Raw genomic sequence first — 230686 nt, 5'->3', positions numbered from 1 at the left:
TGCTTGGTTTGAGTGATTTTATGCGTCAGATGATTACAGGAGTGGTGATTATCGTTGCGGTCATTCTTGACCACTATCGCGCCAAATATACCCGAAACTGATCTCTGGCCTTACAGCGGACCATCCGGGCGTTGTTAGTTTTGCCTCGTAGCGTCACCTTTTCTTTTTCCTCCCAGAGGTGACGCTACCTTTTCCTGCTAAGGGCTTTATAAATGCCGGAGTTCATGTACATATAGCTGGCTGGGCAGTGTAATGAGACAGTTTTCCTGCTGCAGTGAAAACCGTATTATTCTGACAGTGGTTCGAGATGGCAACAATCAAAGATGTAGCGCAACTGGCGGGGGTATCCGTTGGAACGGTGTCCCGGGTATTGGCTAAAAATGAGACGGTCAAGCCAAGGCTGCAGGAAAAGGTTGAAGCCGCCGTCCGGGAACTGAGATATAAGCCCAATCCGGTTGCCCGGGCCCTGCGAACTAACCGGAGTGATATTATCGGGCTCATTGTTCCCGATATCACGAACCCGTTTTTTGCCCAGTTGGCAAAACAGGTCGAGATGCTCGCTGCCGGGCAGGGACTGTCGGTGATGTTGGCCAACACTCATGATGACCCGGCTTATGAGAAACAGCAGATAGAAACACTGCTTGATCGTTCGCCATTGGGAATACTGGTTGTCTCTGCTTCAGAAGACAATGCCCAGCAACTGGCGACGGATATACCGATTGTCGCCCTGGACCGTACCTTTGTCTCTTATCCCTGTGTTGCAACAGATCATGAAGTCAGTGCCAGCCTTGCTGCGCTCCATCTACTGGAAATGGGACACCTGCGTATCGGTTACGCGGCTGGTCCTTCTGAGACAAGGGTCGCACGTGCTCGAGAGAGTGGATTTGTCGCTGGGCTGACGATTGGTGGTAAAGATCTGGGGGTGAAACCGGATCTGGAGATATTGCGGGGGGCATTTGATTTTACGGCTGGCGAAGAGCTGGGAAGAATTTTCCTTAACCGCCCTGTTTCGCAAAGACCGACGGCAATAGCAACCGCCAGTGACCAGCAGGCCATCGGTATTATGCGAGCCGCCAGAGACCTCAAGATTGAGGTACCACACGAGTTAACAGTTGTCGGCTTTGATGATATTCCTCTGGCGGTCCTTGTCACGCCCCGACTTTCAACAATTCGTCAGTCGATTTCCCAGATGGCCAGTTCTGCGTTGGATCTTCTCGTGCAGTCAAAGGGAATTGGTGAAGATATCAAATACCCGGGACGTCTGATCGTCCGGGGATCTTCGGGACCTGCCCCTGTTTTCTGAGTTAACCTGATCAAGCTTGGGAACATCAGCTGGAGAAAATCTCTGGAACTTGCATGAGTAGTGATAGTCCGCTCTATTGGGGGAGCTATGATCTATTTCATTCTCTATGCCGTTCTGTCCCTCTTTTTGGTTGCTGCCACGCTTGTGCCTCTGTTGCCTCTGGCTCATGGATTGGTAAGAACGTTTGATTTCCCCAGGGTACAGCTTGCAACCCTGTTGTTGGTACTTCTGTTTCTGGGGCCAGTTGTTTTTGACTGGACAGTTGTCCTGTTGGCCTTTTGGAGCCTTTCGGGATTTTGTCTGGCAATTCAGCTGGTAAAAATTATGCGCTATACCCCGTTTGTGAAAGTTCAGGCTCGAACGGCAAAAGCACACACGATTGAACAAGAGCGTGTGATCAAGTTCCTTGTTGCCAATGTGTTGCAATATAACCGCCGTTATGACGACCTCTGTGACCGTATCCAGCAGGAAGATGCAGATATCTGCATCTTTATGGAAACAGATCAGGGATGGGTTGACGCCCTGCAAAAGAGGGCCGGGGATTATGAAAACCGTCTGGAGCGGGCACAGGATAATACTTACGGCATCATGTTATGGTCCAAATTCCCGCTTAAAGAGGCGGAAATCCGTTTTCTGGTAAGAGAAGATATCCCGTCTATACTTGCCTTGCTGTCGGTACCGGAAAGCAGATTTCAATTTCGGCTTTATGTTGTCCATCCCGAACCCCCAGATCCCGTGTCCCATACTGTAGAGCGGGATGCTGAACTTGTTATGGTGGGGATGGAGGCTGCAGATGATCACTTTCCCTGTATTGTCACCGGAGATCTTAACGATGTTGCCTGGTCACGCACGACGGAACGGTTTCAAAAACTGAGTGGCTTGCTCGATCCACGAATAGGAAGAGGTTTATTCTCTTCCTTTCATGCAAAGTACTGGTTTGCCCGCTGGCCACTGGATCATCTGTTTCATAGTGATGACTTCAGTCTGGTGGATATCAAGCGGCTTGCCTATACAGGATCAGATCATTTCCCAATGGTTTTTGAACCGGTTTTTGAGCCAGAGACCGACAGCGAGAATAAACCTGTGATGGCCAATGGTGTCGATAAAGAGGAAGCAAAAGATCTGTTACAGGCAGTAAAGTAGTTTTGTGGCTGGTGAATACGGAATTGTTTTTTTGCTTATTCTGGATGATCCGGGACCTATGGAATTTTTCTGTAAAGCAGTGGGGAAATAACTTACTATAGTTGAGTAAATACTCCGGAAATAACAATCTAGGGGATAATCCCCCGATAATCAGGAGTGTGAGTTTTTGAAAACAAGTCTGCTCGCAACACTTTTATTGTTGTTGCCGTCCTCTCTCCGGGCTGATCCTATCACCTTTGCTTTTCCGGATAGCTATGCACCTTTGGTCTGGAATGATGCCGGGCGAATACAGGGTATCGGAGTGGACGTTCTGAGTATCGCCTTGAAAGAGAAAATGGGCCTTGAGGTGGTTTATAAAAGCTACCCCTGGGCGCGGGCTCAGGAAGAGGTTCGGAAGGGGTATGCAGACGCGTTTGTTACTGTGCCGACCCCGGTGCGACTGGAATACACCGTTTGTAGCAAAGAGCCCCTCACTGTTCTCGAAATTGGTGTTTATACCTATGTAGATCACCCCCGTCGTAATGAACTTCTCCAGATTAAATCTTATGAAGAGCTTGCAGATTTTGTGTTGGTGGAATACCGGGGCAATGACTGGACAAGAAACAAGGCTGATGATCTGAATGTGATCTGGGCAGATACCCTGGCACAGACCTATCGATTACTTGCTGCAAAGCGGGGAGATATCGTTGTCAGGAATAACTTTAATTTCGATTATTTTATGAAGAATAGTGAACTGAGAAATCAGATTGAAAAAATGCCCGGTATTCTTGCATCTTTGCCACTTCATCTCTGTATCGGTAAAGGCTCGGAATATCTATCCGTTCTTCCGGCTTTTGATCAGGCAATAAGCGAGTTGCGAGAGGAAGGGATAATTGAGGCGATTATCTCTGAATACGGGAATGGAACGCTGTCGCCTGATTCATGAGAAAAGGTATCGATGAGACTGTTCTGAAACAAATTTCTTTGATGAAAAAAATACTCTTATTCTCTGGCCGCTTGACCAGAGAATAAGAGCGAGAGGAATAAACAGCAAGATCTAGGCGGGTTTGGTATTATTGTTTCTTGTACACGGATTTCCCGGCTACATATGTGGCTTTGATAGCCCGGTCATCGCCGAGAATCATCAGCGAGAAGAGGATATCCTCAAGAGTTTCCGATACTTCCTGGCGGCTTTCCAGTACGGGCGTCGCCTTGGGGTCGAGCACGACAATGTCGGCCCATTTTCCTGCATCAAGACTGCCGATTTCACTCTCCATTTTCAAACGTTCGGCGTTGCCGAGTGTCGCCATATAGAAGGCATCATGTGCGGTGATCTTGCGTCCTTTGAGCATGGCAACTTTATATGCTTCGCCCAGGGTCTGGAGCATGGAATAGCTGGTCCCTCCACCGACATCTGTGGCAACACCAACACCCACAGGCCGCGCCTGATTGCCGACATGGTCAATGTCGAACAGGCCGGAACCAAGGAAATTGTTTGAGGTGGGGCAGTGCACAACAGTCGATCCAGCTTCGGCCAGCCGGGCACATTCGCGCTCGGACAGGTGAATGCCATGGGCAAAGAAAGAGTTCGGTCCAAGCAGGCCGAAATGATCGTAGATATCTGTATAGTCTTTGGACCAGGGAAACTGGGATTGTACAGTGGCGATTTCGCCCGGACTTTCGGAGAGATGGGTCTGCATGATGCAATCAGGGTGATCGCGGTACAACTCCCCCGTCAACTGAAGTTGGGCGTCTGTCGAGGTCACGGCGAAACGGGGAGTGATGGCATATTTCAAACGCCCCTTGTTATGCCAGCTGTCCAGTAATTCTTTTGACTCTCTCGCGCCGGTTTCCGGATCATCAAGAACCGCATCGGGTGCCAGGCGGTCCATCATGGTTTTACCAGTGAGCAGGGCCATTCCACGTTTTTCAGCGGCAGAAAAAAGAGCTTCAGCACAGGCTTTATGTACAGAACAAAAAGCAAGAGCCGAGGTTGTCCCATTGGTAAAAAGCCGGTCGAGAAAGACTTCAGCCGCCGTAGCAGCATGTTCAGAAGAGCTATAACGAGATTCTTCAGGGAAGGTGAAGCGGTTGAGCCAATCGAGCAGATCTTTGCCAGGGGCAGCCAAAATGCGATATTGCGGGAAGTGGATGTGGGCGTCGATAAAACCGGGTAGAATTAACTGTTCACCAAAATCATCACAGGGCAATCCGGTATAGACAGTAGGCAGATCTGAAAAGGCACCCTGCCAGAGGATACGCCCGGCCTGACCAAGGACGAGTGCGCCCTGTTTTATATAAACGGTACTTTTTTCATTCCCGTTTGTACGGGGATTGGCTAGGAAGTTGACCGTTGATCCCCGGAGAACTCTGGATGGCTGCTGATCGGCTATTGTCATGACATGACCCTATCTGTAGACGTGCTTCATGATTCTGGCGCGCAGGATGTTCCTGCGATTGTCACCAATCACACTCTGAACCCGTTATTTATACCTGTTTGTTATATGATCAGTCCGGGGATTTCATTAATCGCGCGTCAGACTGGTTGTTCCCGGCATCAGCCCCTGCGTGGGGCAGGGGCTGATTTTATCCGGTTTTCCGGGACCGTTATCCGTGCCCCGTTTTTGCATATTATTCCGATATTACCGGAATTTATTGCGGCAACTGATCGTCGATACCCTTGACGTACCAGTTCATGCCGAGGAGTTCACCATCAGAAATGATTTCACCTTCTTTGGCGGCTTCAGTGCCATCCTGTTTAAAGATGGGACCCTGGAAAGGGTGGAAACGGCCGGAAATGATTTTGGCTGTTGTCTTGCCTGCTTCGGCTTTAACATCATCTGGCATGTTGGTGAAGGGTGCCATACCAACCATTTTATCATTGATACCACCCCAGGTGTCAGTAGATTCCCAGGTGCCATCCAGAGCAGCTTTGGTCCGGTTGACATAGTAACTTGACCAGTCGTCAACAATCGCTGTCAGCTGTGAATTTGGTGCAAAAGCGATCATGTCAGAAGCCTGACCAAACCCATAAACACCGTTTTCGCCAGCAATCTGAAGTGGTGCAGTAGAATCTGTGTGCTGGGTGATGATATCTGCGCCCTGACCAATGAGAACCTTGGCTGCGTCAGCTTCCTTGCCTGGGTCAAACCAGGAGTTCACCCAGACAATTTTCAGTTTGAAATCCGGGTTGACGGACTGTGCACCGAGCATGAAGGAATTGATGCCGCGGACAACTTCCGGAATTGGGAAGGAGCCAATATAACCAGCCACGCCGGATTTGGACATTCTGGCTGCGATCTGGCCGATGATATAACGCCCTTCATAGAACCGTGAAGAATAGGTCGAGACGTTATCTGCGCGTTTGTAACCGGTAGCGTGTTCAAATTTTACGTCAGGAAAACGCTTGGCAACTTTCAGTGTAGGCTCCATGAAGCCAAAGGAAGTTGTGAAAATAAGGTTCGCTCCCTGGCGGGCCAGGCGTTCAATTGCACGTTCTGCATCGGGACCTTCATCGACCTTTTCGATGTAGGAGGTTTCCACCTGATCGCCAAGAGCGGCGTCAATCGCGAGACGTCCCTGTTCATGCTGGTAGGACCAGCCATGGTCCCCAATGGGGCCGACGTAAATGAAACCGACTTTTAGTTTATCTGCAGCAGAAGCCGACGTTATCGCAAAAGACATTGCGACAGCAGCGGCAAATCCCAACCATTTTTTCATTGGGTATTCCTCCCTGTTAAGCGAACACTCAACGGCCGTTCATAGGTGGTTCGTCTACGCTGGCCGCTTTGCGCGAAGACGCCGAAACTAGTTGTATTCTTATCCGGTTTATCGATCAGGAACAAAGGATTGACCAATACACGCCGGGGTATTTACACGAGTGAGAGTCTTGTTTCCAGAAATAATAACCAGAGCAATGATTGTCACAAGGTATGGCAGTGACGAAAGAAACTGTGATGGTATACCCAAGCCCTGCGCCTGTACATAGAGACCCATAATCCAGACGGTACCAAAAAGATAGGCACCAATGGCCAGACGTTTGGGTAACCAGGTGGCGAAGACAACCAGAGCCAATGCAATCCAGCCACGTCCGGCGGTCATGTTCTCGATCCACTGTGGCGTATAGGCCAGGGAAAGGTAAGCCCCGGACAGGCCTGCACAGGCGCCACCGAACAGAATACAGGCGTAACGTACCATGATGACGTTATAGCCCAGGGAATGGGCGGAATGGTGATTGTCGCCAACAGCACGGATAATCAGACCGACGCGGGTTTTGAAAAGAACATAGGTTGTGGCGATAACCAGAGCGATAGAGGCGTAAACCAGAATATCCTGCCCAAAAAGAATACGACCAATAAAGGGAATATCGCTTAGCAGTGGAATGGAAACAGGGACGAGCTTGACGCCGGGGAGACCGACAAAGGATTCACCAATCAATCCCGAAAGCCCGAGCCCCAAAAGGGTCAGGGCAAGGCCGGTGGCGACCTGGTTGGAAACCAGAGTCTGGGTCATAAAGGCAAAAATGAATGCCATGCCAATACCAGCCATGATGCCAGCAAAAATACCAAGTGTCGGGGACCCGGTTGTATAGGCTGTGGCAAAGCCACAAACCGCACCCATAACCATCATGCCTTCCACGCCAAGGTTGAGTACCCCGGACCTTTCAACCACAAGCTCACCTATAGCTGCGAGGAGCAGGGGGGTCGAGGCGGTAATGATCGTCAGAATAATTGCCTGTGTACCGTCCATTTGCGTTACTCCGCAGCTGCTTGTTGTGGGGTAACCGGACCGAGGAGTTTGATCCGGTAGAGAATAAGAGTGTCACAGGCGAGAATAAAAAACAGCAGGATGCCCTGGAAGACCTGTGCGGTTTTATCTGATACTCCAAGCACAACCTGTGCCCCTTCTCCCCCGATATAGGTGATGGCTAGCATGATGCCTGCAAAAAACACCCCGATTGGGTTCAGGCGGCCAAGGAAAGCAACAATAATGGCGGTAAAGCCGTAGCCAGGAGAAATGGAGGGTTGGAGTTGCCCACTTGGCCCCGCTACTTCACCAATACCTGCCAGTCCAGCGAGCCCGCCGGAAAGCAGCAGGCAGAACCAGACTGTTTTCTTGCGGGAAAAGCCTGAAAATCTCCCTGCGCGGGGAGAATTACCAATGACCATGATCTCAAAACCTTTGAGGGTTCTGGACATCAGGATGCTCAAGATGATTACCGCGACAATGGCGAGAATAATTCCGATATGAACCCGACCATCTCCGAGTGTCGGCAGGAGTTGCCAGCCTTCAAAAGGAATTGACTGGGGGAAGTTATAGCCTTTCGGATCCCGCCAAGGCCCGCGAACCAGCCAATCAAGGATCAACTGGGCAATGTAGACCAGCATCAGACTGGTCAGGATCTCATTGGCATTAAAGCGGTTTTTGAGAAAAGCAGGGATTGCGGCAAAAGCAGCCCCGCCGATGGCGCCACAAACAAGCATGGCTACAAGGGTCAGGGGAGACTGCCAACTGGTAAAGAATATCGGTACAATAGACCCAAAGGCTGCGCCCATGGTCAACTGGCCTTCTGCGCCAATATTCCAGACGTTAGCCATATAACAGATGGATAGTCCGGCCCCGATCAGGATCAGAGGAGCAGCCTTGACCAGAACTTCCTCGATCGACCACATGCTTGTTACTGGCTCGATAAAGTAGACATACAGCGCTTCAAGGGGGTTAAGTCCCTGAAGAGCAAAAATGATAGCCCCGGTAACTACTGTCAGAAAGATAGCCAGTAAAGGCGACATCAGGGTCATGAATTCCGAATGTTCGGAACGCTTTTCCAGAATCAGTCTCATGCGCTTGCCTTTTCAGTGATGTGGCTGTCTTTTTTCTCGTGTGCCCCGGCCATCATCAGGCCGATGCTTTCAAGGGAAAGCTCGCTGGCGGGAAAGGCTTCTGACAGCTGTCCGCGAGAGATAACAGCGATGCGATCCGCAATTTCAAAGATCTCGTCAAGGTCCTGCGAGATGACCAATACTGCGGAACCAGAAAGCGCAAGATCTATCAGGGCCTGACGGATCAGGGCCGCAGCACCCGCATCAACACCCCATGTCGGCTGGTTGATCACCAGAACCCTGGGTTTGCGATCAAGTTCGCGTCCGACAACAAATTTTTGCAGATTGCCACCAGAAAGGGCCCGGGCTTCCGGGTCCGGCTTTCCTTTGCGGACATCATAATCCTGGGTAATCCGTTCATTGATTGCAATGGCTTTGGCCCGGTCAAGAAAACCGGAACTGGAGAGGCCATCATCGTCAGAATGACGGGTCAGAATGATGTTTTCAGAAAGGGTGAAACCGGGGACCGCCCCATGTCCAAGGCGTTCTTCCGGCACAAATCCGGACGAATGGCGACGTCGTAAAGTGATGTTGTCCAGACCACAGTTCCGTTCGTTGATACATATACTTTCGGCAGTGCTTGAAAGACGTTCACCGGAAATGGCATCGAACAGCTCGGACTGTCCATTGCCAGCGACCCCTGCAATAGCGACGACCTCGCCAGCTCTGACATCCAGTTCAATGTTCCGCAAAGCAACACCAAAGGGGCCATCAGCTTTTTGGCTAAGGTTGTTGAGTTTTAACAGGCTTGCACCCGGAGACGATACCCGATTGCTGTTAATAGCATGAACGTCTGCACCAACCATCAAGCGTGCGAGGCTGGCGGCGGTTTCTTTTTGCGGATTGACTGTACCCACGACTTTACCGTGTCGCAGGATGGTCGAGTCATGACAGAGCCTTTTGACCTCATCCAGGCGGTGGGAAATATAGAGGACGGCGCAGCCTTCGCTGGCCAGCCGTTCAAGCGTGAGGAACAGCTGGTCGGCTTCCTGAGGCGTTAATACAGCTGTGGGCTCATCCATGATGAGCAGGCGAGGTTCCTGAAGCAGGCAGCGAACGATCTCGATACGCTGGCGTTCGCCGACGGAAAGATCCGCAACCAGTGCCGTTGGTTCCAGGGGCAGGCCATACTCACTCGAAACCTGGCTGATTTTTTTGGAAAGTTCGCCAAGATCGATGTCACCGGGGAGTGCCAATGCAATGTTTTCTGCGACGCTCAGGGCTTCAAACAGCGAGAAATGCTGAAACACCATGCCGATCCCGAGTTTTCGCGCGGCAGCAGGATTGGCAATGTTGACTGTTTCACCCAACCAGCGCAACTCGCCGACTGTGGGCTGCAGGGCACCATAGATAATCTTGACCAGCGTAGATTTCCCGGCGCCGTTTTCCCCTAGGAGCGCATGGATTTCTCCGGGTGAAATTTTCAGGGTTACATCACTGTTGGCCGCAAGGTCACCAAACATTTTGGTGATGTTGCGTGCCTCTAGTAGATACTCTGCTCTAGCCGCAGTTCCACCTTTTACGGATAATTTCTCCGTCACATGCCGGCCCTCCCGTTGCCGTGATTATTTCCTGGTCTCAGGCTTTTTAGCCTTCTTCGGCGATTCTGAACACCGATTGTTGTTTACCAAGAATTTCTTCATCCCGCACGAGCAGTTCGGCTGTTACCGAAACTGCGATAGCGGCAGGATGTTTTGAATGAATACCTGTGATCCCGATGGGACAGACAAGTTTATCTATGGTCTCTGTTTCTAGCCCTGCTGTGTGCAATCTGTTGCGGAAGCGGGCTTTTTTTGTTTCTGAACCTATAACGCCAACATAAGCAAAGCGCCTGGTTGCGAGTGCTGCATGAACAAGTTCAAGATCCAGCGCGTGGCTATGGGTCATGATGACAATAAAGCTCCCGTCCGGTGCTGCATCCAGAGCTGCGACGGGATTGTGTGTAAAGTGCTTTTCAACATTGGACGGGACCAGAGAAGGGAAAGATTCTGCTCGGGAATCAATCCACTTCAGGTCGAATTGTAAAGCCGCCATATTAAGCATCAGGGCGCGGCCGATATGACCTGCACCAAAAAGGTAAACTTTGCGCCGTTCTTCACCAAAACATTCCTGTAAACAGCCTTTTCTGTCGAAAGAGATGCTGCTGGGCTGGTTTGGAGAGCCGATTGTAACCTCTCTTTTGATGCAATCCTGTTTTGGTGTCCCTTTTGTGAAAAAAGGTCCTTGGATTTCCTGTTCAGCCAGAGCCCGGACTTCGGGGAGTTGTGCTTTGGAGAACACCTCTATCAACAAGCGGACCACGCCGCCACAACATTGGCCCAGCTGTGGCCCCAGAGCATGTTTGCTCCAGTGAATCTGCGCGTGCGAAGATTTCATATGTTTCTGGGCGTCGGCCAGAACCCGCCATTCCAGTGTTCCGCCGCCGATGGTTCCATGAAATCCACCATCGGGTCGGATAACCATTCTGGTTCCGGCTTCACGCGGGGCAGAGCCCTGAACCTCGATCATGGTCACAAGGGCACAACAGCTGTTCTGTTCCAGTTGTTTTGCAAGAAGTGACCAGACCTTCATTTCAGTCTCCACTTTTCATCAGCTTGACCGCGGCCAGAATATTTTCCGGTGTCGCGGGGGTGCTGAGTTGGGGAAGAACGCCGGGCTTAAGTGAGGCGATAGCGTTGGTTATCGCTGAAAAAACGGCCGTTGCCAGCATGACCGGAGGTTCGCCTACCGCTTTGGAGCGATAGATTGTATCTTCGCGATTGCCAGGTGAATCCCAGAGTTTGACCCGGAAATCTTCTGGCAAATCGGATGCTGTCGGTATTTTGTAAGTCGAGGGTGCGTGGGTGCGCAGGCGGCCCTGGTCGTCGTAAACCAGTTCCTCTGTGGTTAGCCAGCCCATACCCTGGACAAAACCACCTTCGATCTGGCCGATGTCCAGCGCGGGGTTCAGGGATTTTCCCACGTCGTGCAGAATATCAACCCGGTCAATGACCATTTCCCCGGTCGAGGTATCAATTGTGACTTCTGCACAGGCGGCCCCATAGGCAAAATAGAGAAAAGGTCGTCCACTTTTGCTGTCCCGGTCCCAGGTTATGTTGGGCGTGGCATAGTAGCCGGTTGAGGAAAGAGACACCCTTTGCAAAAAGGCTTGCTGGGTCAATTCGGCAAAGGTGATTTTTTGCTGTCCGATCTGCACGTGATTATTGGCAAAGGAAACAGCAGATTTTTCAATCTGGTAAAGCCGCGCTGCGAGGTCGATCAGACGTATTTTGATCGTCTCGGCAGCCAGTTTGGCGGCCATGCCATTGAGATCTGTACCCGATGAGGCTGCTGTTGGGGCCGTATTCGGAACCTTGTCAGTCGTCGTCGCTGTGATTTGTACGTTTTCGAGGTCAATTCCGAATTCCTCTGCAACAACCTGGGCAACTTTGGTATAGAGGCCTTGCCCCATTTCTGTTCCGCCGTGGTTCACCTGGACCGAACCGTCGGTGTAGACATGAACCAATGCGCCAGCCTGATTGAGGTGCTTCAGCGTAAAGGAAATTCCAAACTTCAGTGGGTTCAGGGCCAGTCCTTTTTTAAGGAAAGGGCTTTTGGCGTTAAAGGCCGCGATTTCCTGACGACGCTTGCGATAGTCACTGGTCTGTTCCAACTCCCCGACCAGTTCTTCCAGGATATTGTCTTCGACCTTCATGCCAAAGGGGGTGATATCCCGACCAGAACCGCCGTAAAAATTGGTTCTACGGACATCAAGCGGATCGAGTCCAAGCTTGATGGCGATGGCATCCATCATCCGTTCTGAAAAGACCATGCCCTGAGGACCACCAAAACCGCGAAAGGCAGTATTGGAAACGGTGTTGGTTTTTATCCGATGGGAGGTGATCCGGTTCTCAGGGTAATAATAGGAGTTGTCTGCATGAAACATGGTGCGGTCATTAACACCGAGAGACAAATCAGCCGAACAGCCGCAGCGGGCGAGGAAATCAACTTCGACTGCAGAGATCTTGCCCTTCTCATCAAAGCCCGCCTGCCAGTCGCAACGAAAATCATGGCGTTTGCCTGTCATGATCATATCGTCGTCCCGGTCAAGGCGCATTTTAGCCGGGCGACCCGTTATATGTGTGGCCAATGCGGCGAGGCAGGCCCATTGAGCCGCCTGTGATTCCTTGCCACCAAAGGCGCCTCCCATCCGGCGGCACTCACAGACAACAGCGGCGTCTCTGATCTTGAGCATCTTGGCAATAAGGTGCTGGATTTCTGTCGGGTGCTGTGTCGAGGTATGGACAAGAATTTCTCCCTGATCCTGCGGAATTGCCAGAGAGACCTGGCCTTCGAGATAAAAGTGTTCTTGTCCCCCAATACGAAAAGAGTCGGAGATTGAAAGCGGGGATGCTTTTATCGTTTCAGCAGGGGTACCCCGATTGAACTCGTATGTGGGAAGAACCGAGGCATCCCGAGCCATACCATCTTCGGCCGTGACCATGGGAGTCTCGGCAACGATCTCTATGCGGGCCAGTTTTGCGGCTTTTCTTGCTTCAATATGGCTTTGGGCAACGACAGCAAAAATGACCTGTCCATGAAATTCAATTCTATCGTCTGCAAGAATGGGGTCCCCGCCAAAGGAAGGGCTACAGTCATTCAGGCCGGGGATATCGGCAGCAGTGAGTACCGCGACAACACCGGGGGCAGAACGTACAACCTCGAGATCAAGGGATTTGATTTTTCCACAGGATTCCCTGGCATAACCAGGTGCCAGATGGAGCGTACCACGGGGTTCGCGAATGTCGTCGATATAGAGGGCATTGCCGCGAACGTGACGGTCTGCACTATCGTGCTTGGTTGCTTTGCCGACGTTGAGAGCAGGTGATGAGGCTTTTTTCAACATAACTTAAACGGCCTCTCTTAAAGAATGTTCCCGTTTCCCGATCACTCTTGTTTCCGGGCTGTCGGTTCCTGAAGCGGAATGGGAAATTTCATGAAGCGCCTTAAGTAACAGTCCTTTGGCAACGTCTATCCGGTATTCCTTGCTCGCGCGCATATCTGAAATGGGCTGGTAATCCTGTTCCAGGGTTTCGGCTGCTTTTACCCAGCCAGCTTGATCCGCCAGGTCCAGTCCAATCAGGGCTTTTTCTGTTTTACCTGCCCGTTTGGGCGTGGCAGCCATACCACCGAACGCGATGCGGGCGCTGGTTACTCTGTTGTTCTCGAGTGTCAGGCGAAAGGCGGCCAAGAGGGCGGAGATATCCTGATCAAAGCGTTTGGAGACTTTGTAACTGCGCAAAAACTGGTTTTCAGCAAGCTTTGGTATTGTTACATGGCTGACAAACTCACCGGGCTGGCGATCCTGTTTGCCATAATCGATGAAGAAATCCTCTAGCCTGATTTCCCGTTTCCCTTCGGCTTTTTCAAGACCAAGTCTGGCATCAAGCGCGATCAACAGGGGGGGGCTGTCACCAATGGGTGAACCGTTGGCGATATTGCCGCCAATGGTACCTGATGCCCGCACCTGGGTGGAGCCGATACGCCTGACAACTTCGGCAATATCGGGATCAATGGTTGCCAGGGCTTCTTCTGCCTGGGCATAGGTTGCGCCAGCACCAATGACAAGTTCATTGCCGTTATCTTCGACCCTGTCCAGGCCTTTTACCCGACCAAGGTGAATGATCTTGGGCAGATCGCGGAGCTGTTTCGTAATCCAGAGACCGACATCTGTGGCACCGGCGACAACAATGGCATCAGGGTGCTGACTGTAGAGCTTTGCCAAAGATGCCATGGATACAGGAGCCGCGAAAAAACGTTCCTCGGTACCGACAAAAACATCTTGTCCGTCATCAAGCCCGGTCAGAGTTTCAGTGGTTGTCTTCAAGGCCTTGGAAAAACGGTCGTCGACCGATCCATTACAACTTTCCAGAGCGGCATCAATAATGGGTCGATACCCGGTACAGCGGCAGAGGTTGCCAGCGAGCTGGTTGTTGATTGCCGGCCGATCAGCCTTGATCCCTTTGTGATAGAGAGTAAAAAGCGACATGACGATACCGGGTGTACAAAAACCACATTGTGAACCGTGATGGCGTACCATGGCATCTTGAACAGGATGCAGTTCTTCCTGTCCGCGAGACAGGTCATCGATGGTAATGACCTCCTTGCCATCGAGCATGCCGAGCAACTGGATACAGCTGTTAACGGCCTGATATTCAAGTTTGCCGTTTGAATTGATCGAGCCAACAGCGACACTACAGGCGCCACAGTCACCTTCGGCACAGCCTTCTTTCGTACCCCGTGATTCTTCAGTCAGTCGCAGATAGTCGAGCAGGGTATCGTTCGGTCCGATGTTCGTCAGTTCAACCGCTTTTCCGTCTCTGACAAACCTGATGCTCTGGCGCATTGTCATCTTAACTCCCGCGGTAGGTCGAATAGCCATAAGGCGAAATTAACAGAGGCACATGATAGTGGGAGGTGGTATCTGCAATGCCGAAGCGGATCGGAATCACATCCAGAAACAAGGGGTCGGGCAGGGCCTTGCTTTCAGCACGAAGATAATCACCAGCCATAAACCGCAACTCATATTGCCCGCGTTCAAGCTGATTGTTTTCAAGCAAGGGACCATCAACCCGGCCATCATCATTTGTGGTGACTGATTTTATCAATGCAAAATCATTGTCTTTCACCCGCCAGAGTTCAATGGCGAGGCCTTTTGCAGGCACGCCCTTGGCCGTGTCCAGTACATGTGTTGTAAGTCGCCCCATGCGACCAGTACTCCCCTAGACGGGTCTGTCCCTCATATATTGAAGGCAGCCCAATTGTTCATTTTGAAATTAGTATGACAGGCATCTATGGCTCTAAAAAGAACAAAGTTTAGATATCAGGGGTCTAAAAAAGGCATCAGTTAAGCGGGTGGGTCTTTAGATGGTCAACCACATGTTTTTCAAAAATCTGGGTCGCTGGTGAGGGGGCTCGGGTTGATTGCCTGACCAGCATCAGGCGATCCATTGGCAGTTTCGTGTCAGACAGCGGGAGAAAAACCAATGTTCCTGCCTTGAGATGTTGTTCGATGCCGACACGGGTTTGAAAGGCAATACAGCGGCCTTCCCGGGCCATGGCGGCCATGACCCGCAGTGAGTTGGCTTCCAGCACAGGTTTTCTGGGGCTGGCAAGGTCAGACATTGTGGCGTCGAGGGCGAGGCGAAGGCTCAATCCTCGGGCAGGATAGGCATAGGGATAGGCGATACAGTCGCGTAACGTCACTTTTTCTCTTTTGATCAGAGGGTGGTCGGGTGAAACAATCGCGCCGACTTCCAGGCTTTCTTCATAGGCAATATCAAGGCCGTCCAGTGCAGAGGGGTTATAGGTAAAACCAAGGTCGGCTTCACGAGAACGCACCATTTCGGTTACAGCATCGGCGACAGTGACGGTCAGAAAGATTTCAATCGAAGGGTATTTTTCGGAAAAATCAGCCAGGATTTCCGGGAGAAGGCTGACCGAGACGGATTCCGCGGTGGCGATTCTGACCCGGCCGCGTTGCAGACCGCGAAGTTCGTTGATGATGCCCAGGGCATCTTCATAGTCCCGCAGAGTGGTCTTGGTCTGCTTTAACAGAACATTCCCTGCCTCGGTGAGCAACATGGCACGCCCTGTTCGTTCAAACAGTGGCATTCCCAAAGCATCTTCCAGCATCAGGATCTGACGGTTTACCGCCGAAGAGGCGATGTTGAGTTCCCGGGCCGCGGCCCGGATGGAGCCGGCTTCTGCTGTCGCTGCGAAGTAACGGAAAGCCGTAGAGACAAAGGCATCGTCTATGCGCATAAACAGGTTCCTGCTCGTTTTGGTGAAGTCATAATCCCGCCCTGAAGTTTTTTCTCTTATTTTTTTATGGGGTCTTCTGCTTGAGGCTTCCTCATCTTAGGCTATAAGAAAAGGTACTCTTTTCAAGCCCCTCTGTTTTAATCCATAAGTCGGGCGACGTTTCCTGAGGTGGATCTCTGTGAAAATCGAACGTGCGCATACTCTTTATTCTCCGGCTTTGCGTTACTTTGTTGCTGTTGCTGAACACGGGTCCATTCGTGAGGCAGCCCGCCAGTTGAATATTGCCTCTTCGGCGGTAAACCGTCAGATTTTGGGACTGGAAGAGGAATTTGGGCTGCAGTTCTTTGAGCGGGTGGGGCGTCGGCTTCGCCTGTCAGAAGCAGGCGAATTATTGTTGCGCCATGCCCGTTCGGTTCTGACTGACTTTGATGTGCTGTCGGAACAGATTGGTGACCTGCGGGGGTTGAAGCAGGGGGTTGTACGGGTGACTTCGGTTGAATCGGTTGCCGATGCGATCTTGCCGCAGCTAACCCATAGTTTTCAGGAACTCTACCCCGGGATTACCCTGGAAGTGACGATTACCAGTTCGCTCAAGGTTGCCCGCCTGATTTCGACTGCTAAGGCCCATATTGGCTTTACCTTCAATCCTCCGGATCATGAAGCACTTAAGGAAATAGCAAGCTGGGAGCTGAAAGTCGGAGCTGTGGTTGCGCCGGGCCACCCGCTGACACGCTCAAAAAGCTGTTCCTTTGCTGATTGTCTCGACTATCCTCTGGCTCTCCCGGCGGGGAATCTCTCGCTTGCGCGGATTCTGGAGGTGCCCTTGACGCGACTAAAATGCAGGCCCGCCGCTTTTATCAAGGCCAATTCACTGCGGTTTATGCGCAATCTGGCCCGTAATGGCCACCATGTGACCTTCCAGACAATTCTGGGTATCGAGCAGGAGCGACAGGCCGGGCTTCTTGCCTATGTAAACCTGTCAGATGCTGATATTCCAAGAGACAGACTGGTGGTTTTGACCAATGCCACGCACGAGCTTTCTTTGGCCCCTTCGACCTTTGCCCGTCATGCAAACAAGGCACTTACCGCGTATTTGGCAAACAGTTGATCTCTATTTGGCATCACTGTGATCTAAAATAGCTTCTTTTGCGATCACTCTGACTGCGACATACTGCCTCATATAAAAAGAATAAAAGGCAGGATGAGGCTTATGGGGTGTCTGACGACGCATGTGCTGGATACAGCAAAGGGAATTGCTGCGTCCGGTTTGAAAATAGAACTGTTTCGTGTCGGCGAGACAGCCCCTTTACGGGAACTGATCACAAATGAAGACGGAAGAGCGGATAGCCCTGTTCTGGATCAGGACAGCTTTATTCCGGGGATTTACGAGCTTCATTTTCATGCAGGCGAATATCTGAGAGCTGGCGGGGCTGTACTCAGTGATCCTGCTTTTCTTGATCTGGTGGTCATACGTTTCGGCATTGCTGATGCTGATCAGCATTATCATGTTCCCCTGCTTCTTTCACCTTTTGGCTATTCAACCTATCGGGGGAGCTGATCTGTCGGTCAGTTTCTTAGAATCGGTCTTGAAAGGCCTGCCATAAAAGAAAAGCCGGAAAAACCCGGTGTGATAAATGAACGGGGAGAAAACAGAGTATGACAGAGATATCAAAATCGGCAGCAACTGCCGAGCAGCTGAAAGACCCAAACTATTGCCCGCCAATGAAAGAAGCCATCCCTTTGGGGATCCAGCATGTACTGGCGATGTTTGCCGGCAATGTCACCGTTCCTATTATTATCGCGGGGGTGGCTGGTCTATCAGGGGGTGACAAGGTTTTCCTGATCCAGACAGCCATGTTCGTTGCGGGTATTGCGACATTGTTACAGACGATCGGTATTGGTCCGGTTGGAGCCCGTTTGCCGATTGTGCAGGGAACAAGTTTCGCCTTTATTCCGATTATGATCCCGATTGTCAAAACCGCCGGGATGGGAGCCCTTTTTGCTTCTGCTGCCATTGGCGGGGTATTCCATTTTATTCTCGGGACCTTTATTGGTCGTTTGCGCGGGATATTGCCACCACTGGTAACAGGGATTGTGGTCCTTTCCATCGGTCTGGCCTTGATCCCGGTGGGTATACAGTATGCGGCGGGCGGAGCAGGCAAGGTTGAGGATTTTGGAGCCTTGCATCACATCTCTCTGGCCATATTGGTGATGGTGGTCACCCTAGCAGTCAAATTCCTGACCAAGGGTTTCCTTTCAGCTTCGGCTATTCTGATTGGATTGATTGTCGGCTATCTAGTCGCCATTCCCATGGGACTGGTGGACTTTGGTCGAGTAGGCTCTGCGAGTTGGTTTGCCCTGCCTTCGCTCTTTTCCTATGGTTTCGAGATCAACACAGCAGCTGTTATCGGTATGTTGCTGATGTCTGTGGTCAGTGCGATTGAGACTGTCGGGGATATTTCGGGAATTACCACAGGTGGGGCAGGCCGGGAAGCTACGGATCGCGAGATTGCGGGGGGAACCATGGCTGATGGTCTGGGCACGGCTTTGGGGGCGCTTTTCGGGGCGATGCCCAATACTTCCTATAGCCAAAACGTCGGTCTGGTCGCGCTTACGGGTGTGATGAGCCGACATGTGGTTACCTGTGGTGCTGTTTTCCTGATTATTGCCGGTCTTTTCCCGAAACTTGGCGCAGTTATTTCTGTCATGCCAAATGCGGTACTCGGTGGTGCGGCCATTATCATGTTTGGCATGATAGCGGGGGCTGGTATGAAGCTTTTGGCCATGACCAAACTGTCGCGCCGGGATCTGGTAATCATTGCCGTGTCTTTGGGCATTGGTCTTGGGCTCAAGTCAGTCCCGGAAGCTGTTGCCACTTTACCCGAAACAGCAAAGATCCTGATGACATCAGGTCTGGCGCCTTCGGCATTCCTGGCAATTCTGCTTAACCTGATCCTTCCAAAAGAAGCTGATCTCTAGAAAGTCAAAAGAACTGAAGAACGCTATGAAAACTCTGTTGATCAAAAATGCTCGTGTCCTGGTAACAATGGATCAGGAGCGGCGAGAGCTGAAAGAGGGTGCTCTTTATGCTGTGGATGGTGTCATCACCGCGGTGGGGAATTCTGGAGAGTTGCCCCAGGATGCAGACAGAGTCCTTGATCTGAGTGGTCATATCGTTCTTCCGGGGCTGGTGAACACACATCATCATCTCTATCAGACCCTGACCCGCACCTTTGCACAGGATGAGCCGCTGTTTCCCTGGTTGCAGTCGCTCTATCCCGTCTGGTCGCATCTGACACCTGAAGCGATCAAGGTTTCTGCTCAGGTCGGTATTGCGGAACTGTTGTTGTCGGGTTGTACGACAACCAGCGATCATCTTTATCTTTTCCCCAATGGCAGCCGACTGGATGATTCCATTGAGGGAGCAATGGAAATGGGCATCCGATTCCATGCGACCCGGGGGTCCATGTCGATTGGTGAGAGTGACGGCGGACTTCCACCTGACAGCCTGGTGGAAAATGAAAAAGCAATTTTGAAAGACAGCCAGCGGCTGATCGAGACCTACCATGATGGTGCAGATGGTTCGCGGATCCGGATTGCTTTGGCACCCTGCTCCCCTTTTTCGGTTTCACGGGATCTGATGCGAGAATCAGCCTTGCTGGCGCGTTCCTATGGCGTGGGATTGCACACTCATCTTGCTGAAAACGTCGAGGATATTCTCTACAGTCAGGAAAAATTTGGCCTGCGTCCGGGCGATTATGCTGAAGAGCTGGGCTGGGTTGGCAATGATGTCTGGCATGCCCATTGTGTTCAATTGAATCCCGATGAAATTTCGCTGTTTGCTCGTACCGGGACCGGGGTAGCCCATTGCCCCTGCTCCAATATGCGGCTGGGGTCGGGCATTGCGCCAGTGCGGGAAATGTATGATGCGGGGGTCAAGGTTGGACTGGGCGTCGATGGATCCGCATCGAATGATTCCAGCCACCTTCTGGCTGAAGCCCGCCAGTCGATGCTGCTGCAACGTGTCAAGCACGGGGCACGGGGTTTGAAGGTTCGTGAAGCCATTGAAATCGCGACGCTGGGAGGGGCGAAGGTGCTCAACCGCAGTGATGTGGGCGTTCTGGCGCCAGGTTATCAGGCGGACTTTGCTGCGTTTAAACTTGATGAACTCTATCATTCAGGCGCAGAGCTCGACCCGGTTGCCGGTTTGCTGCTTTGCCATCCCGTCAATGCAAACTACACAGCGGTGGGCGGGGAGTTGCTGGTTAGTGAAGGCCGGATAACCCGGCTGGATCTCCAGCCATTGCTCCGTCGGCACCGCAATATCGCCATCGATCTGGCGAACAAAGCTGCTTAAAAAGCTCCCTGTGCGGGGGCGAGAACACAACAAGTAAAAAAGAACCGTCGTATGGCGGCAAGGATCATCAGGAAGGATGACGTAACATGGAATCATTTGCGGTAGACTGGCTTAATTTGATTATCCGCTGGGCCCATCTTATTGCCGGTGTGGGCTGGATCGGTACATCCTTCTATTTCATCGGGCTTGATCTCTCCCTGCGCAAGCGCGAGGGCCTGGACAAAGATGTCTTCGGGTCGTCCTGGCAGGTGCATGGCGGGGGATTCTACAATGTTGAAAAGTACCTGGTCGCTCCCAAAAAACTGCCAGATGATCTGGTCTGGTTTAAATGGGAAGCCTATCTGACCTGGGTTACAGGTTTTGCCCTTCTGGTGGTTCAGTACTATTACAACGCCAGCAGCTATCTGATTGACCCGACTGTTATGGTGCTGGAGCCCTGGCAGGCGATTGCCATTTCGGTGGCAAGTCTTATTGGGGGCTGGCTGATCTATGACGGAATCTGTCGTTCTCCTCTGGGGAAAAACACCGGCCTGTTGGCGCTCTGTGTCTTTATCCTCATTGTGGGCGCGAGCTGGCTGTTTTCCCAGGTCTTTTCCGGACGTGGCGCCCTGATCCATGTGGGTGCTTTTGTTGGCACCATGATGGCTGTGAACGTTTTCGGAATCATTATTCCAAACCAGAAAAAAGTCGCGGCTGCCCTGATGCGTGGTGAAGAGCCTGATGCCAAGTATGGTAAAATCGGAAAACAGCGCTCGGTGCATAATAACTATCTGACTCTGCCAGTGCTGTTAATGATGGTGAGCAATCATTATCCTATGCTGACCGGACATCCGCACAGCTGGCTTCTGGTTGCCTTGATTATTGTCATCGGTGGTGCTGCCCGTCATCTGCTCAACCGTCATGAAGCCGGGGATGTTTTTAAGCAGTACGCCTGGACACTTCCTGTTGCGGCTTTGGGGCTGATTACAGCGATCATTCTGACTGCCCCGGCCACACGGGATTATGGTAGTGATAAAGTTTCAGATACGGCTGTTCTTGAAGTACTTCAGACCCATTGCTCCAGCTGTCATGCGGTGACGCCAACCAGTGAGGTCTTTGATGAAGCTCCACAGGATATTCATCTAGAAACAATAGAGGATCTCACGAGGTATCTGGACCGGGTCAAGGCGCAGGCGGTTGATTCTGATGCGATGCCCCTTGGCAATGAAACGGGTATGACAGATGCTGAACGGACAACTCTTGGTGCCTGGATTGCCCAGCAGTAACCCGATCAGCAGAAGCGGAGAAATAGTTGAATGAGCAGGTGTTATTCTCTTAAGGCAGTCAACCTTATGGATGCCCCCGATTTTGCCGGGGCATTCGGTGATATTGCCGAGCATTCTCCCTGGGTCGCTGAACTGGCGGGAAAAGAGCGCCCCTTTGCCAACCGGGATGCCATGATCGGGGCTTTTGCCCAGGTCATGTTCGCGGCAGAACCGGATGCCCAGCTTGCACTGATCAGGGCGCACCCCGATCTGGCTGGCAAGGCTGCGTTGGCGGGAGAGTTGACGGAAGATTCAAAAAAAGAGCAGGCCGGGGTCGGTCTGGACCAGTTGACGGCAGAAGAGTTCGAACGCTTTACAATCGCAAATGATCGCTATCGCGAGAAGTTCGGCTTTCCTTTTATCTTTGCTGTGAAAGGCGCGACCAAGTTCATGATCATGGATGCTTTTGAAGCCAGACTTGAAAACGATACGGCAGAAGAATTCCGCACCGCGCTGGAACAGATCGCCCGGATTATCCGCTTTCGACTGGAGGATCGGGTTCAATGACTGATGCGCAAAAGGGATATCCGCGGGACCTGATCGGTTATGGCCCGGTACCCGCAAAAGCTGGCTGGCCTGAGGGCGCACGCGTTGCAGTACAGTTTGTTCTGAACTACGAAGAGGGCGGTGAAAACTGTATTTTGCATGGTGACCCGGCATCGGAAGTGTTCCTGTCGGAGATTATCGGCGCTGCCGCTTTTGACAAGGCCCGGCATATGTCGATGGAATCAATCTATGAATATGGCTCTCGTGCTGGTGTCTGGCGTATTCTCCAACTGTTCCGCGAGCGGCAGATACCGATCACTCTCTTTGCTGTTGCCATGGCCATGGAGCGGCATCCAGCTGTGATTGAGGCGGCTCTGAAGGATGGGCATGAGATCTGTTCGCACGGCTATCGCTGGATCAATTACCACGGCATGTCGAAAGAGCAGGAACGCGAGCATATGGCCCGCGCGATTGAGATCCAGAAAAGGATCACCGGAGAACGGCCACTGGGTTGGTATACCGGACGCACGTCAGAAAACACCCGTCAGCTTGTCGCTGAAGAGGGTGGTTTTGTCTATGATGCCGACGACTATTCCGATGATCTGCCGTTCTGGTCGCGGGTGGTTGATCGCCCGCATCTTGTCGTACCTTATACGCTTGATACGAATGACATGCGATTTGCCACGGCCCAGGGCTTCAATACAGGCGAGCAGTTCTTCACTTACTTGAAGGATGCCTTTGATACACTTTATGACGAAGGTGCCGAAGCACCAAAGATGCTTTCTGTTGGCCTGCACTGCCGTTTGATTGGCCGCCCCGGACGATTTGCCGGATTGAAAAAATTTGTCGATTATATCCAGTCACATGACAAGGTCTGGTGCGCGCGGCGGATCGATATCGCCCAGCACTGGATCAAACAGCACCCCTATGAGGGATCATGACAATGCCAGACCCCTTTGTACTCCGCCCTATACCGTTAACTGCCGAGGCTTTTGCGCCATTCGGGCAGGTGATTGAGACGGATTATGAAAAAAGCTATTTGATTAATGAGGGAACAACCCGGCGGTTCCATGATCTGGCACAGGTTGATGTTACCGGGGAAGAGGCCGAGGTTATTCTGTCGATTTTCAGGGGAACACCGCGCGCCCTGCCCATAACAATCTCGATGCTTGAGCGCCACCCTCTGGGCAGCCAGGCCTTCATTCCCATGCACCCGGACCCCTGGCTGATCGTGGTCGCTCAAGGAGAAAGCCCGACTGCTGAAAACTGCCGGGCTTTTTTTGCATCAGGCCAGCAGGGGGTCCAGTACGCTAGGAATATCTGGCACCACCCGTTGTTGGTCCTGGCTCCTCTACAGGAGTTTTTGGTCGTTGATCGTAAGGGGAAAGGGAATAATCTTGAAGAACGTTGGTTCAAGGACCAAACAGCAGTTTTACAAATCCCGTAAAGTACCCTTATCGTAAATCCGGAATTTTGCTGTATTAATATTAAAAACGCACTTTAGTAAACACGACAAAAAGGGCTGCTAAAAAGCCCGATAATAATACCCAGACGAAAGAAAGTTTATAAATGACTGATCGGATTAAGATCGGCGCGCTCCAGATTAAAAAGGTTTTGCATGATTTCCTGATTGAAGAAGCGCTGCCCGGTACTGGCATCAAGCCTGCCGACTTCTGGCAAGGTTTTGAGAAAATGTTGAACGAACTGATGCCAGTGAACAGGGCACTATTGGATAAAAGGGAACAGCTGCAGGATCGCCTGGATAACTGGCACAAAAAACATCCCGGCCCGATTACAGACCATAAAGCCTATAAAACCTACCTTGAGGAAATAGGGTATATCGTGCCTGTGGGAGCTGGTTTTTCCATAGAGACGAACAGGGTCGACAGCGAAATCACAACCGTGGCCGGGCCACAGCTGGTTGTTCCTGTCCGCAATGCGCGTTATGCCCTTAATGCTGCGAATGCCCGTTGGGGCAGTCTCTATGACGCACTTTATGGGACAGATGCCATTGCTGAAACAATGGGTGCTGAAAAGGGCAGTTCGTTCAATCCCAAACGTGGGGAAAAGGTTATTGCCTGGGCTCGATCCTTTCTGGATCAGGCGGCAAAGCTGGAACGAGGGTCACATCGAGACGCGATCTGTTACAACATCCGCGATGGCCGGTTGCAGATAACACTTGAGGATGGCACCCGCACCGGACTGGCAAAGGGAACCGAGTTTCTGGGGTATAGCGGGGATCCCAAAGCCGCTTACAGTTTGTTGCTCCGTCACAATAACCTGCATCTCGAAATTGTAGTGGATCGCACCAGAGGTATCGGCCGAAATGATCCGGCAGGGGTGGTGGATATCATTCTGGAATCTGCCCTTTCGACCATTATGGATTGCGAGGATTCTGTTGCGGCTGTCGATGCCGGGGAAAAAGTCGAGGTCTATCGCAACTGGCTTGGCTTGATGAAAGGGGATCTTGCGATCAGTTTCTCCAAGGGAGAAAAGACCATCACCCGCAGCCTTGATCCTGACCGCTCCTATCTGTCGCCAGAAGGGGCTGTGTTCGATCTGCAGGGGCGCAGTCTGATGCTGGTCAGGAATGTCGGCCACCTCATGACCAATCCGGCCATTTTGGTCGGTGAGCAGAAACAAGAGGTTCCTGAAGGCCTCATGGATTGCCTGGTTACAGCCATGATAGCCTTGCATGATTTGAAAAAATCCAGTGGCCCGCGCAACAGTCGTAGCGGATCGGTTTATATTGTTAAGCCGAAAATGCACGGCCCGGAAGAGGTTGCCTTTGCTGACAGGATCTTCAGCCGGGTTGAGGATATTCTCGGGCTGGAGCGCCATACACTGAAAATCGGCATTATGGATGAAGAGCGCCGGACCACCCTGAACCTGAAAGAAGCGATCCGTGCGGCAAAAAACCGGGTGTTTTTCATCAACACTGGCTTTCTTGATCGTACCGGAGATGAAATTCATACGGCGATGGAAGCCGGGCCCATGGTTACCAAAGCGGAGATGAAAAACACCCGCTGGATCAAGGCCTATGAAGATTGGAATGTCGATACAGGCCTTGCCTGTGGCCTCAGTGGCAAAGCCCAGATTGGTAAAGGCATGTGGGCCATGCCGGACCTGATGGCTGATATGCTGGAACAGAAAATCGCACATCCAAAAGCGGGCGCGAATACAGCCTGGGTGCCCTCGCCAACAGCGGCCACATTACACGCCACGCACTATCATCAGGTATCGGTTCAGGAGCGTCAGCAACAGCTTGCCGGGCAGTGCCGGGCGACACTTGATGATCTGATTAGCGTGCCGGTGGCTGAGAATGCCAACTGGTCGCCAGACGAGGTTCAGCGCGAACTGGATAACAACGTTCAGGGCCTGCTGGGTTATGTGGTGCGCTGGGTGGATCAGGGTGTCGGCTGCTCGAAAGTACCCGATATCAACAACGTTGGCCTGATGGAAGACCGTGCGACCTTGCGGATTTCCAGCCAGCATATCGCCAATTGGCTCCATCACGGGATCTGTACAGAAGAACAGGTGCGGGAAACACTGAAACGTATGGCGGGAGTTGTCGATGCGCAGAATGCGGATGATTCAGATTACACTCCCATGACGGTAAATATTGATAAAAGCATCGCTTATCAGGCAGCCTGTGATCTGGTGTTCAAGGGCAGGGAACAACCCTCCGGTTACACCGAGCCAATCCTGCACGCCCGACGACTGGAGTTGAAAAAAGCTCTCTAGAATAAGAAAAAGGTTCAGGTAGATTTGAAAACCGCCTGAACCTTTTTTATGAGGTACCTTGCTGTAATCTTTTACCCGAGCTGATAACCCGGGGTAGAGCGCGACAGGGCGATTTCTTCTTCATCCATGTCTTCGGCGATACTGTCAAACAGAGGTGTTGTCATGTAGCGCTCGCCGGTATCAGGCAGCATGCAGAGGATGACTGAACCCGGTGCTGCTTTCTCGGCAACCTTCATGGCAACAGCAAAGGTGGCGCCGCCGGAAATGCCGGTCAGGATGCCTTCCTTGCTCGCGAGCTTTTGCGCCCAACTGACTGCTTCACCGCCTGGAACAGGAAGCAGTTCATCATAGTTTTTGTTATCAAGAAGTTCCTGCAGGACCTGGGGAATAAAGTCGGGAGTCCAGCCCTGGATCGGGTGGGGCTCAAAAGCAGAATGCCCGACGGAGGCTGTCCCGTCTTCGTTGCGTTCCTGTGGTTTGCCGCTGCCGACCAGCTGTGCATTGGCAGGTTCTGTCAGAATGATTTTTGTGTCCGGGCGTTCTTTGCGCAATACGCGGGAAACACCCGTAATGGTCCCGCCTGTACCATAGCCACTGACAAAATAATCGAGGCGCTGTCCAGCAAAATCAGCCATGATTTCGCGGGCTGTTGTCATTTCGTGAATGTCGGCATTTGCAGCCGTTTCGAACTGGCTGGCCAGGAACCATCCATTTGCCTTGGCCAGTTCAGCGGCTTTCTGATACATGCCAAAGCCCTTTTGCGCCCGGGGGGTCAGCACAACTTTTGCACCAAGAATACGCATCAGCTTACGGCGTTCGATCGAAAAGCTGTCGGCCATGGTGACCACAAGTGGGTAGCCTTTTTGGGCGCAGACCATGGCGAGGCCGATACCGGTATTGCCGCTGGTGGCCTCGACAACTGTCTGTCCGGGTTTCAGCGTGCCATTGCGTTCGGCTGCTTCGATAATGTTCAGCGCCAGACGATCCTTGACCGAGCTGAGCGGATTGAAGAATTCGGCCTTGACGTAAAGCGACACACCTTCGGGGGCGAGATTGTTGATACGGATACAGGGCGTGTCGCCTACGGTGTCGAGTATGGAGTTGAACAGCCTTCCCCGGCCATTGGTGGTTCTTGTTTTATTGTTTGCCATTTGATTTCCCTGTTTTGAAACACGATATCTGTATAGGTGGTGTCGAAAGTTTGTTATTGAAGATGTACACCGGAGCCGGATTTAAGGGAAGGGCCAAGACGTCAGCTGTGAAGAGGGAGGCGTCGGTTTTTGTTGCCTCAGATATATTTGCGTATGGCCCGGTCACTGACCCTAGTGAAAAGCTCGTAAGCGGAGGTTCCGGCCATGGCAGCGGCATCTTCGACCAGGCTGTTGGGGCCAAAGATCTCGACCATGTCGCCCGTGCTGCACGCCGTTGCTGGCAAATCAGTCAGATCAATCGTGATCATGTCCATTGAGACCCGGCCAATAATAGGGGCCTTGTATCCATTAACGGTGACCTGATGGCTCTCGCCGCTGAGAGGTTTGAAAAGGGCGCGCATCATGCCGTCTGCATACCCACAGAGAATGACGCCAAGACGGGTGCTTTTATGAACAGGAGTCGCACCATATCCGACAGCTTCGCCAGCCTCGACCTGCTTGATTTGCATAAGGGGCGCCCGGAAGCTGACAACAGTCTGCAGGCGTGACTGACCTTTTTCAAAATAATGTGGATCGTGACCGTAGAGGCCAATGCCGGGGCGAACGAGATCAAAATGATACTTTGAGCCAAGCAAAGTTCCGGCTGTGTTTGCCAGGCTTGCCGGAACGGCAGGGAAGTTTTTTATGATGCGGCGAAAGGCGGCAAGCTGACGGGAGTTTTCAGCAGAGGCCAGACGGTCGGCACAGGACAGGTGGCTCATGATGAGCCGGAGGTCCAGTTTTGCCAGGTCTTTTTTGTCTTTCAAGAGAAAGGAAAGTTCCTTTTCCTGGATACCAAGCCGGTTTATCCCGGTTTCAAAATGCAGGGCTGCGGGAGCAGGTTTTTCATGAAGGTTGGTCCAGTTCCGGATCCCCTCAAGATCATAAAGACAGGGGATGAGGCTGTTTTCCTGAAGCAGGGCTCCGTCAATGGTAATGAAGGGAGAAAGGACAAAGATCCTGGCTGCAGGGAACTGGCTGCGCAGTTCGATGCCTTCCCGGGTCAGGGCGACAAAAAAGGTTCTGCAGCCCTCGTCATAGAGTGCCTGTGCGATCTTTTCGCTGCCAAGCCCATAGGCATTGGCCTTGAGAACCGCAGCACAGTCGCCGAGGACGGTCGCTTTCAGGGTTCTGTAATTGCTTATTACAGCTTCCAGATCCACGATCAGTTCCGGACAGGTGCCTTGAATACTTTCCATATGCCAGTCCAGCTTTACGTTCTGTATGATTCCAGTCTCCGTTCCGGGTCATAACCTTTAAATATGACTATAACCCAGAACGGAGATCAACATGTCGGGTTCAGCTTTTTAAGGCCTGTTCGATATAAAGTTGACGTAGGCGGTTTGCCAGTGGTCCGGGTTTTCCAGATCCAATCTGCTTGCCATCAAGAGAAACAACCGCCGTGACAAAGGTTGTGGCTGAGGTGACGAAAGCTTCGGCGGCATCAGCGGCTTCTTCCAGAGTAAAAGGCCGTTCCTCGATGGTGATATTGTTTTCGGCAGCAAGGGCAAGCACAGACCGCCGGGTGATGCCGTGCAGGATCTCATTCCCCAGATGACGGGTTACAATGACCCCGGCTTTGGTGATGATATAGGCATTGTTTGAACTGCCTTCGGTGACGAAGCCGTCTTCGTACATCCAGGCGTCATCTGCACCCGCGTCGACTGCCGCCTGTTTGGCCAGTGCCGGGGCAAGCAGGCCGACAGACTTGATATCGCGGCGCTGCCAGCGGATATCAGGAACCGAGATCACCTTGAGACCTTTTTCAGCCACGGGGCTGTTGATCAGGTTCTTGACCTGGGTGAACATGACAAGAGACGGTTTGGCGTCTCTGGGAAAGCCAAATTCCCGATCTGCTGCTCCTCTGGTCACCTGAAGATACAAACCGCCTTCAACCAGATTATTCCGTCTGATCAGCTCTTTTTGTAACTCAACCAGCTCGTCCTTGGTCACAGGACAACCCATTTTGAGTTCATCAAGGGAACGCTGGAGACGAATAAGATGGGCTTCGTTGTCAATCAGGCGGCCTTCAAGCACGGTGGAGACTTCATATACGCCATCAGCAAAGAGAAACCCACGATCAAAGACGGAGATCCTGGCGTCTTCTTCTGGCAGGAAATCACCGTTTACATAAACTGTTCTACTCATTTTCTTCTTCCTTAACCCCTGGAAATATTAACCCCAAAGGGCTTTTTCCGGGGGGGTAATTTCTACGCCGTTAAAGACCAGACCGGGTTCACAGTCTTTTGACAGCAACAACGGGGCATCGAGGTCCACCAGCTTGCTGCCCTGGGCGACGACCATCGCGGGAGCCATGGCAAGAGATGAACCCAGCATGCAGCCGGTCATGATTTCGAAACCAAGGGCTTCAGCTTCTTTTTTCATGGCAAGGGCTTCTGTCAGTCCGCCTGTTTTGTCGAGCTTGATGTTGACCATGTCGTATTTGCCGACGAGGCCCGGTAAGGACTTGCGATCATGACAGGATTCATCGGCACAAATGGTAATTGGCCGGTCAAGGTCTCGCAGGGCTTCGTCATCCGCGGCAGGAAAAGGCTGCTCGATCATCTCTACGCCCAGTTTGACCAGCTCGGGAACCAGTTCCAGATAAAGATCCCGGCTCCAGGCTTCATTGGCGTCAACCACGATCCTTGCTGTCGGGTGGCCCTTGCGGACGGCAGCAACCCTGGCCAGATCACCCTGTCCACCAAGTTTGAGTTTCAGGACAGGTTTGTCCTGATTGTCCCGGGCGTCCTGTTCCATCTGTCCGGGTTCGGCAAGAGACAGCGTATAGACTGTTGTGGCAGGCGCCATGGAAATACCGGCAATTTCCCAGGCGCGTTTCCCGGCTTTCTTGGCTTCAAGATCCCAGAGGGCCGCATCCACAGCAAAGCGGGCTGCGCCAGGCGCAAGTGCATCCTGAAGCTCAAGACGGGTCATGCCCTTTTCCAATGCGGGGAGGATCGTCTTGATCTGCCTGGTAACGGAATCAACACTTTCTCCATACCTGGGATAGGGGACTGACTCACCCTGGGCCCGGATGCCGTTTTCTTCAATGTAGACATTGAGGACGACAGCCTCGGTTTTGGAGCCGCGAGAAATCGTAAAAGAGCCGCGGATTGGCCAGGGAGTTGAAGAAATCGTTATCTTCCGGCTCATGCGAAGTTGTCCACAATCTTGGCAACGCCGGTACGCACAGGATCAACTGCAGGCAAACCGAATTCTGCTTCGATCTTGGCCAGATAAGCTGTTGCTTCTGCTTCGCTTAACTTGGCGGTGTTGATTGATATTCCGACGAATTTGGCGTTCTTGTTGGTCAGATGGGCCGCGCGCAGATTGGCGTCCATGCAGTCTTCAAGCGAAGGCAGGGTAAAGTCTGGCAAGCCGCGCATGTGCGTTCGGGTCGGTTCATGGCACAGCACAAGAGCATCCGGCTGAGAGCCGTGGATCAGTCCAAGGGAAACCCCGGCAAAAGAGGCGTGATAAAGAGATCCTTGGCCTTCAATGATATCCCAATGATTCTCATCGTTTGCGGGGGAGTGTACTTCGACTGAGCCAGAGATGAAATCTGAAGCGACGGCATCGATGGAGACACCATCGCCTGTGATCAAAATGCCGGTCTGGCCTGTTGCACGAAAATCGGCCGGTATGCCGCGATCACGCAGTTCTTTTTCAATAGCAAGGGTGGTGTACATTTTCCCACAGGAACAATCTGTTCCAACCGCCAGCAGACGCTTCCCGGGGCGGGGAGATCCTGCTGCAACAGGGTATTGTCTGGTCGGATGACGCACATCGTGGATCTTGCGCCCAAGGCGTTTTGCCGCTGCTGCAACTTCGGGAACATCTGCAAGCTTGTTGTGCAAACCAGCTGCCAGATCAAGACCGGCTTCAAGGGCCTGAACCAGTACCGTTACCCAGCTGGCATCAATAACACCACCGCGGTTAGCCACACCGACAACCATGGTCTTTGCCCCTTCGGCAAAAGCCTGTTCTGGTGACATGTCTGTAAGGCCGAGATCGGCGTTGCAGTCTTCGAGGCGAAGCTGGCCAACGCAGTTTTCCGGACGCCAGTCCCTGATACCCTGGGCAACCTTGGCTGCAAGCGGATCGGCAGCGTTTCCGAGGAAGAGGAGATACGGTGTTCTGATGCTCATGTAATTACTCCCAGAATTGCGCGATCCAATCACGCAGGATTGTAAGGTTTGCCGGATATTGCGTGGGCTGCCTGCTCCTTGATCTTTGGGTCAGATTTTCTGGAGCTTTCTTCCGGGTGGGAAAGAAGGGGCGCGAGAAAGCATAACCGGATCCAAGAAGGGTTCAACCGTTCGTTATCAAAGCAGAAACCTCAGTTGAGAGGATATTGTCAAACATTTGTTTGAAATGGGTCTTGAATTTCATAGTAAAGCTTGGTCGTATTCGGATATTATTCGAATTTAATAATAAAAATAAGGATAATTTATCATGGATAGAATTGATGTTAAAATTCTGTCGTATCTGCAAGAGGATTGTCGGATGCCGATCTCGACTCTGGCGGACAAAGTCGGACTTTCGACTTCTGCCTGCCACAGGCGGATCAAATTGCTCGAAAGCGGCGGGCAGATCTCGGGGTATGTTGCACGGCTTGACGCAAAAGCACTGGGGTATTCGATCGAGATTTTTGTTGAAATAACCCTGCATTCACAAAGTGAAGATACGCTTGAGCAATTCGAGAGAGCGGTGCAAAAGGCACCGGAGATTTCCGAATGTCATCTTATGGCGGGACAGGCGGATTACTTGCTCAGGGTTGTGGCAAAAAATGTAGCAGACTACGAACAGATCCACCGCAATGCTTTATCTCGTTTGCCAGGGGTCGCCCATATGCAGTCAAGTTTTTCTTTACGTACTGTACGTCCCTGGGCGGGTGTTCCGGTTATCCAGAGTTAATCATACTATTGGTATTTTGCCAGAATGGTTTTGATGGTTCCATCCTGGTGCATTTCCTTGATAATCCGGCCCAGTTCTCCGGTTTTTGACTGGAATGCTGATACGCGGGAGAAGGCAAAGTAGACAGGGACTTCAACTCCGGGATTATAGAGTGCTTTTACCAGCTTGTCCTTGTAGCCGAGTGTCAAGATCTCGTAGGAAGCATTCGGATCAGTTCCCACATAGGTATCAATCCGGCCAGTATTAAGCATGGGAAGCAATTTTTGCTCTTTGGCGACTTCGGCCTTGGCGATTTTTTCATCATTGTTGAACGGCTCAAAGTAATGAGAAGAAACAACTGCACCTGTTCTTAGATTATAGAGATCATCATATTTCTTGAGCCGATCCTGTTCTCCGGCCCTGACAAAAAAGACCACGGATACGGCGTGGTAAGGTGTGTCAGAGTAGTTCATGTAAACGGCGCGTTCGTCATTTCGGGCAATGCCAGACATCAGATCCAGGTCACCACGTTCCATTTCTATCAGGCAGCGTTTAAACGGACAGGCTCGTACTTCAAAGGGAATGGCCATGCGTCTGGATATCTCCATGGCGATATCATAATCAATTCCTGTGGGTTGGGTCTGTTCAGTCAAGGCAAAAGGAGGCCAGTGTGAGAGGCCATAGCGTATTCTGTCTTCTGCATTTGCGGATGACAGGGCTGCGGTGCAAAGCGCTGTCAGGGAGAAAAAGAAGAAAAGGGTAATCCTGATCAGAAATCGCAGAGGAGAGTCTGGCGACGGGGCGGACTTGCCGGAAAATGATTTGGGAGCAGTGCCCATAGAGCGCGCGAAAAGCATAATCAAAGAAAACATTCTGGGGCATCCTGGCTTTGTTATGTCGCGAGCATAGGCAGTATATCACAGGACAAATTCCGGTGGGATATATAATTATATTGTAGATTTTTCAAAGGGTTGATTCGATGTGCTTCGAGATTGCTGTTTTTGTTCAGCTAAAAAAATTTATCAAATGATAAAAAAATTGACTGTGTGATAAATTTATACTTATCATACTGGGAATAACAGGGATGACACCGCTCCGGATAAAGAGAGCGGGTCGTGTACAAAAAATAAAATCAAAATACAAAATAATAAAAAACGTACGTCACAAAATATCCGTCAGGGAGTATAGGGATGACTATAAAAACCGGTGAAGGGCCGGATATCCGATCCAGCCGTCTTGCCCAGGAAGAATACAGCAAGAATTTTGGCGATATCCATCCACCACTTGCCAGCCACGAGGCGTATGTAGAGGCAGACCGTTGTTATTTCTGCTATGACGCGCCCTGCACAGTGGCTTGCCCAACATCAATTGATATTCCCATGTTTATCCGCCAGATTTCCGCGGATAACGTGAAGGGCGCAGCAAAGACAATCTTCGAAGAGAATATTCTCGGGGGGATGTGTGCCCGTGTTTGTCCGACAGAAACCCTGTGTGAACAGGCCTGTGTCCGTCAAGAAGCAGAAGGCAAGCCAGTCAAGATCGGCCTGCTGCAACGTTATGCAACAGATCATCTGTTGGAAGAGGGGGACAAGGTCTTTGAACGTGCGGCCCTGACGGGACGGAAAATTGCGGTGGTCGGCGCGGGGCCTGCCGGACTTTCTTGCGCACATCGCCTTGCTATGCACGGGCATGATGTTACCGTCTATGATGCCCGTAAAAAAGCTGGCGGCCTCAATGAATATGGTATTGCCGCATATAAATCAGTTGATAATTTTGCCCAGCGGGAAGTCGAGTTTTTGCTGTCGATCGGAGGAATTACCCTTGAGTTGGGTAAGGGCCTTGGAAAAGATCTTTCCCTCGCTGAATTGCGCCAAAAATATGATGCCGTTTTCCTTGGTATGGGCCTGGCTGGGGTCAATGCACTGCGGGCTGAGGGCGAGGATCTTGAAGGCGTTGTTGACGCGGTCTCCTATATTTCAGATCTGCGTCAAAGCAAGGATCTGTCGGTGCTTCCCGTCGGCCGGAAGGTGGTTGTGATCGGTGGCGGGATGACCGCGGTTGATGCAGCTGTGCAGTCGAAGCTTCTCGGGGCGGAAGAAGTCACGATTCTTTATCGCCGCGGCAAAGAGCAGATGAATGCCAGTGAGTATGAGCAGGATCTGGCCCAAACCAAAGGCGTCACCATTCGCCATTGGGTCAAACCCAATCGCCTGATCGGTGTAAATGGCAAGGTAAGTGCCATAGAGTGTGAATATACGGAGAACACATCCGGCTCCCTGAAAGGGACAGGGGAAACCTTTACCCTGAATGCCGATATGGTCTTCAAAGCAATTGGCCAGAATTTTATCGCTGCTCCTCTGAATGGATCAGCGGAAGTTGTTGAACTTGAGAGTGGACGAATTCGGGTTGGTGAAGACCGCCGGACAAGTCTGGGGGATGTCTGGGCCGGCGGCGATTGTATCGCTGGTGGCGAGGACCTGACAGTTGCTGCGGTAGAGGATGGCAAGGTTGCTGCTGAAGCAATCAACGCTTTCCTGAATGCCTGAGTGGGACTGCACACCTTATTTCCTGGGCCGAAGCCCAAAGGAACATTGATCAAGGAGTTATAACATGGCTGATATCAGTAGCAATTTTCTGGGTATTAAATCCCCCAATCCGTTCTGGCTCGCATCTGCTCCACCAACGGATAAAGAATACAATGTTGTTCGGGCCTATGAAGCAGGCTGGGGGGGCGTTGTCTGGAAAACCCTGGGCGAAAACCCGCATGTGGTCAACGTCAATGGCCCCCGTTATGGCGCGATCCACGGGAATGACCGTCGTTTGCTTGGGCTTAATAACATCGAGCTGATTACGGATCGCTCTTTGGAAATCAACCTAGAGGAAATCACCCGGGTCAAGAAGAACTGGCCGGACCGGGCGTTGATTGTCTCTTTGATGGTGCCCTGTGAAGAACAGAACTGGATCAACATTCTCAAGCGTGTTGAAGAAACCGGCTGTGACGGGATCGAGCTGAACTTCGGGTGCCCGCACGGGATGTCAGAACGGGGCATGGGTGCAGCCGTTGGCCAGGTACCGGAATATGTCGAGATGGTGACCCGCTGGTGCAAAACCCATTCCGATCTGCCGGTTATCGTCAAGTTGACGCCAAACATTTCTGATGTACGTCAGTCAGCAAGGGCTGCACATCGCGGTGGCGCTGATGCGGTTTCCCTGATCAATACCATCAACTCGATAGTCGGGGTTGACCTCGATCTGATGGCGCCGACACCGACGGTAGATGGCAAGGGGACGCACGGGGGCTATTGCGGCCCGGCGGTGAAGCCGATTGCCTTGAATATGGTTGCGGAAATTGCCCGTGATCCGGAAACGCAAGGCTTGCCGATCTCCGGCATTGGGGGAATCACTACCTGGAAAGATGCAGCAGAATTTATGGTTCTGGGCTCTGGTAACGTTCAGGTCTGTACAGCGGCCATGACCTATGGCTTCAAAATTGTGACGGAACTGGCCGAAGGTCTTTCCAACTGGATGGATGAAAAGGGTTACAGCTCGCTTGATGATTTTGTTGGTCAGGCTGTGCCTAATGTTACCGATTGGAAGTACCTCAACCTGAACTATATTGCCAAGGCATCGATTGATCAGGATCTGTGCATCAAGTGTGGACGTTGCCATATTGCCTGTGAAGATACGTCGCATCAGGCAATTACCGCAACGGTCGATGGTGTGCGCAAGTTCGAGGTGATCGATGATGAATGTGTCGGTTGTAATCTTTGCGTCAGTGTCTGTCCGGTTGAAGACTGTATTTCTATGGTGCAGATGACCGAAGGTACTGATCCGCGCACGAACAAGCCGATTGACCCCAGCTATGCGAACTGGACAACCCATCCCAATAACCCCAGTGCGATAAAGGCTGCTGAATAAACTGGTGTTTTCTGACTGAGCGGATAGTCTGGCCGACCATCCCCTGCTAAGACGAAGGTAGGTACCGTGTCCCTCAGTACAGAAACAGTACTTCTGCAGGCCAGGGGAGAAAAAAAAGCACATAGAGCGATGTTGCTTTTTATCTTTCTGGTCAGCACATCCTTTCCGGTTGGAGCCGCCATCACGCACGCGCTTGATCCGGTCGCTTTGACTTTTCTGCGTTTCTGTATCGCGTCTACAGCTTTTGGTGCACTGCTGTTTTTTAAACAGGAGTGGAATTGGCCCGGGCCCTTGCTTTGCTTCAGATATCTTTGTCTGGGGGCATTACTGGTCGTCTTCTTCGTTACAATGTTTGAAGGTCTGCGTCTGGGCAGTGCCGTCAGCCTTGGAGCGGTTTTTACCCTGATACCAATGATGACGGCGGTCATTGCCTATTTTCTCATCGGGCAGAAAACCAGTCCAAGACTTTGGGGCGGGCTGTTTATCGCTGCTGCCGGAGCTGTATGGGTTGTGTTCGGCGGGAGTTTTGAGGCGCTTTTACAGTTCTCCCTCGGTCGTGGGGAGATGATTTTCTGGGTTGGCTGTTTGTCTTATGCGGCCTACTCCCCCTGTGTCCGGCGCTTCCATAAGGGAGAAAACCTGCTGGTGCTGACCTTCTGGACACTGATTGCCGGAACCGTGATTCTGGGAGTGTATGGCTGGCGGGAAGTCGTTGATACCCCTTGGGCAGAGCTGCCTTTTTCTGTTTACGGGGCGATTGCTTACCTGGCAGTCTGTAACACAGCGATCAGCTTTTTACTGCTCAAGTATGCCAGCTTCAAATTACCTGCGGCGAAGGTTATGGCCTATACGTTTCTGACCCCGGCAATCGTTCTGGCGATAGAGGGGGTAGTCTCTCGCCAGATGCCTGATCTCTCTCTCGTGATCGGTGGGCTTGTTACAGCAACGGCAATGGTTTTCTTGCAACGGACAGTCAGCGGCTAATCAAGGCAAGATCAGGAAAGTTTTCAGCTTCTTGGTTTCAGTCCTTCGAGGAAAATGGCGTTGATGGTTGTGCCTGCCTGTTCGTAATAATCAGGCGCGTCGACTGTTTTGCCCAGTATTGCATGCATCTGGACTTTGAAGTCGGCATAGTGTTGGGTCGTGGCCCAGATCATGAAAATCAGGTGATAAGGGTCAACCTGAGCCAATTTTCCTTCCTTGACCCAGTTGCCGATTACTGCCGCCTTTTCATCAACCAGCTGTTTGAGTGATCCCTTGAGTACATCTTCGATCATCGGGGCGCCGTGAAGAATTTCGTTGGCAAAGAGACGGGAAGCGGTCGGATTTTTGCGCGACATTTCCAGTTTAAGGGCAGTGTATTTGCTGATCTCCTCCAGGGGATCACCCTTAGGATTAAGCGCGGTGAGGGGCGTTAACCACTCTTCCAGGGTTCGCCGTAAAACAGAGATATAGATGTCTTCTTTACGTCTGAAATAGTACAGAAGGTTCGGCTTGGACATCTCGGCCTTCTGGGCGATCTGATCTATGGTGGTGCCTCTGAAACCGAAAGTGGCAAAGATCTCCAGAGCAGCCTCGACAATTTTTTCTTCGTTGATTGCCTGAATACGGGTGCGTTTTTTTGTTTGTCCGGCTCTTGGACTCATGCCCTGTCACTCTTTTCTTGCTGGTCTTTGGGACTGTTATCCTGAAGCAGGCTGTTGCGGCGGCGCTGGACGGCACCGATGCCGGTAAGTATGATCTCGATAACATTGTCCTTCGCGACCCGGTATTGTGCGTCGCTGAGAGGGGTGCCGCCATTGAGAGTTTCGATCTGATGGTTGAAATCGGCGTAATGCTGGGTCGTTGACCAGATCATATACAACAGATATTGCGGATCAATCGGGTTGATCTTTCCCTGGGCAATCCACCTGCGGATAATCACGGCTCGCGATTCCGTCCAGTCCTTGAGTGTGGTTTCAAGATAGTCCTGAATAACCGGCGCGCGCTGGATGATCTCATTGGCCCAGACTTTGGAGCCCATGGGGTTGTCCCGTGAGATATCCATTTTTTTCTCGATGTAGCGACTGAGCGCCTCAACCGGGTCATCGCAGTCGTCAAAGGAGTCTGCTGCCTGAAGCCAGATGTTGAAAATGTTGTCCACTACCTGCCGATACAGTGCCTCTTTGGTCGGGAAGTAGTAATGCAGGTTGGCTTTCGGGATGTTTGCCTGCTCGGCAATCATGCTGGTGGTCGCCCCGCGGAAACCGTATTCGGCAAAAACACTTTCGGCAGCTTTGAGGATTATCTTTTCATTTTCCTGTCTTATTCCGGCTTTGGCAGTGGTTTTTTTTACTCTTTCCGATTTTTTCATCCGTGTTTCCGGCTTATTTTTATTATTGACCATTTGGTCAAGGTTTAGTAGCGTTAACTTGACCAAATGGTCAGGAAATAAAATTTGACCACCAGGTAAATAAATCTTCAAGGCAGGTTAAACAACTGCCAATATAAAAACAAGGCCCCGGAATTGTTCGAGCCGGGTCTACAGGGAGAACAGGTACGTGCACGGAAAAGGTGGTAGCGTCTGAATAATCCGAGATTTCGCCGATAAATCAAAAAAACAAAAACAGCCCAACGGCGTAACTTGTAAAGTTAAAGATAGAGTGACGAAGCAGCTGTCCCGTGGGGAGAGCGTTTGTTGCTCCTGCTTTCTGTTTTCGGGGTTTGTACCTGTGTTTTGATCAGGCGCTGTCGCCTGTCTCTGTAACCTGTTTATCTGTCAGTTCTGTGGCTCATCTGTGGCTTAAGCGATGATGCACTATCCATCTGTGTCATCTGAAATGGAACAATTGGCACGGTCAAAGGCTCCTGTATTGGAGATCTTGACGAGATAAAGGGCGGTATTATGGAACGGATCAATAACGCGATTGCAGGTGAAAAACGCCTTTCCAGCAGTTCTCGTACCTCGCAGATATTCAATCCTGCGACGGGAGAACAGATCGCAGAGCTTCCTCTTTCGACGGTGGAGGAAGTGAATGAAGCCGTTGCTGCTGCGAAAGCGGCGGCTAAGGACTGGGGGGCGACGCCTCCTTTGAAGCGTGCCCGTTATATGTTCAAGTTCAAGGAATTACTTGATCGGCATGCAGCAGATATTGCACGAGAAATCAGCCGCGAACACGGGAAAACCCACGATGATGCATTGGGTGAAGTCGCCCGAGGAATTGAAGTGGTCGAGTTTGCCTGTGGTATTCCGCATCTTCTCAAAGGTGAATTCAGCAGGAATGTCGGCCCGCAGGTTGACAGCTATTCAGACAGACAACCTCTTGGTGTTGTTGCGGGTATTACCCCGTTTAATTTCCCGGCGATGGTGCCGATGTGGATGTATCCGGTCGCGATTGCCTGTGGCAATACTTTTGTATTGAAACCTTCCGAGCGTGACCCCTCTGCGCCGATGCTGGTCTGGGATCTCTTTCAACAGGCAGGTTTTCCCGCTGGCGTTCTTAATGTGGTTCATGGGGACAAGGAGGCGGTCGATACGCTTCTGGACCATCCTGATGTCAAGGCAATCTCTTTTGTCGGGTCTACGCCGATCGCCGAATATGTCTATTCCCGCGGTACTGCCAAAGGAAAACGGGTGCAGGCGCTCGGCGGAGCCAAAAATCACATGATCGTTATGCCGGATGCGGATATGGACAAGGTCGCCGATGCCCTGATGGGGGCAGGTTACGGTTCAGCAGGCGAGCGTTGTATGGCGATTTCTGTTGCTGTGCCTGTCGGGGAGGAAACTGCTGACAAGCTGATCGAAACTCTGGCGCCCCGTGTCCAGAGCATGCGTATTGGACCAAGCACTGATGCCGATGCAGATATGGGACCTGTGATTACCAAAGCGCATCAGGAAAAAGTTCTGGGATACATCCAGCAGGGTGTTGATGCGGGAGCGGAACTGGTCGTGGATGGTCGGGGCTTTAAGCTTCAGGGGTATGAAAACGGATATTTTGTCGGGGGCACGCTTTTTGATCGTGTGACGCCTGACATGACAATTTACAAAGAAGAGATCTTTGGCCCTGTCCTGTCGGTGCTGCGCGCCAAGGATTTTGATCAGGCGGTGGATCTGATCAACAAACATGAATATGGCAATGGTACTGCGATCTTTACGCGCGATGGAGATACTGCGCGTACTTTTGCAGATTCAATTGAGGTCGGTATGGTCGGCGTTAACGTACCAATTCCTGTGCCAGTAGCCTATCATTCCTTTGGGGGGTGGAAGCGGTCACTGTTCGGAGACCATTCTATCTACGGGCCAGAAGGTATCCGCTTTTACACCCGCCTCAAGACAGTAACCACACGCTGGCCTGCGGGGATCAAGGAAGGCGCGGTCTTTACCTTCCCCAATATGGAATAAAGAAAAGGCACTGTTTCCCTTTGGCGAGGCAGTGCCTTTTTCAAATGTAGATGTAAGAAAATATAAGTGATTTCCGGGAGCGTTCTGATGAGTAAACCAGCTGATAATATGCATATTAATTCCCCAAGGCTTTGGGAATCCCTGATGGAAATAGCCAAAATTGGTCCTGGAGTGCGCGGGGGTAACAACCGTCAGACGCTGACGGATGAAGATGCTGAAGGACGGCATCTTTTTGCACGCTGGTGTGAAGAGGCGGGGATGACTGTCGGGATTGACTCTATGGGCAATATGTTTGCCCGTCATGAAGGAACAGATCCCAGCCTTCTTCCGGTAATGGTCGGGTCTCATCTGGATACACAGCCAACGGGCGGCAAGTATGACGGTGTGCTGGGTGTGCTCGCCGGACTTGAAATCATTCGTACGCTCAATGACATGGGCATCAAAACCAAACGGGCAATCGAAGTTGTAAACTGGACCAACGAGGAAGGCACCCGTTTTGCTCCGGCCATGCTGGCATCCGGGGTTTTTGCAGGGGTTCATACTCAGGACTGGGCCTATGCCCGGGAAGATGCCGAGGGCAAAAAATTTGGTGATGAACTGAAACGCATCGGCTTTATCGGGGATGAGCCGGTTGGTGCGCGCAAGCTACATGCCATGTTTGAGCTGCATATTGAACAAGGACCTATTCTGGAAGATGAAAAAGTGGACATCGGTGTTGTTACCCATGGGCAGGGGCTGAACTGGTTACAGGTTACCCTGACCGGCAAGGAAAGCCACACCGGTTCAACACCAATGCCCAAGCGGGTTAATGCTGGCCTCGGTGCTGCGCGGATTACCGAGCTGGTCAATGACATTGCCTGGCGTTTTGCACCGCATGCCGTCGGTGCTGTCGGGCATATGGACATCTATCCGAACTCCCGCAATATCATTCCGGGAAAAGCGGTTTTCACCATTGATTTCCGTCACCCGGAAAAGGACGTGATTACGGCAATGGAGCAGGCGCTTCGTTATGAAGGCCAGGAGCTTATTGAAGAACTGGGGCTGAAGATGGAAATCGAACAGGTCGGTGCCTTTGATCCGGTCAAGTTTGATGAGACCTGTGTCGCAGCGGTTCGCAATGCAGCAATTCGCCTGGGTTACAGCCACCGGGATATCGTCTCTGGTGCCGGACACGACGCCTGCTGGGTTAACCGTGTAGCCCCGACAGCCATGGTGATGTGCCCTTGCGTCGATGGCCTCAGCCATAACGAGGATGAAGAAATATCACCGGAATGGGCTGCTGCGGGAGCAGATGTTCTGTTCCATGCTGTTGTTGAAACTGCCGAAATCTTCAAATAAGGAAGGGATTAGTCATGAGTAAAGTTATCAAGGGCGGGACAGTTGTTACGGCCGATCTTTCCTATAAGGCCGATGTGAAAGTTGAAGGCGGCAAGATTGTAGAAATTGGCCAGAATCTTTCGGCCAATGAGACGCTGGATGCGACGGGCTGTTACATCATGCCGGGTGGGATTGACCCGCATGTCCATCTTGAGATGCCTTTTATGGGCACACACTCTGCCGATAACTTTGAAAGCGGCACCCGGGCGGGCCTTGCTGGTGGAACGACCATGGTGGTGGATTTTTGCCTGCCTTCTCCCGGTCAGTCCCTGATGGAGGCCCTGGCAATCTGGCAGCAGAAATCCGGTTCTGCCTGTGCAGATTATTCCTATCATATGGCTGTGACCTGGTGGGGCGAGAAGGTATTCGATGAAATGGAAGAGGTCGTTGGTCGCGGGATCAACACCTTCAAGCATTTTATGGCCTACAAAGGCGCACTGATGGTCGATGATGACGAGATGTTCGCCTCGTTCCAACGCTGCTCTGCGCTGGGGGCCATGCCGCTGGTTCATGCCGAGAATGGGGATGTTGTGGCAACGCTGCAGCAAAAACTTCTGGCGGAAGGGAATAATGGTCCGGAAGCCCACGCCTATTCCCGGCCCCCGGAAGTGGAAGGCGAAGCCGCCAACCGGGCAATCATGATTGCTGATATGGCGGGTGTACCGCTTTATATCGTTCATACTTCTTGTGAGCAGGCACACGAGGCGATCCGCCGGGCACGACAAAAGGGTATGCGGGTATTCGGCGAACCTCTGATCCAGCATTTGACGCTGGACGAAAGTGAATATGCCAATCCCAATTGGGACCATTCAGCCCAGCGCGTCATGTCACCTCCATTCCGGAATAAGATGCATCAGGATAGTCTCTGGGCGGGCCTTCAGTCGGGGTCGTTACAGGTTGTGGCGACGGATCACTGTGCCTTTACAGTGGATCAGAAACGTTTTGGAATTGGTGATTTTACAAAGATTCCGAACGGAACAGGTGGGTTGGAAGACCGTATGCCCATGCTCTGGACCTATGGCGTTGCAACGGGGCGTTTGACCATGAACGAATTTGTTGCCGTGACCTCGACCAATATTGCCAAAATCCTGAACATGTATCCGAAAAAAGGTGCTGTTATGGTCGGTGCTGATGCTGATCTGGTGGTCTGGGATCCCAACCGATCCAAAACCATTACGGCCAAATCACAGCAGTCAGTTATCGAATACAATGTCTTTGAAGGAAAGAAGGTTACCGGACTGCCACGCTTCACTCTGACACGCGGCAAGGTGGCGATTGAAGAGTCTGCTGTTAAGGTTGAGCCGGGACATGGTGAGTTTGTCGGGCGTGATCCTTACCCGGCCGTGAACAAGGCCCTGTCCAAGTGGAAAGAAATCACCGCGCCACGCAAGGTTGAGCGCAAGGCAGAGAATATGCCAGCCGGGGTATAACTGCTGGCGGGAAGACGTGTACAAGAAGGTCTGAAAGGGAGCCGAAGGTTCCCTTTCAAAAGAACAATAACTGCCGCTTAACGGCAGAGTTCAACGAACTAGGGAGTTAAACCATGCTGCAGGTTTCGCAAGCGGACGCAAAGAACGGCGTTCAAAACAGCGGCTTTAGTCAGCTTGACAAGATGGGTATGGAACAAAATTCAATGGCAACAGACAAGGCAGTATCCCCGGTAGTCGAGATCAAAAATCTCTCTTTGAGTTTCGAGACCAATGATGGTCCGGTTCACGCCTTGTCAGAGATTGACCTTTCGATCGGGCGGGGAGATTTTGTTTCTTTTATCGGCCCTTCAGGCTGTGGCAAGACGACATTACTACGGGCGGTTGCCGATCTTGAACAGCCTACCGGGGGCAGTTTGCTGGTTAACGGTGTATCGGCGGAAGAGGCCCGGCTAAACCGGGATTATGGATATGTCTTTCAGGCCGCAGCCCTTTATCCCTGGCGAACAATCGCAGGGAATATTGGTCTGCCATTGGAAATCATGGGCTATCCAAAAGCCGAGAGGCAACAGAGAATTAGCAAAAATATGGAACTGGTTAACCTTGCCGGTTTTGAAAAAAAATTTCCATGGCAGTTGTCGGGCGGCATGCAGCAACGGGCTTCTATTGCCAGGGCCCTGTCTTTTGACCCGGAGCTGCTGCTGATGGATGAGCCTTTCGGGGCACTGGACGAGATCGTCCGGGATCATCTGAATGAGCAGTTGTTACGCTTGTGGGACAAGACAAACAAAACGGTCCTCTTTGTCACGCATTCAATTCCCGAAGCTGTATTCCTGTCATCGAAGATTGTAGTCATGTCACCGCGTCCCGGGCGTATCTATGATGTCATTGACTGTAATCTCCCTCGAGATCGTTCTCTGGATATTCGCGAGAGCCCAGAGTTTCTGGCCATCGCCCACCGGGTACGCGAGGGACTGAGGGAAGGACACAGCTATGACGACTGATGCTTTGCTGTCTTCGGGACACTCGAGACGCGAGAGCATCTGGAGTACTCTGATGTCGGGCAAAACCGGTCCTGTGATCGTGGTCGTTTGTGCCATTATTGGGATCTGGTATGGCTCGGCTGTGATGCTGAACACAGCTTTCCAGAAAGATATCTATGCCCGGGGGAATGTTGAGTGGACCACCAGTCAGCTGATTACGGATACTCTGGCGCAGGAAAGACCGGTATTGCCCGCTCCCCATCAAGTCGCGGCTGAACTCTACAAGACAACGGTACTCACAAAAGTTACCTCGAAGCGCAGTCTTGTCTATCACGCCTGGATCACGCTGTCTTCGACCCTGATGGGCTTTGGTATCGGTTCCGTTCTGGGGATTCTTCTGGCGGTGGGTATTGTCCATAACCGGAGCCTGGACAAAAGTCTGATGCCCTGGATTATTTCCTCCCAGACCATTCCCATCCTCGCGATTGCCCCGATGATTATCGTGGTTCTCAACGCCATTGGCATACAGGGATTGCTGCCCAAGGCCTTTATTTCGACCTATCTGAGTTTCTTTCCGGTTACGGTTGGTATGGTCAAGGGATTACGGTCGCCTGAAACAATCCACCTTGATCTGATGCGAACCTACAATGCTTCGAACTGGGATCTTTTCTGGAAGCTGCGCTGGCCTTCTTCTGTGCCTTTCCTCTTTACCGGTATGAAAGTGGCGATTGCGACCAGTCTCGTTGGTGCCATCGTTGGGGAATTGCCGACTGGCGCAGTTGAGGGGCTGGGAGCCCGGCTTCTGGCCGGTTCTTATTATGGGCAGACCGTACAGATCTGGTCGGCTCTGATTGCAGCGGCGCTTCTTGCTGCTGTGCTGGTCTCTCTGGTTGGTCTGGCCAACAAGGTGGTTCTCAAGCGAATGGGGATGGCGCAATGATGACGTTTCGCAATACGCTTGCCTTGATGGCTGCTGTTCTGTGCCTGCTTGCGCTTGTTTTGCCCATGGGCAACGTTGCAGGGATATCGCTTTCCCTTTGGGATGATACCGGGTTGTTGTTTTTTGCACTGGTCTTGATTGCCGCAGCAACCGGAATAATCAGCGGAAAGCTGACGGGGAGGGCTGCTGATATTCTTATGCTGGTTCTGCCACACGCTGGTGCGTGGTATCTTCTCGCGCGGTTGGATATTGCTGATCAGGATCTGCAGTCCGGTTACTGGTGTCTGGTGATGGCTTCCTGGCTGGCGGCATGGATCTTTGTTGATCAGCTGTCTGCCAAGAAACCGAAGACACTTTCCTTGCAACGGCTTTATGGCGTTGTCGTTCCTGTGTTGTTTGGGGTCTGGCTGCTTCTTCTCTGGGAAATTCTGGTGCGCGGGTTTGGTGTGCCAACTGTGTTGCTGCCTCCACCCAGTATGATCGGTGTACGTTTTGCTGCCTCGACAGCAATCCTCTGGGCTGATTTCCAGCAGACCTTTCTCAAGGCAGTCCTGATCGGTTATGCTCTGGGCTGTGGCTCTGCTTTCCTGACCGCAATCCTGATTGACCGGGTGCCTTTTCTGCAGCGGGGACTGTTGCCGATTGGCAATCTGGTCAGTGCCCTGCCGATCATCGGGGTTGCTCCGATCATGGTGATGTGGTTCGGATTTGACTGGCAATCGAAAGCGGCCGTGGTGATTATCATGACTTTCTTCCCGATGCTGGTGAACACCGTCGCCGGACTTTCCATTTCTTCACAGATGGAAAAGGACATGATGAAAACCTATGCAGCAGGCTATTGGCAAAGTCTGATCAAGCTGCGGTTGCCATCAGCCCTGCCTTTTATTTTTAACGCTTTGAAAATCAATTCTACCCTAGCCATGATTGGTGCTATCGTTGCGGAGTTCTTCGGGACACCCATCGTTGGAATGGGGTTCCGTATTTCAACCGAAGTGGGCCGTATGAATGTTGATATGGTCTGGGCTGAAATTGCAGTGGCTGCTCTGGCAGGAACTGCGTTCTATGGTGTCATGAACGTAATTGAGCGGGCATGCACATTCTGGCATCCATCTTTCCGTAACGGATGAACCCGACAACATCTAGCGGGATTTATTCTGAGGAATGGCTGGAACCAACAACAGGGAGAGTATAATGAAAAAACTGTTACTAGGTGCGGTTGCTTTGGCGGTTGGGGTTGCCGGAGGATCCGCATTTGCGGCTGACACAGTAAACCTGCAGCTCAAGTGGGTTACACAGGCCCAGTTTGCCGGCTATTATGTGGCGGCTGACAAGGGCTTTTATGAAGCCGTTGATCTGGACGTGAACATCAAGCCAGGTGGTCCTGATATTGCCCCTCCACAGGTGATTGCAGGTGGTGGTGCTGATGTGATAGTTGACTGGATGCCTTCTGCTTTGGCGTCACGTGAAAAGGGTGTGCCACTGGTCAATATTGCCCAGCCGTTCAAGACATCGGGCATGATGCTTACCTGTCGCAAGGAAACCGGCATTACAGGCCCTGCTGATTTCAAGGGCAAAACACTGGGGGTTTGGTTCTTCGGGAATGAGTATCCATTCTTGAGCTGGATGTCGAAACTCGACATTCCGACCAATGGCGGTGCAGATGGTGTTTCCGTTCTCAAGCAGGGTTTCAACGTTGATCCGCTTCTCCAGAAGCAGGCTGATTGCGTTTCCACGATGACTTATAACGAATACTGGCAGGTTATTGATGCCGGGGTTCCCGAAGATGAACTTGTTGTCTTCAAATACGAGGAACAGGGTGTTGCAACCCTGGAAGACGGTCTGTATGTGCTTGAAGATAACCTGAAAGATCCGGCCTTTGTGGACAAGATGGCGCGCTTTGTTTCTGCCAGCATGAAAGGATGGGAATGGGCACGTGAAAATCCGGAAGAAGCTGCGTTGATTGTTCTTGAGAACGACGGCACCGGCGCCCAGACGGAAAAACATCAGGTTCGCATGATGGGTGAAATCAACAAGCTGACAGCCGGGTCTGACGGCAAACTTGATCCTGCTGATTATGAACGGACTGTTGCCACCCTTTTGGGGGGAGGTTCTGATCCGGTTATAACGAAACAACCGGAAGGTGCCTGGAGTCACGCCGTTGTTGATATGATCAAATAAGATCAGTTTGCTATCGTATAGTTCCGTTGTCTCGGGGCAGGCTGTTAAAAACTGGCCTGCCCCGGATACGTTGCAGCTCTTTTCGCTATAAGAGGGCAGATCTATTCAGGATCGATTTGATATCAAGGGATGGACGTAAGCGGCAAAGATGCCTAGTCTTTCTCTCTTAAAACAAGAATAACTTTCTTTGGGAGTCTCTCATGAAAAAGCATCTTACCGGTGTTGCCAGCCTTGCTGCCGGTCTTTGTCTTTTTGCAGCTTCAGCACAGGCTGACTACTCTTTAAGCATTCTCCATATCAACGATTTGCATTCCCGAATTCTGCCGGTCAACAAATATGATTCAACCTGCGGTGCAGAAGACCTTGCCGAGGGCAAATGCTTCGGCGGGTTTGCCCGCGTTGCCCAGACGCTCAATGACCGTCGAGCGGCGCTGCAGGCTGCTGGTAAAAATGTTCTCGTCCTTGATGCAGGGGACCAGTTCCAGGGATCACTTTTTTATACCAAGTATAAAGGGCAAGCCGCTGTCGAGTTGATGAACATGACTGGTTTTGACGCCATGACTATCGGCAATCATGAATTTGATGATGGTCCTGGAACTTTTCTCGAATTTCTGGACAAGGCAAAATTTCCGGTGATTAGCGCCAATACGATTGCTTCCCAGAAATCAGAACTGCGTGGAAAATTCCCGACATCGATCGTTCTGGACCGGGCAGGCGAAAAGATAGGTATTATTGGTGCTCTTGCCGAAGATACCGACGAAACATCAAGCCCAGGCTCGGAAATCAGCTTTTTTGACACCGCCCGTGCTGTGCAGCCGATTGTCAACCAGATGGAAGCTCAGGGCGTAAACAAGATTATCCTGCTCAGTCACCTCGGTGTGCCTCGGGATAAAGTTGTTGCAAGCCAGTTGACTGGTGTTGATGTCATTGTTGGCGGACACAGCCACACCTTGTTGTCAAACTCCGATGAAAAAGCGGAAGGTCCCTATCCGGTTGTTGTTACAGCACCCGATGGAAAGGCTGTTCCGATTGTTCAGGCCTATGCCTATTCAAAGTTTATGGGCGAGCTGGAGTTGACATTTGATGATGCCGGGAATGTCACTGGCTGGTCAGGTGATTCTGTCTTGCTTGACAGTTCTTTCCCTGAAAATGCGGTGATGAAGGCGCGTATTGCTGAACTCAATGAACCTTTGGCAGAAATCCAGAAGCGTGAAGTTGGTGTTGCCTCGAAGGTGATTGACGGTGATCGCAATGCCTGCCGTTCAGGCGAGTGCGAAATGGCCAACCTTGTTGCTGATGCGATGTTGGCACGGGTACGGGAAAAAGACAGTTCGGTTGAAATTGCGCTCCAGAATGGCGGTGGTGTTCGGGCCTCTATTGATGAGGGCCCTGTAACAATGGGCGAAGTTCTGACGGTCTTGCCATTCCAGAATACCATTGCAACCTTCAAGCTCAAGGGTGAGGACTTTATCACTGCCCTTGAAAATGGCCTGTCCAAGGTCGAGGAAGGCGCTGGACGTTTCCCTCAGCTTGCCGGTGCCCGCTATACATGGAACCCCAAAGCAGAACCTGGTGCCCGTGTTGTTTCAGTTGAAGTTGGTAACGATAAAGATGGTTTTGTGCCGCTTGACCCAGCCAAGGTCTATAGCATGGTGACCAACAATTATGTCCGTAACGGCGGTGATGGCTATAGTGTTCTGGCTGAAAAAGCAATTGATGCTTATGACTTTGGACCAAATCTTGAAGATGCACTTGCAGATTATATCACTGCTCACAGCCCGGTAACGCCAGCAGTTGGCGGACGTGTCCTGGTTTCTGAATAAGAACCCAGATCCGGATGACGAATTGAAAAGGCCCCAAGTTTGGGGCCTTTTCGCGCAAATTTCCTGGAAGCAGGACGTTTTTATGAAAACAAGTGTTCTTCGATCTGGATCAAGGTGGGCTTACCTGAAGTTAAAGCACTTTTAAGCCTGTCTGGAAGATCAACGGCTGTGTGCAGGTGTTCTGCCTCTAGGCCATAGGCTCTGGCAATGGCTGGAAAGTCAGGGGTGGTCAGCTCAACACCTTCAGGGACAATGGCATTGTCTTCCATGTAGGTTTTGATCTCCTGATAACCATTGTTATTCCAGACCAGAATGATGATTGGTGTATTGGCATCGATTGCCGAGCCCAACTCGCCAAGGGTAAATTGCAGACCTCCATCACCGGTCAGACAGACAACGGGGCGTTCCGGACAGGCCAGTTTGGCCCCGATTGAAGCTGGCAGAGCATAGCCCAGCGTGCCGAAACCTGTGGCGGAATTGAACCAGCCAAGTGACCGATCAGGCGAAAAATACAGATTTCCGGCATAGACGGCTTGGGTGGAATCACCAACAATCACGACACCGGGCAAGGCGGTGGTGATTTTCTGCAGAAAGTTGATCTGCTGGTTCATCTGTGGAGATAGCTCAGTTCTTGCTTCTGCACAGGCTTTTTCTGCTCTGCTTGCCCCGGAACGATCTTTGGGGGCTATGTCACCTTTATCAAAGCAGGAAAGTATGTCTTTAGATGCTTGCACTGCATCGCCGATCAGGGCCAGGTCAGGGGTGATATTCCGCTGGAGTTGAACGGGGTCGATATCAACCCGGACCAGAGTTCCGGGGATCGAGAAATTGCCGTCTACGTACATGTCAAAATCTGTGGGGCCTATTTCACTGCCCAATACAACAACCAGATCAGCGGTTTTTATCAGCTCCCGGACGGCTTTCAGAGATGGGCTGGCTGGGACGGCGAGGGGGTGATTGCCTGAAAGAACACCCCGGGCATTGATGGTCATGATTACCGGGCTATCCAAAGCTACGGCCAGTTCCTGTACCACAGCAATATTGCTTTTTACACCACCACCTACAATCAACAGCGGTGCTTTGGCTTTGCTACAGAGTTCTGCAGCCTGTTTGATACCTGATATCGCTGGACCGGGGCGCTCGGCCAATATTTGGCGTCGTGGCAGGGGAAGATGATCTGCAGACGCGGACATGAGGTCGACGGGGATTTCGATGTGGACAGGGCGGGGACGTGCGCCTTCGAAGAGAGCAAAAGCACGGGCCATTACCTGTGGCAAGTCATCGGGTGTGGTGATGGTATAGCTGAAAGCAGAGACCTGGCTTGCAAAGGCTGACTGGTTGGGCAGTTCATGCAGGTTACCATTGCCGTGGCCAAGATCCTTGAGCTTGTTTACCCCGGAGATAACCAGCATGGGAATGGAATCAGCATAGGCCTGTCCCATTGCCGTGGCGATATTCGTCAGGCCCGGTCCTGTGATGGTAAAGCAGACACCGGGTTTCCCGCTCATCCGGGCATAACCGTCGGCCATAAATCCTGCCCCCTGTTCGTGTCGGGGGGTGTGATGGCGAATGCGGGAATTTGCCAGACCCCGGTACAGTTCTACAGTATGAACGCCGGGGATGCCAAAAACCCGCTCGACATCATAGGATTCCAGAAGTTTTATCAGGTACTCACCAAGAGTGATCATGCTTTTTTCTCCAGCCGGGTGATCAGGCTACAGCCTGTTGAGCATTGGCAAAACTGGCAATGCGGCGGCAGCCTTCGGCGATCTGTTCTTCTCCGAGAGTGAAGGACAGTCTTATGTGGCCTGTTGCGCTCGGGCCAAATGGTGAGGCATCCAGAACACAGACATTTTGTTCTTTGTATAACTGATGGGCAAAGTCATTGCTGTCCATCCCGGTTGATCTGATATCAACCAGCAGGAACATTCCTGCTTCGGGGCAGTGGCTGATAAGACCGGGAGCAGCTTCAAGGCATTCTAGCGCGAGATCGCGGCGGCGCTGGTATATGGCTTTCATACGTGCAGGTTCATCCGCCATGTCCGTCAGAGCAACAAATGCAGCTTGTTGGGAAAAGCCGGGTAAACCGTAAAGCATGCACAGAGCAACCTTTTCCATTGCCTGGATAAGCTTGACCGGGCCGATGGCCCAGCCGACCCGCCAGCCTGTCATGGCATGGGATTTTGACAGACTGCTGATTGTAACGGTGCGTTCGGCCATACCGGGGAGGGAAGCGATTGAGATGTGTTGGCCTGAGAAAATAAGATCGGCATAAACCTCGTCGGAAATCACCCAGAGATCGTGGCGCCTGGCAATATCCGCAATCGCCTCGAGTTCATCTTTTTTCAAAACAACCCCGGTTGGATTGTTGGGGGTCGTCAGAAAAATTGCTCTGGTTCTTGGCGTGATCGCGGCTTCTATGGCGGGAATATCAGGCCGAAAACCCTGTTCTGCTTTTTGGGCAACGGGAACAAGCGTTGCTCCTGTGACCCTGATGCTGGCTTCATAGGTGATATACATCGGCTCCAGAGCGATGACTTCGTCACCAGCGGTTGCAAGACAGAGAGAAGCGGTGAAAAGACCACACTGGGCACCAGCAAGAACAATGACATTGTCTGCGGTGACGAGCTGGCCAGATTGCTCCTGGTGTTTTCTGGCAATGATCTCTCGCAGAGGGGCGCGCCCAACGATTTCGCTATAATGTGTATCGCCTGATTTTAGGGCATTACAGGCTGCATCAGAAATTTGGTCTGGTGTTGCAAAGTCCGGGTCACCCACGCTCATGATGATGACATCTTTTCCAGCAGCCTGTTCGCGTAAGGCCGTGCTATGAAGATCCCAGGCGGAGGCTCCTGAACCTGTGACCCGATCAGTCAGGGGAGAAAGACGCATATCTCAAAATCCTTTATAAAAGTCCTGGGCCTCAAGGTGTTTTGTTCTGTACCGCTTTTATGGTGTTGATCGCTGGTTCCAGATGAAAATATCATAATTGAACGAATGTTCAACAGTTGAATTGTCCCTCGGGTGTAAATTCCTTGTCATCAAGCCTTTCTTTTTACAGGGGATGGTGAATACACTGGCGGCAGTTAAGATCAAATTTTCTGGACAGCATGACTGATACTCCAAAATTTCGCCGTCAAATTCCCGAAGAACGAAAAAAAGAAATGGTAGAAGCCACCCTGCGCTGTCTGGAACAGAAGGGGAGTGAAGGACTTTCAGTAAGGAATATCAGTGCTGAAGCGGGAATATCGATTGGTTTGATCAATCATCATTATCCCAGCAAGGATGATCTTGTTGCTGCCGCCTATGAAAAGCTGGCGACAGATCTGTTGCAGTATGTTGTTCGGCTGGTAGAACAAAGTGGAGGTACTCCACGCGAACGGATGAGTGCTTTTTTCAAAGGATATTTTTCTTCAGAAATTCTGGATCAGAAAATACTCAGGGTCTGGGTGGTCTTCTGGAACATGTCAGAGAAATCGGAAAAAGTTCGGCAATCGCATGATCGCACCTATGCCGGGTTTCGTGCCCAGCTGGAACAGATGCTGTGTGATTTGGTTAATCATCCCGGCATCCCGGATTTTAACCATCGTCTGGCTGCGATTGGATTATCAGCGATGCTGGATGGGTTATGGCTTGAATGGTGTCTGAATCCGGCGACCTTTGCCCCTGAGGAGGGGCTTCGTATCTGTGAGGCCTGGGTGGACGGTCTGGTTTCAGGTGCTTTTGATCTTTAGAAATATGTACCAATATTTGATCTTCAAAAAATTATTAGTTGAACGTGCGTTCAGCTATGCTATCGTTTGTCTGGCTGAACATCAAAGTTTTGGCTGACAACATGCGAGAGGGCTGAGGACGAAAGAGCGGGAAAACCCGTCTGTCCCGGAAATCCACAGGGAGGAAACGGAATGAAACTTTTCAAGTATGCACTATTGGCTGGTGCTGTTGCTCTGAGTGCAACCTCTGCCTTTGCCGGAGAGTCGCTGGACCGGGTAATGGGCAATAAAAAACTGGTTATTGCCACCGATGCGGAATACCCACCGCAGTCATCCATTGATGCTGACAATAACCTGGTTGGTTTTGATGTTGATGTTGGCCGCGCAATAGCCGAGAGAATGGGCGTTGAAGCTGAATTCGTAACGCCGGGCTGGGACGTGATTACAGCCGGACGTTGGGCTGGACGTTGGGATATGTCTGTTGGCTCTATGACACCGACCAAAGAACGTGCTCAGGCGCTGGATTTTCCTGTCGTGTATTATTTTACACCGGCTGCCCTGGTCGTGCATGAGAAGAACGAGACCATCCTTCAATCCAGCGATGCCTCGGGTAAAAAGATCGGTGTCGGGGTTTCGACAACCTATGAAAGCTATCTTAAAAAAGATCTCGTGATTGACGCTGAAGATGTTCCTGAATTCTCCTATATCATCGATGATGCGGACATTCGTACCTACGATTCTGATGTTTTGGCCCTGGATGATTTACGTCTAGGTGATGGTGTACGTCTTGATGCGGCGTTTACAGCGCTGCCAACAATTCTTGAAGCACAGAAAAACGGTTACCCGATTAAGATTATTGGCCCGGAAGCGCTGTTCATGGAGCCACTTGCTATTGCGACAGACAAGGGGGATGCAGAGTTTAACGCTAAGATCAAAGAAGCGGTTTCTTCTTTGCATGCAGACGGTACGCTTTCGAAAATTTCCGAGAAGTGGTACGGCGGCGATCTGACACAGTGAGTTTTGAGCTTTGAATTATATCCTTATGGAAATACTGGAACGACCGTCGATAAGACGGTCGTTTTTGTTCGCTGGGGCTTATCTGGTTTTATTGAGCTTTGATTTTTCCAATCTGTTTAAAGATACGGATCTTGCCTTAGGCCCAGATATGATGGGTGGCCTGTTGCGTGTTGCCATTGCGGCTGCGGTTGTCGGTAACTTCATCCTTGTGAATACATTCCCGCACCGTACCCAGTTGATTGTGACCTGGGTACAGCTGTTCGCCTTGTTCATGTACTTTTTCTACAGTTTTGATCTGTCATATGAGTACATCTGGGCCCGTTTGCCGCATCTTCTTGGTCTGGGGCTGAAAAGCAATTTCCTGATGGGGGCGGCTCTGACCGTGTTTATCTGTGCTGTTGCGATTTTTGCTTCGACAATTCTGGCTTTGCTTGCCGCTCTGGCCCGCTTGTCCAGCAGTGGCATGGCCCTAGGGATTTCAACCTTCTACATCTCTTTTTTCCGCGGAACGCCTCTTCTGCTGCAGATCCTTCTGATTTACCTCGGCCTACCCCAGATCGGTGTTATTATCAATCCGATCCCGGCTGCTATTATTGCTCTGTCTCTTTGTTACGGCGCTTACATGGCCGAAATTTTCAGAGCGGGTATCCAGGCCATCCCGGCCGGGCAACGTGAAGCAGCCAAGGCCCTTGGTCTTAAAGATGGGCAGGTCATGCGTCTGGTGGTCTTGCCCCAAGCGATCAGGCTGATTATCCCGCCAACAGGTAATCAGTTCATCGCCATGCTCAAGGATAGCTCTCTGGTGTCGGTACTGGGAGCCTGGGAGCTGATGTATATGGCACGTACCCACGGGCGGGCAGAGTTCAAGTATATGGAGATGTTGATCTCGGCTGCCCTTATTTACTGGGCCTTGTCTGTTACCTTTGAAGTCGTACAGTCAAGGATCGAGAAACGTTATGGTAAAGGGGTTGATGTCAGCCGCGTATGAGATCTCCAATTCCGCAGGGTTAGAGTTTTTCCCTGCGGTTTTCAGGGGTTTCTTCAGGGATTTTTTCTGGCGGGGCTTGTTTTTTTAACAGCCTCGCCAGAAAGACTGGCACGATAAAGACAATCACCAAAAGCCGGAGAGCATGGTGTGTTGTGACAAAGGCAGGATCAATTCCCATTGAAAGGGCGGCGAGTGTCATCTCGGCGAACCCCCCGGGAGATAGCGCAAGGATAAGGGCTTCAAAACTGGCATCGGTAATCTGAGACAAGAGGGCGGATACAAGCAATGTAACGCCCATCATTACAAAGGCCATACCGACTGCCAGGAGCATGATCCGTCCGATCTGCCTGAAGGAGTAACCGGAAAAACGAGCCCCAAGAGCGCTGCCGAGGGTCAGCTGCAGGATTATTTTTACAAGATCATAAGGTTCGTTATCAATCAAACCGGTTGTATGGACGATCGCACTGATTAACAGAGGCCCTGTCAGGTGGTGGGCAGGGAAACCAAATACTCTACCCAGACCCAGTCCCGCCAAGGCTGTGATGATCAGGAAAGCAATATCCTGCAGGTTCCAGAATGGTCCGGTTTGTATTGGCGCTATTGGTTCAAGGCCCGCCCAGTAAGTAAGAAACAAGGGGATGGCAAGGAGGATGGTGGCGACGCGACAGGCATGGGTGAGTGTCAAGGCCTGTACATTGGCTCCAGCCTCCTCCCCAAGCAGGGTCATCTCTGAAAGACCACCGGGAAAACCGGAAAAAATGGCCGTAATCCGGTCCATCCCCAAAATTTTTCGACAATAGATCTGGGCGACGAAAGTTATCAGCCCCAGGTAAAAGACTGCAGCAATCAAGGTCGGAATCCATTCGCCGATATGAGCGAGAACTTCCGGCGAGAAAGCGCCGCCCAGCATGACACCCAGGATAACCATGATACAGAGACGGATTGGTTTCGTTACTCCCACAGGCGCTCCGGCAAGGGAAGCCAGAGCGCTTGCCGACAAGGCACCGAGCAACCAGGGAAGGGGGAGACCTGCTAACTTGAACAGCAGGCTCCCCATCAGCCCGACCAGCAGGGTCAGGAAGAAACGGAGCATCGCTCCATAACTTGTCATTTTCTAACCTTCGCCATCATTGGCAGTACTTGCCTTTTGGTTGCGAAGGTCCCTTATGTTTTTAACTAGCGGAGCGAGCAGGATTAACAAGGTAATCGCCAGAATTCCTGCTGTAATAGGGCGTTCCCAGAGGAAAGACAGTTCACCATTGTTGATGTTCAGGGCCCGTCTCAGGTTTTCTTCCATCATGCCACCCAGGATGAAACCCAAGAGCATTGGCGCGAGCGGAAAATCGATCAGGCGGAAGAAAATTGCTATTGCTGCAACAAAAACCATGATGTGAATATCAAAGGTATTGTTGGAGACAAGGTAGACACCAACGAGAGAGAAAAACAGGATCAGCGGCGTTAGCAATTGTTTGGGTAAGGCCAGAAGTCTTGCAATGTAGGGAATCAAAGGAAGATTCAACACCAATAGAATGATATTACCAATATACATGGAAATGATCACAGACCAGAACACTGCCGGGTTTTCGACAAACAGGCGCGGACCAGGCTGAACCCCATAGGAAATCAGTGCGCCAAGCATAACGGCAGTGGTGCCAGACCCAGGAATACCAAGCGTTAACAAGGGGACAAAAGAACCGGAACAAGCAGCATTATTCGCCGTTTCAGGGGCCGCCAATCCACGCAGGCTGCCCTTGCCGAATTTCAATTTTTCTTTTGCACTGGCAAAGTTACGTTCCATGCCATAGGCGAGGAAAGATGCGATGGTGGCTCCTGCTCCAGGCAGAACCCCGATGAAAAAGCCAAGAACCGAACTTCGTGCAACAACCGGGGCGATATCCTTGATCTCGTCCTTTGTCACTTTCATGCTGCCGAGCTTGCCTCGTGTAGCTTCTTCCGCTTCTTTGGAGCGGGCTGCTGGTTTAAGGATGACCATAAGAGCTTCGGACAGGGCAAAGGTTGCCATGGCAAGCAGCAGGAAGCTGATACCATCCATCAAGTCTAGAGATCCGAAAGTGAAGCGCTGAAGCCCGGCTGTTTCATCAATTCCGATAGTAGACAGCATCAAACCCAGCAGGGTCATGAGGACAGCGATCAGGAACTTTCCTTTGCCGGCAAAGGCTGAAACAGCGGTCAGGCCAAGAACCATTAGTGCAAAATAATCAGCCGATTGAAAGCTAAGTGAGACAGACGCCAAAGCCGGGGCGGCAATGAGAAGAAAGATTGCTGCGATGGTTCCACCGCTGAAAGAACTGTAGGCAGCAATAGCCAAAGCTTTGCCTGCATGCCCTTGTTTGGCGAGAGGATAGCCATCAAATGATGTCGCAACTGTTCCGGCAACACCCGGAGCGTTGATCAGAATAGATGAGGTTGAGCCGCCAAAAATCGCACCATAATAAACTCCAGCCATCAGGATCATGCCAGTTGAAGGGTCAAAGCCATAAGTGATTGGAATCATCAAGGCAATCGCAGAGATTGGTCCCAGACCGGGGAGCATTCCAATAAATGTCCCGGCAAAGCAGCCAACAAAAACCATCAGAAGATTGACGGGGGAAACGGCGGTGCTCAGACCTTGTAAAATACCGTCCAGCATGATTATGCCCCTATATTGAGCGCAAGGAATATCTCACCAGGAGCGAGATAAACATTGAGAAGTTTTACAAGAATGAACCAGAATCCGACGGCTGAAGGAACTGCTGTCAACAGGATGATTTTCCAGCGTTTTTCACCAAGCGTATAAATGCCGGCAACAAGAAACAGAACTGTGGACAGCAGAAAACCCAAAGGTGTGAGGGCAAGGCCGTAAAGGATCATCAGGATCATCATCACGATCGTTGGTGCCCAGTTCAGGCCTTTAAAAACCTTGCTAAAGGTCTCGCCTGATCCCTTTTGGGGAAGGATCAGGACGAGAAAGGAGACAAGACCCGTGAGCCAAGCCAGTGCATAGGGCATTGTACGCGCGGTAAATGCCTCAAACTGATCGCCGGGCAAGAGCTTGATCTGTTGTGCTTGCAGTCCATAAGCAATAGCCAGAACAAAAAAGCACAAGGCGCCGAGCTTTTCTTTACTAAGAGTCATGTCTCCATTCCTTCCAGTCAACTTTTAAGCCAGTAAAGACTTAAAGGAAGCCGAGTTCTTTCATCAGATTGCCAATAATACCTTCTTGCTCTTCGAGGAAGGTCGTGAACTCGGTACCTGGGCGATAAAACTCGACCCAACCGTTACGGGAACGGACGGTTTCCCAATCGGCTGTCTCGTACATTTTTTCGAGCATGTCAGTGTAGATTTTGACCTTCTCTGGAGACGTTCCGGGAGCTGCAAAGAAGCCGCGCCAGTTAACAAACACGGAATCAATACCCTGTTCTGCCAGTGTTGGTACGTCAGGTGCATCGCTGATCCGGTTTTGTCCCGTCATACCAAGAATACGGATCTGGCCACTTCTTTCGAGTTCGAGCGCTTCGGAAAGGCCTGTGGAAAGAATTGTCGTTTCACCCGAGAGCAATCCGGCCATGGCCTTGCCGCCTGCATCATAGGCGATGTACTTAACAGCATTTGGATCGCCGCCAGCGGCCTTGAAAGCCTGCGCGGCAACGAGATGGTCCATGCTGCCACGGGTTGAACCACCACCAATTTTCACTGAGTTCGGATCGGCTTTGAAATCAGCAACAACTTCAGTGAAAGACTGGTACTTTGAATCTGCAGCAACGGCAAAAGCAGCATAATCACCGATCACACCAGCAACAGATGTCAGGTCGCGGAAGGACTGAGGAAAGACTTTGGTCAGGGAACGAATAACGATTGGTGTCGAGTTGACCATCAGGGTGTCGCCCTGACGTTCGGCTGTTTCGATCAGATGGGCAATGGCTTTCCCGCCACCACCACCGGACATGTTCTCATAAGACGCTGAGCCAAGCAGGCCTGATTTTGTCAGGGCTTCACCAACACCTCTAGCCGTGCCATCCCAACCGCCGCCGGCACCGCCGGGGATAAGAAAGTGGATCTGTTCAACTTCTGCGGCAGAAAGAGTAGATACGGGGAGAGCAGCTCCAAGGCTGATGACTGCTGCGGCAGCTGAAAGCATGAAGCGTCGTGATATTTTTGATTTCTTGCCAAACATAAAAGGCCTCCGGTTCTGTTTGTTCTGTTTGATGAACATCAGACCGCTGGAACCTTGTCCCAGCCGTAGAGGCAGATGTCGCCAGAAAGTTACCTTTCCGACCTATGTTCATTCCTCCCGGACCGCTTTATTATTTTTTTAAGCGCGGTCTGCTATCCATTGCAGATACATTACAGGCGGAAGCTGTCACCTTCCTGTCGCATCGGGAATTAATTTTCATAATATAAAGATTTTTTGAAATTATATATTCAAGTGATTGTTTTGACCTGTTTATTTTGATGAAATCAATTTCCCCGCAACGTGCTATTCCATTTTCTGATAATTCTGCCTCGCTTGGCCTGATCCAGATAAACCAGCAATCCGGGGCCAACCTTGATGGGAATCATATTGTTTTTCGATGTATCGCTGAGGTTCATTTGTCCCAGCGGGAGATTGATGTCTGGGTGAATGGCGTTGAGTTTGGCTGTCTCGACCATCACTCTCTGTCCATGTTCAGATAAGAGATAATCAAGGAAGATCACACCGAGAGAGGAGGTCTTTGCCGCTTTTGGGATCAATGCAATGCGCGAGAAAACCACAGTATAGTCTTCGGGCAGGAGTATTCCGAGATCCGGGGAGCTTTCCAGCCGGGACAGGGCGTAAGACCCCAACACATTATACCCCAGTACAAACTTTCCACTGCTGACGTTTTCGATAATCGCAGAACTGCTGCTATAGAGTTTCACCCCATTGAGGCCCATAGCCCTGACCAGATCCCAGGTTGCGCTGTATTTCTCTGCATCTACGGCGAGGAAGAGATAGCCCAATCCGCTCCGCTCTATATCGTAAGTGGCGATACGACCAAAGAGATCTGCCGGACGTTTTTCGAGGAAATTCAATAACTCGGTTCGGTTTCTTGGAAGGGTTTGCGGAGTGAAATATTTTTTGTTGTAGATAATGACGGAAGGCTCAAAGGTGACGCCAAATGCTTCGTTGCGCCAGATGGACCATGAGGGCATGTTCTGGGCAGAAGACAGATCAACCGGTTGGGCAAAACCATCGTTAGCGAGTTTCATCTGAAGATCCATCGCAGAGGAAATCGCCAGATCAGCAGTCTTTTGTCCGGCGTTACTTTCTTCTTGTATGCGCTCGTAAAGCTCCAGCGACTGAAGTTCATGGTAAGTGACTGAAATACCTGGAAGAGTGGATTGAAAGTCTTCGATAACACCTTGGAAAATGTCAACATCTGTTGAGCTGTAAATGATGATTTCAGCTGGAGCAGAGGCGGTGTTGTTCGAGCTCTGGTTTGTTGCAGGAAAGGAGAACACCTTGGCATTGACCTGGGTTGGCAGGGAGCCTGCGATAATTATCAGGAGTACAAATAATTTCCTGAGGTGTTTCATATTTCATTCCTGGGTATAGGGGGCCGCATTTTTTTATGACTGCTGGTTTTCCCTAGTGATGGTTTAACAGGACAGTCTGGTCCGGAAAGCTGTCGTTTACCTGTCATAACAGATTTATTTATCAGGAGCTTGATTTTTAAAACTGGTACCTTTCCAAAAGCCCCGGGACAGCGCTAAGCTGCTGGTATGAGAATACTGGTTGTTGAAGATAATGCTGCCCTAGCAGATGGTATTTCGAGTGCGCTCAAGCGCATGGAAATGGCTGTCGACGTTGTGGGGGACGGTTGTGAGGCCGATCATATTCTGCGGACCCAGATATTTGATCTGGTGGTGATGGATCTGAATTTACCGGGTTATGATGGTCTGGAGGTCCTCAAGCGCTATCGACAAAACAATGGTCAGGCTCAGGTGTTGATCCTCACCGCGAGGGACGAACTTCAGGATCGGGTCAAGGGACTGGATCTTGGGGCGGACGATTATCTGACGAAACCCTTTGAACTGGGAGAATTTGAAGCAAGGATCCGGGCTTTGCTCCGGCGACACAGTGGTCTCAAATCCCCGGAAATCAGGGTAGGAGAGCTGGTATTTGACAGCATTTCTCGCCGGGTTCTGCTCAGGGGAGAACCACTGGACATTCCGCGTCGTGAATTCTGTTTGCTCGAGCTGATGATCAGCAGGGTTGGGCAGGTGATAAGCAAAGAGCAGATCGCGGACGGTCTGGCTAATTTTGATGATGATATCAGCCCGAATGCAATAGAACTTTATATCAGTCGTTTGCGGAAACGGCTTGTCGCTGCCGGGGTGACCATTAAAACGGTTCGGGGGCTGGGCTACCTTATGGAAAAATAATGAGCTGGCAGCGAAAATCCCTGCGCCGACGTTTATTGCTCTGGCTCATGGGAGCCTTGGCTTTAATCAGCCTGTTGATGCTGTTTGATGTTCATTCCAGTGCCAACAAAGCCGCGAACAAGGCATATGACAGGGTGTTGCTCGGCTCGGCTTTGGCGATTGCCGAAAGGGTCGTTATTGTCGGGGATGAACTGGAAGTCGATGTTCCTTATGTCGCACTTGAAATGTTGACTTCTGCGGCACAGGACCGGGTTTTTTATCAGATCAGTGGCCCCGGCGGCAGCTTTATTACCGGCTATAATGACCTGCCTTCTGTACCGCATGAGGAAGATCTGGCCTCAGAAGAGCCGGTTTTTTTTGATGCAGAGTACAGGGGAGATAAAATTCGTGTTGGCGCGATCTCCAGGCACCTTTCCAGCCCCCGGCTCTCCGCTCGTTTTACTGTTATGGTTGCCGAGACCCTCGAGGCCAGAAATATCCTGATCCGTGAAATGGTCACGGGGGCGCTGATTCGACAGCTTATTCTGATCCTTGTTGCTGGCGTGGTGCTCTGGATAGGTATCGGCTGGGGGTTAAAGCCGTTGCTGCGTCTTGAGGCTGCGTTAAATCGAAGGACACCGCATGATCTACGTCCAATTGAGCATGAAGTCCCCCGGGAAGTCCGTCATCTGATCGAGGCGATCAATGACTTGATGTACCGACTTGGTGCAAGTCTGGGGGCGATGCAGCGTTTTACCTCTAATGCGGCCCATCAGCTACGGACACCCCTGGCGGCAATCCAAACCCAGGCCGAGTTGGCGATTGATGAACTTGATCCCAAGGAACAACGGAAAAGGCTGGAACACCTTAGTCGCAGTACACGGCAAACCTCGCGACTGGTGAATCAACTTCTCAGCTTGGCCCGTGCGCATCAGGGCAAGCAAAATTTTTTGAACGATGTCATCGATCTCAAACAGCTGAGTATCGAGGTAACGACAAATCTGGTACCGCAGGCTGTTGCTCGGGATATTGATCTTGGATTTGAATGTCCCGATGCTTCGTTCAAAATCATGGGTAATCGGGATTTAATCATCGAAGCACTTAAAAATCTGATCGACAACGCCTTGCGTTATTGTCCTCCGGGTGCCGCGGTAACCGTCGGTCTAGAGGCAATGGATAAGCAGATTTTGCTCTCGGTTGACGATAATGGTCCTGGTATTCCTGAAGAGGAGAGAACCCGGGTTTTTGAGCGTTTTTACCGTACGCCCGGGCAAGATGATGAAGGCTGCGGCCTGGGGTTGCCGATTGTGAAGGAAATCATGGAGCAGCATGGCGGGCAGGTGGAGTGCAGGGGGCGAAAAAAGGGGCAGGGTGCGAGCTTCCTATTGTTCTTCTCTCAAGCCTGAGGTTTGGGTTTGTCTGAGCCGAGAAGCACGGCCATGATTTTTTTCAAAGCCTGATTTTTTGTAGCCGGTTTTGCGATCCTGGCCATAAGAGAACGTTTAAGAGGCAGTGCTCCGGGAAGAGGGGCGACCAGTTCACCAAGATCTAACAGCCGGCGAACCAGAGGCTCATGTCCGATAAGGATACCGGCACTGTTTCGTGTTTCCTCCAGAGCAAGACTGTAGAGAGAAAAAACAGGCCCTTCAAGTTTGATTTTTTGATCGGGATAGTTGGCTTCGGTCCAGTATTTCCAGTCTTCAGACCAGCTTGTGTCCTGGATCAAGGGGAAATTTATCAAGTCGGATGGATTGTTTAATTCCTTTGCCAATTCAGCTGTGCAAACCGGGAAGATACTGTCCCGGCATATCTCGATCCCTTCTGGCAATAGAGGATGATCCTCAAAAAATATACTGAGATCATATGGTTCACGAAGCAGATTTGGTGCTGTTTCCATGGCCGTGATTGAGACCGTTATATCAGCGATTTCCCGTCTGATTTCCGGGAGACGGGGAGAGAGCCAGAGCTGCGCGACTGACGGAAGTGCCGCGATCCGGATGTGTTTGGGAGCCGCGCGCAGGCGCAGGTTTTGGACAGCCTCGCCCAGCTTGTCAAACGCGTTTGAAAAATCTTCTATAACACCAGCTCCCAGAGGTGTCAGTCGAACACCTTGTGACTGACGGACAAAGAGATCTGACCCTGCCCAGGCCTCCAGCGATTTGATGTGCTGGGCGATCGCACCGGGTGTCACGCAGAGTTCTTCTGCTGCGTTTGAGAAGCCATTCAGCCGGGCCGCTGCTTCGAAGGCACGCAGTGCATTTAATGGTGGGCCTTTGGGGCGAGGTGGCGAAACAGTCATATTTTATGATGCCATAGTTTTCCTAGGCCTAATAAATAGCAAATCTGGTTTGCGATTAACAGAATTCCCTGCAACATTTTTAATGAAACAACATTTATTCTGGAGATCAATCATGACTGCACTGTCTTCACGGCCCTGGGTTCCAAAACATTGTGAAGAGTATATTCAAGGCCTTGCAGAGCAAACCTCGCATTCTGCTTCAGATGAGCTGACCAGCCGGATTGCAGATCTGGTTGAGCAGAATCGTGTGATCCACGAAAAGGAATGTTTTAACCTCAACCCTGCCACGAACTTGATGAACCCTAAAGCTGAGGCGGTACTCGCCCAGGGATTGTCTTCCCGCCCGTCGCTTGGTTATCCCGGTGACAAATACGAGATGGGTCTCGAAGCTGTTGAAAAGATCGAGGTTATTGCGGCGGAACTCTGTGCTGAAGTCTTTCAGGCACGGTATGCTGAAATTCGTGTTGGTTCAGGTGCGTTGGCCAACCTCTATGGTTTTATGGCCACCTGTCAGCCAGGAGATTCTATCATTGCGCCACCAGGGGCAATTGGTGGGCATGTGACCCATCATCAGGCTGGCTGTGCGGGTCTCTATGGGCTCAAGAGCCATCCGGCCCCGGTTGACCGGGATGGCTATAGCGTCGATATCGATGCCTTGCGTAAATTGGCGCATGAGGTGAAACCCAAACTGATTACCATTGGCGGCAGCCTCAATCTTTTTACTCACCCGGTCAGTAAAGTGCGGGAAATTGCGGATGAAGTCGGAGCCAAGGTGCTGTTTGATGCCGCGCATCAATGCGGAATCATCGCAGGCAAAGCATGGAAAAACCCCCTGGACGAAGGGGCGCATCTTATGACGATGAGTACCTACAAAAGTCTTGCTGGCCCGGCAGGTGGGCTGATCGTTTCCAACGACCCCGAGATTGCAGAACATCTTGATGCAATTGCCTTTCCTGGTATGACGGCGAATTTTGATGCCGGAAAGTCAGCGGCTTTGGCACTGACGATGCTGGACTGGCGCGATTATGGGGCAGATTATGCCCGAACCATGATCGAGGTCGCCCGGAGTTTTGCCAGCTCTCTGGATGCTGCGGGTATTCCTGTCTTTGCCAGGTCCAAAGGTTTTACGACATCGCACCAGTTTGCCATTGAAGCCGCTGTCTATGGTGGTGGTCAGGCGGCATCAAAGAAATTACGTAAGGCAGGATTTCTGGCCTGTGGGATTGGATTGCCTATAGAGCCTGTTTCCGGGGATATGAATGGTCTTCGTATCGGGACACCAGAGCTGGTGCGCTGGGGTGTGGGTGTCAAAGAGGTGGAACAGATTGCAGGGCTGGTTGTCGCAGCGCTGAAAAGTGACAGGCCGGAAACTCTGTTGCCCGAAGTTTCGGCGCTACGGGCCAAGTTTAACCAGTTGCACTTTATCCGGAACTGATAAAACAAAACGGGCAGGCTGTAGAAAAACAACCTGCCCGTTTTGGGTATTGGATCCAGCGTTACTTCAGCATCCATTCATGGGCCGGATCGTTATGGAATTTCCAGATCCGTTTTGGTCCAGCCATGACATTCAGATAATAGAGGTCGTATCCGTGTGGGGCACCACAGGGATGATAGCCTTCTGGTACCAATACGACGTTACCGTCTTCGACTGCGAGGGTTTCATCAAGGGAGCGGTCATCGGTGTAAACCCGTTGGAAAGCGAAGCCCTGGGATGGATTTATCCGGTGATAGTAGGTCTCTTCCAACAGGGATTCATCCGGCAGGGCATCGCGATCATGCTTGTGCGGCGGATAGGATGACCAGTGCCCCCCAGGGGTGATCACCTCAACCACCAACAGACTTTCGGCTGGGTCCGTTTCCGGCAGGATGTTGGCGACATGCCGCACGTTGGTGCCGACCCCGCGTTTCTCCATTCCGGCCTGTTCCGGGCCTATGATACGTGCTGGGAGTTTATCCTTGCCAGGATTGCCAGGGGCAGAACAAACGGCAAGCTCGACAGATGTTTGTCCTCTGACACTCCAGGAACTTCCGGCGGGGATGTAAACCGACCAGGGTTTGCCTTCAAAGGGAGACATGCGTTCTCCGACCAGGCCAAAGTCCTGATCCTCAATCACGACCTGTCCTTTGCCGGAAACAAACACCAGACAAATTTCCCGTTCGCCCGTTTCGCCCGAGGCAACCTGATCTTTCTCAAGCTTGTGCAGATCAAAACCAACATAGGTCCAGCCTGCAGTTTCCGGGGTGATGTTGAGGACGCGGCCCTGCGCGTCGGGGGCAGTAGGTTTTACCAGAAGCTTGCTCATAATATTTTCCTGTATGTACTCAGGCCGGGGCTTCGATGAGGCCAGCCTCTCTCAGATAGCGAGAGAGATTGTTATAGCCAAGCTTGGCAAAATCGAGGGCGCTGATTTTATCAGAGTACTGTTCTGCCTCGACAATAACCCAGCCACTGTAACCCGGGAGTTCTTTGAGGACAGAAACAAAATCGATCATGCCATCGCCGGGTACGGTATAGACACCTGCGATAATGGCCTTGAGGAAGCTATAGTCTTCGGCGGCAGCTTTCTCCATGACGTTCTTGCGTACATCCTTGGTGTGGACATGGCTGATCCGGGTACGGTAACGACGGGCGAGCTCTGCCGGATCTGCTCCGCCCCAGGTGGCATGCCCGGCATCAAGCAGCAGATGAACTGACGGTCCGGTACAGGCCATGAAAGCATGGATGTCTTCGGCAGACTGTACGATGGTTCCCATGTGATGGTGGTAAACCAGCCGAACACCTTCGGCCAGGGCAGCATCGGCAACTTCAGTGATCTTGCGGCCGAACTCGATCCAATCTTTGGCAGCCATGACAGGACGTTGCGACAGGGGCTTGTCAATATCACCGTGGATTGCGTTGGAAGTCTCGGCGAAAACCAGCACGTTGGAGCCACAGGCCTTGAGAAGATCAAGATGGGGGCGGAGATTGTTGAGTTCTTCTGCAACCGAGCGGGTCAGCAATTCAGAAGAATACCAGCCGGAAACCAAGACCTGGCCATGGGCCGAGAGAACCTGTTGCAAGGCGGCTGCTTCACGCGGGAACTTGTTGCCAAGTTCCATGCCGACAAACCCGGCCTCCTGTGCTTCGCTCAGGCATTGTTCCAGAGAGATATGCCCCCCAAGTTCAGTCATGTCATCATTTGACCAGCCAATAGGATTGGCACCGATACGAATGGTCATGCAGATTAATCTCCGATACGTTGTTTCTTGAGCGCAGTGAGGTAATTCTCATGCGCGGATACGACTTCCTTGCGAACCGATACCTCAGGCACTGCAACATCCCACCAGCATCCGCCTTCTGCGGTTGAGACCAGTGGATCTGTGTCGATGACAATCACGTTGGTGCGATTGCTGGCCCGTGCTTTGGCAAGAGCTTTTTCGAGTTCTGCGATGCCGGATACCTTGGTTGCTTCTGCGCCAAGACTTTGTGCATGAGCACGAAAGTCTATGTCAGGCAGGGACTGATGGTGGGTATGTTGCAGCAGGTTGTTAAATGATTCTCCACCTGTACCCTGTTGCAGGCGATTGATACAGCCGTACCCCCGGTTGTCGAGCAGGACAATGGTCAGGGGAAGGTCGAGCAGAACAGATGTGGCGATTTCCGAATTCATCATGAGATAGGAGCCATCGCCAACCATCACGATCACCTCCCGGTCGGGATCTGCCATCTTGACCCCAAGACCACCTGCTATCTCGTATCCCATGCAGGAATACCCATACTCAACGTGATAGCCCCCCGGTTTTTGTGCCTGCCAGAGTTTGTGAAGTTCACCGGGCAAACCACCCGCAGCACAGACAACAATACTTTCTTTTGTGCTGTGGCGTTGGACTGCGCCTATCACCTGTGCATCACTGGGGTAAGGGTGCGAGCTGGCTGCTGTAACCCTGTCAGCGGCAAGTTGCCATTGCTTGAACCCGGCGGCGGCTTGCAGTGTCCAGTCGGATGGAGCAGACCAGTCAGCGAGTTTTTGATCAAGCAGTTCAAGGATAACGGCGGCATCCCCTACAACAGGCAGGGAGCGATGTTTGGTTGCGTCGAAAGTCTGTATGTTGATGCCGACAAACTTGCGATCAGGATTTTGGAAAAGGGACCAGGAGCCGGTTGTGAAATCTTGCAGTCGGGTACCAACTGCCAAAACAAGATCAGCCTGTTCAGCCAGAGTGTTGGCCGCGGAAGTTCCGGTTACCCCTATCGCGCCCATATTCAGAGGATGATCGTGGGGCAGGGCGGATTTGCCTGCCTGGGTTTCGGCGATGGGAATGGCGTGTTTTTCGGCAAAACTGCGGAGATGTTCTGTTGCCTGGGCATAGTGTACACCACCCCCGGCAATGATCAGTGGTTTCTGGGCTATTTTAAGGGCCGCCAGAGCTTCATCAAGCTCACGCAGATCAGGCAAGGGCTGGCGGATACGCCAGATTTTTTCAGCAAAGAAGCTTTCAGGGTAATCATAAGCCTCTGCCTGAGTATCCTGACATAGCGCCAGTGTTACCGGGCCACAATCGGCGGGATCAGTCAAAACAGCCATAGCCCGATTGAGAGCCGGGATGATCTGTTCGGGTCTGGTGATGCGGTCAAAATAACGCGAAACAGCTTTGAAGCAGTCATTGGCGGAAACCGTTCCGTCGCCAAAGCATTCGATCTGCTGTAACACAGGGTCGGGATTGCGGTTGGCAAAGACATCACCCGGCAAGAGAAGAATGGGCAGACGATTGACATGGGCCAGCGCAGCTGCTGTTACCATGTTCGTCGCTCCGGGGCCGATCGAGGTTGTACAGGCCATCATCCGTCGGCGGTTTGAAGCCTTGGCAAATGCGATCGCTGCATGGGCCATTCCCTGTTCGTTGTGCGCCCGATATGTTGGCAGGTCTTCCTGTACGTGGTAGAGGGCTTCGCCCAGGCCCGAGACATTCCCGTGGCCAAAAATTGCCCAAACGCCACCAAAAACAGGAGTGATCTTGCCGTTTATCTCGGTCTTCTGGGCGCAAAGGAACCGCGCCAGAGCCTGTGCCATTGTTAATCTGATTGTCTTCATGTTTTTAGCTTTCTACCTGTCCGACGAAGAGTGTGTCAGGACTTTTATTCATCACTCGCCACGGGTATTCCACACTTCCAGCCAGGCATAGGTCAAGCGGCGAAACCGGTTTTCCATGTCGTTGACGGCCTCTTCATCACTTATTTCGCCTTTTAGCCAGGCCTCTGCAGCCTGGGCAAAAATTGTCCGGCCAACAGCAAAGCCTTTGACCCAGGGAGAGGAAATCGCCGAGGCAAACGCGCTCTTCAACTCTTCTTCCGGCGCTTCAAGTCCGAGAAGAACGATGCCGCGGCAATAGCGGTCATTTTCGTCGATTACCTTGCCGATATTTTGCCAGGCTGTCTCGCTGGTCTGTGGTTCCAGTTTCCACCAGTCGGGTTTGATGCCCAGAGCATAAAAGCGGCGCATGGCAAGCGGGATTGTCTGATCCGTCAAGGGACCATGTTTCCCGGCAATGATTTCGATCAGCAGTTCACGCCCAACACGTCTGGCCGCTTCGTAAAGACGCAAGAGGGACTGTTCCTGCTGTTCGCGAAGCTCAACAGGATCATCTGGATGATAGAAACAGAGACACTTGATAACATGATTGACAGGCCATTCACTCAAATGCGATCCGAGATCCATGATCTGGTCAAAGTCGAGGGGACGCGAGCCGGGCAGTTCAACCGGGCGGCCAATCCAGAGAGGATGCTTGGCTGCTTCGTAAAGGGCCTTGGTGCCATAGGTGCTGTCGAGCAACATACCGTAGTTGGGGCGTCCGTCAGCCACACGAGCGGCAGCACGGACAGCCAATTTTTTTATTTCAGAAATTTTGTCGACGGAAACGCCAGCACGTTCAGCCATTTCCTCCAGCTGGGAACGGTGATCAATGGCAAAAGCCATCAGCATTTCGTCAGCTGGACGGCGCGTGGTTGCCCAATGGACATGATTGATCTCTGCGTCCTTGCGGAGAGCCGTGTGTTTGCTTCCATTCTTCAGGAAGTACTGTAACTCGTCCCAGGTGGGAATTTCGGGGGAGCAGAGCAAACGGGAAACGGCAAAAGCACCACAGGCATTGGCCCATTTGGCACAGGTCTCATAGGGTTCGCCGCGTAGCCAGCCACGCAGAAAGCCCGACATAAAGGAGTCACCCGCACCAAGCACATTATATACCTCAACCGGAAATCCGGAGCCTGTGATCCCTTTGTCGAGATTGTCAGGAATAGTCGTGGGGAAAACCACACATCCCATGGGGCCGCGTTTAAGCACAATGACAGCATTACTGAGAGAGCGGATGCGGGACAAGGCTTCCAGGGTGTTTTCTGACCCTCCGGCAATGTGCACCTCTTCCTCGGTCCCGACGATAAGGTCACAGTCGGGCAGGATGGATTGAAGGTGTTCTGTTACCTTGTCTGAACGAATATAACGTTCTTCTCCGGCTTCGTGTCCGGCCAACCCCCAGAGATTGGGCCGATAGTCGATATCAAGAATAACCTTGTTCCCCTGTGCCTTTGCAAGGGTGATCGCTTTTTTACTGGCTGCTGCAACGGTTGTCGTGGAAAGATGGGTGCCGCTGATCAGAACAGAACGGGCCCGCTTTATATAATCGGGGTCGATATCTGCCTCACAAAGCGCCATGTCGGCACAGTTTTCACGATAGAAAATCAGAGGGAATGTCTCGTCGTTCCGCACACCGAGCAGCACAAGGGCGGTCAGGCGTTCGGGATCTGTTGTGATGCCCTCTGTTACAACTCCTTCGCGCTGCATCTGTTCGCAGATATAGCGGCCCATCTGTTCATCACCCACACGGCTGATAAACCCGGATTTTAATCCAAGTCGGGAGGTTCCAATGGCAATGTTGGCCGGGCACCCGCCCACCGATTTGGCGAAGCTTGCCATGTCCTCAAGGCGTCCGCCTATTTGCTGACCATAGAGGTCAACGGAGGCACGGCCGATGGTGATTACATCCAGATCATGTTTATTCGTCATATCCCTGTCTTGGCTTTCCCGGTTCTTGGCTTCAGGGTGGCTTCTCGACACAGTGTTATGTGGAGAAGGGGAATCGGAGAAGAGTAAGTTCTCGCGAAATCTTTATCTTGTGAATATGAAACACATATTCTATATTTAAGTCAATTCAGAATATGTATTCCTTTTTGGAGGTTGTGTTGATTGGTTTTGGATTAATCGGAGCAGGCCGTATAGGTCAGCTTCATGCCGAGAATATTGTTTCAAATCCCCGGGCCAGACTTGTGACGGTATCTGATGTATTTGCTGATGCGGCACAGACCTTGGCTGACAAGACGGGGGCAGTGGTTTCTTCGGTCGAAGAAATGCTTGCGCGGGATGATGTTCAGGCGGTTTTCGTTGCATCTTCGACTGATACCCATGCTGGTTTTATTGAAGCTGGTGTGCGGGCGGGCAAAGCGGTTTTCTGCGAAAAACCGGTTGATATGGATGCCGGGCGTATCCGTGATTGCCTTAAGGTTGTAGATGCCAGTGGCCAGCCTCTGATGATCGGTTTTAACCGGCGTTTTGATCCCAACTTCTCTGCTTTGCAAAAACGCCTTTCCGCCGGGGAGATCGGGGAAGTGGAGATCGTGACCATTCAGTCCAGGGATCCTGCGCCACCACCGGTTTCCTATATCAGCCGTTCTGGCGGGCTGTTCAGGGACATGATGATCCATGATCTGGACATGGCGCGTTTTCTGCTGGGTGAAGAGCCGGTTTCTGTTTACGCGACAGGTTCTGCGCTGGTTGATCCTGCGATCGGTGCGGCAGGTGACATTGATACCGCGATTGCTGTGTTGAAAACTGCCAGTGGCAAGGTGTGCCAGATTTCCAACTCCCGCCGGGCCAGCTATGGTTATGATCAACGGATCGAGGTTCATGGTTCCAAGGGGATGTTGCGGGCAGGAAATGTACATGAGACCACAGTGGAGGTTGCAACATGTGATGGTTTCAGGGCTGATCCGGTCCAGCATTTTTTTCTGGAGCGTTACAGCGCCGCATACCGGGATGAGTTGAACGCCTTTATTGATGTTGTTGAAGCGAAGAATGCTCCGGCGCCAAGTGGATATGATGGCCTGATGGCCCAGGTTTTGGCTGATGCAGCCACTGAGTCTCTGATGACAGGCCTGCCAGTTACGCTTTAAGCGACGAAATAAGGGAGAGCTGTCAGGTTTGCTCTCCCTTATTCAGTTCTTCGATGTATGTCGAGGAATTTACGCCCGTTTGACCAGCTTGATTACAAACAGAAGAATGACGGCGCCTATGGTCGAATGGATGATTGCAGCCAGGAATCCTGAGCCAAGGGACAGTCCCACAGCCGGGAAAATAAAACCGGCAATAAATGCACCAATCACCCCGACAACAATGTTGCCGACCAGGCCAAAACCGAAACCTGAGACAAGCTTTCCTGCCAGGAAGCCTGCGATGGCTCCGACAAGAAGGAAAACAATAAGACTTTCAATACCCATGAAGTAACTCCGTCTGTATTTATAAGGCTGATTTATTCCGAGTAGAAACGCATTATTGTCATTTGTAACCAGAAGAGTCGATTAAATCAGATGAAAAACCGTCTGTTCTAGGAGGTCAATCCCGTCATTACGCGCAGATCTGCTGCAACCCCGCTGGCAGAAGCAAGAATGGGATTGCCCTTGTTCAGGCCATCGTTATCGAGAAAAGCGGAACACCAGCCGCCTGCCTCTTTGATAAGAATAATTCCTGCAAGGCAATCCCAGCCATTAATGTGGGGTTCAAAATACCCTATCAAGCGGCCTGCCGCGACATAAGACATCATGAGTGCGCAGGAACCATTACGAATGAACATGCCTCCAGAGGACAAAAGTTTATCGAGAAAGGGTAACAGTTCCGCAGCAGGCACACGGTGAGATATGCCAACGCCCATAACACCTTCGGTTACTGATTTTGATTTCTGGCTGTGGATAGGGGCCCCGTTCAAATGAGCTCCGTGTCCTGCAAGAGCAGCGAAGAGTTCATCAGTATTGGGGTCATAGACCAGACCTGCAGCAATTCTGTCGCCTTTCATCAAGGCAACAGAAATACACCAGGGGCGCATTCCTGTGAGAAAACAGGCTGTGCCATCAATAGGGTCTATCACCCAGAGAAAGTCATTCTTGCCTGTTTCCTGACCGTGTTCTTCGCCCATAAAACCGTCGTCAGGGAAAAGTTCCCGCGTCATACCCCGGATAATGGTTTCAACATCCTTGTCAGCAATACTGACAACATCCTGGGGATCTGCTTTGGTTTCAATCGTCAGTTCATCCCGACGGTTAAAGTAGTCCAAAGCTTTTTCGCCAGCAGCCCGAATGACCTTCTGGGCATGTTCAAAGCGTTGTTTCAGTTCAGGGGTAATGTCTTGAGCGTCAAGATACACGCTGTTATTCCTTTATATAAATATCATGATGCAAGGAGAGCCATGCCTCTGCTAGCGAAGGTCATGGAGATATCACTGCCTGCGGTAATGGCCCGGTCAATTCTGTAATCAACGACAAAGAGTTCACCCAGGGCACTATCAATGGTGTAGTGAATTTGATTGCCCAGATAGGTGGCATGAATGATGTTCCCCTTTATTCCCTTAAGTTCGGGAGAGGCTTTTTCCAGGAGTACGCAATCTGGGCGTATCGCTATCTTGACCGGACCAGCTGCCAGCCCTCTGTCTGGTAAATTGCACTGGAGAGAGGCAATGCGTACGGTGGCTTCGTTGGGGCTGTGAGTGGCCACAATTTCTCCCTCAACCAGATTGGCGTCGCCGATAAAGTCAGCGATAAAGCTGGAAGCCGGTTTTTCATAAAGTTCACGCGGAGTGCCTTCCTGGGCAATCACAGAACGGTTCATAACGATTATGCGATCCGAGACGGCCAGAGCTTCTTCCTGGTCGTGGGTGACATAAACAGCTGTTAAACCCAATTTTTGTTGCAGGTCGCGGATTTCTTCCCGGACCTTGCGGCGTAATTTTGCATCCAGATTCGAGAGCGGCTCGTCCAGGAGAAGGACCTCAGGTTCGAGTACAAGGGCCCGCGCCACCGCGACGCGCTGTTGCTGGCCTCCGGAAAGCTCACTGGGAAGACGCTGGCCATAACCGGCAAGGCCTACCAGCTCGAGACCCTCTTCAACACGCTCGCCTGTTTCCTGTTTGCCCAATCCGGAAACGCTGAGGCCATAACCGACATTTTCTGCCACAGTCATATGGGGGAACAGGGCGTAGGACTGAAAAACCATACTGACATCACGATCCGTGGCGGGCAGGCTGGTCACATCCTTGCCCCCGATGATAACCCGTCCGTTGGTTGGATGCTCCAGGCCAGCAATCATCCGCAAGGTTGTGGTCTTTCCACAGCCACTTGGCCCGAGAAGCGTAACCAGATGCCCGGGTTCGATAGAAAAGGACACATCGTCGATTGCGGTGACCACACCATATTTTTTGGTGATGTTTTCAAAGACAACAGATCCCGGCCGAAGGTGCAGGCTCATGCTTGTTTCTCCTTGAGAGACTTTGATTTTGCGGAGGTGGCTTCCAGACGGTTGTCGCGTCGCAGCTTCCGTTCGCCAACTGCACGCTGGACCAGGAATATTGCCAGAAGCATTACGATGATCAGGACGGATGAATAGGCAATGGCAATGCCGTACTGGCCATTTTCGACCAGGCCAATGATATAGGATGTCGCCATGTTATGGTCGGCACTGACAAGAAAGATAACGGCACTGACCGATGTAATGGCCCTGACAAAACTGTAGACCAGAGCGGCTACAATCGCCGGGCGCAACAGGGGAAGAATAACCCGGCGCAAGGTGGTCAGGCTGTTGGCTCCGAGGGTAAGAGAAGCTTCATCCAGACTTTTGTCCAACTGGGTCATGGCGGCAATTCCGCCACGCACGCCAACGGGCATGTTGCGGAAAACAAAGCACAGTACAAGAATTACGCCGGTTCCGGTAAGTTCAAAAGGAGGGACGTTGAAGGCCAGGATATAGCTGACACCGATGACTGTTCCGGGGATGGCAAAGCTGAGCATGGTGCCAAATTCGAACAGGTTCTTGCCCCGGAATTTCTGGCGAACCAGCAAAAAGCTGGTGAGGAGCCCCAGGGCAGCGGTCAGTGGGGCGGCAATTGCCGAAATGGTTATTGTGGTCCAGAAAGAGTCCCAGGCCGTACCTTCCCAATGGAGACCATGTTCAGCCCAGTCCACAGAAAAGGCATTGCTGTAGTGCTGAAGGGTCAGGCTGTGATCACGGCCCCAGCTGATGACAAAACCACCAAATAAAATCATTCCGTAAATGGCCAGAGTAAACGCTGCCCAGGGAAGGGTGACTCCCAGGCATATGTTTCGCAGCAAGGGGTTCATTCCTGCATGAGCCCCGGATTCCGCTTTACCTGCCACGGTGGTGTAGGATTTTTTCCCGAGCCAGACCCGTTGAGCAAAGAAGGCACTGAGAGTGAAGCAAAGCAACAGGATTGCGAGAACCGCAGCACGGCCCTGATCGTTCTGTGCACCAACAATTGCAAAAAAGATTTCGGTCGAGAGTACTTCATAGTTTCCTCCCAGCACCATCGGGTTGCCGAAGTCAGCCATGCTTTCGATGAATCCGATCAGAAAGGCATTGGCGAGGCCGGGACGCATGAGCGGTAGAGAAACCCGTTTGAAGGTGTTCCAGCGGCTGGCACCGAGTGTTTGTGAGGCTTCTTCCATTGAAGGGCTGACCCCTTCAACCACGCCGATAAGTACGAGAAAGGCAATGGGGGTAAAGGAGAGTGTTTGAGCCAGCCAGATCCCCGGCAAACCATAGAGCCACCGCCCGGGTTCAACACCCAGCAGATCTGACACGAACTGTGTAATTGTACCCGCCCGGCCAAACAACAGGATCAGGGCAAGGCCAATAACAAATGGTGGTGTGATAATAGGAAGAACCGTGAGGGTTCTTAAGGATTTTTTCCAGCGAAAATCGGTTCGGGTTGCCACCAGGGCAAAGGCAAGTCCCAGCAAGGTGGTCGAGACACCGGTTAGCAGGGCCAGGAAAAGAGAATTCCAGGCTACGCCGCAAGAGGCCGTTGTGGTAATGCAGGCAAGGCCCCAGATTTTTCTGGTAAAGAAATTCTCGCCAAAGGCGGCGAAGGCGTAAGTTCCGCTTTCACTGATGAAGGCGGATATCAGTACCTTGCCGACGGGTAAGAAAACGAACGTTGCGACGAGGGCAATAACAATACCGATGGCCGAAGTTACAAAAACATCCCCGCGCAGGCTCCCCGCTGCCGCAAGGCCACTGGTAAAGAGTACCAGAAAGCCGGTCGCCGTCAGAAGTGCGCCATAGCCCATACCATATTGGCGACTGTTCATCGGGCCAAACAGATTTTCAAGAGCGGTGTATTCCCAGCCACTTATCCCGACAATGAAGCCTTGTGCCAGAAGATAGGCAAAACCAAAACCGCCGGAGATAATTAGAACGCGGGCATAATCCGGGTCGGTCTTGGTTTTTCTAATAATAAAAAGGGGGGCCAGAAGTGGAAGCAGCAATGGGAATAACCACACATTTCCCAGAGCAGCCTGGACCAGAGCTGGTGCATAGTCACTATCCAGCGGATAGCCATCTATCAACCATTGAAAAGCCCAGAACCCGTCTTCGACCAGATACCAGGGCAGGACAGCAAAGCCGACCCAGCCGAGTATCAGCCATGGCAAGAAAGCAGCACGCACGAATTTTCCTCCTTCGGCCCCCATAGTCCCTGCTTTTAGCGGGGCAGGGACTTGATTTCGTCATCCCAGCGCTTCAGCAGACGCTTGCGGGTGTCGCTGGAGCCATAGGTGGCGAAATCATATTCAATCAGTTTGAGATCCGAGAGCTTGGGCGCCTCATCGGGGACAGTAGCACTCGCGTTAGAAGGAACCTGGTAGGCTTCTGCATCCGCAGCCAGGGACTGGATGTCGGCACGCAAAGCAAACTCGGCAAATTTCTGTGCCGTTTCAGGATTTCTGGCCCCTTTAACAATGCTCATGGAGCCAACTTCATATCCTGTGCCTTCACAGGGGGCGACCACTTTGATCGGGAAGCCTTTTTTAACCTGCTTGACCATGTCGTGCATGAAGGTGATTGCAAGGGTGGTTTCTCCTCTTGCTGCTGCCTTGATCGGAGCTGATCCGGATTTGGTGTACTGGTTGATGTTGCCGTGCAGTCCGGCGAGGAATTCAAAGCCTTTTTCTTCACCAAACAGTTGAACCACAGTTGCCAGTGTAGTGTAGGCCGTTCCTGAAGAATTGGGGTTTGCCATCTGGATTTCGCCTTTGTAGGCGGGGTTGGTCAGATCAGCCCAGCACTTGGGGGCGGGCAGGCCTTTGGATTTGAGAAGTTCTTCATTATAACCGATACCAAGTGCGCCGGCATAGATACCAACGGTTTTGTAGCTTCCATCTTTTGCCTGGTTCTTGGCCCAGTCGAGCAGGGAATCCAGTTGTGGTGACTTGTATTCAACCGTCAGATCTTCGGCAGCTGCCTGAAGATGCGGATCGCCTGTACCACCCCACCAGATGTCGACTTTTGGATTTCTTGATTCTGCCTTGATCTGGGCAAAAATCTCACCTGAGCTTTTGCGGACCATTGAAACATCAACGCCGGTTTCTTTCTCAAATGTCGATTCCATCAGGTTGCACCACTGATCATCTGCCGCGCAGAGGACATTGAGTTTCTCTGCTGCCTGTGAAGGGGTGCCCGTTAGAGCGCAAGCTGTGGCAACGGCGATACCGAAAGCAAATTGTTTTGTCTTCATACCCTTGACCTCCCGTTTTGGTCGTTTAGTCGGATTTTCCCGATTGTTTCTCAATTGTCTTTAGATTGTGCACACGTTTGCACAAAATGTGTAAAAAAAACTCACTCCACACAATCGAGCTTTCAGGGATGATAGAGAGGTTGAAAAATAAATGAAAGAATAATTTCAAAAAAATAAAGAAATGGAATTATATTTCCAAAATATTTTCGAAATCTGTTTTGAGGCCTGATTTTAGTTGGCTGCGGGTGCAACGCTGTGGCGTGTAATGAGCTTGACAGGGATGGTAATGCGCTGGGGGCTGGTAGAGGAAGGAATGTCCTGAATGCATTTTGCCGTTGCTTCAGCTATGGCCTCGGGGCATTGGCGCAGTGTCGTCAATCTGTAGGCAGGTTGTCCCGCCAGCGGTATGTCATCAAATCCAATGACGGAAAGATCTTCTGGGACTCTCAGGCCAAGCTCGTGGCGTAAGGCATCCATGAATCCGAGGGCAACGTTGTCGTTGGCACAGTAAATCCCGGTTGGCGACCGGCTTTGGTCTGAGGGAGGGCGGTTGGCGAAGAGATCGAGTGCGGCCTGGAATCCGCCCTGGTAATCAGAACTCCTGCAGGGGATATTTTGGAGTGAGATCTCGCCAGAGGCCAGTTTGAGCGCCAGTGCCTGTTCAAAAAATGCACCCCTGGAATTACCGCTGTAAGTGCTGTTGATGCTGTTGACAAAAGCCAGTCGACGGTGGCCGGCATCAAGTAATGTTTTGGCTGCCAGCGTACTGCCGGTTTTGTTGTCGCAATTGATCAGGTGCGCTGCGTCCAGCTGTCCCGCCCGGTTGAGCAAGATGACGGGAATATTAAGGCGGATAAATTCCGCGCCGATAGAGGAAGAGGGGCTTCCCGAGGTGATAATGATGCTGCGAACCTGGTACTGGGCAAGTTTTTTGATAGAAAGTTCGAGCTGTTGTGTGTTGGAGGCATCAAGTAAAATGGGGTGAAGTCCCATTTTTTGCAGCTTTTGTATGAGCTGATTGATCAGGACGACAGCAAAAGGATCGTGCAGTCCTGCAGATACAAGCCCGACCAGATCGCTTTGACGGGTGATCATTGAGCGCGCAATCTTGTTGACCTGATAACCAAGCTGATCGGCGATCTCGATCACGCGTTCCCGGGTCTTTTTTGAAATGCGGCTGTCTGCCTTGAAGCATCGTGAAACCGTAGATCTGGAAACCCCGGCCATTCTGGCGACATCGGCAGAGGTGATGTTCTTGTGGGTCACTTGATCGTTCCTGTCTCGAAGTGGTGTTTTCTGCTCCGGCTTTTGGAGCAATTCTTCAGCCATGGTGAAAGAAGCTTGCCCTCTAGCCTAAATAATGACGCTGTGCAATCGTTTGCGCAAAGGAAATATTTTGAGCATTTTTACGAGGTTGGGTTTGTGTGTTTCTGGTTGGGGAGGAAAGTATATTTTTCATTATCTGAAAGGGTTGCCTGAAAGTGCGGTCGTTTATTCTCCGGATTTTATTTATCTGTTTTGTTGTGGAACCGATTTCATAGATGTTAATCTCCTGTCTTTCCCTTTCCTTGGGCAGGTGGTTGTTGATGGCGCGTGTAAAGAATGTAATTCGGGTAACTGTTGGTGATGTGGCCAAGTTGGCGGGTGTCTCCAGATCTGCTGTATCCCGAACCTTTACGCCGGGTGCTCCTGTTTCAGCTGGTACCAGAGAGAGGGTTCTCTCTGCGGCCAAGGAACTGGGCTATCGGCCAAATGCACTGGCGCGAAGCCTGACCCAGAGTCATACCAATATAGTTGCTATCGTAATGGGGGAGTTTGATAACCCCTTTCAGCCCTGGATGTTTGATGCGCTGACCCGTCATCTGCATCGGGGTGGGAAAATGCCGATGCTGGTGACGGTCGATCTGGCAGGCGATCCGGTCGAACCGATTTATCGCGCCCTTGATTTTCGGGTTGATGTTCTGGTTGTGGCTGCGGGGTCATTGCCGGATGAATCTGTCGCTGCCTGTATAGAATCTGGTGTGCCGGTGATTATGCTGGGGCGATCGGTCGAGACTGACATCGTGGATGTTGTGCTGTCTGATAATCACATGGCTGGGGCCCAGGCAGCCACGATATTGATCAACAGTGGCCACAAGAGTTTGGCTTATGTTGGGGGAAGCGAAGGTCGTCTTGCTTCTAAAGAGCGTGGGGAAGGTTTTGTTCTGGCGCTGGATAACATGGGGGTTGGGCTGACCCAAAAGGTATTTTGTGGATCCTATAGTTATCAGGCCGGGTATGAAGCAGCTCTGTCCATGCTGGCTTTGGATAAAAAGATAGATGGAATTTTTTGTGCGAGTGACTCGCTGGCTTTTGGGGTTATGGATGCTGTCCGTGATCATCTCGGGCTCAAGATTCCTCACGATCTTTCTGTTATCGGAATGGATGATGTGCCAATGTCTTCCTGGCCGGGTTACGGTTTGACCACTATTCGTCAGCCGGTCAACAAAATCGCTGAGTTCGTTCTGGAGCGGATTGATTACTGGTCAGTCCCCGGCGAGAAACAACCTGTTCTCCAGCGCATTCCCACAGAGTTGATTGTCAGGAATTCGGTTCGCCTGGGCTAGTTCAAGAGGTCCTTCTTATCAAAATTCGTCATGGCCTATTGACAGATTTATCTCTTCTCTTTCATACTAACTGAAATCGATTTCACAAAATCATAACAAATATTGCGTCTGAAATTCACATTCTCTTGAGATAAGCCTGAGGATAACGAAGGCTAAGGCTGAAACAGAGATGGATTTACAATAAAAAATGAAATCGATTTCAGTGAAGGTGTTTGCGTAAACTGGGGCGGTCGGAATGAGTGTTTTTCTGCAAATTGAAAATCTGTCGGTATCGTATGGGGCAGTCCGTGTGCTTCATGGAACATCCTTGTCTGTAGAGAAGGGAGAACTGGTGGCCCTGTTAGGGGCATCGGGCTGTGGCAAGACAACCTTGTTACGAACAATCTCCGGCTTTATCGAAGCAGAAAAGGGACAAATCAGGCTGGAAGGCGAGGATATAACCTTTCAACCGCCTGAAAAGCGCGATACGGCAATGGTCTTTCAGTCCTATGCGCTCTGGCCGCATATGACGGCTTTTGAAAATATTGCCTATGGGTTGAGGTTGCGCAAAAAAAGTAAAGCTGAAATCACAAAAACAGTTTCCGATACCCTTGATCTTCTTGGCCTTTCCGAATTTGGCGATCGCCTGGTGGCAAACCTTTCCGGTGGACAGCGGCAACGTGTAGCTTTGGGACGGGCTCTGGCAGTGAACCCTTCATTGCTGTTGCTGGATGAACCCCTTTCCAACCTTGATGCGCGTATTCGCCAGCACGTACGTCATGAGATCAAGGCAATTCAGAACCGCCTGGGTATTACCGCTGTTATGGTCACCCACGATCGCGAAGAGGCCATGGTGATGGCTGACCGGATCGTGGTGATGAACAAGGGGAAGATCGAGCAGATCGGTTCTCCGGAGGAGCTTTATAATCGTCCTGCTACAGCATTTGTCGCTGACTTCATGGGGGCGGACAATCAGATCTCGGTGGAGTGGCGTAAAGACAAAAACGGCTGTCAGATCAGCTCGGTTTATGGGGAGCCCGTTGCTTTGAAGTCGGGAGAGGAAAACGGGCTATCGGCGCCAGCAGGGAAGGGCACGCTTTTCTTCCGCAGTGAAGCAGCCATGCTGGTGGAAGCAGGCACCCAACCAGCCGAGAACAGTTTTGTCCTCAAGGGAAAAGTTGAGCAGATTACTTATCCTGGCGGTTTTTATCGACATGCGGTTCGGGTCGGCGAACAAACTTTTCTCGTTGATCACGGGGCTGCTTTTGGACAGGGCGCAATGGTCCATCTCGAGATTCCTACACATCGGGTGCATCTTTTTGCGGCCTGATTCACTGAACTTGCTCGGGATAAGTCAACGAAGAGCAGGACTTGTAACACCTATATCAACTCTCGCTTATGATTACAGGAGACAGTTATGAAGAAGAATGTTTTCAAAAACTGGTCAAGTGCGCTGGTTCTGGGGGGATCTGTCTGGGCTGTTGTGCCAGCTCAGGCAGAAGAGGTTGTCCTAAATGTTGTCACCGCCGGGGCACAGAATATGCTCGATTACGTGACTGATTATCTGGGACCAAAATTTGAGGAAAGCCACCCCGGAGTTAAAGTCCGGGCGGTTTCAACCGGTGCAGGTTCTGCCGGAAGTCAGGCGATTTACGAAAAGCTATCAGCTCAGAAAGATCAGGACAGCTGGGATATTGATGTTGCCGTTGTACATCAGCTCAAAGCGGGAGAACTGGTCGAAGAAGGGTTGCTGGCGCGCTACAAGGACGAGATCTCTACCGGGAAGCTGGCAACCCGGGACAGTTCGGTCAATGCGCTTGGGGCGGATGTGAGCGGATATGTAATTCCGATGTTCCACAGCCAGACAGCCATCGCCTATAATCCGCTGTTGGTCAAGGACGCCCCTTCGAGTTATGACGAGTTGGAAGCCTGGGCCGGAGAACATCCGGGGCAGTTTGGGTATAACGGCATTAAGAATGGAATGTCCGGAGTCAGTTTTGTCACTGGCTGGATCTATAATTTTGCCCCGGAAGGTGAAAAAATTATAGCCGGGTATGATGCTGGAACCGCCCAGACCTGGGAACCTGCCTTGGCGCGCCTGAAGCAATTTAATGAAAACGTCACCTTCACACCAGGGAATGCGGGAACGCTTGATATGCTGGGACGGGGTGAAATTGCCATGGGGCCAGTCTGGGTTGATATGTTTTATCAGTGGCGGGATGAAGGCAAGCTTGATCCCAATACCAAGCTGAAGCTGATTGGTCCCGGAATGCCGGGGCAGCCGATGTATTATGTGGTGCCAAAGAAGGCGGCTCATGGCGATCTGGCACGGGAGTTTATTGAGCTGGCAACCAGCCCAACCGTACAGGCCGAGGGGATTGTCAGCCGGTTTTCCTGGTATCCCGGTATTGATGCCGAGCATGTGAAAGATGATCTGGATGCTTCTGTCTGGAACAAGCTTTTTGTCGATGTGACCCCAGAAGATCTGGCGACCAAGGGCAAGGCTTTTCCCGTAGCTAAGCATCTGGATGAAATCCGCGAAGCTTATGAAGCTCAGGTAAGTAACTGATTAAATTGAGAACGAGGTGAGGTCGTCAGGACATCACCTCGGCTTTGTCCTGTTCGTTGAGTGAGGTGTTTCCATGCGCGAGTCCAGATTTGTGTCGATGACACTTGTTGCACCGGCGCTTTTTCTTGTCGCAGGCCTTTTTCTTTGGCCGTTGGGAAAATCGTTAATCGGTGCGTTTGTTATCGAGCCTGACGGGGAAGTGGCATCCCGGATCGGCATAGACAACTTTATCAAGGCCTTTTCGCTCTATGGACAGGATGTTCTTTATACCGTGGGGATCGTGACTGTCGCGACTTTGCTGGTCGGGCTGATTTCCGTAGGTATCGGGGGATACATTACACTTTGTGGCCGTCCGGTGATGGTTGCTGCTCTGAAATGGCTTTATCGCTGGCCCCTGTTTATTCCGTTTGTTGTTGTCGGGCAGATGATGCGTACCTTTCTGGCCAAAAACGGCTTTATGAACAATTCTTTTGAGGCGATCGGACTGATTGATGGCCTTACGGCCTCTGGTTACCTTGATTGGCGAGGCATTATTATTGCTTTTGTCTGGAAACAGACCGCTTTTGCAGCATTGCTGGTAAGCGGTGCGATGGCTGCTCTGGATCGTTCGACGATCGAGGCAGGACGCGACCTGGGGGCGTCTCCCTGGCGTATACTGGGGGAGATTATTGTGCCACAGATCAAGACCACATTGATGGTCTCTCTGATACTTTCTTTTGTAACCATGCTCTCAGTGCTGTCTGTTCCAATGATGATCGGTACCGGAACGCCGACCATGATGACGGTTGATATGGCCTGGCGCATCAATGGGTATTCGGATTATGGCGTAGCCAATGCTCTCGGTTTCATTTCAATGGCCATGGCGGGCACGGTTGCCTGGATTTACCTCAAACAGGCTGTAAAAGAAGGAGGGCAGAACTGATGCGCCTTTCGATTAAAAACCTGCCGCATATCCTTCTTATTGCTCTGTTTGCCTGGGTGATTTTTGGACCGTTGCTCAACATGCTGATCTGGGCCTTTACCGAAAGCTGGTTCTTTCCGGCCAAGTTGCCTACGGTTTGGGGCTTTAAATACTGGGAGCGTGTATTCAGGCCCCAGGCCGGTGCCATAGACAGCCTTTTGACCTCGGTTCATATTGCTGCCTGGACAGTTGTGGTCTCGCTTATGGTGGCTATTCCTGCAGGCTATGCACTGGCCAGAAGATCCCTGCCGGTGCGAACCCTGATCATGTTGACTTTTCTGATCCCACAGGCCTTCCCTTCGGTAGCGGTCTTTATCAATATCGGGCGTATCTTTTATGACATAGGACTGAATGGCACGATCTTTGGTGTGGTAATGGTGCATTCGGTTCAGGGGTTGGTTTATGCTGTCTGGATCTCTACAGCTGCTTTTTCAGCGGTAGACCGGGATCTGGAGCTGGCGGCACGGGATCTTGGTTCTTCTCCTTTGCTGAGTTTTCGGACGGTCAGTCTGCCAATTGCTGCGCCAGGCATTATGGCCAGTGCGATTTTTGTCTTCCTCAATTCACTGGATGAATTTACCGGGACCTTCTTTGTCGGGGTGCCCGATATCACGACACTGCCATTGATGATGTACACGGCAAGCATGGAAGGAAACTATCAGATCGCGTCGATTACGGCGTTGTTCCTGCTGATTCCCTCGGTCGGTTTTATGCTGGTTGTCGAAAGATTTCTGAAATCCAATGTGGTTTCCAAGATCGGGGTATAGATAATGGAAATCGATGTTCTTGGAGCGGGAGAGGCTTTTTCTCCCCGTGATCCGAATGCTTCTGTCCTGGTCAGGGAAGAGGGGTTTTGCCTGTTGATTGACTGTGGTCCTACGGTGCCTCAGCAACTCTGGAGCCGGGATCTGTCACCGGATACGATTGATGCCATTTATATTACGCATCTGCATTCGGATCACTGTGCCGGGCTTGGACCTTTGGCTAACCAGCTTGAGAGCCGAGGGCGGACAAAAGCCCTGGATATCTACTGTTTACCGCAGGGTGTCGAACGTCTGAAAGCTGCCTTGGATTTTGGCCTCTGGCCGCGCCCTGAGGCTTGTCCTTTTCCTGTCCGGTGGCATGATGTGAGGACGTGCAGAACGATAGGCCCCATGCAGTGCCGAATTGCGCCAACAGCCCATTCTGTGATCAACCATGCCATTCGGCTGGATGCGGCAGGGAAAAGCCTGTTTTACAGTGGTGATGGTGCTGCGACAAAAGCGAGCCTTGAGTTGATGAAGGGGGCAGACCTTGTGTTTCAGGAAAGCTGGGCCGATGGACCGGAAAACCTGGAGCCGGGACATTTTGATGCCAGGTCTTGCCTGAAAATTGCCGTTGAGATGACCATCCCCTTAATGCGCTTGTATCATATTCGGGATGATCTTATCGGTCAGGTTGAAGCGATTGTCGCCGAGACGGATAACGTAAGAGTAGCCTCTGCCGGTGAAATCATCATCCTTTAGGCGGGTCTCAGGAGTAGAATTGGTCTGTGTATTCTCGAAACGGAATTTTTATTCCATTTTTCTTGTAGTCTGCTATTCCTTGAGCAGAAGAAAATCATGAGGCTTGTATGACTGTTCCGACTATTCCTCCGGCGAGCTATGAAGAGCTGCGTAATGAACTGGCTGAAAAACATGAGGGGCTCAGCAAGCGGCTTAAACAGATAGCCGAATATGCGCTTGATAATCCCAACGACATGGCGCTGGAGACCGTTTCCGGGATTGCTGAACGCGCCTCGGTCCAACCTTCCAGCCTGATCCGCTTTGCCAAAGCGTTTGGCTATTCAGGTTTCAGCGAGATGCAAAGGGTATTTCGCAGTTATCTGGTCGAGAGCGGGACCAACTATAAAGACCGGATCCGTTCTTTTCGCAATGAGCATGATCAGGATGGTGCGCCCCGCAACATCGTTCTGGATGATTTTATTGATGGCGGGATTGCCGCGCTGAAAAATTTGCGGGATGTGGTCGATCCCGATCAGTTCGAGGCGGCGATCAAAATTCTCGGCAAGGCTGATGTGATCTATCTGGCTGCCCAACGCCGCGCTTTTCCGGTCGCGAGTTATCTGGCTTATGCCTTTGCCCAGCTGGATAAACGTTGCGTTCTGGTGGATGGCAATGGGGGAATGTTTTTCCAGCAAGGGCATTCAATCCGGTCAGGAGATGCTCTTTTGGCAATCAGCTTCAAAAGCTATTCCCCCGAAGTGATTCAACTGGTCAAGGAGACCCGGGAAAAAGCCATCCCTGTTGTCTCGATCAGTGATGGTCTGCTCAGTCCCTTAAGTCAGAATTCGGATGTCTCTCTTGAGGTTGAAGAGGTGGAGGTTCACGCCTTCCGGTCATTGAGTGCGACCATGACTCTGGCGCTTACGCTTGTTGTTGCGCTGGGGCGCGAGCTACAGAAATAGATAGTGGCGAGCTCTTCAAGTGGCTTCCCCAGATAGACAAGAGGACAAGGGCCGGAGTACTCCGGCCCTTGTGGGCGATTAAGCGGCAGGTTTGTTTTTCTTTTCACCTTCGATCAGCTGTTTTGCCTTGGCGATCAGGGTTTTTGGGGCCGATTTCCTGATCTCGATCGTTCGTGGTTTTTTCTCTTCAGGAATTTCTCGAACAAGATCAATGGTCAAGAGACCGTTTACCAGATTTGCACCCGTCACTTTGACATGGTCTGCCAGCTGGAATTTCCTTACAAAATCCCGATTTGCAATTCCCCGGTGAAGGAAAAGTGTTTCGGGTGTTTTTTCCGATTTCTGCCCCGAGATTGTCAGGGTTTGCTCGTTCGTTTCAATGGTGAGCTCTTCTTCAGAAAAACCGGCAGCGGCGATACTGATGCGATAGCGGTCTTCACCATCAGCCTCAATATTGTACAGGGGGTAATTCTGGGACGAGTCAGCTGTTTCCAGAGCTGAGTCGATCATTCTTGCCAGTCGGTCAAATCCGACGGTGGAATGGAACAGGGGGGTAAAGTCGTACCTAGTCATGGAACATCCTCCAAAAGCAATGTAAACACGATCTAGAACCCTAGGAAAAGTCTCTTAGGGTCTTGATGTCGGGCCTTTATCAAGCACCCGATATCTAAAATCTAGGTAGGGGAAACATGATATCAAGAGGGGAGTTTTCATCTTTTTTGAAATTTTTTAGCTTGATTCTTTACTGTAAATAGCGAAGTGGGCTTCCACTTTTCCCAAGGGGAAAATTGGGGGCTGGAAAGAGAATATCCAGCAACCCGATCAGGATGTTTCCACCCACTGCCCTTTGGTAGCTGAGATAGCAATTCCGTGGATAACCCGCTCTATCTTTTGTCCTGCAGCAAAGTCAGGCCAGTTAGACCCTTTACCAGCGATAGAATCAAGAAGTTGAGCCGCCTCGATGATCTTAAGCTCATTGAAACCGAGCTGATGCCCGGCTGCCGGGCAAAATTCCCGATAAGGAGAGTGCTCCGGTCCGGTGAGAATACGGGTAAATCCTCTGGTGGCTTTATCGCCAGTTGCTTGAAAAAGTTCCAGCTCATTCATGCGTTCCTGATCAAAAACGATCATGCCTTTGTCGCCATGGATCTCCATGCGGATCATGCTCTTGCGGCCCCAGGCCACCCGACTGGAGCTGACCAGCCCGCTGGTGCCATTACCGAAACGAATGATGGCTTGGGCCATATCTTCGTTTTCCACTGTTCCGGTTTCGCCTGTTTTGCCACCGGGCAGGGGGCGTTCTTTGTGAACGGTGTCCTGATCGGCCAGAACCCGGGCAATATCCCCGATCAGAAAATGTGCCAGACTGATGAGATGGCAGGTAAGATCACCAAGAGTACCCAGTCCGCCGTTTTCAATTTTACAGCGCCAGGTCCAGGGAAGCTGGGGATCGGCCATGTAATCTTCGTCGACCTGACCCCGAAAGTGGATAATCCGACCAATAGCCCCGTCATCTATCAGTTTCTTTGCATGCAGGATTGCAGGATTGTGTACATAGTTATAACCGAGTTGGGATTTTACACCAGAAAGCGCGGCCTTCTCGGCGGCTTTTGTCATATCTGCTGCATGTCCCAATGTCAGGCCCATCGGCTTTTCACACCAGACATGTTTTCCTGCTTCCAGCGCGGCAATGGCAATTTCCGGATGCAGGCCGTTGGGGGTGGTAATCGAAATGACATCAATGGCGGGATTATTGATGAGATCGCGCCAGTCAGTGGTACTGGATAAAAAGCCAAAAGCGCTGGCACAATCCCTGGCGACGTCCTCATTTGCATCGCAAAGGACCTCCAGTCGAGGGCGGATGACGGATGCAAAGCGGGCTTTGACGCCGCCCCATGCAGTTGCATGGCACTTGCCCATATAGCCCGTTCCGATCAGGCCTACTCCGATACTATCCATACTCCGGTTCCTTAAAAAGCTGCTGCCCAGTACCATTTGACTCTCAGATCATGCCTCCGAGTTCATCCGAAAGCTCCTGCAGCTCCTTGCCTCCTGCCATCAGGTTCTGGAGGGCATCGATTTCGATTTCCTCTTTGCTATAGGTGCCGAGTGTTTTTCCGCGGTTCAACACGGTAAAGCGATTGCCGACAGCATAGGCATGGCGGACGTTGTGCGTGATAAAGATTACCCCGAGCCCTTTTTGCCGTACCTGATGAATATACTTCAGGACCATGGAAGTCTGGGCGACACCAAGTGCTGAGGTCGGTTCGTCCAAAATGAGAACCTTGGCACCAAAATAAACCGCGCGGGCGATGGCAACACATTGACGTTCCCCACCCGAGAGGGTTCCTACTGCCTGTTGCGGATCACGGATATCAATGCCGATCTTGAGCATCTCTTCACGGGTCACCTTGTTGGCGTGATCAAAATCAATTGACTTGAAGGGGCCAAATCCCTTGAGAGGTTCACGACCCATGAAGAAATTCCGGGTAATTGACATCAGGGGGATCATAGCCAGATCCTGGTAGACGGTGGCAATACCGGCATCAAGGGCTTCGCGGGGAGAGTCAAAGTTTACAGGCCTGCCCTCTACCTTGAATTCTCCGCCTGTAGGCTTGTGAACCCCCGAAAGGGTTTTGATCAGGGTGGATTTTCCCGCGCCGTTATCACCAAGGAGGCAGAGTACTTCGCCAGGGCTGACGGAGAGAGAAATACCATTGAGGGCGATCACCAGTCCGAAGTGTTTGACCAGATCGTTGACTTCAATCAGGGGTGTTGTGTTTGTCATCTTATCGCTCCCCGGTTACGCGTTTGCGGACATAGTTATTGAACAGCACCGCGATCAAAAGCATGCCGCCGAGGAAAACCAGATACCAGTCCTGGTCAATGTTGGTGTAGGTCAGCCCGATCAGGACCATGCCGAAGATAATTGATCCGAAGAAGGCCCCGATGGCAGAGCCATAGCCGCCTGTTAACAGACAACCACCGATAACAGCGGCGATAATGGCTTCGAACTCTTTCTGAAATCCTCGACGGGCATCGGTAGAACCGGCATCAAGAACGGTCAGGATGGCAACCAGTGCAGCCGCACAGGCGGTAAAAATGAAGAGGGTGGTCTTGACCCGGTTAACCGGAACACCGGAGTTACGGGCAGAGGCTGCGTCTCCTCCCGATGCAAAAATCCAGTTGCCAAAGCGGGTCCGCACAAGAACCCAGGTTGCAACGCCGGCAAGGAGAACAAACCAGATAATTTCGACAGGAACACCTGTAACCTTTGGCAGACCAGTTTTAAAGGTGTCGATCAAACCCATTTCTGCAAACCAGAGAAAAGGAGCTTCAAGGACGTCTCCAGAGAAAAACTCGGCAAGTGAAGAGCCTTCTATGGCTTCCTTGACGCCGCGGAGCTGGGTGGAACCACCCGTGGCCCATTTGAGGCCAACCAGGGTGAGACCTCGCAAAATAAAGAGAAAGGCGAGTGTGACAATAAAAGAGGGCAATCCGGTCTTGAGCACGATTTGACCGTTGATTGCGCCCATTGCAGCTGCAAAGGCAAAAGTGATCACGATTGAAACAGCAAGAGGAAGCTGGAAAACAACCAGAGCGGTGGCAAAGATCAATCCGGCAAAAGCAACCATTGAACCGACAGAAAGATCAAATTCTCCACCAACCATCAAAAGTGCGGCGCCAATAGCCAAAATTCCAAGTTGGGCAGCAGGGGCAAGGAAGTTCATAATCCCGGCCAGTGTGAACATGGACGACTTCCCGGCGATCATAAAAAACACTGTGACAAGGATCAGACCTGCGAGCGCACCCAGTTCCGGACGTCGCATCAAGCGGGTGATCAGGCTGACTTTGATAACTCTTTCATCAGCAATGTGGGCTGTAATAGCCTGATCGAGTTCATTTTGTGCTGCCTTGGGCATTAATATTTCCTCCCGCAGACGCTCCTTCTTCAGAGAACGCTGCTACAGATTAGAGAAAGGGACCGCTTGCACAGCCCCTTTCTTTTTGGCTTAACCAGGATTAACGAATGCCAACGGCACTGAGGTCAACAACCTGAGCGGCTTTATCCTTGGTGATCAGATTTGGACCAGAAGGAACGTTACCGCCTGGAATCAGGCCGTATCGGGCGTTCAATGCAAGGAATGAAACCGGAAGGTATCCCTGAAGAAACTGTTGCTGATCGATAGCAAAGGCTGCTTTCCCATCTGCAATATACTGAAGGAAGCCAGCAGACATATCGAAGGTCGCAACGTTGATTGAACCCAGTTTTCCGGCTTCTTCAACTGCGAGGATTGAAGGTTCGCCTGCCGTTGCTGCCCCGAGGGCAAGGATCGTATCAATGGCTTCGTCTGAATCAATTGCGGCACGGACCTTGGCAGAAATTTCCGCAGGATCGTTGGAAGTTGGCAATACTGTTACAGCTCCGCCGAAACCTTCTGTAAAACCGGCGCAACGCTGATCAAGGGAAACGTTACCGACTTCCTGGTTGACGCAGATGCCTTTTTTTCCGCCAAGCTCGGCCAGCTTTTCACCAGCGGCCTTGCCGGCGTCGAACTCTTCCTGCCCGACATGAAGCAATGCACCGAGGGACTTGGAAACGTCGGAGCCCGAGTTCATGGAGATAACAGGAATACCAGCCGCGACGGCTTTTCTGATCGCATCACCAAGGGCATCAGCGTCAGGAATGGAGACAATCAGGCCATCTGGCTCCTGATTGACGGCTGCTTCGATTAACTGGCTCATCGCAACCATATCAAAGGTTTCCGGTGCCCGGTAATCAACGGTGACTTCCATATCTTCGGCTGCTTTGATGACGCCGTTTTTAACAACAGACCAGAAAGGGTCATTTGCCTGACCATGACTGACAACAATAATATTTACATCCTGGGCAAAGGCGGCAGTGGTTGCGGCTCCCAGTATCGCCGTAGCTGCGATGGTTTTCTTGAAGGTACTAAACATGTCTTGCTCCCTGTTAGGTTTATACTTGGTTTGCTTGGCCCGGTTATGATTTTGCTGTTCTGTCTGGGGCAAGCGGTTTGTTCAGGCGGCTTTATCTTTCATGAGTTTCCTCAGGTAAGAGACGCTTTCTGAGAGATCGGAGGCAACGATACCTTGAGTGTTCGTGCCTTTTATTGGCGAAAAAGGATTTGGTCCTGGTGCATTTATTTCAAGAATGACAGGACCTTGATAGGAAATGTCATCAAGTGCCCTGAATTGTGAAACAAAGTCGATATGTCCGCGACCGGGAACTTCCCGGTTAGAATCTGCGATATGGTATAGCCTCAGTGATGCACCAGCCTGATGAAGGCTTCTGGCCGGATCAGGTTCTTCTATGTTCATGTGATAGGAGTCGAGTAAAAGTGCGAGGTTTTCCTGCTCGGCTGACAAGAGCAGGGTCTCAGCCTCTTTATAGTTTCTGATCTGGTGGGTTTCGTATCGGTTCAGAACCTCAAATACGACGGAGATGCCTGAACTCTTTGCCCGTTTACAGATGGATATGAGAGAAGACAGGAGGAGCCGGTCTTCCTCTGCCCCGTCGGTTTTTGCGGTAATCCGTCCGACCAGACCATGGCAGGAAATAACAGGGGCGCCAATCTGACAGGCGTAATCAATCAGCCAGTAATAACAATCAAGGGCTTTGTTTCTGATAAAATTGTCCGCAATCGAGATATCGGCATCGGGGGGAGTCAGGGAAAAAACCATGAGCCCATGATCTGCAAAGATCTCACAGGCTTCCCGGGCATTTTCCACACCCATCACCGGATTATATTCCACACCATCAAGTCCGGCAGATTGCCAGACCTGTGCAATTTTCCGAATGTCTGTGTCACCAAAAATCCAGCTGCACGCCCCGATTTTTCTGAGCATTTTTTTATTCCCCGTTGCCCGCATCAACGCATATTGGAATGATTTTATTTTATTCTTATTATTTAGAATATTTATTCCATAATGATGTTTTGCAGATGGAAGTCAAGATCTTTAGTTGAAAAAATTCATTATTGTGATTTTCGATCAAAATGAGCATGTCTTTGTGGTCTTGTGGCAGCTGGATACAAAGGCGATTGTTGCCGGATTTCCTTCATAAAAACTGGGAAATGATGAAATTCGGGGCAGGTCAGACAGGAGAAAAGGTAATTTGTTGTTTCTCTGGGGCAAGGCTGTGTATGATCGGCAAAATTGAAATCTGTTATTTACGAGAAAGCTTACTGTGCAAAAAAAGACCATTATTAATGTGGGGTCTATTAACGTCGATCACGTATACCGGGTCCCTTATTTTGTGAAGCCCGGAGAGACACTTCCCACTATTTCCTATCAACGGGTTTTGGGCGGAAAAGGAGCCAACCAGTCAGTTGCTCTGGCTCGGGCTGGAGAGAAGGTAAGGCATGTCGGGGCGATTGGTGAGGACCATCGCTGGATTCTTGATGAATTGTCCAAAGCCGCGGTTGCTGTTGATGACATCACTGTTGCTGATGTCCCAACAGGCCATGCGCTTATTCAGGTCGACGATAATGCGGAAAACTGTATTCTGCTTTATCCGGGGGCTAACCATGCGCTGGCGCTGGATGATATCGGGGGAATTTTCAAAACGGCAGAACCGGATAGCTGGGTTTTGTTCCAGAATGAAATGCCCAACCTTGGCGAGATGATTGTTCTGGCCAAGGCTGCCGGAGCCAAGGTTGCTGTGAATCCGGCGCCTTTTGACACGGCGGCGCGGGATATCCCTTTTGACAAGATCGATCTTCTAATCGTCAATGACATCGAAGCCGAAGAACTGGCAGCTTCTCTCCCTGGTGGTGACGAGCAAGCTCTGACCCGTCTTTGTCCGCTGGTCATAATAACCCGGGGTACAAAGGGGGCAATTTGCCATTCTGCTGGAGAAAACATTGAAGTTCCCGCTTTTGTTGTCGAGGCTGTTGATACGACCGGGGCCGGGGATACATTTGTCGGATATATACTTTCGTCACTGGCAAGCGGGATGAATATTGCCAATGCCATGCAGCGCGCCAGTGCGGCATCAGCTCTTGCCGTGACCAAACCTGGAGCTTCCGTTGCAATCCCGACTTCTGCAGAAGTCCAGGCATTTATTGATAAGCAGAACGAGGCCTAAGATGAAAAATCCAGTAATTTTTGATACAGATCCCGGTATAGACGATGCTTTTTCCATTCATCATGCCCTGTATCACCCCGAGATCAATCTGATAGGTCTGACAACCGTCTTTGGAAATGTACCCGTTGAGATTGCCGCGAAGAATGCCAGAATTCTTGTTGAGATGGCTGGGCAGGATATTCCTGTGTTCAAGGGCGCTGCTGGCCCGCTTGTGGCAAAACATAAGGGGTTCCCTGATTTTATTCATGGCGCAGATGGTTTCGGCGATATCAATCTTCCCGATCCCAAGGGATCGATAGAGAAAACCTTTGCCCCGCAGTTCATTATTGATTCAGTCCGGAAGCAGCCGGGCGAAGTTACCATTATCGCTGTCGGCCCACTGACAAATCTGGCCATGGCACTGCGCATGGATCCGGGTATTGCCCCCTTGGTCAAGGAAGTGATCATTATGGGGGGGACAGCCAAGGAATATGGCAACATGTCTGCCGTGGCTGAAGCGAACATTTTTAATGATCCTCATGCGGCCGATATCGTTTTCAGAGCTGACTGGCCGATGGTAATGGCAGGGCTTGATGTCACCCATCAGGTTATGCTGCTGCGTAAAGATGCGGAAGCACTGGCAAAGACAACCCCCCGCATTGGTGGCTTTCTGCTTAATGCCGCTGATCTTTATTTCCGGTTTTATCAGGGAATATTCGGCATTGATGGCTGCTATTTTCACGATCCCTGTGCAACAGCCTATTATGTAAATCCTGAGCTGTTTGGCACAGTTGCAGCTTCTGTCCGGGTCAGTTGTGAAGGCCCGGCTTTCGGGCAGACAATTATCAAGCCTGCCGGGCATCCAAGTCCCTCAACGGAATGGGACGGCTGCCGTCTGCACAAGATCTGCATGCAGGTAGACGAAAAGCGTGTGAAGGAAGAAGTTCTCGGCACGATTGCCAGATATGCAGACTGATTAACTTTTACGATAATTGTCGAGTTGAAAGGGTGGCGATGAGCCACCCTTTTTTACTGGTGGACAGTATAGCCGTACCAAAGTGGATCTATACTCTGCTTTATCGCATGGTGTTAAATTCCCAACTCGGTAATTCAGTAATAAAGCTCTTTCCAAACCCAAGAGACCAGAAGCAGAGGTCGTGTCATGGCAAAAAACGAGATCAGAAACATCCTGTTGATAACAGCGGATCAATGGCGGGCTGACTGTCTTTCTTCAGCCGGACACATGGTGCAGACACCCAATCTGGACAAACTGGCTGCCGATGGTTTGGCCTTTCGCAAGCATTTTACCCAATGTCTGCCCTGTGGTCCTTCCCGAACCTCTTTGTTGACCAGCATGTATGCGATGAACCATCGACATGTTCAGAACGGGACACCATTGGATGCAAACTTTACCAATATTGCCAAGGAAGCCCGCAAGAAGGGCTATGACCCCATTCTTTATGGCTATACAGATACGCCAGCGGACCCCCGTGGTCGTGCCGAGAGTGATCCGGATCTTCTGACTTATGCAGGAGTGATGCCTGGTTTCCGAGTTGGATCACTGGTGAGCGAAGAGCTGGCGATTGACTGGTTTGGCCAGCTGGAGCGAGAAGGTATCAGCCTGCCTGAAAACCAGTTCGATATCACAATTGGCAGCCATGATTATCCGGGAACAAAGGCCAGAGGGCACTCTTATGCCCCCCCCGGGTACGGCAAGGAAAACAGCGATACGGCTTTCATTGCGGACAAATTGGTCGATTTTATCAAGGTCTACAGGCAACCCTGGTTTGTTCATGGGGTATTCCTTCGGCCACATCCCCCGCTTTTTGCACCGGAGCCTTATAACGCAATGTACGACCCTGCAGATGTGGCTTTGCCACACCGGGCAGAAACGGTTGCAAAAGAACAGGAACAGCATCCCTATCTTGAACAGGCACTGGAGAAAATGGCCGAGAGCGGCAATTATATGGGACATGAATACAATGTGCGGGACCTGCCTGATCACGAGATCCAGCAGATGCGCGCAGCATATTATGGTTTGATTTCTGAGGTGGACGATCAGCTCGGACGGGTGATTCAAACTCTCAAAGATACGGGGCAATATGACAATACCCTGATTATCTTTACTTCTGATCATGCAGAACAGCTGGGGGATCACTGGCTCTGGGGCAAGTTGGGGTATTTTGACGAGAGCTGCCATATTCCCCTGATTATTCGTGACCCACGCAAAGAGGCAGATGCCTCAAGAGGCCAGACTGTCGAAAGCCATTTCACCGAAGCGGTTGATATTATGCCGACAGTTCTTGATCTGATCGGCAGCACAGTACCGATGCAATGTGACGGGCACTCCCTGAGATGTTTTATTGAAGGGAAACAGCCTGAGAAATGGCGTTCGGAAGTACATTGGGAATACGATTTCCGCGATCTCAAGAACTTTAGCCTTGAGCAGAAATTTGATCTGACCAGCGACCAGTGTGTCATGACAATTATCCGGGATGACTGCTATAAGTATGTTCACTTTACAGCCTTGCCACCCCTTCTTTTCGACCTCAAGAAAGATCCTGAGGAGAGTGTCAATCTGGCAAAAGATCCCGGACACTTTGAGGTCGTTTTACGCTACGCTCAAAAAATGCTGAGCTGGCGTCAGAACTATGCCGCACGGGGCATGAGCCACATGCAGATCACCACTCAGGGGATGATCAACAGGCAGTATAGCCGGATTTGATGGGCGCGTGCGTGTTCCCGTCAGGAGGTCTTGTCGAGCAGATTCTGGTATTCGGTGAGACGTTCGTTGAGTTTGGTTGCTTCTTCGCCAAGTTCCTTTGAGGTACCGAGCAGGCTTTGCGCCGAGGTGCCGGTATTAAGGGACTGGCTGTGGACGGCATTTACAAGCTCGACAATCTGGTGGGAGCCCTGAGCCATACTTTCAATGTTCTGGGCAATTTCGCCAGCAGCACGGTCCTGTTCATTAATTGAATCTGAAATCTTGTTCTGGGTCTGGCCGACCTGTTTCATAACAGTATCGATGTTCTTCATGGTGTCGGTTGTTGCCTGGGCATGTTCCTGCAGTTCGCGGATCATTGCAGCCACCTGATCTGTGGCCGAAGCGGTCTGTTCTGCCAGGGCTTTGACTTCGGATGCGACAACACCAAAGCCGCGTCCGGCTTCACCTGCCCGGGCTGCTTCGATTGTGGCGTTCATGGCCAGTATTTTTGTCTGGTTGGTGATCTTGGTAATAAGTTCGTTGATCTGGTTGATCCGGTCACTGGAATTTTTCAATTCGGAAACAGTTTCCGAGGCCTTGCTCAGGTGCCCAATCGCCTCGTTCGACGTATTGCGAGCGCGATCTGATTCCGAGTTTATCGTGCGGATATCCAGAGACATTGTTTCTGTGGTTTTGGTCACACCCTGAGCAGAATCATAACCGTTTTGGGCAAGGTCCTGGGCGTTTTTAGCCTGTTCCGTTACTGTATTAGACTGATTGTTAAGGGACGTTGATGTTTGTTCAAGATTTTGTGACAGGGCGCTGACCCGATCTGCGACCCGTCGGACGTTATTGATCAGATGGCTGGCTGCTTCACGGTTGGTTTCCCGATCCGTCACATCAACCCAGGTTAGCATACTGGCTTTGATGTCACCGGAGCTGTCTGCTACTGAAGACGCTGAGACTTCAAGCTGTTGATTCCGGACTTTGACAAGCTGGGTTGTTGGCAGGTTTTCAGGATTAATAATCTCGGCATAAGCTGCGTTCTCCAGGCCAAAGAAATTACCATCTGCCCCGCTGATGTCCTGATCGGGGTTATCCGTGTTGATAAACTGGCGGGCCTTAAGGTTAGCAAAGGAAATACGTCCTTCCAGGTCAATCATGACGGTAGCCATCGGGCTGGTCTCAACCATGTTCTGGAGCTGAAAAACCTGGGATACGCTGTTGCTCAGCCGTGCCAAAGCGTTTGCCATGGTCCGGAATTCATCGGGGCCAACAGTGGGAGGGGCAACATCGACATTGCCATCACTGATACTGGTCATGGCTTTGGCAAAAGCCTTGAGCTTGCCAAACACGGCAAATCTAAGCATGAGAAAGGCAAGAAGCCAGGTAATCAGGAAGACACCTGCGAGCACCTTGATCGCGTCTTCGGTAAGGTCACTGGTTCCCTCTGCAAAATCACTGACGTCTCGAACCAGTGTTGCCCGGGCCCAGGTTTTTCCATTATTGCCGGGGATCGTGATGGTGATGTTTGCAATCGAGCCGACCAGTGTAAGACCATCTTCGAATTCTACTGTTTTGTTTGTCGACTCATCTGTTGCTACAGCAGGATCCGTCGCTGGTTCAGCCCCATTCTCAGCACCAGTCGTTGCTTCGGCAGTACTTTCTTCTGTGTTTACCTCTTCTGCTGTTTCCGTCTCTACGACCTCAGGCTTTGGCCGTTCTTCATGGAAGGCGTAGCCAGTGTCCTTGTTGGATGGGTCGTAAATGGTTATATCAGCGCCAAGAGTTTCACTCAGCCCACTCAAGTATTGCATCGGGTCGGTAACCAGTTCAACAAAACCGGTAACCTTGAAACCGCCAACGGGAAAGATCGTTGAATGAAGTGGTCTGCCATTCGCGTCGGCCCAGATATAGCTGACGGGCTTTCGTTGTGCGCCCTTGTCGCGGTTTTTAAGTTCCTCAAGAATGAGTGCTGTATCTGTAACGCTGCCGTTCTGTGAGGAAACAATCAGGTCCATCTCGGGTGTGTAAAAATGAGTGGAGATCAGCGAGATCTCACCGTTCTGTATTTCTTTGTTATCCCGGTACCATTTGTCAAACAGGGCAACTTCAGCAGGGTCTTTTCCGGCAATCGCTTTAACCAGGCGGGATTCCCGCGCCCAGTCTGAACCTGCCGTATAGAGGAACGGTTCGTATTTTTGGCGAATACGCTCTTGGATCATCAGACGAAACTGGCTGGCATTCTCTCTGTTCAGGGTCTCGAGTGAAAAGTTTTTATACTTCTCAAAAGACCAGAACTGAGCAGCTACGATTGCTGCTGAAGCCAACAGTCCGATAATCAGGAGGATCTTCCGCAAAGTCCAGATGGTTGTTTTTGACGGATGACTGGACTCGGGCATGGAATTTTACCTCTGCTGGTTGCACGTGATTTCTTATGCTGCAAATTTGTTCATACAAGTGTTGCGATAAGGTAAATAAGTTTACCTAGTGCATATATTGAAGATGGTTATGCAGCTTATTGGTTATTTTTGTGGTTGCATGGAACATTATTGGTCGTAAATAGAGAGGAGTTTGGTTTGTCCTGATCGATCTCTTGTTTTGCTGGATCTTGGTGAACTGCTGTAAAATATTACAGAATTTAAGGGGATTGGCTATATTGATTTTCGAGGATTATCAGCAGAATCAGAGAGGCCTGGTCGAATCCGGGATGAGTTATCCGGGCAGAGGCAGTCATGCTGTAATGTGAGGGTAATAAAAAGTTGCAGTATCTATTATAGATAGCCTGAAATACTTATGCCTGCCTCAAGGAAAAGCCAAATTTTATGAAATGAACTTTTGGAAAGAGCCTGAATACGCAGCCAGGTTTTTTGAAAACAGCCTTTTTTACGTCACAAAATTAAACTACGTCCGGGTCCTGGATATTGAGACATCCTGGCACACTATTGCTTTCTCTTTGAAAGCTGGCGCATGATCGGGTATAAATTCGTCCCATAATTCTTTTTGAAATGTTTTTTGTTCCTTTCGCCCTTGCAGGATTTGTTGCCTGGGGAGACGTCGGGGTATCAGATGAGGGGGTAGTGAAGGTGAAGGCTTTCACACATAGGGTCAGTTCAGTAATAGACCGATTTTTCGCACCACGCGAGATTCATATTCGATCTCATGATCGGGTCCGGTTCATTCGACTTACTTCCGGTTTCCAGAAGAGCATCACTGTCTGTGCTCTCGTTTTGTCCAGCTGGGTCATGTTTACTTCAGGCACTATGCTGGCAACGGAGCAACGCCTGGCTGACAAGGACAGTGCCATAGAGGAACAGAAGATTGAATATTTCAGCCTTCTGCAGCAGGTTGGTGAATATCATAACGAATTTTCCAAGATTACAAAAAACTTGCAGGAAAATCAGGAACAGCTCCTGAGTTTACTCGATGGCGATCACATCAGTGAAGAAACTGCTGCTGAGCAGGTCCATCTGAAAAGCTCGGAAGATGAGCGGGCGCGGGTTGCACTGGCGCGTCAGGCACTGGAAGATAAATTCAAGCAGTTTGAAGGGGACCTGGAATCGATCGCAGGAAAAAACCTTGCTTTGGAAACACAGGCAAAACAGCTGAGGCAGGTTCTTGAAACCTCGGAAGAAGAACGCAGTAAAGCCGCGCTGGCGAAAAAGATGATGAGTGAGAAACTCGCTGAAGTTCAGACAGAACTTGAGCGATTTGTTCAGAAAAATGCATTGCTGGAAGATGAAAAGCAGGCTCTCGATAACAGTCTTGATGAGCTGAATGATGAGCTGGCAAGTTTAAAAGGGCAACTTTCTGAACGGGCAGAACTTGTCGCAGAACAACAGGCCCAGATGACCTCTTTGCTGGAAGGCAAACGTGTCGCCCTGCAAGAAGCTGAGAAAGTTGGCCAGAAACTGCATGAAACAGCCTTGTATTCTGAACAGCTGGAAAATGAAAATACCGAACTGGCTAATGAAGTTGATTCTCTTAAAAATTCTCTTGTTGAAGTTTCAAATATCCAGCTCGAGCTGGTTGAGCGCCTGACTGAACGTTCAAAATCAAGCGTGGATGTGATCGAGAAGACGGTGGCCATGACCGGGCTTAATCTGGAAACACTGTTAGGATCTGACAATCTCGAAACCGGGCAGGGAGGTCCTTATATCCCGCTTGAGGACAATCAGGAAACTGCCGAGCTTGAAGCCTCTGTTGCTTTGCTGGACATGCAGCTCGTTCGCTGGGAAGCCTTGCAGGATGTTGTTGGCAAGCTGCCCTTGACGACGCCATTGGATCAGTATCGGGTTACCAGCTCTTTTGGCAAACGCCGCGATCCGGTGACGGGCAAAACCTCGGTGCACAATGGCCTTGATATGGCTGCGCCAATGAAATCGTCTATTTATGCTCCCGCACCAGGCAAAGTCGTGTATGCTGGCTGGCGAGGACGCTATGGCCGTATGGTTGAAATTGATCACGGTAATGGTATCAGAACGCGTTATGGTCACCTGAGAAAGCTGCTGGTTACCCAGGGGCAGGAAGTGGCTCATAATGAAAAGATCGCTCTTTTGGGCAATTCTGGCCGCAGCACCGGGCCACATGTACATTATGAGATACTTTTTAATGGCAACCCTGTAGACCCCCGTAAATTTCTATTGGCAGGTAAAAATGTTTTCAAAGTCCAGTAAGGCTAATGTTAAAACCGGAAAAGCAGATTCCTCGAAAAGACTGGAAACATCGGGTATTCCCTCAATTCTTAGTCCTGATTTGAATTTGGTTGGTGATCTGACCTCATCCGGAGACCTTCAGATTGATGGCACTGTTCAGGGTGATATTGTTTGCCGTTTTGCCACGATTGGCGAAAAGGCCGTCGTCAAAGGGTCTGTTAAAGCTGAGGAAATCCGTGTCTGCGGGATGGTCCAGGGCCAACTTAATGCTGATGTCATTTCCCTTGCCAGCACGGCCAAGGTTGTTGGTGACATTCTTCACAAGTCGATAGAAATAGAAGCCGGTGCTCACGTTGAAGGGCAGTTCCGGAGAGTTTCTGAAGACACAAAAGCTGAAGATCAGAAGGTTACAGCGATCTCGCATCAGTCCATGGCCCAGCTTGGAAATTCAGATCAGACAAAAGATGCGTTTGTATCGCCAGCCAAGCCAGCGGAAGTTTCTTCAAATTCTGGCGGGGCAACCGGCACTTCATCTTTTGCGACCGGGAGTAACGGATCAGGGACGTCTTCTGTCAAGCTCGGCGAAAACGCAGGCTATAGTGGATCCTCGTCCTCTTCTGTGTCTTCTGGTTCTGTGTCTTCTGGTACAGAAAAAACGGACGACAAGTCGCCCGAAAAGAAATCATCTGTGGTCAGCTCTTCTTCTTGGGGCAGCTCAAGCTAAGATCGGGTTCTGCTCTGTTTTGCTTCTAGACAAGCAACAGTTTCTTAAAGGTTTCCGTATCGACATTTCCTCCCGAAAGGGTGAGGGCAATCGCCTTTCCCCTGGTATCGATCTTGTTGCTTAGAACACAGGCGAGTGCAACGGCACCGCCTGGTTCAACAACCAGTTTGAGGGTGCGAAAAGCAAAGGTCATGGCGGCACGGACTTCCATTTCCGATACAGATAACCCCCGGTCGAGTAATCCCAAACTGAGCTGAAAGGTCAATTTGCCAGGTGTTGGGGTGAGGATCGCATCGCAAATGGACCGGGCTTCGGGAGAGTTTTCTACCCTTCTGGCCGCGGTGAGGGACTTGGCCATATCATCGAAATTTTCCGGTTCGGCGCTATAGATCTTGGTAAAGGGCGACAGCTCGTTTAATGCCAGGGCAACACCAGAAACAAACCCTCCACCGCCACAGCAGACAATGGCAGAATCCAATTCAAGGTCGAGTTCTGCTGCTTGCTCGGCAATCTCAAGTCCACAGGTACCTTGCCCGGCAATAATATTCCGGTGGTCATAAGGGGGAACAAATATGGCGCCGGTTTCCTGCAGAACCTTGTTGCCAATTTCTTCGCGGGAATCCCGAAAACGATCATAGAGAATAACCTCTGCGCCAAACTCGCGGGTATTCTCGATTTTGATCTGTGGGGCATCCTTGGGCATGATAATGGTGGATTTGATCCCGAATAACTGGGCAGAATAGGCAACCCCCTGCGCATGATTGCCGGATGAATAGGCCACAAGCCCGGATTTCTGGGCTGTTTCATCCAGTTGACTGATAAAGTTGTAAGCACCACGGAATTTAAAGGAGCCTGTGTGCTGCAACACTTCAGGTTTGATCAGAATACGCCCCCCAGTGATCCGGTTCAGCTCGGCATTTTCCAGAAGCGGTGTCCGCACGGCTTTGCCTTTCAGGCGCTCTGATGCCTCGAGCACGTCACTGAAGCCGGGAAGCATATTCTGATGCATGTTGTTTGATCCTTGTTTCCGGGGTGTGCGAATTTTTGATCAGGGGATAAAAAACATTCGTGTAATTTTAACCAAGGGGTATGAGTTCCGAGAGGCTTTTAATGGTCAGGTCCGGTCCACCAGGGAGTACTTCTGCCGGGTGGTTGAAGCGATTTATCCAGGCTACCCGGAAGCCAAATGAGTTTGCTCCTGCAACGTCCCAGGCATTGGCAGAGACAAAAAGAATTTCTTCGGCACGACACGTTTTGTGTTGTCGGCTCATGTAATCCAGTACCAGCCGATAGACATTGGGACTGGGTTTGTAGATTCCAATCTTGTCGATACTCAGGGCAGCATCAAGGTATTTGTCCAGCCCAGCGAAGGTCAGGGCTTCCCCCAACATTCCTTGAGATCCGTTGCTGAGTACCAGGGTCGTGTGTTGTTTTTCTTTCAGGAACTCAAGCGTTTCAAGAGCATCACTATAGGCCAGGAGCTCTCGGTAGAGATTCATCAAACGGTCATGACGTGCTTGATCTTCCATATCATGACAGCGCAGAGCATAAGTCAGGGCATCAGCAGTAACCTGCCAGAAGTCTGCATGTTTGCCCATCAGACTGCGCAGCCAGCTGTACTCGAGCTGTTTGGTGCGCCAGGTTTCAGAAACTGCAGGGGCAGCGTCACCGAGATCATCAAGGGATCTCGATACAGTAGAATGAACATCAAGAAGGGTGCCATAGGCATCAAAAACAAAGGCTTTGATTGCAGGCTTCTGAACCTGCGGGTCCAATTGTTTCATCCTCGATTATCCTTCTGCTGATCCGTGATCAAGTTCCTTGGTTTTTTTGATGATACTGCCCCGAAGATCCTGTTGCTGAAGATTGATAGCAGAGCAAAACTATCCTTTGGGCTGATGTCCCCAAAGGGTGAAGGGAAGTTCTGTCGCCACAACCTTGGTCGAGGGAGCGCCTGTATTCAGTTTGTTTCTGTAGATCAGATGACTTTCCAGTATCCTTTGGACATAGTTCCTGGTCTCATTGAAGGGGATCTGTTCCATCCAGTCGATGATGTCTACATCGGGATCTCGCGGATCACCGTATTCTTTGACCCACTGCCTGACCCGGTAGGGGCCAGCATTGTAACCGGCAAGAGCCATGACATAGGAACCGTCAAAAGAGCCAAGAAGTTCTGACAGATAGGCCGAACCCAGACGGACATTATAGGCTGGATCATCGGTCAGGCGCTGTTTGGTGTACTTGAGGTTTTCTTTTTTGGCGACCCCCTGTGCCGTGGCGGGCATCAGCTGCATCAGTCCGCGCGCTCCGGCATGGCTGATCGCATTCTGCTTGAATTCGCTTTCCTGGCGAATGACGGCAAGCACAAGCGCCTTCTCGGGGTCCTGTTTGTTGTTGGCCTTCACTGTGACTTCGGGGAAAAGAATATCCGGCAGAAGAATATCTTTCTGGCGGGCAGATTTTGCGGCGCGCAGAGCCAGATTGGGATGTCCGGTATCAATGGCAAGGTTTGCAGCCAGGGTATAGTCTTCTGCAGTCTGGGCGTCGAGACGCAGACGGGTCAGAAAGATGACTTCAAGGTCTGTTTCGTCCATTTTATCCAGAAGCCTGATAATGCGGACAATCTTTTTATCCTCAAAGGAACTGCGTCTGCTGTCGGTGATGTCTGGACTTTGAAAGAGGGAAACATCAGGGCTCTGACCCAGCATGTATCCTGCTTGCTGTCCATAGAAGGTGGTGGGGAATTTGGCCGAAATCTCGAACCAGCTCTTTGCCCAGTCGTCATGGCCAATATCCTTGGCTGCACGGCCAGCCCAATAGGCTGCGCGCGCCTTGCTGATTGGTGAGCCAACGCCTTCATAGAGCGTATGGAAATGAGTATAGGCTCTTTTGGGCATCTTGAGTTTGCGCAGAGCGATCCAACCTGCCAACCATTCCCCTTCGGCGAAACCTTCGCCGCTGGTCATGCCGTGTCCGGCAGCAATGCGATAGGACTTTTCATAATCCTTGCTGATCAGGAGCTTGCGCGCAGCCCAGTGCCGGAGTGACCACCATTTTTCTGGCTCAGGTGCGGTCGAGATCGGAGGATCCAGCAGTTCGATTACGTCGTCGTTTCGATCCGCATTCAGGCGCCATCTGGCCCGGGCATAGATCAGGCCCGGATCTTTTTTCAAGGCTTTGGGGACCTTGTTGATCAGACCGTCAACATTGCCTTCTTTCTTGAGGAGACCAAGACGAGCTTCGCCAAGGGCTTTAATGTCTTTGGAAACACGGGCAAGCTGGCGTTCAGCGGCACTGTACTGTCTGTTCCAGATCAGGCCATCGAGCCTTTTGTCATGATCTTCTTTCTGCAAAACAGCCTTATGGGTTTTGAGAAAGGCTGTTTCGTCTGTTTTGCCCAGGTATCCTTCTCGCCAGAAATTGCGAATGGCCTGAATAGATTCAGTCTTCTTTCCTGACTTTTCAAGTGCGCTGGCATAGCTGTTGATTCCCCCAAGTGAAGACGGAGGGTTTTCACGGAACCAGGTTATGATCTCATTTGTTGTCAGATTGTCAGGTAACTTGGCTTCGGCAGTCCGCCGCAAGACTTCCTGACGGGGCCAGTTGTCCGGCTCGGCAATGTAGCCGTTCAGGGTTTCATAGCTGCCCAGTCCGACGTCGCTGCTGTGGATCAGCCATTGGGCCAGCTCTTTCATCAGCGGGTCCTTGATGCTGTCGGCCAGACTTGCCGCCCGGTCGTACTGCTTTTGTTTGATATGCTGATCAACGGATTTGAAAATCGTCTTGTCAGCTTTAAAGCTTTTGGCGTCCGGAACCTTGTTCGCTGGCGGGGTTGCGGCCACCGCAGGATCAGCGAGTACAGAGGACAGTGCTGTGGGCAAAATCTGGGCAGCAGTCAGCGCTCCGCAAAACAGAGTGGCTCTGCATAAGGATAAGGCAAGCGACGGGCGCGTTTTTGGGGTCATGGTCCGAATTCTATCAGCCTGTTGTTAGTGATGCTACAGTGGAAAGGTCAATCAATCGTTGATAACGAAAATATTATCCAAAAAAAGTGGATTTAAGAAGGCTGTTTCTGGGGCGAATTTCTGGCAGGAACAATCTGGAACACCTTGGTTGAACATCCGCTTTTAACACCTGATATATATGGCCCGAATCAGGGCAAAGGCAATAAATGTCTTGTGATCTTTTCTTTTATCTTTTCGCAGTGCGAAACTCTCGTTATTCTCCCGCACGTAAATTAAAGGCATTTGGCTCTTTTTTGACAACCACACGATGATATTTGAGGTATCGCTATGACCGGCCCGCTTTTTAAAGGTTCTTTTCCCGCGCTCGCAACGCCCATGTTGGAAAATGGTGACGTTGACGAGAAGCGGTTCCAGAACTTTGTTGAATGGCAGATCGATCAAGGAAGTCATGCGGTTTGCCCCGTCGGTACTACGGGGGAATCGCCGACCCTGGGTCACGACGAACATAAACGTATAACAGAGCTTTGCCTGGAAGTCGCCAAGGGCAAGGTGCCGGTGATTGCCGGGACCGGGTCCAACTCGACCCGTGAGGCGATTGACTTCACCCTGCACGCCCAGAAAGCGGGCGCCGATGCTGCGTTGATTGTCGCACCTTATTACAACAAACCTTCTCAGGAAGGTCTGTATCAGCACTACAAGGCGATCCATGACAGCACCGATATTCCGATCATCGTCTACGATGTGCCCGGGCGCAGTATCGTTCACGTGACCGTGGACACCATGCAGCGTCTGTCCGAGCTGCCCCGCATTTGTGGTGTCAAGGATGCGACCGCCGATCTGGCGTTGCCAGTGCGGACCCGTCTGGCCTGTGGTGATGATTTCACCTTGCTCAGTGGTGAGGATGCAACCATCGTTCCCTTCCTGTCATTGGGCGGGCACGGCTGTATTTCGGTGACGGCAAACCTGGCGCCGCGCCTTTGCGCTGATCTGCACGAAGCCTGGTGGGCTGGCGATTATGAAAAAGTCAGCAAGATCAATGATCTTTTGACGCCTCTGCATGAGGTTCTCTTTATTGAATCCAGTCCAGGCCCGGTCAAATACGGCCTGAGCCTGTTGGGTTGGGGGGCGAACCGTCTGCGCCTGCCGCTTCTGTCGGTGAGCAAGCAGACCGAGGTGCGGGTGCGCGATGCCATGGTTCACGCCGGGCTTCTCAACGGATAGAGTTATGGCCAAGACCAAAAAGAAAAGCGACCATACAGGAACCACCGTGGCGGTTAACCGCCGTGCGCGTTATGATTACCAGATCGAGGATACCCTCGAAGCTGGCATGATGCTGGTGGGCACCGAGGTCAAATCCCTTCGTTCCGGCAAGGCCTCCATTCAGGAGGCCTATGCCAGCGAGGAGAATGGCGCGTTCTATTTGATCAATGCCAATATTCCCGAATACGGCGCAGCCAACCGCTTTAATCACGAGCCGAAACGTCCGCGTAAATTGCTGGTGCACAAAAAAGAGCTGACCAAGATGATCGGTCTCTGTCGGCGGGATGGCTATACCATTGTGCCCTTGTCACTGTACTTCAACGACCGTGGTATTGCTAAAATCAATCTTGGCTTTGCCCGGGGTAAAAAATCCGTCGATAAGCGCCACACGGAAAAAGAACGCGACTGGAAACGCCAGCAGGCCCGGATCATCCGCGACCGGGGATGATCTTTCAGGTTTGTTGGCTATATTTGTAGCGACCCTTCATCCATTACAATCTGGTTCAAGTCGAATTCTTTAAGATAGAAGCCATCTGGTGATTCACAAAATCCTGGCTGGCTTCTTAAAAAGGTAATGTGCCTTTCTACCTCTTTCATCGCGTCAAAAACGCCAATGCACTTGACACTCTTGTATCCTTCCTCCGGATACCAAAAATGCAAAAGCATATAAACTTTCGGCATAAAAAATCCTACCCTAATATCCCCAAAAAGGATTTGGAGACAATCTCACTACCCTTCTCCATAGCCCTCCAAAAAACAAGCACTGTTAAGTGTCTGAAGGTCAATAGAAAAGCCGTCCTCTTTGCCGAGGAATTCCGGGGTTTTCTTTAATTGATCTATTGCATTTTTTGCTTTTTCTTCACAGTCAAAAATACCAAGTGTTTTCACAAGTTCTCGATATTCATCAACTTTCTCAATATGCTCAATGACATATATATTTTTCATCTTAGGCCATTACGTTGAGATATTAATTTTTGACGTCAGATTGGAAGTTTGGCCATTTTTCTTTGATGGTAATCTCCGAATATGGCAGCTCGATTAAATTTCGAAAAAAAGGAGCCGTGAAAAACACAGCTCCTTTTTGGCATTCAGTATTCTTCAAAAAATCAGTTTGGATTTTCTTCGAAGTCTTCGTCTTCATCGTCGTAATATTCGTAGTCGTCGTCGTCTTCTTCAACAGGCAATGCCTGATTGGGGGCGGCGATACGGTTGTCGGAGACTTTGCGACCGACTTCGGTTTTCAGCTCGACCAGATCGACAAAGACATCGGCCTGACGGCGCAACTCATCGGCAATCATCGAGGGCTGGCTGCGCACGGTCGAGATCACGGTGACGCGAACCCCTTTGCGCTGGACAGCCTCGACCAGACGGCGGAAATCACCATCGCCGGAGAAAAGCACGATATGTTCGAGGTGTTCGGACATCTCCATCACGTCGATGGCCAGTTCGATATCCATATTCCCCTTGATCTTGCGACGGCCGGTGGCGTCGGTGAATTCCTTGGTCGGTTTGGTGACCATGGTGTAGCCGTTGTAGTCGAGCCAGTCGACGAGGGGGCGGATCGGGGAGTATTCCTGGTCTTCAATCAAGGCAGTATAATAAAAGGCCCGAACCAGATTGCACTGATCGGCAAAAAGGGAAAGAAGGCGCTTGTAGTCAATATCAAAGCCAAGTGCGCGGGCTGTGGCATAAAGGTTGGAGCCGTCAATGAAGAGGGCGACCCGTTCTTGCGGGTAAAATTTCATAATAAATTCCTTTTTTTATAATTCATTTTTGAAATATAAATTTGGGCGAACACGACGATGGAATAAGAATATCGTCAATATATGTGGCCAGGAGGAGAAAAAGAGATTGTTGATACAAATGTAGTGTCATCCTCGCATTGGCTACTATAGTAATTTACTCTCTTTTGTGGGGGTATCAAGAAAGAAATTGTAGTAAAGGGCCATTAAAACGTGATTATTATCGCTCTGGGCGCAAATCTAGACAGTCCTCAATACGGCCTCCCGTTGCAGACTTGTCTGTCAGCACTATCTAGGCTGGAGGAATTGGGGCTGGAGATCAGTAAAACTTCTCGCTGGCTCAAGACGGCACCGGTGCCGGTTTCTGATCAGCCCTGGTATGTAAACGGGGTTGTCGAAATCAAAACCGATCTCTCACCGGAAGAACTGCTTGCGTTGCTGCATCGGGTAGAAGAGGAATTCGGTCGGGTCCGGAGCATTGTCAATGCACCGCGGGTTATTGACCTGGACCTGATTGCCTATAATGATTTTGTCAGCCGGCCCGGTGACCATCTTGTTGTCCCCCATCCACGCATGCATGAGCGGGCATTTGTCTTGTTGCCTTTGCTTGATCTGGACCCTGACTGGCAACATCCCTTGTTGAAGAAAACGGCCCGTGAATTGTCACAAGCCTTGCCTGCTGATCAGGAAACCATGCTCTTTGCCGAAGAGTGAGGCAAAGAATGAAGGTGAGGCAGGGCAGCCATGCGGGATTATTTTGTTGAATATCCTTGCCATATGTGCGAGCGATTCATATATTGCGTCGATTCAGTGATCCACTTTGGGTCGCCACACGAGACTGGAGTTATGATTAATGGCACGCGTCACAGTCGAAGATTGTATTAAAAAAGTTCCGAACCGTTTTGAACTTGTTATGCTTTCAGCGCAGCGCGCAAGAGATATTGTTTCTGGCGCTCCTTTGACCGTCGAGCGGGACAATGACAAGAATGCCGTTGTTTCCCTGCGTGAAATTGCCGAAGAAACCATCAGCCTTGATGCAGTTCGCTCTTCTCTGGTCCAGGGTTTGCAGAAACAGGCTGTTTTCTCTGAAGTTGATGAAGACGAGCCAGAGTTTGATGCGATTGGTCCTGAGGCTCAGTTAACAGCTGATGCAGGCGAACAGTTTGCCAATGCAGACGGTATGTCTGTTGAAGAAGCGCCATCAGATCTCGGCGACGATCAGGCCTGATCCCGATTTATCGGTAATTATCAAAAAAATACAGCCTTCCAGAGCTTGGCGTACGTCTTTTCCCGGCGTATCTTTTCTGGAAGGTTGTTTTTTTTAGAAAGCTGTTAGATCCACGATGATTCGTCAGTTCGAGCTGGTTGAACGCGTTAAATCCTATGAGCCTGACGCAGACGAAGATGCGATTAACAGGGCGTATGTCTTTGCCACCAAATATCACGGGTCGCAAAAACGCGCTTCTGGTGATCCCTATTTTTCCCATCCTGTTGAAGTTGCAGGAATTCTTACTGACCTGAAGCTTGATCACAATTCGATCATCACCGCCTTGCTGCATGATGTCGTCGAGGACACCGAAGCAACGCTGGAGATTGTCGAGAAGGCTTTCGGGTCTCATATCGCCCGCCTGGTCGACGGTGTGACCAAGCTGACCCGCCTGGAATTGCAGTCTGAAGAGAGCAAGTATGCGGAGAATTTCCGCAAACTGGTTCTGGCAATGTCTGATGATATCCGGGTGCTGCTGGTAAAGCTGGCGGACCGTCTGCACAACATGCAGACGCTCCATTTCATCAAGAAAGAGGAAAAACGCCGCCGGATCGCCCGCGAAACCATGGATATCTATGCGCCGCTGGCAGAGCGCATCGGGATGCATCGTTTCAAAGATCAGCTGGAGGATCTGGCTTTTGCCCAGCTTAATCCCGAAGCGCGCGATTCCATCGTCAAGCGGCTCGAATTCCTGCGCGGTGAAGACAGCGACAATCTGGCAAAGAAGATCATTGATCAGTTGAACAGGATTGTCTGCGAAAACGGGGTCAAGGGCGAGGTTTCCGGTCGCCTGAAGGCTCCGTATTCAATCTGGCGCAAGATGCAGCGCAAAGCTGTGACCTTTGAACAGCTTTCCGATATTATGGCTTTCCGTCTGATTGTTCCTGATCTGGGGAGCTGTTATCAGGCGCTTGGTATTCTTCATGCCAATTTTCCGGTCGTGCCTGGGCGGTTCAAGGACTATATCTCGACCCCGAAACCCAACGGTTACAAGTCGATCCATACCAGCATTATCGGCCCGGAACGACACAAGATCGAGGTGCAGATCCGCACCGCGGAAATGCACCAGGTTGCCGAGATGGGGGTGGCCGCACACTGGACCTATAAACAGGGTGGCGAGCATATGGAAGGACGGCAGTATCGCTGGCTCCGCGAACTGCTCGATATTCTAGAACATGCCTCCAACCCTGAAGAATTTCTCGAACATACCAAAATGGAGATGTTTCAGGACCAGGCTTTCTGCTTTACGCCCAAAGGCGCGCTTCTGTCGCTGCCGCGTGGGGCAACGCCGATCGATTTCGCCTATGCTGTACACACCGAAGTCGGCAATACCTGTGTCGGGGCCAAGGTCAATGGCCGAATGGTTCCTTTCCGGTCTATTTTGCAGAACGGTGATCAGGTCGAAATTCTGACTTCGAAAAACCAGAAGCCGTCACCTGACTGGGAAAAGTTTGTTGTCTCTGGCAAGGCCAAGGCCTGTATCCGGCGTTATATCCGTCTTCAGGAGCGCGACCAGTACAGCACACTGGGCCATCAGATGGTGCTCAAGGTCTTCCGGCAGGAAGGCTATGAATTTACCGAAAAAGGTGTTGAGGGCGTTCTTGGTAAATTCCATATGGATCACATCGAGGATCTCTATGTCAGTGTCGGGCAGGGGCATCACTCCGCCCGTGAGGTGTTGGTGGCGGTCTATCCCGGTGCCCGGGAAGTACCGAAGCCGAGTACACCGACAACAGCCAAGAAAAAGACCAAGAGTACCAAAGACAACGCCCTGCCGATCAAGGGGCTTATTCCAGGTATGGCGGTGCATTATGCCCGCTGTTGCCATCCTCTTCCTGGTGACAGGATCGTGGGTATCGTGACGACCGGTAAAGGGGTGACCATCCACACAATCGATTGCGATAATCTGGTGAACTATCAGGATACGCCAGAGCGATGGATCGATGTGGCCTGGGATTCGACCGAGTTTGACGGGCAACATACCGGACGTCTCAAGCTGATCGTGGCCAATGAACCCGGTTGTCTGGGGGGATTGTCAACTGTGATTGGCAAGAACCAGGGTAATATCAGCAACCTGAAGATCCTGAACCGGTCGATTGACTTTTTCGAGATGATGGTTGATGTGGAAGTCAGTGACGTCAAGCATCTGGCTAATATCACGGCGGCTTTGCGTGCCATGTCTGTGGTCAACTCTGTCGAGCGGGCAAGAAATTGATCCTGGGTATTGGAAATGATCTGGTGGATATTCGTCGGATCGAAAAGTCCCTTGCCAAATATGGCGCACGTTTTATCCAGCGGGTTTTTACCGCTGAAGAAGCCAAAGTTGCGCAGTCGCGGCCAAACCCGGCGGCAACCTTTGCCAAACGATTTGCAGTGAAAGAGGCCTGTGCCAAAGCGCTGGGGACCGGGCTGTGGCGTCATGGTGTCCAGTTTACCGATATTGCTGTAAGCAATCATGCAGGCGGGCAGCCTCAGCTGCATTTGTCCGGCGGGGCAAAGGCCCGATTGACTGCTATGTTACCCAAGGGGATGACAGCCCGGCTTCATGTCACTATATCTGATGACTATCCCCATGCGCAGGCTTTTGTGCTGATTTCAGCAGAACCTGAAAAACTGAATTATTAAGGATGAGTTTTTGATGTCCAATCACAAGCGGAAAGTCGATGCGAGAAATCTCGAGCTGGAGGATCCTCAGGATGACGGCGAGAGTGAAGCGGTGACGTCTCCTGTGAAAGAAGAGGACAGCTGGATCAAGACAATCGGCTATGCACTTCTGATCGCCTTGACTGTGCGGACACTGGTGTTCGAGCCTTTTAATATTCCCTCAAGCTCGATGAAACCTACCCTGCTGATTGGTGACTATCTTTTTGTCTCAAAATTTTCCTATGGGATCAGCCGGTATTCTTTTCCTTTTGGCGACCAGATCTTTGGGAAACTGTTTGAAGGACGTGTGCTGGGGGAGGAACCGGAACGGGGCGATGTTATTGTCTTTCGCAAGCCAACCAATCCCTCGATCGATTTTATCAAGCGGTTGATCGGGCTGCCGGGGGATACAATCCAGGTGACCGGGGGACAGCTCTATATCAATGGCACAGTTGTCAGCCGGAAGCTGGTCCGGATCGGGGACGGCAGTGATGGCCTGGGCCTTGGAGAAAAAGAGTACGAGGAAACCTTGCCCAATGGAGTGAAACATCTGATCTGGGAACGAAGTGACCAGGAGTGGCAAGATAATACGCGGCCCTACACGGTGCCTGAAGGCTATTATTTCTTTATGGGTGATAACCGGGACAATTCAACTGACAGCCGTTTTGATGAAGTGGGCGTGGTTCCCTTTGAAAATATGATCGGTCGGGCTGATATGTTGTTCTTTTCCCATCGTGGGGATGATGGTGGAGAAGATTATGGCGACTGGTGGGAAGTCTGGAAGTGGGGCGAAATGATCAGGTTCGGACGCATTTTCAATGGCATCAATTGATCCAAGAAGTTTTGGCGAGCTGAAAACGGTTGCCGAGAAACTCGGACATCGGTTCGAGCGTCTGGCTCTGGTGCAACAGGCCCTGACGCACCCAAGCGCCTGTAACCGTAACCAGATGGTTGAGGACAGCTATGAACGGCTGGAATTTCTTGGGGATCGGGTGCTCGGGCTTGTGATTGCGGATCTGCTGTTGCGACGCTTTCCGGGGGAAAGTGAAGGGGCTCTGGCCAAACGCTTTACCGCGTTGGTGCGGGGGGAAACCCTGGCACAGGTCTCAGTTGCGCTGGGCTTTGACCGTTATATCGTCCTGGCCAAGGGCGAGGAGGAAAGCGGGGAACGCGATAATCCGGCTTTGCAGGCAGATGTTTGTGAAGCTCTGATCGGGGCGCTCTATCTCGATGGAGGCTATGCCGCGGCACAGCGGTTTGTCGATCTGAACTGGGAGCCTCTGATCAACCAGAAACTGGCGCCACCGCAAGATGCCAAGACCACCTTGCAGGAATGGGCACAGGGACGTGGCCTGCCCTTGCCAGCTTATCGGGAAGTCGGGCGCTCTGGGCCCCCCCATGCCCCGATGTTCGAGATTGAGGTGACGGTCAAGGGGCTGGAGCCTCTGGTGCGCGAAGGCAGCTCAAAGCGCAAGGGCGAGCAGGCCGTGGCCCAGGCTCTGTTGAACCTGATTGAATCTGCTGGAAAGTAATCCAGAAACAAGTCTAGACCTGTAAGACAGGTATTAAGGAAGTCGGTGTGACCGAAAACGTAGAAATAACCAATATTCCCGAGAACGCCCGCTGTGGTTTTGTCGCCCTGATCGGTGCGCCGAATGCCGGGAAATCAACCCTGATGAACCGGATGGTCGGGGGCAAGGTTTCTATTGTCACCCACAAGGTACAAACCACCCGTTCCCAGATCAGGGGCATAGCTATCCATAAAGAAGCCCAACTGATCTTTGTTGATACGCCGGGGATTTTTCTACCGAAAAAACGTCTGGAACGCGCGATGGTTTCTGCGGCCTGGAACGGAGCAGGAGATGCGGAGATCGTCGTGGTCCTGCACGATGCGGGACGAAAAAAAATCGGCGAAGAAACCCGCAGTATTATTGCCGGGCTTCAAAAACAGAACCGGAAGGCCATTCTGGCGCTGAACAAGATTGATTCTATTAATCCTGAAAAGCTGTTGCAACTGGCGCAGGAGTTTATGGCGACAGAGGTTTTCTCGGATATTTTCATGATCTCCGCTTTGGAAGGTAATGGTGTCAAAGATCTGATGGATCACCTGGCCAAAACAGTTCCTGCCGGGGTTTGGCTTTATCCGGAGGACCAGCTGTCCGATTTGCCCATGCGGTCTATTGCGGCTGAGATCACGCGGGAAAAGCTGTTTTTGAATTTGCATGATGAGCTGCCTTATAACCTGACCGTTGAAACCGAGAGTTGGGAAGATTTTGAAGATGGCAGCGTCAAAATTACCCAGATGATTTATGTGCAACGCGAACAGCACAAGGCCATGTGTCTTGGCAAAGGGGGGCGTACAATCAAGTTGATCCGCTCCAAAGCCCAGGCTGATCTCCAGGAATCGCTGGAACGTAAAGTGCATCTGTTTCTTTATGTGAAAGTTCGTGAAAAGTGGGCGGATGATCCGGAACGATACCGGGAAATGGGGCTTGATTTTAACAGCTGATTCTGAAGATCTCAGGGCAATCAGAGCTGGGTTTTGGAAACATTTTCCGATATAAGTTCCTATAATGTTCTTACTGCTTCTGGATTTTGCATGATTCACTGGGAAGACGAAGGCATCCTTCTTTCAGCGCGTCCCTTCGGGGAAAACGACCTGATTGCGCAGGTTCTGACCAAGGAACATGGACGTCATGCCGGATTGGTTCGCGGTGGGCAAGGTCGAACCAAAAGGGCGACGTTTGAACCCGGGAACAGGCTGCATGTCCGCTGGAAAGGGCGTTTGACAGAACATCTTGGCAATTACGACGCCGAGGTACTGGATAATATTTCCGGACGGCTTTTTGATGAACCAGGCCGTCTGGCTGCTTTGTTATCAGCTGTTGCAATCTGTGAGCAGGCTGTACCTGAACGCGATGATCATCCTGTCTTCTATGAGGGGCTTCTTACCCTGATGGCTCATCTGGAAAGCGAGTTCTGGGGGGAAGTCTATGTCCGCTGGGAACTGGCTCAATTGTCGGCATTGGGATTTGGTATAGATCTCTCCGGCTGTGCTGGAGGCGGGGATAATGATCAGCTCGCCTATATCAGCCCCAAATCTGGCCGTGCTGTTTCTCTTGCAGCAGGAGAGCCTTATCGCGATCGTCTGTTCACTCTCCCGCTTTTCCTGCTGGGTAAAGGAAACGGGGGAAGTGATGAAATTGCGCAGGGATTAAAGATCTCTGGTCATTTCCTGGAACGCCATCTTTTTCATCCTCACGATCGTTCTCTCCCCAGCGTTCGGGATAGATTACTGGAAAACTTCCTGTAAAATTAGCTATACCAATGCTGAAAAATTCAGAAGCTTATCTTTTGTGAAGGTTTTGCGTGCATACTGTTGTATGTTTCAAAGACACGTCTTTCTATAACTTTGAGGTTCTATAGTGTACGGCTGGACGCAATTGGTCCTTTTTGTCTTCTCCCTGCTTCTTGTTCCTGTGGCCCAGTCAGAAGATGTGCAGGACAAAAGGATTTTCAAAGTGGCCTACGCTGAAACCTGGGCACCGATTTCTTCCGGGCAGGGGCCAAGTGTTGAGGGAATTTTGCCCTCTATTATTGATGAAGTTATTTCAAGGCGAATGGGAATTGAGGTGGAGCATCAGGGACTTCCCTGGGCCAGGGCGCAGGAAATGGTGCGTTCAGGAGGGGTGGATGCTTTCATCACAACGCCGACGATGGAGAGAATGGCCTTTTCCTCGTCCTCGACAGGGGTGGTCTTTACCCTCAGGTTTCAGCCTGTGGTTCGAAAAGGATCAGAAGAAGAGAGGCTGTTACGTACCGAAGAAGATTTAACAAGGTACCTTGCTTCGCGTCGGTATTGTGATGTTCTGGGAAATGGCTGGGCGACAAGGTTTTATAAAGACAAGGCCTTGGCCTATGTGGTGGTACCGACAATTGATATCTGCCTTAAACACCTGGCTGAAGGGAAAGCAGATATTGTGGTTCATGCGACCCCGGTTGTGCAAAACTTTATGAACCAGCTTGATCTGACAGACGAGATTGTCATCTTGCAGTTGATCATGGCATCCAGTCCTGATTTCCCGTTACTGCTTTCAAAAAAATCCTCTTTCGGCAAAGGGTTTCTCGATAAATTTGATGAAACCCTGGCAGAAATCAAAGCACTTGGTATCTGGGAAGTGCTGGTTAATCCCGGTGCTGTTTCTTCCAACTGATCAGACTCCGGTTTTCCTGACCGAAGTAATACTCTTGCTCATCCAAACAGTTGCCTCTTGCGATCTGGTGAGTACACTGTCGTGAAGTTTGTGAGGGTATATGAGTAGTTCTGCCGATTCTGTTCCATCCGGGGAAATCCGGGATATCCGCCTTGTCGATGCATTGTCTGACCGATATCTCAGCTATGCTTTGTCTACGATCATGTCGCGGTCTTTGCCTGATGTTCGAGACGGGTTAAAACCGGTTCACCGACGCCTGCTTTTTGCCATGCGGCAGTTGAAGCTGGACCCCGGTTCCGGGTACAAAAAATCTGCCCGCGTGGTTGGTGACGTCATTGGTAAGTTTCACCCTCATGGGGATCAATCCATTTATGACGCTTTGGTCAGGCTGGCCCAGGAATTTTCCCTGCGTTACCCCCTGATTGACGGGCAGGGGAACTTTGGGAATATCGATGGCGATAATGCAGCTGCCATGCGTTATACCGAGGCCCGCCTGACCGATGTTGCAGGTGAATTGCTCCGGGGTATTGATGAAGATACCGTCGAGATGCGGCCGACCTATGATGGTGAGGCGGAAGAACCCTGTGTGCTGCCCTCTGCCTTCCCGAACCTTCTGGCTAACGGTTCCCAGGGTATTGCTGTCGGTATGGCAACCTCGATCCCGCCCCACAACGTAGGTGAAATCTGTGATGCCTTGCTCTATATGATCAAGGTGCCCAATGTGGGTTTCGAAAAGCTGGTTGACTTTATTCCTGGCCCGGATTTCCCCACTGGAGGAATTCTGGTTGAGGGGCGTGATTCAATTCTGCAGACCTATAGCACCGGTCGCGGCTCTTTCCGGGTACGTGCCAGATGGGAGACCGAAGATCTCAAAGGTGGTCTTTATCAGATTGTTATTACCGAGATTCCCTTCCAGGTACAAAAATCAAAACTGATCGAGAAAATTGCTGAACTGATCAATAACAAGAAGCTCTTCCTGCTTAATGATGTTCGTGATGAGTCAGCAGAGGATATCCGGGTGGTTCTTGAACCCAAGAGCCGGAATGTTGACCCTGCAGTCCTGATGGAATCCCTGTTCAAGCAGACCGAGCTGGAAGCGCGCGCCAGCCTGAACATGAATGTTCTGGATGCAGATCAGACGCCTCGGGTTATGAACCTGAAGGAAGTGCTGCAGGCTTTTCTGGATCACCGTCATGAAATGCTGGTACGCTCGAGCCGTTTCCGTCTGGGCAAGATTGCCAATCGTCTGGAAGTGCTTGAAGGGTACCTGATTGCCTACCTCAATCTGGATGAGGTCATCCGGATTATCCGTGAGGAAGACAAGGCAAAACAGGCCTTGATTGCCCGTTTCAAACTGACGGATGTTCAGGCTGAAGCCATTTTGAATATGCGTTTGCGCGCTCTTCGCAAGCTGGAAGAGATTGCAATTCGCGATGAACATGCTGCCCTTACGGCCGAGAAACTGGATCTTGAGGATATTCTCGCACGGGAAGAGCGCCGTTGGGAAATTGTCAGTGACCAGATCAAGGACCTGCGCAAGGCCTATGGCCAGAAAACGGAGCTGGGTCGCCGTCGCACGGATATATCCGATATGCCGGATGACGTTGTTGTACCGCTGGAAGCTGTGATCGAACGAGAACCCCTGACTATTCTCTGTTCTGAAAAGGGCTGGATCCGGGCGATGAAGGGGCATCAGGAAGATACGGGAGAGGCTAAATACAAAGAAGGCGACAGCGGGCGTTTCTTCATACATGCCCAGACGACGGACAGGCTGTTGATTTTCGCCAGTAATGGCCGTTTCTATACGCTTGGTGCCGACAAACTTCCTGGAGGGCGTGGCTTTGGTGAGCCACTACGCCTGATGCTTGAGCTGCCAAATGATGAGGATATCGTTGATATTCTGGTTTACCGTCCCGATCAGATGCTTTTGCTGGCTTCTTCGGATGGACGCGGATTCCAGATCAGTGAAAATGATGTCATTGCCCAGACCCGAACAGGCAAACAGATCCTGAACCTTGGTGAAGGTGCGCAAGCCATGATCTGTTATCAGATCGGCGAAAAGGATGACATGGTTGCCGTGATTGGCGAAAACCGGAAGCTGTTGGTGTTCAAGCTGGAAGAATTACCAGAAATGGCCCGTGGCCGTGGTGTGATTTTCCAGAAATACCGCGATGGTGGCCTGTCAGATATCAAGACCTTCCGGTCTGGTACTGAAAAGGGAGAAGGTCTGACCTGGACTGATACTTCCGGTCGTACCTGGACGCGGACCGAGATTATTGATTGGCTGGGGCGTCGTGCCAGTGCCGGTCGTTTGCCACCAACCGGGTTCCCCCGGAATAACAAGTTCGGTTAAGTTGAATGGTTTCCTGATGGGGAACTTTGCAAAAACAAGAAGGGTTCGTCACATTTCAGGTGACGAACCCTTCTTGTTACGTCTTGTTTGATAAGGACTGACTATACAGTCGCACTGGATTTTGCCCGCTTCTTGGCGATGCTATCCGTAATCCAGAAGATCAGACCACCTGCGAGCAACCCCCAGAAGGCTCCTGAAACGCCATAAAAGCTGACCCCCGAAGCTGTCACCAGGAATGTTACGGCGGCAGCTTCCCGGTGTTCTGCGTCGTTGAAGGCGAGTACGGCAGAGTTGGAAAAGGCTCCGATAAGCGCCAGCCCGGCCACGGATTCAATCAAAATTGCGGGGGCAATAGCGACAAAACCTGTCACAAGCCCGGAACAAAGACCCAGCACGACGTACCCGGCACCACTGATAATGGCAGACCAATAACGTTTCATTGGATCTGGATGGGCATCTTCATTGGCACACATTGCCGCTGTAATTGCGGCCAGATTGACCGCGTGCCCCCCGAAGAAGGCGCTAACTGTAGAAAAAATGCCTGTAAAGGAAACCAATAATCCGGTTTTCGGTTCGTACTCATGTATCCTGAGAATAGCAATGCCGGGAACATTTTGAGAGGCCATAGTGACAATAAAAAGGGGGAGAGCAATGCCGATAAATCCCGCAAGGGTGAAGTTTGGAGTAACCAACGTAAAAGAAGGAACAATATCCTGTAACAGGCGTGCTGTATTTTCCTCAGGAATATCAACAGCAAAAAACATAATCAAAATTAAGGCAAGCAGAGCCGCCGGGACGGCAAGCAAGCGATTGATGCGCCCGGCAATAACCCAGGCCAGTGCAATGCTGATGCCCCAAAGAGGGTTGAACGCAATCGCTTTGACCGGGGCGAAACAAAGACCCAGCAGGATGCCTGCCAGCATCGCATTGGCTAAAGGAGCCGGAATAAGGCTGACGAGTTTCCCAAGAGGGCGCCACAGGCCGGCTATGACAAAGAGGCCACCACAAATGATAAAGGCGCCAACAGCAACGGGAAATCCACCTTCTATCGCGCCGGAACTTGCCAGCAGCGCTGCTCCGGGTGTGGACCAGGCAACACTGACGGGAATTCGGGTGTAAAGGCTGAGTAATATCGCACTCAGTCCCATGGCTATGGAGAGAACCATCAGGGCTGTTGCTGCCTGCTCCGCACTGGCACCAACGGTAGTCAAGCCTTTGATGACCACAGCAAAAGAGCTGGCAAAGCCGACAAAGGCAACAAGAACACCCATGAAGGTGCTTTGAAGTGAAATGTCATTTAGTCGGGACATCATGCATTTCCTTTTGAAGGAAGAGAACGGACAAATTTTTGTTCAGTCATCTGTTTGCCCCATTGGGTACCGCTATATTCTTCCATGAGAGAAAATCCGTTCTGTTCATAGAGGGCTCTTGCCGTATCCAATCCCTTGAAAGTCCACAGGTGGGTTTGATTGAATTTTTGAGTATCGCAGAACTGCAGTGCTGTTTTCAGAAGTGTCTTGCCGATACCAGTCCCTTGAAGCTTTTTGTCGAGAATGAACCAGCGGAGGTGGGCGATACCCGCGCCAAGATCTTCTCCGTCGATGGCAATGCTGCCAAGGATCTTGTCGCTCTGCACGATTGACCAGATTTCGTTCTGTTTATTCTCAAGTCGGGGAATAAACTGGGTCAAGCCTGTGGCAACTGCTGTTTCAAACTTATCCCCGAAACCGACAAGGCTGTTGTAGTAGGTTGCGTGCAGGCTGGTAATGTCTCCGATTATACCGGGAAGATAACCTCTACGGATTTCAATGAGATTTTCAGGCGGACTGATTTGCGTATCAGAAGGGCTTTTGTTGCGGGCATTTTGTAAAGCTGCGCAATAGGAGGCCAGGCCTGTAAAAATTTCTTGTTGTTTGCTCTCCGATAGGGGGGAGATCGCCTCTCTGACTTGTGATGCGGCATAGTGGTTTATCTTTGTAAGGGTTTTCTCTCCCTTTTCCGTTAATCGCAGGTTCTTTTGCCGGGCATCAACAAGGGAACGGCTTTCGGATATCTCTTCCCGTTCAATCAGAGATCTGACCAGGCGGCTGATGGTGGACTTCTCCAGCAAGAGTCTTTCTGACAACTCTTTTGCGGTCAGTTCCCCAGACGTTCCTATCTCGACGATGGCGTGAACAAAAGAACCAGGGAGACCGGTCCCGGCAATGGTTTTGTTCAAAAAACCAAGTTCGCGAATGAGGTTGCGGGATACGAAACGGATATTTTGAATGGTGTCAGAAAGGTTAGTTGTCATGGCGCTTCAATATGGTTGCTTAATACAACGATATTGATTTTTTATCTTATGGCAATAACCCTGATGAATTAGGGTCTAAAGGCTCATCTGTTTTGTACCTTAAAAAAATAGCCGCCAGATGTGGTCATCTGGCGGCTACGAGCAGTCAAAATACTGGTTTGGAAAGTCTAGCTAAAGACCACCTTGGGCAACCAGGTTGCCAGTTCGGGGAAGATAGCAAGAATTAACAGAGCAATAATCTGGATAATTACAAACGGTATCACACCTTTGTAGATCTGCATGGTCGTAACTTCCTTGGGAGCTACACCGCGAAGATAGAACAGGGCAAAACCGAAAGGTGGTGTCAGGAACGATGTCTGGAGGTTCATTGCCATCATGACACCGAGCCAGACCGGACTGATATCACTCTGTAACAGGATTGGCGCGACAATCGGCACGACAACAAAAGTGATTTCGATAAAGTCGAGGAAGAAGCCAAGAACAAACATTACCAGCATGACAACGACCAGGGCACCATAAGTACCGCCAGGCATAGTGCTGAGGAACTCATGCACCATGTCATCACCACCCAGCCCTCGGAAGACGAGGGAGAAGACCGAAGCCCCAATAAGGATGACAAAAACCATAGAGGAGATTTCCATGGTGGAGCGCATGATCGGTTTGAGAATATTGGTTCTCCAGACACGACCAAGCGAGACCAAAATTCCCCAGAGCAAACCAGCACTGGCGAACAGGGCGATCACAATGGCGATCATATCGCCAGTTTCAATCTCGTTTTTGGTAAGGCGCAAGTCAAAGAAGCTGATCAGAACCAGCATCAAGAGCAGGCTGAGAGTCGCAATGATTGTTGGACGACGGTTACCAAAATCCATGAAATCAAAAGGTGATTTTTCCTGGGCACCTTCAAGAAGCCCCATTTCCTGGGTACGCATACCGGCGAGAAGCAGAGAGCCGATGGCACCGACTGCTGCGGCTTCTGTAGGGGTAGCAACCCCGGAAAGAATGGATCCGAGTACGGATACGATCAGAGCAACAGGGGGGACCAAGGCATGCAGGATTTTCTTGATAAAGTCGATTGTCTCGATTTGCCCTTCATCACGGGGGATGGGAGGAGAGCTCTTGGGATTGATGAACGCGACCAGCAGTTGATAGAGAATATACATACCAACCAGCATCAGTCCGGGGAGCAGGGCACCAGCAAAAAGATCACCCACCGATACAGGATCAGGTGACCAGTTGCCAATGGCCCGCTGGGCATCTGAATAGGCGTTTGAAATCTGGTCGCCGAGGATAACCAGAACAATTGACGGCGGAATGATCTGTCCCAAAGTTCCTGAGGCGCAGATTGATCCACAGGCAAGAGAGGGATTGTATCCTCGTCTGAGCATGGTTGGCAGAGACAGAAGACCCATTGTCACAACTGTTGCGCCAACGATGCCTGTCGAGGCAGCCAGCAAGGCACCAACAATGGTTACAGAAATTCCCAGACCGCCGCGTACTGTCCCAAACAACTGTCCCATGGTTTCGAGCAGTTCTTCTGCCACTTTTGATTTTTCGAGCATGACACCCATAAAAACAAAAAGCGGTACAGCGATCAGAATGTCATTGGTCATTGCATTGCCGAATATACGCGAAGGCAAGGCACCAAAGAAAGAAAGGTCAAACACCCCGAAGGAGTAACCGATGAGTGCAAAGGCGAGGGCGACCCCTGCGAGTGTAAAGGCAACCGGAAATCCTGCCATGAGAAACAGGCACGCGGCGGCAAACATAAGAAGATCAAGAGTTTCAGTTAATGCCATGTCAAATTCCCCCTGGGCCATCTTCTTTGGCTTTGTGTTCACAGCCACAAATAATGGCTAATGAATGAATTGCCATGGATATTCCTTGCAGTGCCATAAGGACGCAGAAGGCTATAATCGCACTCTTGAGAACATAGAGGTATGGAATGCCGCTGGTCTCTTTTGATGCTTCTCTGATTTCCCATGATTGCCATACATAGGGCCAAGAGTAAGTGAAAATCAGGATCAGGACCGGAAGCAGAAGGAAAATGGCGCCAAAGAAGTCAACCAGGGCCTGATTTCTTTCACTGGCATCGCCGTAAAAAATATCAACACGGACATGTCCGCCGTGTAACAGGGTATAGCCTGAGCCCAGCATAAAAAGGAGGCCATGCATGTAGATAATTGATTCCTGCATGAAAATGGAACCAATCCCGAAGACGTAACGCAGCAACACAACGATAAACTGAATGAGCACCATAAAGAGAGCCAGCCATGAAACCGTGCGGCCAATCTTGTCATTCAGGATATCGATAGCTCTTGCAAGGGAAAGAAACGAAGCCAAGGTAGCCTCCCTATCGAATTTTATTCTTTGTTGTTACCAAAAGAGGCCAGCATACGGCTGGCCTCTTGGGTGATTGTCATAATCGACAGACAGACATCAGATGTTGAGAGCCGTACCACGAGCAGTCGTGTAGTCGGTCTCGGAGAGTTTGGTCCAGCGGGACACCTTCTTACGGAAATCAATGTAACTGTCATAGATTTCTTTGGAGAGGTCGTCAGTCTGACCTACTTCAGCTACAACGAGTTCTGATTTTTCACCAAGAACGTTCATGATGTCCTGGGAGAAGGTCCGCAGCTGAACGTTATGCTTGTTCAGCAGTACATCCAGAGAGTCGCCGTTTTTGGCATTGTATTCTGCCAACATGACGTTGTTCTCAGCATAACAGGCAGCCTGTACCAGAGCCTGATCTGCTGGGGAGAAGCTTTCCCAGACGTCTTTGTTCATGCCACAGGCAAGACCGGAACCTGGCTCATGGAAACCTGGCTGGTAGTAGTATTTGGTCACTTTGTAGAAACCAAAGGCAAGATCGTTCCAGGGGCCAACCCATTCGGTCGCGTCAATCGCACCGGATTCAAGCGATGGGAAAATCTCGCCACCAGGGAGTGTAACCGCAGCTGCGCCTAGATGGCGCAGGACTTCGCCGCCAAGGCCTGGCATACGAATTTTGAGGCCTTTGAAATCTTCAACAGTATTGATTTCCTTGTTGAACCAACCGCCCATCTGAACGCCGGTGTTTCCGGCCATGAAGGATTTGACGTTGAACTGTGCGGAAAGCTTGTCCCAGAGTTCCTGGCCGCCGCCAAAAGTAACCCAGGCGTCCAGTTCGTTGGCAGTAAAACCAAAAGGAACAGCCGTAAAGAAGTTGAAAGCCTTGTGCTTGCCCTGCCAGTAGTATTCTGCACCGTGATACATGTCAGCTGTTCCGTTGGATACAGCATCGAAGGATTCAAGGGGGGGAACCAGCTCGCCCGCGGCATAGAGTTTGACGTTGAGACGACCGTCACTCATAGCCGTGATCCGGTCTGCAACACGCTGGGCGCCAGTACCGAGGCCCGGGAAGTTTTTCGGCCAGGTGGTGACCATTTTCAGGTCGCGTTTACCTTGGGCGATTGCCGGGGCGCTGAGTGTCGTAGCTGCTGCACCAGCAACCAGACCAGTAGCTGCGCCAGTAAGAAACTTTCTGCGATTCATAGAGGTATTCTCCCTGCTGAGGATGTATCCGGTTAAGATTATTTTTTTTGATTAAGAACGAAGAAGTGTCGCACAGAATAAGCAACTTCCTTAGCGAGTGCAATAAATCGCTTTGTTTATTAGGATGTTAAAATCGCACAGCGAAGGATATATTATTGCAAGTTAAATGAAAAACAATGAATTATGAGGTTTGTTGGAATTAATATAATGTGAAAAAAAGGTCAGTTTTCTTGACCAAAAGGTCGATTTTGGCCGTTATCCCCAATTGATCTGATAAAATGGAGAGAGATTCTCGAAGGTTTTGCTGAGAGGAAAGTTTGGATGAAACCTTTGATCGAGATCGGTATGACTCATTGGTATCATTTAAAGGGGCAGAGATCACTGCCTTTCCGGAATGATCTTGACCCGATCAATATAGCTAAACTATTGGGGCATTCCTGTCTGATTAGGGTCATTAATGATGGTGAAGATTTTGAGTACAAGATTATTGGGTCTGGCATCCAGGCGATTTCCCGCTCTGGTCAAACGGGGAAGAAAATTAGCGAAATCGAGAGTCAGAAAAAACCAAGCGATATTTATGATTTATTTTCGACCGTGGTCAGAGCGAAAATACCACAATTTAAAACGATAAAGTATATAGGCACAGATGTGCGGGTGCAGAGTGTCGAGGTTGCGGTTTTTCCTTTTACGAGCAAGGATGCAGGAGGAAACGTAACTGACTTGTGGAGCATTGTTGAAGCCAACAGCTATCGGCCAGAAGATTGACGAGATAGCCATTTTTTTCATATCTCTCGGAGCAATCACAACAAAACCCTTCTGCCTCGTCACGATTCCTCAGAGTATTTTGTTGATTTCTGCAAAGAATTCGAGGCACCTGGTATCAAGATCATCATTCTGGGGCAGGGCTTGAGAGGAAAGCTTGACGATAACAATTTCCTTTTCAGGAAGTACATAGAGCCACTGCCCATGAATGCCGACAGCAAAAAAAGCCTTGTCGGGACCGTCTAGTTGATACCACTGATTTCTGTAACGTCCTTTCGGGATAAAATCTGCAAAATTTCCCTGTTTCCAGGCTTTGGTGTCTCCCGAAGAAAGCATGTCATCAAGCCAGTGCAGGGAGACGACTGGCTGGCCGTTTACGTGGCCTCCTTGACGCAACATTTCACCAAGGCGTAACAGGTCTTCTGCATGAACAGAAATGCCACCGGCACCTCGTGGTGCGCCGAGGTGATCAAGGGTGATCATGGCATTGTGTTCTGCTTGTAACGGTTGCCAAAGTTTTTCGGACATAAGCTGATTATAAGGAACCCCGGCGACACGCTCGACCAACAAGCCAAGGAGATCAGAAGCAGGGGAAAGATAGTGAAAGGGACCACCATGCTGTTCCTGACCTTTTGGCAAGGAAAAGAGAAATGCGGCAAGTCCTTCTTCTTTTTGGCCGGCCGAACGTGGATTCCAGGCCGTAGCCCGACGATATCTGGCGTAATCCCCGTCCTGGTTAAGGTATTCTTCGGAGAACTGAATACTGACACGCATGTCGAGCAGGTGTTGGAGAGTGCAGTCAGCAAAACCACTGGATTTGGCCTCAGGGAGGTAATAGCTGACTGTTTTCTGTACATCCAGAGTTCCTAGATCTGCGAGCTGTCCAGCCAGAATGCCGGTGAAAGATTTTGAAATGGAAAAGATGATATGGGGTGCTTGATCACTGCTATGAGGCGCTTGCCAGCTCAGAACTCTTTTGCCCGCCTGATTAATCAGGCAAAAGTCCGTTTCGGATTGTGTCAGGAACTTTTCAACAGAGAGTGCCTGTTTCTGGATCGTGACGATCTGTTCCGCAAAATCGGAAGACCAGTCGTCAGGGGATGGAATGACCCCTGGATCTTTGGCGACGACGGCCGAAGGTACAATCTCGTTTGCGTGCTGGAAAGACCATGTGCTGTATGGTCTTTGCCGCCAGTTCTCCAGCGTTACAGTCGAGCGGGGAAATCCGAATTTTTGTGTGAATTCTGACATGGTTCTTTTAAATAGAGCAGCCAGAAACCTGACCGGGTTTCTGGCTGAAGGGTTGAAGAGGGTCAGGACTTCAGTTTGGTCCAGACTTTTTCACGCAGGTCTTTGGACTTTGGTGAACAGGCTTTGTATGCCCGGAGACGGTCACCATAGCTTTCAGGTGTATTGACGGCCGGGTCGGCTTTCAGTTCTTCTTTAAGAAACTCACCAGATCCCTTAACAGCGTTGGAATAGCCTGTATAGTTTGAGGCTTCGGCCGCTATATCGGGACGCATCATCCAGTTGATGAAGGCCTTGGCTTCGTCGATGTTTGGTGAATCTTTGGGAATGGCCATGTTGTCGACCCAGAAAGAGGTGCCTTCTTTGGGATAGACATAAACCACGTCGGGTTTCTTGGCTTTGACCCGGTGTGCTGCGCCATTCCACTGCATGTGAAGCGGAACTTCACCGGCAATCATTCGGTCAATAGTGCCCTCGCTGGAATAGAGTTTGACGTCAGGTTTCTGGGCCAAAAGCAAATCCAGGATTTGCTGTGCCTCGGCAGGATCTTCTGTACACTTGTCGATCCCTTTATAGTAGGCCGCTGAATTCCAGACATCTATCATTTCATTGAGCATGGCGATCTTGCCTTTAAGCTCGGCTCTTGGTTCGAAAACCTCTTTCCAGCTCTCTTCCAGGCTATTTCCGGGGACGCTGGCGGGGTCATAGGTGAAACCTGTGGTGCCCCACATATAGGGAGCAGAGTATTCGCGGTTTTCATCTCCGGCAATGGTCTGGAACGGGGCAAGGAGATTGTTGAAGTTCTCCATTTTATTGATCCCGGCATTTGCCAGCATCCCCTTTTCAACCATGACACCCAATGTAGATGCTCCGGGGAAAATAACATCGTAGCCACCACCTCCGGCCTGCAGTTTTGCTAGAAGATCATCTTCAGAGGCATAGCTGTCGATGGTTACTTTTGTGCCGGTTTCTTTTTCGTATAGTTCCAGAAGCGAGGGGGGGAAATAGTTGGACCAGTTGTACAGGTGAAGTTCACCAGCCGCCAGGGCGGAACCGGAAAAAGATGCGGTGAAGAGTCCAACGGACAGGGCCAGGTGAGAGACTTTTACGTACTTCTTACTCATAATATTCTCCATGAATTAGGGCTGTGTCTAAGTCTGGACAGGTACAGTACTCGTGCTCGGCCTGTCACTTTCGCGATTGGTCTCGTCCAAGAAAAAGAGAAAGCGAAACCAAAGAAATCGATAATAGAAGCATGAGAGACGAGATCGCATTGACCTCTGGTGTGACTCCGGTTTTTACCAAGCTGAAGATGTAGATCGGCAGAGTGGTTGAGCCGGCCCCTCCCAAAAAGAAAGTCGTTACAAAATCATCGAGGGAAATGATGAAGGCCAGAACCATTCCTGAGAGGATGCCCGGCAGGAGCAGAGGAAGGGTTACCTTGAAAAAGGCTTTAACCGGACTGGCATAGAGGTCGGTTGCCGCCTCTACCAGTCTTGGATCCATGCCTTCCAGCCGGGCACGAATAGGGAGATAGGCAAAGGGAATACAAAATGCGATATGGGCAATAATTACTGTTCCCAGCCCAAGTGTGATTCCGAGGCTGGCAAAAAACATCAAGGTTGCGACAGCCGGTACAATTTCGGGCACGGTTATCGGGAGGGCAACCAGACCGCTGAAAATGGTCTTGCCCTTGAAGTTGTCAACCGACATGCGCACAGCTGCCAGAGTTGCAATAACAGTCGCCGTAGTCGAGGCAACTGTGGCAATCAATAATGAATTGCCTGCTGCATTGATAATATCACGGTTCTGAAAAGCCATTTTGTACCAGTCAAAAGAAAAACTGGTCCAGACTGTCACGGTCCGGTTTTCATTAAATGACAAAGCGATCAGAATTACGATCGGCAGGTAGACATAGGCAAAAAAGAAGACCGTCGCGAGCAGCAGGCCAGGCCAATGGCGGGCGTTTCCAACGTGCTTGATTTTGTTGCTCATTTTGTATCTCCCCCGGTTTTTTTAAGTTTGAGTGCATAAAATGTCAGGGAGATCATAACCAATGCGAGAAGCAGGATACCCAGCGCTGCTCCAAATGGCCAGTTGCGGGCTGCCCCGAATTGCAAGCCAATCAGATTGCCAATCATCAGGGTTTTTCCACCCCCCAGAAGCTCGGGTGTAACGTAAGCTCCCAGAGAAGGAACAAATACCAGAATACAGCCGGCGACTATGCCAGGAATAGCCAGGGGAATAATGATGCGTCGCAGCGTCATAAAGCGGGTTGCATAGAGATCAAAGGCGGATTCAACCAGTCGGAGATCCATTTTTTCCAGACTTGCGTAGATTGGAAGAACCATAAAAGGCAAAAAGGAATAGGTCAGGCCAATTGCTACAGCGAGCTGGGTGTGGAGCAGGGGCAGGGGCTCGGAAATAATACCGAGCCAACTCAGTGTTCCATTGATTGCCCCATGATCCCGGAGCAGAAGTATCCAGGCATAGTTGCGTACGAGAAGGTTGGTCCAAAAAGGTAAGGTGACCATAAAGACCAGGATCGCTTTCCATTTCGGCGTGCGGGTTGCCATAAAGAGGGCAGTAGGAAAGCCGACGAGCAGCGAAATGACGGTGGTCAGGAGCGACAGCCATACTGAACGTAATACGATCATGATGTAGTTGAGATTGACGGAAAGGCTATCGTCGAGTTCGCGTTCAAAGATCATCCGGAGATAGGCTTCTCCGGAAAGTTCACCCCAGATGACCCCGCCGGAATAATCTCGTCCCTGAATGGAAATCCATGCCATAAGCAACAGCGGGATTACAACAAAGATGCCAATTACCGCCGCTGCCGGGCCGATCAGAAGCGCCCGTATTTTTATTGGAGATAAACGCCCGGCCATCACTCAGTCCTCCAGAACAGCTACGGAGTCTGGCTTGGCTGACCAGCTGATGATATCGCCTGATTTCCATTCGGGGCCGGTTTTGTCGGTGTTCTGACGTCTGGCTCGCAAGGATTGACCGTCAGGCAGGGTAAAGTGGTAGAGCGTATCAGTGCCATGGTAGACGACATTGATAAGTTTGCCCGAGAGTTGTTCTTTATCGGGGCCAGCAAGCAATATCCGCTCAGGCCGAATGGCAAGAGCCAGTTTAGTACCTGGCGTGACCTGGCTCTTTGCTTCTGTTTTTAGGCCGCTCATTTCACCCAGTTGAAGATCAAGTCCTTCCGGGTTCGTTTTTCCTGCTGTTGCTTGCAGAAGATTTATTTCACCGATAAAACCCGCGACAAAGCGGTGCTGCGGGTGCTCATAAATATCGCGAGGCGGCCCGACCTGGAGAATGTGCCCGCCTTGCATCACTGCAATCCGGTCAGACATGGTCAGGGCTTCTTCCTGATCATGTGTCACAAAGATAAAGGTAATCCCGGTTTCAAGTTGCAGCCGTTTCAGCTCGATCTGCATGTCCTTGCGCAGCTGTAGGTCAAGGGCAGAGAGCGGTTCGTCAAGCAGGAGTACTTTGGGTTTGGGGGCGAGTGCCCTGGCGAGTGCTACGCGTTGTTGTTGCCCGCCCGATATCTGGGTAATACGACGATCAGCCAGGGATTTCATCTGGACCAGATCAAGCATTTCATCGACAGTTGAATTGATTTCCTGTCGAGGGCGACCCAGCATTTCCAATCCGAAAGCGATATTTTGAGCGATCGTCATGTGAGGGAAGAGGGCGTAATTCTGGAAAACTGTATTAACAGGGCGCTTAAAGGGAGGCAGTTGTTCAAGATTCTCGCCGTGTAAAAGAATTTGTCCCTGGCTGGGCTGCTCAAATCCGGCAATCAGGCGAAGCAAGGTCGTCTTGCCGCAACCGGAAGGTCCCAACAAGGTAAAGAATTCATTGGATCCAATGTCGAGAGAAACGTTATCCAGCGCAACAAAAGCACCGCTTCCGTCGTCAAATATTTTGCTCACTTCTCGAACGGAAACCGCAATACTGTCGGTATTGTTTCTCATAGCGCCGCCCCCAGGCTGTGCAATATTTAGTAATTATTTCCCATTTTGTTCAATGTTTTCATTGATGTGTTATGGGTGATTATTGTGTGGAATTTTATTGTAGGATGTATTTTGTTTTCAAAATGGTAGCTCAGATTGAAAATTTTGCAAGGGAGTGTAAAAAATATTTCCCATTTGGTAGAAAAAACACCCTTACAAAAGAGGGGCGTTATCTATTTGTAATCGTTCAATTTATTTAGAATTTTTTGAAGAATAATTTTTATTTTCACTGGATTCGCTGTTTTTACACTTTGATTCTTGCTCACAAGGTACTTTTTATAGAGGCGAGGTGAGTGAAACGGGCGCCCTTATCTACAGATTTATCGCAGGAAAATTTCTGAGATTCTTCAATCCGAAAAAGACGATGGTTCAGTCGGTGGTTCAGCAGAGGACACAGGTAAGTTTAATTCGAGATTATATATCCCGCCATTCCCCGGTCTGGAAGGCCTCCAGGGGCTGAAACTTGGCTTTATAGGCCATTTTGGGTGACTCTTTTATCCAGTACCCCAGATAAACAAAAGGCAACTTCTGCTGACGCGCCAAATCGACAAGAGACAAGATAATATAACTGCCGAGCCCCAAATCAGGTTCGGTGGTTTTGAAAAAGCTGTAAACCGCAGAAACGCCATTGTGAACCCAATCAACTAGGCAGGCGGCCAATAATTCATCATCCTTTGTGCGATACTCGATTATTTCTGTATCTACGAGGCTGCATTCGACCATATCCCTGTAATCGGTCCAGTCCATATCTTTCATGTCTCCATCGCCATGGCGATGGGTTACGTAGCCCTTGAATAGTTTGAACTGTTCTTCGGTTGCGAAAGCCTGGGTTCGGGACGACCTGATGTCCGAATTTCGATTCCAGATCCGCCGCTGCGATTTACGCATCTTGAAATCTGGAACACGAATTCTGACAGACAGGCAGTAATCCGGTCGTTCGTAATGTGGGCGATAAAGGAAGTTATGACTGCGACGAAATCCAGCCCGAATCATAAGGTCGTATTGCTGTACGGCCTGGTCTCCGGTGATTTCGGTGACAAGCTTTTGTTCTAATTCACCTTCCTTATAGGGACAAGGAGAGGGGGGCGTAGTGAAAAAAAGCTGGGGCCTGGTAAATACCATAGATCATCAGTCTTCTTGTTTGCCAGGAGGGGGGTATAGACTCGGATCGCTTTTGTTTCAGGAGCAAGGAAGTCTAGAGGCTCTGCCAAGGCTGTTCAAGAAGAGGAGCCCTGTTGCGCCAAGGTCTCCTCTGTTGATTTTTTTGAGATCAGCTGATTTTTTGAACCAGTTTGACAAAAGGTCGGGTTAGCCCTGTTGGAAGATTCAAAAGCAAGACATCGGCCAGGGTATCGAGAAAATTCTGTGCCCAGCGGATGGCAGGTGTCGCAAAGGCAAGAGCCAAGAGGGGAAGGATATGAATCGCGCCCCCGACAAGCAGATCTGAAAGCCAGTGAGCCCCTGCAACAGCACGGGCTGTACCACCCATTAGGGCGATGGGCAGAGCAAGCCAGAAATATTTGCGCCCAATGGCAATTGCAAAGAAAAATCCGTAAATTCCTGCGACGACAGCATGATTTCCGGGGAAACTATCATCAGCACTGACCTTGGATGGTAACCAGGGAACAAGCTGTGTCAGGTCATTGAAAGGCGTTAGAACCAAAGAAGGACTGAGAGATTCGTACTCTCGAAAAGCGTGTTTGGCAAAATAGACACCAACAACGATAGCCACACCCATGACAAGCATATGCGCCAAACGTAAATTCAGCGGACGACTGCGGTCACAGGTGACATACCACAGACAGGGAATAGCCATCACGAGACCGTTGAGCTTGTCAGAAAGTGGTGTGTTGGTTGCAGCCCAGATAATCTGCCAGGTCTCACCCCAGCTTAAGCTGCCATTCACAATATAGAAAAAATCGGTACTGATCGCGCGCCAGAGTTCGCTGGTCGGGCCCCAGATATAAGAAAGGCCAATTAGAGTTGCGAGGCCAAAAGACAAAACCAGGTTTCTGGGTTGCCAGCGTGTTCCGATCAGATCGCGTTGCATGATGAGTTTTCTTTGAAATTGGGCGTTAATGATTACCGTCAGTTTTTAACGGGTATCCCCGAAAATGACCAGACGAAAAACTTGGATACTCAATTAAGCGTCGCATGAGGCAGAATTATGACTGTCGGGATTTTCTATTCTGAAACAGGTGAAATAATGAGAGAAAAAAGCCTTCGGTTATATTCTCATTGTAATATATTAAAGCGTAGTTTCGAGAACGGAGTGTTCTCGAACGACGACTGTTCCCGTCAGGATGTCGTGCAGGGTTCGTTGCTCGTCATTAAAAAGAATAACCAGCAAGACCAGAAAGCTGGTAACCGGAACCGTCACATAGAAAATCACCGTCGTTATCGCTGCATGCAGGAGGGACGGTTTTCTGCCTTCGAGCGTTACCATCTTGATGCCCATTATCTTCATGCCGGGGGTGGCCCCTTTTTGGGACAGAAAATAGCTGTGGTAGGCCAGGGGAAGCAATGCAAGGGCTGTCGCAACCAGAGGTGAGAGCAGCCAAAGGGAAATAATGTTGATAATCATGCCTGCAAAAAATGCGGCCAATCCCAAAACAGCAAGAAAGCAGAAGTCGATAAGATAAGCGAGCGCGCGCTTCAGAGGAACGCCTTCTACATCACTTGGGCGAACTGTGAGGGTGATTTGCCTTGCAGAGGCTTTCAGACTGAGTGACGGAAGATCTTTCATAAGGCTGACATAGGTATCACAAAAAGGATATGCAAGATCCTGGGATAATTTTTTGCGGCAGGCGATCGGCCGCGAAACTTTAATTCGGTGAGGCAGACAGGTTATCTACTTCAAGCGTTCGGCCTGAATCTTTAGGTTTTTTGGGCGGGGCCTCTTGCTGGTCCTTTAACAGGATAATTGAGATCCTGCGGTTAACCTCAGCATTTGGATGCGCTGGATCGAGGGGTTCTGTTGCTGCGAGCCCTTCGACAGAGGCGACACGTTCAGCCTTGAAACCTGCGTTGATCAGGGCTCGTCGGCTGGCATTGGCACGATCTGCCGAGAGCTCCCAGTTGGTATAGCCATTGGCTGTATTGTATGGTGTTGCATCGGTATGCCCCTTGATGGCGATCTGCTGATCAATACCCTGGATAGCATCAGCAACAAGTTTGAGCAGCTTCTCCGTATGGCCCAGCATGTTTGAACTGCCGCTTGGGAACATGGATGTCCCGTGTTGATCCACCAACTGAATGCGTAGACCTTCGGGAGTCTGGTCTATAAGGAGGTTGTCCTCAAGGCCGGAAAGCTCGGGATTTTGGGCAATGGCTGTTTTAAGGGCAATGGCTGTTTCTTCAAACTGTTTACGTTCCTGCTCCCGCCTGAACTCCTCAAGCTGTTTTTCATCAGCGCTGCCCTCTCCCTTTAGGGGATCCTTTTCGGCTTCCGGGTCGGTTTGCTCGCTCTCTTCTTCCGGAGGAAGTTGCATCTGAACTCCGACACTGGAGAACTGGGAAACCAGAGCGCCGTCTTTGGAAATCGATTGTCCTCCCAAGAGCCCGTCTGAGCCGCTGGTGGATTTGGAGATATTCGAAGAGGGGGCAAAATAGTCGGCAATACCCAACTTCTGTTCTTCAGTTGTCGCGTTGAGCAGCCACAACAGCAGAAAAAAAGCCATCATTGCGGTCACGAAATCGGCATAGGCCACCTTCCAGGCCCCGCCATGGTGTCCACCATGGCCGCCCTTCTTGACCTTTTTGATAATGATTTCGCCTTGTCCTTCTTCGGCCATCCTGTCTTTCCGGCTTTATTTGATTGGTAAAGAGTATTGTTGAGAAGTTAGACGGAAATAAGATGGTTTAACCCGGTTGTGGCAAACCGTTAGCTGCTTCTTCTACCTCATAGAAGCTGGGGCGCACATGGGACATCAAGGTCTTTCTGGCATATTCCACAGATACCGTCGGTGCATTGCCTGCCATGTGGGCAAGAATACCGGCTTTAAGGCATTCGTAATAGCGGGTATCTTCTTCGGCAACTCGGGTAAATGCGGATGCCATTGGAGCAACAAAGCCATAGGATGCGAGAATCCCGGAAAACGTACCCACTAGGGCCGCGCCAATCAGCTTCCCAAGAATTTCAGGAGGTTCACTGATCGATCCCATCGTGTGAATCACCCCAAGAACGGCGGCGACGATCCCGAGGGCTGGCAGCCCATCCCCCAATCCAGCGAGGGCGCTGGCAACGTTGGCTTCTTCCAAATGATGAACCTCGAGCTCCTGGTCCATCAGGCTTTCGATTTCATGGGGTTTATCGGCCCCAAGGCTCATCAGCCGGAGGTAATCACAGACAAAATCCACGGCATGATGATCACCATGAAATTTGGGGAACTGGGCAAAGAGCGTGGATTCACCAGGGTTTTCGACATGCTGTTCAAGAGCAAGCATTCCCTTGGTCTTTGCCAGTTTGAAAATCTGGTATTGCAGGCACAACAGCTCAAGAAAATCAGCCTTGGTGTAGGCAGGTCCCTTGACCATGCGGCCAAAAGCACCGCCGATCGCTTTCAAGGTCGCTTTGGTGTTGGCACAAATTGTTGCACCGATCCCGGCACCGAGAATAATAACAAACTCGAAGGGTTGCCACAGCACGCCAAGGTGTCCACCGCCAGCCATATAACCGCCTATCACACAAGCGATAACGATGACGATACCTAAAATAACTGTCATGACCGAAGATCTATTCCTGTTGAACTATTCTAATGCTGCATCATCAGTGAATAAGGTTAACAAGTGGTAATTATCTGTAAAAACAGGGGAAAAAAAGCTAGTTCAGTTTGGTGTAGATTTTTCCCGTCTTTACTTTCTGGTTATCCCTTTATTCCGGGTGGATGGCAGGATTTTATGAGAAGCGGATTTTCCGGCGCAGAAGTTGCGGGAGGATTTCGACCATCAGAATCGCACTGAGGATAAGGGCACATCCGACGGCTTCTGTACTACCAATACGCTCTTGTAGAAAGAGGGCGCCAGCAAGAGCCGCGAAGACAGTTTCCATGCTGAGAATAAGTGCAGCATCCGCGGGCTGGGTATAACTTTGGCCAACGACCTGGAGGGTGAAAGCCAGGCCGACAGATACGGCTCCGGCATAGGCTATTGACCAGAAAGTATCGAGCAGTGCTGCTACAGATACGGTTTCGGTCAGCATCCCGCCGAGTGCTGCGATAACAGCACAAACGGCGAACTGTACAGCCGCCAATGTGAGGGGCATGCTGGTTCTGGATGCAACAAGTCCGACCGAGAGGACATGCAGCCCCCAGAAGACAGAAGAGCTGACTACCAGGGCATCGCCATAACCCAGGGTGAAGCTTGAGTCCATGCCGCTGATCAGAAAGGTTCCACTAAGGGAGCAGGCAATAGCAACCCAGGTTATCCAGTGTGGGCGGGTACGAAAGAAAATCAGACCAAGAAGAGGAACCAGAGGAACATAGAGTGCGGTCAGAAAACCTGCATTTGTCACTGTGGTATGGATAATGCCAATTTGCTGGACCACTGTTCCGATGCAAAGAACAACGCCGATCCCGATCATCATGATCCAGTCAGATGGGGCAAGATGATAATACGAAGTATCGGCAGAAGCAGATCTGCGTTTTTTTTGTTCACGTACAGCAAGAGGCAGCACCACGAGCATGCCCAGAAAGAAACGGGCTGCGGTGAAGGTCATCGGCCCCAGCGTTTCCATGGCAAGTTGCTGGATTACAAATGTCGAGCCCCAGATCGCTGCTGCGATCAGCATCAGAAAGTTTGCCTGTAACCGTGTCATATGATGCCCTGGGTCGATTAATTAAGCTGGGAAAGATTCATCTTGCCCCAGCCTGATAATCTATTTGATCGTAAAGGAACAGTCAGATTTTTACTGATTGACCCGTTCTGGTGATTCTGTGGAGATTTTTCAGCAGATCTTTTTCAAAGCTTTGAGGACAAAAGCCTGAGGCCGGCGAAAGCAAAAAATGAGCCGAGAACGAATTGAATTCCCCGCCGCGTTTTACTGTATAGCCGCACCATTGTGGGTGTAGAAAAAGCTATGGCATAGAGAAGGTGGATAGTAATAGACAGCAAAGATGTTCCGGCAATGATTGTGAGGGCGACCCAGAGAGGGGCATCTTGGCTGAGCCCGAGAGAAATAATGGCGATCCAGGAGAGGGCCGCTTTGGGATTGGTCATCTGTACGGTTAACCCTCGCAGAAAGTATCCGGTTGGACTGCGCTTTTCTCCCGCTAAAGCGGTTGCTGAAATATCATGTTTAGAGCTGGAGGCTCTAAAAGCCTTATACGCCAGCCATAATAAATATAGTCCTCCGCCAATTTTTATAACGGTCAAGGCCACGGCATAGCTGGACAACAAGGCTGACAAGCCAGCAGTGGTTAATACTGCCCAGAAAAACGATCCGGTCGCGACACCCAGAGCCAGCGCAATTCCTGATTTACGCCCAACCTCCATGGACGTGCCAATGACAGCAAGAACGTTGGGACCCGGGCTTGCAATCCCGAGTAGGAAGGCAGAATAAGCCAGAAAAATTCCGGGTAGATATAATGAAATACTGTCCAATTTGCTGTACCTTTTCAAATGCCCGGATTGAATAACCGGAGCTCGATTAACAAGTATGACAGCTTTCAAAGAAAAATGCTTCGCTATGGAACGAACAATGAGGGGAGCTGGTTCTGTAAAGGTTCTTAGCCATATATCCGGGAGAAGCACAGGGTTTGGAAAGCGGGAAAAATGCGAGGTTTGGAGGTACTCTTAGGAATTACTTGTTGTTGGATTGTTATATTTGTCGTGCAAAAGAAAGATTGGGTTGTTTTCTGCCCCGGTTTCTTTGTAGGGTGCGGTTAAAATAGGCTGGAAAATAAATAAATTCGCTTGGGGCAGTAGTGTTGTAATGGCTTTTGATACGGTTGAGTTTCGCAAAGCGTTAGGAAATTTTGCCACCGGGGTTACTGTTGTGACGACCCGGGACAAAGCAGGTATACCCCATGGGTTAACCGCGAACTCGTTCTCTTCCGTTTCCCTGGACCCCCCATTGGTGCTTTTTTGTATCGACAAACGTTCCAATTGTCTTCCCGCTTTTGAAGAGGGGGATGCCTTTGCGATCAATGTTCTGTCAGATAAGCAACAGGATATTTCAAACCGTTTTGCTTTTGCTGAAGAACGCTGGGATGGTGTGAAAACAACGACCTTGCAAACCGGGGTGCCAATCCTCGCGGGCTGTCTGGCCAACCTGGACTGTTCCATGCATGCCCGCTTTGATGCAGGGGATCATATTATTGTTGTGGGTAAGGTCGAACAGCTGTTGTTGGGCACAGAAGGTAACCCGCTGCTCTATTTCAAAGGCAAGTACCGCGGCGTTGAAATAGAATAAAACCGACAGCATTACAACGGCTTGACGCTGTAGCTTTCCCAGTCAATCTGTCCCTGCCAGGCCCAGAGAGCCAGGATAGGTTCTGACCCCGTGCGGGTTGAATGGATTTGTCTGCTGCTATGAAAGAATGATGCCCCTGCTGGGCGAGGTCTAAAGTGTTCTTGCCCTCTTTGCCATTCTGCTTCGCCGGAAATAATACAATAGAGTTCCTCTGCATTATGCTGATGCGGGGGATAGTTCTCCCAGGGGGCTTGCCAGAAGATTCCCAGGCGAAAATCTTTCGCTGATTGAACACCATCGGGCCCGACCAGCTCAACCCAGCCGTATTTTTCTTGTTCTGGATCGTCTGTTCTGTAGCGCAGTGTCCAGGGTAAAAAAGGCAGGAGGGGCTGTAAGCTCTGACCAAAAGCATTGTCCAAAAGAGGTTGTGGGGGCGAGAAACTTTGTTCTGTTTTGGGAATGACGGTTTCGAAGGCAGGAAGTCGGTCAATTTTTTGAGCGATCTCTGGCCCCATTGGAGCCGGCGAACTTTTACAGACAGTCGCACAGTTCTGCAGTAGCCCGGCCCAGTTGACTTTGGAAAATATCACCACAGAAGCCTCGCGTCCAAGCCCTATTGATAGAGGAAGACTAGCAACTCTTTCCTGATATCGGTGGTTTCAAAAACGACCTGATCCAATCAATTTGTGACGGAAGATAAATAAGGACTGACAGATTTTCGACTAGTCCAGTGCCTGCTGCAGATCTTTGATTAGGTCGTCGGCCTCTTCAATCCCGACGGACAGACGGATCAGATTGTCGGTGATGCCGATCTGGGCACGATGTTCAGCAGGAACGGCTGCATGGGTCATGCTTGCGGGATGTTCAATCAGGCTTTCAACCCCACCAAGGCTGACCGCCAAAGCAAAAATCTCCACACGTTCGAGGACTCGTTTTGCTTCATTCAAGCCTCCTTTGACTTTGAAAGTGATAATGCCGCCGCCAGCCTTCATCTGCTGTTGGCAGAGTTGATACTGGGGATGGGAAGGCAGGCCGGGGTAGAGTGTTGTTTCAATTTTGCTGTGCTGTTCAAGGTAACTTGCGATTTTCAGGGCGTTGTCGCAATGACGCTCCATTCTCAAGGCAAGTGTTTTCAAGCCTCTCAGCGCCAGAAAAGCATCAAATGGTCCCTGAATGGCACCAAGGGCGTTTTGCAGATATTTGACCCGCTCGCCGAGCTCCCTGTTGTTGCCAACAACAAGGATACCCCCGATCATATCCGAGTGACCATTGAGGTACTTGGTCGCCGAGTGCATCACCATATCAATACCAAGCTCCAGAGGACGCTGAACCCATGGGGAAGAAAAGGTGTTGTCGCAGCAGGTAAGAATATTCCTGCTTCTTGCAATCGCGGCGATGGCCTCAAGGTCTACCAGTTGCAACAGGGGATTGGTTGGGGTTTCCAGCCAGATCAATCTGGTTTCTGGACGGATGGCCGCCTTCAAAGCCTCAAGATCTGACAGATCGACAAAATCGAATTTCAACCCGGCAGAACGGGGACGGACATCCCGAAAAAGACGGTGGGTGCCGCCATAGAGATCCTGCATGGCAATGACATGGTCGCCACTATCAAGCAGGTCGAGAACCGTGCTGATTGCGGCGAGGCCTGAAGCAAAGGCCAGGCCGATTGAACCGCTTTCAAGATCAGCAATGCAGCGTTCATAAGCCTGTCGTGTCGGATTTTCAGTGCGGCTGTACATATAGCCCTTGTTTACCCCAAGGCCGTCCTGAACATAGGTCGAGGTTGCATAGATCGGTTGCATGATTGCGCCCGTACTCGGATCAGGGTATTGCCCGGCATGAATGGTTCTGGTGGCAAAGGCCAGACGGTTTGAATTGGACGGCTTCTCATTCATGTCAATGGTTTCCCTGTATTCTCGGGGGTATATATCTGGGGTATATTTTCGGAATTTCTTTTGGGGAAGTATGAGCAAGTCGGACAGTTGTTGCCAGTGGTATTTCAAAACCTCTGATTAATTGGTTTCCAGATAACAACCTGATAACGCAGGAAAACATTAAGCATTCCTCACGTTATCAGGTTTTCAGAAACTAGTCTGTGGAACGACTGGAGAGAATGCGGGTTTTGATGCCTTCCTCTTCCAGCTTCGTGATGATCTCATCGACATGTGCCTGATCCCGGGTCTCGACAATGAAGTCGATCTCTACCATCTTGGCAGGCACATCGTAATAATGGCGCTGATGCATCACATCAATAATGTTGCCTCGTGTCAGGCCGATGATACGGGATATCTTGGCCAGCAGTCCGGGCTGATCAACCATCTCGGTGCGAATGCGCACCAGACGGTTGTCGCGCATCAGGCCACGCATTAACAATCCGGACAGCATTCGGGCATCAATGTTGCCGCCACAGATAACCGTGGCGATTTTCATTCCCTTGAATTTGTCTGCATTGGCAATGATAGCCGCAACGCCAGTTGCGCCAGCACCTTCGGAAACAACTTTCTGTTCTTCCACCAGTGTCAGGATGGCGGTCTCGATCTGGCTTTCGTCGACCAGGAAAATTTCCTCGACCCGCTGGTCAATGATCTCACGGGTGAGTTTGCCCGGTTCCTTGACGGCGATGCCGTCGGCCATGGTTGACCCGCCCGAGGTTGCGGGCTGATGTTTCAGCGCCTGGGACATGGAGGGGAAAAGATTTGCTTCTACACCATAAAGTTTGATCCCGGGCTTGAGTGCCTGACTGGCAATGGAGATCCCGGAGAGAATCCCGCCGCCGCCAATGGGAACAACAATGGCATCGAGGTCCGGCTGATCTTCCAGCATTTCCAGTCCGATGGTGCCCTGACCGGCAATAACATACTCGTCGTCATAGGGATGGATGAAGATCGTTCCGTCGCGGGCAACAATTTCGTCCACAACCTTGCGCGAATCATCCAGGGTTTCTCCGGAAAGAATAACCTTGGCTCCCAGAGCACGGGTTCGTTCAATTTTGCTGAAAGGCGCTGTTTCGGGCATGACAATTGTGGCCGGGATACCCAGGCGCTTTGCATGGAGGGCAACGCCTTGGGCATGGTTGCCGGCTGACATGGCAATCACGCCTTTTTTACGTTGTTCCGGCGTGAGGTTTTTGATGCGGTAAAGTGCACCACGGTCCTTGAAAGAACCGCTATACTGCTGGCTCTCCAGTTTGAGATAAAGCTCGCAGCCCAGAATGTCAGAAAGGCGTTTGGCATGTACAAAAGGTGTCCTGACCACTTCCCCGTGGATTTCGCCCGCTGCCTTGCGGATCTCGTCAATTGTTACTGTCACCCTATCAATCCCGTTTCTTAATTGGTGTTATTGTTATTCCTCATTTTTCCGGGATCAGGGCCAGATGGTCTCCGGTATGTTGTTTTTGACTGCCATCAAGCTTTACATAAATCCCGTCTCGCCAACGCGACAGGAAGTTACCGTAAAAGCCTGATAGAGGATTCCCTGACTGCCCGGTAGCTAACAGGAAGCTTGAATTATCAAGGTTGGTCAAGTCATAAACTGCCCGAAAAGAAGGCCCGTGAACGTTGGGAAATGACAGGTTTTGGCTCTCGTGCAAGGAAGGACTTCCTCGGTTGACAGTGTCGTGGGACCCTGCCGTTGCAATCTCAAGACGAAAGAGACGGTCCAAGACGGGAATTCTGTCGTATATGGGATGTTTGAAGTGAACTTTATGGCTTTCCCCCCAATTCTGAACCAGATCCGGATCGGGAATTTCGAGGGCAAGTTGTTTCAGACTGGCAGCCAACTGATTCCGGCAGTTATGCTCACTGGTCAGTTCGGTGGAAAGTTTTTCTCCATATTGGCACCAGTTTTCAGGACGGGTCTGGATCAAGCGGGCCAAACGAAGAATGTCCGGGGATTGGAAAGACTCGGAGTCACTGGGGAGCTGGCCAAAGGCTGTACGGTTCAACCAGTAGATCCAGCGATGAAATAATACTGGCTCGTTGATATCCGGCCTCATATCCCCGTTCCACAGTCCCAGTTTTTCAAGAATTCTCTGTTCCTGTGGCGCCGTCGTCTCAATCTCCAGCAACAGGGGCAGCAGTTCCTGGGCGGCGAGCGAGAGGGTATCCATCTGAATGGCGATATTATCTTCAAGGGAGAGCTTCTCCTTGGCATCGATCAACTGATGAATGCGTCTGGCACGATATGAATTTGGCCAGTCCTGCGTGATCAGATAAGGATATTCCGGGCCAACCAGACGGTTATTGGCGGTCACCAGTTTTCCATTCGCGGGATTGACTGACTGGGGCCTGTCTTTATCGGGAATAAAGCCTGTCCAGTCGTAAAGGTCTGTGGCACCGAAAGCGGGATATCTGCCATCACCATCCCGGCGCAAAGGGACGCGCCCCGCAGCGGCCAGGGCAATATTTCCTGAGGTATCTGCCATCACGAGTGTTTGTTGGGGGGAGTGGAAGTTTTCAAGGGCAGCTTCAAATTCCTGCCAGTTGTGCGCACGGTTGATGTTAAAGAGAGCTTCGGCCGTCTTGTCGTCTTCACGCAGGGCCGCCCAGGAGAGGGCAAGGGGAGCTGAACCGGTCGCAGTGGTTTGGCGGAGGACGGGTGAGATGATTGGGCCGTGTCTGCTCAGGCGAACAGCCAGTTTATGATCCGGCTGATCTTTGATCCTGATGGTCTCGATGCGACTATCGAACAGCTTGTATCCTTTGGGAGTGAGGTATTTTTCAGGATCATCCTGGGCAACCTGTTCAATAAACAGGTCCTGTGTGTCGCCGTGGGTTGTCGTAAAGCCCCAGGCAATATGTCCATTGTGCCCTAGGACCATCAGGGGGACGCCGGGGGCTGTTGCGCCGGCCCAGGTGAAGCCGGGTGTTTCAATACGGGCGAGATACCAGGGACCAGGGGCATCAAGCGCAAGATGAGGGTCGTTTGCCAGGATTGCTCCCCCTGTGGTGCTGCGCTCGGCAGCGATAACCCAGGCATTGGAGGCATCTTTGGGGGCAAGGGGCCAAGGGAGAGGGATTTCCCCACCCGCGACCTTGTTCAGTTCCTGCATCTCCTGGTTTTCCGAAAATTTCTCGGGAACGATGATGCCAGGATCTGCCGGATCTTGTGGCCATAGCTGGTCAATCTCGGAAGATGGCAGCTTGACAAACAGCCGCTGGCGCAAGAGTTCCCGGTTGAAATTATCGGATAGCTGCAGAGCCATAAGCCGTCCCCAGACGAGGGAGTCAATAGGTTGCCAGGGCTCTGGTGTGTACTCGAGAAGTAAAAATTCCGGGGGGAGTATGCCTTGGTGTTGAGCGATGTAGGCATTAACGCCCTCGCTGTAGGCTTCAAAAATCATCTTTGTTGCCGGAGAAAGCTGCTGATAATTTGCTTCTGCCAGTCTGTAGAGACCAAGAGTGCGCATAAAACGATCAATCTCAAGCGTTGCCTGACCACTGACTTCCGACAAACGACCCGCGCCAGCACGGCGCATGAAATCCATCTGCCACAAACGGTCCTGGGCATGGGCAAAGCCAAGCGCTCTGAAAGCATCGGCTTCATTTCTTGCCCTGATTGTGGTCAAACCATCCTGATCGCGCGAAATTATGGCCGGTTCTTGCAGACTCTGAAGGGTGATCTCGCCTGACATCTGGGGCAGAGAACTGCGCAACCAGAGATAGGCTCCAAGTGACAAGAGCAGCAACAGGCAGATGAGAGCGAGAACTGCGCGGCTGAAAAATCTGAAAAAACGGATCATGAAAACTCGACAGACTGTTGACGGGTGCAAGAAGAGGATTGAACCTTCCCGGATGTTGCCTATTATGTCGCTTCTTTTGAAAAAGAACAGCAGCAGAATAAGTTGCGTTCCTCACCGCTAACGGGAGAACAGGTATGGCAGGTCATTCGTCACGGGTTGTAATTTTTGCTGCTTTGGCAGGAAACTTCCTTATTGCCATTACCAAGGCAGGGGCTGCAGCCTATACCGGAAGCTCGGCCATGTTCTCCGAAGCAATCCACTCTGCGGTCGATACAGGGAACCAGGGTCTGCTGCTTTACGGTTTGCATCGATCCAAGCGATCTCCTGATGCACGGCATCCCTATGGGTATGGTCGTGAGCTGTATTTCTGGGCTTTTGTTGTAGCCTTGCTGATTTTTGCAGTGGGGTCTGGGGTGTCGATTTATGAAGGCATTCATAAAATCTTTAATCCCGAACCGATTGAAAACCCCATGGTCAACTTTATCGTTCTGGGGGCGGCTATGGTGTTCGAGGGAGCGGCCTGGATTATTGCCTTTCGCGAATTCAGAACCAGTGTGAAAGACGGCAAATATTTTGCAGCTGTTTCTGCGAGTAAAGATCCGTCAATTTTTGCGGTACTGCTGGAAGATTCAGCGGCAATGCTTGGTTTGATCGTTGCAACGCTTGGTCTTGCTCTGGGACTGTGGCTGGACATACCAGAACTGGATGGTGTGGCTTCTGTCGCCATCGGAATCCTGTTGGCTGCGATTGCCTGGGTGTTGGCCTATGAAACCAAGGGATTACTGGTCGGTGAAGGTGCTGATCCCGAAGTAGAGGTGGCTATTCGCCGGATCATAGCGCAGCAAAGCCATGTATTGAAAACCAACGAGATACTGTCGCTGCAGAACGGACCGATGGATATTCTGGTTACTCTCTCGCTGGACTTCAAAGACGGGGTTTCTTCCGAGAACGTTGAAGATACGATTTCGCGGATGGAAAAGCAGATCCGGACAGCCCGTCCGGATGTGCGCAAGGTCTTTATTGAAGCCCAGAGCTGGCGAGCCCATAACCGGGCTGCCAACGCTGGTTAAGTTTTCCAGCCTCGATTATTCCTGCAGTATATAGGGAAACTCGACCTGGAATAGTTGATCACCGATGGTCAGGTTCTGGATTGTGGGTGCTGTCAGACGAAAATCCCCACGTTCCAAGGCAGATTGATACTCTTTGGATGATCCATTGTTGTATCCTGCTGTCAGCTGCGGGCCTGCTTTCCAGCTGCCGTCAGGCTGGAGCATGAGTGAATAGGCAGTGTTGTATTGTGAAATAAGCAGAAACTCTTTTTGGCTGTCTTGGTTGAGATCCAGATTAACAAGGAGACAGCGTGCCTCGGGTTGTTGTTCCTGATAACAGGAAGACAAAACCCATTGATAGTTCTCAACCAAAGCTTTGTTTACATCGCCGGGAACTTCAATAGTTGACGGGTAAAGTACAAGATAATCAGTGAAATTCCCCAGCGACAAATAGTCTGGCGCATCCCGGTCAGCCGAGGCTTGGTAATAGCTCTGTTTCTTGACCTGCTCAATGCGGCTGGCGATCAAAGGATCAGCCATAAGTACGGGGTTGTTCTCGATGTCCTTTAATGCTTTTTGTCCGGCGGTGCCGAGCCTGAAGCGGAGATAGGAAAAATCAAAGTCAGCTGGTTTGATCCGCCCATCTTCCAACCGGGAAATCTGGTCTTTGAGCGAGAGCCTGTAGGGTTCAAATGGCGGCAGGTGTATGAGAACTGCAAATACAAGAACAAGAAGGGCAATAACAGGATTGGCCTTGATTATACGGTCGGTCCAGTTTTTCCATAGGGTTAAAACAGCCACGGCATAACTGATGGCATAGATCAGGCCGATAACGGCAAGTACAGCCATGTAAAAACGTTCAGGTGTCCAGCCATATTGCTCTACACGCAGCCAGACAGCATAAAGTGCGAGCAACGCAAAGGCAGGAAGAGTAACGTTTACAGCCATGATGAGCCATTGCACAGGTCCAGGAAAACCCTGGTTATCCTCTCCGGATTGAATCACGGCATTTTCAAAAAGAATAAAGAGGAAGAGCAGGGTGAGCAGCAACTGGGTAGCATGCCCTGTGGCCCAGAGCTTTTCCGGTCCCATAACAGCCAGCGTAAGGATGAAAAGAAGTGCGACCAGTCCAAGAAGTGGGGCAAGAAAACGGAACAGAGTCAGAACAATCTGTAACAGGGATTGAATGATTCTGGGCCGTTCACGTGCAAGCGAAACTCCCAGACCAAATGTCAGGCCGCTGAAAATATAGGCAAAAGGTTCACTGGTGAACAAATCACTGAAAAAATCGATGCTGATAAGCTCAAACAGTTCTCCGCAGAGCCCAAGGATTGCCCAGGCTGTGCCAAGAAACAATCCGGCAAAAAGCAGAAGGAGTTTGTTGGACCAGGCATTCTCAAACAGTGATTTGTAACGGGGAAACAATATTTCCTTTGATTTTGCACAACCGTTTTGACGTGCTGTCTGATAGTAGACAGCCGGGATCGCAAAAAGAACCATCATGCTCAATACCAGCGCCATTTGATAACTTGCCGGTATTGCATCATCTTTCCAAAGGAAACTGCCGGATAAGGAGAGGGCTACAGCCACCATACTGATGGAGAGACAAAAAATCGTATCGCCTTTCCAGCTGTTTCGTTCGAGGCAAAGGAAACACAATCCGGTCCCAAGGAGTAAAAAATAACTGCTTGCATAGGTCACAGAGCCGCTGATCAGGCCTGCGCCATAGTTTGCCAGGAGAAAAAGCAGGGTGGCACTACAGGTGCCTAAGCAGCTGAAGGTTATACGATACCAAAGAGATGCTTGGGGGAGTTCCGTGTCGGACATGAAAATGGCTCTGAATGATATTATGTCGGATTATAATTCCGGCGAGTCTGGTGGAAGATTGGGGCTGTAATAAGTTTATGAGCAGATATTTTTCTGACGAGATTTTTTGAACAAAAAATCTGCCAGACTGCGACAAATGATGCCGCAGATAACTTTGCAGGAAGTGATATCATGAGGATGGCCCTTGAAGATTAGTGCCGGAAGGCAAATCTTATTGAGCCAGATACCAGATGGAGAGTGATGATGCCAGAGACGAGTCAGCCGGTCGGTAGTGCCCTGTCCCATATTGCCGGCGCTTGGCGGGATATTGCCCAGAGCGCTTCCCGGACTTTGGGGTTGAGCAACTCGGAAACGTTGGTCGACAAGAAAAGTCTCAAGAAGATGATGGAAAGTTGCCTTAATGGTCGTGGTGGCGAGGTTTCTGCAAGAATGCGAACCGCAGAACTGGGGCAGGCCTACCTTGAGATGGATGAGGAAGGCCGCAAACTTTTTATAACTCTCCTCGCCAAAGATTTTTGTGCCAGCGAAGAGTTGATAAAACAGGCGATCTCTGAATTTGAAAGCTCAAGGAATGAAGCAGAGCGTGTGATTGCCGCGTACCATCTGCGACAGGCGGCAATGCCTGGCCGCCTGCAACTCCTGACCCAGTTTAATGCTCTGCCCAATGGGGTGAAGTTCCTGGTTGATCTGCGGAATGACCTGCTTGGTTTTAAGGGCAAGGACCCCTATCTCGAAGCACTTGACCAGGACCTGCAACAGCTCTTGAGCTCATGGTTTGATCCGGGGTTTCTGGATCTGGTTGAAATGACCTGGAACACTTCGGCGGCCCTTTTGGAAAAGCTGATCGCCTATGAAGCGGTGCATCAGATTACTTCTTGGGGGGATTTAAAAAACCGCCTGGATTCAGATCGGCGCTGCTATGCGTTGTTCCACCCACGGATGCCGGATGAACCTCTGGCGTTTGTCGAGGTCGCTCTGGTTAAAGGCATTGCCAGAAATGTACAGGATATCCTTGATGTGGAAGCTCCACTGGGGAATTCTCGCGATGCCGATACGGCTATTTTCTATTCCATCACCAATACGCAGACAGGTCTGCGCGGAATCAGTTTTGGTGAACAGCTGATCAAACAGGTCGTGCAACATTTGTCGCATGAAATGCCCTGGATCAAACGCTTCGCAACGCTGTCACCTGTCCCGGCTTTTCGCAGCTGGCTGGCGGATCTTGGCAAGGAGTTCTTCAGGGATGCGGTCACATCAGAAGAAATGGCGAACCTCAAGAAGAAAACCGGGGCTGAAGAAGCCAAGACAGCTATTTTCTTGTGCTTCCAGGACAAGGAATGGTTTGAGAACCCTGAATTGGCCGAGCTTTTAAGCGGCCCCTTGATGCGGCTTTGTGTGGCCTATTTTCTGGAGAAGGATGCCAAGGGTCGCGCCCTTGACCCTGTCGCAAGGTTCCATCTCAAAAATGGTGCACAACTTAATCAGATCAACTGGTTGGGAGATACATCCGAGAAAGGAATCGCTCAAGCTGCCGGAATGATGGTCAATTACAGCTATGATCTTGCCGAAATCGAGAAAAATCACGAAGGTTTTATGAACGATGGAACGGTTGCAATGAGCGCCCGGGTACGAAGTCACCTGAAACAACTCGGTGGTGCATTGGGCGAGGAGACAACCCTGCAGCGCTTGCGGAGGTCTATTATTGGCGGGCCACGGGCAGAGGCGAGTAGCAAATAATTTGTAACTTTCCGCTCAGCCTCACAGGTATAAAACTAAGCCCGGCTCTAAACCGGGCTTAGTCGTGAAGTGCCGTTTTATTTATTGGGTTGAGGCGTTACACGAAGATAGGGCTTATGTGCAACCCAGCCTTTGGGGAAGCGGTCTTTGGCTTCTGCATCACTCAGGGCAGGGACGATGATTACGTCTTCGCCGTCTTTCCAGTTTACAGGCGTTGCGACCTTGTAGTTTTCAGTGAGCTGCAGGGAATCTATCACCCGTAAAATTTCGTCAAAATTCCGTCCTGTACTGGCGGGGTAGGTAATGATCAGGCGGACTTTCTTGTTCGGATCAATAATAAAGACGGACCGAACCGTTAGCGTGTCGTTGGCATTGGGGTGGATCATGTCATAGAGGTTGGAGACCGAACGGTCCGCATCGGCGAGCAGAGGAAAGTTAAAGGGGTGTCCCTGGGTTTCCTCGATGTCACCAACCCAGCGGGTGTGATCGGAAAGCGGGTCTACGCTCAGGCCAAGAACCTTGACGTTCCGTTTCTCGAATTCGGGTTTCAGCTTGCCGACATAGCCCAGCTCGGTGGTGCAAACCGGGGTGAAATCTTTTGGGTGGGAAAAAAGAACTGCCCAGCTGTCGCCGACAAAATTATAAAAATTGATCGAACCTTCGGTTGAATCCTGAGTAAAATCGGGTGCGGTATCGCCCAGTCGTAAAGTCATTGTTGCCTCCAGGTTTTATGGCGGAGCGGTTGTTTCTACGCTCCTTTTAAAAGGGGTCGTATAGCACCCGCGCAAAGTCCGGTGCCTTAAAAATCAGCGCTGATCATAACCGGAAAGGTTGTGTATTAACAGTCATAACCGATTTTCCGATTTGCCTTTAAAAGACCTGCCTGTCGGACAGGATTATTTTAAAATTCTGGCAGCATCCAATGCAAAGTACGTAAGGACGGCATCGGTTCCGGCGCGTTTGAAGGCCATGAGGGTTTCCATCATCACAGCGTCATGGTCAAGCCAGCCATTGGCGGAAGCCGCCTTGATCATGGCGTATTCACCGCTGACCTGATAGGCCATGGTTGGCACACCGAAAGTACTTTTGATCCGCTGAATAATGTCGAGATAGGCAAGGCCCGGTTTGACCATGACCATATCTGCCCCCTGTTGCATGTCCAGTTCGACCAGTCGGAGGGCTTCCTCGCTGTTGGCGGGATCCATCTGATAGGTTTTCTTGTCACCTTTCAGCGCCCCTTTGGCGCCGACAGCATCGCGAAATGGTCCGTAAAAGGCGCTGGCATATTTCGCGGTATAGGACATGATTTTTGCATAGGTGTGGCCGGCTTCATCCAGCGTATCCCTGATCGCCCCAATGCGGCCATCCATCATGTCGGATGGTCCGACATAGTCACAGCCTGCTTCGACCTGGGCGAGGGCCTGTTTACAAAGAATTTCTACGGTCTCGTCGTTCAGGATAATGCCATTTCTGAGCAGGCCGTCATGACCATCAGAATTATAGGGATCAAGGGCAACGTCCCCGATCAGGGCGACATCCTTGTAATGTTTGCGAATGGCCCGGGTGGCAGAGCAGATAAGATTGTCCGGGTTATAGGCTTCGCGGCAATCAGGGGTTTTGGTTGCTGGATTGTTATAGGGGAACAGGGCGATTGCGGGGATGTCCAGATCAATGGCTTCACCAATGGCATCAACAAGACAATCAGGTCCGTAACGCTTGACGCCCGGCATGGAAGCTACCTCCGAGGAGCCATTTTCTTCCTGCAGAAAGACGGGCCAGATCAGGTCATCGACCGAGAGACGGTTTTCAGCCACAAGACGGCGGGTCCAGGCATCCGTGCGGGTGCGGCGCGGGCGGACAACGAGGTCCTGACTGTAGTTCCTATTCACTTGTTCTCTCCCAAGAGGATTCGTTTTGGCTACTTTCTCTCGTTCACTGGGGGATTGCAAGTTGGACAGGGGCATATCCCGTGAAATTTGGCGAGGCAGATCGTCGCGTTTCCACAGTACCGATACCTGTTTCGGGAATCTTGTGATGCACAATTAATCTGTAAAGGCGATGTCATGGATATACGCTTGGCAGGCAAGACTTTCGCTGGGTAGACTGACTGAACTGGAATTCATTCACAGGTGGTGTTTATGAAACGATATTTATTGGCTGGAGCAGCTGTTCTTGCCCTAGGTGTTACGACTGCTTTTGCGGCAGAAGTTCAGCTCCGTATTCTGGAAACAACAGATATCCACGTGCATGTGGTTGATTATGATTATTATCAGGATCAGGCTTCGGTAACTGTTGGCTTGGCCAGAACCGCCTCTCTGATCAAGGAGGCGCGCAGTGAAGTATCTAATTCGATCCTGATCGATAACGGCGATCTGATCCAGGGTAATCCGCTCGGCGATTATATGGCAAAGGAGCGGGGGCTGAAAGAAGGCGAGATCCATCCGGTTTTCAAGGCGATGAACCTGCTTGATTACGATGTTGGAAATCTGGGGAACCACGAGTTCAACTATGGCCTGGAATTCCTGAATGAAAGCATCGACGATGCTGCTTTCCCCTATATCTCTGCCAATGTTTTTGCTGATGATGGAGATGCTGATCCCACCAATGACAAGCCTCTGTATGACCCCTATGTAATCCTGAAGCGTGAAATGGTTGATGCCAGTGGGGTGAAGCACCCGATCAAGATCGGGGTTATCGGCTTTTTGCCACCCCAGATTACCCAGTGGGACGAAACCAATCTCAAGGGAAGGGCCGTAACCCATGACATCGTTGAAACGGCCCAACGATATGTGCCGCAAATGAAGGCTGAAGGCGCTGATGTTATTATTGCTGTTCCTCATTCGGGTCTGAGTGATGTGACGTCTCAGGGACGTGATGAAAACGCGACATACTACCTGTCGAAAGTAGAGGGACTGGATGCAATCCTCTTTGGTCATGCCCATAAGGTTTTTCCATCCGAAGACTATGTCGGCCTTGAAGGTGTTGATGTGGAAAAAGGGACGATCAACGGAGTTGCTGCAACCATGCCAGGGTTCTGGGGCAGTCACCTTGGTGTTGTAGACCTGACACTGGAGGTGGATGCGGAAGGAGAATGGAAAGTTGTCGACAGTAGGGGGACCACGCGTGAAATCTACAAGCGTGAGGGACGCGACAAAATCGCCCTGGTTGACGCTGATCCGGCAATTGCCGAGGCTGTTAAACAGGAACACGAAGAAACCATTGCTTTTATGGGAAAGGCTGTGGGAACAACACGAGCGGGGATCAATTCGTTTTTTGCCCTGGTTCAGGATGATCCTTCGATCCAGATCGTGACCAACGCCCAGAAATGGTATGTTGAAAAATTGATTCAAGGAACAGAATACAGCGGTATTCCGGTTCTTTCGGCAGGGGCGCCTTTCAAAGCTGGTGGTCGCGGAGGTGTTGACTATTATACTGACATTCCCGAAGGGCAGATTGCCCTCAAGAACGTGGCTGATCTTTATATCTATCCGAATACCCTTCGTGCCGTTTTGCTAAATGGTGCACAGGTTCGCGAGTGGCTGGAAATGTCCGCCGGTGCCTTTAACCAGATTGATCCAGACAACGCTGGCGAACAGGAATTGCTCAACAGTAATTTCCCCTCCTATAATTTTGATGTGATCGATGGGGTGGAATACAAAATCGATCTGACTCAAGCTGCCCGCTATAACAAGGAAGGTGAAGTGGTAAACCCCGACAGCCACCGGATTGTCGATATCAGCTACCAGGGAAAGCCGCTGGATATGGCAGCACAATTTATTGTCGCGACCAATAATTATCGGGCTCATGGTGGTGGAAGTTTCCCGGGTCTGGATGGATCTACTGTGATTATCCAGGCACCGGACGAGAACCGTACTGTCCTGGCCAACTATATCTTTGATCAGAAAACCCTTGACCCCAGTGCTGATGATAACTGGAGCTTTGCACCGATAACCGGAAATGTTCAGGTTGTTTTCGAAAGCACACCTTCTGGCCAGGAAGTTCTTAAGGTTTCTGATGCAGTGAAGTACCTGGGAGAAGGGAAGGAAGGTTTTTCAAAGTACAGCGTTGTTTTTTCTCAGTAAAAATGTGTTGTAAATTGTGATTTTGTTGGGTGAAGGGCTTGTCCCTTCGCCCTTTTTCTTTGGCAGGAATGATTAAATTTTCTGGATTTCAACTTTTAGTAATGAATTTTGTGGAGAATGGCAGTTTGATCACGCCAGAGAGGCAGGGCCTCACAGGAGAGAAGATGAACTGGTTCCACAATCTGAAAATCGTCCAGAAGCTAAGTGTCGGTTTGTCGGTTATACTGGCTATTATCTTGGCTTTTTCGGCCTTGATATATGTTGAAAACCGGGCGGTAGAAAAGGCAGCCAAACAAGCGGCCCACGCCTATGAGACAACAGTTGAATTGCGCAGTGTTCAGGTTCATCTGCTGAATATGACCTCGCTTACCCGCGGTATCATGGTCACCGCAGATGACTATCTTGTCGGGATTTTCAAAAATACGACAGAAGCCTTTGATAAGGATATTGAAAAGTTAATAGCTCTTTTCCAGGACGATCCTGAAGGCAAGGCTTTGGCGCAGGAGTTGAAAACCACAATTGTCAGCCTGCGAGACAATGTCTATGAAAAGCAGATTGCCCTTATGGCTGATCCGGCAACACACGAGCAGGCCAGAGAGATGGAGCGCAAAGGGGAAGGCTGGCCTTTCCTGGAGAAAGTGCTTAAAGCCGTTGATGAAGCAACAGAGCGTCAGCGCGGGATTCTGGATGAAAAAACCCTGGCTATGGATGCCGCTTTTTCCCGCCAGTCCCTGATCATTGCCATTTCGACAGGGTTGGCGATACTGGCATCGCTGGCGCTGCTGCTGTTCCTGGCCAAAAGCATTGGCGGACCAATCAAGCTGATTACCTCTACAATGCTCCGGCTTGCAGGAAGAGACATGGAAGTGGAAATCCCCCATGTGACCCAGAAGGACGAGATCGGCGAGATGGGGCGGGCCGTGGAAGTCTTTCGCGACAACATGGTGCAAGCGGACAAGATGGCCGTTGAACAGGAAACCCAGCGCGCCCGGCAGATCGCCAATGCTAAACGTCTGGAGGAATTGACAAGCGGGTTTGACAAAAATGTGGCATCGGTACTTGAAGCCGTTGAATCGGCCAGTCAGATAATGTCGAACAGTGCGACGGAAATGTCGGACATTTCAAACAATACCTTGTCAAAGTCAGCGACTGTGGTTTCTGCGGCTAATGAAGCGTCAGGGAATGTTCAGACTGTTGCTGCTGCAACAGAAGAGCTTCTGGCTTCTATTCAGGAGATATCGAATCAGGCTACCCGCTCCTCTGAGGTAGCCAGTAATGCTTCATCCATTGCAAATGATACCCAGGGGACTGTGCAGGAACTGGTTGCCAGTGCAGGACGGATCGGGGAAGTCGTCAAGCTGATCACAGACATCGCCGAGCAAACCAATCTTCTGGCCTTGAATGCGACAATCGAAGCTGCAAGAGCTGGAGATGCCGGAAAAGGCTTTGCTGTCGTGGCAAATGAGGTCAAGGGACTTGCCTCGCAAACAGCGAAGGCGACAGACGAGATTTCCAGTCAGATTGGCGCCGTCCAGGCGATCACTGAAAAAGCAGTGACTGCAATGGAGAATATCAGTCGGATCATCTCGGAAATCGAACAGACTGTTGGCAGCATCGCTGCAGCCGTTGAAGAGCAGACTGCCGCGACCCAGGAAATTTCACGCAACGTGAGTCAGGCTTCGACGGGGACCACTCAGGTTACGGAGTCAATGATGGAAGTGAATGATGCCTGTGAGCAAACGGGTAACAAGGCCAACACGGTGATCGATGCGGTATCCGAGTTGACCAAGCAGGCAGGTGGACTGAATAACGAAGTCCGGGTCTTCCTCTCGGAAGTCAGAAAAATAGGATAATTATTACCTCTATACAAAAAGATTGAGCCCAAAAAAGAGCAGGGAAGAATATTTTCTTCCCTGCTCTTTTTTTTTTTTAGTCATTAGAGTTAACACTCTAATTTAAGGCTTATTTACCAGTAGCTTCCAGAGCCTGGGTCAAATCGGCGATGATATCATCAATGTGCTCAATTCCGATGGAAAGGCGCACATAGCTTTCCGATATCCCGGTTGTCGCCTGTTCTTCAGCGCTGAGCTGGGAATGGGTGGTGGTGGCCGGGTGAATAGCCAAGCTTCGCGCATCCCCGATGTTTGCAACATGGAAGAACATCTTCAGGCCATCAATAAACTTGCGGCCGGCCTCTTTGCCGCCTTTGAGTTCAAAGCCGAGCAGGGCGCCGTAACCGCCTTTGAGGTACTGATCGGCCAGCGCGCGTTCCTTGCCTGTGGCAACACTTGGATGAATAACCTTCTCAACGGATGGGTGTTTGCAAAGGAATTCGGCCACAGCATTGGCATTCCGGCAGTGTTCACGCATACGTAAAGGAAGGGTTTCCATGCCCTGGATGAATTGGAAAGCATTCATCGGCGACATGGCGCAACCGAGGTCCCGAAGCAGGACAACTCGGGCGCGTATGATATAGGCAATAGGCCCGAGAGGTTTGACAGCTTCTGTCCAGACCGCTCCGTGGTAGCTGGGGTCGGGTTGGGTCAGAAGCGGGAAGCGTGCTGAGTTGGCCTCCCAATCAAAATTGCCGCCATCTACAATCATGCCACCGATAGAGGTTCCATGTCCGCCAATGTATTTCGTGGTGGAATAGACAACAACATGGGCGCCGTGTTCTATCGGACGACAAAGGATCGGCGCCGCTGTGTTATCCATAATCAGGGGAACACCGATCTCGGTGCCAATATCTGCGACTTCTTTGATCGGGAAAACTTTCAGGCGCGGGTTAGGCAGAGTTTCGGCGTAATAGGCCTTGGTATTTTCATCCGTTGCACGCCGGAAGTTTTCCGGATCAGACGGATCAACAAAGCGGACCTCTATGCCCATGTTGGGCAGAGTATTGGCAAAAAGATTATATGTACCGCCATAGAGTTCGGTCGAGCTGACAATATTGTCTCCGGCCTTCGCGACGTTCTGGATTGCCAGGGTACTTGCGGCTTGACCAGAGCTGACTGCGAGACCAGCAACACCACCTTCGAGGGCGGCAATACGTTCTTCCAGAACCGCAGTGGTCGGGTTCATGATACGGGTGTAGATATTGCCAAATTCCTTCAGCGCAAAAAGATTGGCTGCATGTTCAGCGCTGTTGAACTGGTAAGAGGTTGTCTGGTAGATCGGCACGGCAACAGCCCCGGTCTGAGGATCATTGCGATAGCCTGCGTGCAGGACAAGCGTTTCCGGATTTTTTGTCTCGATGGTCATGAAATCACCCGTTTTATTTGGTTTTCCAGAGAAAACTGATGCGCATGGACCTGGGGATTGCTAAGCGGAAGATTTAAGAAATGTCACAGAAAATCACGAGAAAGCAAAATGCGGATGGTGGCTTTCGGTCGTTTTAGCTGTATTTCTTAAGCGCCCGCAAGCTGAGCTCCAAATCAGCGCTAATGCGGGTAGTCTAAGTCAGGCCTGATGCTAGGAGCAAGATTAAAAATCTTTTGTTTCTGCAGCAAAAAACTGAGACAAGGTGAGGTCGTGGTTTTGTATCAATCAGCATCAAGGGGGGTGAAGTGAACCCTCATGATTGAAAATGATCAATAATTTTCTCCAGCGATGAATTTTAAATTGTTGAAATAGAAGAATATTATTCAAGTGTTTTGCTTTTTATAAAACGACATTGGGTTAATTCACCGTTAACGCCTCTCGCATAAGATATAACCAGATTTTTGAAAAGTTTATGGTTAGGTGAGGACATCGTGAAGGCCGCATATTTGCAAACTATCTCCCTGGTGGAACGCCTGCATCGGCAGTGTCTTGAGGTCGTAAAGGCTGAACTGGATCGTCGCGGCATAAGGGATCTGAATAACATTCAGGCCCTGATCCTCTACAACATCGGTGAAGAAGAGCTCTCGGTTGGTGAATTGACCCACCGTGGCTATTATCTCGGATCAAATGTTTCCTATAACGTTAAAAAGATGGTCGAGAACGGATATCTGAACCAGGAGCGCTCTGCGCATGATCGGCGGTCATTTCATGTGCGCGCTTCAAGTAGTGGCCTGGAAATCTATCATGCCATCTCCAGATTGTTTGATGCCCATGCTGAACAGATCAGTGGTGGTGTGGTTTCTCCAGAGGACTTAAAGGTGACAACCGCAACTTTGCATAGGTTGCAACTTTTCTGGTCGTCTCCTATGCCCCGTGGGGGAGGAGTCAACCCGGCTGCCTAGCAGAGGGGTTATGTTTGAATATTGTAATGGGCCTCTGTATAATATACGGAGGCCTTTTTGTTGAGGGTATCGAAGTGTGAGTAACTCTGCCCGTGATGTTATTATCGAGTTTGCCCAGGTAGGGGCCTACGTCAAGGTCAGCGCCTTTCACGAGGCAAGCATGACTGAGGTTTCTATTGTCGGGGACCCTCGTGAAACAGAGGCTGTTCTGAAAGCGACTGTTTTAAAAAAACTGTTTTTTGTTATGGGGAAATCTGAAAAAAAGGCCCGGGAAGGAACAACCAAAGCAAAAAAAGACCGGGGGATCGTTGTTTGATCCGGATTTTGGGAAGCCCGGTATAGACCTTGAACTTTACCCGGTAATAATATTACACATCCAGTCTGTTGTATTCAGTATCTGTGCCGTATCCAGCTGCTTAAAGTGGGTTTTTAAGCCTTTGACAGTTATTGCCTATGAAATGATCATGCCGCAGATGGTCTAAAAACTGTACGTTAATTGTCGTGCAGGCGGCAAAAGAATCATTTTATAACTTGTTGCGACAGTAAAATTTCAAGACAGCTTGTCACCTGACAATTTATCCTGTCCTTTTAGGAACGGGCTATATGCCATGCATTCTCTTTCCTTTGGAAAGGAACCTGTGGTATGTCATCTCCAAGCTTGATTGAGATAACAGATGTGCGGGCAGATGAGTAAAAAAACAATCGTTCTGGCTTCAGACCATGCAGGATATGAGCTGAAAGACAGTCTGAAAGAAGACGTTATTGCACTAGGCTATGACGTTCTCGATTTGGGAACCAACGGACCAGATTCTGTGGATTATCCGGATTTTGGAACCGCTCTGGCAAAGGCAATCCAGAACGGGGATGCTGAAACCGGAATTCTGGTTTGCGGGTCTGGTATCGGTATTTCCATTGCTGCAAACCGTCATGCGGGTATTCGCGCTGCACTCTGTCACGATGAGACACTGGCCCGTTTATCGCGCGAGCATAACGATGCCAATGTTCTGGTCCTGGGAGCCAGAACAACAGGTATTGAGGTTGCGAAAGCTTGCCTGAATACTTTTCTGAACACCGAGTTCGCCGGCGGACGTCATCAGCGTCGCGTCGAAAAACTCGGATAAATAATCACCTTTACCTGAGAGTGAAGTTGCCATGAGCTTAGATACAAAAACCTTCTTCACTGCGCCTTTGGCTCAGACAGATCCGGAAATCGCAGCAGCAATCAACCACGAGCTTTCCCGTCAGCAAAATCAGATCGAACTGATTGCGTCGGAAAACATTGTATCCCTGTCTACCATGCAGGCATTGGGAACTGTTTTGACCAATAAATATGCGGAAGGTTATCCAGGCCGTCGCTATTATGGTGGTTGTGAACATGTGGATGTTGTCGAAGATCTTGCAATTGAGCGTGCAAAAAAGCTGTTCGATTGTGCCTATGTCAACGTTCAGCCACACTCCGGTGCGCAGGCAAACCAGTGTGTTATGCTGGCTCTGGTAAAGCCGGGCGAAACGATTATGGGGCTTGATCTGGCCTCTGGTGGACATCTGACCCACGGTTCACGTCCAAACCTTTCCGGTAAATGGTTTAATGCTGTTTGTTATGGCGTGAGCCCTGAAACCAACGAGCTTGATTTCGATGAAATCCGTAAACTGGCTGTCGAACACAAGCCTAAACTGATCATTGCGGGTGGATCTGCTTATCCCCGTATTATCGATTTCGTGAAGTTCCGGGAAATTGCAGACGAAGTCGGCGCATATCTCCATGTTGATATGGCACATTTTGCCGGTCTGGTTGCTGCTGGCATTCATCCAAGTCCTTTGCCGCATGCACATGTTGTGACCACGACGACCCACAAGACCCTGCGCGCAGGCCGTGGCGGGATGGTTTTGTCTAACGATCTCGAGATCGGTAAAAAAATCAACTCAGCTGCCTTCCCTGGTCTGCAGGGTGGTCCGCTGATGCACTGTATTGCCTCAAAAGCTGTCGCTTTCAAAGAAGCTCTTGATCCTGCGTTCAAGGACTACGCCAAACAGGTTGTCAGTAATGCCAAGACTCTGGCTGCCACACTTGTCGAAAATGGCTTTGCCATTACAACTGGTGGCACAGATACGCATCTGATGCTGGTCGACCTGCGCCCCAAGGGACTGACAGGAAACATCGCTGAAGAGAGCCTCGACCGCGCTGGTTTGACTTGTAATAAAAACGGTATTCCGTTTGATCCAGAGAAACCAATGGTGACTTCCGGTATTCGTTTGGGGACACCGGCAGGGACCACACGTGGCTTCAAGGACGAAGAATTCAAGAAAATTGGTCTGTTGATCACTAAAGTTCTTGATGGACTTGCCGCAAACCGCGAAGATAACTCCAAAATCGAGGCGGAAGTGAGAGAGGAAGTGCAGGCGCTTTGCCGGGCATTCCCGATCTATCCAAATCTGGAGATCTAAATAGTACTCCGGGTTACGCTTCGTTGTGAAACGTAACCCGGATCACCTTTCGGGGTGAAACAGTGAGGAAATATGCGCTGTCCGTTCTGTAGTAGTGAGGAAACGCAAGTCAAGGACTCGCGACCAACAGAAGATCATGCAGCCATTCGCCGTCGTCGGCAATGTGCGAGCTGTGGCGCTCGGTTTACGACCTTTGAGCGGGTTCAGCTCAGAGAGCTGACCGTTATCAAGGGAAATGGCCATCGCGAACCTTTTGATCGGGAGAAAATTTCCCGTTCAATGAACATCGCTTTGCAAAAAAGAGATGTTGAGCGGGACCGGATTGAACGTGTTGTCAGCGGTATTGTCCGGCGACTTGAATCCTCTGGAGAAAGTGAAGTTGCATCTGATCTGATCGGTGAACTGGTCATGGATGCTTTGGCAACACTTGATCAGGTTGGCTATGTTCGTTTCGCCTCGGTGTATCGGGATTTTAAAGAAGTAAGTGATTTCGAAGACTTTGTCGGCCGGCTCGGGGACGATATTGAAATACTTGATCGGGATCCCTCGTAAACAATCCTCATTTAAAGTAGAATTGCCTACATGTCTGGCGATCAACTCACGACTGACCTTCAACATATGAATGCTGCTCTGTCTCTGGCCGGGCGCGGTCTTGGACGTACGGCTCCAAATCCGGCGGTTGGCTGTGTGCTGGTCAAGGATGGAAGGGTGATTGGACGCGGCTTTACCCAGCCGGGAGGACGCCCCCATGCCGAAGTCGGAGCTCTGGCCCAGGCGGGGGCACAGGCGCGCGGAGCAACGGCCTATGTCACACTCGAACCCTGTGCGCATCACGGGAAAACGCCTCCCTGTGCTGATGCACTTATTGCAGCCGGGATCCGACGCTGTGTTGTTGCTGTCGAAGACAGCGATGTGCGTGTTAAGGGGCGGGGACTTTCCCGAATGCGTGAAGCCGGCATTATTGTCGAGACCGGTTTATGTCGTCAGGAAGCAGAAGATCTCAATGCCGGATTTTTTCTCCGGATCCGCCATGGACGCCCGCTGGTTACCTTGAAAGTTGCAACAACTCTGGATGGCCGGATTGCAACAAAGACGGGTGAAAGCAAATGGATCACCGGCGAAGCAGCCCGGCGGGCCGGACAGATGCTGCGCGTTCGTAATGATGCGATTCTGGTGGGGAGCGGTACGGCTGTTCTTGATGACCCGCGACTGGATGTCAGGTTAAAGGGGCTGGAAAACGCGTCACCTTTAAGGGTTGTGATGGATGGTCGGCTTCGACTGCCTCTGACCCATGATCTGGTTGCGACGGCGACAACGCGTCCGACACTGTTGATGACGCTGGAAGGCAATGATCCCAATCGCCTGCAGGCCTATCGTGACGCGGGAGTAGAAGTTGTTACGCTATCACGGGATACCCAGGGCTATATCGATCCGGGAATGGCGCTGAGGGCGCTCGGGGATCGCGGTATTACCCGGATTCTGGTTGAAGGCGGCAGCCATATTATCGGCTCTTTGTTTCAGGCGGATCTGGTCGACCGGATTGTCTGGTTTCGCGCGGCCAAAATCATTGGCGGAGACGGGATTGCTGCTTCAGTGGGCTTCGGCCTTGAACGGCTTGAGCTGGCGCCCAAGTTTAATTTGACCAGTGTTTCAAAACGGGGTGATGACATTATGGAAAGCTATCGCCGAGAGCTTTGACCCAACGGACGATCTTTGATTCAACAACGCATAAACTCTGAAGGCACGATTCACGCATGTTTACCGGAATTATTACAGACCTGGGCTCGGTTCGCGACATTGAGGAAAAGGGAGATAAGCGTTTTGTTTTCAATTGCGCCTATGACATGGACACTGTGGATATCGGGGCATCCATTGCCTGTTCCGGGGCTTGCCTTACTGTCGTGGGCAAGGGAAACGGCTGGTTTAGTGCGGATGTTTCTGCCGAAACGCTTTCAAAAACCACTTTGGCAAACTGGCGGGTTGATACATTGGTGAACTTTGAACGGGCCTTGCGTCTGGGGGATGAGCTCGGAGGACATTTGGTGTCCGGACATGTCGATGGTGTTGCATCGGTGGTGCGTATCGTTGCAGAGGGTGATTCCAGGCGATTTACCTTTGAGGCACCGGAAGAACTGGCAAAATACATTGCTCCCAAAGGGTCTGTTGTACTGGATGGTGTGTCTTTGACTGTTAACGAAGTTGAAGGCAATCTATTCGGAGTCAATATTATTCCCCATACAGCCGAGATGACGACTCTTGGTCAGTGGCAGGTTGGTGAATATAGCAAAGGCGATTGCCTGGTTAATCTTGAGATTGATCTCTTGGCACGCTATGTCGGGCAATTACTTGAAAGGCAGCATAATGGGTGAAACACAAGCCGGAAAAGGTGGCTCGACTGCATTCAGCAGTATCCTTTCTCCTCCCGAAGAGATCATCGAAGAAGCCCGCAATGGGCATATGTTTATTCTGGTTGATGATGAAAATCGGGAAAACGAGGGAGACCTGGTAATCCCTGCCCAGATGGCGACCCCTGAAGCGATCAATTTTATGGCAAAATATGGTCGAGGTTTGATCTGCCTTGCCCTGTCTAAAAAAAGAGTTGAAGAACTCGGTCTGTCCTTGATGGCACAAAAAAACGGCACTCGACACGAGACGGCCTTTACGGTTTCTATCGAAGCCAAAGAGGGGGTCACAACCGGGATTTCTGCGCCTGACAGGGCAAGAACAATTTCTGTTGCGATTGACCCCGCTGCCAGTGTTGCCGACATTGTGACACCCGGCCATGTTTTTCCGCTGGTGGCACGTGATGGAGGTGTTCTGGTCAGGACAGGCCATACAGAGGCCGCGGTTGATATTGCGCGTCTGGCCGGGCTCAATCCGGCTGGTGTTATCTGCGAGATCATGAACGATGATGGCACCATGGCGCGTCGTGATGACCTGATCGATTTTGCCAGAACGCACAAGCTGAAAATTGCCACGATTGCTGATCTTATTGCTTACCGCAGGAAACACGATCATCTGGTCGAACGTACACTGGAAAGCACCTTCGTGTCCGATTTCGCAGGCGGTTTCAATCTGGCGGTTTACGTCAGTAAAACGACCTATGCAGAACATATTGCGCTCTGGAAAGGTGAAATCCGTTCAGATCGACCTGTAATGGTCCGTATGCATGCTCTGAATGTTCTGGATGATGTGCTTGGGGACAGTCGCAGTGGCAAGGCGGGTGATCTGCACAATGCAATGAAAATGATTGGCAAGGAAGGAGAAGGCGTGGTTGTTCTGATCCGTGAACCTTCGCCGAGCAGTCTTTCCGATGCAATCAGGACACGGATTGGGCAGGCCCCTACTGGAAGTCATGATTTGCGTGATTATGGCGTTGGGGCACAGATACTTCTTGATTTGGGTGTCGGGGAGATGATTCTGCTCACCAATTCAGAGAAACACATCGTAGGGCTTGACGGATACGGTCTTTCTGTTGTTGAACAGCGTCCAATCGATGAAGCGTGAACGGCAACTGCCGATCATCCTTCCAATATTTCTAACAAGGTACCAGTGAATGACTGATAAACCACATGTTCTGATTGTCGAGGCTCGCTTTTACGAGGCGATTGCCGACGAGATGAAAAATGCAGCTATTGCCGAGCTGGAAAAAGACGGCTGTAGTTACGAGGTTATCGCGGTAGCAGGTGCATTTGAATTGCCTGCAGCTATCAAGTTTGCCTCGCAGCGTAAATCTGGCCGGGCTTTTGATGGCTATGTGGCTCTTGGCTGTGTTATCCGTGGCGAGACAAGTCACTATGACTATGTCTGTGTTGAAAGTGCCCGTAAGCTCCAGGATCTGGCGGTCGACTCAAATATGGCAATTGGCTATGGTGTTCTGACGGTAGAGAATGAATCTCAGGCCTGGGCTCGAGCCCGTCAGTCAGAAAAGAACAAGGGTGGGGCTGTAACCCGGGCGTGCCTTGATATGATTGCACTGAAACGCCTCTATGGTGTGGCATAAAGGACTCCTTATTCCGTGACTGATGAAACCCCGAATTCCCCTCCGAGTGCCAGTTTGAAGAAGAGTATGGCGCGGCTTGCCTTGATCCAGGCGTTGTTCCAGATCGAGTTTAACGAAGCGAGCGCCAAAACGGTGCTGAATGAGTTTCTAAACGGCAGAATTGACGAGGAAATCGACGGCCTCAATCTTGCTGCTCTTGATCAGAACCTGTTCATCCAGCTCTTCAAGGGGGTTAACGAAGAACGCGCGCTTCTCGACGATATGGTCAGCTCGGTTCTGGACAAAAGCTGGCCAATGCATCGGCTTGATCCTTTGCTCCGGCTTGTGATGGTCGCTGGTGCTTATGAAATCCAGCAGCGGACTGATACACCGGTAAAGGTGATTATCTCCGAGTATGTGGATGTGGCGCATGCCTTTCTTGGTGACAAGGAAACGGCAATGGTGAATGGCGTTCTTGATCGCTTGGGTCATAGCCTGCGTAAGGACGAGTTTTCCTGAAAGTAGGCTGACTGCGTGGAAAAAAGCGAATTTGATCTGATCAAAAGTTATTTTGCTCCTCTGGCTTCGGGCTATGAAGAAGCATTTGATCTGCTTAACGACGCGGCACTGATCTCCGAAAAACCGCAAGCCTCAACGGTTGTGACAATGGACACTCTAATCGCGGGTGTCCATTTTCTTATGTCTGATCCGGCAGGCGACATTGCGCGGAAGTGTTTGCGGGTCAATCTGTCGGATCTGGCTGCGATGGGGGCGGCGGCATTTGGCTACAGCCTTTCCATGGCTTACAACAGCCAGATTGATGTTGGTTGGGTCAAGGAATTCACGACTGCGCTGGGCGAAGATCAACAGAGGTTTTCCTGCCACCTCATCGGGGGGGATACCGTTGTTACTCCCGGGCCGCTCACCATCACCATTACATGTTTTGGGTCTGTTGCCCGCCATCAATGTTTAAAACGAAACACGGCTGAAGTTGGAGAAGATGTCTGGGTCAGTGGTGATCTGGGCGATTCTGCTGCGGGTTTGAAGTTGTTGAACAAAGAACTTGATGTGTCTGACGCAGAGGCGAGGGCGCAGTTAATTCATCGGTACCGCGTCCCTGAACCACGGTGTGACCTGGGGATAGAGTTGCTCCAGAACGCCATTTCCCGAACAGCTATGGATGTATCGGATGGCTTGCTGGCTGATCTTGGCCATATTGCCCGCGCCTCCAACATCGCCGTCGAACTCTATGAAGACAAAATTCCACGATCAGCGGCTTTTTCTGCGCTGATGTCCAGCAGTCCTGATCTGGGGCTGGCGCTTGCTGTGACAGGGGGAGATGATTATGAAATTGTCTTTACTTCAGATCCCGCGCAGGAACAGGCGATACAGGAATTATCAAGGAAGCTGTCCTTGAAGTTATCCAAAATTGGCAAGGTCGTTTCCGGCCATGGGGTTCGATTGATATGCCGAAATGGAAAAACTTTTCTTCCAACAAAGGCGGGCTGGACACATTTTTAATGTTTCCATGCGAGAATCTTTGCCATACTCGCCAAAATCCTTTTCAGGAGATCAGTTTAGCTTGTGACAAAACAGGTGCCAGGATCCTGAAGTAAACAATGAGCTGGTGGTTTAATGAAAAAAATAATCCTTGTCCTTGCTGTTTTGCTCCTGTTGGGAGGAGGGGCAGCTGCGGCCTGGTGGTTTTTCTTTAAGCCTGCGGACGGTGCAGAGGACGTTGTCGAGGCTCCGCCGGAAATCCCTTCCGGTTACCTTGAGTTTGCTCCCATGGTCATTCCACTGATCAAAGAAGGGGTTGTTACTCACCATGTAACCGTGAAAATTGTTGTAGAGGTGCCGGAGGGGGAACCGCTCATCAATACCGAGCGCTGGAAGATCAGGTTACGTAATGACTTCATGGCAGAGCTGCACGGGCTTTATAATTATCGCTATTTTACCAAAGAAGGTTATGCGACCCCCGTTATCCAGAATCGTCTGGTTATTGTTGCCCAGAAAGTGATGGGCAAGGATACAATCAGAGGGGTTGAGCTGATTGTAGAGAATATCTCAAAACCTTCTAATAGTTGAGATAATAACTTGCTGCTTGTCTGATTCTCTCTTGGAAAGCTGGTTTCTTCCTGTATATGGTTTATCTCCTTTCTGAGAGAAATGCATGACAGAGCGCGATCCAACCAAAGCGAATGTGTTTTTTCTGGCAATATGCCAGGCACTGGGAATGAGCTGTGGCTCCATGTTGATCTCCATGAGTGCACTCGTGGGGACGACATTGGCCGAGGATAAGTCTAACGGAACATTGCCGTTATCGTTGCAGTTCATTGGTATGATGGTCTGTGCCTTGCCGATTTCCTATCTCATGAAACACTACGGGCGCCGGGCAGGCTTTTCCCTCGGTGCTGTTTGTGGCGCGCTTTCAGGATTTTTTTCAGCTCAAGCGATTCTCGACGGTAACTTCCTGCTTTTTTGCCTCAGCTCGTTTCTTTTCGGGGCCTTTATGTCGACAGTGGCCTACTTCCGCTTTGCCGCGGCAGATACAGCAACCGAGGAGTTCAAGAGCAAGGCAATCTCACTGGTTATGGCAGGAGGTGTGATTGCCGCTTTTGCTGGCCCGGAGCTTGCCAAGTGGTCCAAGGAGATGGATTTTTTTGGACCGGTGCTTTTTGTCGGAAGTTTTTATGCGATTTCGGTCCTCTGTCTGTGTACCCTGGTGATCATCCAGTTTATCGATATCCCCCGGCTGCAGATACATGAAATTCAAAGCAGTGGTCGTCCAGTCATCGAGATAGCCCGGCAACCGGTGTTTTTTGTTGCTGTGCTGAGTGGAATTGTCAGCTATGCCTGCATGAACCTGATCATGAGCATAACACCGGCCGCGATGATCGCCTGTGCTCATCCCTTTGAAGCCGCGGCGACCGTAATCCAGTGGCATGTGTTCGCCATGTATGCCCCGTCGTTTTTTACCGGAACACTGATCCGCAAGTATGGTGCCGTGCGTATTCAGTTGCTTGGTGTGTGTTTCCTGCTTATTGCCGCTTCCATCAACCTGAGTGGGGTTGCTTTGGAGCAATTCTGGTTTGGTCTGGTTGCGCTCGGCCTGGGGTGGAATTTCCTCTACGTCGGCGGCAGTACAATGCTGACGGACTCCTATCGCCCGGAAGAGCGGGCAAAGATCCAGGCATTTAACGAGCTTCTTGTGTTTGGGGTTGTGGCCACGACAGCTTTTGGGTCGGGGCAGATCTATCAAAAACTGGGTTGGGATGCCGTCAACCTGTTGGCTTTTATCCCGATCATCCTGTTTTTGCTTGTTCAGTTGTCTTTCAGAAGACAGCTGAACAAGCGTGCGATTGCCTAGAATCGGCTATTTATTACCGCCTGGATTGAACTTGCCGAGGTTGCCCAACAGTTGCTGAATGATGGTCAGGTCCTGACCTTCGGTTGGTGTTTCCCGGGTGACGGGATCAATAACCCGACCATCTTCAAGCGCGTAGGCATGGGATTCTTCAAGCATGCCATCGGAAGAGAACTTTACAATCAAAACGGTACGATCCAGAACGACCGGGTCATAGAAGGCTGTTTTTTCAACTTTTTCACCGATGTAGTACCAGACCTGGTCTTGAAAGGTGGAGAGAGTTGAAGGAGAGCCCAGTCTATCCGCAACGTCACGGCGGGTATGGACGCCCTTTTCCAGAGAGCTGACTTCTTCGGGGTCCGGGAAGTTTCCCCGCACAGAGACACTGCTCTCGCAAGCCCCGAGAAGCAGGGGGAGTACCAGTCCGGCAAGGAAAGACTTTGTGCGTAGGGAGAAACTCTGCGACATGACCAAACTCGAATAGAGGTTAAAAATAATTTGCTGCAATGCTCTTTAGCATAAAGGCGGTTCTTGATAAACCTACCGCGTAGAGATCGCAAAAGGTACAGGCACTATATCCCCCCTGTTTTCTTTTTCGAGTCATAAATCAATGCTCTTTGAAGCAGAGGACTGAATAAATTGTTCAATAAGCTCTTTGGTCGCAATCGGGAAGATGATGCGGTGCATGATCTTTATGTATCACTTGTGACGCAGGCAAGAAACGAGACTTTCTTCCGCGAGTTGGGCGTGCCTGATAGTCTGGATGGCCGGTTTGATCTGTTAACGTTGCATATGTTTTTGGTCCTGCGCCGCTTGAAGGCTCAACATGAACATACAGCCGGATTCTCGCAGAAACTATTTGATTTGATGTTTCGGGATATGGACCTCAGCTTGCGCGAAGCCGGGGTCGGGGATGTTGGGGTTGGAAAACGTGTGAAAGCGATGGTACAGGGGTTTTATGGCCGGATCGCCGCCTATGAAGAGGCGCTGGGATCGGGGCGTGAGGCGCTGTCTCTTGCTCTGCAGAGAAATCTCTATGGCACGGTCGAAGTCAATCAGGAATCCCTTGAGCGTATGTGCGGTTATATTGAGGAACAACAAGCGGCTTTAGCTGCGATCGATGTTTCAGAAATTCTGTCCGGGAAGACAGGATTTCGGGGTATGCCTGATCTGCAATAAAGGCTATTGACCCACGTTAAGGCTGAACCTATTGTGCGCAGCCTTGCCCTTTGTGGTAAAGTTATGGGGTCTTTCGTGTAAAATAATACGATTTGCCGAGGTCCCTTTGTTCGCCATGGATCAGGAGTGCAGCGATGGTATCGCGGTACGAGAACGAATTTTCGCGGCGTTATCCTGCAGACAGGATCCAGGCGCGTTCCCAGGTTATTGAACTGAAGGCCAAGCCAGAAGAATGTGCAGCACTTGCACGGCGGTTTGATTTGGTCGAGTTGAATAACCTCTCGGCGGTTCTTAATCTGGAGCCAAAGGGGAAAGGTTCGTTATTGTTGGTAACGGGGCAATTAAAAGCGGATGTAATCCAGGCTTGTGCTGTTTCGGCAGAACCAATTATATCTTCTCTTGATGAAAGCTTCGAGATTCTCTATAGCTTTGACCCAGTAGACGAAGCTGGTGATGAGATACTTATAGATATGGATGCCGAAGATCCGCCAGAAATGGTAGAACTTCAGGGAATAGATTTTGGCGAAGCTGTTGCACAACAGCTGGCTGTGATGCTGGACCCTTATCCACGTAAATCTGGAGTTTCCTGGGATGGTGAGTCTGTTGATGAGGCTCCTGACGAGGAAAAGGCACCGCAAACGGAAAAACATAACCCGTTTTCAGTGCTGAAAGACCTTCAGAGTAAAAAGTAAGTTGGCGTTACCGTCATTAGGGCTTGCCGTCGCGGCTCTTATTGGCTAAGAAGCGGCGAGATTTTTTATTAAAGCTACATGCGAGAGTTAGAGCAATGGCTGTTCCAAAGAGTAAAGTTAGTCCTTCCCGTCGTAACATGCGTCGGGCCCATGATGCACTTGCACCAAGTGTGCACCAGGAGTGTTCAAACTGTGGTGAGCTAAAACGCCCACACCATGTTTGCGCTTCTTGCGGTCACTATGATGGCCGTGACGTGGTTGAAGCCGAAGCCTGAGACTAGTCTGACAAGTCTTATGTGATGGGCCGATCTTTATGGTCGGCCTTTCTTACGTGGTCCAACTCGACAAGACAGGAAGCCAGTGAGCGCTCGTATAACCATAGCCTTAGATGCAATGGGTGGAGATGACGCACCGGGTATCGTCGTTCAGGGAGCAGAAATTGCATCCCAGAGATATCCTGACGTCCAGTTTCTCATTTTTGGTCACGAGAAGGAGGTTCTGCCTCTTATCGAACAAACGACCAGGCTTAAAAAAGTTGTCGAATTTGTCCACGCTGACGACAAGGTGCTCAGCGATGACAAACCTGCAGTAGCATTGCGCTCCCGCAGGAAGTCGTCGATGCGCCTTGCCATCAATGCTGTCCATGAAGGCCGGGCTGACGGAATCGTCTCTGCCGGCAATACGGGTGCTTTGATGGCAATGTCCAAGTTCGTCCTGAAAACGCTTCCCGGCGTTGATCGTCCGGCGATCGCTTCCTTTTTTCCAACGCTCCGAGGGGAATCCCTCATGTTGGATCTCGGAGCGAATCTGAGCTGTGATGCTGACAATCTTTTCGATTTTGCTGTAATGGGCAATGCCTTCGCCCGCTGTGTTCTCGGTGTTCAGGAGCCTTCTGTTGGTATCCTCAACGTCGGTTCAGAGGATGTGAAGGGGCATGAGTATCTGCAGGTTGCCAGCAGTATGTTGCGACAGGCAGACCTGCCAGGCGAATTCGTCGGTTTTGTCGAGGGGGATGACATCGGCAAGGGAACCGTCGATGTGATTGTTACAGATGGTTTTACCGGCAATGTCGCTTTGAAAACCGCCGAAGGTACCGCCAAGCTCATCAGCGAATTTTTCCGGCAAAGTTTTAAAAGCAGCCTGCTGGCAAGCCTTGGGTACATCCTGGCAAGCTCAGCTTTGGGCAAGCTGAAAAAACGCGTTGATCCCCGGCTGTACAATGGGGCTATCTTCCTTGGTTTGAACGGGATTGCTGTGAAAAGCCATGGAGGAACCGATGCGGTTGGCTTTGCCAATGCAATCGCGGTTGCTGTGGATATGCGGCAGCAGGATATAATCAAGAAAATTCGCGAGGATTTCGATTCGCTTACCCGCGAAACACTGAATGAACAGGCTGCATTTGAATGATGATACGTTCCGTAATAAAGGGCTGTGGGTCGTATTTGCCAGAACGTATTGTCACCAATGACCAGCTGGCGGAACGGGTAGATACTTCTGACGAATGGATACAACAGCGTACCGGTATTAAACACCGCTATGTCGCGGGTGAAAACGAGCTGACATCTGATCTGGCCACCAAAGCGGCAAAAGCTGCTCTGGAACATGCAGGTATCGATGCTGTGGCTGTCGATCTGATTGTTTGCGCGACAGCTACGCCGGATGAGACTTTCCCGGCGACAGCGACTGTTGTACAGAAAAATCTGGGAATTTTCCGAGGGGCCGCTTTTGACCTGCAGGCGGTCTGTAGTGGCTTTGTCTATGGACTTTCTGTTGTTGACAGCATGATCCGTGCGGGGCAGGCCAAGACAGTATTGCTGATCGGAGCGGAGACATTCTCCAGAATTCTGGATTGGGAAGATCGTTCTACCTGCGTGCTGTTTGGTGATGGTGCTGGTGCTGTAGTTCTTCAGGCAGAGGAAGGATGTGGGGAAAATCAGGATCGGGGTATTCTGAACACTCATATCTATTCAGATGGCCGATATCACGATGCGCTCTATGTTGATGGGGGACCTTCTTCGACGGGTGTAGCCGGATTCTTGCGTATGGAAGGCAAGGAAGTTTTCCGGCAAGCTGTTTCCAGAATGCCGGAATCCATTGATGCTGCGCTGGAGAAATCCGGACTTGTTGCCGAGGATATTGACTGGCTGGTTCCACACCAGGCAAACATCCGTATTATCGAGGCAATGGGCAAAAAATTACGCCTGCCTAAAGAGCGGGTTGTTATTACTGTTGATAAGCATGCCAACACTTCGGCGGCTTCTATCCCGCTGGCTTTGACAGAAGCCGTCTATGATGGCCGGATCAAGCAGGGCGATATGATCATGATGACCGCCATGGGTGGTGGATTTACCTGGGGCTCTGCGTTGCTGCGCTGGTAAAGTAAATTGGCTTCTTACGAGGCCCTTCTCAGATAAAACTTGTCATTTCACGTGAAGTCGAGCAAAATTGCCCTTGTATATCATATGGGTTAGCGAATATATCGCATAATCCAGATAAAGATAACAGGGGAGTGTCCTTCATTATGGGTGCAACAATAACACGTGCTGATCTGAGTGAAGCTGTATACCAGGAAGTCGGTCTGTCCAGAAATGAATCTGCAGAACTGGTCGAATCAGTTCTGAATGAAATTTCTGAAACCCTTATCAAAGGCGATACGGTCAAGATTTCCTCTTTTGGCAGTTTTGCCGTTCGGGAAAAGGGCGAGAGGATCGGGCGTAATCCAAAAACCGGCGAAGAAGTGCCGATTTTACCTCGGCGTGTTCTGGTGTTTCGGGCATCCCATGTGTTGAAAAATAAAATCAACAACTCCCTTTAAATATTATTCCTGCCGGATTTCCGGATGACCAGGCCGAAAGCAAGTAAAAAGCGGGAGTAAAATCTGCAAGATGTCTACTGCAGAAACGACAACCAAATCAGCGGCCGCGTTCCGTACCATCAGTGAAGTATCCGATGATCTGGATGTGCCTCAGCACGTCCTGAGATTTTGGGAGACTAAATTCCCTCAGGTAAAGCCGCTCAAGCGTGCTGGGCGCCGAAGGTATTATCGTCCGGAAGATCTTGATGTGCTGCGCCAAATCCGGGACCTGCTCTATCGGGATGGTTATACGATCAAGGGGGTTCAAAAGCTCTTTAAGGACGGCAATTTTAAAGAAGAGGCCCCAGAAGTTCACTCAGATTCTGCTCAATCCAAACCTGCCAAAATTGATAATGATTTGGGGACTTTGCTTACTTCAGGACTTGGTACAGACGAACAGAGGAAGCTTTTGATGGAGCTGAAAAAAATCAGATCCTTGCTGAGCTAGAACGAGGGTATTTTTTTTCTTTTCCCCCATTGCCATGACCGGAGAGCAAAGGTATATAGGGCTGGTTCGCGATGAAATATTCTCTGAATAGTTTGTTGTGACTGACGGAGTATAGCGCAGCCTGGTAGCGCACTTGGCTGGGGGCCAAGGGGTCGCAGGTTCAAATCCTGCTACTCCGACCATTAGAAAAACCTCTGATCTTTGGATCGGGGGTTTTTTTGTTGGGAAAGTGGATCGTAGATTCTGATTCGGCCAGAAAACTGTTTTTGCCGGGCTGGTTCTGCCGGGGTTCTATGCTAGTCTTGCGCGCGTTGCGTGAGGCGGGCGGCAAGGGGGATTTTTATGCGTGCTGTTCTTGAGGAAAAGAAAGTTGTTCTTGATGTACGGGAACTTACCCGGAGTTTTGGCCAGATACGGGCACTGGATAATGTAAGCTTTTCTGTGCAGCAGGGGCGTTCTCTTGTCATTATCGGCGGATCAGGCAGTGGCAAAACTCTATTGCTGAAAGCTATTCTTGGCGTCGTCGATGTTGATTCAGGGCAAATTCTGGTCGATGGGCAGGACATGACCGGGCGTGCCCGGGATAACGAGGATTTCCTCGACCGGTTTGGCATGCTGTTTCAGCAATCAGCTCTCTTTGACAGTATGCCTGTCTGGCGCAATATCGCTTTTAAGATACTAAAAGGGCATGGGGCAGATGAAGTTGCCATCAAGGAAAAGGCGATTGAGGCTCTTGGAAGAGTTGGTTTGAGAGTAGAAGTGGCTGATCTTTACCCGTCTGAACTTTCGGGGGGAATGCAAAAACGGGTCGGCCTGGCGCGTGCTTTTGCCGGGAGACCAGAGTTTCTTTTCCTGGACGAACCGACCGCTGGACTGGACCCAATAATGAGTAATTCGATCAGTGAATTGATAGTCGATATGAAGCAGGATAAAAATGTTACCTGCATGATTGTCAGTAGTGATCTGGCCTCGGTTCGAAAAATTTCTGATGATGTGTTGATGTTGCATGAGGGACGGGTGGTCTGGAGCGGTCCGACCAAAGAACTCGACACCACTGACAACCCTTATGTTCAGCAGTTTATAAATAAGTCTGCCGTAGGACCCATTGCAGTAATGACAGAGTAATAATGCAGGTTGTAGAGAGAGAGTTTCAGGGAGAAATTGAGGAGAAGAAGTCTCGCTTTCTGTCATATTTATTACCTGAAAAAAACTTTGCTCTCCGACTGGAGGAACTGAAGGAAGAGCACAAGAAAGCCAACCATCATGTCTGGGCGTTCCGGAGGTTAAATGGCTATGGACAGGTGGAGGAGGGATCATCCGATGACGGAGAGCCCTCTGGGACATCTGGTCCGCCAAGTCTTCGGGTTCTCCAGGGCAATGACCTGATCAATACAGCCATTATCACAGTCAGGTTTTTTGGCGGTACAAAGCTTGGTACAGGGGGGCTGGTGCGGGCTTATTCGGAAAGTGTAAAGACCGTTATAGCTGCAGCCAGGTTCATGCCTTATGTTGAACTGCTCAAGCTGGAACTCTTTATCGCTTTCAAGGATATTTCACATATGGAATATCTCTGTGCTCAACAGAAAATCATGATCCTGGAGCGAAAGTTCGGTTTGGAGGGAGCAGACTGTCTGTTTGAAGGAACAGATGAGGCACTTCGTCAGCTGGAACAGCAATTCAGGATTTCTTGAGGGCTTTTCTTAAGGCATCGGATGCCTTGAGGGACGAGGCCAAGTGGTGAATTTCATTCCGGGCCAACATCAGGGCTTCTCTGTCTTGTTGGGAAAGACTGTGTTCGGTCAGCCGATAATGGAAAAGACGATTGGCCTGTTTGTGAAGGATATCCCATTTGTTATTGGGCTCCTGCACCAAAGACAAATGCTCAGACGGCTCGTGTCTGAGAGCCGCTTCCAGATCCATGGACTGTTTGATTGCCCCCTGTTGCATCAGGCCTTACCGACTGTTTGTGAATTGTTAACAAAGTATTACTACAAATTTTAAATAATTACCAGCTTTTAGCGTGAGGCTGAAAAAATCGTGAAAAACTGCCAATAATAAGGTTAATGTATGGGGGGGATATGAGAATTATCTTCTCTATTGTTGTCTTTCAGTTGGAATCAGGATGACTGCGGGTAAAAGCGGAAAGCTGGGACAAATTCCCAGCAACCCTGATTAACGTCGGGTAAGGCGAGAGGTCACAGGAAAACCGTTTGGCGTTGTAGACCTGTGGAGCGAGACAGATGTCAGCCAGTGTGATGTCTGAGCCATAGCTGTATTCCCCTGCAGATGTCACAAGCCGCTGTTCTATTGCGAGAAAACCTTCATGGACCCAGTGTTGGTACCAGTCAGAGACCTGTTGCTCATCCAAAGTGGTTTCTTGTTTCAGATAATTGAGAACACGAAGGTTATTTAGAGGGTGAATATCACAGGCGATGATCTGGGCAATTGATCTGACTTCAGCGCGCTCAAAGGGGTTCCGGGGCAAAAGGGGAGGATCCGGGTAAACCTCTTCCAGATATTCCAAAATAGCCATTGATTGTGTCAGCACCTTCGGGCCGATTATAAGTGAGGGAACCAATCCTTGCGGATTGATCGTTCTATAGGATAGCTCATGATGTCCCCCGGTTTTTAGATTGATCGGGATTTTCTGGTATGGGCGATTTTTTAGTTCAAGGGCTATTCTCACTCGATAAGAGGCAGAAGAGCGATAATAATCATAGAGCTCGATCTCTATGCTCATGGATATTTCCTATTCAAAAGCAGAAGTATAGCGGACTTCTTCCTGACAGATGGCGTGCTCGATCACAAATTGACTAATAGCGCCAAACAAGGGTTCTCCGTCAGGTCCTGGCATCTCGATACGTATATGATCTCCGAATTTCATGAAGCCGGTTTCTGTCTTGCCATTGGCGATGATTTCCAGCATGCGTTTTTCAGCCAGACAGGAAGATCCGACGGAAGCATCCTTGTTTGAAACTGTCCCGGAGCCGATAATTGTACCAGCGCCAAGATGCCTTGTTTTTGCAGCGTGTGAGATCAGTTGGGCAAAATTGAATGTCATGTCGATGCCGGCATTCGGACGCCCAAACTCGACTTCGTTATAAGTGGTCACCAAGGGGAGGTGTACCTTGTTTCCATTCCAGTGAGGGCCAAGTTCGTCGGGTGTTATGGCCACTGGAGAAAAGGCCGAGGCAGGCTTGCTATGAAAGAAACCAAAACCCTTTGCCAGTTCTGCCGGGATCAGATTGCGTAAGGAAACGTCATTCACCAGACATAACAACTTGATATGTCGTGGAGCCTGTTCCAAAGACACGTGCATGGGAACGTCATCAGTTATGACGGCAACTTCAGCTTCGAAGTCTATTCCGTAGTCTTCAGAGATGATTTCAACAGGGGCATGAGGACCGATCAAATGGTCCGATCCTCCCTGGTACATCAGAGGATCATGCCAATAGCTTTCGGGCATGTCGGCTCCACGGGCTTTGCGTACCAGTTCAACGTGATTGACGTAGGCAGAGCCGTCAATCCATTGATAACAACGGGGAAGGGGGGCCATACAGTTGGTGGCATCAAAGGGGGCGTGTTCTGTTTCTTCACCGGCATTCAGGCGGTGGTATACGCTTTCAAGACCGGGGGCGGTTGCTTCCCAGTCATCCAGGGCTTCCTGCATGGTGCCACATATTTCAGGCACTTCAATATAGCGCGAGAGTGTTCTGTCAACGACAACGAGCTTGCCGTCCCGGGTTGGCCTCCCGTTCCTTCCAATGTATTTCAGAGTTGCCAGTTTCATGCGGGTCCTCCAACTGTCTGCTCCCCCGGCAGGAGAGGCCGGGGAGCAGACAGTTCTGTTCAGAAAGACTGATCAGGCGTGTTATTCATCTTTGAGCACACCACGATCTATTTGGTCCTGTTCCATAGATTCAAAAAGGGCCTTGAAGTTTCCTTCACCAAAACCTTCGTCTCCCTTGCGTTGGATGATTTCAAAGAAAATCGGGCCAACACAGGTCTTGGTAAAGATCTGCAGGAGAATGCCGCCATCTTCGGTTGGGGCACCATCAAGTAGAATGCCATGTTCTTTCAGACGGTTGACGTCTTCGCCATGGCCAGGAACGCGCGTATCAAGGTTATTGTAATAGGCATCAGGCGGCGCGGGCATGAAGTCAACACCATTTTCTCGCAGCTTGCGCACGGTTTCATAAATATCGTCGGTTCCCATGGCGATGTGCTGGACACCTTCGCCGTTGTAATCTTTCAGATATTCTGCGATCTGGGACTTGTCATCAGCGGATTCATTAATCGGGATACGAATGTTACCACAGGGACTGGTCATGGCCCGGCTGTGCAGGCCCGTCAATTTTCCTTCGATATCAAAATAGCGGATTTCGCGGAAATTGAAAAATTTCTCATAGAACTCTGCCCAATAGTTCATCCGGCCCTGGAACACATTGTTGGTCAGATGGTCAATGTAGGTCAGGCCAACATCCTGCAGATTGCTGTCTTCACCAACGAGAGGAATAAAGTCGATATCATAGATACTGCGACTGCTCTGGCGGTCTACGAGATAAACCAGGCTTTCACCAACCCCTTTGATCGCGGGGATGCTGAGCTCCATTGGTCCGACTTTGCTTTCGTAGAGTTCTGCATCAAGCGATTTGAGATGCCTGGCTGTTTTCCCGGCATCCTGCACGGCAAAAGCAACGGCACAAACCGAGGAGCCATGCTCATTGGCAAATTCGGCAGCGAAACTGTCAGGCTCTTCATTCAGGAGAAAGTTGATCTTGTCCTGGGTAAAGAGAGTGACCTGCTTTGAACGGTGACGGGCCTTTGCCTTGAAACCGAGGCTGACCAGAAGGGCGCGCATGGGGGCAGGATTTTTGGTTGTGAACTCTACAAATTCAAAACCAAGCGTACCGGCAGGATTGTCCCAGTGTGACTGTCCAGCCGATGTCGTTACATTTTTTGAAGCCGTGTTAACCATTAAAATCTCCAACAGGAAGAGGAAAAACTAGTGTGTAAGAGTGTTTGCTGAAGCGGGCAGGATCTGTTGATTGATGCTGCCGAGTGCCTTCGCTTCATCCATGATCGGGATCAGGTTTGATGTGATGGTTTCAAACAGTTGCTCGAAGCTGTCGATCACATAATAAATCGGCTGGAATACATCGATCCGGTATTCTGTTCTGAAAATACTCAAGGGATCAAAATCCAGTTTGACTGGAATTGGACTGTCCATGCAGTAAACCGCCTCGCCGGACGAAGAGGCCAATCCGGCACCATAAATCCGCAGTCCCGCTGTGGTTCTGAGAAGGCCAAACTCAACGGTGAACCAGAAAAGTCTCTGCAGTGACCACATGTATTTTTTGTCCACAGAGAGGGCAAGCTTGCCATATTCCTGAACGTAATCGGCGAAGGAGCTGTTGGTCAGCATGGGGCAGTGGCCGAATATCTCATGGAACACGTCAGGTTCCTTGATGTAGTCAAAATCCTGGCGCAGACGGATAAAGGTCGCGGCCGGAAAACGTCTGTTGGCAAGAATAGAAAAGAAATCTTTTGGCGGAATAACAGCCGGGACAGATTCAACGCCAAAGCCTGTTGCCTCATAAAGACGGGCACTGACTTCTTTTAATTGGGGGACCTTGGTGGCAGAGAGGCCCAGCAAATCAATTCCTCGAAGGAATTCAGGGCAAATCCGTCCATCAAGAATTTCGCGCTGCCGGGTTATCAGATCATGCCAGATCTGGTTTTCCTCACTATCATAATGATAAAAGCCCTGTTGATCAGGTGTTTTTGATTCATAGACAGAGCCTTGATGCCCCATTTTATTCTCCCGGATAATCCAACAGCCTTCTCGCCAATTCCGACTAAATTAGCTGGGTTTATTTTATGTTTGTTCATGGGGAATGTTATTTCTATTTTTGGTAATTTATGCTTCAATACGCATAAAATATCCAATAATATGCGGTAAATGGAATTGTGATTGAACTCGATCCTGTAGATATTAAAATTCTGAGCCTGCTGCAGAAGGATTCTACCTTGCCGACAGCTGAGATTGCCGAGCGGGTAGGTCTGTCGCAGTCACCTTGCTGGCGGCGGATCAAACGCTTTCGCGACGAAGGTCTGATTCGCAAGGAGGTCTGCCTGCTGGATCCCAGAACTGTCGGACTGGGTGTTACGGTTTTTGCGACGGTAACCCTGTTACGCCACAGTGAGGAAAACGCACGTCAGTTCGAGGCGATTGTTGCCCGACGTCCAGAAATTATGGAATGCTATACGGTAACAGGAGACAGGGATTATCTGTTGCGTATTGTGGCTAAAGATATTGAAGCTTACGACCGGATGATTACAGATCAGTTTCTGCATCTGTCGATTATCCAATCTGTCAGTTCCCGCTTTGCCCTGCGCAGTCTGAAGTACACTACGGAACTACCACTCTGAGAAGGTCTGTTACTGGTGATCGAGATACGACAGGAAGAAATGAAAGACCGGGGGGCGGTACTACAGCTTGTTCATGATGCTTTCGGGCAATGGGATGAAAGCGACCTGATCAAACGGCTTTATCTGGAAGAAGAGGTGCTGTTTGGCCTGGTGGCTGAAGAGGAGGGGAAGGTGCTTGGCCATATACTCTTCAGTGTTATGGAGGTCCAGTCTCCGGAACTTATTCTTTCGGCTGCTGCTCTGGCTCCTCTGGCTGTGCTTCCAGAGCGACAAAAAGAAGGGATCGGCAGTAAACTGGTTGAGGCAGGGATCCAGATCTGCCGGAATAATGTGGATCTGGCCGGAATTATTGTCTTGGGTGATCCGGATTATTATAGACGTTTCGGTTTTTCGTCAGAGCTGGCAGAAAAGCTTGATGGACCTTTCACTGGCGAATGCTTCATGGCTCTCGAGTTTCGAAAAGCTGTTTTGCCAGAGGGGGCCAAAATTGGATATGGCAAGGCCTTTGCCCTGGAATAGAGCCCGCCAAATTTTTTAAATCAGCAACATTTGGGAAAGGCTTTACTGAGGTCATCTTCCTGTTTGCAACGCCTGTGCAGTTCTTCCGTGGAAAGGGAAGGCTGGAGAGGGTGTTTTATCACTTTTTTCCAGGTGCTTTGCTGACCTCTCTGCTTCGTTCTTCCGCTGGATCGACGATATCATCGTCAAAAACAGCACGATAAGCGGCACCATCAAGATCATCAAACTGTCCGCTGCGCAGCGACCAAAGAAAAGCGACCAGGCCGAGAAGACCCAATCCGAGAGCTACGGGAATAAGAAAGACGAGGGCAGACATGGTCAGCTTTCCTTCTCTGACAGGCGTAAACGCAGAGCATTCAGAGTAACAATAATCGAAGAACCAGACATGGCCAGAGCAGCGATCAGCGGTGTAACGTAACCAGCCATGGCAAGAGGCACTGCGATGGTATTGTAAAGTATTGCAAGACCAAAGTTCTGAAAGATCAGGGCCTTTGCTTTGCGGGCAATAGCGATTGCTTCGATCATTGGTTTCAGCCTGTTGCCCTGAAAGACAAAATCGGCGGCGGTTTGACTGATATCTGATGCGGTTGCTGGAGAGGCAGACACAAAGGCTGTTGCCAGAGCAGGCGCGTCGTTGAGGCCATCACCGATCATCAGGACCTTTTTATTCTCTCGCGCAAGCTCTTCCAACCGGATAATTTTATCTTTCGGATTGGCTTCAGCTCTCCAGTTTTTTAATCCCAGTTCTTTTGCTGCAAGTGTGACAGCTGCCTTCCGGTCACCAGAGAGCAATTCGGCCGATCCCAGATAACGTGCGGAGAGGGCTACGGCCTCGACTGCATCATCCCGCAATCTGTCTGTAAAGGTAAAGCGTACCAGTTTATTATCACTGCTGCTGAGCCAGAGTTCACTAACTGTCTCGTTTTCATCTGTAGACTGGTCGAGACCGCACCAGTGGCGATTGCCAATTCGAATGCGCTGATTATTCAGATACCCCTCGAGACCTTGCCCGGCTTCTTCATGAATATCAGTAAGGGGGATCGGCTTTCCAGTGAAAGCCTTCAACACTGCTTTTGACAGAGGATGTTTGCTGTGTAGAGCGAGAGACGCCGCAAGCTGAAGATCGTTTTCTGTGATACTTGCCTGGTTGATCAAGGCAGGTTTGCCTTCGGTAAGTGTTCCGGTTTTATCAAAGACAACCGCATCGGCATCCGCCAGGCGTTCAAGCCCGTCGGCGGCTTTGACCAGAATGCCCCGCTTTAGCAACAGCCCGCTGGCGACGACCTGAACCGTCGGTACGGCAAGCCCAAGGGCGCAGGGGCAGGTGATGATCAGAACGGCAACCGCGTTCATCAATGCGGGATGCCAGCCTCCATCCCCCAGGATCCACCAGCCAGCGAATGTCAGGGCGGAAAGAAGGTGAACGGCCGGAGCGTAGATCTGTGCCGCCCTGTCTGCAAGCTGAACGTACTTGGCGCGCCCTTGTTCAGCTGTTTCCATAAGGCGCACTATCTCTGAGAGAAGGGTTTGGTCATCCCGTGCAGTTACCTTTACCTCGATCGGGGCAGCGAGATTGAGTGTCCCAGCAAAGACAACATCCCCTGTTTCGGCGATCTGGGGCAGGGATTCTCCTGTCACCAGTGAAGTGTCCAGTTCTGACTTCCCGCTGGTTATCCTGCCGTCAACCGGGACCTTTTCCCCGACAGCAATGGCTACTTTCATCCCGGTTTCGATTGCTTCAACAGGTAGGGAAGTCCTGCTGCCGTCTTCGTTGATGACTGTTGCGGCGATGGCCCTGAGTGATAGCAGGTTCTGGGCTGCGGATTGTGCACGGCTCCGCATCCGGCGATCCAGGTAACGCCCGATAAGCAGAAAGAACAGCAGCATGACCGAGGCATCAAAATAGGCGTGCTTTGCGCTTTGCAGGGTTTCACTGACGCTCATTCCAACGGCCAGAAGTACCGCAAGGGAAATCGGCACGTCCATATTCAGGCTACGGGCTTTTAAAGCAGCAAAGGCCGAGCGGAAAAAAGGTTGCCCGGAATAGGCCACTGTTGGCAGCGCGATCAAGGCGGATACCCAATGCATGAGGTCGCGGGTGGCCGGACCCATTTCATCGGTGCCGGACCAGACGGCCACGGAAAGCAACATCACGTTTGCGGCCGCAAAACCGGCAACGCCCATGGCTCGAAGCAGAGCCTTGTCCTCTTTTTCCGAAGCAGAAGTCAAAAGGGCAGGGTTGAACGGTGTTGGTGGAAAATCCAGCTCGTCAAGCTTGTGGATGATTGCTTTGGCGGGGGTAAGGGCCTCATCCCACAAAACGAAAAGCCGTTTGGTGGAAAGGTTCACTCTGGCAGATTTGATGCCCGGTAATTTTTTCAGATTGCCTTCAATCAGCCGAATACAGGAGGGGCAGTGGATAGAATCTATGATCAGGTTCAGGGACGAGAGTCCGTCTTTGGCGGCAAGGACATAAGCCGTTGGGTCAATGCTTGGTTCAGCAGCTGTCTGGTAAACTGCTTTGACTGGGGGCACAGTCGCCACAGGTTGAGACCGGGAAGCGGAACAGGTGGTCTCTGCTTCAGCCTGCCCATTAATATTTTCTTTTGAACAGCAGTTCTGCACAGGCGGATGAGAGACTGCCAGTGCAGAATCAACTTTTGCTGTGTTGTTACCTGAGCAACATTTGGACATTTGCGACCTACTTTACGATAAAACGCTGTTCAAGTTGATAGCTTGTGCCATCGGGGCCGATTGCCTTCAGACTGATATGCCACTGCCCGAGCAGAGGAAGATCAAGAGCTGCCTGATACGTTCCCTTTGCACTTTCTCCCAGTGTGACTGTCTGGTCGTATTTCTGCAGGGTCGGGCGGCCGACAAGGGCAGTAACTGTGAACCCCGATAGGGCTGTTCCATCCCGGTCTTCCAGTGTGAAGTCAAGACTGTGCTGTTGTCCTGTTTTTGTCAGGGTCAGGGTGTTGTGCCAGCCCAGAGCCCGCTGGTTTTTTACGGCTTCGAGTGTCTGATTGTATTTCAAACCATCAACATAGGCCGTTTTACTCGACAAACCGGTCCAGGTATCCGTCGCCAAAAATATGAAAGCGATATTTATCGCAATCACAACAGTAAAAAAACCGAGGATCCAGACCAGAAAATGTTTGCCGGTAAATTTCCCCTTTTCCTGATTTGAAGTTTTGTTGGTCATAGATGAAAAACTTTCAATAGAGGTCATGGTCTTTTTTCTGGTCCGATAAAAACACTGTCATAGGTAACCGAGTTTCCGTTTTCAGTATCGGTGACAGTGATGTTGACAGGCTCTGAGGCAGAGGCAAGATTTGTTTCATTGACAGAAATGAAGAGATGGACGCTGCGCAGGCTATCGGGTTTAACCTCAACAATGGGGGCTGTACTTGTGTCGGCAATGTCATTTATCTTGAGCGTCTCGACTGGCAGGCCATCAACAGATACGGCAAACTGCCGGACGCTGCGTTCCTTGTTGAGAATCTTGACTGTATAGCCATTGCGAATACTGCCATCTGACAGCTTGACGAAGATCGGATTCCGGTCCCTGAGAACATTGAGATCCAGAGAGGATCGGGTCATCAGAACGTAGCCCATCACCGCGCAGACGAACACGATTGCGAGAGCATAGAGAACGGTGCGCATACGCAGGAGGGTGAACTGTTCCGCCTTGCCAGCAATACGTCGAGCGAGATTGGCATCGGTGTCATAGGCAATCAGGCCCCGAGGAGTACCCATCTTGTCCATAATGCCATCACAGGCATCGATACAAAGGGCGCAGTTGATACATTCGAGCTGGGAACCATCTCTGATATCAATTCCCATCGGGCAGACCACGACGCATTGTTTACAGTCGATACAGTCGCCAAAATTTTCGTCGTCATGGGCTTTTTTGGCCCGGCCGCGTGGTTCTCCCCGATCCAGTTTGTAGGTAACCTGGAGCGAATCCTCATCCATCATGGCTCCCTGGATACGGGGCCAGGGGCACATGTAGATACAGACCTGCTCGCGTGCGAGGCCACCAAGGGTATAGGTGGTGAAGGTCAGCAGCGCGACAAAGCTGTAGGCCATCATGTCAGCCTGAAGGGTGAAAAGTTCGACAAACAGGGTTGGTGCATCGGCAAAATAAAAAACCCAGGCTCCACCGGTAGCGACGCCAATCAACAGCCATATCGTATGTTTAAGGCTGTATTTCCCGATTTTCTCAAGCGACCAGGGGGCCCGGTGAAGTTTGATGCGGGCATTACGATCCCCTTCAACCCAGCGCTCGACAGCAATAAAGAGATCTGTCCAGACAGTCTGGGGGCAGGAGTAGCCGCACCAGACCCGGCCAAACAGGCTGGTAAAAAAGAAAAGCAATAAGGCAGCAACAATCAGAATACCCGTGATGTAGTAGACTTCCTGCGGCCATAATTCGATAAAGAAAAAGTAAAAACGATTACCTGGAAAATCAATTAATACCGCCTGATCAGGAGCACCTGGACCCCGATCCCACCTGATAAAGGGGACCAGGTAGTAGATTGAAAGGGTCAAGATCATGATCAGCCATTTCAAACGGCGGAACTGTCCGGTCGCGCGCTTGGGAAAAATCGGTTCCCGCTTTTTATAAAGCGACCGGTTCTCTTTTTTATTGACGGCATCGACTTCGATGGTGGCGTCTCTGACGATATCTTCCAGCTTGGTACTCATTCTCTGGCACGATTCTTTTCTGACGGGTCGTGGATAATTTTTTTGTTTAAAAATTTTGAGGGAGTGACTTTGTCACTCCCTCAAACAGATCTCTATTCGCCACCGCCTAGGGCGTGGACATAGATGCTGAGTGCCTTGATCGTGACTGGATCAAGCCGGGCTTCCCAGGTTGGCATAACACCTTTTCTGCCATAGGCAATACTCTGGATGATGGTGGCTTTGTCGCCGCCATAAAGCCAGAGGCTGTCGGCAAGATTTGGTGCGCCAAGATCACGGTTGCCGAGACCCCCTTCTGAATGGCAGGCGACACAGTTGTCTACAAACAGTTCTTCGCCACGGCTGGCGGCCTGGGCATCTGTGGCAGTTCCGGAAAGGGACATGACATATTCAGCCACATCTGAAATTTCGGCCTTTTCCAGAATTTCATCACGGAGGAAGGCACTCATGTCATTGACCCGGGTGTCCTCATGGGTCGAGCGGATACCATAAGCAATCGAGGTATGGATTTCTTCAAGTGATCCTCCCCAGAGCCAGTGATCATCGTTCAGGTTTGGATAGCCTTTTCCGCCCTGAGCACCGCTGCCGTGACAACCGGTACAATTGTCCCCAAATGCGGCCTTACCCGCAGCAAGGGCATATTGGTTCAGGGTGTCGTCCTTAACGATTTCCTCCAGCGAGGAATTCAGGATCTGTTGATCCCATTCGGCTCTGCTTGCCTTTACTGCTGCCAATTCATTCTGGACCACATTACGTTGTGAATAACCCAGCATTCCCTTGGTGTAATCGGAAATTCCAGGCCAGGCTGGCATGGCGATCCAGTAGACGACAGCCCATAAAACAGAGGCGTAGAAGACCCAGAGCCACCAGCGTGGCAAGGGGTTGTTGAGTTCCTCGATATCGTCCCACTTGTGACCCGTGGTTTCGACGCCGGAAATCTCGTCTTTTCTCGGAGTTCCTGCCATGACTAGTCATCCTCTAGTGGAATGTGGGCGGCGTGGTCGAATTTATCCTTGTTTTTTGGCCAAAGCGCATAGATCACGCCACCAAGAAACATGACAACCAGATAGACCAGACCCCAGGTTTGTGAAAAATGTGAAACTTCACTGTAATCCATTACAATCTCCTAGCGCTGGTTCTGTCCCTCAGCTTTATAGGCTGAGAAATCGACAAGGGTGCCGAGCATTTGCAGATAGGCAATCAGAGCATCCATTTCAGAGAGAACCTTGGGGTTTCCATCAAAATCACGCACCTGGGCCTTGGGGTAACGGGCGAGAAGCCCATCTGTATCAGCATCAGGATCAACCTGGTTGCGAACGTCTTCCATGGCGGTTTCGATCATCTCGTCGCTATAGGGCACACCGACCATGCGGTTTGCCTCAAGATGCTCCTTGATATCCTTGTAATACAGGGGAGTATCCAGCAGGAACGGATAACCTGGCATGACAGATTCAGGAACGATACCTCGCGGATTGACTAGGTGCTCGCGGTGCCAATCATCAGAGTACTTGCTGCCGACACGGGCGAGATCTGGCCCGGTTCGCTTTGAGCCCCACTGGAACGGGTGGTCGTACATGGATTCCGCTGCCAGGGAATAAGGGCCGTAACGTTCGACCTCATCCTTCAGCGAGCGGATCATCTGTGAGTGACAGTTGTAACAGCCCTCGCGGATGTAGATATTTCGTCCTGCCAGCTCAAGCGGAGAGTAAGGGCGCATGCCCTTTACCTTCTCGATTGTGCTCTCCAGAAAGAACAGCGGTGCGATCTCAATCAGACCACCGATCGAAACAACAATAAGAATGCCGATCAGGAGAATGATCGAGTTTTTTTCGAAGATTTCATGTTTAATCATGCTGATACCCTCCTTATGCGGCAGCTACGGGATTGGGAACAGCTTCAGGCGCCAGAGAGCGACTTTCTACTCTCAGATCGCCCCGGGCTGTCCGCCAGAGGTTGTAGGCCATGATCAAAGATCCAACCACGAAGAAGGCACCACCGATAGCACGGATCCAGTAGAAAGGATTCATCGCTTCAACAGTTTCCACGAAGGAGTATTCCAGGAAGCCAAGATCGTTATAGGCCCGCCACATCAGGCCCTGGAGAATACCAGACACCCACATGGACGTGATGTAGAGCAAGATGCCGAACGTCGAAATCCAGAAGTGGTAGCTCACCAGTTTCAGGGAATAGAGCTGGGTTCGGTTCCATAGCCAGGGAACGAGACAGTAAAGAGCCCCAAAACTGACGTAGGCAACCCAGCCAAGAGCGCCGGAGTGAACGTGACCAACGGTCCAGTCAGTATAATGACTGAGAGAGTTCACTGCCTTGATCGACATGACGGGACCTTCAAAGGTGCTCATGCCATAAAACGCAACAGAAACAACCAGCATGCGCAAGACGGGATCAGTGCGCAGTTTGTCCCAGGCGCCTGAGAGTGTCATGAGGCCATTGATCATGCCACCCCAGGAGGGCATCCACAGCATGATGGAGAAGGTCATTCCAAGTGTCTGGGCCCAATCAGGTAGTGCTGTGTAATGAAGGTGGTGGGGACCAGCCCAGATATACATGAAAATCAGGGACCAGAAGTGCACGATGGAAAGGCGATAGGAATAAACCGGACGACCAGCACGTTTGGGAACAAAGTAGTACATAATTGCCAGAAAGCCGGCTGTCAGAAAGAAGCCAACGGCATTATGTCCGTACCACCACTGGGTCAGGGCGTCCTGAACTCCGGCAAAGAGAACATAGCTCTTTGAACTGGTCCAGGAGACTGGAACAGCAAGATTGTTGATAATGTGGAGCATGGCGATCGTCGCGATAAAGGCGAGATAGAACCAGTTGGCCACATAGATATGTGGTTCCTGACGTTTCCAGAGAGTGCCAAGGAAGACAAAAAGATAGACTACCCAGACGATGGTCAGCCAAAGATCGGCATACCATTCAGGCTCGGCGTATTCTTTGCCCTGTGTTGCCCCCATCAGATAACCGGTTGCCGCAATTACGATGAACAGCTGATACCCCCAGAAAACGAACCAGGGGGCCAAGGTGCCGGGAAGGCGGGCCTTGCAGGTACGTTGGACAACATAGAAAGAGGTCGCAATAAGAACGTTTCCACCAAATGCAAAGATCACAGCCGATGTATGCAGGGGGCGCAGTCGTCCGAAATTGAAAAAAGATGCATCAAAGTTCAGGTCCGGATAAGCGAGCTGAAATGCGATTGTATCCCCAGCCAGAAAGCCAGCAATACCCCAGAATACTGAAGCGATGACACCAGCTTTGACAATGTCGAGGTTGTACCGGATTGTGGTTTCTGCTCCGGCAGGCTGATCTGCAAGGCATTCGGAGTTGTCGTAATATGCCTTGATAATTCCAAAGAGTCCTAAAATGAAAGCCCCTGCAAAAATATATGCATGAACTGACATCACCGGGTCTTCTGTGCGCGCAGCTGTCAAGGTGGCGTAAAAAGCCCCAATAAGCAGCGCCACGACTGTTACCCATCCATCGACGGATAACCGTGCATTTGCGGTTGTTTCCCGAGTCATTCCTGAAGTCGCCTTATTATTAAGAACGTGGTTTATCTGGCCGAAGTGGACTTTCGGCACCCACTTACCCTACGTCTTATCTATAAAAAGGCATTGATCTAGGTCAATGTTACGGGTTGACGCACCCATAAAGATCGCCCTGTCTCCTCGATTGAGGCACAGCTGTCAGCGCTAGAGGAAGCTCAGTTCAATTTTTTACACAACCTCGTCGCGTCACAAAGGTAACCTCTATCTGACATTTGGCTTGGGATGGATTTACTATAACTGCTTTGTGGAATCGGGCTGTGTTTAACATCTATCGTGATGTGGATAGCCTGACAGTCCCGACTTCTCGCTTGTTCTTCCAGCCAGTTCAGCAGAGTTCCCGATATATCATTACGTCCTAAAATATCGGCAGCTACATAGTTGGTGACATCCATAACCCTTTGATGCATAACGTCTTCGATTATCTTGTAGCAGAGTACTCCCATATAGTAATTTGTCGCATTCCTGACTGTGATAATGCCACATTCCCGGGTATTGCGACCGGTAAAACTGTTGACATATTGTTGCCATTGCTCAGCAGTGATGTCGCTTTTGACCATTTGTATCAACGGCAGGACTTGTTGACTTTTACTTTGGTCAAGTGGGGTGATGGCAAATTGCACAGCAGGTACTCGCACAGAGGTTGAACATTCCCAAACAAGCAGCTAGATTCAGCTGTGTCTTTGATGTAGGTCAATATGACGCATGTAAAATAAAATCTTCACGGTTTGCCAAGTGATGCTGTGGTAGTATCACTGCGACTTAATAGTCTGTCAGGAATTTAAAGCATGAGAAGCCATTCTCACACGGCAAGCGCTGTAACAACCCAGTCAGAAGCTTACTCTCCTTGTGAGAACTGTAACGTTGCACAAATGAGCCTCTGTCACGCGCTGTCCTGTGAAGAGTTACGCGAGCTTTCTGCAATTTCAACCAGCCTTGAGGTCGGGCGGGGTGTGACAATTATAAATGAGACTGATTCTGCAGATTATCTCTTTAATGTGACGGCCGGTTCGATCAAGCTTTTCAAACTTTTGCCTGATGGTCGCCGCCAGATGACAGGATTTCTGTTTCCTGGTGATTTTCTCGGGATTGCCATGAACGATCTTTATGCCTATTCGGCCGAGGCGATTGAAGATTCCCGACTTTGTCGATTTCCCCGGGAAAAGCTTGAGGGGCTGTTAAGCAGATTACCCCAGCTTGAAAACCGCCTGTTGAATATGGTGTCTCATGAGTTGGTGCTGGCCCAGGATCAGATGTTATTGTTGGGGAGAAAGACGGCTGTAGAAAAGGTCAGCAGCTTTCTTATTACACTGGTCAAGCGCGGTGGTGAGTCGTCAGCAGATAAACATCTGGTGCCTTTACCGATGGGTCGTTCTGATATTGGTGATTATCTTGGCCTGACGACAGAGACGGTCAGCCGAACTCTGACAAACCTCAAGAAACAGAAAATTATTGCCATTCCTTCGGGAGGCGGTATCGAAATTCTGGATCAGGAAAGCCTGAATGAATTGGCCGAGGGTCTGGATTAGACTGTATCGCCGGGTGAAATGGTATCAGGTCGCTTTGCTGTGGGGCAGAAGTCGAGAGCCTGTTCCTTTAAGTCATGGAAATTCTTGAGCATTTAGCGAAAATTTGTTACATAGCCCAAGACGAGTTTCCGGGAGCCTTATTCCCGGTAAACAGCTTCGGGAAAAGGCCCCTGTACGCTGCCGGTGGCGCGATTGGGGGGTACTTCCCGAGGCAGGCTGCTTATCGTGCAATGTGTAAGCCACGATCCGGGGATGCAAGTGTCGTCCTGCGGGAGGATGTGTCTTCTGGGCACATCCTCGGCAAGCTTGCAGAGGGGCGTCTGCCATCTTTTTAGCCTACAATATTATCTGTGTGACAAGTTCTGAGGAGTTTTCCTGTTTTTCTGTTCGTCCAAAAACATGAAATTTCAATTTTAAATTGTCCCTGTGCGATGACTGTATAAAAATTTAAGCACAATTTATTCATGATAAAATTATTATCCTCATATAGTTAGAGTGATTTTTCTGTAAAAGGTGTGCTTGTTCTCTGAAGGTTTATTTAATACCCTTGGTAGAGAAAAAACACAGAGGAATGACTTGATGGTATATGAAATCAGCAGGACTGCGGGAAAGCTTGAACGCAGTCATATACGCGCTGTCATGGAGCATGGTTTTGGGAAAGAGGGTGTCATTCCTCTCTGGTTTGGGGAGAGTGATGAACCCACGCCTGAATTCATCAAAGAGGCAGGCAAGGCGGCAATCGATGCCAACTTTACAACTTACCCCCCAAGTGCAGGACTGCCTGTCTTGCGAAAAGCTATAAGTCGCTACATGACAGAACTGTACGGAACGCAGATTTCGGATCAACAGATCACTGTTGCTGCTTCGGGTATGCAGGGGGTGATGCTTTCCTTTCAGTGCCTGCTCAATCCGGGGGACAAGGTAAAGATTATCAGCCCGATCTGGCCGAATGCGGCCAATGCGGCCAGATTGTTGGGGGCGGATGTTTCCTCGTTCCTGCTTCAACGTGATGAGGCGGGAAAATGGTCTCTGAATCTGGAACGGCTGTTTTCGGACTGTGATGCAGGGTGCAAGCTGCTTTATCTCAACTCGCCAAACAATCCCACGGGCTGGGTTGCGACCCGGGAAGAGCTGGTGGCGATACTGGATTACTGTCGCAAGAGAGGGATCTGGCTGGTTTGTGATGATGTCTATGGCCGGATGGTATACGAGGGAAAGTCGGCACCTTCTGTTGCCGAAATAATGACTGCCGAAGATCAGGTTATTCTGCTCAACAGTTTTTCAAAGGCATGGAACATGACGGGCTGGCGTCTGGGGTGGATTACTGCTCCGCCAGAAATCGGACTTTCTCTCGCCAGGATGACGGAATTCAATATTTCCGGAGCTGCTCCCTTTATTCAGAAAGCCGGCGTGGCGGCAATTGAGCAAGGCGAGGCATTTATCCAGGCCAACCGGGCTGCCCTGAAACAACGCCGGGATCTGGTTTGCGAGGGGTTAGCTGCTTTTTCCCGTGTTACTATCCCGGTACCGGAAGCTGCTTTCTATGCCTATTTTTCAGTTGAAGGTGTTGAGGACCCTTTTGCTTATGCAATCGAGATTCTTGATAAAACGGGTGTCGGGATTGTGCCGGGCAGTGCCTTCGCGCATGATGGGCCTTACTTTAGAATGTGCTTTGCCTGTAGCCCGGGGCTCTTGAGTGAAGCGCTTACGCGTTTGGAGCCTCACCTGAACCGTTGATACGATGATCAAAAGAGAAAATCAGAAATGACCAAAGAATTTTTGCTGAGAAAACTTGGAAAAAATCACCCGGCCTTTGGCTGCTGGATTGATATGTTCAGTCCCTTGGCGACAGAGATTATTGCGCAGGCTGGCAATGACTGTCTGATGATCGACCTTGAACATGGTCCGGGATCGATTATGGATGCCTTGACGCAGATGCAGGCGGCGCGTGCGTATGGCCCGAAGGTGTATGTCCGGGTATCGAGCAATGCTTCTTCAAAGATTAAACGGGTCCTTGATGCCGGGGCTGATGGTGTGATGATACCTTCGGTTTCTTCAGCTGAAGAGGCCCGTAAGGCGGTTGAAGCCGCGCTCTATGCTCCCCTGGGGAACAGAGGTGTCGCCTCGACAATAATACGTGCAGCAGACTACGGTGTTAAAGCGGCCGAGTATCTTGAGAGTTTTAATGACCAGGTTATGGTTATCTGTCAGATCGAGACGGCAGAAGGCGCGAAGAATGCTCAGGAAATTGTGACAACGGCAGGTGTTGATACCATTTTCATTGGCCCTGCGGACCTTTCGTCTGATCTAGGCTATCCCGGGCAGCCTGATCATCCAGAGGTAATGAAAGTCATCACAGAAATCGAGAAAATTGTTTTGCGTGAAGGTAAAATTCTTGCTGGACTGCCGAGTGCTGGGCGCTCAGCTGCAGATTTGTACAAGGCGAGGTATGATATTGTTTTCGATGGTGCCGATATCGGTTTTGTGGTCAAGGGAGCCCAGGCAAAAGCATCTGAATTACGTAAAATTCTCGGGCGAAAATAGCTTTGTGATTTTACCTGGCTTTTTGTCTTGAAGTACAAAAAACATAAAAACTTCTTTGAAATGAACCAACAGACAAGTTGGAACGACATACTGATGTTCGTGTCCCTAGGGGCAAAACTTCATAATACCAAAGGAGCATATCATGTGTTTCAAAACAGTATGTCGAACATTCTCTATCGTATCTCTGGTTACAGGCGTTTTTTGGGTAACTGCTTTCTCAACTGCGGGGGCGAGCAGCGTTGTGCAGCAAAGTCAAAAGCTTGACCGATTGGTCTTGCAGGGAACTACCGGGGGTAACATTTTAAAAAAGGAACATAAAGTCAACTGTAGTGTGCCGCCTTATTTTGCCAGCGTTTGCCCCTCGGTTCTCAAAACGTCTTGCAAAAAGCATGGCGGTACGATGAGTGAAAGTGGTGGTGTTCATACTTGCACGATTGGGACAAAGAACTAGGGGCCAGGCTGAGGACGAATTTGCCACCCCCAAATTTTATCTGTCCGGGAGCCTCCTAAGGCGTTGCTTTGCGGGGCTCTCCTGTCGTCTTTTTTAAAGCCTGATTTCGTTAAACAGGCCTTTGGTTTCTGCGGTGATTAACTGTAATCAGATTTTTATAACAGCGCAGTACTGTTTTTTTCTTTTAAGTTCTTCACAGACCGTGCTGGCTGCTTCCCGGCTGGTGAAGGGCGCGCCGAGAACTCTGTAGAAAGTACCTTTACCTGTGACCTCGACCTGTTTTGTCTGAAAAGACAGGCCCTTGGTCTCCTGAGGGAAGGCATTTTTCAATTCCGTCCATTCTTTTTGGGCACTTTCCTTGCTTTTGTTAGAAGCGAGGTGAATGGCGTAAGTGCCTTTAGAAGACGTGGCTGGAGCCGCGGGTTGTTTGGTTGCGGTTTTTTGAACTGGCGGTTTGGCTGTCTTGGCATCCGCCTTGATCTTGTCGCTGGAGGGAACCCCGGTGGCAGGTTCTAGGGCGGTGACCTTTATTTCTTCCTGGGCAGGTTCTGTTGGCTGTATCGCGGTTTCATCCGGGGGCGGAGATTCTTTTGCGCTCTTTTTTATCTCGGTCAGAAAACGGGGCGCCCAGCCTTTGGTGTCGTCATAGATTTCGCCACAGCCAGCCAGAAAAACCGCACTTGAAAGGGCAAAAAACAACAGAGAGCGACAGGGAAAAACCCGCATGAAACAGCACCAGATCGTAATAGCGATAAAGACTATCGCCTAGGCTAAAGCGATAGTCTTTATAAAAAGCTAACAAAATCTATGACTTATTGTGATTTTTTTCAATAAACTCATTGATGACGGGATAGATGTTCTCACGCCATTTGCGACCATTAAAAATGCCGTAATGACCAACGCCTTTTTCGACATGATTCTTGTGCTTGCCCTGGGCGAGTGAAGAGCAAAGACCATGCGCAGCTTCGGTTTGTCCAGGCGCCGAGATATCGTCGAGTTCCCCTTCGACGGTCAAAAGCGCGGTCTTTGTGATTTTTGATGGATCAACAGGGATGTCTTTCCAGACCATGGTGCCTTTGGGCAAACTGCGTTCCTGAAAAACATGCTGGATGGTGTCGAGATAAAACTCTGCGGTAACATCCATGACAGAGAGATACTCGTCATAGAATTTTGTGTGGCTTTCTGCGGAATCTCCGTCCCCGACAATCAGATTGTTAAAGTGCTGCATGTGCGCATCGACATGGCGGAATGAGTTCATGGAGATAAAGGCAGCCAACTGCATGAAGCCAGGGTAGACCCGACGTCCGGAGCCGGGGTATTGCATCGGCACACTGGCGGTGAGGTTTTCCTTGAACCACGACAGGGACTGGCTGTCTGCCAGTTTTGTGACTTCTGTTTCTGCGGCGCCGGGATCTACCGGACCACCCATCAGGGTCATACTGCTTGGCTGGCAGGGATCATTTTCACCAGCGAGGATGGCAACAGCTGCCAACACGAGTGGCGCAGGTTGACAAACGGCAATGACATGAACATCCGGCCCGAGAAGACGAATATAATCAACGATATACTGAATGTAGTCATCGAGGCCAAAAGTACCATCAGTTGCTGGTACGGAACTGGCATCGGCCCAGTCTGTCACATAAACCTCGTGATCCTTGACCAGCGTGAGTACAGTGCCGCGGAGCAAGGTCGCAAAATGTCCAGACATGGGGGAGACAAGTAAAACTTTTTTGGGATTCTTGGCGAGATCACAGCGAAAGCGGATCAAATCGGCAAAAGGCTTGTGGTCTATGCGGGCAAGATCAATCGGATGGGTGCCTTTGTCATCGGTGATGGCCTGAAACCCCCATTCCGGTTTGCCACGATGGCGGATAACGCCTTCAAGGACGTCAGCACCTGCTGACATGATCTTCCCAAGATAGGTACGTGAGAGAGGCATCATCGGGTGGCTGAAATAGGTCTTGGTCATCTGCGCCATAGCGCGCATCGGGCCCAAAGCGGCATTCTGCATGTCGAAATAGTTATAAAGCACTCTATCTTCCCCAATTCTTATTGCTTTGTCTGGATGGCGCCCGGGCTTGATTCCGGGTCTGTTTCTGTGTTTGTGCTCCTGCCGTAGTGGAGCAGTCCAAAGACAAAGTCAGTATTTGTGCGCTGCACAATCAATTTGAGGCTAAGCGGGTTTGCCTGCTTCGTCAATCTTTCTGTCGAATTTTCACGAAGCTGTCACTGCAGTGCAATAGGTGGAGGAGGAGGCAGAGTTTGTCCTGATCGGGTTAATCAGAGCTGTGCGTTGCCTTTGTACAGGCTGCCCGGCCATTGTCCGTAAGCTTGCATACCAGCCAGTCCGGTTTAAGGGGGTTGTTAAACCAGGGTTCAGCCCATCCGTGTGTGATACAGGCCTTGATCAGCCGGTTGTCATAGTGTTGACCATTTTTGTCAAACAGGGGAAGCTTGCCTCCTGCCTGCTGCAGACCGCGCTTAAGCCAGTTAAGCTGTTTGGTCGTGGGTTTTTTCACGATGAAGATCCAAGAACAGTTCCTGAGATGCTGTTTTGTTGCCTGTAGCGTAAAGCGCGGCAATTTTAGCACTTTTACCCCAAAAAAACAAAAGCCGAAAATCCAGAAGGGATGAAGTCAGGGTAGGGAAGACGGGTTGGGGCAGAGATAAACCTGAAAGAGGAACCGCTCTTGCCAGAGGCGTTCAGGCCTGGCGTCGGAGAGAGTAACAGGAGGGATCGTTATTCTGGCAGGACAGGCCGGATGGGGCAGAACCCCGCAGGGATTCCTTGATGCTCTCGCGGTATTCCACATCCCAGACCAAGCGATCAACATCAATATCTTCGAGAGATCTCATCTGCTCGATCTGTGCTGCACCGGCCTGATCATTGGTGCTGTATATCTGAGTATAGTTTGCCATAGGGTTATAATAGGCCCGGCGATTGTCGCTGTGTTGGGGCAAAATAATGGTAAGAAAGTGACAGGGCAGGCCAAAGAAGAGGCCGCACAAGAAACGATTTATTTATTTTCGTTCTAAATCAATGTCTTGTGCGGTGAGTTTTTGGTTAATTATCAGATAACATTCAGTTCTTTAACCGGTTTGTTTTGCAAGATACGCTCGAAATTGAACACAGAGAGATCAAGCTCCCGGTAGGAGCCATAAAGGATCAGTTCGGAGAGAGCCCGCCCGACGGCTGGTGCCTGTTGCAACCCGTGCCCACTAAAGCCATTCGCGAAAAGAAGATTACCTATCTGAGGGGATGGACCCAGAATGACATTCTGGTCCAGCAGATTATAGGCGTAGTGTCCGGCCCAGGCATTGACCTGTTTGATGCTTTCGAAAGCCGGGACACGGTGAGCCAGAGTCGGCCAGAGAACGTCTTCGAACAGACTGTAATCAACATCAAAATCATTACAGGCCGGATCATTGCCTTCCTGTGGGGAAATCCCGCAGATGAAATTATGACCTTCAGGGCGAAAATAAGCGCCGCTGGGATCGACCACAAGCGGACAGTTCGTAATCTGGTCTCGGCAATTGAAGACAAAAACGCAGCGTTTACGGCTTTCAACGGGCAGGTTTATTCCAGCCATTGAGGCAATGGAGGCCGCAGCCGGGCCAGCTGCATTGATAAAGTATTTTCCGGCGATTTCTTGCCCACTCCTGAGCCGTGCATGGGTAATCTGTTCAGAGCCATTTTGTTGTCCGCTCTTCAAACCAGTAACTTCGTCATTGATGTAGGTAACGGCCAGACTCTTGTTTTTTGCCTTGAAAAGCTGGAGCAAAGAGTAGGCATCAAACCAGCCTTCACCAGAGTTGCCCAAAGAACCAAGGGCAAGATCCTCACAGTTCATCCAGGGAAAGCGTTCCTGAAGGATTGAAGAAGGAAGGAGCGAAATGTCAGCGCCAAGTTCTGTTTGTAGTTTGTTGTTCCTGTGAAGGATATCTGCTCCGGCCGGGCTGGCAAGAAGCAGGTACCCCTTCTCTTGCAGGCCGATATCATGCGGGGTGTTATTTGCCAGAGATTCTTCTATGCCGAGATACTGGTTCAGGTTTCTGAGAAACTGAATGCCAAAAAGGGAAATCTCTATGTTCTCCCGGGTGGAGAACTGCTGCCTGATCGAGGCGGCAGAGAGCGTCGTCGAGCATTTTTGGTAGCTGCTGTCTTTTTCAACCACTGTAACTGTGCCGTTAAAATCAGGAGAGCTTGCGAGAAAATAAGCTGCTGCACTCCCTATAATACCGCCACCGATAACCACAACATCAGAAGTGGATCGCATAAATTCTCCATATTTTCTATTTTATACAAAAAAACATATTTCACGGACGGGCGATATCTTGCAACAGAATTCATCGGCTGAAGAAAACAGCTCAAAAAAAGTCAAAAAAATGAAAATATATGAGGTGTTTTAATACCTCATTTTTAAGTTATTGATTTTAATGGTGTATTTTTTGCGAGGTCGGATTAAACTGTTTGACAGCATTGGTGGACTGTATTAGAAACCAGCCACGCAAGAACACATTCAGTGTCTTGCCCCTTATTAAACAGTATGCAGTGGCTCTGTTATATGAAAACTTTTTCTGCAAGACCCGCAGATATCGAAAAAAAGTGGTTCGTGGTTGACGCTCAAGACGTCGTCCTCGGTCGCTTGGCCGTTGAGGTCGCGAAAATTCTGCGTGGAAAACACAAAACGACTTATACACCACACATGGATTGTGGTGATAACGTTATCATCATCAACGCTGAGAAAGTTGCTCTTACCGGCAACAAACTCGCTGACAAGAAGTACTACTGGCATACCGGCCACCCTGGCGGTATCAAGGAACGTACTGCCGGTCAGATTCTGGAAGGACGTTTTCCAGAGCGCGTAGTTTCAAAAGCTATCGAACGCATGGTTCCACGTGGACCTCTCGGTCGCCAGCAGATGCGCAACCTGCGTGTATATGCAGGTGCTGATCATCAGCACGAAGCGCAGCAGCCTGAAGTTTTGGACATCGCTTCCAAAAACATCAAGAACAAGAGGAGCCAGTAATCCATGGCTAACGAAACTCTCAATTCCTTGAGCGATCTTGGTGGTGCTGCTCCTGTAGTTCAGGACACTACTGTTGTTGCCGAGCGTAAAGTTGATGCCCAGGGTCGCGCCTATGCGACCGGTAAGCGTAAAGACGCTGTTGCGCGTGTATGGATCAAGCCAGGCACTGGTAAAATCACTGTAAACGGTCGTGAAGAAGAAGTTTATTTCGCACGTCCAGTTCTGCGCATGATGATCGCACAGCCTTTCGAGACTGTTGAGCGTTCAGGCGAGTTCGATGTGGTTTGTACCGTTAAGGGTGGTGGTCTCTCTGGTCAGGCTGGTGCTGTTCGTCACGGTATCTCCAAAGCACTGACTTACTTCGAGCCAACTCTGCGTCCTGCACTGAAAGCACGTGGCTTCCTGACACGTGATGCCCGTACAGTTGAGCGTAAGAAATACGGTAAAGCAAAAGCGCGTCGTAGCTTCCAGTTCTCCAAGCGTTAATCCGCTTCAGAACAGCTTTACAGCTATTGAAAAGGGTCGCCATCTGGCGGCCCTTTTTGTTTGCACTGATTTTCTTTTCGAGTACCGTAATTGTCTCGCTCTATCATTGAGAGAGCCGAGGCTGACGAAATATGGATCACTGGTGGTTAAGTTCAGAATGAAACGGGGTAAGACGTAATGTCAGTAAATGCAAAAACAACTGCGTCGGGCCTCTTTACACCCATACTGCTCTCTGGTTGTCTGATCCTGATGACGGGCTTTGCCATCCGCGCCAGTTTCGGTGTATTTCAAATTCCAATTGCTGACCAGTTCGGGTGGCTACGATCTGAATTTTCCATGGCCATTGCCATTCAAAATCTGGCCTGGGGGATTGGTCAGCCGATCTTTGGTGCTCTGGCAGAAAAGTTTGGCGATATCAAAGCCATTATCCTTGGAGCTGTCGTCTATGCGCTGGGGCTGGTTCTCAGCAGTTTTGCCGTGACCCCGGAATCACATCAACTACTTGAAATTCTCGTGGGTTTTGGGGTCGCAGGAACAGGATTTGGCGTTATTCTCGCTGTGGTTGGGCGCAGTGCGTCAGATGAAAACAGGTCTCTTGCTTTGGGTATTGCCACTGCGGCAGGATCTGCCGGGCAGATTATCGGTCCGCTGGCAGCAGACAGTTTATTACAGATCATGCCCTGGTCGTCGGTCTTTCTGGTTTTCGCTGTTGTGATCATCGCTGTGTTGCTGGTGCTGCCTTTTATGCGCAGTAAAAGAATAGCCTCGACGACAGAAATACAGGAAAGTCTGGGCGCGGTACTTGGGAAAGCTCTGCGCGATCCCACTTATGGTATGATTTTCCTCGGGTTTTTCTCCTGCGGTTTTCAGCTGGCTTTTGTAACGGCACATTTCCCGGCCTATATTACCGAAGTCTGCGCGGCGATTCCGCCCAATTCGGTCCTTCGCAGTCTGGGGGTGAATACAACCTCGGCGCTGGGTGCCTTTTCTATCGCAATTATCGGCGCGACGAATATTGTCGGCACGGTGACGGCGGGCTATCTGGGCAAGAAGTGGTCGAAAAAATACCTTTTGGCGCTTATCTATACCGGACGAACCATAGCTGCGATCCTGTTTATTCTCTTCCCGATGACGCCGACATCCGTGGTAATCTTTTCTATTGCCATGGGGTCTCTCTGGCTGGCGACGGTGCCGCTGACTTCGGGGTTGGTTGCCCAAATCTATGGCTTGAAATATATGGGAACACTCTACGGGATTGTGTTTTTCTCTCACCAGCTTGGCTCATTCCTGGGGGTGTGGCTCGGCGGGGTGATGTATGATGGTTATGGTTCATATGACGCCGTTTGGTGGGTCGGTATCGGTGTCGGAGCTTTTTCGGCAATCATTCATCTGCCAGTTCGAGAAACGCCTTATCAACGTGCTGTATCAGCCTAGGGAATTTCTTGTAAGGGAGAAAATGATGTTCAAAGGGCCGATTTTGTCTTTGCTTGTGGGATTTGCTGTTTCCGGTTGTGTTGCTGACTCGAATAAACAGTTTAGTGATACAGGGGTATCCAGCAGTCATCAGCGTGTGAAAACATCTGTTGCCTCGCGAAATAATCCCAAATTTTCTTGGTACTGGAGCGAATACGATGCCAATAACGGAAACGTATCTGGCGCATTTGAGAGAGTGTCCTTTTCTGGCCCTGACTATGTCATTATCGTTCACAAATTGATTCCCTTAAGCGAACCAATTCCTTCTGATATTCAAGAACTCGGTGATAAGTATTGTGCACGTTCAGGGAAAAAAGCGACCATTAGCGAGTTTAACGGACGGGATATAAATGTTGTTTCGTACCAGTGCATGTTTTCTGGTGAGCAATTGGAAAGTTGAACTTCTGTTATCAGGCTCTGTTATTCAATAAGTGTTAAATCATCAGGTATAAGGCAACAGCTGCCAAAGCCACACCCATGATTGTATTGAAAACACGTATGTGACTTTCTGTCTGGATGAGGGCTTTGGCTTGTCTGCCTGCAACGGCCCAAGACCCAACTCCAACGAAGCAGATGACAAAATAAAGTCCGCAAAACAGGAAAAGGCTGGAGATATCCTCTTTTACAGTAAAGGCTGTCACCCCTGCCAGGCTGGCGATCCAGGCCTTTGGATTCAAAATGTTGAGCAGGAAGCCCTGTAGAAATCCCGGTTTGGTTTCTGATCCGAGGGATAGAGTGTCACCAGAGAAGGTAATCTTGTAGGCCATATAGAGCATAAAGGCGGCACCGATATAGCCGATGGTTTGCATGGCATCGGGGAAACGGGCAGTTAACTCGTTTGCACCCAATCCAATAGCAAAGAGCAGACCGGTAAAACCGATGGTCGCTCCGGCAACAAAAGGAACGGTTTTGCCTATGCCGTGATTCAGGCCAGAGGTCAAGGTGATGATGTTGACGGGGCCGGGCGAGATGGACATGGTCAGGGCATAGGTGCACATGGCGAGAATAAAGGTCATATCTGATACTTTCGCAAGGATTTGAGCAAAGATATCAGGAAAGAAATGCCTGTATAATGTGATCTTATCAGAATTCATTGTTCTGACATATTGCCTAATTATGGAGGCCAACTGTTGAAGCTCAGGAAATTTGTCGATTATGTAAAACGCTGGTTTGCCGATAATCACCATTTCGAGTGACTGGCAAACCAGCGTTCCTTGCGATTAAAGGGCTAGGCGATTTTCTTTGTGGGATCGGCCCTGCCTGGAAGCAGTTTCCAACCCAGATTGACAGCAGCTGCACTGAGCAAGATGAGGATAATCCCCAAAATTTGCAGCAGGCTGAGATTCTGTTCGTAAAAGACATAGTCAAGGATGATCGCAACTACAGGATAGATAAAGGATAGAACGGCTATCACAGGTGTCTGCAGTTTCTGGAATGCAGAATACATGATGATGTACATGAAACAGGTATGAATCAGGCCAAGAGCAATTAAAAATCCCCAGGGCGCAGCTTCAGTGGGAGCCGCGGAGAAGTCGACGAACGGGGCCAGCATCACAACCCCGAGACTGACTTGCAGGAAGGCAATCAGGTGAGGTTTCATCTGTTTCAGGCGTTTAGCGACGATGGTGGTGAAGGTATAGAGGACAGCAGCACCGAGTGCGAGGCCTGCTCCTTTGAGCATCTGGATGTTTCCTGTGAAGGATTCTGTGTCGGGATTGACGATCAGAACCAGACCGCTAAACGCGATAATCAGCCAGATTATCTTGTTAAGACTAAACGCCTCGCCCAGAAAGATTGCACCGAAGATCACCAGAAAAAAAGGCTGGGTGTGATAAATGGTCGTACTGACCGAGATAGATGCCAGCTCGAATGAGGAAAACAGAAGTATCCAGTTACAGATAAGGGCGGCACCACCGAGCAAGGCAAGGATGATGTTTCGCCCTACCAAAACATCTTTTGTCAGGTAGCCCTTGTACCAGCAATAAAGGCCCAACCCTGTCGCTCCAAAAACACAGCGGAAGAAGACGACATTAAAGGGTGATTGTCCGGATTCAAAGACAAACAGGCCGATGAAACCGGAGAGTACCATCGCCAGAGACATCTGAAGAATGCCGGAATTGATCTGTGGCTGCTGCATTGTATTAATTCCTGCTATTTGCGAGTGATGTTCAGATTTGCAATATCATGACAGAGGAATTATTTCTTCGACAAGACGATGTCGTTGATGACTATACCCCTATTATTCACCATGGTATCTGTTAAAGCCAAGATGGGGATAAACTCTGCAGATGTAAAAGCAGAAGATATTAGGCTGAATAAGATTTTCTTATGCTAAAAAAACGTAGACTTCCTCCGTTGAATGCCTTGAAAGCATTCGAGGCAACAGCGCGAACCGGCAGTCTTTCTCTCGCTGCCGAGGAGCTGTCTGTATCTGCCTCTGCTGTCAGCCAACAGGTTCGCTCTCTGGAGCAGTGGTTGGGGCTTTCGCTTTTTGATCGGGGGGCCAATTTTATCGAGTTGACAAAAACAGGCGCGACCTATCTTGCCGGGTTAACCGTGATGTTTGATCGTCTGGATGAAATGACCGAGGCATTGCAAAACAAAAAAGCGCCCCGCAAGCTTCGCCTGTCAGTTTTGCCTTCTTTTGCTGCAGAATGGCTTGGGCCTCGGGTGAAAAAATTCAGAAAGGCGAACCCTTCAATACAGTTGGAGATCCTGACGTCTGATCAACTTGTGGATTTCTCAGATGGATCTGTTGATCTTGCCATTCGCTATGGGCCGGGAAACTATAAGGGCTTGACGTCAGAGCTGTTGATGGGGGAGATGATCGGACCTGCCTGTCATCCTGATTTATTAAACGAGGGAGATTTTTTTTCAAGGATCACTCTGTTACGCGATGCAGGTGGGCCCGAAGGTATCCGTTTGAGTCTTGAGGAATGGCTGGATGATTTTGCAAGGGAAAGCCCTGCTGGTCATGACAGCTATTCTTTTAGTGACACACATTTGCTGATCAATGCTGCGCGCAATGGTGAGGGACTGATGTTGGGGCGTTCGGTCCTCATTGCTGATGATGTTCTGTCTGGGCGCCTGGTTCCGGTTTTGGGCAAGTGGACGAAGTCCCCTTTTTCCTACTATCTGGTGTCTTCTGCAGTAAGAGAGCTAACGCCGGATGGGCGCTTGTTTCGCAAGTGGTTACTTGCAGAAATCAGTGAATTTGAAAGCAACATGCCAGAAGCCTTGAGGAGGCAGGAGTGATTTTTCCCTTAGACTGGGATGAGGGCGTGCGTGTTTTCTTCTTATCACTCTGTGCAAAGTGATTTATACTGTAAGGCCACAATCCGGATAACGATTTTCTGGCCAGGGTGATGAGCTTGAAATCTTCTCGATCCCTTATACCGAAACTGCGATGTGTTTCCCTGTTTGTATTCTTTGCTCTTGGGGCATGTGTTGCGACCACGCAGCCGCAGAGTGACAGGATTTTTGCCAGCGAGCCCGAACTGGTTTCTGCCGGGGCCTTTCTTTTGCCCGAGAACGAGATCGTTGGGGCTATATCTGGAAATACCCTCTATGGGAAATACCTTTCCAATCCAGAGCAAGCCCGTGCCGAGGCCCCAGAGGCTGGCCTGCCCGAGACAGATTTGCCCGGGAACGATTTGCCTGGGAAAGATCTGAGGTGGGTAGAGTATATCAGCAGCGATGGTCGCGTTGCCTACTATGATTTTGTTCAGCTGACCCAGGGGAACTGGCAGGTCAAGAATGATCTGGTTTGTTTTTCTTATCAGACCCTGGTGCCGCAGCCCGACAATTGTTTTTTGGTCTACGCTCTGGGGGACCGGTATTATTTTGTCTCTACGCGATCACAAACAAGAGGGCAGGTCGTTACGGTTGTCCTTGGTCGCAAGAACGGAAATGCTGAAGGCTTGAAGTTAAAATAATCCCTAATTGAGTTGAGCATTGGCGGAACAGTATTTTGTTCTCCGTTATCGTGGAGGGCTGCTATGGCTGTCTATCTTATTATTGCAGTAAAGAAAAACGGTTTCAGATTTGAATTTTCCTTGTAATTATGTTGTCTTGGCTACAGGTATTATCCTTGTTTTTCAGTTACTGGTTCAGGATTTGATCTCATGAGCGCGGGCAAAAAAATATTTATCGATGGCGAAGCAGGGACAACCGGGCTTCAGGTGCGGCAGCGTCTTGAAGCTCGCCAGGATCTCGAGGTTCTCTCTATCTCTCCTGAGTTGCGCAAGGATAATGAGGCCCGCAAGCAACTATTGAACTCGGCTGATCTGGTGATTCTCTGCTTGCCTGATGAAGCAGCTGTCGAAGCTGTTGCGCTGGTCGAGAACCCTGATGTCAGAATTATTGATGCCAGTACAGCATATCGCGTTGATCCTGACTGGGTTTATGGCTTCCCGGAAATGACAGAAGGACATCGGGAGCGGATTGCTTCTTCGAAACGTGTAAGTAACCCAGGCTGTTATCCGACAGGTGCAATTGCCTTGATCAAGCCACTGGTTGAACAAGGAATATTGCCTGATACAGCACATATTAGTGTTCAGGGTGTTTCCGGTTATAGCGGTGGCGGCAAGGCCCTGATTGCTATTCATGAGGGTGGCGAGGTTGAGCCTTTTGGGACTTATGGCCTCGGGCTGGGGCATAAGCATGTACCGGAAATGATGCTTCATAATGGTCTGAAACATCGTCCTTTATTTCTTCCTTCTGTTGGTCATTTTGCTCAGGGAATGTTGGTTTCTGTTCCCTTGCACTTTGCGCAGTTGAAATCAGGCACGACGGGTAATCTAATTCATGAGGCACTTGTCGATCATTTCCGTCATTCCCGGTTTGTGAAAGTTCAAGAACTGAATACAACAGATGCGCTGGAACGCGGTGCCTTTTTACGACCGGATAGCCTGAATAACACAAATGCACTCGAACTTTTTGTGTTTGCCAATGACAAAGCCGGGCAGGCTGTCTTGATTGCGCGTCTTGATAACCTTGGCAAAGGAGCTTCAGGTGCTGCAGTCCAGAATATGAATCTGATGCTGGGCTTGCCAGAGGTTGCTGGGCTGGAAACAGGGTAGTTCTTCAGGGCATCAGATAATAAAAAAGGACGGCAATGCCGTCCTTTTCTGTGAGGGTTTTCCGGGCAATCAGCCAACAGGATACCACTGTTCACAGAGGCGAGGGCCGCGGGCCTCGCGATTACCCTGGATGCCAAACTGCAGCATTTTCAGGGTACGGTTAGCAAGTTCCCGGATATGCGAATCTGGAACCCCAGAACTGGCAAGTTTACTTCTGGATTTTTTTGCTTTCGCATTATGAGTTTCAGCTTTTTGCGGTTCATTTACTTCCTTATAGGCAGAAGCGAGGCAGACCTGCTGCTGATACCATCTGGGCTCATTCGTTCTTGCGTGACTGGGGGAAGAAAAAAGAAGGGTATTAAGGCCGATAACGGCGGCAAATGCCAAAATAAAAATATCGTGTTTGCCCCTAAGCATATTCTCTGCGCTCCAGATTAATCTCGTAACGGGTGTTATATATGGATTTAAAGAGGTTGAAAAAGGGTAAAAATGTGAACCCCCTTTTTGCTTATATAACAAAAGCATTTGTTTGTTAAGCTGGATTCTTGTCGTTATGTGAAACAACAAATACAGAAAAAGAGGACGCTGTGGCAGCTTTGATTCTTCCCTATCGGGGGATCTTCCCGAAAATTTCTCCCGAAGCTTTTATTGCCGAGACGGCTGTTATCATCGGGGATGTCGAAATCGGACCAGGGTCTTCCATTTGGTATGGATGTGTCGTTCGCGGAGATGTTAATGCGATTCGCATTGGCAGGAATACAAATATTCAGGATGGCACTATTATTCATGTTAACCACGATCGCCAGGGTGGGGACTACCGGCAGACAGGGGGCGGTCTTCCGACCAATATCGGAGATGGTGTTACCGTTGGTCATGCGGCATTGCTGCATGCTTGTGACGTCAGAGACAATGCCTTTATCGGAATGCGGGCGGTTGTGATGGACAAGGCGGTCGTTCAGAGCGGGGCCATGGTTGCAGCCGGGGCCTTGCTTACTCCTGGTAAAACAGTGCCAACAGGAGAACTCTGGTCAGGTTCTCCGGCAAAAAAATTCAGAGATCTTTCCGCAGAAGAGCAACAGGGGATTCTGTACTCTGCATCGAACTATGCCGAACTGGGAAAGAGTTATCGGCAGCCCCTTGAGTGAGATAAGCAGGTTTTTCGACTGGATTGAGAAGCCAAAGAGAAAAACCGTCACAGCATCAGATTGGCTGCTGTGACGGTTTTTTTCTTGTGGAGGTTTCTTTCGGATACCCGGAAGATAGGTAGCGTTCTTAAACCTGACTACCTGATCCTGACGTAACTGCCCGGAGCAGGTTCGATTATTTTGAGTTTACCAGAGCCTGGTTTCTTTGCGTCAACAAGCTTGCCGCTGTTCTTCTTTTCCCATTCAGCCCAGTGTGGCCACCAGGATCCCGGTGCTTCTGTTGCTTTGTCCAGCCATTCATCTGGATCAGCGGGTGTGTCCCTGTTGGTCCAGTATGAATATTTTCCGGCGTCAGGCGGGTTGATAATACCCGCAATATGTCCTGAGGCAGACAGAACAAACTCTTTTTTCCCGGAAAAATGCTTTGTGTTGGCATAGGTCGATTTCCAGGGCGCGATATGATCTTCCTTGGCCGAGATGATAAAGCTGGGCACTGTTATCTTGCCAAGGTCAATTGGCACACCGTCGAGAACAATGCCGCCGGGCTGGGCCAGTTTGTTTTCCAGATACATTTTTCGCAGGTAGAAGCTGTGCATGCTTTTAGGCATGCGGGTCGTATCTGAATTCCAGTACAGCAGATCAAAGGGGAAGGGGGTTTTCCCCAGAAGATAGTTATTTACAACAAAAGACCAGATCAGGTCGTTGGCCCGGAGCATGTTAAAGGTGGTGCCCATTTCTGCGCCGTCGAGATAGCCTTTGTCTGCCATGCGCTTTTCAAGGGAAACCATCTGATCCTCGTCGATAAAGACGCGTAGCTCACCGGCTTCGGAAAAGTCGGTCATGGTAACAAAGAAGGTACCGCTTTTGATCCGCTTGTCTTTTTTCTCTGCCATATAGGCAAGTGTGCTGGCCAGGAGTGTTCCGCCGAGGCAGTAGCCGATGGCATTAACCTCTTTTGCCCCGGTTGCCTGCTCAATGGCATCAAGCGCCGCAAGGGGGCCAAGCAACATATAGTCTTCAAAAGATTTTTCAGCCAACCTGGCATCTGGGTTGATCCAGGAAACCATAAAAACTGTGAAGCCCTGTTCTACAGCCCATTTCACAAAGGAGTTTTTGGCTTTCAGATCCAGAATGTAAAACTTGTTGATCCAGGGAGGAAGAATCAGCAAGGGTCGCTCGTGGACCTGTTCTGTTGTCGGGCTGTACTGGATCAGCTGCATCAACTCGTTTTGATAAATGACACTACCAGGGGTGGTGGCTACATTCTCCCCCAGGGTAAAGGCGTCTTCGTCGGTCATTTTGACCCGGCCTTTTTCAAGGTCGCTGATCAGATTCTCGAGCCCCTGCAGCAGGTTTTTTCCCCCGCTTTCTGTTGTTACCCGCAAGATTTCGGGATTGGTCATCAGGAAGTTGCTTGGGGAAACCGCATCAAGAAACTGTCGCGTATAGAAGTCGACTTTGAGGGCGTCCTGTTTATCCAGACCATCGACACTGGTAACCGATTTGTGAATGGTCTCCGAGGTGAGCAGGTAGGACTGTTTGATGAAGTTGAAAAAGGGATTGTTCTCCCAGGCTTCATCCTGAAACCGACGATCTCCTTTGGGTTTCGGGGCAGGGCTTTTTTTGTTTTCGTCAGATTCTGTTTTTCCTGCAGCGAGGAAGTTATTGGCGGTTTGCTGCCAGAGGTTTGTATATCCTTGCCAAAGATCGGATTGCAGTTTCATGGCCTTATCGGGATCAGACCAGAATTTTTGCGACATTTCCAGGAAGGCCTGTCCGATCCGTAAAGGATCAGGATCGTGTTCCTGCGGGTTCAACGGTTGTTGCCGTGCCATGAAGTTTTTGATCAACTCCTGGCTTTTTTCTGAGATTGCAGACATGGTTTCTGCCAGCTCGGCAGGATCCGGGAGGTTTATTTTGGGGGGGTGTTGATCGGCCATTAAGCCTTCCCTATGATCTGTTTGGTCTTTTTGTTGAATCGGATATCGCCTTGTCGGACTTTCAATGTTATACACGCATTGTTACAGCTGGAAGCACAAAGAACAACAAGTGAGGTCAATATCGTCAGCCTGTATTGTAAAACTGGTGCTAATCAGTAGAGTACAAGTTACGGTTTTTTTGACGTATTCGAGGGGGAATGGTCATTCATAATGACCAAGGACAGTCGTATGCCTGAGCAGAATAAAAAAAATTTCTATCGTAAAGGGGGCGTAAGCCGCTTCGCAGGGGTGATGTTGTTACCACTTTTGCTCGGTGCCTGCTCGTCAACACCTGATTGGGCCAACCCGATCGAATGGTTCAGCAGCGATGAGCCTGAGCAGCCGACAAAGGTGACATCAGCCGAGAACGTCGTTCCGGCAGAAGGTTTTCCGAATCTGTCCAGCGTTCCGGGGGAATCTCCACAGACAACTCCTGGAAACCTGAGAGACCAGGTGACAGAAGGTCTGATCGCCGACAGGAACAATGCCGAGTACAGCGATCAGCCTTTGACGGCCCGTTCGACCTTGGTGCCGCCAGCACCTCCGCCCTCAGTACCCCAGGCACCCGTGACGGCAAGCCCGGCAGTTCCGGCATCACCGACAGTGACGCAAAGCGAGCTCCCCTCTGCTTCTCCCCAGACTGCTGCCGCACCTCAGCCTTCTCAGCAGACCACGGTGATTTCCTCGCAGGGGGCTGCTCTGCCTCCGGCTTTCCCGAACGGCGCGCCTTCCTATGCCCCGACACAGTATAATGGTCCGGCATTTAACACGCCGAGCTGGGGATCGCCTTATGCCCAGCAGAGTGGTTACACGCAGCAGTCCAGTGGATATTCTTCCGCCGGGACTGGTGGTCAGCTTGTTGCTGTAATCTATTTTGCCCATGGGTCCTCACGCCTGAACCAGCAGGATATGCAGGTTATTCGGGATGTGGCTTCTCTCTACGGACAGCGTGGTGGCCAGATCACAGTCCTGGGACACTCAAGCTCGCGTACCCAATTGACTGATGCGCTGACTCACCAGCAGGTGAATATGGAGATATCCGCCAGCCGCGCCCAGTCGGTTACCCAGGCGCTTGTCGAATCTGGTGTCAGTTCTTCGCAGGTGATAACGGATGCGCGTTCCGACACGAACCCGGTTTTTCATGAATTCATGCCGACAGGGGAAGCAGGTAACCGTCGCGTTGAGATCTATGTGAATTAATCAGGGTAAATTAATCAGGGATATTTCGATTTTTCCCGAGCAGTAAGACGCATAAAAAGATTGGTCACGGAGCTGGTATTCTGCTATCTGCTTCGTGGCCTTTTTTATTGGGGCTGGGTGACAGCTCTATCAGGGAGGAACGGCGGCACATAACGTCCCGTTTTCCTGTTGGATGCCTGTTAAAAATCATTGTTGTTATCAAAAATGTCGAGTTGGGAATGGTTCAGGAATTTCACCGTATCAAACGTCTGCCACCTTATGTATTTGCCGAAGTCAATGCACTGAAGGCGGCGGCCCGAGCGGCGAAGCGTGATATTATCGACTTTGGCATGGGGAATCCCGACCAGCCTCCCCCCCGACATGTTATCGACAAACTGACAGAGGTCGCCCAGAATCCGAGAGTGCATGGATACTCAACGTCCCGTGGAATACCAGGACTACGCAAAGCAGTATCCGCTTACTACCAGCGCCGTTTTGGCGTTGAGATTGATCCCAATAACGAAACAATTGTAACGATTGGTTCGAAAGAAGGTCTGGCAAACCTCGCTCAGGCGATCACGAGTCCTGGCGACATCATTCTGGCGCCGAACCCAAGTTACCCAATTCATGCCTTTGGCTTTATCATTGCTGGCGCTGCCATTCGTTCCATGCCGATGGGGCCTGATACAAGCATTATTGATCAGCTGGAAAAAGCAGTCCGACACTCGGTGCCAAAGCCGCTTGCCGTCATTCTCAATTATCCTTCAAACCCGACAGCTGAAGTCAAGGATCTGGATTTTTATGCCGAGATCGTAGACTTCTGCCGTAAGCATGAAATCTATATCATTTCGGATCTCGCCTATGCCGAAGTCTATTTTGATGATTTTGTGCCACCGTCTATTCTTCAGGTGCCTGGGGCCAAGGACATTGCCGTGGAGTTCCTTTCCATGAGCAAGACCTATTCCATGGCAGGGTGGCGTGTTGGTTTCTGTTCTGGAAATCAGAAGCTTGTTGCCGCTCTGGGACGGGTCAAATCATATGTGGATTATGGGGCCTTTACCCCGATGCAGGTGGCTGCGGTTGCTGCATTGAATGGCCCTCAGGACTGTATTGACGAGATGCGTGATCGCTACCGCGGACGTCGTGATGTTCTGATCAAGGGGCTTGCTGCGGCGGGGTGGAATGTCCCGAGCCCGCCAGCAACGATGTTTGCCTGGGCGCCTTTGCCAGAAAAATTCGCCCATCTTGGCTCGCTTGAATTTTCCAAGCTGTTGCTGGAACACGCCAATGTCGCTGTTGCTCCCGGAGTTGGTTTTGGGGAGTATGGTGAGGGATTTGTTCGCCTGGGACTGGTTGAAAACGAACAGCGGACCCGCCAGGCGGTTAAAAATGTCAAGACCATGATGCAAAATGCTGATGCTATTCTAGAACAATACAACAAACGGAAATGAAGTCGTGAGTGAACCTCTTAAGATTGCTATTGCCGGCTTGGGAACAGTTGGTACCGGAACTGTAAAACTGATTCAGGAAAACCTCGGACTTCTGACCCTGCGCACGGGGCGGGCAATTTCTATTGTCGCCGTCTCTGCGCGCAGCAAGAAAAACCGCGATTTTGATATGAGTGATATCACCTGGTACGACGATGCCGTTACCATGGCGGCAGAGAGTGATGCTGATGTTGTGATGGAACTGATCGGTGGTTCCGAAGGCATTGCGAAAGAGGTTGTTGAGACTGCTATCGCCAAGGGACGGCATGTGATCACGGCAAACAAGGCACTGCTGGCCCATCATGGTGCTGAACTGGCACGCAAGGCTGAAGAAGCCGGTGTAGCGCTTGCCTATGAAGCTGCTGTAGCGGGAGGCATCCCGGTTATCAAGGGAATCCGCGAGGGACTCGCGGCGAATTCTTTTGATCTGGTTTATGGTATCCTCAACGGAACCTGTAATTTTATTCTCAGCAACATGCGTGAAACTGGCCGGGATTTCGAGGAAGTGCTTTTTGAAGCTCAGGAGCTTGGCTATGCCGAAGCCGAGCCAAGTTTTGATGTCGACGGGATTGATGCGTCACACAAGCTTTCCTTGCTTGCGTCCCTCGCGTTTGGCAGTGAAGTTGATTTTGATTCGGTCTACATCGAAGGCATCCGCGCGATCAGCTCACTTGATATTGCCTATGCCGACGAGCTTGGGTACCGGATCAAATTGCTTGGAATTGCACGTAAGACACAAGACGGAATTGATCAGCGTGTCCATCCCTGCATGGTTCCGGCAGAACAGCCGATCGCCCTTGTTGAAGGGGTGCTGAATGCTGTCGTCTGCAAAGGCAATCATGTTGGAACTTCTGTGTTCGAAGGGGCAGGGGCTGGTGGTGGCCCAACGGCTTCGGCAGTTGTTGCTGATCTGGTCGATATTGCACGTGGCACGATCCTGCCAACATTTGGTATTCCGGCAGCAAAGCTGGAAAAAGCAGTTTCCCAGCCTGTGGAGACACGGGAAGGTTCTTATTATCTGCGTCTGACTGTCGAGGATCGCCCCGGGGTAATTGCCGATATTGCTGCTATTCTCAAGCGCGAGAAAATATCAGTGAAGTCGTTGTTGCAGCACGAATCAAATCCGGGTAAGGCCGTGCCCCTGGTTATCACGACCCAAGAAACAGTTGAGCTGGCCATGATCCGTGCACTGGAGAGTATCTCCGGGCTGGATTGTGTCCTTGAAAAACCAAATATGATCCGGATTGTCTCGCTCTGAAGCGAAGCAATCTGAAGTTAAACCTGTTCAAAGTGAACACTATCAAAGTCAGAGGACAAAGATATGGAACGGAACTTGGCCCTCGAGACCGTCAGAGTCACCGAAGCAGCGGCTTTGGCCGCCTCGCGTCTGATGGGACGCGGTGACGAAAAAGCCGCAGATCAGGCCGCCGTTAATGCCATGCGCGATGCGCTTAATGGTATGGCGATCGACGGCACTGTGGTTATTGGTGAAGGTGAGCGCGACGAAGCCCCGATGCTTTATATCGGTGAAAAAGTCGGACTTGGCGGACCTGGTATCGACATCGCCCTTGATCCTCTTGAAGGGACGACCCTGACGGCCAAAGGTGGCCCAAATGCGATGACAGTTATTGCCATGGCAGAGTCAGGTAACTTCCTGAACGCGCCAGATACCTATATGGACAAGATTGCTGTTGGTGCAGGTTTGCCAGAAGGTGTCGTTGATCTTGATGAAACGGTTTTTAACAACCTGAGTAATCTGGCCAAGGCGAAAAAGATGGACATCAGTGATCTGGTGGTTTGCATCATGGATCGTCCGCGTCATGAAGAGAAAATCACCCAGGTACGCGAATGTGGTGCCCGTATTGTTCTCATTGGTGACGGGGATGTCGCCGGGGCGCTGGCAACCAGCCGCTTCGACAGTGGAATCGATCTCTATATGGGAATTGGTGGTGCACCGGAAGGTGTTCTGGCTGCTGCGGCCTTGCGTTGCACTGGCGGACAGTTCCAGGGGCGTCTGGTGTTTCGGAATGATGATGAAGTTGCCCGCGCCAAGCGTTGGGGAATTGAAGATCTTGATCGCAAATACATGATTGACGAGTTGGCCAAGGGCGATGTGATGTTTGTCGCAACAGGCGTTACCGATGGCTCTTTGCTGCGCGGGGTTCGCCGGTATCAGGGTGGTGCGACGACACAATCCATTGTGATGCGTTCCAAAACGGGCACGTCACGTATTGTCGATGCGACGCATAACTTTTATCGTAAGACCTGGTACGACAATCTGGGTGTTTGATCCCGGCGGTTATCCCTATCTATGCAAGAGGCGCCTTTGTGCGCCTCTTGTCATTTTGGGCATTGTATTTTGTTGTCTTGTCTTTTTGAACCGGCAGGCTAGGCTTGATAATTCATTTATTAAGGGCAGTTGAATAGTGAAGAAATCAGGGGAAGATCGCGCTGTTTTTCTTGGAGTTGAAAACTCTGTAACCGGAAAACGCTGGGAAGACAGGTTGCTGGATTCAAGAACGGCACTGGCACTGAGCCAGCGGCTGGGCTTACCTGAGATTGTCGGGCGTATCCTTGCTGCACGGGGCGTCGGATTGGAGACGGCAGAAGCTTATCTTAAACCGACTTTACGAGACTGGCTCCCAAATCCTTCTGACTTTAAGGGAATGGATGCCGCGACCGGGCGTATTCTTCAGGCCATTGAAAACAGGGAAAGCATAGCGGTCTTTGGCGATTATGATGTCGATGGAGCAACGTCAAGTGCACTGCTGCTGCGCTATTTTTCCCAACTTGGTCTGGAATTGAAGGTTCATATCCCGGATCGGGTAAGCGAGGGATACGGACCGAATCTTCCCGCCCTGCTGAAACTGCAGCAAGAAGGGTGTTCACTGGTTATCACGGTTGATTGTGGCACCTCGGCATTTGAACCGCTTGAAGGTGCCCGGGAAGCGGGTCTGGATATTATTGTCATCGACCACCATGAGGCTGAAGCCAGTTTGCCACCAGCAGTCGCGGTGGTAAATCCGAACCGTCAGGATGAAAGCCGGGAGTTTACTTCATTGGCTGCCGTTGGAGTTGTCTTTCTGGTCCTGGTTGCGTTGAATCGTCAATTGCGCGAGGCGGACTGGTTCACCAGACAGGGGGTGAGGGAGCCCAACCTGATGAACCTGCTGGATCTGGTCGCCCTGGGAACAGTCTGTGATGTTGTGCCCCTATCAGGGCTGAACAGGGCCTATGTCAGTCAGGGCGTGAAAGTCCTGGCAAAAAGGAATAACCCCGGCATTGTCGCACTCTCCGATGTTGCCAAGCTATCGGAACGTCCGGACAGTGGTCACCTTGGTTTTACGCTTGGTCCACGGGTTAACGCGGGAGGCCGTGTCGGGCAGTCTTGGCTGGGGGCGCGGCTCTTGTCGACAAACAGGCAGGATGAAGCTGAAAGCATCGCACGCCAGTTGGAAGAGCTGAACAGCGAGCGCCGTCAGATTGAAGCCGAGGTGCTTGATCAGGCATTGGGGCAGGCGGCAGCCCTTTCAGAAGGGGCCGGTTGTATTCTGGTTGCTGGCGAAGGCTGGCATCCGGGGGTGATTGGAATTGTCGCCAGCCGCTTGAAGGATCGCTATAACGCCCCTGCGTTTGTCATTGCCTTTGATGACCATGGGGTTGGCAAGGGATCAGGGCGGTCTGTCCCAGGTGTCGATCTGGGGGCAGCTGTTATTGCAGCCCGGCAGGCGGGGATACTGGAAAATGGTGGCGGTCATGCAATGGCCGCAGGTTTGACGGTAACGCGTGAGCGGTATCAGGATCTCTGTATCTTTTTGACAGAGCGGCTTTCCAGAGAACTGGCTGACATTTCTTTTGTTCCCTCAATTGGTATTGATGGTGCATTACATCCGGGGGGCGCCAATGGTGATCTGGTAGAGCTTCTGGATTCCTGTGGCCCTTATGGTGTGGGTAATGCGCAGCCGCGCTTCGTTCTGCCACAGGTCAGAATACTGCGTCCGGCGATTGTCGGGGATAGTCATGTCAGGTGTCTTATCAGTGGAGCGGATGGCCGGACAATCAAAGGGATTGCCTTTCGTTGCCTTGATACTGATTTAGGGCAGTTCCTTCTCAATAGCGGAGGGCTTCCTGTTCATGTCTGCGGCAAGCTTAAGAAGGACAGTTGGTCAGGCCCAGATGCCGTGCAGATAATTATAGAAGACGCCGCTTCTGCGACAGGCTAGAGTAGCTGGATGATCCAGCCAAATTGCCTCCAGAGATTTTTAAACTCTATATCCTGTTTCTCCGCCTTTCTGGGGGGCTGGGCTCTCGTTTTTAATGTCCTTGCTGTCGGTTCTGTCCTGGCGCAGGAAAAGAAGGCTCCTCTGCCGGTTGATCTGGAACTGGTTCTTGCCGTTGATGCTTCAACAAGCGTCTCGGCGCAGGAGTTCGATTTGCAAATGCGGGGCATCGCCCAGGCCTTTCGGGAACCTTCGGTTATTCAGGCAATTGCTGTATCTGGCGACCGGGGAATTGCTGTATCTGTGATCCAGTGGGCAAACAATCTGCTGCAGGAAGTCGCTGTTGACTGGTTTCTGGTCAGGGATGAGGAAAGTGCAGGTGCCTTTGCCGACCTTGTCGATGAAACACCCAGATTTATTTTTGGTGGGGGTACTTCTATTGGCGGGGCTATTACCTTTTCGACCCGGCAAATGGAAATTAATGACTTTGAAGGAAGCCGCCGGGTTATCGATATATCAGGAGACGGTCGGTCCAATCAGGGAGCGCCCCCTGAAATGGTTCGGGATCGAAGTACAGCACTGGGCATTGTCATCAACGGTCTGGCGATTGTGAACGAAGACCCTTTTATTGACAGTTACTATGAACAGTTTGTAATTGGTGGAACCGGCGCTTTTGTCCAGACGGCAACGACCTACGAAGACTTTGGTGCCGCCATGATGGAAAAGTTGATCAAGGAGATTGGCGGCGTACCGGTCGCGGAAAAAACAACGGATTTCCGCTTTGCCAGCAATGAAGCGGAAAAAAGATAAAAGAATCGAATTTGCTGCTTGCCAAGGGTGTCTGAAATAGGTAAATCCTTGCTCACCGAAAGATGACCCCTTCGTCTAGAGGCCTAGGACACCGCCCTTTCACGGCGGCAACACGGGTTCGAATCCCGTAGGGGTCGCCATTTCGTCTCAAAGCCGCCTTGTGCGGCTTTTTTGATTCTTGGGATCTCCGCGAGATATTTTTTAAAACTGGTCTGCTAGATTTACCCGCCAACTTGGGGCCCAAAGTTTCAGGTTGGGGTGAAGAAAATCAAATCCGGGACAAAATCACCAGATGTTTGCATCAACTCAAAGATGAAACCGGGAATTGGTTGTTTGTCATCTGAAGAAATTTACGATTCTTGGGGAAAATATCTTTGGCTATCTGACTGATTCCTCAATGTGAATCGGCTAGGGTGGTGAATTTTCCAGAAAAAACTCAAAAAACACCCACCTTGGGGAAAAAGGGCTTGCCAAGGGTGTCTGAAATAGGTAAATCCTTGCTCACCGAAAGATGACCCCTTCGTCTAGAGGCCTAGGACACCGCCCTTTCACGGCGGCAACACGGGTTCGAATCCCGTAGGGGTCGCCATTTCGTCTCAAAGCCGCCTTGTGCGGCTTTTTTGATTCTTGCAGGTGTGATTTATATTCAGGCCAACCAAAGGCCACAGTTATCGAACAGATTCCCAGACACGAGAAGAAGAACAAGAGGGGGCCTTGTTTATGCGTTCAGTAACCTGTTTTTGAAATGTCAAAATCTGAAGAGTCTGTATGAGAGTCTGAAGAACCTGGTTGAACATTTCGGATCTCCTTTCCTGATTATTGAAGCGCTTCTTTACCCTTTTTTCAAACGAGTTTACTGTGACGTTCATATAACTGGAGGTTATGGATGAGATTCGGCAAAATTTCCCTGGCATCTCTGCGTAGTTTTGAAGCTGCAGGCCGGTTGGCCAGTTTTACTGCCGCTGCAGACGAACTTTTCGTTTCGCAAGCTGCAATCAGCAAGCAGGTCAGAGAGCTTGAACTGTCCCTTGGTTACAGTCTGTTCCATCGCAGTCACCGCTCTGTAACCCTTACAGAAAAGGGAGGACAGTTACTTGCCAGCCTGACGCCAGCATTTGACCAGATTGATGGATGCCTGCTGAACTTGCAGCGACAGCCGGAAGATACGCGGCTTACCCTGACGGTAGAGCCCGGTTTTGCGTCAGGCTGGCTTGTCCATCGCCTGAAGGATTTTCGAGAACAATATCCAGAGATCGAAGTTTCTGTAGAATCTTGTCACGATCTGATCGAATTCCGCTCTCATGCAGCTGATATAGCTATCAGATTTAGCGCTACAGTCTGTAGCTGGCCGAGAACTGAAGTACAGCATCTCTTTGACGTAGAGATGATACCGGTTGTCTCAAGCGACTTGTTAAAGCCTGCTCAAACATTTCTAGAAATCAAGGACTTTGAGCAGTTAACGTTGCTTCATGACGAAAATTACAACCTGTGGAAACAGTGGTTTGATAAAGCGGGTATTGTCGTCGACAGCATTATCAAAGGGCCAATTTTTGATGATAGCGGTTTGATTTTACAAGCTGTTCTCGACCGGCAGGGGGCAGCTCTGGTTGATACAATTCAGGCGAAAAAATATCTTGTATCTGGTCAGATACAACAGATTTTCCCGGTATCCCTGCAACACGGTTCCTATTGGCTGGCCGTACGAAAGTTTGAAACACTGTCCAAGGCCGGAAAAATCTTTGTTGCGTGGCTTTCGGATGCTGTGCGTAGAGACTGAACACTGATTTCTATCAGCTAATATGCCCGTTGGTCATTGACCGGATTTTTTATCATTTTCCAGTTCATTCATCAGCCACTTATAGAACAATCGTACTTTGGGGCTGTCGGCCAATTCCGGTTTGCAAACCAGATACCAGTCGCCGCTGTGACAGCTTTTATCACCAAAGGGGCGGACCAAAGAAGAAGCCGGTGTCCGGGGGGTGGCAAAAGGGCTGTTGGTCATGGCCACACCACGTCCTTTGCTGGCAGCTTCGAGAGCAAGAAGATAATTGTCATAGGTGATGGCCTGATCCGGGGCCCAGTCCTCTATTCCTGCTTCTTCAAACCAGACTGACCAGTCGTGGTTATGATTGAACAGCTGCAGGATATCGTGATTGAGCAGGTCTCCCGGTTCTTTTATCGGAGATTTCCCCTTAAGAAGATCAACATGACACATGGGAGAGAGCCGGGCTTCAGCCAGATGGAGATAAACCAGATCCGCCTCTTTCTTATTGGTCCAGATAATTCCGACATCAACGCCCTGACGATCAAAACTCCAGTCGAGGTAGGAGGTTCCCAGCTGGGCCTGAATACCTTTGCTGACCCGATAAAACTCATGAATACGGGGTAAGAGCCAGTACATCGCGACAGTAATGTAGACTTGGACAATCAGCGTGTTCGGACGTTCCAGAGATTGTACCAGATTTGCCCCATCAGCTATCCGGTCAAAGGCTTCACTCAGGATAGGCAGATAAAGTTTGCCGGATTCTGTCAGGACAACGTTGCGCCCGGTTCGGGCAAAGAGGTTAACGCTTAACTGGTCTTCCAGATTTCTGATATGATGGCTGATGGCTGAATGGGTAATATTCAGCTCTTCGGAAGCGACACGAAAATTGAGATGCCTGGCAGCAGCCTCAAAGGCCCGCAGGGCGTTGAGGTTGGGCAGTTGTCGCTTCTTCTTCAAAATCAAAATCCTCAAGAGTCCTGTAATACACACCTATGTGAACTAAGAAATTAGCACGACTTTTGACAAAGGGTCATGTCCTTTCGGTGAGTATAAGTGACCAGTCGGTGAAAAAGCATCATTTGTTCCTTTTTTCGCTGTTATCCAGAATGACACCAGAGATTTTTACTGGAGAGTGTGATGAGCGAGACAGCCGTAGTTTCCCGCCGCAAAGGTGGACGAGTAGCACGACAGGCCATGCGTGCGGCACCTTTGACCGCTGACAAACGGGCAATCGGCCCGGGACTGGAAAGTGGAAGTTTCAAGGTTCTCAATGATTTGCAGATCAAACGTATCCATACTGCGGTTTTGGATGTGCTGGAGAATATCGGTCTTGCGGATGCCATACCCAGTTGCATCGAGGTTGTTACGGCAGCAGGTGGTGTGCTCAAGGATAATGGGCGTTTGACCTTCCCCCGGGCGCTCGTCGAAGACACCATCGCCAAGGCCAATCGAAATGTTGTGCTCTATGGTCAGTCTCCCCAACACGATATGGATATCTCGGGCAGCCGGACCTATTTTGGTACGGCCGGGGCTGCGGTTCATATGGTTGATGCTGTGACGGGGGAGTATCGGGAATCAACAACCCAGGATCTCTATGATATTGCCCGGATGGTCGACAAGCTTGAAAATATTCATTTTTTCCAGCGGGCTGTGGTTTGTCGGGATCTGGCAGACCCGTTCGATATGGATTTTAATACCTGCTATGCCTCTGTTTCAGGTACCACCAAGCATGTCGGCACCAGCTGGGTTGACCCCATGCATCTCGAGAAATCTTTTGAGATGCTCCATCTCATTGCAGGGGGAGAGAAAAAGTGGCGCGAGCGCCCCTTTGTCAGCATGTCCAACTGTTTTGTTGTGCCGCCCCTCAAGTTTGCCGAGGATGCCTGTCGATGCCTTGAAGTCGGTGTCAGGGGAGGGATGCCGATACTCTTGCTGGCCGCGGGGCAGGCGGGGGCAACCTCTCCGGCGTCTCTTGCAGGTTCTGTGGTTCAGGAGGTTGCAGAAGTGCTGGCTGGACTTTGTTACGTCAATGCCATTGAGCCTGGTGCCCCGGCGATCTTTGGGACCTGGCCTTTTGTCTCTGACCTGAGAACCGGTGCCATGAGTGGGGGGAGTGGAGAGCAGGCTCTGCTGGTTGCTGCCTGTGCCCAGATGGGGCGCTTCTATGACCTGCCGACAGGTGTGCCCAGCGGTATGTGTGATTCCAAGGTGCCGGATTATCAGGCAGGGGCTGAAAAAGGCTATAACCATGCCATCACAGGAAATTCTGGAACAAATCTGGTATATGAATCAGCGGGTATGCATGCCAGTCTGTTAGGCATGTGTATGGAAAGCCTGGTTCTGGATAACGATACCATTGGTTCGGTTCTTCGAACGGTAAAAGGTATTGAGGTGTCAGAAGATACTCTTTCTGTCGAAGCTATCCGCCAGGTCTGTGAAGAGGGGCCGGGACATTATCTTGGCTCGGACCAGACGCTCTCGGTAATGCAGTCGGAATATTTTTATCCTGATACAGGGGAACGCAGCAGCCCGAACGAGTGGGTGGAAAAGGGGCGACCAACTGCCTTGATGAAAGCCATGGAGATCGTCAGGGAAACCATGGCCGGGCATTATCCCCGGCATATCAGTGACGAACTTGACAGAGAAATCAGACAAAAATTTAATATTAAACTGCCGAGAGAGCAGATGACCCCTTGAGAAAAACTGGGCCTTCCAGACGTCAAATCGGGGATAGACTATAAGTTGGCCTGACAAGGGTCACGATTGAAAAGAGGGAAGAGGTCGTCGGGAACTCCTCCCCTAATAACAGGAAAAGGTTCTATGAAAAGTTACGCAAGAATAGTTGTAATCGGGGGCGGAGCTGTTGGCTGTAGTGCAGCATACCACCTGGCCAAAATGGGCTGTCGCGATGTGGTTCTCTTGGAAATGGATGAGCTGACATCCGGCTCGACCTGGCATGCTGCTGGAAATTGCCCGACCTATTCCGGCAGCGTCAATATCATGAAGATGCAACGCTACGGGGTGGAGCTATACGGACGTCTGGCTGAAGAAGTTGACTATCCGATGAACTATACCCGAACCGGCTCGATCCGCCTGGCGCAAAGTGACGAGCGTATGTTCGAGTTCGAGCATGTCCGCTCTATGGCCAAGGCCCAGGGGCTGGAGTACGAGATGCTGACCTCCAGCGAGATGAAAGACTATTATCCCTTCCTCGAAACCCATAATCTGGAAGGAGGTCTTTGGGATCCGTTAGACGGAGATATCGACCCCAGCCAATTGACACAGGCCTATGCCAAAGGGGCGCGGGATCTGGGGGTGAAGATCGAGCGCTTCAACCGGGTCACTGCCATCACACAGACCCCGACCGGTGAGTGGCGCATTGAGTCAGCCAAGGGTTCTATTACCTGCGAAAAGGTCATAAACGCGGGCGGCTATCGTGGAGGTGAAATTGCCGCAATGGTCGGACAGTACATCCCGATTGTCACGTTGTCGCACCAGTATCTGGTGACAGACGCTATTCCCGAACTGGAGAGCCGAGACAAAAAACTGCCTCTGCTTCGCGATCCGGATGACAGTTATTATCTGCGTCAGGAGCGGGATGGTCTGATCCTTGGTCCCTATGAGTGGAAAGCAACACCTTACTGGCTTGATGGCTTGCCCGAGAACTTTGCCTCACAGCTCTGGGGCGATGATCTGGACCGGATTGAATGGTATATCGAACAGGCGATGGCCCGGGTTCCCATTTTGGAAAAAGGGGGCGTTGCGCGGGTTATCAATGGTCCTATTCCCTACACCCCGGATGGTTTGCCCTACATCGGCCCGGCCTATGGGCTGGAGAATTTTTATCACTGCTGCGGTTTCAGTTTTGGTATCACCCAGTCAGGTGGCGCCGGAAAAATCATTGCTGAACAAGTTCTTGAGGGCGAAAGCGAATGGGACATGTGGGCGCTTGATCCCCGGCGATACAGTGACTATGCAACCCAGAAATACGTTGTTGCCAAGGCGATCGAAGTTTATCAGAACGAATATGCCATTCCTTTTCCTCATGAGGAACGCCCGGCCGGACGCCCGGCAAAAACGACACCTGTTTATGAGAAACTGAAGCAGAAGGGAGCTTTCTTCGGCTCTCGAGGGGGTTGGGAAAGAGCAGTGTGGTTCCCGCTCAATGAGCGCCCGGATGAGCAGACCGTTTCCTATCTTGGTGAAAGACGGAACTGGAATGCCGCAGTCAAGGCTGAATGTGATGCTGTGCGCAACAGGGTCGGAGTTCTGGATCTGGGTGGTTTTACCAAATATGAAATCACCGGTCCGGGAGCAACGGCCTGGCTCGATTATATGATAGCCGGGAAAATGCCGCGGGTCGGCGGGATGTCACTGTCCTACTTCCTGTCTCGCAAGGGGCATGTGATGACCGAGATGACCATTACCCGGCTGGAGGAAGATCGTTACTGGCTGGTCTCTGCCGCTGCTGGCGAATGGCATGATGAGGACTGGCTGCTTTCCCACATGCCGGGCGATGGCTCGGTACAGTTTGAAAATCTTACTGATCGTTTTGGAACTCTGATTGTTGCCGGGCCAAAATCCCGTGATCTCTTGGCAAAAATTACCAAGGCGGATCTGTCGAACAAGGCCTTTCCCTGGTTGACGATCCAGAACATTGAGGTGGGGTATGCCGCTGATATTCTGGCAATGCGGGTGAACTATGTGGGGGAACTGGGCTGGGAACTGCATGTGCCAATGGAATATCTCGGCCATGTTTACGACGAGGTTATGGAAGCCGGCGTTGATCTGGGAGTAGCAGACTTTGGTCTTTACGCCATGGACTCTCTGCGGCTTGAGAAATGTTACCGTTCCTGGAAAGTGGATATCATTCACGAATACACTCCTTTCGAGCTGTCCCTGGACCGTTTTGTTGATCTCGATAAGGGACCGTTCCTGGGGCGGGAAGCACTGAAGCAACATCTGGAAAATGGCATCAAGGAGCGCTTTGTACCCCTGATAATCGAGGCAACTCACGCCGAGGCACCCTATTGTTCTCCGGTTTATCTGGGCGATGAGATTGTCGGGATCACGTCATCGGGGGGCTATGGCCAAACGATCGAGAAGAATATTGCCCTGAGCTTTATCCGGACCGATCTTGCTGTTGAAGGCAGTCGCCTGGAAGTCTCAATTCTGGGGCAACGTTATCCGGCAGTGGTTTCCAAAGAACCACTCTATGATCCGCAAAACAAAAAAATGCGGGATGTCCTGTAACGAGAGCTTGGGATCAGAGTTGTGATCTTGTGATGACAGAAGAAGGGGGCCAGGGCTCCCTTCTTTTGTTCCAGCGGTTAGGTCAGCCTACTCCGGCAGGGGGATGAATTCTTTTTCGTCGCCGGGGACCTTGGCAAAACGTCCCTTGCGCCAGTCTTCTTTTGCCTGTTCCAGCTGATCTTTGGAGGACGAAACAAAATTCCACCAGATATAGCGCGGGCCATCCATAGCTGCGCCCCCGAGCAGCATCATGCGGACGTCATCAAGCGCCTTGACTGTGATCTTGTCTCCCGGGCGCAGAACCATCATCTGTTCAGGATCATAGACAACACCCGCGATCTCAATCTGCCCTTTCAGGACATAGATGGCGCGTTCTTCGGTTGTTGCAGAAATGGGCAGCCGGGCACCGCCAGACAGGTTGAGATCAACATAGAGGGTTTCCCACTGGGTAGAGGCGGGGGATTTGATCCCGTCGAATTCTCCCAGAATGACGCGCCCCTGTATACCATCTGCATCAAAACGGGGGAGTTTTTTGACGTCAGTATGCTCGAAAGCCGGGGCCCCGGCCTCATGGCTTTTGGGCTGGGCAATCCAGCTTTGGATGCCATAGAGGTTTGAGGGTGTTTCGCGTATGTCATGGCCCGTACGTTCAGAATGGACAATACCGGAACCTGCGGTCATCAGATTGACATCGCCCGGGACAATACGCATGTCGTTGCCCAAGGAATCCTTATGATCCATGGTGCCATTAAAAAGATAAGTGACTGTCGAAAGGCCAATATGAGGGTGGGGGCGGACGTCAATTCCCTGTCCGGTTAAAAATTCGCCCGGTCCCATCTGGTCCCAGAAAATGAAGGGGCCAACCATCCTTTTTCGGCGGAAGGGAAGGGCGCGTTTGACCTCGAAGTTCCCGATATCACCGGTCCGGGGAATAATGACCATTTCTACAGATTGTGGATCATCAAGCGCGCCAGAATCTGTACCGGGGAGCCAACTCATTGTCTGTTTCCTTGTGTATCAGGATGGTATGGGACAATCCTGCGTTTGTTTATGGCTGAATAATCATGCGGCTGGTTCGGGGAGCCTGCCCATATCTGTTACGGTAACTTCTGGCAAAGGAGGTTGCCGAATTGAACCCGCAGCGGATCGCTACATCCAGTATAGAGAGATCAGTCTGTTTTAAAAGTCGCTGGGCAACATCCAGACGCAGGTTACGGTAATAGCTACCCGGCGAGGACTTGAGATATTTCTTGAACAGGCGTTCCAGTTCGCGGACCGAGGTTTCTATTTCCTGTGCCAATTCGGGTATCAGATAAGGCGTTTCGATATTCGCTTCCATCATTTCGATGGTTCTGGACAAGACCGGGTTGTTCATAATCAGGGGGTTTTGCGAAGCAAGACGCTGAGGGTTATTTCCTTCCCTGAAGCGTTGATAAATGAACTGGTCCGCTACTTCTGTTGACAGTTTCAGACCATATTGAACACGGATCAATTGCAGCATCATATCCAGACTGGTGGTGCCGCCACCGGAAGTGAAGCGGTTCCGATCAACGACATAGAGATCCCGCTCGGCCTGAACGTTCGGAAAAGTTTCTGTAAAACTTTCAAAGTTTTCCCAGTGGACTGTGGCCTTGTAACCATTGAGCAATCCGGCTTTGGCCAGAATTTCACTCCCGGTATCCATGCCACCAAATTCGGTTCCTTTGGAACGGAGCTTTCGCAGATTGGATGCCAGAGTTTCGGTGTAACTTTTCTCGACATCATAACTGGCGCAGATAATCAGAACCGGGATCTGGAGGCTTGGAGAAAGTTCCGCATCGACGTTGATATCCATGTTGTTACTTGCGCGCACCGATGCACCTGAAATCGAATAGATTTTCCATTCATAGAGTTTTTCTCCGGCCTTGATATTGGCGGCACGCATTGGTTCAAGTGCAGAGGAGAAACAGAGAAGGGAAAATCCCGGAACCAGCAGGAAGGCTATTTTTTGCGGTTTTTCGGTTGCCGGTTTACCAAACAGATACATCTGAACGCTCCGATGATGTTTGGGGAAAATGTTTCATATCTTGTGCGAAATGTAAAATTGTTATCCAGATTCGTCATACACTGTTTGTCAGATTCCCGGGGGCGGTTTCCACTGGGTCACCAGAAAACAAGACGTGATAGCAAGAAGAGAACGAAAAGATGAACAATGAAGTGATCATTACCTGCCCCGTTACAGGATCCGGTATAAAAAAAGACCGGCATACGAATGTTCCGGTAACACCTGAAGAAATTTCAGATGCGGCGATTGAAGCGGCAAAGGCGGGCGCTGCAGTGGCTCATCTCCACGTCCGTAACCCGGATACGGGCCAGGCCAGTAACGACATTAATCTTTATGCAGAAACAGTTGGTCTTCTGCGCGACAAGATGAACAAGACGGGTGTTGATGTTGTCATCAATATCACGGCTGGTATGGGGGGAGAATTTGTTCCCGACCCTGCCAATCCAAACAATGGTGGTCCGGGTACGGATATGCTGTCACCTGTTGATCGCCTGAAGCATATCGACCTTCTGCGTCCCGAAATCTGTACGCTTGATTGTGGTTCTCTGAACTTCAGTGATTACGCCTATGTTTCCACGCCCGATATGCTGCGCGAGATGTGTGCGCTGATCCAGAAGATGGAAGTAAAGCCTGAAATCGAGGCTTTTGAGCTGGGACACATCTGGATGGCAAAACAGCTTATGTCCGAAGGGCTGATTGATGCGCCACCACTGTTCCAGCTTTGCCTGGGTATCCCCTATGCTGCGGAAGCCAATGGCGAGACCATGCTGGCAATGCGAAACATGCTGCCAGAAGGCGCCAACTGGGGTTCTTTTGGTGTTGGGCCAACACAGATGGCCATGGCTGCCCAGTCAGTGATTTTTGGCGGTCATGTCCGGGTCGGGCTTGAAGATAACCTCTATCTTGAACGCGGTGTACTGGCCAGCAACGGCCAGCTGGTTTCTCGCGCCAAAGAGATCATCGAAAGAATGGGGGCCCGGACCCTGAACGCAGAAGAAGCGCGCAAGAAATTCGCAGCAAAAAAACAACGTTGATATCCATTTTGTTCAGATAGGACATAAAGAATGAGCCGTGAAATCAAGACAGTCGCTATTGTCGGCGCTGGTGTTATCGGTGCTGGTTGGGCCGCACGCTGCCTCCATCGGGGCATCAATGTTGTTGTGACAGACGTTACTGCTGCGGCAGAACGTGGCCTGCGCGAAGTTATTGCCAATGCAGAACCAGCCCTGGCAAATCTCAGTCTTGCCCCTCGCCGGAAAAAAGGGACATTAAGCTTCACGACAAATCTGGCCGAGGCCGTTGCCCAGGCCGATTTTGTTCAGGAAAATGCGCCTGAACGCGAAGACCTCAAACGTAACCTTCTGGCTGAAATCAGTAAACATGTTGGCCCGGAAGTGATCATTGCTTCCAGTTCTTCGGGCCTGCTCCCAACCAGAATCCAGGCGGACTGTATCAGGCCTGAAAGGGTCCTGATCGGTCATCCTTTCAATCCGGTCTATCTTTTGCCGCTGGTTGAGGTGCTGGGAGGCGAAAAAACCGAAGAGCGCTATATCACTGAAGCCATGGCTTTCTATACTTCTATCGGTATGCATGCGCTCAAGGTCCGCAAGGAAATCGAAGGCTACATTTCTGACCGTCTGCAGGAAGCCCTTTGGCGGGAAACCCTGCATATGGTTGCCGAAGGTGTTGCGACAACGGATGAAATCGACCAGGCAATCATCTATGGCCCGGGCCTGCGCTGGGCCTTTATGGGAACTTGCCTGACCTTCCACCTTGCTGGCGGCGAGCAGGGCATGCGTCACATGCTGGAACAGTTCGGCCCGGCACTCCAGCTTCCCTGGACCAAGCTGAAAGCCCCTGAACTTACGGACCAGTTGATTGATCGGATGGTTGAAGGAACGCAGGAGCAGTCAAAAGGGTATTCCATTCGGGATCTTGAGCAGCTCAGGGATAACTGCCTGGTTTCGATCATGCAGTCTCTGCGTACATTTAACTATGCCTCTGGCCGCACGCTTAAAGAGGATGACGAGCGGCAGTATCAAGAGACAAACGGATCAACTGAATGGTCACCTTCTGATGACCTGAGCCGCCCGCTGGAACTCCATAGCGACAAGGTTCATCCTGAATGGGTGGACTATAACGGTCATATGACAGAGTCCAGATATCTTCAGGTCTTTGGTGATGCCTCGGATGCGCTTTATCGGTATGTCGGTGTGAATGATGTCTATCATGCACAGGGCAATTCCTATTACACCGTGGAAACCCATATCTATAATGTTAAAGAAGTTGCGGCGCAGGCACCGTTGAAAGTCACAACCCAGTTATTGGGGCTGGATAACAAACGCCTGCATTTTGTCCACAATCTCTATCATGCCAAAGACAACACGCTTTTGGCGACGGGAGAGCAGATGGTTCTGCATGTGGATACGGCTGCGGGACGGGCCTGCCCGGCAAAGCCTGAAGTGCTCGAAATTCTGCAGAAGATCATGGATGCTCATACAACTCTGCCGCAACCTGAATACCGCAGCCGCGAGATGGCTGTTCCCCCGGCCAAGGGGTGACGTTTATGGCTCCGGGGCAATGGCCTGCTGCTGTTGACCTGGAGCCTGTTCGCCTGAACCTCTCGGGGTTAGAAAAATAACGATCTGATCCCTGATCATGAACTTGATCAACGGGAAAGGATGCCTTGTGTCTATTCTTTTCAATGTTTGAATTTTCAGGTGGATAGACCATAGAGTCAGTAATGAACAGGAGCAGCTTATGGAATTCGGCCTTACGCAAGAACAGCAAATGGTCGTGGACACTGTCCGGGAGTTTGTTGAAAAAGAACTCTATCCGCACGAGGCAATCGTTGAGGCCAAGGGACATGTACCAGCTGAAATCACCAGAGATATCCGGCAAAAAGTACTGGATATGGGGTTTTATGCCGCGAACATTCCCGAACAGTTTGGTGGCGGTGGCCTTGATCATGTGACCATGACATTGCTGGAACGGGAACTCGGACGGGCTTCTCAGGCACTTAGTGTCATATTTGGCCGACCATCGAATATTCTTTGTGGCTGTACAGGTGAACAGGTCGAGAAGTATCTCAATCCAGCAATACGGGGCGAGAAGATCGACTGTATAGCCTTGACCGAACCTGACGCTGGATCCGATGTCCGGTCTATGAAAGCTTCTGCCATAAAAGATGGGGATGACTGGATCATCAATGGAACAAAGCACTTTATCACCCATGCGGATGAAGCTGATTTTGCGATCGTTTTTATTGCCACTGGGGAGGAGGAGACTTCTCGCGGTCCGAAAAAACGCATCACCTGTTTCCTGATAGATCGGGATACACCAGGATTTGAAATTCGGGATGGCTATCAGTGTGTATCACACCGGGGGTATAACAATTCGATCCTGAATTTTGATAACTGCCGGGTTTCTTCAGCCCAGATTTTGGGTGAAGAGGGTTGTGGTTTTGACGAGGCCAACACCTGGCTTGGGGCAACCCGCCTGACTGTTGCGGCTTTGGCTGTAGGCCGGGCGCAACGTTGTTTTGATATGGCGGTTGAATGGGCGGCCGAGCGCAAACAGTTCGGTCAGGCCATTGGAAAATTCCAAGGCGTTTCTTTCAAACTTGCTGATATGGCTACAGAAATCCAGGCTGCCGAATATATGACACTCGGCGCTGCCTGGAAACTGGATCAGGGCCTGCCCGCAGATCAGGATATCGCGATGGCCAAACTTTATGCGACTGAAATGCTGGGGCGGGTGACAGATGAAACCCTGCAGATTTTTGGAGGCATGGGCCTGATGTCTGAACTTCCCATTGAACGCTTCTGGCGCGATGCAAGAGTAGAGCGGATCTGGGACGGGACGAGTGAAATACAACGTCATATCATTTCCCGTGGTCTGCTTCGTCCTCTTGGTGCCTAGTTCCTTTGGTTGGGGAATTAATTTTTTTCTTCAGGGTTAGCTTGTCTTTCGGAGTATAAAAGAGCCATGTCCCGTCTTTCGAATATAAGGCGTCTCCTCAGTCCCAAATCCATTGCTGTTGTCGGAGGTCGGGAAGCAGCCGAAGTAATCCGGCAGTGCAGGCTTATGGGTTATTCGGGGGATATCTGGCCGGTTAATCCCAAGCGTGAAACGCTGGGGGATTTGGCTTGCTTTGCTGATATTGCCAGTTTGCCTTCTGCGCCGGATGCTGCCTTTATCGCCATTCCCCGTGGCCCGGCGGTCGAGACGATTGCACAGTTGGCCGAGAGAGGCGCGGGAGGTGCCGTCTGTTATGCGTCAGGCTTTTCAGAAACATCTGACGGGCACCCCTATCACGAGGCCTTGTTGGCAAAGGCGGGTGATCTTGCTGTGGTCGGACCGAATTGTTACGGCCTTTTGAATTATCTCGATGGCGCGGCACTCTGGCCAGATCAACATGGTGGCGAAAAGATTGGGCGTGGTGTCGCCATTATTTCTCAGAGTGGCAATATCGGAATCAGTCTGACGATGCAGGAAAGATCGCTGCCTCTGTCTTATATGATTTCGGTCGGCAACCAGACGATCCTCTCATTTGCTGATTATATCGAAGCCCTGTGTGAAGATGATCGTGTCACGGCAATCGGCCTGCATGTTGAGGGGATTGATGATATACCCGCTTTTTGTCGTGCAGTAGAAAAAGCGCGTCAGAAAAGGGTTCCAATAATTGTATTGAAGGCCGGAGGGTCCGAAATCGGGGCGCAGTTGACCATGAGTCATACCTCTTCCCTAGCCGGATCAGATACTCTCTACAGCACACTTTTTAACCGGATTGGTGTTGCCAGGGTTTTTACGCTTTCCGAACTGATTGAGACTTTGAAGTTCCTTCATGTTGTCGGTCCAGCCAAGGGAACCAACATTGCTTCCCTGAGTTGTTCCGGGGGAGAGGCGGCTCTGATGGCTGATCTGGGCAGCAAGCTCGATTTACAGTTCGGGGCTATTCCAGAACAGCAGAAATCAGAATTGCAAATCCAGATGGGGGAAAAGGTTACAGTCTCCAATCCTTTTGATTATCACACCTATATCTGGGGGAACCTTGACGAGAAGGCGGCTTGTTTTACCCGTGTTATGCAAGGGGGATACGATGTCACACTTCTGGTGCTGGACTATCCCAAGGCAAAACTTGGGGGAGCGCCCGATTGGGACAAAGCCCTGCAGGCGATGATCTCGGCTCAGGAGGCATCGGGGGGGCAGGCTGCAGTTATCTCGACCTTGCCAGAGAACCTGCCTGAATATGCCAGGGTACTTCTTTTGGCAAACGGCGTGGTGCCGCTTCAGGGGCTGGAAGATGGATTGAAGGCGATAAAATCTGCTGCCTGGATCGGGCGTTGCTGGAATGAAATTTCTGCCAAAAACAGACCAACATCCTTGCGTACTTGCCAAGAGCTGGAAGGCAGGGTCACCATGCTGGATGAGGCCACGGCAAAACGCCTGTTGAGTGGCTATGGCCTAAAGGTGCCAAAAAGCAAAGCAGTTGCAATCAATGATGCAGGCAGGACTGCAGAAGAAATTGGGTTCCCGGTCGTTGTCAAAGCCGTCAGTGCAGATTTGGCACACAAGACCGAGGCGGGGGGAGTAGCTCTTAACCTCACCTCTGTCGCATCGGTTCAGGCTGCGGCAGTGGGAATGGCGCAGCTCTCGGACAGGGTTCTGGTCGAACAGATGGTCACTGATTCTGTTGCTGAGATTATCATTGGTGTGACCCGGGACCCGCAGTTTGGTCTCTCACTGGTTATCGGTACAGGGGGTGTGCTGGTTGAATTGATCAAGGATTCCTGTGCCCTGTTATTACCAGCTTCACGCGATGATATTCATGCCGGCTTGCGCAGTCTCAAGCTCTTTCCCCTGATGAATGGATATCGGGGCAAGGCGCGCGGAGATATCCCGGCCTTGCTGGACGCTGTTGAAGCTGTAGCCCGTTTTGTGGTGGAAAATGACAGCAGACTTGCTGAATTGGACATCAATCCTGTTATGGTCTTGCCCGAGGGGCGGGGGGTGATTGTTGCAGATGCGATGATCCGGATGGCCGAAAGGGAGAAAGAAAACAATGTCTGAAGTACTTAAAGTTCATCGCCAGGACGGGATCCTGGAAGTTGTACTTGATCGACCCAAAGCCAATGCTATTGATGCCGCAACCAGCAGGGAAATGGGGGAACTGTTTTGTGAGTTCCGTGATGATCCGGATCTGCGTGTCGCCATCATTACCGGGGGTGGGGAAAAGTTCTTTTCTGCAGGTTGGGATCTGGTTGCCAGCAGTGAAGGGGAAGCACCAGACAGTGATTATGGCCCCGGGGGCTTTGCAGGGATAACCGAACTGAAGGGATGCTATAAGCCGATTATTGCTGCTGTGAACGGTATGGCTGTGGGCGGCGGGTTCGAACTGGCGCTCTCGGCCGATCTTGTCGTTGCAGCCGAACATGCACAATTCTTCTTGCCAGAAGCAAAAGTTGGCCTGATCGCGGATGCAGCCTCATTTCGTCTGCCCAAGCGCCTGCCACGGGCACTGGCGTTAGAGCTGTTATGGACGGGTAAACGTCTTTCTGCTGAAGAAGCCGCAAGCTGGGGGCTGGTCAATCAGGTTGTTCCCGGAGACCAGTTGATGACTGCCGCCAGAACACTTGCCCGGCAAATTCTTGAGGCTGCCCCCTTGTCGGTACAGGCAGTAAAGCAAGTATTGGAAAAAACAGAAAATCTTGATGTGGAAGAGTGCTATCGGGATATGAGAGGTGGTCAGTGGAGCTTTTATGAAAAGATGCTGGCTAGTGAAGATGCCAAAGAAGGGTCTTTGGCTTTTGTTGAAAAAAGATCTCCGGTCTGGAAAGGGCAATGATATTCCGGTTCATATTGAGAGCTTTTGTTCCAATGAGATCTGTTTTTGATGATTTACGACATCTTTGATTGTCATTTCTGACGGTTTTGAGCAAGCACAAGTAGGGCAGCTTGAAGAGGATAGAGCCTCTAAAAAATACCGAATCAGTTGCCTGTCTTGAAGAGCAGGCATAATAAAGCAGCGACAAGCTGTTGAAGCTGATATCGGATAATCCAGTCCAGAGAAGACTGGGAACAAGCTGAGAGGCTAGAGTTTGGTCCGGAATAATTCGTTGCACGCTGAAGAGGGCTTCGGTGTGTATTGTGTAATTTTCACCGGATACCCCTGTTATGACAGGGACCAGGGAGATATGAAATGCCTGAAAGAACAGAGCTCGACAGCTCTTTTCTGTATAAGTGGCTGTGCGATACCATGAAAGAGCATGCTGCTCTTGTTGTTGGTTTGTTACGCTGCTTTCGAATTTTCGGGTCTTTTTCTCCTTCTCTTTGTATCCTTCAGAGACAAAGCAATCAAAGCAGCTGCCCTGCTGGCGGTTTTCCGAACTGTTTTTAGACAGGTTGAGGCTGGAAGGCTGAAGAAGATCACGACTGCAGGAAGAGGCTTTGGGGCAATAAAAGAATTGGCAATAACAATGATTCGGGTGGATTGATGGGTGATTTGATAGGTCTGATTGCCAAGCGGTTATCGTTTGGTGTTCTGACGTTGCTGGTGATCTCCG

At 50.7% G+C, this 230686-nt stretch carries 212 protein-coding genes, 3 tRNA genes and 1 riboswitch (1 of these 216 cut by a window edge); of the genes, 114 read left to right on the top strand and 101 right to left on the bottom strand.

Annotated features, from left to right (window positions below; genetic code table 11):
- From O4H49_RS05780 to O4H49_RS05765, 4 genes are all read left to right on the top strand, one after another.
- Positions 1-101 carry the end of an ABC transporter permease gene (locus O4H49_RS05780; RefSeq protein WP_269422490.1) on the top strand. It extends 904 nt beyond the left edge of the window, so the window shows 101 of its 1005 coding nt (coding positions 905-1005); its start codon lies off the left edge, out of view; the stop codon is at positions 99-101.
- 206 nt (positions 102-307) lie between these two features.
- Entirely contained in the window at positions 308-1303 is a 996-nt protein-coding gene (locus O4H49_RS05775) for a LacI family DNA-binding transcriptional regulator (RefSeq protein ID WP_269422489.1), read from the top strand.
- 87 nt (positions 1304-1390) lie between these two features.
- A complete protein-coding gene (locus O4H49_RS05770; protein WP_269422488.1) occupies positions 1391-2446 on the top strand; it encodes an endonuclease/exonuclease/phosphatase family protein in 1056 nt (351 codons plus the stop codon).
- Between the two features lie 166 nt (positions 2447-2612).
- Complete coding sequence (locus O4H49_RS05765) at positions 2613-3371, top strand: substrate-binding periplasmic protein (protein ID WP_269422487.1); 759 nt, start codon at positions 2613-2615, stop codon at positions 3369-3371.
- Positions 3372-3498: 127 nt separating this feature from the next.
- On the opposite strand, the gene guaD is transcribed toward O4H49_RS05765, so the two are convergent.
- The 10 genes from guaD to O4H49_RS05715 all read right to left on the bottom strand — a co-directional run bounded on the left by guaD (position 3499) and on the right by O4H49_RS05715 (position 16107).
- Positions 3499-4824 (bottom strand): guanine deaminase, encoded by a 1326-nt coding sequence (guaD, locus tag O4H49_RS05760; protein ID WP_269422486.1) that lies wholly within the window; start codon positions 4822-4824, stop codon positions 3499-3501.
- Positions 4825-5077: 253 nt separating this feature from the next.
- The gene (locus tag O4H49_RS05755; RefSeq protein WP_269422485.1) at positions 5078-6145 is read right to left on the bottom strand and encodes a BMP family ABC transporter substrate-binding protein; all 1068 of its coding nucleotides are present in this window, start codon (positions 6143-6145) and stop codon (positions 5078-5080) included.
- Positions 6146-6253: 108 nt separating this feature from the next.
- The gene (locus tag O4H49_RS05750) at positions 6254-7174 is read right to left on the bottom strand and encodes an ABC transporter permease (RefSeq protein WP_269422484.1); all 921 of its coding nucleotides are present in this window, start codon (positions 7172-7174) and stop codon (positions 6254-6256) included.
- A 5-nt stretch (positions 7175-7179) separates the two neighbouring features.
- Positions 7180-8265, bottom strand: coding sequence for an ABC transporter permease (locus O4H49_RS05745; protein WP_269422483.1), 1086 nt, complete (start codon positions 8263-8265; stop codon positions 7180-7182).
- A complete protein-coding gene (locus tag O4H49_RS05740) occupies positions 8262-9845 on the bottom strand; it encodes an ABC transporter ATP-binding protein (RefSeq protein ID WP_269422482.1) in 1584 nt (527 codons plus the stop codon). The genes O4H49_RS05745 and O4H49_RS05740 overlap by 4 nt, the downstream gene beginning before the upstream one ends.
- A 46-nt stretch (positions 9846-9891) precedes the next feature.
- On the bottom strand, positions 9892-10875 hold the full coding sequence (xdhC, locus tag O4H49_RS05735; protein ID WP_269422481.1) for a xanthine dehydrogenase accessory protein XdhC: 984 nt from the start codon (positions 10873-10875) through the stop codon (positions 9892-9894).
- A gap of 1 nt (position 10876) precedes the next feature.
- The gene (xdhB, locus tag O4H49_RS05730; protein WP_269422480.1) at positions 10877-13189 is read right to left on the bottom strand and encodes a xanthine dehydrogenase molybdopterin binding subunit; all 2313 of its coding nucleotides are present in this window, start codon (positions 13187-13189) and stop codon (positions 10877-10879) included.
- A gap of 3 nt (positions 13190-13192) precedes the next feature.
- Entirely contained in the window at positions 13193-14695 is a 1503-nt protein-coding gene (xdhA, locus tag O4H49_RS05725) for a xanthine dehydrogenase small subunit (protein WP_269422479.1), read from the bottom strand.
- A 1-nt stretch (position 14696) separates the two neighbouring features.
- A complete protein-coding gene (uraH, locus tag O4H49_RS05720) occupies positions 14697-15050 on the bottom strand; it encodes a hydroxyisourate hydrolase (protein WP_269422478.1) in 354 nt (117 codons plus the stop codon).
- Between the two features lie 136 nt (positions 15051-15186).
- Positions 15187-16107, bottom strand: a complete 921-nt coding sequence (locus O4H49_RS05715) for a LysR family transcriptional regulator (protein ID WP_269422477.1) — start codon at positions 16105-16107, stop codon at positions 15187-15189.
- A 178-nt stretch (positions 16108-16285) separates the two neighbouring features.
- Here O4H49_RS05715 and O4H49_RS05710 point away from each other — a divergent pair, with 178 nt between their 5' ends.
- From O4H49_RS05710 to O4H49_RS05670, 9 genes are all read left to right on the top strand, one after another.
- Positions 16286-17215: a LysR family transcriptional regulator gene (locus O4H49_RS05710; RefSeq protein WP_269422476.1), complete on the top strand. Its 930-nt coding sequence runs from the start codon at positions 16286-16288 to the stop codon at positions 17213-17215.
- 102 nt (positions 17216-17317) lie between these two features.
- Positions 17318-17665: a hydroxyisourate hydrolase gene (gene uraH / locus O4H49_RS05705; RefSeq protein WP_269422475.1), complete on the top strand. Its 348-nt coding sequence runs from the start codon at positions 17318-17320 to the stop codon at positions 17663-17665.
- 98 nt (positions 17666-17763) lie between these two features.
- Positions 17764-19086, top strand: a complete 1323-nt coding sequence (locus tag O4H49_RS05700; protein ID WP_269422474.1) for a uracil-xanthine permease family protein — start codon at positions 17764-17766, stop codon at positions 19084-19086.
- A 25-nt stretch (positions 19087-19111) separates the two neighbouring features.
- Complete coding sequence (locus O4H49_RS05695; protein WP_269422473.1) at positions 19112-20464, top strand: 8-oxoguanine deaminase; 1353 nt, start codon at positions 19112-19114, stop codon at positions 20462-20464.
- Positions 20465-20550: 86 nt separating this feature from the next.
- Positions 20551-21729, top strand: a complete 1179-nt coding sequence (locus O4H49_RS05690; protein ID WP_269422472.1) for a urate hydroxylase PuuD — start codon at positions 20551-20553, stop codon at positions 21727-21729.
- A gap of 30 nt (positions 21730-21759) precedes the next feature.
- Positions 21760-22275 carry a 2-oxo-4-hydroxy-4-carboxy-5-ureidoimidazoline decarboxylase gene (uraD, locus tag O4H49_RS05685; RefSeq protein ID WP_269422471.1) on the top strand — a complete coding sequence of 172 codons (516 nt, stop codon included), beginning with the start codon at positions 21760-21762 and terminating at the stop codon, positions 22273-22275.
- Positions 22272-23195, top strand: coding sequence for an allantoinase PuuE (gene puuE / locus O4H49_RS05680; protein WP_269422470.1), 924 nt, complete (start codon positions 22272-22274; stop codon positions 23193-23195). The genes uraD and puuE overlap by 4 nt, the downstream gene beginning before the upstream one ends.
- Positions 23192-23701: an ureidoglycolate lyase gene (locus O4H49_RS05675; RefSeq protein ID WP_419715211.1), complete on the top strand. Its 510-nt coding sequence runs from the start codon at positions 23192-23194 to the stop codon at positions 23699-23701. The genes puuE and O4H49_RS05675 overlap by 4 nt, the downstream gene beginning before the upstream one ends.
- 122 nt (positions 23702-23823) lie before the next feature.
- Complete coding sequence (locus tag O4H49_RS05670) at positions 23824-25998, top strand: malate synthase G (protein ID WP_269422468.1); 2175 nt, start codon at positions 23824-23826, stop codon at positions 25996-25998.
- A 71-nt stretch (positions 25999-26069) separates the two neighbouring features.
- On the opposite strand, the gene O4H49_RS05665 is transcribed toward O4H49_RS05670, so the two are convergent.
- From O4H49_RS05665 to dgcN, 5 genes are all read right to left on the bottom strand, one after another.
- Positions 26070-27149 carry a PLP-dependent cysteine synthase family protein gene (locus tag O4H49_RS05665; protein ID WP_269422467.1) on the bottom strand — a complete coding sequence of 360 codons (1080 nt, stop codon included), beginning with the start codon at positions 27147-27149 and terminating at the stop codon, positions 26070-26072.
- Between the two features lie 137 nt (positions 27150-27286).
- Entirely contained in the window at positions 27287-28387 is a 1101-nt protein-coding gene (gene alr, locus O4H49_RS05660; protein WP_269422466.1) for an alanine racemase, read from the bottom strand.
- Positions 28388-28487: 100 nt separating this feature from the next.
- Positions 28488-29336, bottom strand: coding sequence for a D-amino-acid transaminase (locus tag O4H49_RS05655; protein ID WP_269422465.1), 849 nt, complete (start codon positions 29334-29336; stop codon positions 28488-28490).
- 27 nt (positions 29337-29363) lie between these two features.
- Complete coding sequence (gene dgcA, locus O4H49_RS05650) at positions 29364-30344, bottom strand: N-acetyl-D-Glu racemase DgcA (RefSeq protein WP_269422464.1); 981 nt, start codon at positions 30342-30344, stop codon at positions 29364-29366.
- Positions 30341-31339 (bottom strand): N-acetyltransferase DgcN, encoded by a 999-nt coding sequence (gene dgcN / locus O4H49_RS05645; protein WP_269422463.1) that lies wholly within the window; start codon positions 31337-31339, stop codon positions 30341-30343. The genes dgcA and dgcN overlap by 4 nt, the downstream gene beginning before the upstream one ends.
- Before the next feature lie 307 nt (positions 31340-31646).
- Here dgcN and O4H49_RS05640 point away from each other — a divergent pair, with 307 nt between their 5' ends.
- Positions 31647-32108 (top strand): Lrp/AsnC family transcriptional regulator, encoded by a 462-nt coding sequence (locus O4H49_RS05640; RefSeq protein ID WP_269422462.1) that lies wholly within the window; start codon positions 31647-31649, stop codon positions 32106-32108.
- A gap of 5 nt (positions 32109-32113) precedes the next feature.
- Here O4H49_RS05640 and O4H49_RS05635 read toward each other — a convergent pair whose 3' ends face one another.
- Positions 32114-32959 carry a substrate-binding periplasmic protein gene (locus O4H49_RS05635; protein WP_269422461.1) on the bottom strand — a complete coding sequence of 282 codons (846 nt, stop codon included), beginning with the start codon at positions 32957-32959 and terminating at the stop codon, positions 32114-32116.
- 318 nt (positions 32960-33277) lie between these two features.
- Between O4H49_RS05635 and O4H49_RS05630 the strand changes: the two genes are divergently transcribed.
- The 3 genes from O4H49_RS05630 to O4H49_RS05620 all read left to right on the top strand — a co-directional run bounded on the left by O4H49_RS05630 (position 33278) and on the right by O4H49_RS05620 (position 36989).
- On the top strand, positions 33278-34633 hold the full coding sequence (locus O4H49_RS05630) for an NAD(P)-dependent oxidoreductase (protein ID WP_269422460.1): 1356 nt from the start codon (positions 33278-33280) through the stop codon (positions 34631-34633).
- Positions 34634-34697: 64 nt separating this feature from the next.
- Positions 34698-36005, top strand: coding sequence for an NAD-dependent dihydropyrimidine dehydrogenase subunit PreA (preA, locus tag O4H49_RS05625; RefSeq protein WP_269422459.1), 1308 nt, complete (start codon positions 34698-34700; stop codon positions 36003-36005).
- Positions 36006-36071: 66 nt separating this feature from the next.
- A complete protein-coding gene (locus O4H49_RS05620) occupies positions 36072-36989 on the top strand; it encodes a DMT family transporter (protein ID WP_269422458.1) in 918 nt (305 codons plus the stop codon).
- A gap of 23 nt (positions 36990-37012) precedes the next feature.
- Here O4H49_RS05620 and rutR read toward each other — a convergent pair whose 3' ends face one another.
- Entirely contained in the window at positions 37013-37651 is a 639-nt protein-coding gene (gene rutR, locus O4H49_RS05615; protein ID WP_269422457.1) for an HTH-type transcriptional regulator RutR, read from the bottom strand.
- Positions 37648-38358, bottom strand: a complete 711-nt coding sequence (locus O4H49_RS05610) for a TetR/AcrR family transcriptional regulator (protein ID WP_269422456.1) — start codon at positions 38356-38358, stop codon at positions 37648-37650. The genes rutR and O4H49_RS05610 overlap by 4 nt, the downstream gene beginning before the upstream one ends.
- A 531-nt stretch (positions 38359-38889) precedes the next feature.
- Between O4H49_RS05610 and O4H49_RS05605 the strand changes: the two genes are divergently transcribed.
- The 8 genes from O4H49_RS05605 (at position 38890) to O4H49_RS05570 (ending at position 49114) form a co-directional block, all read left to right on the top strand.
- Positions 38890-40386 carry a CoA-acylating methylmalonate-semialdehyde dehydrogenase gene (locus O4H49_RS05605; protein WP_269422455.1) on the top strand — a complete coding sequence of 499 codons (1497 nt, stop codon included), beginning with the start codon at positions 38890-38892 and terminating at the stop codon, positions 40384-40386.
- A gap of 87 nt (positions 40387-40473) precedes the next feature.
- On the top strand, positions 40474-41724 hold the full coding sequence (locus O4H49_RS05600) for a Zn-dependent hydrolase (RefSeq protein ID WP_269422454.1): 1251 nt from the start codon (positions 40474-40476) through the stop codon (positions 41722-41724).
- A 14-nt stretch (positions 41725-41738) separates the two neighbouring features.
- Positions 41739-43193 (top strand): dihydropyrimidinase, encoded by a 1455-nt coding sequence (gene hydA / locus O4H49_RS05595; protein WP_269422453.1) that lies wholly within the window; start codon positions 41739-41741, stop codon positions 43191-43193.
- Between the two features lie 113 nt (positions 43194-43306).
- Positions 43307-44194, top strand: coding sequence for an ABC transporter ATP-binding protein (locus tag O4H49_RS05590; protein ID WP_419715210.1), 888 nt, complete (start codon positions 43307-43309; stop codon positions 44192-44194).
- A 52-nt stretch (positions 44195-44246) separates the two neighbouring features.
- Entirely contained in the window at positions 44247-45113 is an 867-nt protein-coding gene (locus O4H49_RS05585; protein ID WP_269423088.1) for an ABC transporter permease, read from the top strand.
- Positions 45110-46240, top strand: coding sequence for an ABC transporter permease (locus O4H49_RS05580; RefSeq protein WP_269422452.1), 1131 nt, complete (start codon positions 45110-45112; stop codon positions 46238-46240). The genes O4H49_RS05585 and O4H49_RS05580 overlap by 4 nt, the downstream gene beginning before the upstream one ends.
- A gap of 64 nt (positions 46241-46304) precedes the next feature.
- Entirely contained in the window at positions 46305-47291 is a 987-nt protein-coding gene (locus O4H49_RS05575) for an ABC transporter substrate-binding protein (RefSeq protein WP_269422451.1), read from the top strand.
- 200 nt (positions 47292-47491) lie between these two features.
- On the top strand, positions 47492-49114 hold the full coding sequence (locus tag O4H49_RS05570) for a bifunctional metallophosphatase/5'-nucleotidase (RefSeq protein WP_269422450.1): 1623 nt from the start codon (positions 47492-47494) through the stop codon (positions 49112-49114).
- An 80-nt stretch (positions 49115-49194) separates the two neighbouring features.
- Here the strand turns inward: O4H49_RS05570 and O4H49_RS05565 are convergent, their stop codons facing one another.
- Positions 49195-50802, bottom strand: coding sequence for a 5-guanidino-2-oxopentanoate decarboxylase (locus O4H49_RS05565; RefSeq protein WP_269422449.1), 1608 nt, complete (start codon positions 50800-50802; stop codon positions 49195-49197).
- A gap of 22 nt (positions 50803-50824) precedes the next feature.
- Positions 50825-52006 carry a pyridoxal phosphate-dependent aminotransferase gene (locus tag O4H49_RS05560; protein ID WP_269422448.1) on the bottom strand — a complete coding sequence of 394 codons (1182 nt, stop codon included), beginning with the start codon at positions 52004-52006 and terminating at the stop codon, positions 50825-50827.
- Between the two features lie 218 nt (positions 52007-52224).
- Between O4H49_RS05560 and O4H49_RS05555 the strand changes: the two genes are divergently transcribed.
- The 3 genes from O4H49_RS05555 (at position 52225) to O4H49_RS05545 (ending at position 54832) form a co-directional block, all read left to right on the top strand.
- Positions 52225-52848, top strand: coding sequence for a TetR/AcrR family transcriptional regulator (locus O4H49_RS05555; protein WP_269422447.1), 624 nt, complete (start codon positions 52225-52227; stop codon positions 52846-52848).
- Between the two features lie 171 nt (positions 52849-53019).
- Positions 53020-53844, top strand: a complete 825-nt coding sequence (locus O4H49_RS05550) for a transporter substrate-binding domain-containing protein (RefSeq protein WP_269422446.1) — start codon at positions 53020-53022, stop codon at positions 53842-53844.
- A 148-nt stretch (positions 53845-53992) separates the two neighbouring features.
- Positions 53993-54832: an amino acid ABC transporter permease gene (locus O4H49_RS05545; protein ID WP_269422445.1), complete on the top strand. Its 840-nt coding sequence runs from the start codon at positions 53993-53995 to the stop codon at positions 54830-54832.
- Positions 54833-54851: 19 nt separating this feature from the next.
- Here the strand turns inward: O4H49_RS05545 and O4H49_RS05540 are convergent, their stop codons facing one another.
- From O4H49_RS05540 to O4H49_RS05520, 5 genes are all read right to left on the bottom strand, one after another.
- A complete protein-coding gene (locus O4H49_RS05540; protein ID WP_269422444.1) occupies positions 54852-55943 on the bottom strand; it encodes an AbrB family transcriptional regulator in 1092 nt (363 codons plus the stop codon).
- Between the two features lie 3 nt (positions 55944-55946).
- Positions 55947-57482, bottom strand: a complete 1536-nt coding sequence (locus O4H49_RS05535; protein ID WP_269422443.1) for a tripartite tricarboxylate transporter permease — start codon at positions 57480-57482, stop codon at positions 55947-55949.
- A gap of 2 nt (positions 57483-57484) precedes the next feature.
- Positions 57485-57967, bottom strand: a complete 483-nt coding sequence (locus O4H49_RS05530) for a tripartite tricarboxylate transporter TctB family protein (RefSeq protein ID WP_269422441.1) — start codon at positions 57965-57967, stop codon at positions 57485-57487.
- 40 nt (positions 57968-58007) lie between these two features.
- Positions 58008-59006 (bottom strand): tripartite tricarboxylate transporter substrate binding protein, encoded by a 999-nt coding sequence (locus O4H49_RS05525; RefSeq protein ID WP_269422440.1) that lies wholly within the window; start codon positions 59004-59006, stop codon positions 58008-58010.
- 284 nt (positions 59007-59290) lie between these two features.
- Entirely contained in the window at positions 59291-60388 is a 1098-nt protein-coding gene (locus O4H49_RS05520; protein WP_269422439.1) for an ABC transporter substrate-binding protein, read from the bottom strand.
- 186 nt (positions 60389-60574) lie between these two features.
- On the opposite strand from O4H49_RS05520, the gene O4H49_RS05515 reads away from it, so the two are divergent.
- Positions 60575-61237, top strand: a complete 663-nt coding sequence (locus tag O4H49_RS05515; RefSeq protein ID WP_269422438.1) for a response regulator transcription factor — start codon at positions 60575-60577, stop codon at positions 61235-61237.
- A complete protein-coding gene (locus tag O4H49_RS05510; protein ID WP_269422437.1) occupies positions 61237-62622 on the top strand; it encodes a sensor histidine kinase in 1386 nt (461 codons plus the stop codon). Before O4H49_RS05515 ends, O4H49_RS05510 begins: the two co-directional genes overlap by 1 nt.
- Here the strand turns inward: O4H49_RS05510 and O4H49_RS05505 are convergent.
- Positions 62613-63515: a LysR family transcriptional regulator gene (locus O4H49_RS05505; RefSeq protein WP_269422436.1), complete on the bottom strand. Its 903-nt coding sequence runs from the start codon at positions 63513-63515 to the stop codon at positions 62613-62615. The two genes, O4H49_RS05510 and O4H49_RS05505, sit on opposite strands and share 10 nt — an antisense overlap.
- Before the next feature lie 112 nt (positions 63516-63627).
- Between O4H49_RS05505 and glyA (O4H49_RS05500) the strand changes: the two genes are divergently transcribed.
- Positions 63628-64950, top strand: a complete 1323-nt coding sequence (gene glyA / locus O4H49_RS05500; RefSeq protein ID WP_269422435.1) for a serine hydroxymethyltransferase — start codon at positions 63628-63630, stop codon at positions 64948-64950.
- A 61-nt stretch (positions 64951-65011) separates the two neighbouring features.
- Here glyA (O4H49_RS05500) and iolB read toward each other — a convergent pair whose 3' ends face one another.
- The 4 genes from iolB to O4H49_RS05480 are packed head-to-tail and all read right to left on the bottom strand — an operon-like array spanning position 65012 to position 70555.
- The gene (gene iolB, locus O4H49_RS05495) at positions 65012-65818 is read right to left on the bottom strand and encodes a 5-deoxy-glucuronate isomerase (RefSeq protein ID WP_269422434.1); all 807 of its coding nucleotides are present in this window, start codon (positions 65816-65818) and stop codon (positions 65012-65014) included.
- A 19-nt stretch (positions 65819-65837) separates the two neighbouring features.
- Positions 65838-66734 carry a myo-inosose-2 dehydratase gene (gene iolE, locus O4H49_RS05490; protein ID WP_269422433.1) on the bottom strand — a complete coding sequence of 299 codons (897 nt, stop codon included), beginning with the start codon at positions 66732-66734 and terminating at the stop codon, positions 65838-65840.
- Positions 66735-66739: 5 nt separating this feature from the next.
- Positions 66740-68587: a 3D-(3,5/4)-trihydroxycyclohexane-1,2-dione acylhydrolase (decyclizing) gene (gene iolD, locus O4H49_RS05485; protein ID WP_269422432.1), complete on the bottom strand. Its 1848-nt coding sequence runs from the start codon at positions 68585-68587 to the stop codon at positions 66740-66742.
- A 51-nt stretch (positions 68588-68638) separates the two neighbouring features.
- Positions 68639-70555 (bottom strand): bifunctional 5-dehydro-2-deoxygluconokinase/5-dehydro-2-deoxyphosphogluconate aldolase, encoded by a 1917-nt coding sequence (locus O4H49_RS05480; RefSeq protein ID WP_269422431.1) that lies wholly within the window; start codon positions 70553-70555, stop codon positions 68639-68641.
- Between the two features lie 152 nt (positions 70556-70707).
- On the opposite strand from O4H49_RS05480, the gene iolG reads away from it, so the two are divergent.
- Positions 70708-71718, top strand: coding sequence for an inositol 2-dehydrogenase (gene iolG / locus O4H49_RS05475; RefSeq protein WP_331283738.1), 1011 nt, complete (start codon positions 70708-70710; stop codon positions 71716-71718).
- 69 nt (positions 71719-71787) lie between these two features.
- Here the strand turns inward: iolG and O4H49_RS05470 are convergent, their stop codons facing one another.
- The 6 genes from O4H49_RS05470 to O4H49_RS05445 form a co-directional block, all read right to left on the bottom strand.
- Positions 71788-72042, bottom strand: coding sequence for a GlsB/YeaQ/YmgE family stress response membrane protein (locus tag O4H49_RS05470; RefSeq protein ID WP_269422429.1), 255 nt, complete (start codon positions 72040-72042; stop codon positions 71788-71790).
- Positions 72043-72149: 107 nt separating this feature from the next.
- Positions 72150-72962 (bottom strand): inositol monophosphatase family protein, encoded by an 813-nt coding sequence (locus O4H49_RS05465; protein ID WP_269422428.1) that lies wholly within the window; start codon positions 72960-72962, stop codon positions 72150-72152.
- 23 nt (positions 72963-72985) lie between these two features.
- Positions 72986-74059, bottom strand: a complete 1074-nt coding sequence (locus O4H49_RS05460; RefSeq protein WP_269422427.1) for an ABC transporter ATP-binding protein — start codon at positions 74057-74059, stop codon at positions 72986-72988.
- A complete protein-coding gene (locus O4H49_RS05455) occupies positions 74056-76275 on the bottom strand; it encodes an ABC transporter permease (RefSeq protein WP_269422426.1) in 2220 nt (739 codons plus the stop codon). Before O4H49_RS05455 ends, O4H49_RS05460 begins: the two co-directional genes overlap by 4 nt.
- A 35-nt stretch (positions 76276-76310) precedes the next feature.
- Positions 76311-77342 (bottom strand): ABC transporter substrate-binding protein, encoded by a 1032-nt coding sequence (locus O4H49_RS05450; RefSeq protein WP_269422425.1) that lies wholly within the window; start codon positions 77340-77342, stop codon positions 76311-76313.
- 231 nt (positions 77343-77573) lie between these two features.
- Positions 77574-78608, bottom strand: a complete 1035-nt coding sequence (locus O4H49_RS05445) for a LacI family DNA-binding transcriptional regulator (protein ID WP_269422424.1) — start codon at positions 78606-78608, stop codon at positions 77574-77576.
- Positions 78609-78928: 320 nt separating this feature from the next.
- Here O4H49_RS05445 and O4H49_RS05440 point away from each other — a divergent pair, with 320 nt between their 5' ends.
- The 7 genes from O4H49_RS05440 to O4H49_RS05410 all read left to right on the top strand — a co-directional run bounded on the left by O4H49_RS05440 (position 78929) and on the right by O4H49_RS05410 (position 85903).
- A complete protein-coding gene (locus O4H49_RS05440) occupies positions 78929-79948 on the top strand; it encodes a LacI family DNA-binding transcriptional regulator (protein ID WP_269422423.1) in 1020 nt (339 codons plus the stop codon).
- A 235-nt stretch (positions 79949-80183) separates the two neighbouring features.
- Positions 80184-81257 (top strand): ABC transporter ATP-binding protein, encoded by a 1074-nt coding sequence (locus tag O4H49_RS05435; protein WP_269422422.1) that lies wholly within the window; start codon positions 80184-80186, stop codon positions 81255-81257.
- Positions 81258-81344: 87 nt separating this feature from the next.
- Complete coding sequence (locus O4H49_RS05430; RefSeq protein ID WP_269422421.1) at positions 81345-82496, top strand: extracellular solute-binding protein; 1152 nt, start codon at positions 81345-81347, stop codon at positions 82494-82496.
- Positions 82497-82569: 73 nt separating this feature from the next.
- Positions 82570-83418, top strand: coding sequence for an ABC transporter permease (locus O4H49_RS05425; RefSeq protein WP_269422420.1), 849 nt, complete (start codon positions 82570-82572; stop codon positions 83416-83418).
- Positions 83418-84224, top strand: a complete 807-nt coding sequence (locus O4H49_RS05420; RefSeq protein ID WP_269422419.1) for an ABC transporter permease — start codon at positions 83418-83420, stop codon at positions 84222-84224. The genes O4H49_RS05425 and O4H49_RS05420 overlap by 1 nt, the downstream gene beginning before the upstream one ends.
- Positions 84225-84227: 3 nt before the next feature.
- Positions 84228-84962 (top strand): MBL fold metallo-hydrolase, encoded by a 735-nt coding sequence (locus O4H49_RS05415; protein WP_269422418.1) that lies wholly within the window; start codon positions 84228-84230, stop codon positions 84960-84962.
- 107 nt (positions 84963-85069) lie between these two features.
- Positions 85070-85903: a MurR/RpiR family transcriptional regulator gene (locus tag O4H49_RS05410; RefSeq protein ID WP_269422417.1), complete on the top strand. Its 834-nt coding sequence runs from the start codon at positions 85070-85072 to the stop codon at positions 85901-85903.
- A gap of 78 nt (positions 85904-85981) precedes the next feature.
- On the opposite strand, the gene O4H49_RS05405 is transcribed toward O4H49_RS05410, so the two are convergent.
- The 6 genes from O4H49_RS05405 to O4H49_RS05380 all read right to left on the bottom strand — a co-directional run bounded on the left by O4H49_RS05405 (position 85982) and on the right by O4H49_RS05380 (position 91774).
- Positions 85982-86476 (bottom strand): Hsp20 family protein, encoded by a 495-nt coding sequence (locus O4H49_RS05405; RefSeq protein ID WP_269422416.1) that lies wholly within the window; start codon positions 86474-86476, stop codon positions 85982-85984.
- A gap of 249 nt (positions 86477-86725) precedes the next feature.
- The gene (locus O4H49_RS05400) at positions 86726-87862 is read right to left on the bottom strand and encodes a Gfo/Idh/MocA family protein (protein WP_269422415.1); all 1137 of its coding nucleotides are present in this window, start codon (positions 87860-87862) and stop codon (positions 86726-86728) included.
- 43 nt (positions 87863-87905) lie between these two features.
- Positions 87906-88691, bottom strand: a complete 786-nt coding sequence (locus tag O4H49_RS05395) for an ATP-binding cassette domain-containing protein (RefSeq protein ID WP_269422414.1) — start codon at positions 88689-88691, stop codon at positions 87906-87908.
- Between the two features lies 1 nt (position 88692).
- Positions 88693-89826, bottom strand: coding sequence for an ABC transporter permease (locus O4H49_RS05390; RefSeq protein WP_269422413.1), 1134 nt, complete (start codon positions 89824-89826; stop codon positions 88693-88695).
- A gap of 100 nt (positions 89827-89926) precedes the next feature.
- On the bottom strand, positions 89927-90865 hold the full coding sequence (locus O4H49_RS05385; RefSeq protein WP_269422412.1) for a sugar ABC transporter substrate-binding protein: 939 nt from the start codon (positions 90863-90865) through the stop codon (positions 89927-89929).
- Positions 90866-90946: 81 nt separating this feature from the next.
- Positions 90947-91774: a sugar phosphate isomerase/epimerase family protein gene (locus O4H49_RS05380; protein WP_269422411.1), complete on the bottom strand. Its 828-nt coding sequence runs from the start codon at positions 91772-91774 to the stop codon at positions 90947-90949.
- A gap of 340 nt (positions 91775-92114) precedes the next feature.
- On the opposite strand from O4H49_RS05380, the gene O4H49_RS05375 reads away from it, so the two are divergent.
- The 3 genes from O4H49_RS05375 (at position 92115) to O4H49_RS05365 (ending at position 95718) form a co-directional block, all read left to right on the top strand.
- On the top strand, positions 92115-93014 hold the full coding sequence (locus tag O4H49_RS05375) for a ribokinase (RefSeq protein WP_269422410.1): 900 nt from the start codon (positions 92115-92117) through the stop codon (positions 93012-93014).
- 1 nt (position 93015) lies between these two features.
- Complete coding sequence (locus O4H49_RS05370; protein ID WP_269422409.1) at positions 93016-93969, top strand: nucleoside hydrolase; 954 nt, start codon at positions 93016-93018, stop codon at positions 93967-93969.
- A 186-nt stretch (positions 93970-94155) separates the two neighbouring features.
- Positions 94156-95718, top strand: a complete 1563-nt coding sequence (locus tag O4H49_RS05365) for an alkaline phosphatase family protein (protein ID WP_269422408.1) — start codon at positions 94156-94158, stop codon at positions 95716-95718.
- A gap of 20 nt (positions 95719-95738) precedes the next feature.
- Here the strand turns inward: O4H49_RS05365 and O4H49_RS05360 are convergent, their stop codons facing one another.
- Entirely contained in the window at positions 95739-98099 is a 2361-nt protein-coding gene (locus O4H49_RS05360) for a methyl-accepting chemotaxis protein (protein WP_269422407.1), read from the bottom strand.
- A gap of 861 nt (positions 98100-98960) precedes the next feature.
- Between O4H49_RS05360 and O4H49_RS05355 the strand changes: the two genes are divergently transcribed.
- Positions 98961-100373 (top strand): peptidoglycan DD-metalloendopeptidase family protein, encoded by a 1413-nt coding sequence (locus tag O4H49_RS05355; protein WP_269422406.1) that lies wholly within the window; start codon positions 98961-98963, stop codon positions 100371-100373.
- Positions 100354-101076 carry a bactofilin family protein gene (locus O4H49_RS05350; RefSeq protein WP_269422405.1) on the top strand — a complete coding sequence of 241 codons (723 nt, stop codon included), beginning with the start codon at positions 100354-100356 and terminating at the stop codon, positions 101074-101076. Before O4H49_RS05355 ends, O4H49_RS05350 begins: the two co-directional genes overlap by 20 nt.
- A 25-nt stretch (positions 101077-101101) precedes the next feature.
- Here the strand turns inward: O4H49_RS05350 and O4H49_RS05345 are convergent, their stop codons facing one another.
- The 3 genes from O4H49_RS05345 to O4H49_RS05335 all read right to left on the bottom strand — a co-directional run bounded on the left by O4H49_RS05345 (position 101102) and on the right by O4H49_RS05335 (position 105041).
- Positions 101102-102085 (bottom strand): threonine ammonia-lyase, encoded by a 984-nt coding sequence (locus O4H49_RS05345; RefSeq protein WP_269422404.1) that lies wholly within the window; start codon positions 102083-102085, stop codon positions 101102-101104.
- 67 nt (positions 102086-102152) lie between these two features.
- Positions 102153-102860, bottom strand: a complete 708-nt coding sequence (locus O4H49_RS05340; protein ID WP_269422403.1) for a haloacid dehalogenase type II — start codon at positions 102858-102860, stop codon at positions 102153-102155.
- 99 nt (positions 102861-102959) lie between these two features.
- Entirely contained in the window at positions 102960-105041 is a 2082-nt protein-coding gene (locus O4H49_RS05335) for a lytic transglycosylase domain-containing protein (RefSeq protein ID WP_269422402.1), read from the bottom strand.
- A 327-nt stretch (positions 105042-105368) separates the two neighbouring features.
- Between O4H49_RS05335 and dapA the strand changes: the two genes are divergently transcribed.
- Both dapA and smpB read left to right on the top strand, forming a co-directional pair.
- On the top strand, positions 105369-106262 hold the full coding sequence (gene dapA / locus O4H49_RS05330; RefSeq protein ID WP_269422401.1) for a 4-hydroxy-tetrahydrodipicolinate synthase: 894 nt from the start codon (positions 105369-105371) through the stop codon (positions 106260-106262).
- A gap of 4 nt (positions 106263-106266) precedes the next feature.
- Positions 106267-106749 (top strand): SsrA-binding protein SmpB, encoded by a 483-nt coding sequence (gene smpB / locus O4H49_RS05325; RefSeq protein WP_269422400.1) that lies wholly within the window; start codon positions 106267-106269, stop codon positions 106747-106749.
- A gap of 281 nt (positions 106750-107030) precedes the next feature.
- On the opposite strand, the gene O4H49_RS05320 is transcribed toward smpB, so the two are convergent.
- The gene (locus O4H49_RS05320) at positions 107031-107246 is read right to left on the bottom strand and encodes a hypothetical protein (RefSeq protein WP_269422399.1); all 216 of its coding nucleotides are present in this window, start codon (positions 107244-107246) and stop codon (positions 107031-107033) included.
- A gap of 161 nt (positions 107247-107407) precedes the next feature.
- Entirely contained in the window at positions 107408-108046 is a 639-nt protein-coding gene (locus O4H49_RS05315; protein WP_269422398.1) for an NYN domain-containing protein, read from the bottom strand.
- 210 nt (positions 108047-108256) lie between these two features.
- Between O4H49_RS05315 and folK the strand changes: the two genes are divergently transcribed.
- From folK to parC, 10 genes are all read left to right on the top strand, one after another.
- The gene (gene folK / locus O4H49_RS05310) at positions 108257-108757 is read left to right on the top strand and encodes a 2-amino-4-hydroxy-6-hydroxymethyldihydropteridine diphosphokinase (protein WP_269422397.1); all 501 of its coding nucleotides are present in this window, start codon (positions 108257-108259) and stop codon (positions 108755-108757) included.
- 139 nt (positions 108758-108896) lie between these two features.
- Entirely contained in the window at positions 108897-109271 is a 375-nt protein-coding gene (gene rpoZ, locus O4H49_RS05305; protein WP_269422396.1) for a DNA-directed RNA polymerase subunit omega, read from the top strand.
- 115 nt (positions 109272-109386) lie between these two features.
- The gene (locus O4H49_RS05300) at positions 109387-111525 is read left to right on the top strand and encodes a RelA/SpoT family protein (RefSeq protein WP_269422395.1); all 2139 of its coding nucleotides are present in this window, start codon (positions 109387-109389) and stop codon (positions 111523-111525) included.
- Positions 111522-111935, top strand: a complete 414-nt coding sequence (gene acpS, locus O4H49_RS05295; RefSeq protein ID WP_269422394.1) for a holo-ACP synthase — start codon at positions 111522-111524, stop codon at positions 111933-111935. Before O4H49_RS05300 ends, acpS begins: the two co-directional genes overlap by 4 nt.
- A 13-nt stretch (positions 111936-111948) precedes the next feature.
- A complete protein-coding gene (gene lepB, locus O4H49_RS05290; RefSeq protein WP_269422393.1) occupies positions 111949-112785 on the top strand; it encodes a signal peptidase I in 837 nt (278 codons plus the stop codon).
- Positions 112772-113485 (top strand): ribonuclease III, encoded by a 714-nt coding sequence (rnc, locus tag O4H49_RS05285; RefSeq protein WP_269422392.1) that lies wholly within the window; start codon positions 112772-112774, stop codon positions 113483-113485. The genes lepB and rnc overlap by 14 nt, the downstream gene beginning before the upstream one ends.
- Positions 113486-113532: 47 nt before the next feature.
- Complete coding sequence (era, locus tag O4H49_RS05280; protein WP_269422391.1) at positions 113533-114462, top strand: GTPase Era; 930 nt, start codon at positions 113533-113535, stop codon at positions 114460-114462.
- A 90-nt stretch (positions 114463-114552) separates the two neighbouring features.
- The gene (gene recO, locus O4H49_RS05275; protein WP_269422390.1) at positions 114553-115266 is read left to right on the top strand and encodes a DNA repair protein RecO; all 714 of its coding nucleotides are present in this window, start codon (positions 114553-114555) and stop codon (positions 115264-115266) included.
- 208 nt (positions 115267-115474) lie between these two features.
- Positions 115475-116167, top strand: coding sequence for a substrate-binding periplasmic protein (locus O4H49_RS05270; protein WP_269422389.1), 693 nt, complete (start codon positions 115475-115477; stop codon positions 116165-116167).
- Between the two features lie 100 nt (positions 116168-116267).
- Complete coding sequence (parC, locus tag O4H49_RS05265; RefSeq protein ID WP_269422388.1) at positions 116268-118520, top strand: DNA topoisomerase IV subunit A; 2253 nt, start codon at positions 116268-116270, stop codon at positions 118518-118520.
- A gap of 101 nt (positions 118521-118621) precedes the next feature.
- On the opposite strand, the gene O4H49_RS05260 is transcribed toward parC, so the two are convergent.
- The 5 genes from O4H49_RS05260 to O4H49_RS05240 all read right to left on the bottom strand — a co-directional run bounded on the left by O4H49_RS05260 (position 118622) and on the right by O4H49_RS05240 (position 124347).
- Complete coding sequence (locus tag O4H49_RS05260) at positions 118622-119833, bottom strand: benzoate/H(+) symporter BenE family transporter (RefSeq protein ID WP_269422387.1); 1212 nt, start codon at positions 119831-119833, stop codon at positions 118622-118624.
- Positions 119830-120813: a bifunctional helix-turn-helix transcriptional regulator/GNAT family N-acetyltransferase gene (locus O4H49_RS05255; protein ID WP_269422386.1), complete on the bottom strand. Its 984-nt coding sequence runs from the start codon at positions 120811-120813 to the stop codon at positions 119830-119832. Before O4H49_RS05255 ends, O4H49_RS05260 begins: the two co-directional genes overlap by 4 nt.
- Before the next feature lie 167 nt (positions 120814-120980).
- On the bottom strand, positions 120981-122612 hold the full coding sequence (locus O4H49_RS05250; protein ID WP_269422385.1) for a TRAP transporter large permease: 1632 nt from the start codon (positions 122610-122612) through the stop codon (positions 120981-120983).
- Between the two features lies 1 nt (position 122613).
- Positions 122614-123156: a TRAP transporter small permease subunit gene (locus tag O4H49_RS05245; RefSeq protein ID WP_269422384.1), complete on the bottom strand. Its 543-nt coding sequence runs from the start codon at positions 123154-123156 to the stop codon at positions 122614-122616.
- Between the two features lie 96 nt (positions 123157-123252).
- Complete coding sequence (locus O4H49_RS05240) at positions 123253-124347, bottom strand: TRAP transporter substrate-binding protein (RefSeq protein ID WP_269422383.1); 1095 nt, start codon at positions 124345-124347, stop codon at positions 123253-123255.
- Positions 124348-124668: 321 nt separating this feature from the next.
- On the opposite strand from O4H49_RS05240, the gene O4H49_RS05235 reads away from it, so the two are divergent.
- Positions 124669-125112, top strand: a complete 444-nt coding sequence (locus O4H49_RS05235) for a PAS domain-containing protein (protein WP_269422382.1) — start codon at positions 124669-124671, stop codon at positions 125110-125112.
- 69 nt (positions 125113-125181) lie between these two features.
- On the opposite strand, the gene O4H49_RS05230 is transcribed toward O4H49_RS05235, so the two are convergent.
- The 12 genes from O4H49_RS05230 to O4H49_RS05175 form a co-directional block, all read right to left on the bottom strand.
- Positions 125182-126360: a serine hydrolase domain-containing protein gene (locus O4H49_RS05230; RefSeq protein ID WP_269422381.1), complete on the bottom strand. Its 1179-nt coding sequence runs from the start codon at positions 126358-126360 to the stop codon at positions 125182-125184.
- Between the two features lie 62 nt (positions 126361-126422).
- Positions 126423-127481 (bottom strand): extracellular solute-binding protein, encoded by a 1059-nt coding sequence (locus O4H49_RS05225; protein ID WP_269422380.1) that lies wholly within the window; start codon positions 127479-127481, stop codon positions 126423-126425.
- A gap of 64 nt (positions 127482-127545) precedes the next feature.
- Complete coding sequence (locus O4H49_RS05220; RefSeq protein WP_269422379.1) at positions 127546-128352, bottom strand: ABC transporter permease; 807 nt, start codon at positions 128350-128352, stop codon at positions 127546-127548.
- Positions 128349-129245, bottom strand: a complete 897-nt coding sequence (locus tag O4H49_RS05215) for an ABC transporter permease (RefSeq protein ID WP_269422378.1) — start codon at positions 129243-129245, stop codon at positions 128349-128351. The genes O4H49_RS05220 and O4H49_RS05215 overlap by 4 nt, the downstream gene beginning before the upstream one ends.
- 3 nt (positions 129246-129248) lie before the next feature.
- Positions 129249-130346, bottom strand: coding sequence for an ABC transporter ATP-binding protein (locus O4H49_RS05210; RefSeq protein WP_269422377.1), 1098 nt, complete (start codon positions 130344-130346; stop codon positions 129249-129251).
- 453 nt (positions 130347-130799) lie between these two features.
- Positions 130800-131507, bottom strand: a complete 708-nt coding sequence (locus O4H49_RS05205) for an arginyltransferase (RefSeq protein ID WP_269422376.1) — start codon at positions 131505-131507, stop codon at positions 130800-130802.
- 148 nt (positions 131508-131655) lie between these two features.
- On the bottom strand, positions 131656-132435 hold the full coding sequence (locus O4H49_RS05200) for a phosphatase PAP2 family protein (RefSeq protein WP_269422375.1): 780 nt from the start codon (positions 132433-132435) through the stop codon (positions 131656-131658).
- Between the two features lie 198 nt (positions 132436-132633).
- A complete protein-coding gene (locus O4H49_RS05195) occupies positions 132634-133131 on the bottom strand; it encodes an RDD family protein (RefSeq protein ID WP_269422374.1) in 498 nt (165 codons plus the stop codon).
- A 79-nt stretch (positions 133132-133210) separates the two neighbouring features.
- The gene (gene motB / locus O4H49_RS05190) at positions 133211-134179 is read right to left on the bottom strand and encodes a flagellar motor protein MotB (protein ID WP_269422373.1); all 969 of its coding nucleotides are present in this window, start codon (positions 134177-134179) and stop codon (positions 133211-133213) included.
- A 67-nt stretch (positions 134180-134246) separates the two neighbouring features.
- On the bottom strand, positions 134247-135110 hold the full coding sequence (gene motA, locus O4H49_RS05185) for a flagellar motor stator protein MotA (RefSeq protein ID WP_269422372.1): 864 nt from the start codon (positions 135108-135110) through the stop codon (positions 134247-134249).
- Positions 135111-135282: 172 nt separating this feature from the next.
- Positions 135283-136200, bottom strand: coding sequence for a DMT family transporter (locus O4H49_RS05180; protein WP_269422371.1), 918 nt, complete (start codon positions 136198-136200; stop codon positions 135283-135285).
- Positions 136201-136343: 143 nt separating this feature from the next.
- On the bottom strand, positions 136344-136985 hold the full coding sequence (locus O4H49_RS05175) for a LysE family translocator (protein ID WP_269422370.1): 642 nt from the start codon (positions 136983-136985) through the stop codon (positions 136344-136346).
- A gap of 331 nt (positions 136986-137316) precedes the next feature.
- Between O4H49_RS05175 and O4H49_RS05170 the strand changes: the two genes are divergently transcribed.
- Positions 137317-137796: a flavin reductase family protein gene (locus O4H49_RS05170; RefSeq protein WP_269422369.1), complete on the top strand. Its 480-nt coding sequence runs from the start codon at positions 137317-137319 to the stop codon at positions 137794-137796.
- A gap of 11 nt (positions 137797-137807) precedes the next feature.
- On the opposite strand, the gene O4H49_RS05165 is transcribed toward O4H49_RS05170, so the two are convergent.
- The 4 genes from O4H49_RS05165 to O4H49_RS05150 all read right to left on the bottom strand — a co-directional run bounded on the left by O4H49_RS05165 (position 137808) and on the right by O4H49_RS05150 (position 143536).
- Complete coding sequence (locus O4H49_RS05165; protein ID WP_269422368.1) at positions 137808-138386, bottom strand: dimethylsulfonioproprionate lyase family protein; 579 nt, start codon at positions 138384-138386, stop codon at positions 137808-137810.
- A 132-nt stretch (positions 138387-138518) separates the two neighbouring features.
- Complete coding sequence (locus O4H49_RS05160; RefSeq protein ID WP_269422367.1) at positions 138519-139691, bottom strand: trans-sulfuration enzyme family protein; 1173 nt, start codon at positions 139689-139691, stop codon at positions 138519-138521.
- Positions 139692-139884: 193 nt separating this feature from the next.
- Positions 139885-141105 carry a threonine ammonia-lyase gene (locus O4H49_RS05155; protein ID WP_269422366.1) on the bottom strand — a complete coding sequence of 407 codons (1221 nt, stop codon included), beginning with the start codon at positions 141103-141105 and terminating at the stop codon, positions 139885-139887.
- Between the two features lie 40 nt (positions 141106-141145).
- Positions 141146-143536: a penicillin acylase family protein gene (locus O4H49_RS05150; RefSeq protein WP_269422365.1), complete on the bottom strand. Its 2391-nt coding sequence runs from the start codon at positions 143534-143536 to the stop codon at positions 141146-141148.
- A gap of 134 nt (positions 143537-143670) precedes the next feature.
- Here O4H49_RS05150 and O4H49_RS05145 point away from each other — a divergent pair, with 134 nt between their 5' ends.
- The gene (locus O4H49_RS05145) at positions 143671-144606 is read left to right on the top strand and encodes a cation diffusion facilitator family transporter (protein ID WP_269422364.1); all 936 of its coding nucleotides are present in this window, start codon (positions 143671-143673) and stop codon (positions 144604-144606) included.
- A gap of 15 nt (positions 144607-144621) precedes the next feature.
- Here O4H49_RS05145 and O4H49_RS05140 read toward each other — a convergent pair whose 3' ends face one another.
- Positions 144622-146412, bottom strand: coding sequence for a DUF4153 domain-containing protein (locus O4H49_RS05140; protein ID WP_269422363.1), 1791 nt, complete (start codon positions 146410-146412; stop codon positions 144622-144624).
- Between the two features lie 240 nt (positions 146413-146652).
- On the opposite strand from O4H49_RS05140, the gene O4H49_RS05135 reads away from it, so the two are divergent.
- Positions 146653-148149 (top strand): malonyl-CoA decarboxylase, encoded by a 1497-nt coding sequence (locus tag O4H49_RS05135; RefSeq protein WP_269422362.1) that lies wholly within the window; start codon positions 146653-146655, stop codon positions 148147-148149.
- Positions 148150-148226: 77 nt separating this feature from the next.
- On the opposite strand, the gene O4H49_RS05130 is transcribed toward O4H49_RS05135, so the two are convergent.
- Together O4H49_RS05130 and hemB are read right to left on the bottom strand one after the other, a co-directional pair.
- The gene (locus tag O4H49_RS05130; RefSeq protein ID WP_269422361.1) at positions 148227-148862 is read right to left on the bottom strand and encodes a peroxiredoxin; all 636 of its coding nucleotides are present in this window, start codon (positions 148860-148862) and stop codon (positions 148227-148229) included.
- A 183-nt stretch (positions 148863-149045) separates the two neighbouring features.
- Positions 149046-150038: a porphobilinogen synthase gene (gene hemB / locus O4H49_RS05125; protein ID WP_269422360.1), complete on the bottom strand. Its 993-nt coding sequence runs from the start codon at positions 150036-150038 to the stop codon at positions 149046-149048.
- 249 nt (positions 150039-150287) lie between these two features.
- On the opposite strand from hemB, the gene O4H49_RS05120 reads away from it, so the two are divergent.
- Both O4H49_RS05120 and O4H49_RS05115 read left to right on the top strand, forming a co-directional pair.
- A complete protein-coding gene (locus O4H49_RS05120; RefSeq protein ID WP_269422359.1) occupies positions 150288-152231 on the top strand; it encodes a bifunctional 2',3'-cyclic-nucleotide 2'-phosphodiesterase/3'-nucleotidase in 1944 nt (647 codons plus the stop codon).
- Positions 152232-152395: 164 nt separating this feature from the next.
- Positions 152396-154084, top strand: coding sequence for a methyl-accepting chemotaxis protein (locus O4H49_RS05115; RefSeq protein WP_269422358.1), 1689 nt, complete (start codon positions 152396-152398; stop codon positions 154082-154084).
- A 109-nt stretch (positions 154085-154193) separates the two neighbouring features.
- On the opposite strand, the gene O4H49_RS05110 is transcribed toward O4H49_RS05115, so the two are convergent.
- Positions 154194-155492, bottom strand: a complete 1299-nt coding sequence (locus O4H49_RS05110) for an O-acetylhomoserine aminocarboxypropyltransferase/cysteine synthase family protein (RefSeq protein ID WP_269422357.1) — start codon at positions 155490-155492, stop codon at positions 154194-154196.
- Between the two features lie 112 nt (positions 155493-155604).
- Positions 155605-155682: riboswitch (SAM riboswitch) on the bottom strand.
- A gap of 316 nt (positions 155683-155998) precedes the next feature.
- Here O4H49_RS05110 and O4H49_RS05105 point away from each other — a divergent pair.
- From O4H49_RS05105 to O4H49_RS05045, 13 genes are all read left to right on the top strand, one after another.
- Entirely contained in the window at positions 155999-156454 is a 456-nt protein-coding gene (locus tag O4H49_RS05105) for a MarR family winged helix-turn-helix transcriptional regulator (RefSeq protein ID WP_269422356.1), read from the top strand.
- A gap of 76 nt (positions 156455-156530) precedes the next feature.
- Positions 156531-156770 (top strand): DUF6898 family protein, encoded by a 240-nt coding sequence (locus O4H49_RS05100; protein WP_269422355.1) that lies wholly within the window; start codon positions 156531-156533, stop codon positions 156768-156770.
- Positions 156771-157140: 370 nt separating this feature from the next.
- Positions 157141-157575 (top strand): ribose 5-phosphate isomerase B, encoded by a 435-nt coding sequence (gene rpiB / locus O4H49_RS05095; protein WP_269422354.1) that lies wholly within the window; start codon positions 157141-157143, stop codon positions 157573-157575.
- 31 nt (positions 157576-157606) lie between these two features.
- Positions 157607-158899 (top strand): serine hydroxymethyltransferase, encoded by a 1293-nt coding sequence (gene glyA / locus O4H49_RS05090; RefSeq protein WP_269422353.1) that lies wholly within the window; start codon positions 157607-157609, stop codon positions 158897-158899.
- A 72-nt stretch (positions 158900-158971) separates the two neighbouring features.
- Entirely contained in the window at positions 158972-159451 is a 480-nt protein-coding gene (gene nrdR / locus O4H49_RS05085; protein ID WP_269422352.1) for a transcriptional regulator NrdR, read from the top strand.
- 30 nt (positions 159452-159481) lie between these two features.
- Positions 159482-160597: a bifunctional diaminohydroxyphosphoribosylaminopyrimidine deaminase/5-amino-6-(5-phosphoribosylamino)uracil reductase RibD gene (ribD, locus tag O4H49_RS05080; protein ID WP_269422351.1), complete on the top strand. Its 1116-nt coding sequence runs from the start codon at positions 159482-159484 to the stop codon at positions 160595-160597.
- 56 nt (positions 160598-160653) lie between these two features.
- Entirely contained in the window at positions 160654-161268 is a 615-nt protein-coding gene (locus O4H49_RS05075; protein ID WP_269422350.1) for a riboflavin synthase, read from the top strand.
- Positions 161261-162406: a 3,4-dihydroxy-2-butanone-4-phosphate synthase gene (gene ribB / locus O4H49_RS05070; RefSeq protein ID WP_269422349.1), complete on the top strand. Its 1146-nt coding sequence runs from the start codon at positions 161261-161263 to the stop codon at positions 162404-162406. The genes O4H49_RS05075 and ribB overlap by 8 nt, the downstream gene beginning before the upstream one ends.
- A gap of 49 nt (positions 162407-162455) precedes the next feature.
- Positions 162456-162902: a 6,7-dimethyl-8-ribityllumazine synthase gene (gene ribH / locus O4H49_RS05065; RefSeq protein WP_269422348.1), complete on the top strand. Its 447-nt coding sequence runs from the start codon at positions 162456-162458 to the stop codon at positions 162900-162902.
- Positions 162903-162917: 15 nt separating this feature from the next.
- The gene (gene nusB / locus O4H49_RS05060; RefSeq protein ID WP_269422347.1) at positions 162918-163400 is read left to right on the top strand and encodes a transcription antitermination factor NusB; all 483 of its coding nucleotides are present in this window, start codon (positions 162918-162920) and stop codon (positions 163398-163400) included.
- 15 nt (positions 163401-163415) lie between these two features.
- Positions 163416-164402, top strand: a complete 987-nt coding sequence (thiL, locus tag O4H49_RS05055) for a thiamine-phosphate kinase (protein WP_269422346.1) — start codon at positions 163416-163418, stop codon at positions 164400-164402.
- Positions 164403-164516: 114 nt separating this feature from the next.
- The gene (locus O4H49_RS05050) at positions 164517-164969 is read left to right on the top strand and encodes a hypothetical protein (RefSeq protein WP_269422345.1); all 453 of its coding nucleotides are present in this window, start codon (positions 164517-164519) and stop codon (positions 164967-164969) included.
- Positions 164970-165054: 85 nt separating this feature from the next.
- Positions 165055-166251 (top strand): MFS transporter, encoded by a 1197-nt coding sequence (locus O4H49_RS05045; RefSeq protein ID WP_269422344.1) that lies wholly within the window; start codon positions 165055-165057, stop codon positions 166249-166251.
- A gap of 6 nt (positions 166252-166257) precedes the next feature.
- Here the strand turns inward: O4H49_RS05045 and O4H49_RS05040 are convergent, their stop codons facing one another.
- Positions 166258-166716 (bottom strand): outer membrane protein assembly factor BamE, encoded by a 459-nt coding sequence (locus tag O4H49_RS05040; protein WP_269422343.1) that lies wholly within the window; start codon positions 166714-166716, stop codon positions 166258-166260.
- A gap of 171 nt (positions 166717-166887) precedes the next feature.
- Between O4H49_RS05040 and O4H49_RS05035 the strand changes: the two genes are divergently transcribed.
- The 10 genes from O4H49_RS05035 to O4H49_RS04990 all read left to right on the top strand — a co-directional run bounded on the left by O4H49_RS05035 (position 166888) and on the right by O4H49_RS04990 (position 173112).
- The gene (locus tag O4H49_RS05035) at positions 166888-167427 is read left to right on the top strand and encodes a ubiquinol-cytochrome C chaperone family protein (RefSeq protein WP_269422342.1); all 540 of its coding nucleotides are present in this window, start codon (positions 166888-166890) and stop codon (positions 167425-167427) included.
- A gap of 134 nt (positions 167428-167561) precedes the next feature.
- A complete protein-coding gene (locus O4H49_RS05030; protein WP_269422341.1) occupies positions 167562-168119 on the top strand; it encodes a YceD family protein in 558 nt (185 codons plus the stop codon).
- A 95-nt stretch (positions 168120-168214) separates the two neighbouring features.
- A complete protein-coding gene (gene rpmF / locus O4H49_RS05025; protein ID WP_083921914.1) occupies positions 168215-168394 on the top strand; it encodes a 50S ribosomal protein L32 in 180 nt (59 codons plus the stop codon).
- Between the two features lie 85 nt (positions 168395-168479).
- Entirely contained in the window at positions 168480-169526 is a 1047-nt protein-coding gene (gene plsX, locus O4H49_RS05020; RefSeq protein WP_269422339.1) for a phosphate acyltransferase PlsX, read from the top strand.
- Positions 169523-170497, top strand: coding sequence for a beta-ketoacyl-ACP synthase III (locus tag O4H49_RS05015; RefSeq protein ID WP_269422338.1), 975 nt, complete (start codon positions 169523-169525; stop codon positions 170495-170497). Before plsX ends, O4H49_RS05015 begins: the two co-directional genes overlap by 4 nt.
- A 140-nt stretch (positions 170498-170637) precedes the next feature.
- Positions 170638-170934 carry an integration host factor subunit alpha gene (locus O4H49_RS05010; protein WP_269423087.1) on the top strand — a complete coding sequence of 99 codons (297 nt, stop codon included), beginning with the start codon at positions 170638-170640 and terminating at the stop codon, positions 170932-170934.
- Between the two features lie 70 nt (positions 170935-171004).
- Entirely contained in the window at positions 171005-171421 is a 417-nt protein-coding gene (locus tag O4H49_RS05005; RefSeq protein ID WP_269422337.1) for a MerR family transcriptional regulator, read from the top strand.
- A gap of 105 nt (positions 171422-171526) precedes the next feature.
- Positions 171527-171603, top strand: a tRNA-Pro gene (locus O4H49_RS05000).
- A gap of 160 nt (positions 171604-171763) precedes the next feature.
- Entirely contained in the window at positions 171764-172546 is a 783-nt protein-coding gene (locus O4H49_RS04995; RefSeq protein ID WP_269422336.1) for an ABC transporter ATP-binding protein, read from the top strand.
- Between the two features lie 2 nt (positions 172547-172548).
- The gene (locus tag O4H49_RS04990) at positions 172549-173112 is read left to right on the top strand and encodes an IMPACT family protein (protein WP_269422335.1); all 564 of its coding nucleotides are present in this window, start codon (positions 172549-172551) and stop codon (positions 173110-173112) included.
- On the opposite strand, the gene O4H49_RS04985 is transcribed toward O4H49_RS04990, so the two are convergent.
- The 5 genes from O4H49_RS04985 to phhA form a co-directional block, all read right to left on the bottom strand.
- The gene (locus tag O4H49_RS04985; protein ID WP_269422334.1) at positions 173099-173368 is read right to left on the bottom strand and encodes a hypothetical protein; all 270 of its coding nucleotides are present in this window, start codon (positions 173366-173368) and stop codon (positions 173099-173101) included. The two genes, O4H49_RS04990 and O4H49_RS04985, sit on opposite strands and share 14 nt — an antisense overlap.
- Positions 173369-173528: 160 nt before the next feature.
- Positions 173529-174161, bottom strand: a complete 633-nt coding sequence (gene maiA / locus O4H49_RS04980) for a maleylacetoacetate isomerase (RefSeq protein WP_269422333.1) — start codon at positions 174159-174161, stop codon at positions 173529-173531.
- Positions 174162-174170: 9 nt separating this feature from the next.
- On the bottom strand, positions 174171-175211 hold the full coding sequence (locus O4H49_RS04975; protein ID WP_269422332.1) for a fumarylacetoacetate hydrolase family protein: 1041 nt from the start codon (positions 175209-175211) through the stop codon (positions 174171-174173).
- A gap of 81 nt (positions 175212-175292) precedes the next feature.
- Positions 175293-176399: a 4-hydroxyphenylpyruvate dioxygenase gene (hppD, locus tag O4H49_RS04970; protein WP_269422331.1), complete on the bottom strand. Its 1107-nt coding sequence runs from the start codon at positions 176397-176399 to the stop codon at positions 175293-175295.
- 27 nt (positions 176400-176426) lie between these two features.
- The gene (gene phhA / locus O4H49_RS04965) at positions 176427-177236 is read right to left on the bottom strand and encodes a phenylalanine 4-monooxygenase (RefSeq protein ID WP_269422330.1); all 810 of its coding nucleotides are present in this window, start codon (positions 177234-177236) and stop codon (positions 176427-176429) included.
- Positions 177237-177391: 155 nt separating this feature from the next.
- Between phhA and O4H49_RS04960 the strand changes: the two genes are divergently transcribed.
- Together O4H49_RS04960 and O4H49_RS04955 are read left to right on the top strand one after the other, a co-directional pair.
- Entirely contained in the window at positions 177392-177853 is a 462-nt protein-coding gene (locus tag O4H49_RS04960; protein ID WP_269422329.1) for an Lrp/AsnC family transcriptional regulator, read from the top strand.
- Positions 177854-177868: 15 nt separating this feature from the next.
- Positions 177869-178372, top strand: a complete 504-nt coding sequence (locus O4H49_RS04955) for a GNAT family N-acetyltransferase (RefSeq protein WP_269422328.1) — start codon at positions 177869-177871, stop codon at positions 178370-178372.
- A gap of 118 nt (positions 178373-178490) precedes the next feature.
- Here O4H49_RS04955 and ccoS read toward each other — a convergent pair whose 3' ends face one another.
- From ccoS to O4H49_RS04910, 9 genes are all read right to left on the bottom strand, one after another.
- Positions 178491-178688 carry a cbb3-type cytochrome oxidase assembly protein CcoS gene (ccoS, locus tag O4H49_RS04950; protein WP_269422327.1) on the bottom strand — a complete coding sequence of 66 codons (198 nt, stop codon included), beginning with the start codon at positions 178686-178688 and terminating at the stop codon, positions 178491-178493.
- Positions 178689-178690: 2 nt separating this feature from the next.
- Complete coding sequence (locus tag O4H49_RS04945; protein WP_269422326.1) at positions 178691-180916, bottom strand: cation-translocating P-type ATPase; 2226 nt, start codon at positions 180914-180916, stop codon at positions 178691-178693.
- A gap of 157 nt (positions 180917-181073) precedes the next feature.
- Positions 181074-181577, bottom strand: a complete 504-nt coding sequence (locus tag O4H49_RS04940) for a FixH family protein (RefSeq protein WP_269422325.1) — start codon at positions 181575-181577, stop codon at positions 181074-181076.
- A 23-nt stretch (positions 181578-181600) separates the two neighbouring features.
- Positions 181601-183082 (bottom strand): cytochrome c oxidase accessory protein CcoG, encoded by a 1482-nt coding sequence (gene ccoG, locus O4H49_RS04935; protein WP_269422324.1) that lies wholly within the window; start codon positions 183080-183082, stop codon positions 181601-181603.
- A 92-nt stretch (positions 183083-183174) separates the two neighbouring features.
- Positions 183175-184044: a cytochrome-c oxidase, cbb3-type subunit III gene (gene ccoP / locus O4H49_RS04930; protein WP_269422323.1), complete on the bottom strand. Its 870-nt coding sequence runs from the start codon at positions 184042-184044 to the stop codon at positions 183175-183177.
- A gap of 2 nt (positions 184045-184046) precedes the next feature.
- Positions 184047-184196 carry a cbb3-type cytochrome c oxidase subunit 3 gene (locus tag O4H49_RS04925; protein WP_269422322.1) on the bottom strand — a complete coding sequence of 50 codons (150 nt, stop codon included), beginning with the start codon at positions 184194-184196 and terminating at the stop codon, positions 184047-184049.
- Between the two features lie 9 nt (positions 184197-184205).
- Positions 184206-184931, bottom strand: a complete 726-nt coding sequence (ccoO, locus tag O4H49_RS04920; protein WP_269422321.1) for a cytochrome-c oxidase, cbb3-type subunit II — start codon at positions 184929-184931, stop codon at positions 184206-184208.
- A 13-nt stretch (positions 184932-184944) separates the two neighbouring features.
- Positions 184945-186621, bottom strand: coding sequence for a cytochrome-c oxidase, cbb3-type subunit I (ccoN, locus tag O4H49_RS04915; protein ID WP_269422320.1), 1677 nt, complete (start codon positions 186619-186621; stop codon positions 184945-184947).
- Positions 186622-186803: 182 nt separating this feature from the next.
- Entirely contained in the window at positions 186804-187268 is a 465-nt protein-coding gene (locus O4H49_RS04910; RefSeq protein WP_269422319.1) for a hypothetical protein, read from the bottom strand.
- A 165-nt stretch (positions 187269-187433) separates the two neighbouring features.
- Here O4H49_RS04910 and O4H49_RS04905 point away from each other — a divergent pair, with 165 nt between their 5' ends.
- The 3 genes from O4H49_RS04905 to O4H49_RS04895 all read left to right on the top strand — a co-directional run bounded on the left by O4H49_RS04905 (position 187434) and on the right by O4H49_RS04895 (position 190718).
- On the top strand, positions 187434-188174 hold the full coding sequence (locus tag O4H49_RS04905) for a Crp/Fnr family transcriptional regulator (RefSeq protein ID WP_269422318.1): 741 nt from the start codon (positions 187434-187436) through the stop codon (positions 188172-188174).
- Positions 188175-188753: 579 nt separating this feature from the next.
- Positions 188754-189911 (top strand): pyridoxal phosphate-dependent aminotransferase, encoded by a 1158-nt coding sequence (locus O4H49_RS04900; RefSeq protein WP_269422317.1) that lies wholly within the window; start codon positions 188754-188756, stop codon positions 189909-189911.
- A 27-nt stretch (positions 189912-189938) separates the two neighbouring features.
- The gene (locus tag O4H49_RS04895) at positions 189939-190718 is read left to right on the top strand and encodes an HpcH/HpaI aldolase family protein (RefSeq protein WP_269422316.1); all 780 of its coding nucleotides are present in this window, start codon (positions 189939-189941) and stop codon (positions 190716-190718) included.
- Positions 190719-191316: 598 nt separating this feature from the next.
- Here O4H49_RS04895 and O4H49_RS04890 read toward each other — a convergent pair.
- The 5 genes from O4H49_RS04890 to O4H49_RS04870 all read right to left on the bottom strand — a co-directional run bounded on the left by O4H49_RS04890 (position 191317) and on the right by O4H49_RS04870 (position 195446).
- On the bottom strand, positions 191317-191895 hold the full coding sequence (locus O4H49_RS04890; protein WP_269422315.1) for an SPOR domain-containing protein: 579 nt from the start codon (positions 191893-191895) through the stop codon (positions 191317-191319).
- Between the two features lie 79 nt (positions 191896-191974).
- The gene (locus tag O4H49_RS04885) at positions 191975-193201 is read right to left on the bottom strand and encodes a polyhydroxyalkanoate depolymerase (protein ID WP_269422314.1); all 1227 of its coding nucleotides are present in this window, start codon (positions 193199-193201) and stop codon (positions 191975-191977) included.
- A 244-nt stretch (positions 193202-193445) separates the two neighbouring features.
- A complete protein-coding gene (locus O4H49_RS04880; protein ID WP_269422313.1) occupies positions 193446-193688 on the bottom strand; it encodes a hypothetical protein in 243 nt (80 codons plus the stop codon).
- 184 nt (positions 193689-193872) lie between these two features.
- Positions 193873-194088 carry a hypothetical protein gene (locus O4H49_RS04875; protein WP_269422312.1) on the bottom strand — a complete coding sequence of 72 codons (216 nt, stop codon included), beginning with the start codon at positions 194086-194088 and terminating at the stop codon, positions 193873-193875.
- Positions 194089-194240: 152 nt separating this feature from the next.
- The gene (locus O4H49_RS04870; protein ID WP_269422311.1) at positions 194241-195446 is read right to left on the bottom strand and encodes an NAD(P)/FAD-dependent oxidoreductase; all 1206 of its coding nucleotides are present in this window, start codon (positions 195444-195446) and stop codon (positions 194241-194243) included.
- Between the two features lie 288 nt (positions 195447-195734).
- Here O4H49_RS04870 and rplM point away from each other — a divergent pair, with 288 nt between their 5' ends.
- The 4 genes from rplM (at position 195735) to O4H49_RS04850 (ending at position 198558) form a co-directional block, all read left to right on the top strand.
- Positions 195735-196199 (top strand): 50S ribosomal protein L13, encoded by a 465-nt coding sequence (gene rplM / locus O4H49_RS04865; RefSeq protein WP_269422310.1) that lies wholly within the window; start codon positions 195735-195737, stop codon positions 196197-196199.
- Between the two features lie 3 nt (positions 196200-196202).
- Positions 196203-196685 (top strand): 30S ribosomal protein S9, encoded by a 483-nt coding sequence (gene rpsI / locus O4H49_RS04860; RefSeq protein ID WP_269422309.1) that lies wholly within the window; start codon positions 196203-196205, stop codon positions 196683-196685.
- Positions 196686-196862: 177 nt separating this feature from the next.
- Positions 196863-198119: an MFS transporter gene (locus tag O4H49_RS04855; RefSeq protein WP_269422308.1), complete on the top strand. Its 1257-nt coding sequence runs from the start codon at positions 196863-196865 to the stop codon at positions 198117-198119.
- A 22-nt stretch (positions 198120-198141) separates the two neighbouring features.
- Entirely contained in the window at positions 198142-198558 is a 417-nt protein-coding gene (locus O4H49_RS04850) for a hypothetical protein (RefSeq protein ID WP_269422307.1), read from the top strand.
- A 34-nt stretch (positions 198559-198592) separates the two neighbouring features.
- On the opposite strand, the gene O4H49_RS04845 is transcribed toward O4H49_RS04850, so the two are convergent.
- Together O4H49_RS04845 and O4H49_RS04840 are read right to left on the bottom strand one after the other, a co-directional pair.
- Complete coding sequence (locus tag O4H49_RS04845) at positions 198593-199174, bottom strand: LysE family translocator (RefSeq protein ID WP_269422306.1); 582 nt, start codon at positions 199172-199174, stop codon at positions 198593-198595.
- A 212-nt stretch (positions 199175-199386) separates the two neighbouring features.
- Entirely contained in the window at positions 199387-200295 is a 909-nt protein-coding gene (locus tag O4H49_RS04840; RefSeq protein ID WP_269422305.1) for a DMT family transporter, read from the bottom strand.
- Between the two features lie 191 nt (positions 200296-200486).
- Between O4H49_RS04840 and O4H49_RS04835 the strand changes: the two genes are divergently transcribed.
- The 3 genes from O4H49_RS04835 to argC all read left to right on the top strand — a co-directional run bounded on the left by O4H49_RS04835 (position 200487) and on the right by argC (position 203239).
- Positions 200487-201413, top strand: a complete 927-nt coding sequence (locus O4H49_RS04835) for a LysR substrate-binding domain-containing protein (protein WP_269422304.1) — start codon at positions 200487-200489, stop codon at positions 201411-201413.
- Positions 201414-201529: 116 nt separating this feature from the next.
- Positions 201530-202093: a hypothetical protein gene (locus O4H49_RS04830; protein ID WP_269422303.1), complete on the top strand. Its 564-nt coding sequence runs from the start codon at positions 201530-201532 to the stop codon at positions 202091-202093.
- Positions 202094-202282: 189 nt separating this feature from the next.
- Positions 202283-203239, top strand: a complete 957-nt coding sequence (gene argC / locus O4H49_RS04825; protein ID WP_269422302.1) for an N-acetyl-gamma-glutamyl-phosphate reductase — start codon at positions 202283-202285, stop codon at positions 203237-203239.
- 69 nt (positions 203240-203308) lie between these two features.
- Here the strand turns inward: argC and O4H49_RS04820 are convergent, their stop codons facing one another.
- Positions 203309-203764: a hypothetical protein gene (locus O4H49_RS04820; protein WP_269422301.1), complete on the bottom strand. Its 456-nt coding sequence runs from the start codon at positions 203762-203764 to the stop codon at positions 203309-203311.
- A 62-nt stretch (positions 203765-203826) separates the two neighbouring features.
- On the opposite strand from O4H49_RS04820, the gene O4H49_RS04815 reads away from it, so the two are divergent.
- Entirely contained in the window at positions 203827-204384 is a 558-nt protein-coding gene (locus tag O4H49_RS04815; RefSeq protein ID WP_269422300.1) for a gamma carbonic anhydrase family protein, read from the top strand.
- 137 nt (positions 204385-204521) lie between these two features.
- Here O4H49_RS04815 and O4H49_RS04810 read toward each other — a convergent pair whose 3' ends face one another.
- Positions 204522-206324 (bottom strand): PHA/PHB synthase family protein, encoded by a 1803-nt coding sequence (locus O4H49_RS04810; protein WP_269422299.1) that lies wholly within the window; start codon positions 206322-206324, stop codon positions 204522-204524.
- Positions 206325-206534: 210 nt separating this feature from the next.
- On the opposite strand from O4H49_RS04810, the gene O4H49_RS04805 reads away from it, so the two are divergent.
- The 9 genes from O4H49_RS04805 to O4H49_RS04765 all read left to right on the top strand — a co-directional run bounded on the left by O4H49_RS04805 (position 206535) and on the right by O4H49_RS04765 (position 215836).
- On the top strand, positions 206535-207563 hold the full coding sequence (locus O4H49_RS04805; RefSeq protein ID WP_269422298.1) for an OmpA family protein: 1029 nt from the start codon (positions 206535-206537) through the stop codon (positions 207561-207563).
- 218 nt (positions 207564-207781) lie between these two features.
- Entirely contained in the window at positions 207782-208993 is a 1212-nt protein-coding gene (locus O4H49_RS04800) for an LL-diaminopimelate aminotransferase (protein WP_269422297.1), read from the top strand.
- A 4-nt stretch (positions 208994-208997) separates the two neighbouring features.
- The gene (locus O4H49_RS04795) at positions 208998-210287 is read left to right on the top strand and encodes a homoserine dehydrogenase (protein ID WP_269422296.1); all 1290 of its coding nucleotides are present in this window, start codon (positions 208998-209000) and stop codon (positions 210285-210287) included.
- Between the two features lie 63 nt (positions 210288-210350).
- On the top strand, positions 210351-211319 hold the full coding sequence (gene glpX, locus O4H49_RS04790) for a class II fructose-bisphosphatase (RefSeq protein ID WP_269422295.1): 969 nt from the start codon (positions 210351-210353) through the stop codon (positions 211317-211319).
- A gap of 136 nt (positions 211320-211455) precedes the next feature.
- Complete coding sequence (gene recJ, locus O4H49_RS04785; protein ID WP_269422294.1) at positions 211456-213252, top strand: single-stranded-DNA-specific exonuclease RecJ; 1797 nt, start codon at positions 211456-211458, stop codon at positions 213250-213252.
- 9 nt (positions 213253-213261) lie between these two features.
- A complete protein-coding gene (locus tag O4H49_RS04780) occupies positions 213262-214059 on the top strand; it encodes a DUF1194 domain-containing protein (RefSeq protein ID WP_269422293.1) in 798 nt (265 codons plus the stop codon).
- A 64-nt stretch (positions 214060-214123) separates the two neighbouring features.
- Positions 214124-214199, top strand: a tRNA-Glu gene (locus O4H49_RS04775).
- Positions 214200-214572: 373 nt separating this feature from the next.
- A tRNA-Glu gene (locus tag O4H49_RS04770) sits at positions 214573-214648 on the top strand.
- A gap of 297 nt (positions 214649-214945) precedes the next feature.
- On the top strand, positions 214946-215836 hold the full coding sequence (locus O4H49_RS04765; RefSeq protein ID WP_269422292.1) for a LysR substrate-binding domain-containing protein: 891 nt from the start codon (positions 214946-214948) through the stop codon (positions 215834-215836).
- Between the two features lie 33 nt (positions 215837-215869).
- Here O4H49_RS04765 and O4H49_RS04760 read toward each other — a convergent pair whose 3' ends face one another.
- On the bottom strand, positions 215870-216781 hold the full coding sequence (locus tag O4H49_RS04760) for a LysR substrate-binding domain-containing protein (protein WP_269422291.1): 912 nt from the start codon (positions 216779-216781) through the stop codon (positions 215870-215872).
- Between the two features lie 180 nt (positions 216782-216961).
- Here O4H49_RS04760 and O4H49_RS04755 point away from each other — a divergent pair, with 180 nt between their 5' ends.
- Positions 216962-218521: a trimethylamine methyltransferase family protein gene (locus O4H49_RS04755; protein ID WP_269422290.1), complete on the top strand. Its 1560-nt coding sequence runs from the start codon at positions 216962-216964 to the stop codon at positions 218519-218521.
- Positions 218522-218644: 123 nt separating this feature from the next.
- A complete protein-coding gene (locus tag O4H49_RS04750; RefSeq protein ID WP_269422289.1) occupies positions 218645-221077 on the top strand; it encodes a GcvT family protein in 2433 nt (810 codons plus the stop codon).
- Between the two features lie 87 nt (positions 221078-221164).
- Here the strand turns inward: O4H49_RS04750 and O4H49_RS04745 are convergent, their stop codons facing one another.
- Complete coding sequence (locus O4H49_RS04745) at positions 221165-222076, bottom strand: pirin family protein (RefSeq protein ID WP_269422288.1); 912 nt, start codon at positions 222074-222076, stop codon at positions 221165-221167.
- A gap of 49 nt (positions 222077-222125) precedes the next feature.
- A complete protein-coding gene (locus tag O4H49_RS04740; protein WP_269422287.1) occupies positions 222126-223103 on the bottom strand; it encodes a GlxA family transcriptional regulator in 978 nt (325 codons plus the stop codon).
- 158 nt (positions 223104-223261) lie between these two features.
- On the opposite strand from O4H49_RS04740, the gene O4H49_RS04735 reads away from it, so the two are divergent.
- From O4H49_RS04735 to O4H49_RS04715, 5 genes are all read left to right on the top strand, one after another.
- Positions 223262-224155, top strand: coding sequence for a 3-keto-5-aminohexanoate cleavage protein (locus O4H49_RS04735; protein WP_269422286.1), 894 nt, complete (start codon positions 223262-223264; stop codon positions 224153-224155).
- Between the two features lie 30 nt (positions 224156-224185).
- Positions 224186-225682 carry an L-carnitine dehydrogenase gene (locus O4H49_RS04730; RefSeq protein ID WP_269422285.1) on the top strand — a complete coding sequence of 499 codons (1497 nt, stop codon included), beginning with the start codon at positions 224186-224188 and terminating at the stop codon, positions 225680-225682.
- 199 nt (positions 225683-225881) lie between these two features.
- Positions 225882-227042 (top strand): acyl-CoA dehydrogenase family protein, encoded by a 1161-nt coding sequence (locus O4H49_RS04725; RefSeq protein WP_269422284.1) that lies wholly within the window; start codon positions 225882-225884, stop codon positions 227040-227042.
- A gap of 66 nt (positions 227043-227108) precedes the next feature.
- A complete protein-coding gene (locus O4H49_RS04720) occupies positions 227109-229193 on the top strand; it encodes an acetate--CoA ligase family protein (protein WP_269422283.1) in 2085 nt (694 codons plus the stop codon).
- Positions 229186-229968 carry a carnitinyl-CoA dehydratase gene (locus O4H49_RS04715; RefSeq protein ID WP_269422282.1) on the top strand — a complete coding sequence of 261 codons (783 nt, stop codon included), beginning with the start codon at positions 229186-229188 and terminating at the stop codon, positions 229966-229968. Before O4H49_RS04720 ends, O4H49_RS04715 begins: the two co-directional genes overlap by 8 nt.
- Here O4H49_RS04715 and O4H49_RS04710 read toward each other — a convergent pair.
- Positions 229898-230686 (bottom strand): hypothetical protein (locus tag O4H49_RS04710; RefSeq protein WP_269422281.1); only part of this gene is annotated, 789 nt, incomplete at its 5' end. The two genes, O4H49_RS04715 and O4H49_RS04710, sit on opposite strands and share 71 nt — an antisense overlap.

It is taken from the genome of Kiloniella laminariae (assembly GCF_027214005.1).
Lineage (GTDB): Bacteria > Pseudomonadota > Alphaproteobacteria > Kiloniellales > Kiloniellaceae > Kiloniella > Kiloniella laminariae_A.
The sequence above is the reverse complement of the archived record's forward strand: the minus strand, read 5'-3'. Positions and strand labels throughout refer to the sequence as shown.

Excerpts from the sequence above, each read along its gene's own strand:
- O4H49_RS05775 (WP_269422489.1), top strand. The coding sequence starts at position 308 with ATGGCAACAATCAAAGATGTAGCGCAACTGGCGGGGGTATCCGTTGGA.
- O4H49_RS05770 (WP_269422488.1), top strand. The coding sequence starts at position 1,391 with ATGATCTATTTCATTCTCTATGCCGTTCTGTCCCTCTTTTTGGTTGCT.
- guaD (WP_269422486.1), bottom strand. The coding sequence starts at position 4,824 with ATGACAATAGCCGATCAGCAGCCATCCAGAGTTCTCCGGGGATCAACG.
- O4H49_RS05755 (WP_269422485.1), bottom strand. The coding sequence starts at position 6,145 with ATGAAAAAATGGTTGGGATTTGCCGCTGCTGTCGCAATGTCTTTTGCG.
- O4H49_RS05750 (WP_269422484.1), bottom strand. The coding sequence starts at position 7,174 with ATGGACGGTACACAGGCAATTATTCTGACGATCATTACCGCCTCGACC.
- O4H49_RS05745 (WP_269422483.1), bottom strand. The coding sequence starts at position 8,265 with ATGAGACTGATTCTGGAAAAGCGTTCCGAACATTCGGAATTCATGACC.
- xdhC (WP_269422481.1), bottom strand. The coding sequence starts at position 10,875 with ATGAAGGTCTGGTCACTTCTTGCAAAACAACTGGAACAGAACAGCTGT.
- xdhB (WP_269422480.1), bottom strand. The coding sequence starts at position 13,189 with ATGTTGAAAAAAGCCTCATCACCTGCTCTCAACGTCGGCAAAGCAACC.
- xdhA (WP_269422479.1), bottom strand. The coding sequence starts at position 14,695 with ATGACAATGCGCCAGAGCATCAGGTTTGTCAGAGACGGAAAAGCGGTT.
- uraH (WP_269422478.1), bottom strand. The coding sequence starts at position 15,050 with ATGGGGCGACTTACAACACATGTACTGGACACGGCCAAGGGCGTGCCT.
- O4H49_RS05715 (WP_269422477.1), bottom strand. The coding sequence starts at position 16,107 with ATGCGCATAGACGATGCCTTTGTCTCTACGGCTTTCCGTTACTTCGCA.
- uraH (WP_269422475.1), top strand. The coding sequence starts at position 17,318 with ATGGGGTGTCTGACGACGCATGTGCTGGATACAGCAAAGGGAATTGCT.
- O4H49_RS05700 (WP_269422474.1), top strand. The coding sequence starts at position 17,764 with ATGACAGAGATATCAAAATCGGCAGCAACTGCCGAGCAGCTGAAAGAC.
- O4H49_RS05695 (WP_269422473.1), top strand. The coding sequence starts at position 19,112 with ATGAAAACTCTGTTGATCAAAAATGCTCGTGTCCTGGTAACAATGGAT.
- O4H49_RS05690 (WP_269422472.1), top strand. The coding sequence starts at position 20,551 with ATGGAATCATTTGCGGTAGACTGGCTTAATTTGATTATCCGCTGGGCC.
- uraD (WP_269422471.1), top strand. The coding sequence starts at position 21,760 with ATGAGCAGGTGTTATTCTCTTAAGGCAGTCAACCTTATGGATGCCCCC.
- puuE (WP_269422470.1), top strand. The coding sequence starts at position 22,272 with ATGACTGATGCGCAAAAGGGATATCCGCGGGACCTGATCGGTTATGGC.
- O4H49_RS05675 (WP_419715211.1), top strand. The coding sequence starts at position 23,192 with ATGACAATGCCAGACCCCTTTGTACTCCGCCCTATACCGTTAACTGCC.
- O4H49_RS05670 (WP_269422468.1), top strand. The coding sequence starts at position 23,824 with ATGACTGATCGGATTAAGATCGGCGCGCTCCAGATTAAAAAGGTTTTG.
- O4H49_RS05665 (WP_269422467.1), bottom strand. The coding sequence starts at position 27,149 with ATGGCAAACAATAAAACAAGAACCACCAATGGCCGGGGAAGGCTGTTC.
- alr (WP_269422466.1), bottom strand. The coding sequence starts at position 28,387 with ATGGAAAGTATTCAAGGCACCTGTCCGGAACTGATCGTGGATCTGGAA.
- O4H49_RS05655 (WP_269422465.1), bottom strand. The coding sequence starts at position 29,336 with ATGAGTAGAACAGTTTATGTAAACGGTGATTTCCTGCCAGAAGAAGAC.
- dgcA (WP_269422464.1), bottom strand. The coding sequence starts at position 30,344 with ATGAGCCGGAAGATAACGATTTCTTCAACTCCCTGGCCAATCCGCGGC.
- dgcN (WP_269422463.1), bottom strand. The coding sequence starts at position 31,339 with ATGAGCATCAGAACACCGTATCTCCTCTTCCTCGGAAACGCTGCCGAT.
- O4H49_RS05640 (WP_269422462.1), top strand. The coding sequence starts at position 31,647 with ATGGATAGAATTGATGTTAAAATTCTGTCGTATCTGCAAGAGGATTGT.
- O4H49_RS05635 (WP_269422461.1), bottom strand. The coding sequence starts at position 32,959 with ATGTTTTCTTTGATTATGCTTTTCGCGCGCTCTATGGGCACTGCTCCC.
- O4H49_RS05630 (WP_269422460.1), top strand. The coding sequence starts at position 33,278 with ATGACTATAAAAACCGGTGAAGGGCCGGATATCCGATCCAGCCGTCTT.
- preA (WP_269422459.1), top strand. The coding sequence starts at position 34,698 with ATGGCTGATATCAGTAGCAATTTTCTGGGTATTAAATCCCCCAATCCG.
- rutR (WP_269422457.1), bottom strand. The coding sequence starts at position 37,651 with ATGAGTCCAAGAGCCGGACAAACAAAAAAACGCACCCGTATTCAGGCA.
- O4H49_RS05610 (WP_269422456.1), bottom strand. The coding sequence starts at position 38,358 with ATGAAAAAATCGGAAAGAGTAAAAAAAACCACTGCCAAAGCCGGAATA.
- O4H49_RS05605 (WP_269422455.1), top strand. The coding sequence starts at position 38,890 with ATGGAACGGATCAATAACGCGATTGCAGGTGAAAAACGCCTTTCCAGC.
- O4H49_RS05600 (WP_269422454.1), top strand. The coding sequence starts at position 40,474 with ATGAGTAAACCAGCTGATAATATGCATATTAATTCCCCAAGGCTTTGG.
- hydA (WP_269422453.1), top strand. The coding sequence starts at position 41,739 with ATGAGTAAAGTTATCAAGGGCGGGACAGTTGTTACGGCCGATCTTTCC.
- O4H49_RS05590 (WP_419715210.1), top strand. The coding sequence starts at position 43,307 with ATGCTGCAGGTTTCGCAAGCGGACGCAAAGAACGGCGTTCAAAACAGC.
- O4H49_RS05585 (WP_269423088.1), top strand. The coding sequence starts at position 44,247 with ATGTCGGGCAAAACCGGTCCTGTGATCGTGGTCGTTTGTGCCATTATT.
- O4H49_RS05580 (WP_269422452.1), top strand. The coding sequence starts at position 45,110 with ATGATGACGTTTCGCAATACGCTTGCCTTGATGGCTGCTGTTCTGTGC.
- O4H49_RS05575 (WP_269422451.1), top strand. The coding sequence starts at position 46,305 with ATGAAAAAACTGTTACTAGGTGCGGTTGCTTTGGCGGTTGGGGTTGCC.
- O4H49_RS05570 (WP_269422450.1), top strand. The coding sequence starts at position 47,492 with ATGAAAAAGCATCTTACCGGTGTTGCCAGCCTTGCTGCCGGTCTTTGT.
- O4H49_RS05565 (WP_269422449.1), bottom strand. The coding sequence starts at position 50,802 with ATGATCACTCTTGGTGAGTACCTGATAAAACTTCTGGAATCCTATGAT.
- O4H49_RS05560 (WP_269422448.1), bottom strand. The coding sequence starts at position 52,006 with ATGCGTCTTTCTCCCCTGACTGATCGGGTCACAGGTTCAGGAGCCTCC.
- O4H49_RS05555 (WP_269422447.1), top strand. The coding sequence starts at position 52,225 with ATGACTGATACTCCAAAATTTCGCCGTCAAATTCCCGAAGAACGAAAA.
- O4H49_RS05550 (WP_269422446.1), top strand. The coding sequence starts at position 53,020 with ATGAAACTTTTCAAGTATGCACTATTGGCTGGTGCTGTTGCTCTGAGT.
- O4H49_RS05545 (WP_269422445.1), top strand. The coding sequence starts at position 53,993 with ATGATGGGTGGCCTGTTGCGTGTTGCCATTGCGGCTGCGGTTGTCGGT.
- O4H49_RS05540 (WP_269422444.1), bottom strand. The coding sequence starts at position 55,943 with ATGACAAGTTATGGAGCGATGCTCCGTTTCTTCCTGACCCTGCTGGTC.
- O4H49_RS05535 (WP_269422443.1), bottom strand. The coding sequence starts at position 57,482 with ATGCTGGACGGTATTTTACAAGGTCTGAGCACCGCCGTTTCCCCCGTC.
- O4H49_RS05530 (WP_269422441.1), bottom strand. The coding sequence starts at position 57,967 with ATGACTCTTAGTAAAGAAAAGCTCGGCGCCTTGTGCTTTTTTGTTCTG.
- O4H49_RS05525 (WP_269422440.1), bottom strand. The coding sequence starts at position 59,006 with ATGTTTGGCAAGAAATCAAAAATATCACGACGCTTCATGCTTTCAGCT.
- O4H49_RS05520 (WP_269422439.1), bottom strand. The coding sequence starts at position 60,388 with ATGAAACACCTCAGGAAATTATTTGTACTCCTGATAATTATCGCAGGC.
- O4H49_RS05515 (WP_269422438.1), top strand. The coding sequence starts at position 60,575 with ATGAGAATACTGGTTGTTGAAGATAATGCTGCCCTAGCAGATGGTATT.
- O4H49_RS05510 (WP_269422437.1), top strand. The coding sequence starts at position 61,237 with ATGAGCTGGCAGCGAAAATCCCTGCGCCGACGTTTATTGCTCTGGCTC.
- O4H49_RS05505 (WP_269422436.1), bottom strand. The coding sequence starts at position 63,515 with ATGACTGTTTCGCCACCTCGCCCCAAAGGCCCACCATTAAATGCACTG.
- glyA (WP_269422435.1), top strand. The coding sequence starts at position 63,628 with ATGACTGCACTGTCTTCACGGCCCTGGGTTCCAAAACATTGTGAAGAG.
- iolB (WP_269422434.1), bottom strand. The coding sequence starts at position 65,818 with ATGAGCAAGCTTCTGGTAAAACCTACTGCCCCCGACGCGCAGGGCCGC.
- iolE (WP_269422433.1), bottom strand. The coding sequence starts at position 66,734 with ATGACCATTCGTATCGGTGCCAATCCTATTGGCTGGTCAAATGATGAC.
- iolD (WP_269422432.1), bottom strand. The coding sequence starts at position 68,587 with ATGAAGACAATCAGATTAACAATGGCACAGGCTCTGGCGCGGTTCCTT.
- O4H49_RS05480 (WP_269422431.1), bottom strand. The coding sequence starts at position 70,555 with ATGACGAATAAACATGATCTGGATGTAATCACCATCGGCCGTGCCTCC.
- iolG (WP_331283738.1), top strand. The coding sequence starts at position 70,708 with ATGTATTCCTTTTTGGAGGTTGTGTTGATTGGTTTTGGATTAATCGGA.
- O4H49_RS05470 (WP_269422429.1), bottom strand. The coding sequence starts at position 72,042 with ATGGGTATTGAAAGTCTTATTGTTTTCCTTCTTGTCGGAGCCATCGCA.
- O4H49_RS05460 (WP_269422427.1), bottom strand. The coding sequence starts at position 74,059 with ATGAGCCTGCACCTTCGGCCGGGATCTGTTGTCTTTGAAAACATCACC.
- O4H49_RS05450 (WP_269422425.1), bottom strand. The coding sequence starts at position 77,342 with ATGAAGACAAAACAATTTGCTTTCGGTATCGCCGTTGCCACAGCTTGC.
- O4H49_RS05440 (WP_269422423.1), top strand. The coding sequence starts at position 78,929 with ATGGCGCGTGTAAAGAATGTAATTCGGGTAACTGTTGGTGATGTGGCC.
- O4H49_RS05435 (WP_269422422.1), top strand. The coding sequence starts at position 80,184 with ATGAGTGTTTTTCTGCAAATTGAAAATCTGTCGGTATCGTATGGGGCA.
- O4H49_RS05430 (WP_269422421.1), top strand. The coding sequence starts at position 81,345 with ATGAAGAAGAATGTTTTCAAAAACTGGTCAAGTGCGCTGGTTCTGGGG.
- O4H49_RS05425 (WP_269422420.1), top strand. The coding sequence starts at position 82,570 with ATGCGCGAGTCCAGATTTGTGTCGATGACACTTGTTGCACCGGCGCTT.
- O4H49_RS05420 (WP_269422419.1), top strand. The coding sequence starts at position 83,418 with ATGCGCCTTTCGATTAAAAACCTGCCGCATATCCTTCTTATTGCTCTG.
- O4H49_RS05415 (WP_269422418.1), top strand. The coding sequence starts at position 84,228 with ATGGAAATCGATGTTCTTGGAGCGGGAGAGGCTTTTTCTCCCCGTGAT.
- O4H49_RS05410 (WP_269422417.1), top strand. The coding sequence starts at position 85,070 with ATGACTGTTCCGACTATTCCTCCGGCGAGCTATGAAGAGCTGCGTAAT.
- O4H49_RS05405 (WP_269422416.1), bottom strand. The coding sequence starts at position 86,476 with ATGACTAGGTACGACTTTACCCCCCTGTTCCATTCCACCGTCGGATTT.
- O4H49_RS05400 (WP_269422415.1), bottom strand. The coding sequence starts at position 87,862 with ATGGATAGTATCGGAGTAGGCCTGATCGGAACGGGCTATATGGGCAAG.
- O4H49_RS05395 (WP_269422414.1), bottom strand. The coding sequence starts at position 88,691 with ATGACAAACACAACACCCCTGATTGAAGTCAACGATCTGGTCAAACAC.
- O4H49_RS05390 (WP_269422413.1), bottom strand. The coding sequence starts at position 89,826 with ATGCCCAAGGCAGCACAAAATGAACTCGATCAGGCTATTACAGCCCAC.
- O4H49_RS05385 (WP_269422412.1), bottom strand. The coding sequence starts at position 90,865 with ATGTTTAGTACCTTCAAGAAAACCATCGCAGCTACGGCGATACTGGGA.
- O4H49_RS05380 (WP_269422411.1), bottom strand. The coding sequence starts at position 91,774 with ATGCTCAGAAAAATCGGGGCGTGCAGCTGGATTTTTGGTGACACAGAC.
- O4H49_RS05370 (WP_269422409.1), top strand. The coding sequence starts at position 93,016 with ATGAAAAATCCAGTAATTTTTGATACAGATCCCGGTATAGACGATGCT.
- O4H49_RS05365 (WP_269422408.1), top strand. The coding sequence starts at position 94,156 with ATGGCAAAAAACGAGATCAGAAACATCCTGTTGATAACAGCGGATCAA.
- O4H49_RS05360 (WP_269422407.1), bottom strand. The coding sequence starts at position 98,099 with ATGCCCGAGTCCAGTCATCCGTCAAAAACAACCATCTGGACTTTGCGG.
- O4H49_RS05355 (WP_269422406.1), top strand. The coding sequence starts at position 98,961 with ATGCTGGCAACGGAGCAACGCCTGGCTGACAAGGACAGTGCCATAGAG.
- O4H49_RS05350 (WP_269422405.1), top strand. The coding sequence starts at position 100,354 with ATGTTTTCAAAGTCCAGTAAGGCTAATGTTAAAACCGGAAAAGCAGAT.
- O4H49_RS05345 (WP_269422404.1), bottom strand. The coding sequence starts at position 102,085 with ATGCATCAGAATATGCTTCCCGGCTTCAGTGACGTGCTCGAGGCATCA.
- O4H49_RS05340 (WP_269422403.1), bottom strand. The coding sequence starts at position 102,860 with ATGAAACAATTGGACCCGCAGGTTCAGAAGCCTGCAATCAAAGCCTTT.
- O4H49_RS05335 (WP_269422402.1), bottom strand. The coding sequence starts at position 105,041 with ATGACCCCAAAAACGCGCCCGTCGCTTGCCTTATCCTTATGCAGAGCC.
- dapA (WP_269422401.1), top strand. The coding sequence starts at position 105,369 with ATGACCGGCCCGCTTTTTAAAGGTTCTTTTCCCGCGCTCGCAACGCCC.
- smpB (WP_269422400.1), top strand. The coding sequence starts at position 106,267 with ATGGCCAAGACCAAAAAGAAAAGCGACCATACAGGAACCACCGTGGCG.
- O4H49_RS05320 (WP_269422399.1), bottom strand. The coding sequence starts at position 107,246 with ATGAAAAATATATATGTCATTGAGCATATTGAGAAAGTTGATGAATAT.
- O4H49_RS05315 (WP_269422398.1), bottom strand. The coding sequence starts at position 108,046 with ATGAAATTTTACCCGCAAGAACGGGTCGCCCTCTTCATTGACGGCTCC.
- rpoZ (WP_269422396.1), top strand. The coding sequence starts at position 108,897 with ATGGCACGCGTCACAGTCGAAGATTGTATTAAAAAAGTTCCGAACCGT.
- O4H49_RS05300 (WP_269422395.1), top strand. The coding sequence starts at position 109,387 with ATGATTCGTCAGTTCGAGCTGGTTGAACGCGTTAAATCCTATGAGCCT.
- lepB (WP_269422393.1), top strand. The coding sequence starts at position 111,949 with ATGTCCAATCACAAGCGGAAAGTCGATGCGAGAAATCTCGAGCTGGAG.
- rnc (WP_269422392.1), top strand. The coding sequence starts at position 112,772 with ATGGCATCAATTGATCCAAGAAGTTTTGGCGAGCTGAAAACGGTTGCC.
- recO (WP_269422390.1), top strand. The coding sequence starts at position 114,553 with ATGATTCACTGGGAAGACGAAGGCATCCTTCTTTCAGCGCGTCCCTTC.
- parC (WP_269422388.1), top strand. The coding sequence starts at position 116,268 with ATGAGTAGTTCTGCCGATTCTGTTCCATCCGGGGAAATCCGGGATATC.
- O4H49_RS05260 (WP_269422387.1), bottom strand. The coding sequence starts at position 119,833 with ATGATGTCCCGACTAAATGACATTTCACTTCAAAGCACCTTCATGGGT.
- O4H49_RS05255 (WP_269422386.1), bottom strand. The coding sequence starts at position 120,813 with ATGACAACTAACCTTTCTGACACCATTCAAAATATCCGTTTCGTATCC.
- O4H49_RS05250 (WP_269422385.1), bottom strand. The coding sequence starts at position 122,612 with ATGGCATTAACTGAAACTCTTGATCTTCTTATGTTTGCCGCCGCGTGC.
- O4H49_RS05240 (WP_269422383.1), bottom strand. The coding sequence starts at position 124,347 with ATGAATCGCAGAAAGTTTCTTACTGGCGCAGCTACTGGTCTGGTTGCT.
- O4H49_RS05235 (WP_269422382.1), top strand. The coding sequence starts at position 124,669 with ATGAAACCTTTGATCGAGATCGGTATGACTCATTGGTATCATTTAAAG.
- O4H49_RS05230 (WP_269422381.1), bottom strand. The coding sequence starts at position 126,360 with ATGTCAGAATTCACACAAAAATTCGGATTTCCCCGCTCGACTGTAACG.
- O4H49_RS05225 (WP_269422380.1), bottom strand. The coding sequence starts at position 127,481 with ATGAGTAAGAAGTACGTAAAAGTCTCTCACCTGGCCCTGTCCGTTGGA.
- O4H49_RS05220 (WP_269422379.1), bottom strand. The coding sequence starts at position 128,352 with ATGAGCAACAAAATCAAGCACGTTGGAAACGCCCGCCATTGGCCTGGC.
- O4H49_RS05215 (WP_269422378.1), bottom strand. The coding sequence starts at position 129,245 with ATGGCCGGGCGTTTATCTCCAATAAAAATACGGGCGCTTCTGATCGGC.
- O4H49_RS05210 (WP_269422377.1), bottom strand. The coding sequence starts at position 130,346 with ATGAGAAACAATACCGACAGTATTGCGGTTTCCGTTCGAGAAGTGAGC.
- O4H49_RS05205 (WP_269422376.1), bottom strand. The coding sequence starts at position 131,507 with ATGGTATTTACCAGGCCCCAGCTTTTTTTCACTACGCCCCCCTCTCCT.
- O4H49_RS05200 (WP_269422375.1), bottom strand. The coding sequence starts at position 132,435 with ATGCAACGCGATCTGATCGGAACACGCTGGCAACCCAGAAACCTGGTT.
- O4H49_RS05195 (WP_269422374.1), bottom strand. The coding sequence starts at position 133,131 with ATGAAAGATCTTCCGTCACTCAGTCTGAAAGCCTCTGCAAGGCAAATC.
- motB (WP_269422373.1), bottom strand. The coding sequence starts at position 134,179 with ATGGCCGAAGAAGGACAAGGCGAAATCATTATCAAAAAGGTCAAGAAG.
- motA (WP_269422372.1), bottom strand. The coding sequence starts at position 135,110 with ATGACAGTTATTTTAGGTATCGTCATCGTTATCGCTTGTGTGATAGGC.
- O4H49_RS05180 (WP_269422371.1), bottom strand. The coding sequence starts at position 136,200 with ATGACACGGTTACAGGCAAACTTTCTGATGCTGATCGCAGCAGCGATC.
- O4H49_RS05170 (WP_269422369.1), top strand. The coding sequence starts at position 137,317 with ATGGCTTTTGATACGGTTGAGTTTCGCAAAGCGTTAGGAAATTTTGCC.
- O4H49_RS05160 (WP_269422367.1), bottom strand. The coding sequence starts at position 139,691 with ATGAATGAGAAGCCGTCCAATTCAAACCGTCTGGCCTTTGCCACCAGA.
- O4H49_RS05150 (WP_269422365.1), bottom strand. The coding sequence starts at position 143,536 with ATGATCCGTTTTTTCAGATTTTTCAGCCGCGCAGTTCTCGCTCTCATC.
- O4H49_RS05145 (WP_269422364.1), top strand. The coding sequence starts at position 143,671 with ATGGCAGGTCATTCGTCACGGGTTGTAATTTTTGCTGCTTTGGCAGGA.
- O4H49_RS05140 (WP_269422363.1), bottom strand. The coding sequence starts at position 146,412 with ATGTCCGACACGGAACTCCCCCAAGCATCTCTTTGGTATCGTATAACC.
- O4H49_RS05135 (WP_269422362.1), top strand. The coding sequence starts at position 146,653 with ATGATGCCAGAGACGAGTCAGCCGGTCGGTAGTGCCCTGTCCCATATT.
- O4H49_RS05130 (WP_269422361.1), bottom strand. The coding sequence starts at position 148,862 with ATGACTTTACGACTGGGCGATACCGCACCCGATTTTACTCAGGATTCA.
- O4H49_RS05120 (WP_269422359.1), top strand. The coding sequence starts at position 150,288 with ATGAAACGATATTTATTGGCTGGAGCAGCTGTTCTTGCCCTAGGTGTT.
- O4H49_RS05115 (WP_269422358.1), top strand. The coding sequence starts at position 152,396 with ATGAACTGGTTCCACAATCTGAAAATCGTCCAGAAGCTAAGTGTCGGT.
- O4H49_RS05110 (WP_269422357.1), bottom strand. The coding sequence starts at position 155,492 with ATGACCATCGAGACAAAAAATCCGGAAACGCTTGTCCTGCACGCAGGC.
- rpiB (WP_269422354.1), top strand. The coding sequence starts at position 157,141 with ATGAGTAAAAAAACAATCGTTCTGGCTTCAGACCATGCAGGATATGAG.
- glyA (WP_269422353.1), top strand. The coding sequence starts at position 157,607 with ATGAGCTTAGATACAAAAACCTTCTTCACTGCGCCTTTGGCTCAGACA.
- nrdR (WP_269422352.1), top strand. The coding sequence starts at position 158,972 with ATGCGCTGTCCGTTCTGTAGTAGTGAGGAAACGCAAGTCAAGGACTCG.
- ribD (WP_269422351.1), top strand. The coding sequence starts at position 159,482 with ATGTCTGGCGATCAACTCACGACTGACCTTCAACATATGAATGCTGCT.
- O4H49_RS05075 (WP_269422350.1), top strand. The coding sequence starts at position 160,654 with ATGTTTACCGGAATTATTACAGACCTGGGCTCGGTTCGCGACATTGAG.
- ribB (WP_269422349.1), top strand. The coding sequence starts at position 161,261 with ATGGGTGAAACACAAGCCGGAAAAGGTGGCTCGACTGCATTCAGCAGT.
- ribH (WP_269422348.1), top strand. The coding sequence starts at position 162,456 with ATGACTGATAAACCACATGTTCTGATTGTCGAGGCTCGCTTTTACGAG.
- O4H49_RS05050 (WP_269422345.1), top strand. The coding sequence starts at position 164,517 with ATGAAAAAAATAATCCTTGTCCTTGCTGTTTTGCTCCTGTTGGGAGGA.
- O4H49_RS05045 (WP_269422344.1), top strand. The coding sequence starts at position 165,055 with ATGACAGAGCGCGATCCAACCAAAGCGAATGTGTTTTTTCTGGCAATA.
- O4H49_RS05040 (WP_269422343.1), bottom strand. The coding sequence starts at position 166,716 with ATGTCGCAGAGTTTCTCCCTACGCACAAAGTCTTTCCTTGCCGGACTG.
- O4H49_RS05030 (WP_269422341.1), top strand. The coding sequence starts at position 167,562 with ATGGTATCGCGGTACGAGAACGAATTTTCGCGGCGTTATCCTGCAGAC.
- rpmF (WP_083921914.1), top strand. The coding sequence starts at position 168,215 with ATGGCTGTTCCAAAGAGTAAAGTTAGTCCTTCCCGTCGTAACATGCGT.
- O4H49_RS05015 (WP_269422338.1), top strand. The coding sequence starts at position 169,523 with ATGATGATACGTTCCGTAATAAAGGGCTGTGGGTCGTATTTGCCAGAA.
- O4H49_RS05005 (WP_269422337.1), top strand. The coding sequence starts at position 171,005 with ATGTCTACTGCAGAAACGACAACCAAATCAGCGGCCGCGTTCCGTACC.
- O4H49_RS04995 (WP_269422336.1), top strand. The coding sequence starts at position 171,764 with ATGCGTGCTGTTCTTGAGGAAAAGAAAGTTGTTCTTGATGTACGGGAA.
- O4H49_RS04990 (WP_269422335.1), top strand. The coding sequence starts at position 172,549 with ATGCAGGTTGTAGAGAGAGAGTTTCAGGGAGAAATTGAGGAGAAGAAG.
- O4H49_RS04985 (WP_269422334.1), bottom strand. The coding sequence starts at position 173,368 with ATGCAACAGGGGGCAATCAAACAGTCCATGGATCTGGAAGCGGCTCTC.
- maiA (WP_269422333.1), bottom strand. The coding sequence starts at position 174,161 with ATGAGCATAGAGATCGAGCTCTATGATTATTATCGCTCTTCTGCCTCT.
- O4H49_RS04975 (WP_269422332.1), bottom strand. The coding sequence starts at position 175,211 with ATGAAACTGGCAACTCTGAAATACATTGGAAGGAACGGGAGGCCAACC.
- hppD (WP_269422331.1), bottom strand. The coding sequence starts at position 176,399 with ATGGTTAACACGGCTTCAAAAAATGTAACGACATCGGCTGGACAGTCA.
- phhA (WP_269422330.1), bottom strand. The coding sequence starts at position 177,236 with ATGGGGCATCAAGGCTCTGTCTATGAATCAAAAACACCTGATCAACAG.
- ccoS (WP_269422327.1), bottom strand. The coding sequence starts at position 178,688 with ATGTCTGCCCTCGTCTTTCTTATTCCCGTAGCTCTCGGATTGGGTCTT.
- O4H49_RS04940 (WP_269422325.1), bottom strand. The coding sequence starts at position 181,577 with ATGACCAACAAAACTTCAAATCAGGAAAAGGGGAAATTTACCGGCAAA.
- ccoG (WP_269422324.1), bottom strand. The coding sequence starts at position 183,082 with ATGAGTACCAAGCTGGAAGATATCGTCAGAGACGCCACCATCGAAGTC.
- ccoP (WP_269422323.1), bottom strand. The coding sequence starts at position 184,044 with ATGGCAGGAACTCCGAGAAAAGACGAGATTTCCGGCGTCGAAACCACG.
- O4H49_RS04925 (WP_269422322.1), bottom strand. The coding sequence starts at position 184,196 with ATGGATTACAGTGAAGTTTCACATTTTTCACAAACCTGGGGTCTGGTC.
- ccoO (WP_269422321.1), bottom strand. The coding sequence starts at position 184,931 with ATGATTAAACATGAAATCTTCGAAAAAAACTCGATCATTCTCCTGATC.
- ccoN (WP_269422320.1), bottom strand. The coding sequence starts at position 186,621 with ATGACTCGGGAAACAACCGCAAATGCACGGTTATCCGTCGATGGATGG.
- O4H49_RS04905 (WP_269422318.1), top strand. The coding sequence starts at position 187,434 with ATGAGAAGCCATTCTCACACGGCAAGCGCTGTAACAACCCAGTCAGAA.
- O4H49_RS04900 (WP_269422317.1), top strand. The coding sequence starts at position 188,754 with ATGGTATATGAAATCAGCAGGACTGCGGGAAAGCTTGAACGCAGTCAT.
- O4H49_RS04895 (WP_269422316.1), top strand. The coding sequence starts at position 189,939 with ATGACCAAAGAATTTTTGCTGAGAAAACTTGGAAAAAATCACCCGGCC.
- O4H49_RS04890 (WP_269422315.1), bottom strand. The coding sequence starts at position 191,895 with ATGCGGGTTTTTCCCTGTCGCTCTCTGTTGTTTTTTGCCCTTTCAAGT.
- O4H49_RS04875 (WP_269422312.1), bottom strand. The coding sequence starts at position 194,088 with ATGGCAAACTATACTCAGATATACAGCACCAATGATCAGGCCGGTGCA.
- O4H49_RS04870 (WP_269422311.1), bottom strand. The coding sequence starts at position 195,446 with ATGCGATCCACTTCTGATGTTGTGGTTATCGGTGGCGGTATTATAGGG.
- rplM (WP_269422310.1), top strand. The coding sequence starts at position 195,735 with ATGAAAACTTTTTCTGCAAGACCCGCAGATATCGAAAAAAAGTGGTTC.
- rpsI (WP_269422309.1), top strand. The coding sequence starts at position 196,203 with ATGGCTAACGAAACTCTCAATTCCTTGAGCGATCTTGGTGGTGCTGCT.
- O4H49_RS04855 (WP_269422308.1), top strand. The coding sequence starts at position 196,863 with ATGTCAGTAAATGCAAAAACAACTGCGTCGGGCCTCTTTACACCCATA.
- O4H49_RS04850 (WP_269422307.1), top strand. The coding sequence starts at position 198,142 with ATGATGTTCAAAGGGCCGATTTTGTCTTTGCTTGTGGGATTTGCTGTT.
- O4H49_RS04845 (WP_269422306.1), bottom strand. The coding sequence starts at position 199,174 with ATGACCTTTATTCTCGCCATGTGCACCTATGCCCTGACCATGTCCATC.
- O4H49_RS04840 (WP_269422305.1), bottom strand. The coding sequence starts at position 200,295 with ATGCAGCAGCCACAGATCAATTCCGGCATTCTTCAGATGTCTCTGGCG.
- O4H49_RS04835 (WP_269422304.1), top strand. The coding sequence starts at position 200,487 with ATGCTAAAAAAACGTAGACTTCCTCCGTTGAATGCCTTGAAAGCATTC.
- argC (WP_269422302.1), top strand. The coding sequence starts at position 202,283 with ATGAGCGCGGGCAAAAAAATATTTATCGATGGCGAAGCAGGGACAACC.
- O4H49_RS04820 (WP_269422301.1), bottom strand. The coding sequence starts at position 203,764 with ATGCTTTTGTTATATAAGCAAAAAGGGGGTTCACATTTTTACCCTTTT.
- O4H49_RS04810 (WP_269422299.1), bottom strand. The coding sequence starts at position 206,324 with ATGGCCGATCAACACCCCCCCAAAATAAACCTCCCGGATCCTGCCGAG.
- O4H49_RS04805 (WP_269422298.1), top strand. The coding sequence starts at position 206,535 with ATGACCAAGGACAGTCGTATGCCTGAGCAGAATAAAAAAAATTTCTAT.
- O4H49_RS04800 (WP_269422297.1), top strand. The coding sequence starts at position 207,782 with ATGGTTCAGGAATTTCACCGTATCAAACGTCTGCCACCTTATGTATTT.
- glpX (WP_269422295.1), top strand. The coding sequence starts at position 210,351 with ATGGAACGGAACTTGGCCCTCGAGACCGTCAGAGTCACCGAAGCAGCG.
- O4H49_RS04780 (WP_269422293.1), top strand. The coding sequence starts at position 213,262 with ATGATCCAGCCAAATTGCCTCCAGAGATTTTTAAACTCTATATCCTGT.
- O4H49_RS04765 (WP_269422292.1), top strand. The coding sequence starts at position 214,946 with ATGAGATTCGGCAAAATTTCCCTGGCATCTCTGCGTAGTTTTGAAGCT.
- O4H49_RS04755 (WP_269422290.1), top strand. The coding sequence starts at position 216,962 with ATGAGCGAGACAGCCGTAGTTTCCCGCCGCAAAGGTGGACGAGTAGCA.
- O4H49_RS04750 (WP_269422289.1), top strand. The coding sequence starts at position 218,645 with ATGAAAAGTTACGCAAGAATAGTTGTAATCGGGGGCGGAGCTGTTGGC.
- O4H49_RS04745 (WP_269422288.1), bottom strand. The coding sequence starts at position 222,076 with ATGAGTTGGCTCCCCGGTACAGATTCTGGCGCGCTTGATGATCCACAA.
- O4H49_RS04740 (WP_269422287.1), bottom strand. The coding sequence starts at position 223,103 with ATGTATCTGTTTGGTAAACCGGCAACCGAAAAACCGCAAAAAATAGCC.
- O4H49_RS04735 (WP_269422286.1), top strand. The coding sequence starts at position 223,262 with ATGAACAATGAAGTGATCATTACCTGCCCCGTTACAGGATCCGGTATA.
- O4H49_RS04730 (WP_269422285.1), top strand. The coding sequence starts at position 224,186 with ATGAGCCGTGAAATCAAGACAGTCGCTATTGTCGGCGCTGGTGTTATC.
- O4H49_RS04725 (WP_269422284.1), top strand. The coding sequence starts at position 225,882 with ATGGAATTCGGCCTTACGCAAGAACAGCAAATGGTCGTGGACACTGTC.
- O4H49_RS04720 (WP_269422283.1), top strand. The coding sequence starts at position 227,109 with ATGTCCCGTCTTTCGAATATAAGGCGTCTCCTCAGTCCCAAATCCATT.
- O4H49_RS04715 (WP_269422282.1), top strand. The coding sequence starts at position 229,186 with ATGTCTGAAGTACTTAAAGTTCATCGCCAGGACGGGATCCTGGAAGTT.